At 61.0% G+C, this 230,686-nt stretch carries 187 protein-coding genes, 4 tRNA genes, 4 pseudogenes and 1 riboswitch (2 of these 196 cut by a window edge); of the genes and pseudogenes, 64 read left to right on the forward strand and 131 right to left on the reverse strand.

What is annotated here, in order from left to right; translation table 11 throughout:
- The 12 genes from AACP59_RS02530 to aroC form a co-directional block, all read right to left on the reverse strand.
- Positions 1–347, reverse strand: the 5' portion of a protein-coding gene (locus AACP59_RS02530) for a uracil-xanthine permease family protein (protein WP_339349710.1). Its footprint begins 982 nt before the window's first position; the window shows 347 of its 1,329 coding nt (coding positions 1–347); its start codon is at positions 345–347; its stop codon lies off the left edge, out of view.
- An 80-nt stretch (positions 348–427) separates the two neighbouring features.
- Positions 428–1,081, reverse strand: coding sequence for a metal-sulfur cluster assembly factor (locus tag AACP59_RS02535; RefSeq protein ID WP_297316082.1), 654 nt, complete (start codon positions 1,079–1,081; stop codon positions 428–430).
- Complete coding sequence (gene sufU, locus AACP59_RS02540; RefSeq protein WP_297316081.1) at positions 1,081–1,650, reverse strand: Fe-S cluster assembly sulfur transfer protein SufU; 570 nt, start codon at positions 1,648–1,650, stop codon at positions 1,081–1,083. The genes AACP59_RS02535 and sufU overlap by 1 nt, the downstream gene beginning before the upstream one ends.
- Positions 1,651–1,708: 58 nt before the next feature.
- Positions 1,709–2,983: a SufS family cysteine desulfurase gene (locus tag AACP59_RS02545; RefSeq protein WP_339349713.1), complete on the reverse strand. Its 1,275-nt coding sequence runs from the start codon at positions 2,981–2,983 to the stop codon at positions 1,709–1,711.
- A gap of 34 nt (positions 2,984–3,017) precedes the next feature.
- Positions 3,018–3,797, reverse strand: a complete 780-nt coding sequence (gene sufC / locus AACP59_RS02550) for a Fe-S cluster assembly ATPase SufC (RefSeq protein ID WP_297316079.1) — start codon at positions 3,795–3,797, stop codon at positions 3,018–3,020.
- Between the two features lies 1 nt (position 3,798).
- Positions 3,799–5,025 (reverse strand): Fe-S cluster assembly protein SufD, encoded by a 1,227-nt coding sequence (sufD, locus tag AACP59_RS02555; RefSeq protein WP_339349714.1) that lies wholly within the window; start codon positions 5,023–5,025, stop codon positions 3,799–3,801.
- Positions 5,025–6,479 (reverse strand): Fe-S cluster assembly protein SufB, encoded by a 1,455-nt coding sequence (gene sufB / locus AACP59_RS02560; RefSeq protein WP_297316121.1) that lies wholly within the window; start codon positions 6,477–6,479, stop codon positions 5,025–5,027. Before sufB ends, sufD begins: the two co-directional genes overlap by 1 nt.
- Positions 6,480–6,746: 267 nt before the next feature.
- On the reverse strand, positions 6,747–8,408 hold the full coding sequence (pyrG, locus tag AACP59_RS02565; RefSeq protein ID WP_339349716.1) for a CTP synthase: 1,662 nt from the start codon (positions 8,406–8,408) through the stop codon (positions 6,747–6,749).
- 59 nt (positions 8,409–8,467) lie between these two features.
- A complete protein-coding gene (locus AACP59_RS02570; RefSeq protein ID WP_339350074.1) occupies positions 8,468–11,077 on the reverse strand; it encodes an excinuclease ABC subunit UvrA in 2,610 nt (869 codons plus the stop codon).
- Between the two features lie 129 nt (positions 11,078–11,206).
- A complete protein-coding gene (gene aroQ / locus AACP59_RS02575) occupies positions 11,207–11,659 on the reverse strand; it encodes a type II 3-dehydroquinate dehydratase (RefSeq protein ID WP_339349718.1) in 453 nt (150 codons plus the stop codon).
- A gap of 55 nt (positions 11,660–11,714) precedes the next feature.
- The gene (locus AACP59_RS02580) at positions 11,715–13,370 is read right to left on the reverse strand and encodes a bifunctional shikimate kinase/3-dehydroquinate synthase (RefSeq protein ID WP_339349719.1); all 1,656 of its coding nucleotides are present in this window, start codon (positions 13,368–13,370) and stop codon (positions 11,715–11,717) included.
- A 13-nt stretch (positions 13,371–13,383) separates the two neighbouring features.
- Entirely contained in the window at positions 13,384–14,577 is a 1,194-nt protein-coding gene (gene aroC, locus AACP59_RS02585; RefSeq protein ID WP_339349720.1) for a chorismate synthase, read from the reverse strand.
- Positions 14,578–14,624: 47 nt separating this feature from the next.
- Between aroC and AACP59_RS02590 the strand changes: the two genes are divergently transcribed.
- Positions 14,625–15,095 (forward strand): prepilin peptidase, encoded by a 471-nt coding sequence (locus tag AACP59_RS02590; RefSeq protein ID WP_339349721.1) that lies wholly within the window; start codon positions 14,625–14,627, stop codon positions 15,093–15,095.
- Positions 15,096–15,119: 24 nt separating this feature from the next.
- On the opposite strand, the gene AACP59_RS02595 is transcribed toward AACP59_RS02590, so the two are convergent.
- From AACP59_RS02595 to rpsD, 7 genes are all read right to left on the reverse strand, one after another.
- Positions 15,120–16,307 (reverse strand): endolytic transglycosylase MltG, encoded by a 1,188-nt coding sequence (locus AACP59_RS02595; protein WP_339349723.1) that lies wholly within the window; start codon positions 16,305–16,307, stop codon positions 15,120–15,122.
- Entirely contained in the window at positions 16,308–16,775 is a 468-nt protein-coding gene (ruvX, locus tag AACP59_RS02600; RefSeq protein ID WP_339349724.1) for a Holliday junction resolvase RuvX, read from the reverse strand.
- A gap of 11 nt (positions 16,776–16,786) precedes the next feature.
- The gene (gene alaS / locus AACP59_RS02605; protein ID WP_339349725.1) at positions 16,787–19,465 is read right to left on the reverse strand and encodes an alanine--tRNA ligase; all 2,679 of its coding nucleotides are present in this window, start codon (positions 19,463–19,465) and stop codon (positions 16,787–16,789) included.
- 198 nt (positions 19,466–19,663) lie between these two features.
- The gene (locus AACP59_RS02610) at positions 19,664–19,903 is read right to left on the reverse strand and encodes a hypothetical protein (protein ID WP_297316119.1); all 240 of its coding nucleotides are present in this window, start codon (positions 19,901–19,903) and stop codon (positions 19,664–19,666) included.
- Complete coding sequence (locus tag AACP59_RS02615) at positions 19,903–20,352, reverse strand: DUF948 domain-containing protein (RefSeq protein WP_339349727.1); 450 nt, start codon at positions 20,350–20,352, stop codon at positions 19,903–19,905. The genes AACP59_RS02610 and AACP59_RS02615 overlap by 1 nt, the downstream gene beginning before the upstream one ends.
- Positions 20,353–20,446: 94 nt before the next feature.
- The gene (locus AACP59_RS02620; RefSeq protein ID WP_297316068.1) at positions 20,447–21,115 is read right to left on the reverse strand and encodes a histidine phosphatase family protein; all 669 of its coding nucleotides are present in this window, start codon (positions 21,113–21,115) and stop codon (positions 20,447–20,449) included.
- Positions 21,116–21,249: 134 nt separating this feature from the next.
- A complete protein-coding gene (gene rpsD, locus AACP59_RS02625) occupies positions 21,250–21,876 on the reverse strand; it encodes a 30S ribosomal protein S4 (protein ID WP_297316067.1) in 627 nt (208 codons plus the stop codon).
- Between the two features lie 319 nt (positions 21,877–22,195).
- On the opposite strand from rpsD, the gene AACP59_RS02630 reads away from it, so the two are divergent.
- The 4 genes from AACP59_RS02630 to AACP59_RS02645 all read left to right on the forward strand — a co-directional run bounded on the left by AACP59_RS02630 (position 22,196) and on the right by AACP59_RS02645 (position 27,968).
- Positions 22,196–22,924: a TetR/AcrR family transcriptional regulator gene (locus AACP59_RS02630; protein WP_339349729.1), complete on the forward strand. Its 729-nt coding sequence runs from the start codon at positions 22,196–22,198 to the stop codon at positions 22,922–22,924.
- Positions 22,902–24,197 carry an MFS transporter gene (locus tag AACP59_RS02635; RefSeq protein ID WP_339349730.1) on the forward strand — a complete coding sequence of 432 codons (1,296 nt, stop codon included), beginning with the start codon at positions 22,902–22,904 and terminating at the stop codon, positions 24,195–24,197. The genes AACP59_RS02630 and AACP59_RS02635 overlap by 23 nt, the downstream gene beginning before the upstream one ends.
- Before the next feature lie 531 nt (positions 24,198–24,728).
- Positions 24,729–26,018 carry a nucleobase:cation symporter-2 family protein gene (locus AACP59_RS02640; RefSeq protein ID WP_339349732.1) on the forward strand — a complete coding sequence of 430 codons (1,290 nt, stop codon included), beginning with the start codon at positions 24,729–24,731 and terminating at the stop codon, positions 26,016–26,018.
- 165 nt (positions 26,019–26,183) lie between these two features.
- Positions 26,184–27,968, forward strand: coding sequence for a CAP domain-containing protein (locus tag AACP59_RS02645; RefSeq protein ID WP_339352920.1), 1,785 nt, complete (start codon positions 26,184–26,186; stop codon positions 27,966–27,968).
- Between the two features lie 94 nt (positions 27,969–28,062).
- On the opposite strand, the gene AACP59_RS02650 is transcribed toward AACP59_RS02645, so the two are convergent.
- Both AACP59_RS02650 and AACP59_RS02655 read right to left on the reverse strand, forming a co-directional pair.
- Positions 28,063–30,729, reverse strand: a complete 2,667-nt coding sequence (locus AACP59_RS02650; protein ID WP_339349734.1) for a UvrD-helicase domain-containing protein — start codon at positions 30,727–30,729, stop codon at positions 28,063–28,065.
- A gap of 278 nt (positions 30,730–31,007) precedes the next feature.
- Positions 31,008–31,268, reverse strand: coding sequence for a hypothetical protein (locus AACP59_RS02655; protein ID WP_297316061.1), 261 nt, complete (start codon positions 31,266–31,268; stop codon positions 31,008–31,010).
- Between the two features lie 245 nt (positions 31,269–31,513).
- On the opposite strand from AACP59_RS02655, the gene AACP59_RS02660 reads away from it, so the two are divergent.
- The gene (locus AACP59_RS02660; protein ID WP_339349736.1) at positions 31,514–32,104 is read left to right on the forward strand and encodes a xanthine phosphoribosyltransferase; all 591 of its coding nucleotides are present in this window, start codon (positions 31,514–31,516) and stop codon (positions 32,102–32,104) included.
- A 163-nt stretch (positions 32,105–32,267) separates the two neighbouring features.
- Here the strand turns inward: AACP59_RS02660 and AACP59_RS02665 are convergent, their stop codons facing one another.
- The 5 genes from AACP59_RS02665 to AACP59_RS09610 form a co-directional block, all read right to left on the reverse strand.
- Positions 32,268–33,260, reverse strand: coding sequence for a D-2-hydroxyacid dehydrogenase (locus AACP59_RS02665; RefSeq protein ID WP_297316059.1), 993 nt, complete (start codon positions 33,258–33,260; stop codon positions 32,268–32,270).
- A 293-nt stretch (positions 33,261–33,553) separates the two neighbouring features.
- Complete coding sequence (locus AACP59_RS02670) at positions 33,554–34,723, reverse strand: aminotransferase class I/II-fold pyridoxal phosphate-dependent enzyme (RefSeq protein ID WP_297316058.1); 1,170 nt, start codon at positions 34,721–34,723, stop codon at positions 33,554–33,556.
- A gap of 732 nt (positions 34,724–35,455) precedes the next feature.
- Complete coding sequence (locus AACP59_RS02675) at positions 35,456–35,605, reverse strand: hypothetical protein (RefSeq protein WP_297316057.1); 150 nt, start codon at positions 35,603–35,605, stop codon at positions 35,456–35,458.
- Between the two features lie 53 nt (positions 35,606–35,658).
- Positions 35,659–35,784, reverse strand: coding sequence for a hypothetical protein (locus tag AACP59_RS02680; RefSeq protein ID WP_339349739.1), 126 nt, complete (start codon positions 35,782–35,784; stop codon positions 35,659–35,661).
- A gap of 238 nt (positions 35,785–36,022) precedes the next feature.
- On the reverse strand, positions 36,023–36,238 hold the full coding sequence (locus AACP59_RS09610) for an alpha-L-fucosidase (RefSeq protein ID WP_370465981.1): 216 nt from the start codon (positions 36,236–36,238) through the stop codon (positions 36,023–36,025).
- An 89-nt stretch (positions 36,239–36,327) separates the two neighbouring features.
- On the opposite strand from AACP59_RS09610, the gene AACP59_RS02685 reads away from it, so the two are divergent.
- The 4 genes from AACP59_RS02685 to AACP59_RS02700 all read left to right on the forward strand — a co-directional run bounded on the left by AACP59_RS02685 (position 36,328) and on the right by AACP59_RS02700 (position 40,353).
- Positions 36,328–36,603: a TrmO family methyltransferase domain-containing protein gene (locus tag AACP59_RS02685; RefSeq protein WP_339350075.1), complete on the forward strand. Its 276-nt coding sequence runs from the start codon at positions 36,328–36,330 to the stop codon at positions 36,601–36,603.
- Positions 36,604–37,242: 639 nt separating this feature from the next.
- Entirely contained in the window at positions 37,243–38,526 is a 1,284-nt protein-coding gene (locus AACP59_RS02690; protein WP_297316054.1) for a glycoside hydrolase family 28 protein, read from the forward strand.
- A gap of 1,084 nt (positions 38,527–39,610) precedes the next feature.
- Positions 39,611–39,955 (forward strand): hypothetical protein, encoded by a 345-nt coding sequence (locus tag AACP59_RS02695; RefSeq protein ID WP_297316052.1) that lies wholly within the window; start codon positions 39,611–39,613, stop codon positions 39,953–39,955.
- On the forward strand, positions 39,952–40,353 hold the full coding sequence (locus AACP59_RS02700; protein ID WP_339349742.1) for a hypothetical protein: 402 nt from the start codon (positions 39,952–39,954) through the stop codon (positions 40,351–40,353). Before AACP59_RS02695 ends, AACP59_RS02700 begins: the two co-directional genes overlap by 4 nt.
- Positions 40,354–40,932: 579 nt before the next feature.
- Here the strand turns inward: AACP59_RS02700 and guaA are convergent.
- A complete protein-coding gene (guaA, locus tag AACP59_RS02705; protein WP_339349744.1) occupies positions 40,933–42,495 on the reverse strand; it encodes a glutamine-hydrolyzing GMP synthase in 1,563 nt (520 codons plus the stop codon).
- Between the two features lie 416 nt (positions 42,496–42,911).
- Here guaA and AACP59_RS02710 point away from each other — a divergent pair, with 416 nt between their 5' ends.
- The 3 genes from AACP59_RS02710 to AACP59_RS02720 all read left to right on the forward strand — a co-directional run bounded on the left by AACP59_RS02710 (position 42,912) and on the right by AACP59_RS02720 (position 49,532).
- The gene (locus AACP59_RS02710) at positions 42,912–45,386 is read left to right on the forward strand and encodes a phosphoketolase (protein ID WP_297316049.1); all 2,475 of its coding nucleotides are present in this window, start codon (positions 42,912–42,914) and stop codon (positions 45,384–45,386) included.
- Between the two features lie 330 nt (positions 45,387–45,716).
- Positions 45,717–48,215: a glycoside hydrolase family 31 protein gene (locus AACP59_RS02715; protein WP_339349745.1), complete on the forward strand. Its 2,499-nt coding sequence runs from the start codon at positions 45,717–45,719 to the stop codon at positions 48,213–48,215.
- A 30-nt stretch (positions 48,216–48,245) separates the two neighbouring features.
- Entirely contained in the window at positions 48,246–49,532 is a 1,287-nt protein-coding gene (locus tag AACP59_RS02720) for an MFS transporter (protein ID WP_339349746.1), read from the forward strand.
- A gap of 27 nt (positions 49,533–49,559) precedes the next feature.
- Here the strand turns inward: AACP59_RS02720 and AACP59_RS02725 are convergent, their stop codons facing one another.
- On the reverse strand, positions 49,560–50,612 hold the full coding sequence (locus AACP59_RS02725; protein ID WP_339349747.1) for a LacI family DNA-binding transcriptional regulator: 1,053 nt from the start codon (positions 50,610–50,612) through the stop codon (positions 49,560–49,562).
- Between the two features lie 199 nt (positions 50,613–50,811).
- On the opposite strand from AACP59_RS02725, the gene pta reads away from it, so the two are divergent.
- Together pta and AACP59_RS02735 are read left to right on the forward strand one after the other, a co-directional pair.
- A complete protein-coding gene (pta, locus tag AACP59_RS02730; protein ID WP_370465955.1) occupies positions 50,812–52,503 on the forward strand; it encodes a phosphate acetyltransferase in 1,692 nt (563 codons plus the stop codon).
- A 203-nt stretch (positions 52,504–52,706) separates the two neighbouring features.
- Positions 52,707–53,933, forward strand: coding sequence for an acetate/propionate family kinase (locus AACP59_RS02735; protein WP_297316044.1), 1,227 nt, complete (start codon positions 52,707–52,709; stop codon positions 53,931–53,933).
- A 329-nt stretch (positions 53,934–54,262) separates the two neighbouring features.
- On the opposite strand, the gene AACP59_RS09475 is transcribed toward AACP59_RS02735, so the two are convergent.
- From AACP59_RS09475 to aroA, 7 genes are all read right to left on the reverse strand, one after another.
- A complete protein-coding gene (locus tag AACP59_RS09475; RefSeq protein WP_339351154.1) occupies positions 54,263–54,553 on the reverse strand; it encodes an ATP-binding cassette domain-containing protein in 291 nt (96 codons plus the stop codon).
- Positions 54,478–54,744 (reverse strand): ATP-binding cassette domain-containing protein, encoded by a 267-nt coding sequence (locus AACP59_RS09480; RefSeq protein WP_370465956.1) that lies wholly within the window; start codon positions 54,742–54,744, stop codon positions 54,478–54,480. Before AACP59_RS09480 ends, AACP59_RS09475 begins: the two co-directional genes overlap by 76 nt.
- Before the next feature lie 115 nt (positions 54,745–54,859).
- The gene (locus AACP59_RS02740) at positions 54,860–55,261 is read right to left on the reverse strand and encodes an ATP-binding protein (protein WP_339349751.1); all 402 of its coding nucleotides are present in this window, start codon (positions 55,259–55,261) and stop codon (positions 54,860–54,862) included.
- 495 nt (positions 55,262–55,756) lie between these two features.
- On the reverse strand, positions 55,757–56,230 hold the full coding sequence (locus tag AACP59_RS02745) for a hypothetical protein (protein ID WP_339349752.1): 474 nt from the start codon (positions 56,228–56,230) through the stop codon (positions 55,757–55,759).
- Between the two features lie 270 nt (positions 56,231–56,500).
- Positions 56,501–56,878: a response regulator transcription factor gene (locus AACP59_RS02750; RefSeq protein WP_339349753.1), complete on the reverse strand. Its 378-nt coding sequence runs from the start codon at positions 56,876–56,878 to the stop codon at positions 56,501–56,503.
- 256 nt (positions 56,879–57,134) lie between these two features.
- Complete coding sequence (hisN, locus tag AACP59_RS02755) at positions 57,135–57,944, reverse strand: histidinol-phosphatase (RefSeq protein ID WP_339349754.1); 810 nt, start codon at positions 57,942–57,944, stop codon at positions 57,135–57,137.
- 81 nt (positions 57,945–58,025) lie between these two features.
- On the reverse strand, positions 58,026–59,396 hold the full coding sequence (gene aroA / locus AACP59_RS02760; RefSeq protein WP_370465957.1) for a 3-phosphoshikimate 1-carboxyvinyltransferase: 1,371 nt from the start codon (positions 59,394–59,396) through the stop codon (positions 58,026–58,028).
- 94 nt (positions 59,397–59,490) lie between these two features.
- Here aroA and AACP59_RS02765 point away from each other — a divergent pair.
- Positions 59,491–59,564: transfer RNA gene (locus tag AACP59_RS02765), tRNA-Pro, on the forward strand.
- On the opposite strand, the gene AACP59_RS02770 is transcribed toward AACP59_RS02765, so the two are convergent.
- The 5 genes from AACP59_RS02770 to AACP59_RS02790 all read right to left on the reverse strand — a co-directional run bounded on the left by AACP59_RS02770 (position 59,546) and on the right by AACP59_RS02790 (position 65,258).
- Complete coding sequence (locus tag AACP59_RS02770) at positions 59,546–60,298, reverse strand: NUDIX hydrolase (RefSeq protein WP_339351153.1); 753 nt, start codon at positions 60,296–60,298, stop codon at positions 59,546–59,548. The two genes, AACP59_RS02765 and AACP59_RS02770, sit on opposite strands and share 19 nt — an antisense overlap.
- Positions 60,299–60,545: 247 nt before the next feature.
- Positions 60,546–61,574, reverse strand: a complete 1,029-nt coding sequence (locus tag AACP59_RS02775) for a Nif3-like dinuclear metal center hexameric protein (protein ID WP_339349757.1) — start codon at positions 61,572–61,574, stop codon at positions 60,546–60,548.
- Between the two features lie 17 nt (positions 61,575–61,591).
- Positions 61,592–64,480, reverse strand: coding sequence for a DNA polymerase I (polA, locus tag AACP59_RS02780; RefSeq protein ID WP_339351152.1), 2,889 nt, complete (start codon positions 64,478–64,480; stop codon positions 61,592–61,594).
- A 10-nt stretch (positions 64,481–64,490) separates the two neighbouring features.
- Positions 64,491–65,108 carry an ANTAR domain-containing response regulator gene (locus tag AACP59_RS02785; RefSeq protein ID WP_297317070.1) on the reverse strand — a complete coding sequence of 206 codons (618 nt, stop codon included), beginning with the start codon at positions 65,106–65,108 and terminating at the stop codon, positions 64,491–64,493.
- Between the two features lie 76 nt (positions 65,109–65,184).
- Positions 65,185–65,258: transfer RNA gene (locus AACP59_RS02790), tRNA-Leu, on the reverse strand.
- A gap of 119 nt (positions 65,259–65,377) precedes the next feature.
- Between AACP59_RS02790 and AACP59_RS02795 the strand changes: the two genes are divergently transcribed.
- Complete coding sequence (locus AACP59_RS02795) at positions 65,378–65,971, forward strand: NUDIX domain-containing protein (protein ID WP_297317077.1); 594 nt, start codon at positions 65,378–65,380, stop codon at positions 65,969–65,971.
- An 83-nt stretch (positions 65,972–66,054) separates the two neighbouring features.
- Here AACP59_RS02795 and pyk read toward each other — a convergent pair whose 3' ends face one another.
- From pyk to AACP59_RS02825, 6 genes are all read right to left on the reverse strand, one after another.
- Positions 66,055–67,497, reverse strand: a complete 1,443-nt coding sequence (gene pyk, locus AACP59_RS02800) for a pyruvate kinase (protein ID WP_339349759.1) — start codon at positions 67,495–67,497, stop codon at positions 66,055–66,057.
- Between the two features lie 123 nt (positions 67,498–67,620).
- Positions 67,621–68,646 carry a TerC family protein gene (locus AACP59_RS02805; protein ID WP_339349761.1) on the reverse strand — a complete coding sequence of 342 codons (1,026 nt, stop codon included), beginning with the start codon at positions 68,644–68,646 and terminating at the stop codon, positions 67,621–67,623.
- Between the two features lie 103 nt (positions 68,647–68,749).
- Positions 68,750–70,861 (reverse strand): excinuclease ABC subunit UvrB, encoded by a 2,112-nt coding sequence (uvrB, locus tag AACP59_RS02810; protein WP_339349762.1) that lies wholly within the window; start codon positions 70,859–70,861, stop codon positions 68,750–68,752.
- Between the two features lie 43 nt (positions 70,862–70,904).
- Positions 70,905–71,528, reverse strand: a complete 624-nt coding sequence (gene coaE / locus AACP59_RS02815) for a dephospho-CoA kinase (protein ID WP_297317066.1) — start codon at positions 71,526–71,528, stop codon at positions 70,905–70,907.
- Positions 71,529–71,863: 335 nt separating this feature from the next.
- The gene (gene rpsA / locus AACP59_RS02820; protein ID WP_297317065.1) at positions 71,864–73,375 is read right to left on the reverse strand and encodes a 30S ribosomal protein S1; all 1,512 of its coding nucleotides are present in this window, start codon (positions 73,373–73,375) and stop codon (positions 71,864–71,866) included.
- Between the two features lie 154 nt (positions 73,376–73,529).
- Positions 73,530–74,414 carry a bifunctional methylenetetrahydrofolate dehydrogenase/methenyltetrahydrofolate cyclohydrolase gene (locus AACP59_RS02825; RefSeq protein WP_297317064.1) on the reverse strand — a complete coding sequence of 295 codons (885 nt, stop codon included), beginning with the start codon at positions 74,412–74,414 and terminating at the stop codon, positions 73,530–73,532.
- A gap of 375 nt (positions 74,415–74,789) precedes the next feature.
- On the opposite strand from AACP59_RS02825, the gene AACP59_RS02830 reads away from it, so the two are divergent.
- A complete protein-coding gene (locus tag AACP59_RS02830) occupies positions 74,790–75,692 on the forward strand; it encodes an ABC transporter ATP-binding protein (RefSeq protein ID WP_339349763.1) in 903 nt (300 codons plus the stop codon).
- 18 nt (positions 75,693–75,710) lie between these two features.
- On the forward strand, positions 75,711–76,538 hold the full coding sequence (locus AACP59_RS02835) for a metal ABC transporter permease (RefSeq protein WP_339349764.1): 828 nt from the start codon (positions 75,711–75,713) through the stop codon (positions 76,536–76,538).
- Positions 76,539–76,607: 69 nt separating this feature from the next.
- Here the strand turns inward: AACP59_RS02835 and ispF are convergent, their stop codons facing one another.
- Positions 76,608–77,108 carry a 2-C-methyl-D-erythritol 2,4-cyclodiphosphate synthase gene (gene ispF, locus AACP59_RS02840; RefSeq protein ID WP_297317061.1) on the reverse strand — a complete coding sequence of 167 codons (501 nt, stop codon included), beginning with the start codon at positions 77,106–77,108 and terminating at the stop codon, positions 76,608–76,610.
- Positions 77,109–77,147: 39 nt separating this feature from the next.
- Positions 77,148–77,762, reverse strand: coding sequence for a CarD family transcriptional regulator (locus AACP59_RS02845; RefSeq protein ID WP_297317060.1), 615 nt, complete (start codon positions 77,760–77,762; stop codon positions 77,148–77,150).
- Between the two features lie 269 nt (positions 77,763–78,031).
- Here AACP59_RS02845 and AACP59_RS02850 point away from each other — a divergent pair, with 269 nt between their 5' ends.
- The 4 genes from AACP59_RS02850 (at position 78,032) to AACP59_RS02865 (ending at position 82,087) form a co-directional block, all read left to right on the forward strand.
- On the forward strand, positions 78,032–78,763 hold the full coding sequence (locus AACP59_RS02850) for a response regulator transcription factor (protein WP_297317059.1): 732 nt from the start codon (positions 78,032–78,034) through the stop codon (positions 78,761–78,763).
- Positions 78,764–78,853: 90 nt separating this feature from the next.
- Positions 78,854–79,975: a sensor histidine kinase gene (locus tag AACP59_RS02855; protein WP_297317058.1), complete on the forward strand. Its 1,122-nt coding sequence runs from the start codon at positions 78,854–78,856 to the stop codon at positions 79,973–79,975.
- A 143-nt stretch (positions 79,976–80,118) separates the two neighbouring features.
- Entirely contained in the window at positions 80,119–80,730 is a 612-nt protein-coding gene (locus AACP59_RS02860) for a LexA family protein (RefSeq protein ID WP_297317057.1), read from the forward strand.
- Complete coding sequence (locus AACP59_RS02865; RefSeq protein WP_339349766.1) at positions 80,723–82,087, forward strand: Y-family DNA polymerase; 1,365 nt, start codon at positions 80,723–80,725, stop codon at positions 82,085–82,087. The genes AACP59_RS02860 and AACP59_RS02865 overlap by 8 nt, the downstream gene beginning before the upstream one ends.
- On the opposite strand, the gene AACP59_RS02870 is transcribed toward AACP59_RS02865, so the two are convergent.
- The gene (locus AACP59_RS02870) at positions 82,084–82,812 is read right to left on the reverse strand and encodes a ComF family protein (RefSeq protein ID WP_339349768.1); all 729 of its coding nucleotides are present in this window, start codon (positions 82,810–82,812) and stop codon (positions 82,084–82,086) included. The genes AACP59_RS02865 and AACP59_RS02870 overlap by 4 nt on opposite strands.
- A gap of 73 nt (positions 82,813–82,885) precedes the next feature.
- Positions 82,886–83,704 carry an HAD-IIB family hydrolase gene (locus AACP59_RS02875; protein ID WP_297317055.1) on the reverse strand — a complete coding sequence of 273 codons (819 nt, stop codon included), beginning with the start codon at positions 83,702–83,704 and terminating at the stop codon, positions 82,886–82,888.
- 87 nt (positions 83,705–83,791) lie between these two features.
- Between AACP59_RS02875 and AACP59_RS02880 the strand changes: the two genes are divergently transcribed.
- A complete protein-coding gene (locus AACP59_RS02880) occupies positions 83,792–84,226 on the forward strand; it encodes a metallopeptidase family protein (RefSeq protein WP_297317054.1) in 435 nt (144 codons plus the stop codon).
- A gap of 2 nt (positions 84,227–84,228) precedes the next feature.
- Here AACP59_RS02880 and AACP59_RS02885 read toward each other — a convergent pair whose 3' ends face one another.
- The 3 genes from AACP59_RS02885 to AACP59_RS02895 all read right to left on the reverse strand — a co-directional run bounded on the left by AACP59_RS02885 (position 84,229) and on the right by AACP59_RS02895 (position 89,250).
- Positions 84,229–85,755, reverse strand: coding sequence for a DUF5719 family protein (locus AACP59_RS02885; RefSeq protein ID WP_339349771.1), 1,527 nt, complete (start codon positions 85,753–85,755; stop codon positions 84,229–84,231).
- Positions 85,755–88,943, reverse strand: coding sequence for a glycosyltransferase family 2 protein (locus AACP59_RS02890; RefSeq protein ID WP_339349773.1), 3,189 nt, complete (start codon positions 88,941–88,943; stop codon positions 85,755–85,757). Before AACP59_RS02890 ends, AACP59_RS02885 begins: the two co-directional genes overlap by 1 nt.
- A 67-nt stretch (positions 88,944–89,010) precedes the next feature.
- A complete protein-coding gene (locus AACP59_RS02895) occupies positions 89,011–89,250 on the reverse strand; it encodes a WhiB family transcriptional regulator (protein ID WP_297317075.1) in 240 nt (79 codons plus the stop codon).
- Positions 89,251–89,759: 509 nt separating this feature from the next.
- On the opposite strand from AACP59_RS02895, the gene AACP59_RS02900 reads away from it, so the two are divergent.
- From AACP59_RS02900 to AACP59_RS02915, 4 genes are all read left to right on the forward strand, one after another.
- Entirely contained in the window at positions 89,760–91,208 is a 1,449-nt protein-coding gene (locus AACP59_RS02900) for an LCP family protein (protein WP_339349774.1), read from the forward strand.
- A gap of 396 nt (positions 91,209–91,604) precedes the next feature.
- Positions 91,605–92,558, forward strand: a complete 954-nt coding sequence (locus AACP59_RS02905; RefSeq protein ID WP_339349776.1) for an LCP family protein — start codon at positions 91,605–91,607, stop codon at positions 92,556–92,558.
- 254 nt (positions 92,559–92,812) lie between these two features.
- Positions 92,813–94,771 carry an FtsK/SpoIIIE domain-containing protein gene (locus AACP59_RS02910; protein WP_339349777.1) on the forward strand — a complete coding sequence of 653 codons (1,959 nt, stop codon included), beginning with the start codon at positions 92,813–92,815 and terminating at the stop codon, positions 94,769–94,771.
- 79 nt (positions 94,772–94,850) lie between these two features.
- The gene (locus tag AACP59_RS02915; RefSeq protein ID WP_015021978.1) at positions 94,851–95,129 is read left to right on the forward strand and encodes a WhiB family transcriptional regulator; all 279 of its coding nucleotides are present in this window, start codon (positions 94,851–94,853) and stop codon (positions 95,127–95,129) included.
- A gap of 186 nt (positions 95,130–95,315) precedes the next feature.
- On the opposite strand, the gene AACP59_RS02920 is transcribed toward AACP59_RS02915, so the two are convergent.
- Positions 95,316–96,803: a sensor histidine kinase gene (locus tag AACP59_RS02920; RefSeq protein ID WP_297317188.1), complete on the reverse strand. Its 1,488-nt coding sequence runs from the start codon at positions 96,801–96,803 to the stop codon at positions 95,316–95,318.
- 178 nt (positions 96,804–96,981) lie between these two features.
- Between AACP59_RS02920 and trhA the strand changes: the two genes are divergently transcribed.
- Positions 96,982–97,923: a PAQR family membrane homeostasis protein TrhA gene (gene trhA, locus AACP59_RS02925; RefSeq protein WP_297317187.1), complete on the forward strand. Its 942-nt coding sequence runs from the start codon at positions 96,982–96,984 to the stop codon at positions 97,921–97,923.
- Between the two features lie 194 nt (positions 97,924–98,117).
- Here the strand turns inward: trhA and AACP59_RS02930 are convergent, their stop codons facing one another.
- The 13 genes from AACP59_RS02930 to AACP59_RS02990 form a co-directional block, all read right to left on the reverse strand.
- Positions 98,118–98,597, reverse strand: coding sequence for a GreA/GreB family elongation factor (locus AACP59_RS02930; RefSeq protein WP_297317186.1), 480 nt, complete (start codon positions 98,595–98,597; stop codon positions 98,118–98,120).
- 105 nt (positions 98,598–98,702) lie between these two features.
- A complete protein-coding gene (locus AACP59_RS02935; RefSeq protein ID WP_297317185.1) occupies positions 98,703–99,110 on the reverse strand; it encodes an FKBP-type peptidyl-prolyl cis-trans isomerase in 408 nt (135 codons plus the stop codon).
- A 102-nt stretch (positions 99,111–99,212) separates the two neighbouring features.
- Positions 99,213–99,295: transfer RNA gene (locus AACP59_RS02940), tRNA-Leu, on the reverse strand.
- 62 nt (positions 99,296–99,357) lie between these two features.
- Positions 99,358–100,362, reverse strand: coding sequence for a Ppx/GppA phosphatase family protein (locus tag AACP59_RS02945; protein ID WP_339349780.1), 1,005 nt, complete (start codon positions 100,360–100,362; stop codon positions 99,358–99,360).
- Between the two features lie 74 nt (positions 100,363–100,436).
- Positions 100,437–101,000 carry a DUF501 domain-containing protein gene (locus AACP59_RS02950; RefSeq protein WP_297317191.1) on the reverse strand — a complete coding sequence of 188 codons (564 nt, stop codon included), beginning with the start codon at positions 100,998–101,000 and terminating at the stop codon, positions 100,437–100,439.
- Positions 101,001–101,160: 160 nt separating this feature from the next.
- A complete protein-coding gene (locus tag AACP59_RS02955; RefSeq protein WP_297317183.1) occupies positions 101,161–101,799 on the reverse strand; it encodes an FtsB family cell division protein in 639 nt (212 codons plus the stop codon).
- Between the two features lie 96 nt (positions 101,800–101,895).
- Complete coding sequence (eno, locus tag AACP59_RS02960) at positions 101,896–103,191, reverse strand: phosphopyruvate hydratase (protein ID WP_339349781.1); 1,296 nt, start codon at positions 103,189–103,191, stop codon at positions 101,896–101,898.
- 95 nt (positions 103,192–103,286) lie between these two features.
- The gene (gene mfd, locus AACP59_RS02965) at positions 103,287–106,868 is read right to left on the reverse strand and encodes a transcription-repair coupling factor (protein ID WP_339349783.1); all 3,582 of its coding nucleotides are present in this window, start codon (positions 106,866–106,868) and stop codon (positions 103,287–103,289) included.
- A complete protein-coding gene (pth, locus tag AACP59_RS02970; protein ID WP_339349784.1) occupies positions 106,858–107,457 on the reverse strand; it encodes an aminoacyl-tRNA hydrolase in 600 nt (199 codons plus the stop codon). The genes mfd and pth overlap by 11 nt, the downstream gene beginning before the upstream one ends.
- Before the next feature lie 85 nt (positions 107,458–107,542).
- A complete protein-coding gene (locus tag AACP59_RS02975; RefSeq protein WP_339349785.1) occupies positions 107,543–108,070 on the reverse strand; it encodes a GNAT family N-acetyltransferase in 528 nt (175 codons plus the stop codon).
- A 59-nt stretch (positions 108,071–108,129) separates the two neighbouring features.
- Positions 108,130–111,348, reverse strand: coding sequence for a UPF0182 family membrane protein (locus tag AACP59_RS02980; protein WP_339349787.1), 3,219 nt, complete (start codon positions 111,346–111,348; stop codon positions 108,130–108,132).
- Between the two features lie 9 nt (positions 111,349–111,357).
- Positions 111,358–112,548 (reverse strand): glycosyltransferase family 4 protein, encoded by a 1,191-nt coding sequence (locus AACP59_RS02985; protein ID WP_297317177.1) that lies wholly within the window; start codon positions 112,546–112,548, stop codon positions 111,358–111,360.
- 50 nt (positions 112,549–112,598) lie between these two features.
- The gene (locus AACP59_RS02990; RefSeq protein ID WP_297317176.1) at positions 112,599–113,222 is read right to left on the reverse strand and encodes an NAD(P)H-dependent oxidoreductase; all 624 of its coding nucleotides are present in this window, start codon (positions 113,220–113,222) and stop codon (positions 112,599–112,601) included.
- A 176-nt stretch (positions 113,223–113,398) separates the two neighbouring features.
- A riboswitch (M-box (ykoK) riboswitch) is annotated at positions 113,399–113,557 on the forward strand.
- 76 nt (positions 113,558–113,633) lie between these two features.
- Between AACP59_RS02990 and AACP59_RS02995 the strand changes: the two genes are divergently transcribed.
- The 4 genes and pseudogenes from AACP59_RS02995 (at position 113,634) to AACP59_RS03010 (ending at position 117,780) form a co-directional block, all read left to right on the forward strand.
- The gene (locus AACP59_RS02995; protein ID WP_297317175.1) at positions 113,634–115,397 is read left to right on the forward strand and encodes an ABC transporter permease; all 1,764 of its coding nucleotides are present in this window, start codon (positions 113,634–113,636) and stop codon (positions 115,395–115,397) included.
- A gap of 75 nt (positions 115,398–115,472) precedes the next feature.
- Positions 115,473–116,835: pseudogene (locus AACP59_RS03000) on the forward strand (ABC transporter ATP-binding protein).
- 4 nt (positions 116,836–116,839) lie between these two features.
- The gene (locus AACP59_RS03005; protein ID WP_339349789.1) at positions 116,840–117,412 is read left to right on the forward strand and encodes a FluC/FEX family fluoride channel; all 573 of its coding nucleotides are present in this window, start codon (positions 116,840–116,842) and stop codon (positions 117,410–117,412) included.
- Positions 117,412–117,780: a fluoride efflux transporter FluC gene (locus tag AACP59_RS03010; protein WP_339349790.1), complete on the forward strand. Its 369-nt coding sequence runs from the start codon at positions 117,412–117,414 to the stop codon at positions 117,778–117,780. The genes AACP59_RS03005 and AACP59_RS03010 overlap by 1 nt, the downstream gene beginning before the upstream one ends.
- Before the next feature lie 83 nt (positions 117,781–117,863).
- Here AACP59_RS03010 and AACP59_RS03015 read toward each other — a convergent pair whose 3' ends face one another.
- On the reverse strand, positions 117,864–118,901 hold the full coding sequence (locus tag AACP59_RS03015) for a bile acid:sodium symporter family protein (protein WP_297316992.1): 1,038 nt from the start codon (positions 118,899–118,901) through the stop codon (positions 117,864–117,866).
- A gap of 207 nt (positions 118,902–119,108) precedes the next feature.
- Here AACP59_RS03015 and AACP59_RS03020 point away from each other — a divergent pair, with 207 nt between their 5' ends.
- On the forward strand, positions 119,109–119,741 hold the full coding sequence (locus tag AACP59_RS03020; RefSeq protein WP_339349791.1) for an NAD(P)-dependent oxidoreductase: 633 nt from the start codon (positions 119,109–119,111) through the stop codon (positions 119,739–119,741).
- A 162-nt stretch (positions 119,742–119,903) separates the two neighbouring features.
- On the opposite strand, the gene AACP59_RS03025 is transcribed toward AACP59_RS03020, so the two are convergent.
- The 5 genes from AACP59_RS03025 to AACP59_RS03045 form a co-directional block, all read right to left on the reverse strand.
- Complete coding sequence (locus AACP59_RS03025) at positions 119,904–120,206, reverse strand: L,D-transpeptidase (protein WP_339349792.1); 303 nt, start codon at positions 120,204–120,206, stop codon at positions 119,904–119,906.
- Between the two features lie 468 nt (positions 120,207–120,674).
- Positions 120,675–121,487 (reverse strand): alpha/beta fold hydrolase, encoded by an 813-nt coding sequence (locus AACP59_RS03030; protein WP_339349793.1) that lies wholly within the window; start codon positions 121,485–121,487, stop codon positions 120,675–120,677.
- Positions 121,484–122,590, reverse strand: coding sequence for a redox-regulated ATPase YchF (gene ychF, locus AACP59_RS03035; RefSeq protein ID WP_297316997.1), 1,107 nt, complete (start codon positions 122,588–122,590; stop codon positions 121,484–121,486). The genes AACP59_RS03030 and ychF overlap by 4 nt, the downstream gene beginning before the upstream one ends.
- Positions 122,591–122,775: 185 nt before the next feature.
- Entirely contained in the window at positions 122,776–123,576 is an 801-nt protein-coding gene (gene proC, locus AACP59_RS03040; protein ID WP_297316998.1) for a pyrroline-5-carboxylate reductase, read from the reverse strand.
- A 47-nt stretch (positions 123,577–123,623) separates the two neighbouring features.
- Positions 123,624–124,979, reverse strand: coding sequence for an alpha/beta fold hydrolase (locus tag AACP59_RS03045; RefSeq protein ID WP_339349794.1), 1,356 nt, complete (start codon positions 124,977–124,979; stop codon positions 123,624–123,626).
- A gap of 164 nt (positions 124,980–125,143) precedes the next feature.
- On the opposite strand from AACP59_RS03045, the gene AACP59_RS03050 reads away from it, so the two are divergent.
- The 4 genes from AACP59_RS03050 (at position 125,144) to AACP59_RS03065 (ending at position 130,795) form a co-directional block, all read left to right on the forward strand.
- Positions 125,144–127,648 carry a sensor histidine kinase gene (locus AACP59_RS03050; RefSeq protein ID WP_339349795.1) on the forward strand — a complete coding sequence of 835 codons (2,505 nt, stop codon included), beginning with the start codon at positions 125,144–125,146 and terminating at the stop codon, positions 127,646–127,648.
- Between the two features lie 110 nt (positions 127,649–127,758).
- A complete protein-coding gene (locus AACP59_RS03055; RefSeq protein ID WP_370465982.1) occupies positions 127,759–128,568 on the forward strand; it encodes a response regulator in 810 nt (269 codons plus the stop codon).
- Positions 128,569–128,699: 131 nt separating this feature from the next.
- Positions 128,700–129,764 carry a LacI family DNA-binding transcriptional regulator gene (locus tag AACP59_RS03060; RefSeq protein WP_339349796.1) on the forward strand — a complete coding sequence of 355 codons (1,065 nt, stop codon included), beginning with the start codon at positions 128,700–128,702 and terminating at the stop codon, positions 129,762–129,764.
- 47 nt (positions 129,765–129,811) lie between these two features.
- Positions 129,812–130,795, forward strand: a complete 984-nt coding sequence (locus AACP59_RS03065) for a ribokinase (protein WP_370465958.1) — start codon at positions 129,812–129,814, stop codon at positions 130,793–130,795.
- Between the two features lie 119 nt (positions 130,796–130,914).
- Here the strand turns inward: AACP59_RS03065 and AACP59_RS03070 are convergent, their stop codons facing one another.
- From AACP59_RS03070 to AACP59_RS03080, 3 genes are all read right to left on the reverse strand, one after another.
- The gene (locus AACP59_RS03070) at positions 130,915–133,617 is read right to left on the reverse strand and encodes an ABC transporter permease (protein WP_339349797.1); all 2,703 of its coding nucleotides are present in this window, start codon (positions 133,615–133,617) and stop codon (positions 130,915–130,917) included.
- Positions 133,618–133,630: 13 nt separating this feature from the next.
- A complete protein-coding gene (locus AACP59_RS03075) occupies positions 133,631–134,524 on the reverse strand; it encodes an ABC transporter ATP-binding protein (RefSeq protein ID WP_339349798.1) in 894 nt (297 codons plus the stop codon).
- A 272-nt stretch (positions 134,525–134,796) separates the two neighbouring features.
- Entirely contained in the window at positions 134,797–136,116 is a 1,320-nt protein-coding gene (locus AACP59_RS03080) for an O-acetylhomoserine aminocarboxypropyltransferase/cysteine synthase family protein (RefSeq protein WP_339349799.1), read from the reverse strand.
- Positions 136,117–136,401: 285 nt separating this feature from the next.
- Here AACP59_RS03080 and AACP59_RS03085 point away from each other — a divergent pair, with 285 nt between their 5' ends.
- From AACP59_RS03085 to AACP59_RS03110, 6 genes are all read left to right on the forward strand, one after another.
- Entirely contained in the window at positions 136,402–137,292 is an 891-nt protein-coding gene (locus tag AACP59_RS03085) for a pyridoxamine kinase (protein WP_339349800.1), read from the forward strand.
- A 277-nt stretch (positions 137,293–137,569) separates the two neighbouring features.
- On the forward strand, positions 137,570–138,193 hold the full coding sequence (locus tag AACP59_RS03090; RefSeq protein WP_339349801.1) for a TetR/AcrR family transcriptional regulator: 624 nt from the start codon (positions 137,570–137,572) through the stop codon (positions 138,191–138,193).
- Positions 138,194–138,274: 81 nt separating this feature from the next.
- Positions 138,275–139,270 (forward strand): DUF5692 family protein, encoded by a 996-nt coding sequence (locus AACP59_RS03095; RefSeq protein ID WP_339349802.1) that lies wholly within the window; start codon positions 138,275–138,277, stop codon positions 139,268–139,270.
- Between the two features lie 164 nt (positions 139,271–139,434).
- A complete protein-coding gene (locus tag AACP59_RS03100) occupies positions 139,435–140,016 on the forward strand; it encodes a YraN family protein (protein ID WP_297317009.1) in 582 nt (193 codons plus the stop codon).
- Positions 140,016–141,560, forward strand: coding sequence for a YifB family Mg chelatase-like AAA ATPase (locus tag AACP59_RS03105; RefSeq protein WP_339349803.1), 1,545 nt, complete (start codon positions 140,016–140,018; stop codon positions 141,558–141,560). The genes AACP59_RS03100 and AACP59_RS03105 overlap by 1 nt, the downstream gene beginning before the upstream one ends.
- Position 141,561: 1 nt before the next feature.
- A complete protein-coding gene (locus AACP59_RS03110) occupies positions 141,562–143,226 on the forward strand; it encodes a DNA-processing protein DprA (protein ID WP_339349804.1) in 1,665 nt (554 codons plus the stop codon).
- Here AACP59_RS03110 and AACP59_RS03115 read toward each other — a convergent pair.
- Positions 143,211–143,558 carry an MGMT family protein gene (locus AACP59_RS03115; protein WP_297317012.1) on the reverse strand — a complete coding sequence of 116 codons (348 nt, stop codon included), beginning with the start codon at positions 143,556–143,558 and terminating at the stop codon, positions 143,211–143,213. The two genes, AACP59_RS03110 and AACP59_RS03115, sit on opposite strands and share 16 nt — an antisense overlap.
- A gap of 130 nt (positions 143,559–143,688) precedes the next feature.
- Here AACP59_RS03115 and AACP59_RS03120 point away from each other — a divergent pair, with 130 nt between their 5' ends.
- The 5 genes from AACP59_RS03120 (at position 143,689) to AACP59_RS03140 (ending at position 150,502) form a co-directional block, all read left to right on the forward strand.
- Positions 143,689–145,635 carry an FAD-binding protein gene (locus AACP59_RS03120; RefSeq protein WP_339349805.1) on the forward strand — a complete coding sequence of 649 codons (1,947 nt, stop codon included), beginning with the start codon at positions 143,689–143,691 and terminating at the stop codon, positions 145,633–145,635.
- 229 nt (positions 145,636–145,864) lie between these two features.
- Entirely contained in the window at positions 145,865–147,115 is a 1,251-nt protein-coding gene (locus tag AACP59_RS03125) for an ROK family transcriptional regulator (protein WP_339349807.1), read from the forward strand.
- Between the two features lie 154 nt (positions 147,116–147,269).
- Complete coding sequence (locus tag AACP59_RS03130) at positions 147,270–148,505, forward strand: AGE family epimerase/isomerase (RefSeq protein WP_339349808.1); 1,236 nt, start codon at positions 147,270–147,272, stop codon at positions 148,503–148,505.
- Between the two features lie 317 nt (positions 148,506–148,822).
- Positions 148,823–149,776 carry a succinate dehydrogenase/fumarate reductase iron-sulfur subunit gene (locus AACP59_RS03135; protein WP_339349809.1) on the forward strand — a complete coding sequence of 318 codons (954 nt, stop codon included), beginning with the start codon at positions 148,823–148,825 and terminating at the stop codon, positions 149,774–149,776.
- Positions 149,777–149,824: 48 nt separating this feature from the next.
- Positions 149,825–150,502, forward strand: coding sequence for an O-methyltransferase (locus AACP59_RS03140; protein ID WP_339349810.1), 678 nt, complete (start codon positions 149,825–149,827; stop codon positions 150,500–150,502).
- Between the two features lie 264 nt (positions 150,503–150,766).
- On the opposite strand, the gene AACP59_RS03145 is transcribed toward AACP59_RS03140, so the two are convergent.
- Complete coding sequence (locus AACP59_RS03145) at positions 150,767–151,597, reverse strand: LOG family protein (RefSeq protein ID WP_422613996.1); 831 nt, start codon at positions 151,595–151,597, stop codon at positions 150,767–150,769.
- 475 nt (positions 151,598–152,072) lie between these two features.
- Positions 152,073–153,209 (reverse strand): HNH endonuclease family protein, encoded by a 1,137-nt coding sequence (locus AACP59_RS03150; RefSeq protein ID WP_339349811.1) that lies wholly within the window; start codon positions 153,207–153,209, stop codon positions 152,073–152,075.
- A gap of 608 nt (positions 153,210–153,817) precedes the next feature.
- On the opposite strand from AACP59_RS03150, the gene AACP59_RS03155 reads away from it, so the two are divergent.
- Both AACP59_RS03155 and AACP59_RS03160 read left to right on the forward strand, forming a co-directional pair.
- Positions 153,818–154,099 (forward strand): hypothetical protein, encoded by a 282-nt coding sequence (locus tag AACP59_RS03155; protein WP_339349812.1) that lies wholly within the window; start codon positions 153,818–153,820, stop codon positions 154,097–154,099.
- Positions 154,099–154,371 (forward strand): hypothetical protein, encoded by a 273-nt coding sequence (locus tag AACP59_RS03160; RefSeq protein ID WP_339349813.1) that lies wholly within the window; start codon positions 154,099–154,101, stop codon positions 154,369–154,371. The genes AACP59_RS03155 and AACP59_RS03160 overlap by 1 nt, the downstream gene beginning before the upstream one ends.
- 177 nt (positions 154,372–154,548) lie before the next feature.
- On the opposite strand, the gene AACP59_RS03165 is transcribed toward AACP59_RS03160, so the two are convergent.
- The 3 genes from AACP59_RS03165 to AACP59_RS03175 are packed head-to-tail and all read right to left on the reverse strand — an operon-like array spanning position 154,549 to position 158,275.
- Positions 154,549–156,324, reverse strand: a complete 1,776-nt coding sequence (locus AACP59_RS03165) for an ABC transporter ATP-binding protein (protein WP_339349814.1) — start codon at positions 156,322–156,324, stop codon at positions 154,549–154,551.
- Positions 156,325–157,707 carry an ABC transporter ATP-binding protein gene (locus tag AACP59_RS03170; protein WP_339349815.1) on the reverse strand — a complete coding sequence of 461 codons (1,383 nt, stop codon included), beginning with the start codon at positions 157,705–157,707 and terminating at the stop codon, positions 156,325–156,327.
- Positions 157,604–158,275, reverse strand: a complete 672-nt coding sequence (locus AACP59_RS03175) for an ABC transporter transmembrane domain-containing protein (protein WP_339349816.1) — start codon at positions 158,273–158,275, stop codon at positions 157,604–157,606. Before AACP59_RS03175 ends, AACP59_RS03170 begins: the two co-directional genes overlap by 104 nt.
- A 292-nt stretch (positions 158,276–158,567) precedes the next feature.
- On the opposite strand from AACP59_RS03175, the gene AACP59_RS03180 reads away from it, so the two are divergent.
- Complete coding sequence (locus AACP59_RS03180; RefSeq protein WP_339349817.1) at positions 158,568–159,584, forward strand: helix-turn-helix domain-containing protein; 1,017 nt, start codon at positions 158,568–158,570, stop codon at positions 159,582–159,584.
- Here AACP59_RS03180 and AACP59_RS03185 read toward each other — a convergent pair.
- The 9 genes from AACP59_RS03185 to AACP59_RS03225 form a co-directional block, all read right to left on the reverse strand.
- Positions 159,566–160,009, reverse strand: a complete 444-nt coding sequence (locus AACP59_RS03185) for an acyl-CoA thioesterase (RefSeq protein WP_339349818.1) — start codon at positions 160,007–160,009, stop codon at positions 159,566–159,568. The two genes, AACP59_RS03180 and AACP59_RS03185, sit on opposite strands and share 19 nt — an antisense overlap.
- A 64-nt stretch (positions 160,010–160,073) precedes the next feature.
- Positions 160,074–160,616 (reverse strand): hypothetical protein, encoded by a 543-nt coding sequence (locus tag AACP59_RS03190; RefSeq protein ID WP_339349819.1) that lies wholly within the window; start codon positions 160,614–160,616, stop codon positions 160,074–160,076.
- A gap of 12 nt (positions 160,617–160,628) precedes the next feature.
- Positions 160,629–162,197, reverse strand: a complete 1,569-nt coding sequence (locus AACP59_RS03195) for a class I adenylate-forming enzyme family protein (RefSeq protein WP_339349821.1) — start codon at positions 162,195–162,197, stop codon at positions 160,629–160,631.
- Between the two features lie 13 nt (positions 162,198–162,210).
- Positions 162,211–163,167 (reverse strand): electron transfer flavoprotein subunit alpha/FixB family protein, encoded by a 957-nt coding sequence (locus tag AACP59_RS03200; protein WP_339349822.1) that lies wholly within the window; start codon positions 163,165–163,167, stop codon positions 162,211–162,213.
- A gap of 2 nt (positions 163,168–163,169) precedes the next feature.
- Positions 163,170–163,904: an electron transfer flavoprotein subunit beta/FixA family protein gene (locus AACP59_RS03205; RefSeq protein ID WP_339349823.1), complete on the reverse strand. Its 735-nt coding sequence runs from the start codon at positions 163,902–163,904 to the stop codon at positions 163,170–163,172.
- On the reverse strand, positions 163,901–165,061 hold the full coding sequence (locus AACP59_RS03210) for an acyl-CoA dehydrogenase family protein (RefSeq protein ID WP_339349824.1): 1,161 nt from the start codon (positions 165,059–165,061) through the stop codon (positions 163,901–163,903). Before AACP59_RS03210 ends, AACP59_RS03205 begins: the two co-directional genes overlap by 4 nt.
- A 67-nt stretch (positions 165,062–165,128) precedes the next feature.
- Positions 165,129–166,367 carry a CaiB/BaiF CoA transferase family protein gene (locus AACP59_RS03215; protein WP_339349825.1) on the reverse strand — a complete coding sequence of 413 codons (1,239 nt, stop codon included), beginning with the start codon at positions 166,365–166,367 and terminating at the stop codon, positions 165,129–165,131.
- Positions 166,368–166,424: 57 nt separating this feature from the next.
- The gene (locus AACP59_RS03220; protein ID WP_339349826.1) at positions 166,425–167,633 is read right to left on the reverse strand and encodes an acyl-CoA dehydrogenase family protein; all 1,209 of its coding nucleotides are present in this window, start codon (positions 167,631–167,633) and stop codon (positions 166,425–166,427) included.
- The gene (locus AACP59_RS03225) at positions 167,633–168,859 is read right to left on the reverse strand and encodes an L-lactate MFS transporter (protein ID WP_339349827.1); all 1,227 of its coding nucleotides are present in this window, start codon (positions 168,857–168,859) and stop codon (positions 167,633–167,635) included. The genes AACP59_RS03220 and AACP59_RS03225 overlap by 1 nt, the downstream gene beginning before the upstream one ends.
- Positions 168,860–169,183: 324 nt before the next feature.
- Here AACP59_RS03225 and AACP59_RS03230 point away from each other — a divergent pair, with 324 nt between their 5' ends.
- From AACP59_RS03230 to AACP59_RS03240, 3 genes are all read left to right on the forward strand, one after another.
- Complete coding sequence (locus AACP59_RS03230; protein WP_339349828.1) at positions 169,184–170,149, forward strand: LysR family transcriptional regulator; 966 nt, start codon at positions 169,184–169,186, stop codon at positions 170,147–170,149.
- A 50-nt stretch (positions 170,150–170,199) separates the two neighbouring features.
- Positions 170,200–171,648, forward strand: coding sequence for an FAD-binding oxidoreductase (locus AACP59_RS03235; protein WP_339349830.1), 1,449 nt, complete (start codon positions 170,200–170,202; stop codon positions 171,646–171,648).
- 188 nt (positions 171,649–171,836) lie between these two features.
- Positions 171,837–173,126, forward strand: coding sequence for an MFS transporter (locus AACP59_RS03240; protein WP_339349831.1), 1,290 nt, complete (start codon positions 171,837–171,839; stop codon positions 173,124–173,126).
- Positions 173,127–174,230: 1,104 nt separating this feature from the next.
- Here AACP59_RS03240 and AACP59_RS09615 read toward each other — a convergent pair.
- Positions 174,231–174,434, reverse strand: a complete 204-nt coding sequence (locus AACP59_RS09615; protein WP_502260909.1) for a hypothetical protein — start codon at positions 174,432–174,434, stop codon at positions 174,231–174,233.
- On the opposite strand from AACP59_RS09615, the gene AACP59_RS03245 reads away from it, so the two are divergent.
- The 3 genes from AACP59_RS03245 to AACP59_RS03255 are packed head-to-tail and all read left to right on the forward strand — an operon-like array spanning position 174,384 to position 175,879.
- Positions 174,384–174,935 carry an ADP-ribosylglycohydrolase family protein gene (locus tag AACP59_RS03245; RefSeq protein WP_502260907.1) on the forward strand — a complete coding sequence of 184 codons (552 nt, stop codon included), beginning with the start codon at positions 174,384–174,386 and terminating at the stop codon, positions 174,933–174,935. The two genes, AACP59_RS09615 and AACP59_RS03245, sit on opposite strands and share 51 nt — an antisense overlap.
- Complete coding sequence (locus AACP59_RS03250; protein ID WP_339349834.1) at positions 174,907–175,254, forward strand: hypothetical protein; 348 nt, start codon at positions 174,907–174,909, stop codon at positions 175,252–175,254. The genes AACP59_RS03245 and AACP59_RS03250 overlap by 29 nt, the downstream gene beginning before the upstream one ends.
- A gap of 58 nt (positions 175,255–175,312) precedes the next feature.
- A complete protein-coding gene (locus AACP59_RS03255; protein ID WP_339349835.1) occupies positions 175,313–175,879 on the forward strand; it encodes a cysteine hydrolase family protein in 567 nt (188 codons plus the stop codon).
- A gap of 2,444 nt (positions 175,880–178,323) precedes the next feature.
- Here the strand turns inward: AACP59_RS03255 and AACP59_RS03260 are convergent.
- The 4 genes from AACP59_RS03260 to AACP59_RS03275 form a co-directional block, all read right to left on the reverse strand.
- Positions 178,324–179,148, reverse strand: a complete 825-nt coding sequence (locus AACP59_RS03260) for an ABC transporter permease (protein WP_339349837.1) — start codon at positions 179,146–179,148, stop codon at positions 178,324–178,326.
- 5 nt (positions 179,149–179,153) lie between these two features.
- On the reverse strand, positions 179,154–180,095 hold the full coding sequence (locus AACP59_RS03265) for an ABC transporter ATP-binding protein (protein ID WP_339349838.1): 942 nt from the start codon (positions 180,093–180,095) through the stop codon (positions 179,154–179,156).
- Positions 180,096–180,282: 187 nt separating this feature from the next.
- Positions 180,283–180,420, reverse strand: a complete 138-nt coding sequence (locus tag AACP59_RS03270) for a hypothetical protein (RefSeq protein WP_339349840.1) — start codon at positions 180,418–180,420, stop codon at positions 180,283–180,285.
- 843 nt (positions 180,421–181,263) lie between these two features.
- Positions 181,264–181,899 (reverse strand): hypothetical protein, encoded by a 636-nt coding sequence (locus AACP59_RS03275; protein ID WP_339349841.1) that lies wholly within the window; start codon positions 181,897–181,899, stop codon positions 181,264–181,266.
- Between the two features lie 63 nt (positions 181,900–181,962).
- Here AACP59_RS03275 and AACP59_RS03280 point away from each other — a divergent pair.
- The 5 genes and pseudogenes from AACP59_RS03280 to AACP59_RS03300 form a co-directional block, all read left to right on the forward strand.
- Positions 181,963–182,942: pseudogene (locus AACP59_RS03280) on the forward strand (Abi family protein).
- 874 nt (positions 182,943–183,816) lie between these two features.
- A complete protein-coding gene (locus AACP59_RS03285) occupies positions 183,817–184,446 on the forward strand; it encodes a TetR/AcrR family transcriptional regulator (RefSeq protein WP_339349842.1) in 630 nt (209 codons plus the stop codon).
- A 151-nt stretch (positions 184,447–184,597) separates the two neighbouring features.
- Positions 184,598–185,299: an ABC transporter ATP-binding protein gene (locus AACP59_RS03290; protein WP_339349844.1), complete on the forward strand. Its 702-nt coding sequence runs from the start codon at positions 184,598–184,600 to the stop codon at positions 185,297–185,299.
- A 190-nt stretch (positions 185,300–185,489) separates the two neighbouring features.
- The gene (locus tag AACP59_RS03295; RefSeq protein ID WP_339351145.1) at positions 185,490–187,928 is read left to right on the forward strand and encodes an ABC transporter permease; all 2,439 of its coding nucleotides are present in this window, start codon (positions 185,490–185,492) and stop codon (positions 187,926–187,928) included.
- 757 nt (positions 187,929–188,685) lie between these two features.
- Positions 188,686–188,967: pseudogene (locus tag AACP59_RS03300) on the forward strand (GNAT family N-acetyltransferase); the annotation flags it as partial.
- A 226-nt stretch (positions 188,968–189,193) separates the two neighbouring features.
- On the opposite strand, the gene AACP59_RS03305 reads toward AACP59_RS03300, so the two are convergent.
- The 33 genes from AACP59_RS03305 to AACP59_RS03465 all read right to left on the reverse strand — a co-directional run bounded on the left by AACP59_RS03305 (position 189,194) and on the right by AACP59_RS03465 (position 228,187).
- Positions 189,194–189,319, reverse strand: coding sequence for a hypothetical protein (locus tag AACP59_RS03305; protein ID WP_339349848.1), 126 nt, complete (start codon positions 189,317–189,319; stop codon positions 189,194–189,196).
- 1,048 nt (positions 189,320–190,367) lie between these two features.
- Positions 190,368–191,621, reverse strand: a complete 1,254-nt coding sequence (locus tag AACP59_RS03310; RefSeq protein ID WP_339349849.1) for a macrolide family glycosyltransferase — start codon at positions 191,619–191,621, stop codon at positions 190,368–190,370.
- A 494-nt stretch (positions 191,622–192,115) separates the two neighbouring features.
- Positions 192,116–192,286, reverse strand: a complete 171-nt coding sequence (locus AACP59_RS03315; protein ID WP_339349850.1) for a helix-turn-helix transcriptional regulator — start codon at positions 192,284–192,286, stop codon at positions 192,116–192,118.
- 940 nt (positions 192,287–193,226) lie between these two features.
- Positions 193,227–193,300, reverse strand: a tRNA-Arg gene (locus AACP59_RS03320).
- Between the two features lie 126 nt (positions 193,301–193,426).
- Positions 193,427–195,847, reverse strand: coding sequence for an alpha-xylosidase (yicI, locus tag AACP59_RS03325; protein WP_339349852.1), 2,421 nt, complete (start codon positions 195,845–195,847; stop codon positions 193,427–193,429).
- The gene (locus AACP59_RS03330; protein ID WP_297316764.1) at positions 195,848–196,705 is read right to left on the reverse strand and encodes a carbohydrate ABC transporter permease; all 858 of its coding nucleotides are present in this window, start codon (positions 196,703–196,705) and stop codon (positions 195,848–195,850) included.
- A 3-nt stretch (positions 196,706–196,708) separates the two neighbouring features.
- A complete protein-coding gene (locus AACP59_RS03335; RefSeq protein ID WP_370465959.1) occupies positions 196,709–197,680 on the reverse strand; it encodes a carbohydrate ABC transporter permease in 972 nt (323 codons plus the stop codon).
- A 160-nt stretch (positions 197,681–197,840) separates the two neighbouring features.
- Complete coding sequence (locus AACP59_RS03340; RefSeq protein ID WP_297316763.1) at positions 197,841–199,157, reverse strand: ABC transporter substrate-binding protein; 1,317 nt, start codon at positions 199,155–199,157, stop codon at positions 197,841–197,843.
- A gap of 139 nt (positions 199,158–199,296) precedes the next feature.
- The gene (locus tag AACP59_RS03345; protein ID WP_339349854.1) at positions 199,297–200,121 is read right to left on the reverse strand and encodes a substrate-binding domain-containing protein; all 825 of its coding nucleotides are present in this window, start codon (positions 200,119–200,121) and stop codon (positions 199,297–199,299) included.
- Complete coding sequence (locus tag AACP59_RS03350) at positions 200,006–200,422, reverse strand: helix-turn-helix domain-containing protein (protein WP_339349855.1); 417 nt, start codon at positions 200,420–200,422, stop codon at positions 200,006–200,008. Before AACP59_RS03350 ends, AACP59_RS03345 begins: the two co-directional genes overlap by 116 nt.
- Positions 200,423–200,905: 483 nt before the next feature.
- On the reverse strand, positions 200,906–202,087 hold the full coding sequence (locus AACP59_RS03355) for a glycoside hydrolase family 1 protein (RefSeq protein WP_297316761.1): 1,182 nt from the start codon (positions 202,085–202,087) through the stop codon (positions 200,906–200,908).
- A gap of 145 nt (positions 202,088–202,232) precedes the next feature.
- On the reverse strand, positions 202,233–203,111 hold the full coding sequence (locus AACP59_RS03360) for a carbohydrate ABC transporter permease (protein ID WP_339349856.1): 879 nt from the start codon (positions 203,109–203,111) through the stop codon (positions 202,233–202,235).
- A gap of 7 nt (positions 203,112–203,118) precedes the next feature.
- Positions 203,119–204,039 carry a carbohydrate ABC transporter permease gene (locus AACP59_RS03365; RefSeq protein ID WP_339349858.1) on the reverse strand — a complete coding sequence of 307 codons (921 nt, stop codon included), beginning with the start codon at positions 204,037–204,039 and terminating at the stop codon, positions 203,119–203,121.
- Positions 204,040–204,041: 2 nt separating this feature from the next.
- A complete protein-coding gene (locus AACP59_RS03370) occupies positions 204,042–205,340 on the reverse strand; it encodes a sugar ABC transporter substrate-binding protein (protein WP_339349859.1) in 1,299 nt (432 codons plus the stop codon).
- Positions 205,341–205,495: 155 nt separating this feature from the next.
- Entirely contained in the window at positions 205,496–206,596 is a 1,101-nt protein-coding gene (locus tag AACP59_RS03375) for a LacI family DNA-binding transcriptional regulator (RefSeq protein WP_339349861.1), read from the reverse strand.
- Positions 206,597–206,837: 241 nt separating this feature from the next.
- Positions 206,838–207,656: a TlyA family RNA methyltransferase gene (locus tag AACP59_RS03380; RefSeq protein WP_339349862.1), complete on the reverse strand. Its 819-nt coding sequence runs from the start codon at positions 207,654–207,656 to the stop codon at positions 206,838–206,840.
- Positions 207,643–207,993 (reverse strand): hypothetical protein, encoded by a 351-nt coding sequence (locus AACP59_RS03385; RefSeq protein ID WP_339349864.1) that lies wholly within the window; start codon positions 207,991–207,993, stop codon positions 207,643–207,645. The genes AACP59_RS03380 and AACP59_RS03385 overlap by 14 nt, the downstream gene beginning before the upstream one ends.
- 5 nt (positions 207,994–207,998) lie before the next feature.
- Positions 207,999–209,084, reverse strand: coding sequence for an HAD-IIA family hydrolase (locus tag AACP59_RS03390; protein WP_297316754.1), 1,086 nt, complete (start codon positions 209,082–209,084; stop codon positions 207,999–208,001).
- Positions 209,085–209,087: 3 nt separating this feature from the next.
- Positions 209,088–211,247, reverse strand: coding sequence for a hypothetical protein (locus AACP59_RS03395; RefSeq protein WP_339349866.1), 2,160 nt, complete (start codon positions 211,245–211,247; stop codon positions 209,088–209,090).
- 15 nt (positions 211,248–211,262) lie between these two features.
- Positions 211,263–212,594: a tyrosine--tRNA ligase gene (tyrS, locus tag AACP59_RS03400; RefSeq protein WP_297316752.1), complete on the reverse strand. Its 1,332-nt coding sequence runs from the start codon at positions 212,592–212,594 to the stop codon at positions 211,263–211,265.
- A 131-nt stretch (positions 212,595–212,725) separates the two neighbouring features.
- Positions 212,726–213,460, reverse strand: coding sequence for an SGNH/GDSL hydrolase family protein (locus AACP59_RS03405; RefSeq protein ID WP_339349867.1), 735 nt, complete (start codon positions 213,458–213,460; stop codon positions 212,726–212,728).
- Positions 213,461–213,578: 118 nt separating this feature from the next.
- Complete coding sequence (argH, locus tag AACP59_RS03410; protein WP_297316750.1) at positions 213,579–215,069, reverse strand: argininosuccinate lyase; 1,491 nt, start codon at positions 215,067–215,069, stop codon at positions 213,579–213,581.
- 81 nt (positions 215,070–215,150) lie between these two features.
- Positions 215,151–216,389, reverse strand: coding sequence for an argininosuccinate synthase (locus AACP59_RS03415; protein WP_297316749.1), 1,239 nt, complete (start codon positions 216,387–216,389; stop codon positions 215,151–215,153).
- A gap of 95 nt (positions 216,390–216,484) precedes the next feature.
- Positions 216,485–217,018 (reverse strand): arginine repressor, encoded by a 534-nt coding sequence (locus tag AACP59_RS03420; protein ID WP_297316748.1) that lies wholly within the window; start codon positions 217,016–217,018, stop codon positions 216,485–216,487.
- On the reverse strand, positions 217,015–217,992 hold the full coding sequence (argF, locus tag AACP59_RS03425; RefSeq protein ID WP_297316747.1) for an ornithine carbamoyltransferase: 978 nt from the start codon (positions 217,990–217,992) through the stop codon (positions 217,015–217,017). Before argF ends, AACP59_RS03420 begins: the two co-directional genes overlap by 4 nt.
- Before the next feature lie 102 nt (positions 217,993–218,094).
- The gene (locus AACP59_RS03430) at positions 218,095–219,390 is read right to left on the reverse strand and encodes an acetylornithine transaminase (RefSeq protein ID WP_370465983.1); all 1,296 of its coding nucleotides are present in this window, start codon (positions 219,388–219,390) and stop codon (positions 218,095–218,097) included.
- A gap of 7 nt (positions 219,391–219,397) precedes the next feature.
- Positions 219,398–220,354 (reverse strand): acetylglutamate kinase, encoded by a 957-nt coding sequence (gene argB / locus AACP59_RS03435; protein WP_297316767.1) that lies wholly within the window; start codon positions 220,352–220,354, stop codon positions 219,398–219,400.
- Between the two features lie 48 nt (positions 220,355–220,402).
- Entirely contained in the window at positions 220,403–221,572 is a 1,170-nt protein-coding gene (gene argJ / locus AACP59_RS03440) for a bifunctional glutamate N-acetyltransferase/amino-acid acetyltransferase ArgJ (RefSeq protein ID WP_339349868.1), read from the reverse strand.
- The gene (gene argC, locus AACP59_RS03445; RefSeq protein ID WP_339349870.1) at positions 221,569–222,645 is read right to left on the reverse strand and encodes an N-acetyl-gamma-glutamyl-phosphate reductase; all 1,077 of its coding nucleotides are present in this window, start codon (positions 222,643–222,645) and stop codon (positions 221,569–221,571) included. The genes argJ and argC overlap by 4 nt, the downstream gene beginning before the upstream one ends.
- A 200-nt stretch (positions 222,646–222,845) precedes the next feature.
- A complete protein-coding gene (locus AACP59_RS03450; protein ID WP_297316743.1) occupies positions 222,846–223,466 on the reverse strand; it encodes a DUF4190 domain-containing protein in 621 nt (206 codons plus the stop codon).
- A gap of 23 nt (positions 223,467–223,489) precedes the next feature.
- The gene (pheT, locus tag AACP59_RS03455; RefSeq protein WP_339349872.1) at positions 223,490–226,096 is read right to left on the reverse strand and encodes a phenylalanine--tRNA ligase subunit beta; all 2,607 of its coding nucleotides are present in this window, start codon (positions 226,094–226,096) and stop codon (positions 223,490–223,492) included.
- Positions 226,097–226,102: 6 nt separating this feature from the next.
- The gene (gene pheS / locus AACP59_RS03460; RefSeq protein WP_297316741.1) at positions 226,103–227,167 is read right to left on the reverse strand and encodes a phenylalanine--tRNA ligase subunit alpha; all 1,065 of its coding nucleotides are present in this window, start codon (positions 227,165–227,167) and stop codon (positions 226,103–226,105) included.
- A 60-nt stretch (positions 227,168–227,227) separates the two neighbouring features.
- A complete protein-coding gene (locus AACP59_RS03465; protein WP_339349873.1) occupies positions 227,228–228,187 on the reverse strand; it encodes a TrmH family RNA methyltransferase in 960 nt (319 codons plus the stop codon).
- 180 nt (positions 228,188–228,367) lie between these two features.
- Between AACP59_RS03465 and AACP59_RS03470 the strand changes: the two genes are divergently transcribed.
- On the forward strand, positions 228,368–228,988 hold the full coding sequence (locus tag AACP59_RS03470) for a superoxide dismutase (RefSeq protein ID WP_297316739.1): 621 nt from the start codon (positions 228,368–228,370) through the stop codon (positions 228,986–228,988).
- Positions 228,989–229,144: 156 nt separating this feature from the next.
- Here the strand turns inward: AACP59_RS03470 and AACP59_RS09485 are convergent, their stop codons facing one another.
- Together AACP59_RS09485 and AACP59_RS09585 are read right to left on the reverse strand one after the other, a co-directional pair.
- Positions 229,145–230,143 carry an energy-coupling factor transporter transmembrane component T family protein gene (locus tag AACP59_RS09485; RefSeq protein WP_370465984.1) on the reverse strand — a complete coding sequence of 333 codons (999 nt, stop codon included), beginning with the start codon at positions 230,141–230,143 and terminating at the stop codon, positions 229,145–229,147.
- Between the two features lie 42 nt (positions 230,144–230,185).
- A pseudogene (locus AACP59_RS09585) lies at positions 230,186–230,686 on the reverse strand (ATP-binding cassette domain-containing protein); its annotated part runs 423 nt beyond the window's last position; the annotation flags it as partial.

A 230,686-nucleotide genomic window follows, 5' to 3' on the forward strand; every position in this document is an offset into this window, starting at 1 on the left:
CCGGTCACCATGATTCCGAAGGAGGCCACGGCCAGGCCCTTGTGGGCCGTGGTGACCGCGGTGATCGGGGCGATGAAGCCGAAGGAGCTGCCCAGGTAGGAGGGGAGCTTGTTTTTGTTGATCAGGAGGAAGAGGGCCGTGGAAAAGGCCGTGAAGAACAAGGTGGTCGATGGATCGAACCCGGTCAGGATCGGAACCAGGAAGGTCGATCCGAACATGGCGATGACATGCTGCGCACCTATGCCTGCCGTACGCGGCCAAGTCAGTCGTTCATCCGGTTCAACGACCTCGCCCGGTGCCAGCGTCTTTCCGTCGCCGTGCAGTTTCCAGCCCATGGATAATGACATATCACGATGCTTTCTCTCATACGCCGTGCCGGTCACGGCGGACCGGAATCATCATTGTATTCGACGGGCAGGACCGGTGGTCAGCTGTAGGTGGGCATGTTCTCCAGGTTGAATCCGATGGCGGCCAGCTGCTCACGGCCGTCAGGGGTGATCATGTCCAGGCTCCACCGAGGGGTCCAGGTCCAGTCGATCCGGAATTCCTCGACCAGACCGGCCAGGACGCTGGCGCACTGATCCTCGATCAGATCGGTCAGTGGGCAGGCTGGGGTGGTCAGGGTCATCGTGATGATGGCACGGCCCAGCTCGTCGATCTCGATTCCATAGACCAGACCAAGGTCCACCACGTCGATGCCCAGTTCGGGGTCGATGACCTGGTGCAGGGCCTCACGAACATCCTGCGCGGTCGCGCGGCCGATCTCGTCCACGGCCTTGAGGGGTATGGAGGAAGCGTGCTCCGTCTCCTCCCCCGACGCCCCCGGTGCCGCAATGACATCCCCTGCACGGTCAGGTGACTTCACGGAACCCGGTCTGTCATCCTGGTCCGCCTTCTTGTTCGAGCCGGTGGTGGAACGGACCGGTGCGGGGTTGGACTTGGTGCCCATCCCCATGATGGCTTCAGCCTGGGTCGGGTTCTGCGCCAGGGCCTGGGCCTTCTCCTCGTCGTCGATGGCACGGTTGACCGAAGCCAGGATGGAGTCCTGGGGCTCCGGCACCAGATTGTCGGAAGAACTCATTACGCCTGCTCCTTCTCCTTGTCCATATCGGTCAGGGCCTGGGCCACGGAGGCCTTCATGCCCTCCCAGCCCAGGAGTGCACACTTGATGCGCATGGGGTACTTGGAAACCCCCTGGAAGACCACGGCATCGCCCAGTTCCTCCTCGGCATCCTCGTTCTGGATTCCAGCTCCGCGCGATTCCATGAGGCTGTGGAACTCCTCGGCCAGGTGCATGGCCTCCTCCACACTCCTGCCCTGGACCAGGTCGACCATGACCGAGAGACTGGCCTGGGAGATGGAGCACCCGTCGCCCTGCCAGACGATCCGCCTGATGGCCTTGGGTCGTCCGTCGGTACCATCGGAGACCTCGACATGGATGGTGGCATGGTCGCCACAGGTGGGATTGAACTGCTGGGACTCGGCCGGAACACAGTACCCGTGCTCCACCTTCATGGTCACGCCATCATGCGGAGCCGGAGAACCCGGACGGTCCTCGGGTACCCTCCCATGGGGGTCCCTGGCCGCCTCCAGAATCACCTCCTGGTACATCTGCTCCAGTTCCTGATCGCTCATGCCAAAATCTGCCATGCCTTCAACCTACCCGTATTGCTGGTTTCGCGCCTCTCGCTGTGCCCCTGGTGAACGCTCAATCCACCTTGAAGAAGTGCCTGACCTCGGCAACCGCCTCAAGCAGGGCATCCGTTTCCGCCACCGTATTGTAGATCCCGGTCGAGGCCCTGTTGGAGGCGAAGAGACCGAAATGCCTATGGACGGGCTGGGCGCAGTGGTGACCTACCCTGATGGCGATACCCCGCGAGTCGATGAACTGGCCCACATCGTGGGGGTGGACCCCCTTCACATCGAAGGAGACGGTGCCTATACGGTTCTCGGGAGTGGTGGGACCGAGGATTCTGACCCCCTCCACCTGGCCCAACCTGAGCAGCCCCCTGGTGATGGTGGCCTCATGGGCGGCGATCCGGTCCATGCCGATGGCGCGCAGCCAGTCCGCGGCCACACCGGCCCCGATCAGCTGCGCCACGGGCTGGGTGCCCGCCTCGAACCGGGCCGGCGGGTCCATATACTGGGCGGGCTTGTCCATATAGGCCAGTTCCACCATGGACCCTCCGAAGGATGCCGGGGGCAGGGCCTCCAGAAGCCCGCGCCGGCCGTAAAGGAAACCCACCCCTGTGGGGCCGTACATCTTGTGAGCGCTCCATACCGCAAAGTCAACATCCATGGCATGCAGATCAATGGGCAGATGTGGCACCGACTGGCATACGTCCAGGACCACCAGGGCACCCACCTGATGGGCACGCCTGACGATCGGATCGATATCGGTGATGGCCCCGGTCACGTTGCTCACATGGGTGATGGCCACCACCCTGGTCCGCTCGGTGATGACCTGATCTGCCGTTTCGGCCAGGATCCTGCCCTGGTCATCCAGGTCGAAGGCCTTGAGGGTGGCCCCGGTGCGATAGGCCAACTCCTGGAAAGGCAGCAGGACCGAATGGTGCTCGGCCTTGCTGGTCACGATCTCGTCGCCCGGCTTCAGGGCGAATCGTTGTGCGGCCCCTCCACCGCGCCCCAGGGAGGCGTTGCCGAAGGCGGTGGCCAGGAGGTTCAGGGCGGCCGTGGCGCCGGCCGTGACGACGATCTCCTCGCCTCCTTCATGCGATTCCGCCCCCACCAGGGCTGCCACCTTGGCTCGGGCCTCCTCGAATGCCACGGTGCTCCGGGCGGCCAGCTCATGGGCACCTCGGTGGACCCCTGCATTGTCGCGCAGGTAGAAGTCCCTGACGGCATCGATCACGGAGACCGGCTTTTGGGCCGTCGCCGCCGAATCGAGGTAGACCAGAGGGTGTCCGTGCACCTCCTGGTCCAGGATCGGGAACTGACTGCGTATCCGTGCCTCGTCAACCATCTTCGGCCTCCATTCCTTGACCGCCGCGCGTCTTTCAGGCCAGTGCTGACTCCGATTCCGAGCCCTCGGGGAGGTACTGGTCATACCCGGTCTCCTCCAGGGTGTCGGCCAGTTCCGGTCCGCCGGTCTTGACGAACCTGCCCTGGGCGAAGACATGGACGATGTCGGGCTTGATGTACTTGAGGATGCGGGTGTAGTGGGTCACCATGAGGATGCCCAGCCCTGTGTTCTCCTTGGCCCGGTTCACACCCTCGGAGACGATACGGAGGGCATCCACGTCCAGCCCGGAGTCGGTCTCGTCCAGAACGGCGAACTTGGGCTTCAGCAGCTCCAACTGGAGGACCTCGGCACGCTTCTTTTCACCACCGGAGAACCCCTCATTGACCGAGCGCTGGGCGAACTTGGGATCCATCCGCAGCCTCTTCATGGCGCTGTTCAGCTCCTTGGCCCATTCACGGACGGCCGGGGCCCTCCCGTCCACCTCGGTCTTGGCGGTACGCAGGAAGTTGGTCATGGAGACACCGGGCACCTCGACGGGGTACTGCATGGCCAGGAAGAGACCCGCCTTGGCCCGCTCGTCCGGGGTCATCTTCAGGAGGTCCTCACCGTCCAGGAGGGCCTGGCCTGAATCCACCTCATACTTGGGATGCCCGGCCAGGGTGTAGGCCAGGGTGGACTTGCCGGACCCGTTGGGTCCCATGATGGCATGGGTCTCCCCCGAGTGGACCGTCAGCGTGGCACCCTTGAGGATCTGCTTACGACCCTCCTTGGTCTCGACCGAGGCGTACAGATCCTTGATTTCCAGTGTTGACATGTCAGTTCTCCTCCAAAACGCGCTGCATCTCTTCATCTTCACCCTTGGCCAGTCTCCGGTCGATCACTCCCATAAGGTGACCGGATACGCTGGGAACGCCAATCTCCTCGACCAGTTCGCCGAAGAAGCCACGTACCACCAGCTTACGGGCCTCATGCTCCGGTACGCCTCGCGACTGAAGATAGAAGAGCTCCTCATCGTCGAAACGCCCCACGGAACTGGCGTGGCCGGCCCCTATGATGTTCCCGTTCTCGATTTCCAGGTTGGGCTCAGAGTCGGCAATGGCCCCGGGGGTCAGCACCAGATTCCTGTTCAGCTCATAGGAGTCTGTGCCGGGTGCGGTTGGCTGGATCAGGGCGTTGCCCACCCAGGTGGAATGGGCCTTGGCCCCGTCCAGGGCACCCTTGTAGACCACTCGGGACTTGCATTCCGGGTGGTTGTGGACCACCATGGTTCGGTTCTCGATGTGCTGGCCGGGGTCCACGAAGTAGATGCCCAGCATGTTCAGGTCGCCCTGTTCCCCACCAAAGTCCTGGTCCATACGCAGGCGGACGAAATCGCCGCCCAGGGTGACCACGGAATGACGCAAGGAGGCGCCGGCGCCGACGTGGATTCGATGGTTGCCTACGTGCTTGGACCCCGGGGCCCACTCCTGGATGAAGGTGGTGGAGACGTGGGAGTCCTTCCCGGTGATGATCTCCGTGCCCTCGGCCAACCGGGCCTGGCCCGCGTGCTCCACGACCAGGTCGACCTTGGCCTCTTCGTCGACCTGGATCACCAGGTGGAAGGCGTCAAGATCCAAGCCACCTCCCTGAATCCTGACCAGGACCGGCTGATCCAACCGGCCACTCAAGTGGACCACGGTGGCCTCCCTGCAGCTGGCCCATTCCACGGCCGCCGCTCGGTCACTGGGCTTGAGGACGGTACCGCAGGGGGCCTGTCCCATAGGGACCTGAGATACGGCCACCCGGGCGTGATCCACGGGGGTCCCGTCCATCATGGTCACCTCGGCCCTGGTCAGGCCACTGGGTGTGAATACCTGGAAGAACTCCCCCATCCGGTCGATCGGGGTGAACCGCCAGTCATCCTGCTTGGTGGTGGGAACCGCGAAGTCATCCGGGTCGAAGGAGCGGGGCTCCTTATCGGCACTGGACGGCATCAGGGCCGGAATGGCATAGGGATCCTTGGGATCCGCCTTGGGAATCGTGATTTCGCTTGTCTGTGACATCAGCCTACCGAACCCTCCATCTGCAATTCGACCAAGCGATTGAGCTCAAGTGCATACTCCATGGGGAGCTCGCGCGAGATCGGCTCAACGAAGCCACGCACGATCATGCCCATGGCCTCCTTCTCCTCCAGGCCCCGGCTCATCAAATAGAAAAGCTGGTCCTCGGAGACCTTGGATACCGTGGCCTCATGGGCCATGGAGACGTCATCTTCGCGGACATCCACGTGGGGATAGGTGTCCGAACGCGAATAGTCGTCGACCAGGAGAGCGTCGCAGACCACCGAAGAGGAGGACTTCTCGGCACCCTTGACTATCTTGACCAGACCACGGTAGGCGGCCCTCCCCCCGTTTCGGGAGATGGACTTGGAGACGATGGTCGACGAGGTGTGGGGGGCCAGGTGGATCATCTTGGCGCCCGTGTCCTGGTACTGCCCCTTGCCGGCGAAGCCCAGGGAGAGGGTCTCGGCCTTGGCATAGGGCTCGGCCAGGATGCAGGCCGGATACTTCATCGTGGCCTTGGAGCCGATGTTCCCGTCCACCCATTCCATGGTGCCGCCCTCGCGGACGTAGGCACGCTGGGTCACCAGGTTGTAGACGTTGTTGGACCAGTTCTGGACCGTGGTGTACCGCACCCGGGCATGGGGCTCGACGATTATCTCGACGATGGCCGCATGGAGCGAATCGGTGGAGTAGATGGGTGCCGTGCACCCCTCGACGTAGTGGACGTAGGATCCCTCGTCGGCGATGATCAGGGTCCGCTCGAACTGCCCCATGTTTGGGGTATTGATGCGGAAGTAGGCCTGGAGTGGGATGTCCACGTGGACCCCTTTGGGCACGTACACGAAGGAACCGCCCGACCAGGCCGCCGTGTTCAGGGCGGCGAACTTGTTGTCGTCCGGCGGAATGACCGTGCCGAAGTACTTCCGGAAGAGGTCCGGGCGTTCCTTGAGGGCCGTGTCCGTATCCAGGAAGATGACGCCCTGCTTCTTCAGGTCGTCACGGATTGAGTTGTATATGACCTCGGACTCGTACTGGGCGGCCACACCTGAGACCAGCCGGTTCTTCTCAGCCTCGGGGATGCCCAGGCGATCGTAGGTGGTCCGGATATCGTCCGGAAGGTCCTCCCAGGACTTGGCCTGCTCCTTGAGGGGCTTGACGTAGTACTTGAAGTCATCCGCCTTGAACCCCGACAGATCCACACCCCAGTCGGGCATGGGCTTCTCCATGAAGGACCTGTAGCCCTTGAGCCTCATGTCCAGCATCCACTTCGGCTCACCCTTGTCGGCCGAGATGGCACGAACGACGTTCTCGTCAATCCCCTTGTGGGCGGTCTCCCCGGCCTTGTCGGAATCATGCCAACCGTAGTTGTATTCACCGAACTGGGATATGATCTCGTCGTCTTCTTTGATCTTATCTTCATTGACACGGGTGCGGTCGGCCACGTACTGGCTCATCTCCACATCCCGTGATGTGTCCGTCTGCTGCGAGGTGTTATCCACGAGCTTAGGCCTCCTCACACATATAGGGTCACCAACCGATGGCCTTTTACCAATCAAGAATAACCAAGCCGGCATTGACCCGCCAGACTTGAGGTTACGCTCTATAGGGAATTAGATCACATCTGATACCGGCCGAGGGCGGCCATCAATACCGATTTCGCCCGTCCTCGCTTGGGGAACGGGCGAAATCATCACCAGTGTTCTTGTTCTTCCCTCACCAGATCAATCGGCGTCCTGCCGATGCTCCAGGCTGGCCTTGACCAGACCCGCGAAGAGTGGGTGGGGCCTGGTCGGACGGGACTTGAACTCAGGATGGGCCTGGGTTCCCACGTAGAAGGGATGCTGGTCCTTGGGGAGCTCCACGAACTCGGTCAGCTGTCCATCCGGGCTGGTCCCCGAAATGTGCAGGCCGGCCTTGTCCAGGTCCTGCTTGTAGGCCACGTTGACCTCGTAGCGGTGACGGTGCCGTTCCGAAATCTCGGTCTGCCCGTAAAGGTCGGCGACAAGGGAGTCAGGCTTGAGAATGGCCGGGTAGGCTCCCAGGCGCATGGTGTGACCCATGTCGCCATGGCCGGCGACGATATCCTTCTGCTCCTCCATGGTGGCGATGACCGGATGCTCGCAGTCAGGCTCGAACTCGGAGGAGTTGGCATCCTCCAGACCCAGGACGTGACGGGCGTATTCGATGACCATGGACTGCAGGCCAAGGCAAAGGCCAAGCGCCGGCAGCTTGCTCTCACGGGCGTACCTGAGGGCCCCGATCTTGCCCTCGATGCCCCGGATGCCGAATCCGCCGGGAATGACGATTCCGTCGACACCGTTCAGGGCTTCACGTGCACCGTCCATGGTCTCGCAGGAATCGGCGGTGACCAGTTGCACATCCACCTTGGCCCAGTTGGCGAACCCGCCGGCCTTCAGGGCCTCGATGACCGAAAGATAAGCATCGGGAAGATCTATGTACTTGCCGACGATGGCCACGGTGACCTGGCTCTTGGGGTTGTGGACCCGTTCCAGGAGGTCCTCCCACTCGTTCCAGTCCACATCATGGAAGGGGAGCTCCAGCTTGCGGACCACGTAGGCATCCAGACCCTCCTGATAAAGGATCTTCGGCACGTCATAGATGCTGGGGGCGTCCACGCAGTTGACCACACCCTCGGCATCGACGTCGCACATCAGGGAGATCTTGTCCTTGATGGACTGGTTCAGGGGGCGGTCCGAGCGCAGGACCAGGGCATCGGGGGCGATGCCCAGCTGACGGAGGGCCATGACCGAGTGCTGGGTGGGTTTGGTCTTGAGCTCGTGGGCCGCTGCGATGTAAGGCACCAGGGAGACATGGACGAACATGCAGTTGTCCGCGCCGATGTCGCGCCTGACCTCACGGGCGGCCTCCATGAAGGGCTGGGACTCGATGTCGCCGACCGTGCCGCCGATCTCGGTGATGATCACGTCCACGTCATCGCCGGCCTGTGCCCGCATCCGGCTCTTGATCTCGTTGGTGACGTGGGGAATGACCTGGACGCACTGACCCAGGTACTCGCCCGCACGCTCCTTGCGGAGGACGGACTGGTAGATCTGCCCGGTGGTCACGTTGGCCTTCTGGGAGAGGAAGACATCCAGAAAGCGCTCATAGTGGCCGATGTCCAGATCGGTCTCGGCCCCGTCCTCGGTCACGTAGACCTCACCATGCTGGAAAGGGTTCATGGTGCCCGGATCGACGTTGATGTAGGGATCCAGCTTCTGTTGGAGGACCCGGATTCCGCGGCTTCTGAGCAATCTGCCCAGGGAGGATGCAGTCAGTCCCTTGCCCAATGAAGAAACCACGCCGCCAGTGACGAAAATGTGTTTGGTGATGTGCCCTTGCGAATTTCCATGTTCTCTGACCATGGAACTTCAGCCTATCAGGAATCCCAGACCATGGCGCGGCGTGGAATACCATTCTCCGGTCATCCCCTATGCAGATGGGCTGCCAGGTATTGTCCGGTAAGGGAGGCAGGTGTTTCGCAGACGCTGTCAGGACTCCCCTGGGCGATGATCCTGCCGCCCTCCTGGCCGCCACCAGGACCCATGTCGATCAGGTAGTCGGCGTTGGCGATCATGTCCAGGTCATGTTCGATGAAGACCACGGTGGCACCCCGGCTGATCAGGCGTTCCAGGACCGTGATCAGGGTCCGCACATCCAGCGGGTGAAGGCCGGTGGTGGGTTCGTCCAGGACGAAGAGGGAGGTGTTCTGCCGACGGCCAAGCTCATTGGACAGCTTGAGGCGCTGGGCCTCCCCTCCTGACAGGGATGGGGTGTCCTCCCCCAGGGTCAGGTAGCCCAGTCCCAGGTCGTGCAGGGTGCGCAGGGACCGGTAGATGCTGGCATGCTCCCCAGCCTCGGCCCCGTCGGTACCGGCTGCACCGAAGACCCGTAGGGCGTCACCCACCTCCATGGCCAGGAGGTCGGTCAGGCTCATGGGGCCCGGGTGGGCCTTGGTCGCCACCCTCACCGCTTCGATCTCGGGTTTGAACCGCCGCCCCTTGCAGGTAGGGCAGGTGATGGGAATGTCCGGCAGGAACTGGACATCCAGGCTGATCTGTCCGGTCCCATCGCACTGGGGGCACCTGAGCGAACCCGTGTTGTAGGAGAAGTCAGCCAGCCGGTACCCTGCCTGGCGGGCGGCGGGACTCTTGGCGAAGAGGCGGCGCAGGTGGTCCATGATGCCCGTATAGGTGGCCACCGTGGACCTGACGTTGATGCCTATAGGTGAGGAATCGACCAGCCTGACCCGGTCGATGGAGGCATCCGTCAAGGACTTGACATGATCGGGCAGGGGCCGCCCATCCTGTCGGGCCTGGAGGGCGGGGACCAGGGATTCCAGAATCATGGTGGTCTTGCCCGAACCGGAGACTCCCGTCACGGCCGTCATGCATCCGCGTGGTATGGCCACCTCCAGAGGGTGGACCGTATGTATCGGCCCGGTGGTCATCCTGATCCAGTCACCGTCGCCAGCGGAGCGCCGCGCCTCTGTGGCTGCTTCACCGGACCCTGGAAGTGGAGCAGGGGGGACGGTCCTGCGCTTACGGACCAGAACCCTTTCGCGGCCGGTCAGGAAACCGCCGATTCGGGAGTGGGGATCGTCCTCCACCTGGTCCGGCGTGCCCTGGGCGATGATCCTGCCGCCCTTGCCTCCCGCTCCCGGACCCATCTCGATGAAGTAGTCGGCCGCACCCAGGACCGAAACATCATGGTCCACGAAGACCACCGAGTTCCCGCTGGCCAGAAGGTCGTGCATGACCCCGATCAGCCCCTCGATATTGGCGGGGTGGAGACCGGTCGAGGGTTCGTCCAGCACATAGAGGACCCCGGTCGTCTCATTCCGGACGGCCCTGGAGAGCTGTGCCCGCTGCCGCTCTCCGGTCGAGAGGGAGGCGCTGGACCTGTCCAGTGTCAGATATCCCAGGCCCAGCTGCATCAGGCGCCTGCCCATGTCCTGCAATGTGCCCACCAGGGTTCCGGCCATGGATTCCATGGACTCGGGCAGGGTTGCCGGCACCCCCCTGGACCAGTCCAGGACCTTCCTCAAGGGCCAGGAAGTGACCGTTGCCAGGTTCTCCCCGCCGATCAGCGGCCGTCTGGCGGCTTCGTTGAGCCGACTCCCGCCGCAGTCCGGGCAGGTTCGTTCGGTCAGGAACTTGGCCACCTTGGCCAGGCGCTTTTCGTCCGTGGCCCGCTTGAGCTCCTCGGTCACGGTCAGCCTGGCGTTCCTGAAGGTGAAATCCAACTCATGGACGCCCTTGACCGAGGTGATGGTGATGTGCTTCTTTTCGGGGGGACCCTTGAAGACGATCTCCTTCTCGTCCGGGGTGAGGTCCTTCCAGGGCACGTCGGTCCGGACCCCGAATTCGCGGACGATATCGGGCTGGACGTTGAACCCGAAGGTTCGCCAGGGAACCACGGCCCCCTGGTCGATGGTCAGATCCTGGTCGGGCACCAGAGTGGCATCGTCCACCTCGCGCACGGTTCCGGTCCCCTGGCAGGTGGGACAGGCCCCGAGCGAGTTGAAGGCCAGCTCCTCGGCACTGGGGGCCTGGACCTTCTCTCCGCAGACCGGACAGATGACGGGCATCTCGGCCGCCACCCGCATGGTGGGCTCCTGGTGGTGCCCATTGGGGCAGACATGTGAAGCCAGTCGGGAGAACATGAGTCTGAGTACATTGAGGAGCTCGGTGGAGGTTCCAAAGGTCGACCGCATCCCGCCGGCACCCGGACGCTGCCGCAGGGCCAGAGCGGGCGGGAGGAAGCGTACCGAATCCACCTCGGGACGTTGGGCCTGCGTCATCCTTCGCCTGGTGTAGGTGGACAGGGACTCCAGATACCTCCTGGACCCCTCGGCATAGAGGACCCCGAGCGCCAGGGATGACTTGCCCGAACCGGAGACCCCTGCTATTCCCACCAGGCGGTTCAGGGGTATATCAAGATCCAGATCATGCAGGTTGTGCACCCGGGCACCCCTGACCTGGATGGCCCTGGGCACGTCTGCCGACTCCTTCCCTGCATGGGCGGCCTTCATACCCGCCGCTCCCGTGGCTGCTTCATGGCTCATCGATCGACCTGTCCAATCCGTCGTCCCGATCCGGGACAACCGCGAACATGCTATCACCGCCACCGATTGGATCGCGCCTTCCGCCAGGCCTGACCGTCAGGACCGCTCGAGCAGATGGGCCACGGATTCCAGGGCCAGTCGATAGCCGTAGAACCCCATGCCGGTGATGGTTCCGGTGGCCACCGGCGATATGACGCTGTGACGGCGGAAGGCCTCCCTGGAGGCGGGGTTGGAGATGTGTACCTCCATCAGGGGCAGCCCGGCATCAGTGACCTGGGCCGCGGCATCGGCCAGGCTGTAACTGTAATGGGTGAAGGCTGCGGGGTTCATCACCACAGGCGTCTGCTCGTCCACCGCCTGATGCATCCAGGAGATCACCTCCCCCTCGTCATTCGACTGGCGAACCTCAACTTCCAGGCCCAGTTCCGCCCCCCAGTCACGACAATCCCGGCGCAGGGCCTCCAGGTTCTGATGTCCGTAGACATCCGGCTCCCTGACTCCCAGCCTGCCCAGATTCGGTCCATTGACCACAACGACCTTGGTACTCATACCGGCTCCGTTTCTTCTCTTCATCCCCCAGGGCATCCCTGAACAGGGCCGAACCTCAACCCTTGCTTCCGATCCGTCTGAAAGCCTCACGAACGGCATCCAGGGGTGGATCATCCAGGTGGGTGGGTTTCCCGATTCCGTCAAGGATGATGAACCGGAGCTTGTTGCCGCGGGCCTTCTTGTCCTTGTGCATCAGGGCCAGGACCTGATCGAAGTCCCGCCCGTCCCAAGTGGTGCGCAGGCCCAGGGAGGAGAGGAGGCTGCGATGGTAATCAACCAGTTCCCGGTCGATGTGACCGGTGATGGAGGCGAGTTCGGCAGCGAAGACCATACCCACCGATACCGCCTGACCATGCCGCCAGGTGAAGTGTTCGATCTTTTCGATGGCGTGACCCAGGGTATGACCGTAGTTCAGGAATTCGCGCAGACCAAGGTCCTTCAGGTCCACGGAGACATGGTTGGCCTTGACCTGGACGGTCCGCTCGATCAGGTCCTCGACCACGTCCTCCAGCCACTGTTCGGACTCGGTCCCGTCAAAGGAACGCAGGGATTCGGCCTCGTCCTCCAGGAGGCGGAGTATTTCCGGATCCATGATGAAGCCGGACTTGGCCACCTCGCCCAGGCCCTCGACGAAGATCTCATTGGGAAGGGTGCTCAGGGTCCGCAGGTCGGCCAGGACCCCGACCGGGGTGAAAAAGCTGCCGACCAGGTTCTTGCCCTGGCTCAGATTGATACCGGTCTTGCCTCCAGTCGAGGCATCCACCATGGCCAGGAGGGAGGTGGGGCAGTTGACGTACCTGATGCCACGCATCCAGGTGGCCGCGATGAACCCGGCCAGGTCGGTTGCCGCCCCTCCCCCAAGGCCCACCACGGCATCCGAACGAGTGAATCCCTCCTCGGAGAGCCGGTCCCAGACACCCTGGGCCACGGCGATGGTCTTGCCGGCCTCGGCATCGGGAATGAGCACATCGACCACTCGATAGCCGGCCTGCCTCAGAAGCGCACGGGCACGGTCTGAATGACGCTGGACCGGGGTCGTGTGTATCAGGGCCACCCTCATGACCTCGTCACCAAGGAGGACCTGCAGGCGGTTGGTCACCCCGGCCCCGATACGGACGTCATAGGGGTCCAGGTTGCTGACATGGACCACCCGCTCGGTCAGGGCATCTGCCAGACGCTGTGCCATGACCTCGGGCGTGGTCCCCCTGGCCTTCAGATCGACGTTTGAGGCACTCTGATAGACCGGGCAACGCTCTTGGTAGAGTTCCATCCACCGGTCATGGGTCTGACCCCGCAGAAGGGGGCGGTTCTTGACGTGAAGGGACCTGGACTTGGCCTCATCCGGATCCACGTCCAGGTAGACCACCTTGCCTCCCTGACCCCGGTACTCCCTCAGGGCCTCGTAGACGGCAGCCGTCATCGGGGCTCCGCCGCCCAGGGAGAGAATGCCTCCGGCAAAATCGTCCAGGAGACCGCAGATGATTCGGCTCTCGCGACGGCGGAAGGAGTCCTCGCCCTCGGCTTCGAATATCTCGCTGATGGAACGGCCTGCATCATGCTCGATCAGGCGGTCCGAATCCTTGAAGGGAACCCCTATCAAGGAGGCCGCCTCCTTGCCTATCCGGGTCTTTCCTGCCCCCGGCATCCCTATGATGACCGCCCTGGGAATACCTGGTTTCTTCTCGTGTGTGTCCGCGGAACGCCTGGCCATACCCATCCCGTCCTTATCTCAGGCCCTCGGGCCATGAGGACTGGTATGCCTTGGCGTTACGGGAGACCTCAGCCAGGCTGTCCCCTCCGAACTTCCCCAGGACAAAGGCGGCCAGGGTCAGGCTCATCATGGCCTCTCCGATGACCGCAGCGGCCGGGACGGCCGTGACATCGGAACGCTGGTGGATGGCGGTGGCCGCTTCTCCGGTCAGGACATCAACGGTCCTCAGGGCCTTGGGAACCGAGGAGATGGGTTTCATGGCGGCACGCACGCGGATGGGCTGCCCATTGGACATGCCACCCTCAAGACCGCCCGCACGGTTGGTCAGACGCTGGATGGTCCCGTCCTCGCCGGGCACCATCTCATCGTGGGCCTGGGAACCGGGACGGTCGGCCTCCTCGAACCCGTCACCGATCTCCACCCCCTTGATGGCCTGGATGCCCATGAAGGCCGATGCCAGGGCCGCGTCAAGACGACGGTCCGATTCCACATAGGTTCCCAGACCGGCAGGAACACCATAGGAGATGACCTCGAACACACCACCGGCCGTGTCGCCGTTCTTCCTGATCTGATCAACCCGGTCCATCATCCGCTGTTCGGCATCCTTGTCCAGGGTGCGCACCGGGGACTGATCCAGGGCGGGACCATCATCGGGAGAGGGCAGGTGTGAATGGTCCTCCAGGCCCACCCCCCCGATGGAAAGGACATGGGAAACGGTCCTGATGCCCAGGGCCTGTTCCAGGAACTTGGCCGCGATGGCGCCCAGGGCCACGCGGGAGGCCGTCTCCCTGGCCGAGGAACGTTCCAGAACAGGACGGGAATCGGTGAATCCGTACTTCCTCATACCGGTCAGGTCCGCATGACCGGGCCTGGGACGGCTCAGGGGGGCGTTCCGTCCCTCGGCAGACAGGTCGACCCCCTCAGGGAGCCTGTCGACGCTCATGATCTGCGCCCACTTGGGCCATTCCGTGTTCCCGATCTCCAGGGCGATGGGCGAGCCCAGGGTGGAACCGTGACGCACCCCCGTCAGCAGGCGGACCCTGTCCTGCTCGAAGCCCATGCGGGCACCACGTCCGTATCCCAGCCTTCGACGCGCCAGGGCCTTGACGATGTCATCGGTACCGATGCTGACCCCGGACGGCAACCCCTCCATCATGGCCACCAGGGCTTCTCCATGGGATTCCCCCGCCGTCTGCCAGCGCAACATATGAACTCCTTTACACCGTTCTCGCCTGTGTATGTTTATCTTAGGAGATGGCCTACCTCTTGACCCTGCCCGGTTTCATTTTCGGCCTCTACCTAGCCTGGACGGACCTGAGAAGGCGGCGGGTGCCGCGCAGAGCCGTCATCCTGGGGCTTCTGGCCCAGGGGCTGGCCGTCACGGTCCTCTGCCTGGCCAGGCACGATATGTCACCTTTGATCGGATCAGTCATGATCTGTCTGGCATGCACTGGTGTCCAATGCCTCCTGGCCCTGGTCCGGCCAGGTGCCCTGGGACTGGGCGATGTGACCGCCACCGCCTTGCTGGCCCTGTCCCTTGGTCCGCTGGGTTGGACGACCACCCTGGTCTGGTGGCTCCTGATGGGGGTACTGGGCCTGGGTGCCATGGCAATCAGACGGATCGGAAAAGACCAGAGCAGTCAATCCGAAACCCTGGCCTATGTTCCTGTCATCCTCCTGGCGGCGCTGGCGGCCGCCGCTCTGAGTGGGCTGGCCGGCTGGTGAGCCCGCGCCCAGTCTTGACGAACCCTACTTCCCGTGGTCGGACTCCCACTGCTTGTATTCCTTGACATCCGAGTTGAACTGCCCCTCGTTGTCGCTGAACCGGGTCTCGCCCGTGTCCAGGTTGACGGTCACGAAGTAGATCCAGTCACCCTCCTCGGGAGACATGGCAGCCTTGATGGCACTGTCGCCCGCGGACCCGATTGGGGCCGGTGGCAGCCCCTTGTGCACCCGGGTGTTGTATGCATCATCGGGGTTCTGCAGCATCTGGTTGGTCAGCTCCAGGGCCGAGACCTTATTGGAGTATGCAACGGTACTGTCCATGCCCAGGGGCATGTTCCGGGCCAGACGGTTGTCGATCACCCTGGCCACCTTCCCGTAGTACTGGGGCTTGTTGACCTCGGCCTCGGTGATTGAGGCCTTGATGAGGACGTCCTGCCGGTCGGCGCCCTGGGGGACTCCCAGTTCATCGAGCTTCCGGACGCGTTTGGTCACCATGGAGGAGAGTATCTTCTGGGCCGAACCCATGGACTTCACATCGTATTCGCCGGGCTCCAGCCAACCCTCGAAGTTGCCCTGCGCCTCCTCAGGCAGGATGCCCTGGCCCTTGGCGTCAAGGATCGAGTCGAAGTCCTGCTTGGGCAATCCCGACAGCTGTTGTGCCCGGGTTATGACATCCCTGGCACGGTCGCCTGAACGGACCTGGAGGAATCCGCGGGCCTTGCTTCGGTCGGTCAGGATCATGACCACATCCGAGGCTTTCATCTTGGTTTTCAGATCGAAGGTGCCCGGGAAGAGTTTGTCTGTTGCCTGGGCGTTGGTGATGGCCTGGACGAAGGCACCGGAGGAACGGACCACGTCGGCATGGAGAAGATTCAGTCCGACCTGCTCAGCGCCCTGGCCGCTTTCGACCGTGAACTGGATCGGCTTGTCTCCAGGGCCGGTATAGTCCTGGGCCACTTCCTTGGTGGCGCTTATCCGGGGGGATCCGTTTTTCAAGGACCGGGTGACGAAGAAGGCGCAGGTGGCGACGATGACCAAAGCCAGGAGGACGATGATGACGGTCATCCGGCGACGCCGCTGCCTCTTCTGCCGCTGCTTGCGCATCTCTCTTCTGGATCTGGGCGGACGCGGAGGCTGGGCGGGGACTGGGGCCTGACCCGGCTCCACCCACTGCACCTTCTCTTCGAAGAAGTTCTGTATGTCTTCAGCCAATTACCGCTCCTTGCTGACCTTGTATTCATCCAGGGCCGACTGCAGCAATACAACAGCGGATTGCTGATCAACCAGAGGTTTGTGCCCGCGTCCGCCGATCTGTGCCTCATAGAGTTGATGGTGGGCACTGACCGTGGTCAATCGTTCGTCTTGCAATAGTACACGGACCGGCGAATCCTTCGCCAGTGCAGCCTCCTCGTTCAGAATCCGCGACAGGTTCCTGACCCACCGCTTCGCCTTTTTGGCGCTACCGCCCTCCGAGCCATTCAGAAGTAGTGGGTACCCGACGATGACCCGTTCGACCCCATGCTCGTGTATCAGGTCAACCACAGGGCCCAGGGCACGGAAACAGTCACCCTGGACCTCGATTTTGCCAGCCGGGTATGCCAGGGTCAACTCAGGATCACACAGAGCCACTCCGACCCTGGCCTGACCCAGGTCTATCCCCATCCATATGGGAGCACTCATGCAGAATCCGGTCAGCCCTTCAGGACCTGGTCGGACAGGGCCGACAGGGCCTGATCGATCTTCCCGGCATCCTGGCCACCACCCTGGGCGAAGTCCGGCTTGCCGCCACCACCGCCGCCTAGGATCTTGGATGCTCCCCGCACCAGGTCGCCAGCCTTGATCCCCTCCTTGCGGGCCTTGTCGTTGGTAGCCACATAGATCACGGGCTTCTGATCATCGGTGACACCGGCCAGAGCCACCACCGTGGGGTCATCCTCCCCAAGACGGGCGCGGATATCGGTCACCGTCTTGCGAAGGGCATCGGCCGAGCCGAAATGCCCCACATTCTTGCTGGCCACCTTGACCGGGGCATCAGACCGCTCGGCCTGCTCGACCAGATCGGGCACGGACTGAGCCAGCTGGTTCTCATAGGCCGCAGCAAGGCGACGGTCGGACTCCTTGAGCTTGGCCAAAAGGGTGGAGACGCGGGCCTCCAGCTCGTCGGGACGGGCGTTGAGCCTGTCCGAGAGCTGCGAGACCAGGGCATGCTCCCTGGCGTTGTACTGGTAGGCACCCTGCCCCACCACCGCATCGACACGACGCACACCTGTGCCGACCGAAGCCTCGGACATGATGGAGACAGCACCGATCTTTCCTACGTGGTCCACGTGGGTTCCTCCGCAGAGCTCGCGGCTCCAGCCGTCCTCGCCGATGGAGACGACACGGACGATGTCGCCGTATTTCTCGCCGAAGAGGTGCATGGCACCCAAAGCGATGGCATCGTCGAATTTCATCTCCTGGGTGGTCACGGCAAGGTTGTCGCGCAGTCGATCGTTGACCCGCGCTTCGACGGCCTCCATGGCAGCCCGGCTGGGAGCCTGCGACCATTGGAAATCGAAGCGTAGCCTGTTGGGTGCATCCTCGGAACCGCGCTGGGTGGCCTGCGGCCCGAGTTCCTCACGAAGCGCCTTGTGGACCATATGGGTGGCGGTGTGGGATCGGGCGATGGCACCTCGGCGATCCTGATCGATGGTGGCGGTGACTGCGGCCTCCAGGGTCAGGGTCCCCTCGGTCAGGCGGCACTGATGGACTGTCAGCCCCTTGATGGGCTTCTGGACGTCATCCACCTCAAGGACGGCTCCGTCGTCGGACAGGATCTCCCCCTGGTCGGCCAGCTGTCCACCGGCCTCGGCATAGAAAGGAGTACGGTCCAGAAGGACCTCGACATTGGCCGGGGCGGTGACCGCAGGAACAGCCCCCTTGCCCTCCTGGATGATGCCGATGACCTTGGAACGGCTTGAGTAGTCCGTATAGCCCAGGAAGGTCTGGGGCTCGGTGAGGTTCTTCCGCAGGTCGTCATAGACGCTCAGGTCCACATTGTGGCGTTTCTTCAAGGCATCGGCCCTGGCCCTGGCCTTTTGCTTGTTCATGAGCTCGCGGAACTTGGCCTCATCCACCTTGACGCCCTGCTCCTCGGCCATCTCCAGGGTCAGCTCGATCGGGAAGCCGTAGGTGTCGTGAAGGGTGAAGGCATCATCACCCGAGACCTCCTCGGTGGAGGATTTCTTTGCCTTGGCCACGGCGGCGTCCAGGATGGTGGTTCCCTTGTCCAGGGTTCTGCGGAAGGCGCTCTCCTCACCGTAGGCGGATTCGGACACCTCCTGGAAGGTCTCGTTGAGTTCCGGATAGCTGGGAGCCATGGCATCCTTGGAGACCGGGAAGAGCTGGGGCAGAACCTCTTCCTGGACCCCAAGCATCCTCATGGACCGGATGGAACGGCGCAGAAGCCTGCGCAGCACATAGCCACGGCCCACATTGCTGGGGCGAACCCCATCGCTCATGATCATCAGGGCCGAGCGCACGTGGTCGGCCACGACCCGGAAGCGGACGTCGTCTTCCCGGTTCTCTCCATACTTGCGGCCCGAAATGCGCTCCGCCACCTCGATGACCGGGTAGACCTCATCGGTCTCGTAGATGTTCTCCCTGCCCTGGAGAAGGTATGCCAGACGCTCCAGACCAGCACCGGTGTCGATGTTCTTGTGCTCAAGCTCGCCGACGATGTGCAGGTCCGTCTTGGACCTGACGTTGTCGACCTCGTAGTTTTCGAAGACCAGGTCCCAGATTTCGATGTACCGGTTCTCGTCGGCCGAGGGCCCACCCTCGACTCCGTACTTGGGTCCCCTGTCGACGTATATCTCCGAGCAGGGGCCGCCGGGGCCGGGGCCTCCCGTGGTCCAGAAGTTGTCCTCCATGCCGAGGATCTCCATGTGTTCGGGGTCGAACCCCTCGTTCCTCCAGAGGGACCGCGCCTCATCGTCGTCCGTATAGGTGGTGACCCAGATGGTCTCGGGGTCGAACCCGTAACCGCCCTGGTCCTGGGGGCTGGTCAGAAGATCCCAGGCATAGTGGATGGCCTCCTCCTTGAAGTAGTCACCGAAGGAGAAGTTGCCCACCATCTGGAAGAAGGTGCCGTGCCTGGTGGTCTTGCCGACCTCGTCGATGTCCAGGGTGCGCACGCACTTCTGGTTGCTGGCCATACGGCTCTTGGGCGGGGTCTGCTCGCCCAGAAGGTAGGGAATGAAGGGGACCATGCCGGCGATGGTGAAGAGGGTGGTCGGGTTCGGCGAAATCAACGAGGCCGAAGGAACCACCATGTGGCCTTGCCGCTGAAAGTAATCGAGGAAGCGCTTGGCGATTTCCGAAGTGCGCATGCTGCTTGTACTCCTTCAGGCCCTGCCCCCCGGCATGGCCGCTGCCCGTGGGCAGTCTCAATTCGGCACCCGACCCTGCGGATGCGGAATGCTTGGTTTGCTGTGCTGCATGGCCAAAGGCCGTGCAGCACCCTTGATTGCTGAACATGCCGATTCTACAACGTCCACCGGCCCTGGCTGATGCCGGAGACAATCAGCTCAACCCTGGAACCGGTCCATGTACCGCCGGTCCAATTCGTTCTGACGCTGGTCCATGGTCGAGCGGAACTCGGTGACAAGCCCAGCCAGCGTCCGCTTGGGCACCTGGTCCTGGTCCTCGCCGAAGACGAATTCACGCGCCTGCTTGGGGGTGTTTGCACGGACATAGGCCTCGGCCTTGGAAACGAGGATGACACCGGCCGCAACGCCCAGTCCTACCCAGAAGAGTCGCTTGAACATCACTTGCCCCCCCGGCTTGCACCGGCCTGACCCGGCGAGGAGGCTGCGGCGGCGTGACCAGAGTCCGGAGCGTCCTGTTCATGCCCGGCCTTCTTTCCGCCTGAAACGAATGAGGAAGCCGTTTTCCTGACGGCATAGAAGAAGGATGCCATCTTGATGACGGGCTTGCCCAGCATGGAACCGTACAGGTCGGTCAGGGCCCCGACATTGTTGGCCGTGGTCGAAGCGGCGGCCGAAATCTTGTTCACGTCAGCCAGGGTCTGGTTGAGCTGGGTGACGGTGGTGGTGGACTCGTCAAGGGTGGGCATGGCGTGGTCACCGGCCTGTTTGACGGTGTCGGCCAGCTGATCGAAGAGCTTGCCCAGACGAATCAATGGATAGATCAGGAACCCCGCCACCACTGCGAAGGCAATGGCCGCTATCAGACCGGCAATCTGTCCTATGTCCATCTCCTACCTCGCTTCCGTCAAGGAACATATACCCGCTCAACGGTACCACGCACCGTATATTCCCGGTGGCAGCACCGACCGGCAGGCACCGTGATCACTGATTGTAGGAGCGGACCTCCACGGCCTGTTCGAAGGGAAGGGCGGTGTTGAAGTCGAAGACCGTCACACTGCCGTTGCCGGGTCGCCGGGACAGGTCATACCCCTCGGATGCAAACCGGTGCATGAGACTGAGCAGGGTGTTCCCATGCGATATGAGCAGGACATCGTCACCCTCCTGCAGGTCTGTGTTACCGGCGATCAGATCGAATCCGCCCCGGACGCGCTCCCAGTACTCACCATCGGACTCTGCATCGCCGAAGGGGTCGGCCTCCTTGAGGAAATCCCGAGTGGCCGCCAGGCCGAACTTGTCGACGATCTGATTGTATGTCTTGGCCCCATGGGGAGCCCCGGCGGCCCACCAGGCCATGGCCATGTCCTGCCCCTCGAAGTAGCCGTAGAACTGCTCCCGGAAGTGCATGTCACTGATCAGGGTCGGCTTCCGGGGCGACCGGTTGACCTCCAGGATCCGCTGGGCCGTCACCTGGGCCCTGGTGGTGTCAGAACAATAGGCGGCCTTGAAGTCCAGGTCCGCCAGTTTGAGTCCTGCCTTTTCGGCATCGTTCACACCCGACTCGGTAAGAGGGGCATTGGTCCACCCCTGGAGCCGGTTGTACCTGTTGAAGTAGGTCTGACCATGACGGACGGTGTACAGATGAAGCAACATGCCCACCATTATCCCACCACGGCACGCCGAATGCCCCCATTGAACCGACCGGACAAGGTCACCTGACGAGTGGGCGGACAGATGCAAAAGGCCCCGGAACAATCCGGGGCCCTGTGAAGAATCCTCTTCCAGACTCAGCGGGCGTAGAACTCCACCACGTACTGGATGTTGACCTGAACCGGAATCTCCTCCGGTTCGGGCTTACGGACGAGGGTGGCCTTCAGGGAGGCCAGGTCCACGTCCAGGTATCCGGGGACCGCAGGCAGGACGTCGCGATGGACACCCTCGGCTGCAATCTGGAAGGGAACGGTGGTCTGGCTCTTGGGCTTGACCTGGATGGTCTGGCCGGGCTTGACCCTGTAGGAGGGACGGTCCACGATGTTGCCGTCCACCAGAATGTGGCGGTGAACCACGTACTGACGGGCCTGGGCGGTGGTGCGGGCGATGCCGGCACGCAGGACCAGGTTGTCCAGGCGGCACTCCAGCTCGCGGAGCATGGCCTCGCCGGTCTGGCCGGACTCATGGGTGCCGCGCTCGTACACGGCCCTCAGCTGCTTCTCTGAAACGCCGTACTGGGCGCGCAGACGCTGCTTCTCGCGCAGACGAATGGCGTAATCGGACTCGGTGCGACGACGGGTGCGACCGTGCTCACCGGGAGCATAGGGACGCTTCTCAAAAAGACGCTGGGCCTTGGGTGTCAGGGCGATGCCCAGGGCACGTGACAGACGGACCTGCCTGCGTGCACGCTGAATGTTGGTCATTGCTGATTCCTTATCTGCTTCTGTCGTTATCTGAACGAATACGGTCGAAACCGTCGAGTCAGGCCTCTCCAATGCTTCACCGTGCCAAGCACGAACGACCTTACGGCCGCCGACCCATTGACGGGCTGAGACTCCAGATAGGTCGGCGCACAAACGCACCAACCGAGGATTCATTAAAGCACATGTACCGGACCCAAGCGAGTTCCGACAAGCTGTGTTATATTCATACCAACGGTCGGTATGATATCGATTCCAACATATTGGTTCTACCGTATCCGAATGACCAAAACAACTTCTAGAAGCCGGAAGAGGTGCAGTAATGGCCCGCAACACCCACCCTGAGCTCACACGCGAAAGAATCATCAACGCCGCAACCGAACTGTTTACCGACAGGGGGTATGACAAGACCAGCATGCAGGACATCATCGATGCCACTGGAGGACTGAGCAAGGGGGCGGTCTACCACCATTTCAGATCCAAGGAGGACCTCTTCGATGCCGTCGCCGATCGGATGATGACGGCCATGAGCGGTCCTGCATCCGACGAAGGCTGGACAAGAGGCAGGACCGAGGCCGGGGCTTCCCAAGCCCAACCCCTGCCAGAGCAACCTGCGGCCCTGGAGGAACTGCAGTCGCTGTTCTCACCTGCCCAGGCCAGGAAAAGACTGGAAGCGGCAAACCTGATGTTCCATGGTTTCAAGCCGAAGTCCAATCCCAAGATGATCGGACTGGAATTCACCGCCATGGTGAATGACAGGGAGGACTTTGTCGACACCTTCACCCGGGGCAACCTTGACGGATCCATGCATGTGCAGAATGCCGAAGAGGCTGCCGAGGTCTTCCGTCTGCTCGCCAACATGTGGCTGCTACCCTTCTACCATCCAGGGACCCGAACCGAATTGCACAGCAGGGCAGTCTGTTTCTTCACCATCATACAGGGCCTGGGGATTCCCCTGGAAGACAGGGGGTTCTCTGACATGTTGACCACCTTCGGTACCGATGCGGGCGAGCCTGAGGAGGCCGGGCATGACTCCATCAAGAAACCCTGACCCGGATGTCACAGAAGCCCCCGCGGCCAATGGCCTCCTGACCCCTTCCTTTGTCGCGCTCATCATCACCGAGATCCTCTCGACCCTGGGGCAGACCTGCATGGTGTTTGTCCTCCCACTGCATATGCTGAACATCTCGGGTTCGGCATCATTGTATGGTCTGGCGAGCGCCCTGGCCGCCCTTCCCTCCATCATCCTGACACCGATTGGCGGGGCCCTGGTCGACCGCTTGCACAAACAGACCGCCATGGCCGCGCTTGACATCCTTTCGGCCCTCACCGCCTTCTCATATCTGCTGGTCAGCAGAAGCCCCGACCCAATTCCCCTGACCGTGGCCTGCATGATGTTGATTCACGCCTACCGGTCCTGCTACTCCCCAACGGTCCAATCCGCTCTTCGCCACCTGGTGGACAGGGCGGACCTGACACGCGCATCGGCCCTTGTCTCACAGGCCACCTCCCTTGTCGGAATGGTGGGCCCGGTAATTGCAGGGCTGGTCATGGGGCTCTTCGGGGTTCTGCGGGTGGTTGGCTTTTCGGCCCTTGTCTGTCTCCTGTCCGCTTTCTGGATACTGCTGACAGTCAGGATTCCCGAAGAGGAGGGCGAAGTTCCCGAGGGCATGAAAGCCCTCGTGGGGCATCTAACCGACGACATGAACGAGGCGGCCCGTTTTCTTGTCGAGCAACGAAATCTGAAGGTCGCCATAGGGCTCAGCCTCGCTGCAAACTTGATTTTGGCTTCATACGTCAACGTGGCCCTACCGTATATGGTGATGCGAACCCTCGGCCTGAGCACCACCATGCAGGGCCTGGCAGAAGGCATAATCGCCGGTGGCGGTCTTCTGGGAGCGGTCCTTGTATCGATTCGGCCCTCATGGTTCTTCCTCGAGCGGATACCTGTCCTGCTTACGTGCAGCGCACTGGTCCTCCTGCCGGTCATGGCCGGCCTTGCCTTCAACCTGCCAGCGATCATCCTCTTCATCCTGATGGCAGGGTGCTTGGCCCTGGCTGCCGGATTGATCCAATCCGTCTCCATCACATCCATCTCATACGAGCAGATCCACACCCCCACACCCTTGATCGGCAAGGTGATCGGCCTGACCGCAAGCCTGTGCATGTGCGCGCTTCCTCTTGGCCAGGGACTGTTCGGCCCCCTGATCGATCATTTTCCCATGACTGCGATTATCGCCGGTGTGGTTCTGGCAACACTCCTGATATGCCGAATCGCCAAAGGCGCAATGAAACCTGGTGATGTCCCGGTGACTATGTCATAAATCCACATAAGGATTAACCGACCGAAAGAGCGGCAAGGGAACTTAATCGAGTTTCAGGAACGGTCAGCATGGTTCGAGACCACCTTGTATGCTTCTGGATATCCACGAATCATCCGTTCATGATTCGCCAGGTTGTGTAGAGGATAGTAATCAAATGTTGACTGGCTTCCGCGTGCACCGGCGTTGCTACGGCTTCAACATCTGCCATGTCGGCTGTGGGCATGCGCCGACGGGGCGGAGCGCTCATACCCAAACTCGAATCATCAGTCAGAAAAGGCCATGCATATCCGGATTCGGATATATGGCCTTTTTCCATACCCACCCACCCATTTGTCTTCTCCACCGCTAATCGCTACATGCACTGAACCAAGAGCCGCCGAGAAGCCAAGGAGAGCCATGACCAGACAACATACGGACCAGTCGGAAACGGGACGGACCCTTCATGCGGGGGAGCACGGGAACGGTCTTCCCAAGTCGGGAACCGCAACCCAGACAGCCAACACAGGACCTTCCGGAAATGTTTTGTCGGACATGAACGGGACAATCCCCTTTTGGAAGGGCCTTCCCTTCGGTCTTCAACATGTCATGGCCATGTTTGTGGCCAACCTGGCACCGATCTTCCTGGTCGCCGCAGCAGCGAGGATGAGTCCCCAGGAATCAGCCATGGTCATCCAGAACGGACTCCTGGTGGCCGGCCTGGGCACCTGTCTGCAGCTCTACCCCCTCTGGCGGGTCGGGGGTCGTCTGCCCATGGTCACCGGCATCTCCTTCACCTACGTGGCTGCAGCCGTGGCCATCGTATCCAATCAAGGCTATGGGGTCGTGGTGGGAGCGGTCCTGGCCGGTGGAGTGGTCGAATTCGTCCTGGGGCTGACGGCCGATTACTGGCGCCGGTTCGTACCACCGATAGTCTCCGCCATTGTCGTCACATCCATCGGCTTCTCCCTCCTGTCGGTCGGTGCGCAGTCCTTCGGTGGCGGGGCCGGAGCCAAGGACTTCGGATCCTGGCAGAATCTGACCCTGGCAACCATCTCCCTGGTGGCCTGTCTTGCCTTCCAACTCCTGATGAGAGGAACGGCCAAGCAGCTCTCGGTCCTCTTCGGCCTGGTGGTCGGCTACCTGGTCGCCCTGGCCATGGGCAAGGTGGACTTTTCCGGCTTCCGGCATCTGGAGGTCCTCTCCCTCCCCCGGGTAATGCCCTTCAAGCCGGAGTTCGACGCAGGGGCCATCATCTCCTTCGCGCTGCTCTACGTGGTCTCCTCCGTAGAGGTGATCGGGGACACCACAGCCCTGTGCAAGGTGGGGATGGACCGCAAACCGACCGACCGGGAAATGAGCGGAGCCATCGCCGGTGACGGATTCATCTCCATGATCTCAGGCCTTTTTGGTTGCCTCCCCTTGACCTCCTTCGCACAGAACATCGGATTGGTGGCCATGACCAAGGTCGTCAACCGGAAGGTCATCCTCTCGGGCGGACTCATCCTAATCCTGGCCTCCTTCGTCCCGGGGGTGGCAGCCGTCTTCAACTCCCTCCCCCAGGCCGTTCTGGGAGGATGCACGATCATGATGTTCGGCAATATCATCCTCTCCGGCTTCCAGATGATCGCTGAGGCCGGATTTACACAACGCAACATAACCATCGCCGCACTGGCACTGACCATCGGCATAGGATTCACCCAGGTTGGTGATATCTTTATCGCATTCCCCGCGCTGTTCCGGTCGATTTTCGCCAATAACTGCATCGCTGTCGCATTCGTCGTGGCCCTGGTTCTGAACATCATTCTTCCTGGCGAGGAGCACTTCCGAATGGAAAGGTCCTAAGTTCGCACTAATCTTCGTGAAGTATTGCTTGTGGAAAGAGCGAGTTGGGTAGGCGTGGTTCTGGTTGCTCTGTTGCAGCCGTTTTCATGCTGATAAAAAAGATACAGGGGTAGTACACAAATGAAAACCGGCAAGAAACCATCTCATAATGCATCAAGAGTTGCCTTGACCTCGGCGGTGGCAGGGGCGACCCTCCTGGGGTGCGCAGCACCGGCCATGGCTGAGCCGGCTCAGACAAATCCGGATCCTCCCCGTACGCAGGGGGTGGACAGGCATAAAACACAGCGGGTGATTGACGCCGAGGCTCGCGTCGATCGCGCCGAGATCGCCGTGGCCCAGGCCCAGACAAGTCTTGACACCGCGCGGACCAACAAGAGCTCAGCCGATGCCGCCCTGACCCAGGCCACACAGGACCAGGCCAGCAAGCAAACCGCCTATGAAGAGGCACAGAGCACCCCGGCCGTGACCAGTGCGAAGAACAACGTCGCCAATGCCGTCGCTGCGCGCAAGAACGCCCAGAAGAACTTGGACCAGGCCCGGCAGAAGGTCACTCGGTTGGAAGGCCAGGAGGGGGCGAACAACCCGACAATCGTCAGGCTGACCCGGGAACGTGACCAGGCGAGGGCCGCCCTGACCACGGCGGAGGCGACCACGGCACAGAAGCAGGCGGCGGCCACGGAGGCCGACCAGCTCAAAACCCAGGGAACCGCCGGATACTTCAAGCACAAGGGTGCAACTGGTGCCTTCAAGATCCTGACCGATGCAGGCTCTAGCGGCAAGACCTTCCAGAGCATACATCTCGGCCAAAGCGGGGACGCCACCAGCATGGACAAGATGCTCGAGACTCTGCGCTGGCTGAACAAGGCCAACCAACTCAGGCAGAGCGAGGGTAAGCCGGAACTCAAAGTCTCCGACTCCCTGATGGCCATGGCCCAGGCCGACGCCGACTGGACGAGGGACGATAGGCTTCATGGTCATGCCGCTGTCTTCCCGATTGGGGAGAACGTGGCCTATTCCGCGAATCCCGCCACCTACGACCCATTCAACAGCTGGTATACCGAGGAAAAGCGGAACAAGGCGAATGGGACCGGGCAGACCGGTCATTATGACAACATAGTCAACGCAGCATACACAATCACCGGTTTCGCCGTCACCTGCACATCGACCAATGTTGTGACCATGAGCCAGACCTTCCTGTTCTCGGAGCCATTGACAAGGGTCACCAGCTCCAATCCCCTCTGGGCGGGAAACCAAAATGCCACCGTCTCGGACTACTTCCAGGATGTCAACAATTACCTGGCCTATCTCAACAATGCCCAGTCCGACCTGACCACGGCCCAAGCGGCAGAAGCTGCGGCACGTACCAATCTGACAACCAGGCAGAATGACCTGAATACGGCCTTGGCAAGCATCACCACAAGTCCGTCACTGACCGCAGCGCGCGCGGCCCTTGCTCAGGCACAGACCGATCTGGCCACGGCACAGACGACACTGAACAATGCCCAGGCCGCCCTGGCCGTAGCCCAGGCAGCTGTGGCATCGGATCCTGGAGTGGTTGCAGCCCTGAATGCCCTGAACGCCGCCAACACCAGGCTGGCCAGTGCCAGACAGACGTCGGCTCAGACCAACACCGCCCTGGCCAACGCCCAAGCGGCCTTGAACAATGCCGTGACAGAGCGGACAAACGCTTATCAGAACCTTGCGCAGGCCATTGCTGCGTCCAACAGCCTGGTGCCTGGCACCACCATCCCCGGAAGACCCGGAACCTCCGGTTCCGCCGCCGGTAGCGGTGCGGGCCAGAAGCAGGAAGGCAAAGCCCCGGAGAAGAACCGGGGCGATGATCCTCTGGCTTCCACCGGTTCGGACTCCATGGCGGCAATAGCGGCCTGTGTGGCCTTGTGCGCTGCAGCCATGGGCACCTTCGGCATCAGGCGCAGACTCAGGTCCTGATTCCATCCCACCTGCAATGAGGACCCCCGGAAACATGCTTCAGCATTGATTTCGGGGGTCTTTCATATCGCTGCCTGGCAAGCACGGGCAGCGATCAGAGCTTTTCTATCGGGGCCAACCTCAGCATGAGTCGCTTGGTCCCTTCGGAACCGAAATCCACGGTCAGGACCGAGTTGTGGCCCTTGTCCTGGATATCCACCACCTTGCCCAGGCCGTACTGATCATGGGCCACCCTGTCTCCCAGGGAGAAATCCCGAATGGAGAGTCCGCTCGACTTCGGTTGGGCAGCGGCCTTGTTCGTCCCCTGCCCGCCCGCGGAACCCCCAGTGCTCCGCCTGGTCGTGACCCGTCCGCTCCTGGATGAGGAACCACCGGAAGACCACGCTCCCCCGCCTCTGTGCGAACCATAGCCCGACGACCCGTATGACCGACGGGAGGAACCGAGTGAACGTCCGCCCCCTGTGCGGGAGCGCGAGGTGGATCTTGACGACCCGGAACCGAACCCCGATCCGCCAAAGGCATGGCCGCCGAATGAGTCTTCATCGCCACCATCTTCGAATCCTCCGAACTCGTCGTCATCGTCCAGGCCCCATCGCCCACGCATGCGTTCGAAGCCGGCTTCCTTGCGTTTCCAATCAATCAGATCATCGGGGATGTCATCCAGGAACTGGCTGGGCAGCATTTCGTTTGCCTGGCCCCACTGCGCACGGACCGCGGCCCTGGTCATGTAAAGACGTCGCTTGGCGCGGGTGACCCCGACATAGGCCAGGCGACGCTCCTCCTGAAGCTCCGATGCATCGTCCAGACTTCTGGAATGAGGGAAGGTCCCCTGCTCCATGCCGGTCAGGAAGACAACGGGATACTCCAGACCCTTGGCGGTATGGAGCGTCATCAGGGTCACCTTGCCGGTATCGTCTCCGGACCCGGGCAACTGGTCCGAATCGGCCACCAGAGCCGTTGTCTCCAGGAACCCCGCCAGGGAGGCGTCGGGGGTCTTCTGTTCGAACTCGGCAGCCACTGACTGGAGCTGCGAGAGGTTCTCCACCCGGGAGGCATCCTGGGGATCGGTCGACTTGCGCAGCTCGGCCAGCATGCCGGACTCCTCCAGAACCTCCGCCACGATTTCCGAGGGCTTGGCATCATGCTCGGAGCCGAATGCGGTCAGGGACCGGATCAGGTCACGGAAGACGGCCATCTTCTTCGAGGTGAGCGTGGAGACACCCGCCACCTCATCAACGTGCTCGACACCCGACCAGAAACTGGTGCCGTGCAGGTCGGCGTAGGAGGACGCCGCCGCCTCGGCCCGGTCACCCAGCCCCCGCTTCGGTACATTGAGGATGCGTCGCATGTTCACGTCATCCTCCGGGTTGGCGATGGCATGAAGGTAGGCCAGGGCATCCTTGATCTCCCGACGCTCATAGAATCTGGTGCCGCCGACCAGTTGATACGGCAGCCCCGCGTTGATCAAAGCCTCCTCCACGGCACGTGACTGAGCATTGGCCCGATACATGATGGCCATGTCTGAGTAAGGGGTGTCCTCCTCGCTGCGCAGGCGGGCGATCTCGGTGGCAATCCAGGCGGCTTCCTGCTGGGCATTGTCGGCCGCATAACCGACAATCGGTTCCCCCTTGCCCAGGGCCGTCCAGAGCTTCTTGGGCTTTCGACCCTCGTTCTTGACGATGATTGCGTTGGCCGCATCCAGGATGGTCTGCGTGGACCGGTAGTTCTGTTCCAGAAGAATCGTCCTGGCCCCGGGGAAGTCCTTTTCAAAATCCCTGATATTGCCGATGTCGGCACCTCGGAAAGCGTAGATGGACTGGTCGGAATCGCCGACCACGGTGATCCATGCCGGGCCCTCCCTCCCCGCTGCAAAGACCGTGGAGTTTCCGACAGGCCTGTCAGCCTGTTCGCCCCGGCTTTCCGCTCGGGTCGCCGATCCTTCCCCCGAATCGGCCTGTCCCTTCCCCACCCCTGCCAGTTCACGCATGAGAACATACTGGGCATGGTTGGTGTCCTGGTACTCGTCGACCAGGATGTAGCGAAAGCGACGGTGATAGTACTGGGCCACCAGGGGGGCCTTTTGCAGGAGTTCCACAGTGCGTACGATCAGATCGTCGAAGTCCACGGCATTGGCCATGGCCAACCGGTGTTCATACTCCGCATAGAGCACGGAGTAGAGCTCCTCCTCGTTGCCGAACCTTGCCGCGATCTGCTGACCACGTTCACCAGGGCGGTAGTCAGGGGCATATTCGGCCAGCTGGGTCTGCCACCCCTGGAGGTTGTTCTTGTAGTCGGAAATGTGCGAGAGGATGTTGCGGGGGGTATACCGCTTCAGGTCGATGTTGAGGTCCCGGCCGATCAATTTGATCAGTCTTTCCGAATCCGCCGTGTCGTAGATTGAGAATCCGGAACGAAGGCCTATCGCCTTCCCGTCCCTGCGAAGGATCCTGACACAGGCGGAGTGGAACGTGGATACCCACATGCGCTCCGCCACCGGGCCAATCAGACCACCGAGACGTTCCCGCATCTCCGAGGCCGCCTTGTTGGTGAAGGTAATGGCCAGGATCTGACTGGGCCAGGCACCGAACTGGCTGAGTATCCACGCAATGCGACGGGTCAGCACCCGCGTTTTGCCGGATCCCGCACCGGCTCCGATCAGAAGGGCCGGCCCCTGGTACCGTACCGCCTCGGCTTGTCTGTCATTGAGTCCCTTGAGCAGCTCCCCAGCACTTCTCTGGATCATGTCCGGTTCCTCGATCACCTGCCACCCCTTGCCATACGTCACCGCCGCCAGTATTCGGCGGATGGGGAACATCCACCGCGGAGTCATTTCTATCACATAGCACTGCCAAACAAACCTGCCGAACAGGAACAGGCGACTTTCCTTTCTGGCCCTGCCATCGGATATCCAATCCCCCTCCCCCGGGATCCTCGGGCGGTCTTCCTGGTCAGGGATGGCATGACGCCTACAAGCAAGGCGAGGCCCCGCAGGTCGTGTACACCTGCGGGGCCTCGCCGGAAGTTGAGTCTGAGGAAGGATCAGTTGCGGAATTGTTCCTTGGCCTGGTTGGCCGCCTCGGTGGCTCCCTGCTCGGCCTTGGCCTTGCCCACGTTCGCGTCGGCCTTGACCTGATCCACCTTGTCGGAGGCCATGTCCTTGGCGTCACCCATCTTGTCGGTGACGGCATCCTTGGCATCGGAAGCCTTTCCCATGACATTGTCCTTGACATCTCCGGCGACATCCGAGATCTTCTCGCCGGCAGACTTCATGGCATCCTTTGCATCATCCAGAATCCCCATATGGTCCTCCTTAGTATATGAACGTATCAGATGAGATACGTAACCATCAGGTTCAATTGTCACAGTAGCAAGGCAGCGCTCAAATCAGCGGATTTGCAGGCGGACACGCCAGAAGCTTCCGCCGACTCACCATAAGATGGATGCCCTTGATTCACTCCCGCGGGACCATGGTCTTCCAGCGGGGTTATCTTGGAATCGATCGGTCGGGTCAAGAACCCCGTTGGCAGGAATGTAAGGAAAGCAAGATGAAGGAACTTGAGGAACGAATCAGACGCCAGGGAACGGTCAAGCCCGGCAATGTACTCAAGGTTGATGCCTTCCTCAATCACCAGTGCGATGTCTCCCTCTTCGACCACATGGGTGCCGAATGGGCCCGACTCTTCGCCGGTCGCCGGGTGGACAAGATCCTGACCATCGAAGCCTCGGGCATCGGCCTGGCCTGCCTGGCCGCCAGGCACTTCGGCAACGTTCCCGTCGTCTTCGCCAAGAAGACCCAGTCCATCAACCTGGATGGGGACCAGTACGTGGCCGAAATCTATTCCTTCACCAAACAGAGGGTCTATCCGGTCATCGTTGCCAAGCGCTTCCTGACCAAGGGCGAGCATGTGATCCTCATCGACGACTTCCTGGCCAAGGGGAACGCACTGCACGGCCTGATCGACATCTGCCACGATGCCCAGGTGACCATCGAAGGCATCGGCATCGCCGTGGAGAAGGGCTTCCAGGAGGGCGGCCGCGCCCTGCGTCAGGAAGGCTACAATCTCAAATCCCTGGCCATCGTGGAGAGCATGGACCCGGACAAGGGAACCATCACCTTCGCCCCCAACGAGGGATGAGGCCTTCCTCACCCTCCCCGTATGGAGGGCACAGGTCCACCACCCATTCACTTCGGAAAGCGGCAATGCTCCAAGACCGATACCAGAGAGGTGCACCCACCAGGACACGGGCGTGCACCGGGGTGGATCATCCTCCCGGCACATTCCCATACCCTGTCTCCGGTCAGTTCACCTGATGCTCGCTGTGGCCACCTTCCAGGATGGTCTTCACATCGTCCAGGGATATGTTGACCATGGCATCCACGGCGGCGTCCGTATAGAACCCGATATGCGGCGAGACCTCGACGTTGGGCAAGGCCTTGAGGGTCTGCAGACCAGGGTTGTCGACCCCCGTCGCGCTCAGGTCGTTCTCGAAGATTCCGGCCTCGCCTTCGATGGTATCGATGCCCGCCCCGGCGATCGTTTTCCCCTGAAGGGCCGCAATCAGGGCCCGGGTGTCCACAATGGGACCCCTGGCCGCATTGATGAGGAAGGCCGACTCCTTCATCCTAGCCAGGGCGTCCGCATCAATCAGGTGGTGGGTGACCTCATCAAGAGGGGTGTGAACCGTGACGATGTCGGCCCTGGTCAGGAGCGTGTCCAGGTCGACGTAGTCCAGGGTGTCAGCCAACTCCGGACGGTGAACGGGATCGTTGGCAATGACCGTGGAACCCAGGGCCTTGAAGATCCTGGCCACGGCCGAACCGATCTTGCCGGCGCCGATGATTCCAACGGTCAGGTCATGGATCTCGCGGGCCTGCAGACCGGTCCAGCTGTAATCGTCATGGGACTCGCGAGCGCTGGCCTCCCCCAGGTGACGTACCAGACGCATGACATGGGCCAGGACCAGCTCGGAGACCGACCTGGGAGAATAGGCCGGCACGTTGGTCACCATCAGTCCGTTTTCGGTGGCTGCTTCCAGGTTGACGATGTCGTACCCGGTGATTCTCAGTGACAGCTGTTTGATGCCCATAGACTTGAGGCGCTGATAGACCTCAGGTTGCGGGACGGCGGCATGCTGTTGGATCACCAGGCCGTCATACCCCTCGACCATGTCCACCGTCGCGGGGCCGAACTCCTCCTCCGTGGCATCCACGGTGATGCCGTTCTCGCGCGACCATGCCTCGACGGCCTTCATCTCGTCGGGGCGGACAGAGTACATAAGGATGCTTGTCATGAGATCTTCCTTTCCTGGTCGATGATGGGGGGCACCCCACCCACGACCGCTGGTTGCTTCTTACCGGTTCTTATCCGTGTGTTCACCCGGCATGCGGCCTTATCACATTCCTGCCCTGACCGGAATCAACGAGCCGGGGACCAGGGACCATCTGCTTCGGTTCCGGTTCACTTGCCTCGGGCATTGCTCGGTACCGCGTACGACGACATACATGATTCCCGCCATGGCTATCGAGCCGCCGGGCCCATCTGGCACGGTGCATGCAGGACTTGCCATCCGGAAGGGGGTACACACTATGAACAGTGCGTCTCCATGTACCGTCCGATGCGTTCCACGGCGAGCTGCAGATCATCCATGGAGGCCGCATAGGAGAGACGAACATATCCCTCGCCACCAGGACCGAAGCTGGCGCCCGGAATGACTGCCACCTTGGCTTCCCGGGCCAGGGAGTAGACGAACTTCCAGCTGTCCTCCATGGACTCCGGCAGTTTGGCGAAGATGTAGAAAGCACCCTTGGGGTCGATGACACCCATACCGACCTGGGGCAGGGAGCGGATCAGGAAATCCCTGCGCTCCCGGTATGCCCGCCTCATGGGTTCCGCATCATCCACCCCCTTCGAAAGGGCCTCGAGGGCGGCGTACTGGGCGTTGGTGGTGACCGAGGTGATACTGAACTCGCTGACCTTGCCCACCTGATCGATCACGTCGGGCGGCCCTGCCGTAATGCCGACCCTCCACCCGGTCATGGCGTGGGACTTGGATACCCCGTTCAGGACCACGGTCTGTTCGGGCAGGATCGACCCCATGGAGACATGTCGTTCCTCATAGGTCAGTTCGGAATAGATCTCGTCGCTCAGGACGAAGATGTCCTTACCGCGGATCACCTCGGCCAAGGCCTCCAGGTCCTCCCGGGAGTAGGTGACCCCAGTGGGATTGGTCGGATAGTTCAGAACCAGGGCCTTGATCTTCTCCCCCTCCTGCCCAATGACCGAACGGAGCTTGTCCGGCGTGAGGATGAAACCGTCCTGGGAGGTGTCGACGAAGAGTGTCTTCGCCCCATTCAACCGAGCGATGGGAATGTACAGAGGGAAAATGGGTGTGGGGATGACGACCGTATCGCCCGGATTGATCATGGCCGTCAGACTGGAGAAGATACCGCCCGTGGCGCCCGCCGTTATCAGGAGCTGACTGTCCGGATCATATTCCGTGCCATACCGATCAGCCAGGTAGGTGGATGCCGCACGCCGCAGTTCCGGCAGACCACGACTTGGCGTGTAGTGGCTCCGGTTGTCCTCGATCGCCCTGATTCCGGCCGCCTTGACATGACCGGGAGTGGCGAAGTCCGGCTCCCCCAGGGTCAGTTTGACGATACCGTCGATCCCGGCTATTTCGTTGTTGAATGTCAGAATGTCGCTTGGCGCCAGGGCTCTGACCCTGGTATTCATGCCTTCCGCCAATCCCATCGGTTGTCCTTTCTCATCCTTGAACTGTGTACACCCCATAGTTTGGTCAGCGGTACGAAACGGCTGTGGGGTGATGAAGAATGAGTGGCATTTCCCGGCGCCCGCACAGTCCGTGACCTCTGATCCATGCGACCGCCCATACAGGCTTCTGGTGGTACGAATCCGGTCAGTGCAACCGGTACCTAAATCGCCAGTCCTGCAACATGGGACGCCTCCTGTGGGAGATTTACTCTTACCGGACAAACACCAATATACAACCAATCATGCACAGCATCGCAAACAGGTCTTGAACGGATCACAATCACCCTCCGCCCCGACCGGGTTACCCGGCAGCAAGACCCGATCGGCAGTGCAGGCCGAGCAGCACGGAAGAGGACCGGCACGACGATACCCAGGACCTACAAGAGGGGGTTCCTTCATGGCATTCTCACCGGGTTCATGTATGAGGCGGTCATCCGCTCCCTGTTCTCCATAATCGGATTGGCAGTGAGACTCGACCCCCTCGTCGAGAGTCAGCCTGACCGGACTGTGCTGCGGATCCAGGGCGATTATCGATTTGACCCGGTGTGGACAGACTTCACACCGTCCGGTGCGGGGTCTTAGGATTCGGGGGGACCCGAACCGCTCTGTCCTCCAGGGCCCTTGCCCCCGGCAAGGCTTCCTCGGCTGCCATGGGCACCATGTCCAGGCCGTCAAAGCCCTGCATGAGCTGGCAGCTGATTCCATACCGGTTCAGGTGGTTTTGTAGTCGTGGATGGTCCGCGCGCTCTTCCATTGCGGGTCGGGCAGGAGATCGTTGATGGTCCCGGCCGTTTCGTACAGGCCCGGCATGGAAGATTTGAATTCTACGATGGAATCGTAATCCACCTCGCCGTCGTCCACCGTCTTGATGCCGGCATCATCGTCGTCCGGAATCTCGTTGTCACCCAGAGAGACTAATCGTAGCGACCTACGCCCAGTCGTGAGTTGATCGGGCAGTCCGGTTGGAGATGCTTGACCGTCTCATAGATGGTCTGGCTAAGCTCGTCACTCAGGGTCATGGGCACATCGAGCCAGGCCACGGCGATGTCACACAGTAGTTGCCCATGATCTCTTCGATCTGCGGCAGAATCGTGTGGTCGAAGGCCCTCTGGTGGTTCTTCTCCCCCGGAAATCCCGACTGTTGCCCAGGTCATGTCGGCCGACTCGATGTCGTTCGAGAGGTAAACTCCACCATCGGGGTCGTGCCAGTCAAGGTCCTGGAAGCAGTAGAGGCCGAAGCGGAGACCGGCCTTCGTCAGGCCAGGGAGGGTTCGCCGATCACATCCCGGTGGAGGGGGGGGGGGTCGCAGACGCTGCAGGGGTCCGCCGGTACCGGTACATGGCGAATCCCTCATGGTGCTTGGTGGCGACCACCAGGTACTGCATTCCGCACTCCTGGCCAGGTCCACGATGGCATCCATCGGAGTGGACCGGATTGAAGGCCGTGGTCAGACGCTCATGCTCTTTGTTGGGAATCTGCAGCTCCGACCGGATCCACCCCGCATAATTGCCTCAGGAGCGTCCCTGGTACTCCCCTCCGCGGGAGGGGGGGGGGTATAGCCCCCGGTGAATCATCATGCCGTATTAGGCCTGTCGGCGTTTTCGCCACGCCTTCCCCGGTCAGGCCGAATCCAATAGCCATATCGTTGGTGGAGGTCGGGCAGGTGGATGCCATCAATGGGATCACCGCGGTCCGACATATTGATGTGGCGGAGGATTGTCCGATTCTGGACATCAAGCCCTCCTATCCAAACTCCGACGAAGTCGAAGGCACCCGCGTGCCCGACTGGTGCAGCCTCTGGCCGGCAAGCGTCGAGGAATCAGTCGGCTTCGACCGGAACAGCACAATGATCATGTAAGTTCAGCGATATGCGTAGCCTACGAACGTGACCAAGCGACATGGCTCTCACTCTCCATAACGCACGGAACACGATGAGATGCCCTGCATTGCAATCACGAAAAGAGCCACCGGACGACAGAACCCTGAAACCCACATAGACTGCCGACATCAGCGGACTCCCGCTCATTTCTCTCGTCGGCTCTTGAGAATAGACGACCGTGGCCAGGACCATACAGTAGAGTCAGCTATCCCCCCCCCCCAGGGTCGGTTTGTCGGTGTCTTCAATCACGGCTGTCCCGTTCTTGAATGTCAGATGATCCATAACCCGGGCACTTGCACATATCAAACGTTCAGCCGACTTGCAGCTCGTCATCACCACCAAGTCAGTTGGTTACAATGCCCGTTACTCCGCAGTCACGAAGACTCAGCCAGATCAACTGCAGCCGTATGGTTATCGCCATCTCTCCCCCCCCCCTCTCCCGGTCCTTCAGCCTGCACGGTTTGCAGTGTGGTTCAATGCGAACCTGTATAGCTCTGCAACTGCTGAAAAGCGGTAATCAACCATTATGCACAGTTTGACTGCACATGGAAAAGTGCTAGCTTACTGCTTGTTAACATTTATTGTGTCAAAAGAGACAGATAAGAAGCCATCGGAACAATGAGTCAATATACGATTGAAGATTTTGGCGGCGTCGGAGATGGAACGACGGACAATACCGAGACATTCACCAGTGCGATTGAAGCTATCCGCACCCAAGGCGGTGGTGAGCTTGTTCTGCAAGGCGGCGTCTACCGGACAGGGTCCATTGCCCTTTGCGACAACCTGACACTTACGGTTCAATCGGGATCTCGCATCAGTTTCATTCCTGATTCATCTCTCTATCCGCCGGTCATCTCCCGATGGGAAGGCGTCTCGAGGGAAATGCACCGTGCCTGCATATACGGCACAGGTCTCGATCATGTCACACTCAGAGGTACCGGCTTGATAGATGGGAGTGGGCAAACCTGGTGGAAGCGGTTCAGCACAGACAATCTCGAATATCCCAGACCGTTCCTGTTGTCGCTGGAAAACTGCAGCAACATCTCCATCCAGGATCTAACGTTCGTGAATTCACCTTCATGGACCCTGCATCCATTGGAAAGCAACAACGTGCTCATCACCAACGTGACCGTGCACAATCCATCAGATTCACCCAATACTGACGGGTTGGATCCCGAATCATGTAGCAATGTCAGAGTGTTAGGCTGCACATTTGATGTAGGTGACGATTGTATCGCCATCAAGTCCGGAACAGAACAGACCACACGTAAGTCCGCTTGTCGGGGCATCATCATCAGTGGATGCAACATGCTGCATGGCCACGGCGGAGTTGTCCTTGGCAGTGAGATGAGTGGCGACATACGCAACGTGGTCATCACCGGTTGCGTGTTTGATCAGACCGATCGTGGAATCAGAATGAAAACGAGACGTGGCCGGGGCGGAGTCATCTCAGATATCGTGGCATCCGACATCGTCATGGCTGATACCCTCTGCCCCGTAGTGATTAATTCATACTACCATTATGGACCAGCAGGAAAAGAACCCTGTGTTTGGGACAAATCCTCCCGACCCGTCGATTCAGGAACCCCGCAATACCGGCACATTCTCATTCATGACATCCGCGCCACCAAAGTCAGGTCGACCGCGGCATTTATTTATGGTCTGCCCGAGATGCCAATCAAGGACCTGACCATGCATGATATGGATATAAGCATGGACGAGGATAGCCAGCCGGCAGAACCGGCAATGATTGCGAACGCCCCCAAATTGAGCCAATCCGGCATCTTCATGGAAAACACCAACCATTGCTCTATCCGCCGAGTGACACTCGAAGGCCTGAAAACGCCTTTCTTCGTGAGGGAAGAGGCAAACGAGGGTCTGGTCCTCGACTCTACGGTCTGAGATGCATGGCGGACTCTCCTCCTGATTCGGATGGCATGGATTGCCGGACATTCGACGCCGGTTTCCATGCCATCTTCTTTCCCTGCCATCCGGTACCGAATGAGGGCTGATCGTTACCCCACCCCCCAAAAAACAAATAAATCGCTCGCCTTCACCGGTACCATGGCTCACGTCTCGTGGAATGATGTTCAATCCTCCCCATGTGCACCTTGTATGGCACCGAGGTATCTCGGAAACCGACGATCCCCAGATACCCTCGCTATTGTTGACCTCGGGAGAGGCAGCTTGCGCATCGTTGCGGAAACGAACGAAGATGCCACCCCCAAGGATCACAAGGACCGGACCAGACAGGTCTCGATTCATGACAATGTGCAGTGATGAGCAATCAGCGGTCCCGATTATTCGCGGAACACACAGGAAAGACGGATCCGGTGCCGGAACCGACAACCCCCAATGACGATATGCCGGTCATGCAATATGAAATAGTGTTCCCAGAGCATCGTTTGTTGCCTGGGCGCATCGATTCCGATGCTGTCAGCACCGAGTCAACCAATATAGCCGATCAGGTCAGCATCAGGATCCCAGAACGGTTACCAGACCATATCGAGTGCGAGCGGAAGGTAGTCGCGAAGCGGATAAGGTCGATTACGTCGTTGCCGTGATCAGCGGTGTCATTGCCGGCCTTACCGACGACTTCTTCGCCGGGGGGCTCTCGATCGACCGCGCAAGCGACCGGGTCATGGTAAGTCGAGCGAATCATCAAAAAGATCGCCCGGATCGAAGGATATACAGGCGACTCCCTCAGTGGGGCGATAAGGACCCCCGAAAAGCACCATCCATTGTCAGCGGATGGCGACACCAATGCCTTTGGCGGCGGACAACAGCACCACTTCCGCTACTTCGCACACCATTTCAGCATCGGTGGATTGGCGATGTCGATCTTCACTCATTTCAGCGGCTTGTCTCTAGGCACTAATACGGGCGGGGACCTTCTCGTCGTACCCGTGCCCGATCGCACCGGCAATATCTCGGAAAGAACTTGCAGAAGAAATCCACCTTCTGAACAATCGAGTGGTTGTCCCACATGACCAGCGACATGGCCGGTTCGGGTGGAACCATCAATGACGGCACCGGCATACCCGGCCCTTTGATTTGCTTCGTGAAGGAAATATCGGCACTCCCCTACTTCAAAAAAGCCAAGAGCGTTGATAATAACTTCAGGGCATGGTTGTCCAAACTGTTCAACGGCACCGGTCTTGCAGACCATGAGGCCTGCGGAGAAATCATCATGGGCACTGAGAAGCAGTTGACCCCCGCATGGAGATCGGCTTGCTCGGAGAGCTGGGCAGCAGGCGGCTCCTGTACTGCTCGATCAGTGCCTTGTCCGCGGAATCTACTTCCGCAACAGACTGTTCAGAGGGATTCGTGACTGGAAGATTCAAGATTTCAGTGATCTCTGTCGCATCGCTCCGGAAAGCATCCTTCCCCGGGCACACCAGCCATGCGTCATATGGTGACGGGATCAAGCGGAGTGTTTACACAACCGTCGATTTCGCCGATGCAGCCGTGCGTGGAATACAGGGCGGGATGCAGGAGGTTTTCCTGCTGAGGATCACTTACGTCGGTATCGCACCTTTCGTGGTTGCGTGCGTTGCCGACGCGATAGCCACGCATGAGGAACGGAACCCTGAAGCTGGCGAGAAACCGGAGGAGACCTATCTCGGCGGCGGAGCTATTGCCTCCGGCGGTTCAGGGATGGTCGGCGGGACTGCACTCATCGCTGGCGGCGGGGTGTTGCCGGGCACCGTTGGAGGAAGACAGGAATAACCGCGGCCACATCCATGACCCTCGCAACCAACGGACATTTCATGCATGATGAGTGTACAAAACTGCTGGCCTTTGTGAGGAGGTGCTTATCAAGCGTTGGACTTCGGTCGAGGAGATTAACACCACCCTGAACGTGCAAGTGATCAATCCGCAGGCAAAAACCGAGGGAATCAAACGCCGTGTTCCACCCGATGATCCGTCAGACGACTCAGATGATGCAATCGGGATGATCAGCTCGAGGAAGATGCCTCAGGTTCTGAAGCGAAGCCTGAAATAGTATTCGCGCAACGATACCGAGCCGTCAAAGACCCTCAGGAAGGCCAGCGACGAAACCAGTCGGGCGTAATCTGAGCCACGTCACTCACGGACTGCTGCCGGGTCTGGTCTGTTTGTTTCAACGGCAACACGCGAAATGAAGGCGCCGGTTCTGGGACAGCGAAAAGCCCCGGACCGCTAGGGTTCCGAGGCTGATCCATAGGCTTAACTTCACATCATCGACAGAAGCGGGCAAAACTGCAAGGTTCCTGCATTTACACACAGGCATGAACCTGCGCAGGCCGTCTTTGAAGCGGAACCTTCTTACTCCCACTCGATGGTGGCCGGCGGCTTCGAGGTAACATCCAGGACCACGCGGTTGATGCCCGGGCACTCGTTGGTGATCCGGGTGGAGATGGTCGCCAGCACATCATAGGGAATACGGGACCAGTCGGCCGTCATGGCATCCTCCGAACCGACCGGACGCAGGACGATAGGCGAACCGTAGGTGCGTTCATCACCCTGGACGCCCACCGAGTGGACATTGGCCAGAAGAACCACAGGGCACTGCCAGATGTCACGGTCCAGACCGGCCTTGGTCATCTCCTCACGGGCTATGGCATCAGCCTCCCGGAGAAGATCCAGCCGTTCCCGGGTGATGTCGCCGATGATGCGGATACCCAGACCAGGACCCGGGAAGGGCTGACGCCAGACGATTTCGTCGGGCAGGCCCAGCTCCGTGCCGATGGCCCTGACCTCATCCTTGAAGAGGGTCCGCAGGGGCTCCACCAGGGTGAAGTTCAGGTCTTCGGGGAGACCACCGACATTGTGATGCGACTTGATGTTGGAGGCGCCGTCACCACCACCGGACTCCACCACATCCGGATAGAGGGTTCCCTGGACCAGGAAGCAGACCTCCTCGCCCTGCTGGCCGGCCTGCTCCACAACCTGCCTGGCGGCCTTCTCGAAGGCGCGGATGAACTTCTCGCCGATGATCTTCCGCTTGCGCTCCGGCTCGGAAACACCCTTGAGGGCGGAAAGGAAATCCTCGGATGCATCGACGGCGATCAGCCTGATGCCCGTGGCCTTGACGAAGTCATGCTTGACCTGTTCCACCTCGCCCTTGCGCAGCAGGCCATGATCAACGAAGACGCAGGTGAGCCGATCCCCCACCGCCTTGTGGACCAGAGCGGCGGCCACGGCGGAGTCCACGCCTCCCGAAAGTCCGCAAATGACCCGGTGGGGACCGACCGTACGCCGGATGGCCTGGACCTGGTCATCGATGATGTTGGAGGCATTCCAGTTGGAGGGCAGACCGGCGCAATCATGGAGGAAATGCTCGATGAGGTCCTGCCCCATCGGGGTGTTGGTGACCTCGGGGTGCCACTGGACCCCATAGAGACCCCTTGCCGGATCCTGCATGGCCGCCACCGGCGCTCCCTCGGTATGGGCCAGGACCTCAAATCCCTCCGGGGCCTGATTGACGGCCACACCGTGGCTCATCCAGACGTCCTGTCTGGCCGGGGAGTCCTGCAGAATACCCCTGGGGTCATCGATTACTGCTTCGGTCTTGCCGTATTCACCCTGGGCCGCCTTGTCGACCAGGCCACCCAGCTCGTGAGCCATGACCTGGAAGCCGTAGCAGATGCCCAAAACCGGCACACCTGCCTCGAAGATACGACGGTCGATGGCTGGGGCACCGTCCACATAGACCGAGGCCGGGCCGCCGGAGAGGATGATGGCCTGGGGATCCTTGTCCAGCATCCGATCCACGGACATGGAATGCGGAACCAGCTCCGAATAAACACCCGCCTCCCTGACGCGCCTGGCAATAAGCTGTGCATACTGTGCGCCGAAATCAACCACCAGGACGGGACCCTGTGCCATATGACTCCTTATATACGGTCGTACCTTGTCTGTGCCCCTGTCTGCGCCGGGATCCGGAATCCGGTCAGAAGGATACCTACAGTATTGTCGGTGTTTTCGACAATGGTAACGCCACTCCCCTCCAGGCTGAGAGGGTGGAGCGTACCGGTCTGCGAAACCGCTGGGGTTTTGGTTCAGACCGCTCCCGCACACCCGCAATGCCATCTCCCCCCCCGTCTGTCAAAGCAAGTGAAACCAGACAAAAGCCAAGCTTTTTCTCACAAGAGTGAACACACACAGCAAGAAAACGTTCAGAAAGTCTGCTCTTTCACGTAGCATAAGAGCATTGGATATGGGTCATGGTTCGCGCAGAAGAAACGACATTATGACCTGTAACCGAGGTAAATAAACAATCGCACTATAGTGCAGGAGTACACATGACGAATCCTGTTATTGGCACCCCCTGGGCGAAGCTGGATACCCCCATCGCCGAGGAGACCCTCGAGGCCGTCGATAAGTATTGGCGCGCAGCCAATTACCTTTCCATCGGACAGATTTATCTTCGCAGCAACCCCCTGATGAAGGAGCCCTTCACCCGGGAGGATGTCAAGCACCGTCTGGTCGGCCACTGGGGCACCACCCCCGGCCTGAACTTCCTGCTCGGCCACATCAACCGCCTGATAGCCGACCACCAGCAGAACACCGTGATCATCATGGGGCCAGGCCACGGCGGCCCTGCCGGTACCTCCCAGTCCTATCTGGATGGCACCTACAGCGAGTACTACCCGAAGATCACCAATGACGAGGCCGGACTGCAGAAGTTCTTCCGTCAGTTCTCCTACCCGGGCGGCATTCCCTCCCACTTCGCGCCTGAGACCCCCGGGTCCATCCACGAGGGTGGCGAGTTGGGCTATGCCCTCTCCCATGCTTACGGCGCCATCATGAACAACCCCAGCCTCTTCGTCCCCTGCATCGTGGGCGACGGTGAGGCCGAGACCGGCCCCCTGGCCACCGGCTGGCAGTCCAACAAGCTGGTCAACCCCCGTACCGACGGCATCGTCCTGCCGATTTTGCACCTGAACGGGTACAAGATCGCCAACCCGACCATCCTGTCGCGTATCTCGGACGAGGAGCTGCACGAGTTCTTCCACGGCATGGGATACGAGCCCTTCGAGTTCGTGGCCGGTTTCGACAACGAGGACCACCTCTCCATCCACGCCCGGTTCGCGGACCTCATGGAGACCGTCTTCGACAGGATCTGCGACATCAAGGCCCGGGCGCAGACGGATGACATGACCCGTCCCTTCTACCCGATGATCATCTTCCGCACGCCCAAGGGATGGACCTGCCCCAAGTTCATCGACGGAAAGAAGACCGAGGGTTCCTGGCGCGCCCATCAGGTGCCGCTGGCCTCCGCCCGCGATACCGAGGCCCACTTCCAGGTCCTCAAGGACTGGCTCTCCTCCTACAAGCCCGAGGAGCTCTTCGACGAGAAAGGTGCCCTGCGGCCCGAGGTGACGAGCTTCATGCCCAAGGGAGACCTGCGTATCGGCGAGAACCCCAACGCCAACGGTGGCCGGCTGCTCAAGCCGCTGGAACTGCCCGACGTGCACGACTACGAGATCGACGTGAAGAAGCATGGTCACGGCTGGGGAGCCACCGAGGCCACCCGCGTTTTGGGTTACTACACACGCGACGTCCTGGCCAAGAACCCCACCGACTTCCGCATCTTCGGACCCGACGAGACTGCCTCGAACCGTCTTGCCGCCGCCTACGATGTGACCAACAAGCAGTGGGACGCCGACTACCTCTCTGAACTGACCGACGAGCACATGGCCCACACCGGCCAGGTCATCGAGCAGCTCTCCGAGCATCAGATGGAAGGCTTCCTGGAGGGCTACCTCCTGACCGGCCGTCACGGCATCTGGAGCTCTTACGAGTCCTTCGTCCACGTCATCGATTCGATGATCAACCAGCACGCCAAGTGGCTGGAGGCAACGGTCCGCGAGATTCCGTGGCGCAAGCCCATCGCCGGACTGAACCTCCTGGTCACCTCGCACGTCTGGCGTCAGGACCACAACGGGTTCTCCCACCAGGATCCCGGCTTCGTCGACATCCTGCTGAACAAGAACTTCAACAACGACCACGTCAGCAACATCTACTTCCCCGCGGATGCCAACATGCTGCTGAACGTCGGTGAGCGTTGCTACAAGTCCACCAACTGCATCAACGCCATCTTCGCCGGCAAGCAGCCCGCCGCCACCTATCAGAGTGTGGACGAGGCCGCAGCCGAACTGGAGAAGGGCGCCGCACGCTGGGATTGGGCTTCCAACGCCAAGGATGCCGAGGATGCCGACATCGTCATCGGCACCGCCGGTGATGTTCCCACCCAGGAAGCCCTGGCAGCCGATGACATGCTCCAGAAGCTGGGCCTGAAGGTCCAGTTCGTCAACGTCGTCGACCTGCTGAAGATCCAGGACGTCGAGGAGAACGACCAGGCCCTGTCCGATGAGGAGTTCACCAAGCTCTTCAGCAAGGACAAGCCCGTCCTCTTCGCCTTCCACGCCTATCCCGGCTCGATCTACCGCCTGATCCACGGCCGCCCCAACCACGACAGCTTCAAGGTTCACGGCTACGAGGAGCAGGGCTCCACCACCACACCGTTCGACATGGTACGGGTCAACAACATGGATCGCTGGTGCCTGGCGGCCTCCGCCCTGCAGATGGTGGATGCCTCGAAGTACGCCGACCAGATCGACAAGTGGACCAGGTTCCGCGACGAGGCCTTCCAGTTCGCCGTGGACAAGGGCTACGACCACCCCGATTACACCGATTGGGTCTGGCCCGATGCCAACCGCGCCGGCCAGGAGAACATCTCCGCCACCGCCGCCACCGCCGGAGACAACGAGTAATATCATCAGCTGGTCCTGCAGGCTGATGAATCAGCCCGACCACAGATAGGACCTCCGGAATCCCCATCACCTTCGGGTGGTGGGGTTTTTCATATCCTGGTATGCTCCAACCTGCCGGATGCTCAGGGGCGGCAACTTCCCTGTGAAATCAATAATCTCATCCGCCTTTTGGAAAATCTTGGCAAACCCTCCTGCTCTCCCTGCCTTCTGACGACAATGGAGGTAATCGCAATGGACGTCAGGCAGCATGACGCTGCCGAATGGGCATAAGCACCTCGGTGGGCGGCCGTTGTGAAGCTATTCCACGCAAGGACGCCAAGGAGGGCAGTCATGAAAACCAGCACCAAGCTGATCAGTATGGACAACCATGGTGATTATTTGGACCTGGTCACCAACGGAGCCAGATTCAGAATCTACCTGCTCGACCAGAACATCATCCGTATACGGAGCACCTTTGACCAGGAGTTCAAACCCGAACTCTCCTATGCCCTGGTCAAGACCGCTTGGAAGGATAGTACCGATCATCTGATGGCCGATGAGCGCGAGCGGGTCAAACCCATACAGATAGATGTGGCGGATGGGCCTGAAGGAATCAAGACCGTCACCAATGGTCGATATATCCTGAATATAGCCCCGGAACCATTTGCTTTCACGATTACCGACCTGGAAGGCAGAGTAATCCATCGTGACCTGCCCGGCAGGGCCTTCGTCGAAGACAGCCTGGGCCGCCCTACCCACTATTCCAGCATGGGAGACCACGAACACTTTTATGGGTTCGGCGAGAAATCCGGTGACCTCGACAAGCGCCGCCGCAGGATGCGGATGCACAACACGGACTCCCTGGGGTGGGATGCCTCCAAGAGCGATCCCCTCTACAAGATGATCCCCTTCTACATTGATTTCAACGAGGACACCGGCCTGGCCCACGGCCTCTTCTACAACAACAGTGCCGACTCGGTCTTTGACATGGATTCCGAACACAGCAACTACTGGCTCCGGTACAGCTACTTTCAGGCAGAAGCCGGCGACATTGACCTCTTCTTCATCGGTGGGCCCACCATTGCCGATGTGGTCCATCACTACACGGATCTGACCGGAAAAAGCGTCATGATGCCACTGTCATCCTTGGGATACATGGGCTCAACCATGTTCTACACCGAACTTGACAAGGACTGCGACAAGGCCATCGAAGACTTCATCGACACCTGCAGAGAGAACGACATCCCCTGTGATGGATTCTTCCTCTCCTCCGGGTACACGAGCGGACCGGACGGGAAACGTTACGTCTTCACATGGAACAAGACCCGCTTCCCCGACCCCAAGGGGTTCGTGGACCATCTCAAGGGGAAGGGGGCCCTCCTGGCGCCCAACATAAAGCCGGGCATGCTGACAACCCACCCTTACACCGAACGGATGGAACAGGAGGAGGCCTACGTCAGGACACCCGACGGCACGGATTGGCAGGAGGACCGATACTGGGGCGGACCGGCCCACTTCGTGGATTTCACCAGCCCGTCCGGCCGTCGGGCATGGGCCGCGGAGATGCGGAATAACCTGCTCTCCCTGGGCATTACCAGCATCTGGAACGATAACAACGAGTATGAAATCAACGAAGACCAGGCCCTGGTCGATGCCGAAGGACAGCACCTTCCCATCAGCATGGTAAAACCGATTATGTCAACCATGATGGCCAAGACGGCACAGGATGCAGTCAAGGAATACGCACCCGGCACCCGACCCTACGTTATCAACCGGGCCGGGTTTGCGGGCATTCAGCGCTACGCACAGACCTGGGCGGGTGACAACGGAACCAGCTGGACCAATCTCAAGTACAACGTACCGACCATCCTGGGTATGGGCCTGTCGGGAGTGGCGAACCAGGGGTGTGACATCGGCGGTTTCGATGGCCCGGCCCCGGACCCGGAGCTCTTCGTGCGCTGGGTTCAGAACGGCATCTTCCAACCCCGCTTCTCTATTCATTCCTGCAATACGGACAACACGGTCACCGAGCCTTGGATGTATCCGGCCTACACCAAGTACATCAGCAAGGCCATGAGGCTTCGCTACAGCCTCGCCCCATACTTCTATGCCCTACTCCATCAGGCGTCCGTAGACGGGTCACCCATCATGCGTCCCCTGGTCTATGAATTCCAGAACGACCCCCGCACCTATGAGGAGAGCTTCGAATTCATGCTGGGGCCCTCCCTCCTGGTGGCCAACGTCCTGGACAAGGGCGTAGACAGCATTCAGGTCTACCTCCCCAAGGGGACCGACTGGTTCGATTTGACCAGCCACCGGTATATCCCTGGAGGTAGTCAAATCGAGGTTCCCGTTAACCTGGGCAGCATTCCGCTCTTCATGCGAGCTGGAGGCATCATACCGACCTGCCAGGAGCTGACCAATCTCCATCATGATCCCATCGACCACTTGGAGATTCTGGTCGAGCCCAATCGCGAGACATCTTTCGACCTGTATGAGGATGATGGCGTTTCCATGGACTACCTCCATGGTGGGTACCGGCAGACCGAAATCAGCGTCCACCCCGATGAGCAGGGCGTCACTCTGAATATGGATGGCACTGGTGATTTCACGACCAAGGTCAAGCGGATGACCCTGGCCGTGCTGTCCAGGACCATGGCCCCCCTCGAGGTCGAGCTGGACGGCAGACCCCTGAAGAGGCATCTGAGCATGGACCGATTCCGTGAGACCACCAGTGGATGGTTTTTCGACGGCCAGACCCGGCGCGCCCTGGTCAGATTCCCCAACCCTGAGGGAGACCACCATCAGGTCAGGCTGGGCTTCACGGCCAAGGACCTTATTTCCATCTGAACAAGGCTGTTGAGGTTAAAGGAGAGATTCATGGATTCACACAAAACGGATTTATCGGAACAGGCCATGGAGGCCGATGATGACGGAATAGACGTCGAGGGGTTCAACCTGGCCCGATGGACCATCGGCTACCTGGCATTCTGGATTATCATGTCCATCGGCTTCGCCATGGTCAGCCAGGTCCTGCTGCCACAGCGCATCAAGGACATGGGAGCCTCCAACCCCACCGCTGTTTTAGGAACAATGACCTCAATCGGCTCCATCGTGGCTTTGGTCGCCAACATCGTCGTCGGTGCCCTGTCCGATTTGACCAGATCCAGATTCGGTCGCCGTTCACCATGGCTCTTCTGGGGCGCATGGCTCACCCTGGCCTTCTACCTGCTCATGGGCAACATCGGCATCATAACAGGTCTGGTTATCACACTCTGGCTGTCCAAACTCAGTTTCAACATGATGAATTCCCCCATCTACTCAACCGTTTCGGACCGCGTTCCAAAACGGTACCGGGGTACGATCTCGTCCGCCATCGGCTTCGGCAACACCCTTGGCCTGGCCATCGGCGCCTGGGTCGGAGCAAGATTCATTGACAGTGTCCACATGGGCTTCACTATCGCCTCATTCTGCATGTTCATCTCGGCCATGCTCTTCCTGGCCATCATCCCCAGGGAGCCCGGCAACAAGGACGAAAAGACCATTGACACAGGGCAGAGCGCATGGAAGCACATCGTCTACTCCTTCACCCCTCCCATGCACGCCCCTGACTTCTGGAAGGCTTTCTGCTGCCGGACCCTGCTCCTGCTGGCCATCCAGATGCTCTCCGGTTATTGGCTTTACATCTGCCAGGACTACATTGGTCTGACCAAGACATCAGCCGCCAAGGTCGTTTCGACAATCGCCATCTTCCAGATGGTGGCTTCCATCGTGGCCATGTTTGTGGGGCCGCTATCCGATCGCATTCACCGCCGCAAACCCATGGTGGCCCTTTCCGCTGTACTGGCCATCATCGGATTCATCTTCCCCCTGGCCATGCGTACCATCACCGGCATATACATTGCCTCGATCTTCGTGGCCTTAGGGCAGGGAATCTTTATGGCTATCGACCAGGCACTGAATGTGGACGTTCTTCCCAGCAAGGAGAACGCGGGCAAGGATTTGGGCTTCATCAACGCAGCTACGACTGCCGGTCAGTCCGCAGGCATGGCTCTGACCTCCATCATCGTATCGATGACCGGGACCTACATCTACATCTTCCCGATCGCCATCGTCATGTCCGTCCTCTCCGTCCTCTTCGTCCTTTCGATCAAGTCGGTCAGGTAAAGGACCGAAAGCAGCACCGACGTGGCCCTACGTCAGAACATGACCTGGGGCTGCGCCGGTGCTTGCTCGTTCTATGAGGCTGGTGGAGACGCTGCAAACCGTGGCGTGACGATCTGATAGGTGAAGAATCTCATCGATGAGCATCTGGGCAGCCTGAAAACCCATTTCAGCATGGGGAATACGGATGGTGGTCAGGGCCGGGGTCATGAACCGACCAATCGGGTTATCATCAATGCCGACCACCGAAACCTGCTCCGGCACCGAGATTCCGTGTTCCTCCAGATAACGGACAAACCCGATGGCGATGTCATCATTGAACGTCAACACCGCATCCGTCGGACTTCTCAAGAAGGCCTCATAGACCCTGTGGCCACGTTCCTCGACAGGATAGGCGCACGGAAGCACCCTGAGTTCCAACCCGTGTGTTTTGGAAGAGACCGTGGCAGCCCTCAACCTGACTACATTCTGCCAGGAATTCTCTGGACCCTGCATATACGACAGGGAGCTGTGCCCATTCCTCCGCAAGTCTTCAAGCACCTGTTCGATACTGGCCGACTCGTCCACCCAAATCGAGGGAATACCCGGAACCACCCTGTTGAGCACGACAATTGGTTTAGTGGAAGCGAAATGCCGAATCTGAGCGTCTGACAGTCTGGAGGACCCGAGGATGAGCCCGTCCACGTGGCTCAGAATTCCACGGATGGAACCGGCTTCCTGGGCCACACTTTCCTGTGTGTCAAGAATGGATAGGCCAAACTTGCGTGACTGACAGGAGCGTTGTATTCCTCTGGCGATTCTGGCTGAAACAATATTCTCCAAATCCGTCACCACCACGGCCAGGAAGCCTTGAATACGGTTATCAGTCGGAACAGACACGACCTTCTGGTGGTATCCCAGGCGCCTTGCTGTTTGCAATACACGGTTCCTGGTTTCCGGCCCAACCCTGCCAGGACGTGAGAACACGCGCGATGCCGTTGAGAGGGAGACCCCGGCTGATTGGGCAACCTCCGTCAAGGTCACACCGGTCAGCCTTTCCTTCACTCCTTTCGTCGGGAGCACTTCAGAGCTGCCGTGACACATATGACAAACAATATAGTGGCGCCAGACCTGACCGACCGGAGTATTTCATTCTGTTGCAATGACTGTGAAAGCCTTGGATTTCCAAGGTTCCAAACCTTGATTCAGACTTCCCCGCACCATGGGTGTTGTATCGAGCACCTATACTGAGGATGGTTGTGAACGAAGCAGTCACACAAGACCTATGAACAGGAGAGACACAGTGAGTCCTGCAAGCATCACCATCATCAGCCCGGAGGCGGCCAACGGTCGTAACGTCGTGGCATACGGTCTTACCAAGGCCCTGTCGGCCCGGATGAAGACGGCCATCCTACGTCCGGTTGCCTGCCGCAAGGAGATGCTGACCGATACCCTTATCAAAGCCAGCAGCTCGCCTGAGCTGACTGCGGAGACCTGCCGCGGCACCTGTCCTTGCAAGGCGACGCAGGATCCGGATCAGACCCGTGCCGATGCCCTTGCAGCTCATGATCGGGTCATGGCCCAGGCCGAGCCCGATATGGTTCTGGTGGTCGGCAGTGACCACTCCAAAGTCTTCGACCCGGAAATCATGGACCTCGATGCCGACATCGCGGCTGACCTGCGTTCCCCCGTCCTTCTGGTGGTCTGCACCATCGGCCGCGAACCCAAGCAGGTCATGAAGACCGTACAGGCCTGCCGCAGGACCGTTGAGGCCAGTGGCACCACCTTGGCCGGGGTCTTCGTCTCCGGCTGCAATGAGGACCAGAAGGCACCGCTGCAGGAGGCTTTCAAGGATTATGACCGTCCGGTCTGGACCGTCTCCAGGAAGGACTTCGACTCGGACCCCACTGCCGGACAAATCCGTGAAGATGCCTACCGGACTTTCACCAAGGACGTCGACCTGGACCAGGTACTCGCCGCCGTTGAGGAATCCAAACCCCGGGTCACCACGCCGGCGGCTTTCCAGAACGACCTCCTGGCACGAGCCAAGTCCGACAAGAAAACGATCGTCCTGCCCGAGGGCGGTGAGGATCGCATCATCAAGGCTGCCGACTACCTCCTGGCACGAGACATCGTCGACCTGATCATCGTCGGTGCCAAGGATGCCATACTGGCCCGGGGGAAGGAACTGGGCCTGAACAACCTTGACAAGGCCACCTTCCAGGCCATGGATGACGAGAGCGTCCTGGAACCCATGACCGAGAAACTCTGCCAGCTCAGGGCCAAGAAGGGTGTGACCCCCGATCAGGCCCGTCAGCAACTGACCGACGCCTCCTACTTCGGCACCATGCTGGTCGTCCTGGGCAAGGCCGATGGTCTGGTCTCAGGCTCCATCAATTCCACTGCCAACACGGTCCGTCCTGCCCTGCAGGTCATCAAGACCAAGCCCGATGCCTCCCTGGTTTCCGGGGCCTTCCTCATGTGCTTCCGTGACCACGTGGCCGTCTTCGCCGACTGCGCCATCAACCTGAACCCCAACGCCGAGCAGCTGGCCGACATCGCCATCCAGTCGGCCCAGACCGCACGGTCCTTCGGAATCGACCCCAAGGTAGGAATGCTCTCCTATTCCACACTGGGTTCCGGCAAGGGGCCGGACGTGGACCTGGTCGAGGAGGCCACGCGATTGGCCAAGGAGAAGGCCCCGGACCTGCCCATCGTCGGCTCGATCCAGTTCGATGCGGCCTGGTCGCCTACCGTGGCGGCCGCCAAGGCCAAGGGCGACCAGGTTGCCGGAAAGGTCAATGTCTTCGTCTTCCCCAACCTCTGCGCCGGAAACATAGGCTACAAGGCCGTCCAGCGCACCTCGGGCGCCCTGGCCATCGGTCCTGTTCTGCAGGGGTTGAACCGTCCGGTCAATGACCTGTCACGCGGCGCTCTGGTGGCCGACATCATCAATACCGTCGCCCTTACCGCAGTCGAAGCGCAGCAGAGCTGAATCTCTCCCATCAGCGGCCCCCCCCCCTTGGGGAGGCCCCACGGTCCTTGGACCCGATTCTTCAGAATCGGGTCCTCATTGTTTTCCAGGGCTGATAATGCCCTGAAAGTGGCATTCCAAAGCCATTTGTAAGGGCCAACGAGTATCCTGTTGACTGATTGAGGAGCTTTATGCTCTATCCAGTACATCAGGAGGATGCCCCAATGGCGAAAACCGTCCTAGTTATCAATTCGGGTTCCAGCTCGATCAAATATCAGCTGGTGGATCTGGAAACCAGCCAGTCCCTGGCTTCCGGACTGGTCGAGAAGATCGGCGAGCCCGTAGATGGACACTACAAGCACGAGTACCAAGGCCAGAAGCACGAGTTGGAGGAGCCCATCCACGACCATGAGACCGGTCTGAAGCGCGTTCTGGGCTTCTTCAAGGAGTATGGCCCCGACCTGGACAAGGCCGGCATCATCGCCGTCGGCCATCGAGTGGTCCAGGGTGGCTCCATCTTCCCCAAGCCGGCCCTCCTGACCGAGAAGACCCTGAGCCAGGTCAAGGACCTGGCGGTCCTGGCCCCCCTCCACAACGGGCCCGAGGCCGAGGGTGCCGAGGTCATGAGCAGGCTCATGCCCGACACCCCCCAGGTCTTCGTCTTTGATTCCTCCTTCTTCTTCGAACTGCCCAAGAAGGCATCCACATACGCCCTGAACAAGGAAATCGCCGAACAGTATCACATCCGCCGCTACGGTGCCCACGGCACCAGCCACCAGTATGTGGGCCAGCTGGTCCCCGACCTGATCGGCAAGCCCGCCGAGGGTCTGCGTCAGATCGTTCTGCATATCGGCAACGGTGCTTCGGCCTCCGCTCAGATCTCCGGTCACCCGGTCGAGACCTCCATGGGCCTGACCCCTCTTGAGGGTCTGGTCATGGGCGGCCGCACCGGCGACATCGACCCGGCCGTGGTCTTCCACCTGATCCGCAACGCCCACATGAGCGTGGACGAGTTGGACACCCTCTTCAACAAGCGCTCCGGTATGACCGGTCTGACCGGCTTCGGCGACATGCGCGAGGTTCACCGTCTGATCTCCGAGGGCAATGAGGACGCCAAGCTGGCCTTGGACATCTACGTGCACCGCATCGTCGGCTACATCGGCAACTACACCGCCCAGATGGGCGGCCTGGATGCCATCACCTTCACCGCCGGTGTCGGTGAGAACGACGAGATCGTCCGCAGGAGGGTCATCGAACAGCTGGCACCCTTCGGCATCAAGCTTGACGAGGCCAGGAACGACGCGCGGTCCAAGGAGAGCAGGATCATCTCCACCCCCGACAGCACAGTCACGGTCTGTGTCATCCCCACCAACGAGGAGCTCTCCATCGCCCGCCAGGCCGAGGTTGTGGCCAGCCAGGGCGACTCCTACGGCAACAGGTTCCAGGCCTGATCCGATTGGCTGACCCCCACCTCGGCCCAACTGCCGGAATGAGATTTCGGTTCTGACAACAAGGGGCCAGAAGGCCGGTAACCATTGGCATCACCTGTGGTTACCGGCCTCTTTTACATCTGTGTACTGATTCATATCTATGCACACAACCCTGTACGCGCCAAAGATGCCGCCGCAAGGCCTGATCCCAGGTTGACAGGCAGGTGATGACCGCGCAAATGCACAATTGCACATGGACCGTTAACTATCACCTTGGCGGTTATCTTCAAACCGATTGAGCCGTGCGAGCGCGATCGCGGCGAGCATAAGCGTCGCTATGGTTGAAATGATCATAAGGCGCATGTGGCCGGCTTATCGAGAATGAGCAACTTATTGTGGGTCAAGAGGGCTGACGCGATTCCTGGACGCTGCTTCATGCCCATGGAAGACCGGTTCATGCGTTTCCGCCCGGTTTCAGTCAGATGCACCACCTGCAGTACGTCATCAACACTTGATTGCGGCAGACCAAACAGGGTTGCGCGAACGTTCAGGTTTTCTGCAACCGTCAAATCGGGATGGAGTGGCTGATTCTCGATGAGATCCGATATCGTACAGGTCGTCGCGGGTCCAGAAGTGTCCATCCAAAGAGGATGCGACCACTTGCGGGATGGAGCATACCGGCCAGTAGTTCGAGCGCGGTGGATCGTCCCACTCCGTTAGGCCCAGGCAGGCCGTACACCTGCCCCTGACCTATGTGAAGATCAACTTCATTCACAGCTAGTGGTGGAAGCGACCCGTGTCCAAACTGCTTAGTCAGGTCCTGTGTTTCCATTATGGGCGGTATGCATACTCCTTATACATTTGCCCAGGCATATTTGGCCGGAGTTTCAGTCATATCGGTAGTATGCTGCTTTTTTGAAGGACAATCAACAGTTTCCCTGCCAGTATCAGGACTTACCGCTCAATGAGCCAAAAATCATATCGACCAGCACCCCGCCCAACTGTACCGATTTCCCTGGAATCAACTGACCGCCGTGAAGTTCACCATTGGTGTTCGCCACGGCCAGCCCAAACCCGAAGTGCCGTCCGCTTCTGCTGCTGTCCGCCATATATGGCATCTTGGTCGCCTCCTGTAAATCCTGCTTGGTAAAGCCAGGACCGCTATCCTCCCACCCGTACGGTGAGGGCAGGGCTTGCGCTGGCGCTGATGACGACCTGACCGTGTTCCGGTGTGCATCACGTAGAGCATCAGCAATGACATTGATCACTGCCCGCCTTGCCGGGTCAGGATCAATGGTGGTCTTGCATTCTCCCTCAGGAAGGTGCACCTCCATGTGGATTTGGCGCATATCGGCCGGACCTTGCAGAGAAGCGGTTATTCTGCGATAAAACCAATGACGGGTACAGATTTATGGTCGGCTGTTCATCGCTTGATGCGCGAATGGCCACATTGATGAGATTCATTGGTCAAACCATCAATGGCATGTTCCTCACGGTGGAGGGTGGTGACAGACTTGTACCGCTCCAGGCTGAGTTCCGTTCACATAGGAGCTGCGCCCAGCCGGAGATACCACTGAGAGGGGTTTTGATTTCATGGGCCGAAGCCGAAATACGGTCTCGGTGTTGGTGTTCGGATTTCCATTGACTCTCAAGGGAAAGACGCAGATTATTGTTTGAGATTTCAACCGATTCGGCAATCTTGTTGATTTCTTTGATCCTGGATTGTCCGGTGTCGAAATCCAAGTTGCCGTCGCGAATTTGACCTACAAGCCTTACTCAGGGGTATGAGCCCGCGACTGAGCACTGCACTGGACCATAAGACACAACTCAGGCAGACCGGAATCTCATTGATCAAAAGACAAATAGAATACAAGATTATCGGGCTTGAGGAAATGCTGATGTAAAAAAGTGTTCGCAAAAGCTGGCACAGTGGAATAGGCAATGGCCACATACCCACTCGGTGGGGTGGCTACCCCCACGGGGAAGTCTGGTTTTTTGTCTCGTATATGAGCTATTGCCGCTTCTTGGTCTGTCCTGCTCATGTTCGAGGTAGTAGTAGGTGAAAATGACAGGTCAAGTTCCATGTAACTGTTGGCTGGACCGTTAGCAGCCGGATCAAAGCGCTTGTCCCCATCAATACGATTGATACTAGTCTCTGCAGACTTACGGTCAGTATCTGCATTCGATATCACCCCTGCCTGTATAGCGATACCATATAAGGGCGCAGGAATTACTGCAACAATGACGACACCTGCCAAGAGGAAAAGGAGAAAGCGCGACGGTAGGGACCGCGGCGTGGTTTGTTTTATGACTGCCATAGGTACCCTACTCCCCATCGCGTAACAATCGGGTCAACGTGGAACCGGCCCATTTCAAACGTATGTTCTTACTATGCGTGACGATGGACTATTTCTGCCTGAAATCAGCAGAGTCGAAAACCGCGACAAAAATCTGGTCGCACGGGAATATGTGTCCGTGGTTATTCGTCGGGAATTAACATATGCCGAATTCCCCAGGAGTGAGGTGCACAGGCTTGTCTTGGAAATACACTGTTTGACCGGACAGGTCAAAACTAGAATTCCCCTCGGTCATCCACAAGGCATGATCACGTTTTTCGCGGCGGAGGCAAGCTTGTATGCGGCACACAGCTCGTTGGTGTCAAATGGCTTTGTGAGGTGAGGTAATCGTCTGCGCCCGTACTTAACCCCGCCTGAATATCCTTGCACCCGAGTTTTGGCGGAGAGAAAGAATATGGGGTTGTCGGTCGCCTGTCGTATACGGCTGACCAGTTCGATACCATCAATGCCAGGCATCATGATGTCGAGTATGATCAGATCGATTCTTCCGGCATCCTTAATAGCAATATGTTGAGGATCATTCTCGCACTGTATCCAGTGTCCGTCCTTTTCCAGACCCGTTTTCAAAACTGAAAGGACGGCTTCATCATCATCTACAGTGAGAATCAAGGCCGTAAGAGCAGGACTTCAATCTTGGAGGTATTTCCCAGAGTATATATTGTTTACCAAGTCTTGGGCAAATGATCTGGAATCTCTTGACCGACAAGAGGGGAGGGCCGGAATCGGCCAGTGTGGCGAATCAAAGACACAACACCGGAGTCATGCCGTAGGTAGGAGTGGGGGCGGCTCAAGGGGCAGAACCGGATAGGAGAGGTTCGACCGGCGGGCTGAGCAGGATGACCGGGTCGAGCCTTGGAAGGCCGGATTATTCCTTTTGGTCGCCCAAGGCTGCCAGGGCCTCCTTATGAAGCAGACCATTGCTGGCCAATCCATTGCCTCCCCATGGGCCGGGACTGCCTGTCAGATCCGTGAAGGTCCCTCCCGCCTCGGTCACGATGGGAACCAGTGCCCCCATGTCGTACAGGTCGAGTTCGGGTTCGGCCGCTAGGTCGATGGCCCCCTGGGCCAGGAGCATGTACTGCCAGAAGTCGCCGAATCCCCGCAGACGCCAGATACGGTCGGTCAGGTCCAGGAGCTGCTGCCGACGGCCTATGGACTTCCATCCGGTCAGTGATGAAATGGACATGGAGGCATCCTCCATGCGGTCGATCTCCGATACGTGGATGGCCCTGGGCGCCTCACCCTGGTGGACCATATATGCCCCCTGGCTCTGGGCGGCGTACCAACTGGTGCCCAGCATGGGGGCGGACACCACACCGACCACCATCTGGCGGTCGACCTCCAGACCGATCAGGGTGGCCCAGACGGGGACGCCGCGCACATAGTTCTTGGTCCCGTCAATCGGATCGATGATCCACCGTCTGCCATTGGATTCCTGACGTCCCAGCTCCTCGGCATAGACGGTGTCGTCAGGCCGGGCCTGGGCCAGTGTGCGCCGGATCACCGCCTCCGCCTCCCGGTCGGCCTGGGTGACCGGGGTGTCATCCGCCTTCCGCTCCACCTGAAGTTCCGGTGATCTGAAATAGTCCGTGGTCACCTGATCCGCCTGGTCTGCCATGGCAATGGCCAGGTCCAGGTCATCCTGCCAGGTCTGCCCATCAGGATCCTTGCTCATCTTACGGTTCCTCTCACTCGAATTCCTGCGATATCGGCATTCTCCACCCCTTGCCATCTTCCGTCTTCGCCAGCAGGGAGGTCAGCTGTCAGGCGATATCTCACTCGACCCATGGAGCATCCGTCCCCACATGCCGGGGAAGTCCGGCATGGTCTTGGCTGTCGTGCCGATGTCGAGCACTTGGATTCCGGGGATCCGTAGTCCGATCATGGCTGCGAAGGTGGCCATCCGGTGATCGGCGTAGGTCTCCATGACAGCCCCATGCATGTCCCGGAGAGGCACGGGGTCGATGGCCAGGCCGTCATCAAGCTCATGGGCCCGACCACCCACCCTGGTGATTTCGGTGACCAGGGCCTTGAGTCGGTTGGTCTCATGGCCGCGCAGGTGGGCGATGCCATGCAGCCGGCTGGGGGCATCGGCGAAGACCAGCATGGCCGCAATGGAGGGGACGATCTCCCCGGCTGGGGAAAGATCGAAGTCTCCCAGCCCATGAATGGATCCCCTGCCGGTCACCCGGCAGGAGGCACCCCCCTGCCCGTCGGAAACCATCTCGACTCCAGCTCCCATGGTCTTCAGGTAACCAGGCAGGAGACCTCCGGGCTGGGTGGTGCGACCAGGCCAGTTGGGCACAGTGACACTGCCGCCTGCTATCAGGGCCGCCCCCAGGAAGGGTGCCGCATTCGACAGGTCCGGCTCCACCTGGACACGCACAGGCAGCCTCGTTCCCCCGTCCTGCCGCCTTTCCACCCTCCACCTGCAGTGGTCGGGATCGGCCTGAACCTGCACACCGGCCCGGCACAGATCCTCCACTGTCATGGCGATGTGTGGCAGGCTGGGCAGGTGGTCGCCCCGGTGGATGATGGTCATGGTGCCCTCCGCCCTGGGGGACAGGAGCAGAAGTCCGGAGATGAACTGTGATGAGGCTGAGGAGTCTATGGTGATCTCCCTGCCGACAAGGCGATCCGGCGGTACCAGATCGAAGGGCAGGAAACCCTCCTCGCCCAGGTAGTCAATCCCGGCTCCCAACTGGGTCAACCCGTCCAGGAGGGGCCCCATGGGACGGTGATACGCCTGCTCGTCCCCATCGAAGCGTGTGGGGCCGTCGGCCAGCATGGCCAGGCCGGGAAGGAACCGCATGACGGTTCCGGCGAGTCCGCAGTCCACCTGGGCACCACCGTGGAAGCGCCCATCTGCCGGTGGTTCAACCTCCAGATCCGTAGGATCCTCCGGATTGACCCGACACCCCACACCCAGAGCCTCCAGGGCCTGGATCATCAGGTCCGTATCTCTCGATCTGAGCAGGCCTGTCAGCCTGACGGGACGGCTTCCCAGAGCCGCCAGGATCAGATACCGGTTGGAGAGGGACTTGCTCCCCGGTATCGTCACCTCTGCCTTCAAGGGACCCTCGGCCTGCGGCGCCGCCCATGTCTCTGCCACTGTCATGGTCCCCATGGTAGCCGCAAGCTGGGAGCTTGTCTGAGGAACGATGGTGGAGCCATCGTGCTATATTGATGAATTGTGCCTGGCGGGCTCAGCCCCTGGGCTTCGGGCTATAGCGCAGCTTGGTAGCGCGCCTGCTTTGGGTGCAGGATGTCGCCGGTTCAAATCCGGCTAGCCCGACTTTTCCCCTCCTGAAGGCGTCTGATGGCCTCATGCTGGATGGCCACGACGGCTTTGGAGTCCTGTATGCCGGCATCCACCAGTTCCTCCCAGGTCACCCAGGTTGACTGGATGTGCTCCCCCGGGTCGAAATGCCGGTTCTCCTTGTGCCACCTGCTCAGGTGGATGACCATGATGTGTCCGAACTCGTCACTCATTCCCAGGGAGGAGTATACGCCCGGTCCCGGGTCGATGAATCCGGCATCCTTGGCCAGTCCCTCGGGAGGACCAGCCGGTGAGGTGGTTGATTCCTTATCGCCCGGCACCAGACCGGTCTCCTCGTGCAGCTCTCGCAGGGCGGCCTGGACCGGGGTCTCACCCCGGTCCATGAACCCGGCAGGCAGACCATGCACATACCGTCCCGCCCCCACGCGGTACTCACGGGTCAGGAGGTAGGTGTCGGAGGCCAGGTCATGGACCAGCATGACCACACAGGGATCGTGGTGGATCAGCTGACGTCGGATACGTTCCACGGAACCATCTACCTGGGGCAACTCAATCAGCTTGTCCAGGATGGTGAAGATGGGCCCGGAAAACACCTCGTGGCTGCGAATCTCACGGGGCTCCAAGGACATGTCGGTCCCCTCCCCTCCCTGATCCGCCAGCCTCTGGTCGATGGCCCGACCGCCCGGGCCACCGGCCTCGTCCCCGCTGGAACAGCTCCGCGGGTGCACACTCTGAGGAACATCAGTCATCGGCTCCATCCACCTTTCCGCCTTCCGTTTCCTTGAAGCCGACCATCATAGCCGGCCAACGCCGTCTTCGTTCAGGTTACGCCTGCATCCGCCGCCCAACCCTGAAGGAGGAGTCTGATCCTGTTTGAAACAGGCGTCTCCTGCTTGAGCAGGAACTGGAAACACGACAATCACCTGACAGAATCCGCCAAATCAGATGGGTCGGCCTGTATCACCTAATGACCTGATCCATGGGACAAGAAACATCCTATTCGCGACATGAATCAGCGCAACAGTGCCGAATCGCCTGATCCGCCGGATGGGAATCACTCGGTTTCAGACAAGAATCAGAGCCTCGACGAAGAACCATGGTCCACGGATCGGTCTGGATGGGCGACTCCGATATTTCCGGGGTAAAACCGGTCTCATCATGGATGGCATCTGGAATGTCATCCAGGGCGTAACGGAACCATAGGCCCTCAATGGCCGAATGAGGGGTGTTGATCAGCATGGGCCGCGGTGTGGCCTCCTGGTTACCCTCCCCCATCGCGTCCGCAAGGCGAGCCGTATAGAGGGCTTCCTGGTAGGCGTCGGTGGCCGGATGGTGGCGAAGGTCACTGGTGATGTAGACATCGGCCCCGCTTCTGCGCACCACATCGAATTCCGAATCCCCGGAACCGGGAAGAAGGGCCACCGTGGACACCGAGGCGGATCCAGGACCGGCCACCTGGATACCAAGGCGTGTGGGGGGCAGGATGTCGGCCACCCGTCCTGCCAGATCAGCCAGGGTCATGGGTTCGGGAAGCCTTCCCAGACGCCCCAGTCCAACCTGGATGCCCTGGTCAACATGAAGGTCGTGATCCGAGGGCTGGACAGGCACCAGGGGCCTGGTCTCCTTGAGCCCGAGGAGGTCCGCTGCTGCATGGGCCACCCCACGATAGGCCTCATCGGCGTTGGTGTGCCCGACCCAGAGCCCGCAACGGTGGGCAATCAGCCTGTTGACCATGGCCCCGCGGAAACCCAGACCGGAAACTTCGTGAACCGACCTGAAGAAGAGCGGGTGGTGGGTGATCAGGAGGTCGGCCCCCTGGGCGATGGCCTGATCGACCACATCAGGCCGGGGGTCAACAGCGCAAACGATCGTATGGACCGGCCAGGTGGGATCGCCAACGACTAGTCCGGGGTGATCCCAGTCCTCGGCGTACTCCAGCGGATAGAGCCCCTCCAGAACCTTGACCACCTGGGCCAGAACGGGTACCACAGACCTATCCCCATCCTCATCAACCGACACGGACATGGACCCTCCTCATGGCATCAGTGGGCAGCCAGTTGCCAGTCCTGGCCGATGCCCGTGGACACATCCAGAGGGACGGCAAGATTGACCGCATGTTCCATGGAGTCCTTGACCAACTTGGTGGCCTTCTCAGCCTCACCCGGCGCAATCTCCACCAGGAGTTCGTCGTGGATCTGCAGGGAGATACGGCTCTTCAGACCCTCCCTGTCCACGGCCCGGTTGGCCTTGATCATGGCTATCTTCATGATGTCGGCGGCGGACCCCTGAATGGGGGCGTTCAGTGCACCGCGCTCGGCCGCCTCACGGGTCAGACGCCGGTTGGAGCGCAACCCCGGGAAGTAGCGACGTCGACCGAACATGGTCTCGGTGTAGCCCTTGTCACGGGCATCAGCCACCAGGGACTCCAGGTATTCGTGGACCTTCCCGAAGGTGGCGAAATACTTGGATCGGAGGACATCGGCCGCCGCAGGGCTGATCTTCAGCTGCTGGGCCAGTCCATAGGTGCTGAGTCCATATGCCAGCCCGTAGCTCATGGCCTTCACATGGGAACGCTGGTCACTGCTGACCTCGTCCATGGGGATGTCATACACCAGGCTGGCCACGTACCGATGGAAGTCAGTGCCTGACTTGAAAGCCTCGATCAGGGCCTGGTCGCCCGAAAGGTCGGCCATGATGCGCAGCTCCACCTGGGAGTAATCCGAACTGAGCAGGGCTTCGTATCCCTCACCGGGGACGAAGGCGGACCTGATCTCGCGCCCGCGGTCATCCCTGTTCGGAATGTTCTGCAGGTTGGGATCCACCGAACTCAGCCTGCCGGTGGCGGCCACGGTTTGCTCGTATGTGGTATGGAGACGCCCATCCTGAGGGTTGATGGCCTCACGGAGGGTCTGGACGATCTGCTTGAGCTTGTTGGTCTCCCGATGCTTGAGGAGGGCACCCAGAAAATCGTTGGCCCGCTCATTGTTGACGGACTTGACGTAGAGGTCCTGGAGAACAGCCACATTGGTCGAATAGGAACCGGTCTTGGTCCGGTGGGATGGAGCCAGGCCCATATCGTCGAAGAGAACCTTCTGAAGTTGTTTGGGGCTCTGGAGGTTGACCTTGGTGCCGGCACGCTGCCAGGCGATGTCCTGGGCCTGACGCGCCTCAGCCGCGAACTGGTCATGCATGGCCTTGAGGCGGGCGTCATCCACCTTGGCTCCCTCGGTCTCCATTTCGGCCAGGACGCCGGAGGTGGGCAGCTCGATGGTTCGGAGCAGACCATACTGGTGCCGCTCGTCGATCAGGGACTGGAGACGGCCGGCCAGCATCATGACATACTGGGCCTGGCGGAGGATCCTGGACCCACGGTGTTCCTCATCCTCGCTGGAGGTCCCGTCCAGGGAAAGGCTGCCCTGGGTGGCCTTGGGCTCTTTCTCGACCGGAATGGCCAGGAAGTGGGCCACGGCCTCCTCCACATCGTTGGCATGGAAGTCGGGCTGGGCCAGGTAACCGGCCAGTTTGGTATCGAAAAGAGGCAGTGGCATGTGCAGCCCCCGGCTTTCCAGGAAGTGCAGATGCTCCTTGTACCCATGAACGACGCACGAACCGATGCGATGGTCGATCAGATCCTGGAGGGCCTTGACCATATTCCCATTCAGATCATCCACCCCGAACATGATGCCATGGCCGTCCATGGAGAGGATGGAGAGCTCCTGGAGGTTATAGTCGCCATGCCTGGAGGTTCCGTTCGCATAGAGGACCCAATGGTCCTTCATGGCTTCGGCGCATACCATGTCGCGGTCGGCGGACTGCCTGGTATCCACATCCTGACTCAGGGTGTCGGCGGCATCATTGACCTGGCGGGCCGAACGAATCGACCCCTCCTTGTCGGGCAGATGCTTGTCGACCCACTCCTCCAGGGCCTTGGTATCACCCACCTGGTCCTGAACCGGATCAGTGAAGGTGATCTCATCCCCCCCTCCTGCCACTGCCGAGGCGGATGAGTAATCATAGTCCTCGACCGTATTGAACCCGCGGAGGATCTTCTTGCGGGTATTGGGGCTGAACTGCAGCCTGTCGAAGACCGGCACCACCTTGTCGGTGTGTATGGTACCGAAGGCCAGATCCTTGACCGTCACTCCCAAATCGAGGTCACGCACCAGGGAGTTGACCTTTCGGTTCAGCCTGACCTGGTCCCCGTACTCGGCCAGGGCCTGGCCCTTCTTGCCGCCGATTTCTTCGGCGTGGTCAAGGATGTTCTCCAGACTGCCATATGTATTGATCCACTTGGCCGCGAAACCATCACCGACACCGGGGACTCCCGGAATGTTGTCGGCCCCCTCGCCTCGCATGGCGGCCAGGTCCGGATACTGCTCCGGGGTGACCTTGTACTTGTCGACGATGGCCTGCGGGGTCATGTGCTTCAGGTTCTTGAAGTGGTGGCCAGGGTAAAGAACGGTGATCCTGTCGTCCACCAACTGGAAGGCATCCCTGTCGCCCGAGAGGACCAGGGTGTCGAAGTTGGCGGCCTCACCCATGGTGGCCAGGGTGCCGATGATGTCATCGCCCTCGTACCCGGGCTTGATGATATAGGTGATGCCAAGCCCGTCCAGGAGTTTCTCGATCAGGGGCAGCTGGGAGAGCAACTCGTCGGGGGCTGCTTCACGGGTGCCCTTGTAGTCGGGCATGAGCTTGTTGCGGAAAGTGCCGCCCTTGACATCGAAGGCCACACCCATGTGGGTGGGCTTCTCCTTGGCGATCACGTCGGCCAGCATGGTGGCGAAGCCCCAGACGGCGTTGGTCGGTTGGCCTGTCGATGTGGTAAAGCTCTCCACCGGGAGGGCGTAGAAAGCCCTGAAGGCCAAGGAATGGCCATCTACGACCAGAAGTTTACCGCTTGGTCCGTCTTGGTTCTTGGCCTCGCCCATCATGCACCGCTTAGTTGTCTGAACCTTGGACCTGAGAAATCACCGCGTCGGCGACCTCCTGCATGGTCAGACGGCGATCCATAGAGGTCTTCTGGATCCAGCGGAAGGCCTCGGACTCGGTCAGACCCATGTTCTCCATGAGGAGGCCCTTGGCTCTGTCGACCCGCTTACGGGCCTCGAACCGGGCCTTCATGTCGGTGACTTCCTCCTTGAGCGCATTGATCTGATCAAATCGCGAGATGGCCACCTCAAGGGCAGGCAGGAGCTTTTCCGGCGCAAAGGGCTTGACCACATAAGCCATGGCACCGGCATCGGCGGCCTTTTCGACCAGACTCTGCTGGGAGAAGGCCGTCAGCATGACCACCGGGGCGAGATTCTCCTTGCCGATTTCGGTGGCGGCGGTGATTCCATCGGTGCCGGGCATCTTGACATCCATGACGACCACGTCGGGGCGCAGCTCACGGGTGAGGTCGATGGCCTCCTGGCCACTGGCGGCCTGACCGACCACGTCGTATCCGGCATCCTCAAGGGCTTCAACGGTATCGAGCCTGATCAAAGCCTCATCCTCTGCCACGACGACGGTGCGCCCCTTGTGGGAATCATCGCGGTCCTCAATATCTGAAGCCACTTTTCAACCTCGTTTCATCATGTTCCGTGCTCCCATCAGCCGAACGGATGACGTGAGCACGGGGTTCGTTTTATCGTGCCCCCGGTGAGACTCGAACTCACACTGCACGGATTTTGAGGCCGTTTCCTCTACCACTTGGGATACGGGGGCTTTCCATTCCTCAGTGAATTTATCATACTTTAAAGACGAAGCAAGTGTTTCCGTGTTGATTCAGCCTTACAATACAAACATAGTGGTTTTTTCTCTTTCATCTATCAAAGGAGAGCATGATGACCAGCCAGATCTATAGGCGGTTCGATCCGTGGCGTCCATCCCCTGTCGAAGAAAAATCGCGCAAGCAGATCATGGACTCCCATTATTTCAGCGTCGACAGGGTTACCTATGCCTCCAGCGACAATGAGCAGTTCGACCGAAGCATCGTCAGTGAGAAGAACGGCGACACCATAGCGGTCCTGGCCATCACCGACGACGGGCGGATCCCCCTGGTGGAACAGTATCGCCTCCCCACCCACAGGTGGACCCTGGAGCTGCCCGCCGGGCACCCCCTGAACGACAAGGAGGCCCCGATCGATGTGGCCACCAGACGCCTGCGCGAGGAGGCCGGATATGTGGCGGCATCCTATAACCAGTTCGCCCGTTTCATCAACACACCCAGCTTCTCCACCCAGCACACCACACTCTTCTATGCGGAGGGGCTGACCCCGGTCACCCCGGCCAGTCTGGCACCGGAGACTCCCCACCAGGATGTGCGGCTCTTCACCGTCGACGAGGCCTATGACATGGTGATCGCCGGCACCATCCTGGACGCGAAGACCACCATCGCCGTGCTCAGAGCAAAGATAGGCCTCTCGGACCTGCACTGACGACCGGCCTGGCGGGGTCGATCAATAAAGTGCCCGGCTTCCCCGCTTGGGGAAACCGGGCACTCGCCTTATTCAGGACCGTTTCACTCGGTCACGCCCACCTTGTGGACGTAGATCGAATCGGTGTTGCCGGGCTCGTACTCACCCTGGGCGCAGCTCAGGACGACCAGCTGGTCTCCATCCTCGACCTTGCCGGCAGCCTTCAGGGCCTTGTCCACATACTTCATCAGGTTGATCCTGGTGAAGTCGTGGTAGTCGTCCTCGCAGAGGAAGGCTTCAGTGCCCCAGCTCAGCGCCAGCCAATGGAAGGTGTGCTCGTTGGTGGTCAGGCCGTAGATCGGGGCCGCGGGACGCTCACGGGAGATCCTGTGTACCGTGTTGCCGGTCTGGGTGAAGGCGACGATGGCCTTGGCGTTGAGCTTGTCGGCCAGGTCGACGGCAGCAGAGGAGACTGCGCCCGAGTCGGACATGTCAAAGTTCTGCAGGCTGGGAATCCTGTCGAAACCATGGGTGGTGGCGTAACCGGAGATCCGGGCCATGGTGGAGACCGTGGTGTCGGGATAGTCGCCGACGGCGGTCTCGTTGGAGGTCATGGTCGCGTCGGCACCATCCAGCACGGCGTTGGCGCAGTCGGAGGCCTCTGCACGGCTGGGGACCGGCGAATGGACCATGGAGCCCAGGACCTCGGTGGCGACGATGACCGGCTTGGCGTACTGACGGGCCAGCTCGATGCAGCGCTTGGTGACCAGTGGCACCTCTTCGAAAGGCATCTCGACGGCCATATCGCCACGGGCGACCATGATGCCATCGAAGGCCTTGACGATGTCCTCCAGGTTATCGACGGCCTGGGGCTTCTCGATCTTGGCCACGATCGGGATGCGGCGACCTTCTTCGTCCATGATCTCATGGGCGCGATCGATATCGGTGGCGAACCGGACGAAGGACATGGCGATGATGTCGGCTCCGGTGCGGATGCCCCAGCGCAGGTCATCCTCGTCCTTCTCGGTCAGTGCCGGCAGGCTGACGGCAACGCCGGGCAGGTTGATGCCCTTGTGGGAGGAGACAGGGCCGGCCACGACGACCTTGGTGTAGACCTTGTTACCCTCGATCTTGGTGACCTCGAGGCGGACCTTGCCGTCATCGATCAGGATGGGATCCCCGGGGTGGCAGTCGCCGGGCAGGCCCTTGAAGGTGGTGGAGGTCATGTGCTCGTCACCCTCGATGTCATCGGTGGTGATGATGAACTCCTGACCACTCTTGAGCTGGACCTTGTCCTCGCCCTGCTCATTCTTCCTGAACCAGCCACAGCGAATCTTCGGGCCCTGGAGATCAACCAGGACTGCCACGTTGCGACCTGTTTCCCTGCTGGCCTGACGCACATTGTTGTAGACCTTGAGATGGTCCTCGGGTGTGCCGTGCGAACGGTTCAGCCTGGCCACATCCATACCCGCCTCAACGAGCTTGGTGATGTTCTCCAGCGACTCCGAAGCCGGTCCGATAGTGTCCACAATCTTGGCTTTGTGCATGTAATGCCTGCCTGTTCATAGGTCTTGTAGTGGAGGCCGCAAGGGACCCCCGTGATTTCCTTACACGCCTATTCTACCGTGTCCTCAGGATAAGGACCAGTCTTTCCCGTTAGCGTTAACAGTCTACTTTCCGCCTAGGTTTGCCGTAGATGCTGGAGCCTCCTCAATCGAGGGTTCCCTCTGACCTCGCGACTTGATCAGACTGGCCAAGGCCGCGATGCCGATGGCCAGGACGATGACCAGGAGGGACAGCCAGGTGGGAATCTCGGGAACCGCCTCCAAGGGGTGGCCTCCGTTGATGAAGGGCAGAGTATTGCCGTGGAGGGCCTCCATGATCAGCTTGACCCCGATGAAGGCCAGGACCACGGCGAGGCCATAGGGCAGGTAGATCAGCTTGTCCAGGAGGGATCCCAGAAGGAAGTAGAGCTGTTGGAGCCCCAGGAGTGCGAAGACGTTGGAGGTGAAGACGATGAAGGGGTCCTTGGTCAGGCCGAAGATGGCGGGAATGGAGTCGAAGGCGAACATGACATCCGTGGTCCCGATGGCCAGGAAGACCACCAGGAGGGGGGTGAAGAAACGGGTCCCATTCCGGGTGATGCGCAGGTGCTCCCCGTCGTACTCATTGGTGATGGGGATGACCTTCCTCAGTGCCTTGATCAGGCCGTTCTCGTGGTACTCCTCGTCCTCCTCGCCCTTGCCGGAGACCATGGACCAGGCCGTGTAGAGCAGGAAGACACCGAAGATGAAGAAGACCCAGGTGAAGCGGGTGATCAGGGCCGTGCCGGCCAGGATGAAGATGCCGCGCAGGACGAGGGCGATGGTGATACCGATGCTCAGGACGTACTTCTGCAGGTCCCGGGGAACGGCGAAGTTGCCCATGATGATGACGAAGACGAAGAGGTTATCGATGCTGAGGGAGTACTCGGTGAGCCAGCCGGAGTAGAACTCGATGGCCGGTCCGGACCCTGACACCCACCAGACCAGACCGCCGAAAATCAGGGCCATGACCACGAAGAAGGCGATGTGACGGAGGCATTCGCCAGTGGAGGGAACGTGTGGACGCCGTCCGATGACCAGAAGGTCCACCACGAAAAAGACGGCCAGAACGGCCAGGGTCACCACCATGAAGGGCACAGGAGTCTCGGTCATAGTGGTCGAGTCTAGTGGGCAAAGCAGACAGTGTGGGGGTGGGGCCAGCCATCCTGGCCAGGTCCCACCCCCCCCCCATCAGGTTCCGTAAGTCTGAATCGGGTTACTTGCTGGCCTCGGTCATTTGCCGCAGTTCCTTCTTCAGGTCCTTGATCTCGTCGCGGAGCCGGGCGGCCAACTCGAATTGGAGTTGCTGGGCCGCCGTATGCATCTGGTCGCTGAGCTGGCGAATCAGGTCGGCCAGGTCCTGGGCAGGCAGGCCGGCCGAGAGGATCTCCTGGTGGCGCTTGTCGGCCTCCTCCTTGTCGTAGATGGGTACGTCCAGGTGGGAGTTGCCGGCCTTGTTGGCATTCCGGTATCCGCCCTCCAGGAGGGTCTGGGTGTCCACATCCTCCTTGGCCAGCATGTCGTTGACATCGCTGATCTTCTTGATCAGGGGCTTGGGATCGACGCCGTGTTCCTGGTTGTAGGCGATCTGTTTGGCCCGGCGCCGGTTGGTCTCGCTGATGGCCTTATCCATGGAGTCGGTGGTCTCGTCGGCGTACATGATGACCTTGCCGGAGACGTTCCTGGCGGCACGGCCGATGGTCTGGATCAGGGACCGGTAGGAGCGCAGGAAGCCCTCCTTGTCGGCATCCAGGATGGCCACCAGGGAGACCTCGGGCAGATCCAGACCCTCGCGCAGGAGGTTGATGCCGACGATTACGTCGATCTTCCCCTCACGGAGCTCGCGCAGGAGTTCGACGCGACGCAGGGTGTCCACATCGGAGTGGAGGTACTCCACCTTGATGTCACGCTCCAGTAAGTAGTCGGTCAGGTCCTCGGCCATCTTCTTGGTCAGGGTGGTGACCAGAACACGCTCGTTCTTGGCCACGCGGGTCTTGATTTCATCCAGCAGGTCGTCCACCTGACCCTTGACCGGTCGGATCTCGATTTCCGGGTCAAGGAGTCCGGTCGGACGGATGACCTGCTCCACCACCCCGTCCGAGAGCCCGACCTCGTAATCTCCCGGCGTGGCCGAAAGATAGACGGTCTGACCCACCCGATCCAGGAATTCGGGCCACTTGAGCGGCCGGTTATCCATGGCCGAGGGCAGTCGGAAACCATGCTCGACCAGGGTGCGCTTCCTGCTGGCATCCCCCTCGTACATGGCACCGATCTGGGGAACGGTGACATGGGACTCATCAATGACCAGGAGGAAGTCGTCCGGGAAGAAGTCCAGGAGGGTGTGGGGGGCGGTGCCGGGCTCTCGCCCATCGAAGTGACGGGAGTAGTTCTCCACTCCGGAGCAGGTGCCGATCTGGGTCAGCATCTCCAGGTCATAGGTGGTGCGCATGGTCAGACGCTGGGCCTCGAGTTCCTTGCCCTGCTTGCGGAGCTCCCCCACCCTCCAATCCAGTTCCTCCTTGATGGTCTTCAGGGCCCGCTCCATCCGCTCCGGGCCCGCCACATAGTGGGAGGCCGGGAAGATGTGGACCGAGCTCTCATGGGCGATTTCATCACCGGTCAGGGGGTGGAGGGTTGAGATCCGATCTATCTCGTCCCCGAAGAACTCGATGCGGACGGCCAGCTCCTCGTAGACAGGAATGATCTCGACCGTGTCGCCCCGGACCCGGAAGGTGCCGCGGGTGAAGGCGATGTCGTTGCGCTTGTACTGCATGTCGACGAACTTGCGCAGGAGGTCGTCGCGGTTGATCTGGTCACCCTCATGGAGGAAGAGCATCCTGCCGGCGTACTCCTCGGGCGTACCCAGGCCGTAGATGCAGGAGACCGTGGCCACGACCACGCAGTCCCGCCTGGTCAGGAGGTTGGCCGTGGCGGCGTGGCGCAGACGCTCCACATCGTCGTTGATGTTGGAATCCTTCTCTATGTAGGTATCGGTCTGGGGTATGTAGGCCTCCGGCTGGTAGTAGTCATAGTAGGAAACGAAGTAGGAGACCGCGTTGTCGGGCATGAGCTCGCGGAACTCCGCACAGAGCTGGGCGGCCAGGGTCTTGTTGGGCTCGAGGATCAGGGTGGGACGCTGAAGGCGCTCGATCAGCCAGGCCGTGGTGGCGGTCTTGCCGGTTCCGGTGGCACCCATCAGTACGACATCGTTCTCACCGTTCTCGATCCTGGTGGCCAGCTCCTCGATGGCCTCGGGCTGGTCGCCCGATGGCTTGTAGGGGGACTTCACCACGAAAGGTTTGTTGGTGCGCTCGATGTTGAAACCCATGAATCTCCCTTCGGGATTCCTGCCTGACCCTCCGGGCGGAAGGTCAGCGGAGGCGGTCCGCCTCGGACCGTAGCCGTTCATATATCCTATCAACAGACTCGAACATGTGTTCGATTGATTCGGACCCATCCACAACCAGGTCCGCCAGGCGACGTCGAACGGTCTGGGATGTCTGGGAATCCATCCGGTCAACAGCCTGGCTGCAGGTCATATGCCGCTGATTCACCATACGCGCAATCCGCAGGTCGTCCGGGGCCTCCACGGCGATGACATGGTCGAAGGTGAAGGGGATGGTGTCATGGGCCTCGGCCAGGAGGGGGACATCGTGAACCACCACCAGGGGATGATTCCGCCATGGCCCCTCAGCCTGATCGGCCAGGTCATAGACCAGGGGATGCACGATGGCTTCCAGGTCCCGCCTGGCCTGATCGGCCCCGCCCCCTCCAAAGACCAGTGAGGCCAGGGCCGCACGGTTCACCCCGCCATGTGCATCGGCACACTCCCGGCCGAACCGCCTCAGAACGGGGGCAACCCCCGGGCCTCCCGGATCCAGGACCTGATGGGCCAGACGGTCATAGTCGATCACCTTGGCCCCGTCCTTGGCCAGGCGAGCCGAGACGGTACTCTTACCTGCGGCGATACCGCCGGTCAGACCCACCCGTATCATCAGATCCCCTCCTCGCAAGGTCGCGCCGGTCCAAGGATACCCACGGGCAATCCATCCGCGCAGACACAAAACCGCATGGACCGATTCCACTCCCCTCCACCCGCGAAGATCGGTCCAAACCCGCCCGGACCGGCCAGCCCCAGCCCCGCGTAGCCAGGTAGCGGACCGCCAACCTGGCCGCGAGCCACCGAGACGGCCACACCTGCACCTGCCGGACAAGGAGGCACCTTTCGCCCACGATATGCCTGCACGGATGCAGAAAGGTCCGGTCATAGACCGGACCTTTCAACCGCTGTCGCTCAGTCAGGCCTGGCGGCCCCGGGAACGGACTGGCTTCACTGCTTCTCCTTGAGGAGCTGCTCGCGCAGGGCGGCCAGCTGGTCATCGGAGGCCAGGGTACCTTCGGAGTTGGCCTCCGAGCTGTAGTTGGTGGCCTCTTCGGCACCCTGGTGCTGACCACCATGACCGTTGGAGGCGGCGGGAGCGGATGCGGACTTGCTGTCCTCGGCCGCCGAAGCCTCGGCGTTCTCCAGCTCCTTGGCCACGAAGGCCTTGTGCTGCTCCCAGAGGTCGTGAGCGGCCGCGTACTGGGCCTCCCACTCCTCGCGCTGCTTCTCGTAACCGGCGATCCACTCGTTGGTCTCGGAATCGAAACCTTCGGGGTACTTGTAGTTGCCCTCTTCGTCGTACTCGGCGGGCATGCCGTAGATTGCAGGATCGAAGTCCTCGGAGGAGGGATCGACCGAATCATCGGCCTGCTTGAGGGAGAGGGAGATACGGCGGCGATCCAGGTCGACGTCGATGACCTTGACGAAGATCTCCTCGCCCTGCTTGACGACGGTCTCGGGGTTCTCCACGTGGCGGTTGGCCAGCTCGGAGATGTGGACCAGGCCCTCGATGCCGTCCTCGACGGAGACGAAGACACCGAACTGGACGATCTTGGTGACCTTGCCCTTGACGATCTGTCCGGGCACGTGGGTCCGGGCGAAACGCTGCCAGGGATCTTCCTGGGTGGCCTTGAGGGATAGGGAGATGCGCTCGCGGTCCATGTCGACGTCCAGGACCTCGACGGTGACCTTGTCGCCCACCTTGACGACCTCGCTGGGGTGGTCGATGTGCTTCCAGGAGAGCTCGGAGACGTGGATCAGGCCATCCACACCACCCAGGTCGACGAAGGCGCCGAAGTTGACAATGGAGCTGACCGTACCCTCGCGGATCTGGCCCTTCTTGAGCTGGGCCATGAAGGTCTCGCGAACCTCGGACTGGGTCTCCTCCAGGTACTGGCGGCGGGAGAGGACCACATTGTTGCGGTTCTTGTCCAGCTCCAAAATCTTGGCCTTGATCTTCTGACCGATATAGGGGGAGAGATCGCGCACACGACGCATCTCGACCAGGGAGGCGGGCAGGAAGCCACGCAGACCGATGTCGACGATGAGGCCGCCCTTGACGGCTTCGATGACAGTGCCCTCGACAACTCCGTCAGCGTCCTTGATCTTCTCGATATCGCCCCAGGCGCGCTCGTACTGTGCACGCTTCTTGGAGAGGATCAGACGACCCTCCTTGTCCTCCTTGGTGACGACCAGAGCCTCGATCGTGTCACCGACCTGGACCACATCGTCGGGATCGACGTCCTTCTTGATGGAAAGCTCACGGGAGGGGATGACACCCTCGGTCTTGTAGCCGATGTCCAGCAGAACCTCGTCGTGATCGATCTTGACGACCGTGCCCTCGACCAGATCCCCATCCTCGAAGTTCTTGATAGTGGAATCGACTGCCTTGATGAAGTCTTCCTCGGTGCCGATATCGTTGATAGCGACCTGGGGAACTTCCTTCTTATTCTCTGCCATTAATTGAGTTGTTTCTTGTATAGTGGGTTGATAATTTTCCGTATTAAGTTATGAAGTTCCTGCACTCAGGCACGAACAATTTCCATACTAGGCGAGACCGAGGTCATTTTCACCGCCAAAGACCGGGCGTGTCGCCCAGGGACCATCCCATTGGTCACAGACCGGCCTGGCGCTCCGCCGTATCGACCACATTGGCCAGAAGCATGGCCCTGGTCATGGGTCCTACCCCACCGGGGTTGGGGGTATAGGCGGAGCAGACCTCACGGGCGGCCGGATCGATGTCGCCCTTGATCCTCCACCGCCCCTGGTCCTCATCCCAGACCCGGGAGACGCCCACGTCGACCAGGACCGCTCCCGGTTTGACGTCCCCGGCCCTGACAAAACCAGCCTGCCCCACCGCCGCGATGATCAGGTCCGCACGCCGCATGGCGGATGCCGGGTCGGGGGTGCCGGTATGGCAGAGGGTCACGGTGGCATTGACCGACCGGTTGGTCAGCATCAGCCCCACGGTGCGGCCCACGGTCAGCCCCCTGCCCAGGACACAGACCTCCTTGCCATTCAGGTCGATTCCGTAGTGGTCCAGCAGCCAGAGTATTCCGCGGGGGGTGCAGGGCAGAGGGGTGGCCACCCTCCCGTCGGTGTGGAGGACCAGCTGACCCAGATTGTAGGGATGCATCCCGTCGGCGTCCTTGACCGGATCGATCTGGTCGATGACGGCCGTGGGGTCAACCCCCTCGGGCAGGGGCAGCTGGACGATGTAGCCGGTGCAGTCGGGGTTCTCGTTCAGCGATCGCACCGCCTGGGTGATCCGGTCGGCATCGGCGTCCCCGGGCAGATCCACCCGGATGGACCTGATGCCCACCTCCTGGCAGTCCCTGTGCTTGCCCTCGACGTACTTCATGGAACCCGGATCGTCACCCACCAGGATGGTTCCCAGGCCGGGCCGCGACCCTGCCGCCGCCAGACGCTTCACCCGCTGACGCAGGTCTTCCTTGACCTGTGCGGCCGCCGCCTTCCCGTCCAGTTTCAATGCCGTCAAAGCCCGACTCCCTCTTATTTTCCGCCCCTGCACTCCCGAGGGATGAGGGGATCTTCTTCCATGTGGACGGTCCTGGACCATCCGTGTATATGGAGGACCAGCCTAGCCCCAAGGCCCAACCACTTCCTCCGGGTTTCCATAAACGGGCAGCAGTCTGTACCAGGGGGCGACTCGGATCATCCCCGACCGCCCTCATCGTCATTCCGTGATTTGCATGTTCGGCAGCCGGCGAATCCTCATCGTTCCTCTGCCGACCGGGCAAGGTCCCGGTCAGGATGCATAATGAGAACAATATTCATTAAGCTCCGGCCATCCGCCACGTTGCATTCCTCCGGGAACCCCTGGTAGGAGGCAGGCACAGTCAGGGAAGAGGACATGTCCGAGAACACGAAGCAGGAGGATATCTGCATCATCTTCGACCATGCCTCAGTAGAACGCTCAGGCAGGCTTATCTGGTCCGACGGGACCTTCTCCATCCCCAAGGGCACGGTGACCGCCATCGTGGGAACCAACGGGACCGGGAAAACCACGATGATGCAGACCGAACTGGGTCTCCTCCCCCTCTCCAGGGGGCGGCTCGAGGTCCTGGGGCGGCCGGCCGGCCAGGCCAATGACCACATCGGGTACGTCCCCCAGAGCTACACCTCCGATATCGACTCCAACCTGACGGCCGAGCAGTCCGTCCTCCTGGGGCTGACCGGAACCCGTTTCGGCATCCACCCGGTCAGCCGATCGGACAGGGAACGCACCCGCCAGGCCATGCGCTTCGTCGGAGTGGAGGACAGGGCCCATGTTCGCCTCTCCCAACTGTCCGGCGGACTGCGACAGCGGGTGGCCATCGCCCAGGCTTTGGTCTGCGACCCCGAGCTCCTCATGCTGGATGAGCCCCTGGCCAACCTTGACCTGGCCAGCCAACGGGCCACGGTCCATCTCCTGGCCCGGCTCAACCACCAACTGGGCATGACCATCCAGGTGGTCGCGCATGACCTGAACATGCTCCTCCCCATCCTGACCGGAGCGGTCTACCTTCTGGACGGACACCCCCACTACGCCCGCATGGATGATGTCCTGGACTCAGACCTACTGACCCACCTGTACGGGACCAGGGTCGAGGTGGTCACCACCCCCCAGGGGGACATGTTCGTGGCCCCGGACATGGACGAGCCGGCCGGCATGGCGCACGACCGGTTCAAGGCCAGCGAGGTGGTCAACCTCCACCCCCGGCATCCGGCGGCCGACCGGACACCCGAAGATGCGTCAACAGGCAAGCGGGACTAGGGCAGGGAGAGGAATTTCATGAAGACCAGCATCATCGACCCGCACTGGATGGACACCCTGACGGCACCCTTCATGGTCAACGCCATCCTGGCCGGGCTCTTCATAGCCATCGCCGCCGGTGCCATGGGCTACTTCACCATCGCCCGTCATTCGACCTTCGCGGCCCATGCCCTGGCTCACATAGGCCTGCCCGGGGCCACCGGAGCCGTCCTTCTGGGGCTCCCGGTCTCCGCAGGACTGGGCCTCTTCGCCCTGGGCGGGGCCCTGGTCATCGGCGCCCTGGGCAAGAGGGCCTCCCAGCGGGAAATCGCCACCGGCACCGTTCTGGCCTTCGCCACGGGCCTGGGGCTCTTCTTCGCCAGGATGTCCAGCTCGGCTTCCCAACAGATGCAGTCCATCCTCTTCGGATCCATCCTGACCATCACCAGGGGGCAGGTCATCGGCTTCCTGATCTTCGACCTGATCCTTCTGGCCGTTCTGGCGGTGATCTACCGCCCCCTCCTCTTCAGCTCCCTGGATGAGCAGGTGGCCCAGGCCAGGGGGGTGCCAATAGGGATCATGAACCTGACCTTCATGGCCATCATGGCCGGGGTCATCACCATCGCCGTTCCGGCCGTGGGGACCCTGCTGATCTTCGCCCTGGTGATCACCCCAGCGGCCACGGCCAACATCATCGTGGCATCACCCCTCAAGGCCATGCTGGTATCAGGATTGATCTGTCTGGTCTCCATCTGGGGCGGACTGGTCCTCTCGGCCATGTTTCCGGCCCCTCCCAGCTTCATCATCGTGACCCTCTCCACCCTCTTCTGGGCCATGAGCAAGGGTTGGGAGGCCATCAGGGGCTGAGGGAAAGACCCGGCCCGCCGGACGCCACCCAGTCACCACCACCTTCCCGGATGTGGCAAACAGACGGATTCAGGACCTGGGCAGGCGCGAAACCAGGGTGGTTGCCATGGCGGCGATCCCCTCTCCATGGCCTGTGAACCCCAGCCCGTCGGTCGTGGTGGCCGTCAGGGAAACCGGGGCGCCCAAGGCTTCCGTCATGGCCGCCTGGGCCTGGTCACGTCGTGGAGACAGATGGGGACGCTGGGCCACCACCATCACCGAGGCATTCATCAGGGACCAACCATGCTCATGAAGGTATGCGGACGTGGAGCACAACATTTCCGCACCATGCATGCCAGCGCCCTTCGATTGCGGTCCCAGGCCGAAGAGGGTACCGATATCGCCCAGATGTGCCGCCGACAGGAGGGCATCAATCAGGGCATGCACGGCGACATCGCCATCGGAATCGCCCTCGATTCCCGGCGTGCCGTCATTCCATTGCAGGCAGGCCAACCAGAGGGGGCGATGCCGGTCCGGTGCGGCGAATCTATGGGCGTCGAAACCCAAACCGGTCGATAGATCCCGGCTCATCGGATCCGAATCCTCCCCCGCCACAGCCAAACCGGGGACCTACCGCTTCGCCTTGCCCTTGCCCTTGGCCCTGCTGGCCTCTTCGGCCACCCTGGCCAGGGTACGGGAGGCCGGCTCCTTGGGAGACTTGCTGTGGTGCTTTTCATCTCCGGGCTGGGGCGCGGCGTAGCCCAGGTTGACATCCAGGAGACGCTGGGCCTCGTCCTCATCCAACTTCTCGGAAAGGGCGATCTCGGAGGTGAGGATCTTCCTGGCCTTGATCAGCATCCGCTTCTCGCCCGCGGAGAGCCCGTGCTCATCCACGTCACGCTGGGAGAGGTCGCGAACCACCTCGGCGATCTTGTTGACCTCACCGGTGGCGATCTTCTCGACGTTCAGCTTGTAGCGACGCGACCAGTTCATTTCCTTCTCCTCCACCACCGGGGTGCGGAGAATCTCGAAGACCTTGGCCACCTCCTTGGCATCCACGATGTCCCTGACGCCGACTTTCTTGGCGTTGTCGATGGGAACGTTGATGACCAGGCCATCCGAGGAGAGAACGGTGAGCTGGAGGTACTTCCGGGTGATTCCTTTGACCGTCCGTTCGGTGATGGCATCGACCCTGGCGGCTCCATGACGCGGATAGACGACCATATCACCGACGTTGTAACCCATGTATCCTCCAAGACGAGTCTATAAAGTACCATGTAATATTGTCATTTGGCATGGACTTGCAGGCCCCGGTATATCGGCTGTTCCAGGAGGCTGGGCAGGGTCTGCCGGTTCGTGCGGGGCCTGCACAGTATTCGCCCAGGTAAAGGCTTCAACTGAAACCGGCAGACGACTATCCTTATAAGAAACGACGTGATTGAAGAGGAACCGGAACCGCCTCAAGGTGCGGGTATCCGCCTTGTGAAGTACACAGACCGAAAACAGAGGTAGGCATGATCAGAAACACAAGCCGCTACACAACACCAAGCACCATCCTGGTGGTCGAGGACGAGCCGACCCTGGCCACCGCCATCGCCCAACGCATCACCGCCGAGGGATGGACCGCCCGTGTAGCCTCGGATGGGGCCAGTGCCGTCCAGGCGGCTTCGCAGCTCAAGCCCGACCTGGTCATCATGGACATCATGCTGCCGATCATGGATGGTCTGGAAGCCACCAAGCGGATCGTGGCCGAGCGCCCGGTCCCGGTCCTGATCCTGACGGCCCGGGACGACGAGGCCGACAAGGTGACCGGTCTGGGTGCCGGGGCCGACGACTACATGACCAAGCCCTTCTCCATGCGCGAGCTGATCGCCCGCTGCAAGGCCCTCCTGCGTCGGGTGGAGCGGGCCAAGGTCATCGCCAAGAACTCCGAGAACGAGAAGGTCCTGGACTTCGGGACCCTGGTCATCGACCCGGCCCAGCGCATCGTCACCCTCCAGGGGGAACAGGTCCATCTGACCCCTACCGAGTTCGACCTCCTGGCCACCCTGGCCCGCAAGCCCAAGTCCGTCCTGACCAGGGAGAAGCTCCTGGAAGAGGTCTGGGACTGGGTCGACGCCTCGGGTACCAGAACGGTGGACTCCCACGTCAAGGCCCTCCGTCACAAGCTGGGCTCCCAGATGATCCGGACCGTGCACGGGGTGGGCTACGCCTTCGAGCCCCCGGAGGATGGGCAGAAGGACTAGTTGCGGTATATGCTGTAGGGCAGTGGCAGAGTTGTGGACCCGGGTCCCCGGACGGGATGGCCCGGGTCCACGCATGTAAGGGAGTAGGGCATGACAGACAGGAAAACCCGACACACCAATTCATCCCTGAGGGAACGGGTTGACCGCGAGCGCCCCATCGGCAGCTTCGCCTCCCTGAAGGTGGAACTGAGTGTCCTGATCATCATCGCCACCGCCATCGCCTTCGTCATGGCCTGGTTCCTGCTCAAGATGGGTTGGAGCGGATGGTTCGCCATGCCGCTGACCCTTGTTGTGGCCCTGGGCATCACCTACTTCTTCTCCCGGGGGCTGACGGCCCCGCTGAGACAGATGCGGGATGCGGCCGAGGCGATGGCCGCCGGGGACTATACGGTCCGGGTCCATGCCGCCTCCTCCAGCCGTGACGAGGTCGGCCTGCTGGCCCTCTCCTTCAACGAAATGGCCGAGGAACTCCAGCATGCCGACCAGATGCGCCGTGACATGGTGGCCAACGTCAGCCACGAACTGCGAACCCCGGTATCGGCCCTCCAGGCCATGGTGGAGAACATGGCGGACGGGGTGACCGAGCCCACGCCGGCCAACCTGGAGGGAATCCTTGACCAGACCCACCGCCTTTCGGACCTGATCGCCTTCCTCCTGGACCTTTCGCGGATGGAGGCCGGTGCCGCCAGTCTGCGGATCGAGAACTTCGACTTCGCCGACTTCATCGACGAAACCATAGAACCCCTGGCCATCGCCGACGCCGGGCACGCCCACGACATCCAGGTGGACCTGGAGGATGGGATCACGATGGAGGGCGACCAGGACCGACTACGCCAGCTCTTCACCAACGTCATATCAAACGCCTTGAAACACTCGGCCGACGAGACCACCGTCCTGGTCCAGGCCCACGAGGACCGGGAGAACGGGACCGTTGTCACCAACGTGGTCAACTTCGGTTCCCAGATACCGCCCGAGGCCCGCACCGACATCTTCCGGAGGTTCGTCAAGGGCAAGCCCGGTCCGGGAACCGAGTCCGGCGGGACCGGGCTGGGCCTGTCCATAGCCCGATGGGCGGCCCAGCTCCACGGCGGCCAGGTCCAAGTGGTGGATGACCCCCGGGGGGCTGATTTCGAGATCGTCCTGCCCAAATACCACATCGAGCAGGATGAGGACGACCAGGCCCCTGCCGGAAGGACCGACGGCAGGAAGTAACCCTCCCGCTCCGACTCGCCGCATTGACGCGACCCCCCACCTCGGCCCATAATGGAATCGAACATTTGTTCGAATGCATATGAGTCCGAGGTGAGTTCATGTCCAGGTCATCCAGCCCGTCGCCATTGCCGAATGCCCCAGGCGTGAAGACCTGCAGGGTCGATGCCCTGGCCTCCTTCATCGGCAACCCCAGCCCCGTTCCATTGGCCTTGGAGGCCGTCCAAGCCGGCTTCCCCTCGGTGGCCCAGGATTACTTCAACGGGGATTTCAGCTTCGACCAGAACGTCATCATCCACCCCAGCTCCACCTTCATCATCCACGTGGCCGGCGAGTCCATGACCGGGGCCGGCATCTTCGACGGGGACCTTCTGGTGGTGGACCGGTCCCTGGAACCCAGACAAGACGACGTCGTCATCGCCATCCTTGATGACGAGATGCTGGTCAAGCGCCTGGTCCGGAAGGACGGACATACCATTCTCCATGCCGAGAACCCCTCCTATCCCGATTTCATCCCCCAGGACGGCGAGGACCTGGTCATCTGGGGGGTGGTCACAGGCAACTACCACTGGCAGCGCGTCGACACCCCGGGCGGTTTCGGATCCCGTCCCCTCCCCCAGGTCACCTATCCGGGCAGGCAGGGGTCAGCCGCCAGGCGGGGAGACGGAACCACCACCGCACGACAGGGCGGAGCCGGGAGGAAGGCACACCACTTCCAGCCCGTCTACCCCACCGCGGAATGGGGACACCATGCCTGAGCAGGAGGGCGGCCACACCCCGATGGGTCCGGGGGACGGAACCGCCCTGGCCCCCCGGATGGTCCTGGCGGATGCCAATTCCTTCTATGCCTCCTGCGAGAAGGTCTTCGACCCTTCCCTGGAGGGGAGACCGGTGGTGGTCCTTTCCAACAACGACGGCTGTGTGGTGGCCAGGAACCGGGAGGCCAAAGAACTCGGCATCGCCAATGGGACCCCCTGGTTCAAGATCCGGGACCGGGCCATTCACGACGGGGTGGTTGCCCGGAGTTCCAACTATGAGCTCTATGCCAGCCTCTCCCGACGCATGATGGCGGTCATGGCGCAGTTCCTGCCCGATCAGGAGATCTACTCCATCGATGAGTGTTTCATGACCAGCATCTGGGACGATCAGAAGACCGGTCGGATCTGCAGGGACCTGCGCGACACGGTCCTGCGGTCGACCGGCATCCCCGTCAGCGTGGGGGTGGCCCCCACCAAGACCCTGGCCAAGGTGGCCAACCATTGGGCCAAGGACCATCCCGGCGGCAATGGAATCACGTTTTGGGACCAGGTGGAGGCCGAGTACGGGGACCGCGCCCTGGCATCCGTTCCCATCGACCATGTCTGGGGGGTGGGCCGCAGGTTGACCAGGAAGTTGCTGGGCATGGGTATCGTCACCGCCCTGGACCTGCGCAATGCCGATCCTGTCCTGATCAAGCGACGCTTCTCCGTCCTGGTCCAACGTACGGTCCTGGAGCTGCGCGGGATTGCCTGCATCGAGGCAGGGGCCGACGCCGACCAGGGGGTGCGAACCGGGCAGATCCTGTGTTCACGGATGTTCTCCCACCCGGTGGAGGGGTATGCCTCCCTGGCCCAGGCCCTGAGCATATACGCCCAGAAGGCCTGCCACAGGCTCCACCGTCAGCACAGCCTCTGTGCCAAGATCAAGGTCTTCTGCTCCACCAGCCCCTATGCCCCCCAGCAGTTCACCGCTACCAGCAGGATGGTGACCCTGGAGGATCCCAGCGATGATCCCCTGGTCATCGCCCGGACGGCGAGCCAGGCGCTCCAGGGGCGGGTGGACCCCCATGCCCGGTACGTCCGGGCCGGTGTGGTCCTCCTGGAGCTGAGCGATGCCAAGGACTTCCACACGCTGGACGGACTGGGCGCAGCCCGAGACACCCACCAGCTGGGCGAGGTCCTGGAAGCCGCATCGCAACGCTTCGGCCCCTTCCGGGTGGGGGTCGGATACGGGGGCGTTCGCGGACGGGGACGCCATGATGACGACAGCGGTGCCACCTGGTCTATGAACCGGCACATCCTCTCCCCCAGGCCCACCACCCGATGGGACGAGATGGCCGTGGCCTACGCCCGCTAAGTCACCGAATCGGCCTGGGGCGCGGCAGCCAGGGCCAGGGCGGTCAGGGGGAACCCTCCGGCCCGGGTCAGGGCGCGGGCGCACTGTCTGATTGTCGAACCAGTCGTGATGATGTCATCGACGACCAGAATCGGGTACCCGGCCAAGGAGGCGGTCTGCCTGACCGCTATGCTGCCCGAGACCCTGCTGGCACGGTCGGAACGGCCACCGGCCGCGACCGACTTCCCGCGGATGCCCCGCATGACCAGACTGTGGGAGACCACCGCCGACAGACCCAGATTCGTCAAGGTCCCAGCCACCGCAGCGGCCACAGGATCCAGATGGGCACGCCCACGCCTACGCAGGGACCGGGGCGATGAGGGGGCCGGGACGACCAGGATGGGGGCATTCGCCACCCCTGGCAGGTGGGACAGGAGCTGACCGCCTGCCAGGAGACGCGCAGTCAGGATGGAAAGGGCACACCCCAGCGGGCGGTCCAGGGCGCGATCATCGTGGTCCTTCCAGGCCAGGAGGGTCCGCCTGACCGGTCCAAGATATGGGCCACAGGCGAGAGCCCTGCCCAAGGCAAAGGCGGGGGCATCGGAAAAGACCGGCAAGGTCAGCAGCCGGGCGCAATCAGGGCAGAGCAGGGTATCGGGCAGGTCGCAGCCGGCACATCCCCTGGGCAGGATGAGACCCTCAACCTCCCGGACCATCCGCAGGCCGCAGGCGGCGCCCTGCATCACGGAACGAGGAAATCCCATGCATCAAGACAAGCACCGTCAATCCGCTGGAAATCCCGGGAAACGAGGGTGTGCGTCAACGTGCCAGGCGGGACTCCATGGCCTGGATCAGGTCCAGGGTGTCGGCCGGATTGGCCACGCTCACGGCCATGGCACCGGCAAGCGCCGTGGGATAGTCGTTCCCATCGGGATCCATGCGGTCACCAACGAAGAGGATCCCGTCCACACCGACCCCAAGGATCTGGGCCAGAGTGGAGACCGCATAGGCCTTGTCGATCCCCTTGGCCGAGATGTCGACACTGGTGGACCCGCCGGAACGGACCTGGAGGTGAGGCAGGTCGGACGCCACGGCCGCCGCCAGACGGTCCTTGCGGCTGTTGTCCGGATCCCAGGCCTCCTTGGCCTGGACCGGGGCCTCCTGGCCCAGGGCGGAGAAGGTGATCTGACTCCCCCGGTCCTCGATCCGTGGACCCCAGGTGTCTTCCTCCCAGTCGCCCAGCTCCCGGGCACGCTTCTCCAAGGAGGCGATGGCGGCCTGACGGTCCGCCTGACTCAGGTCATGGGCATAGACCTGGTCCCAGTCGCCATCCTGCCACCGGTAGTACCGCGTGCCGCTGGTGGGCATCAGGTGAAGGCGCGCCCTGTCGGTATCCGGGGGCAGAGCATCCAGGATCTGATCCCGGAACTGGCGGAAACGACCGCCGGAGATGATGGCCACCGGACGCAGACGTGTCAATGCGGCAAAATGACGGGCCATGATCTCATCCATCCTGGTCTTGGACAGGGCCAGGGTGTTATCCAGGTCAAAGGCCAGCACATCCGCCTTGCCACAGACCGAATCCAAGTCCAGATCACGCCACCGGGGCACCTTGATATCGCCATCGCCTGCTGCCATGGATCCTCCTTGCATCACGATCAATCCAGACAATGGTACCGAACACCCTGAGACCGCCCCGCCCGGCCGACGGCTATGGTAGGTACCATGACACATGAGCTGCCGCCCTGGCGTCGGGCCGTCTACCGCAACAGCCACGGACGAGGCATCCGCAGACCGACCTTCGGCACCCGCCTACCCGGATACCGCACCAGGTGCGGGGTCTTCGACGATCTGGTGGCCGCCCAGATTCGCAGACTGAACGTGGGCTGGCCCGACCTGGTCAAACCCGTCCAGTTCGCAGTGGAGGATGTTCCCCCCTCGGACCCGACACCATGGGATGGGACCTCCGGCCTCTATTCCCGGTCTTTCCCCGCTGGCAGGGGCCTGCCTCCAAGAATCGTCCTATACCGTATGCCCATCCAGCACAAGGCCAGGGACGGAATGGACCTGGAACTGGTCATCAGGGACGAGCTGGTCCTTCGGCTGGCGGAGCTCTACGGACGCTCCCCCGAACAGATCGACCCCATGTGGGGTCAGTGAGTTCAGGGAAGTATGGCCGGGTCCTGTCCGGCATGGATGATGGTGGTACGGGGCAGAAGGGCTGATGGCATCAGGGATGCCAGACCGGCCAGTTCCGTATCCTTGACCTTGTCCACCTCGATGCGTCCATTCCAGACCACCTGATCGCCCTTGTCCATCCGGACGGCTGCCGTGCCCGAACCCAGATCATCCACGGCAAGGTCCACTGCCCTGGATGGGTCCAGATCGACATCCTTCTGCCCGGTCTTCTTGCCGGACTTGTCAAACCCCGTCAGGGAGACCGCGGCCTTGGACCGGGAGCCATTGACCAGGCTGAGCTGGCCCTTGGCGTTTTCGGGCACGGTCAGGGCGCTCGATACGGCTGCGGTGCCGGGGTTGAGGATGGCGAAGTCCGACTGGTCCTTGTCCGAGTCATTCTGAATTTTGACTACGGCATTGATGGGCTGGTCTGCGGTGATGCGCAGGGCCGTCTTCCCGGAGGGCACCCTGCCCAGATCGATGGCTGAGGTGCGCCCCGCCTTGAGTTCGCGGCCGTCCGCCTCCTGATCACCCTGATCGCCCAACCATGTCAGTTTCATGGATGCAGCCTTCTCCGATCTGGCCAGGAGAAGAATCCCGTCATCCTCATGAACCCCTGGAATGATCAGGTCCCTGCCGGCCGGATCCAAGGCGGTGGCGTAATCGGCCCCGCGTGGTTCCAGTCCGGACATGGCACTGATGGTGGTCATCATGGCCACCGGGGCCTGGGAACTCGTTGCGGTGACGTAGATGCCATCCTGGTCGGGTGCCGCTGCCGATAGGTCGAAGGAGGCATGGGAGCCGGGGGCAACCGTCATCATGTTGCCGTTCGCCAGGGTCATCCTGGAACCAGAATCCGATCCATGGATGGTGATGGTGATCTTGGTGGCCTTCGAGGAAGGGTTGTAGGCAACCAGCCGCTGGGTCCACCCCTGCTTGGTGGAGGGCAGGAGGAAGGAGGCCTGCATGCCGGCATCCGGGCAACGCAGACCCTGTACTCCCTTGAAGTCGCCCTGTGTGGCCCAGGACACCATCGAAGCGGTGCTCCCCGCCCCCGGCTCCACCTTATAGAGGTTGGACCTGAAGGCCAGGGCCTCCGATTCCACACCGCGGGAGCCGACCATGGCCTTCTCCCCGTCCAGGGGATCGGGATCGGACAGGGTCTTGGTCTCCCCCTCCCCGACCGGGGAAATCCGCGATGTCAGGACCGAACCGAAGGATCCCATCATGGCCGAGGCGGACAGATCGCCCTCGGAGGCACGGAGCTCTTCATCACCGACCTTGTCGGCCTCATTTAGACTCATCCGGGCCGGGCAGTATGAGGTGATAATCCGCTGGCTCACCTTGTGGGTCTGGGTGGACGATGCCTGCACCCTGTCGATCATGAAGGGGGGAAGCCGGAAGAAGACGAGGCAAGCCACCAGGGCGACGACGATGAGGATGGAGAACCCACCCAGCGAAAGTCTCCACAGACTGACGCGACCCGATGAATCCTTGGTTTCCTTGCTCATCACTGCTCCTGTCCTGAACTACGACGATGCGGCAGAGCCACCAGGCAGTACCCCGCCAGGGCCAGACCCAGCACCCAGAGCCATGCCCTTCGCCAGGGCGAATCCGACACGGCCCGGTAAGGGGAGATGTCGATGCCATGCCTGTCCGAGGGGTCAAGGGTCAACCTGAAGTAGGTGCCCTGGTCATTGCTCACCACCTGTTGGGTACCGTCGCTGGCCGTGATATTGGATACCAGGTCCTCGTTGGGGGTGGCGGCCCCTCCGATCGATTCGCTGGAATCGCCGGGAACGTATATGCCCCCGTACCCCAACCGGCTGATGGCCTGAATGGCTGAAGAATCGGAACTGGCCATCAGGGAGGCACTCGAGGAGGAGAGGCTCCCGGCCGCCGGATCAAGCCCGCCCCCAACGGCCTGAGCCCTGGCCGCCGGCGAGACGTCGATCAGATCGCCACGGGAGGTACGCATGGATCCATACATGACCTGGCTCTGCCCGGAAGCGGACAGGACCAGAACCCTATGGTCCTCAGACTTGGAGAGGTAATCCACGGCAACCATGGGCAGACCGTCCCTATCCGCGCGCATGGCCGATTGACGCCCGCCAGAGAGGCTTTCCATGGCCAGAACAGCCAGGACGGCCACCAGGACCAGGGTGAGCAGACCACGCCCCACCCGGACCAGGATCGGAACAACGCCGGCATTCCCATCGGTCCCCACCTCAATGGCCTTGGCATTCGACTCCACCAGGTGCTTCTCGGAAGCTCCGGGGTTCTTGTTGTCACGGGAAACAAGCGGTCGGAAGGGCTTGACCGCCCCACCAGCGACCTGGCAGATACAAGCCATCAGGGAGAGAAGGACCAGCAGAAGTCCAGGCAGGGGCGAACCGGCCACCGGACCGCTCTGGTCCAGTCCGACGGTGATGGCCGATGACCCCATGGCCAGGAGCACACCGATCAGGGCCATGGCCCACATCATCCTGGAGGTGCGCATGACCGCGGGCAGGAAGAGGGCCACAAAGGCCAGGATGACCAGGACCAGAAGGGCGCCCAGGAGGATCATGCCACGCCAGTCGCCGCTGCGGAACCAGCCCATCCACCCCTGTGATACATCCAGCCCAAGTATCTGAACCACCATATCGCTCAGGCTGTCCGCCCTTGGTTGGCCTTGTGCCAGGGAGGAGGGGATGGTCACGTCGCTGAAGAGCTGACGCCACAGTCCATCCCGAAAATGACGGACCAGGTTGACCAGGGTCGGGGCCAAGGCCAGGGCCGAGGGGATCGGGATCAGCATCAACATGGCCTTGTGGGTCGGAACCATGCAGAAGACGATGATGAAGACCGGAATCAGGGCCAGGAGCAACTGGGGCTCGGCCAGGGTGACCGGCACGAAGCAGATTGCGGCCAGAGCCGCGTTCTGCACCGAGGCATGGGGACTTGACGGCGCCTCGGTCTGATAGAGACCCACGGCCTTGAAGACGAAGGCGAAGGCGGCGGGCATGAAGGCCAGAACGGTCAGGATGGGCAGGTTGACCGATTCCACGACACCCAGGGCGAAGGCCAGACAGGACCAGAGCAGACCCGCGGCCACCCGCACCGGGTTGGACCGGGTGAAGATACCCGCAAGGGCCCAGAAGGACAGGGCCGAGAGGGGGACCTCCACCAGAAGCATCAGCACCATGGCCCAGGCCACATGCCCGCCCGTCAGCAGGCTGAAGACCATCAACACCAGAAGGAAGGGGGTGGCGGCCGCCGGCATGCCGACCCCCCCACCCCAGGTCCAGGATGTGGTGGCGGCCGAGAAGAGCTGACTCCAATCGGCCCCCGAGGAGAGCATGGTGCGTGAGTATATGGTTCCACCGGAGAAGACGTCCCGGCATACGGACCAGTTGGTGGCCAGGAGGACGACCAGGACCAGGGCCGTCATGCCCAGAGCCCAGATCAGACGCCTGATACGCTGCCTTTTCAGATGGGCCAGGGCCAGGTGGCTGAGCAGGGGGTGACCCTGTTGGTCACGGAAGGCCTGCTGCCTCTGATGCCACTGCCGCACCTGCTGCCGGTTGGCCTGGAGCACGTCAAGGCGGTTCAGGGCCGTCACACTGACTGAGGCGAGTCTGCGACGCATCATGATGCTGGAGCGCAGGTGCCCCAGCAGCCTCCACGGAGCGCACAGGTGGCAGAGGGCCGTGTAGGGCCGCTTGTCGGCCAGGCTGGCAATCGCATACCAGACGGACACCGGGAGCCTCCATATCCAGACCGGCAGCCACCAGATCCATGGGAAGTCCGTCAACAGGTACCGTTCGGCGGCATCGATCCAAGCCATGGAGGCATCCGCCGGTCGTTCCGGATCGACCGGGTGACCACCACGGTCACGCAGACCGCGGAATCGCGCCTGGGCGTGGGCTACCCTGGCCCCGGGGACCACGACGACCCTTCCACCCGACAGACAGATCCGCCTGCAGAGGTCGTCGGATTGACCGAAGGTGCCCGCCCAACGTTCCAGTCCCCTCAGGTTCTTCAGCGTTTCCAGGGGCACCAGGGCTCCCGCCAGACTGACCGAAAAGACATCCTGACGAGAATCGTACTGCTCCTGATCGGGCTCCTGGTCGACCACCAGACCGACCGTGGAATGCCTGTAGGCATACCGGCCCACATCACGGAGCCCCTCACCCATCCAGTCGAATTGCTTGGCGCCGAGAATCGAAGCCGTGGGAGACCTGCGCCAGGAATCAATCAGGGTCTCCAGGCAGGTCGGATCCATCGGACGGGCGTCGTCATGCAGGAGCCATAGCCCCCGGGTCATCTCAGGCAGACGGGCATACCCCAGGGCCTTGCCTATGGCATCCCCGAAGGACGAGGCCCCCTTGGCCCGGACCACCTGGACCTCCACCGTGCAGGGGTCCCGCGAGCCAACGACCTGCCGGCTGGACAGCCTTGGTCTGAGGACCTGAAATTCGGAATACAGGGGCTCAACGGTGGCACCGGAGCAGTCCGCGATGACAATCACCCCCGGCAGCACGGTCTGTGCAACCAGGGCCTCGAGGGTATCCGGCAGGTAGGTAAGGTCCTGTTCGACCGTCACCAGGGCCGCAACCGAGGAATCCACCTCTTGGGTGGTGTCGGCCGGTCGGCCATCTATGACAGCTGCGAGAACCTGCTTGACATCCAATGCTTGCGGCGCGACAGAACTCATAGGGTCCAGTGTACGCAAGACCCGGCACACATTATCTTCGGCATGGAAATCCGGCGATTCTGCCGTTTCACTGTTGGCGCATACGCTTTTTGTAGCGACGGCGTTCCCGTTCGCTCATCCCTCCCCAGATTCCGAAGCGTTCGTCATGCTCAACAGCCCATTCCAGGCATTGCTTACGAACTGTACAATCAGCACAAACCTTCTTGGCCTCCTGGGTGGATCCCCCCTTGCCCGGGAAGAAGGCTTCAGGGTCTGTCTGGGCGCAAAGCGCATCATTCCGCCACGATAAGGCGTTGTTGGACTCCATCCATTCAATCAGCGGTTGCAGACGCTGTTCCAGTTTTCCGTTATATTGAGTGTCTATAAAACCACCCATAGCGACCCCCCAGTCCCTAGTGTGTTACTACACACTTCAATTAGATACGCTCTAATGGACGTTTGTCAACCCGGACAAGGGGTTTGATGCTCTTCCCCAGTGATAATTCCTTATACTGCCAGCACCTGAAAGTCGGGGGCGGCACAAGTGAAACAGTGGTTTTCTTCAATTGGTTTATCTCACATTCACCCCTATTGCGGAATCTGGAAGAGTGATAAATCTCCTTATTCTTTCCAGGTGATTCGCACCGGACGGTATGGGCCCTTTATCCATCCCGGCACAATCAGAGCCATAGGTGAGGAAATGGAGGGTATGCGCCGGAGACGGCCACCCGCGGAAGGGCTCGGTCTACAATTTGAACAGTTCGGACAGGCATGACCAGGCAGGCGGGACTCCACCGCAGGGCATGCGAAAGATTGGCCAATGAGGAAGGCACATCATTGACGACCAACAACAACCAGGCACATATGCCCAACATCAAGGCGGGTTCAGGCAGCAAGCCCCGGCACAGTCTGGGGTACCGCACCAGCAACCGGGTGCGCGCCGTCGTCTGCATGGTGCTGGCATTCATCGTCTGCTTCCTGGCCTCGACCGTTGCCGCCTTCTGGATCGACCTGAACGGCAGGATCACCGTGGTTCCGTCGGTGATTTCGGACAAGAAGCACAAGGCTCCCGAAGACATCTACAAGGGAAAGACCCTGAACATCCTGGTCCTGGGCCAGGATAGCCGGGACGGCGAGGGCAATTCAGCCATCGGTGGTGCCGGTGAGGATCTGGAGGGCAACCACCAGTCCGATACGGCTCTGGTCATGCAGATTTCGGCCGACAGGTCCTATGCCAATGTGGTCTCCATCCCCAGGGACTCCATCGTGGATGCCCCCAGCTGCACCACCAGCAAAGGAACGACCATACCCGCCCGTTCCAAGGTCATGTTCAATTCCATCTTCGCCGAGGGGTATTCCCAGGGCGGCGATGTTGAGTCCGCCGCGAACTGCACCCTGACGGCGGTCCAGTCCCTGACCGGGTTGGATATCCAACAATTCGTCGTCGCAGACTTCAACGGGTTCAAGTCCATCATCGACACCCTGGGCGGGGTCGATGTGTGCATCCCCGTCGACACCGTCGACGAGACCACAGGACTGGACCTGCAGCGGGGCCTGCATCACATGGATGGAACCGAAGCCACCGAATACGCCAGAATGCGCCATGGCACGGGCAGCGACGGTTCGGACATCATGAGAACCACCCGGCAGCAGTACCTGATCAAGACCCTGGCCACAGAGGCGCACAAGGTCGACATCTTCTCCGACCTGCCCAAAGCCTACCGTCTGGTCACCACATCCCTTTCCTCCCTGCAGATCAGCAAGGGCCTGGGTGATTTCCAGACCCTGCTGGGCCTGGGGGACTCCCTGAAGGACCTGAAGCCTTCCAACATCTATGCCCGGACCCTGCCCGTGGAGCCCTGGTCCCAGGATATAAACCGTGTGGTATGGACGGACGAGGCCAAAACGGTCTGGAAAATCCTCAGAGAGGGGAGACCCCTTACGACCAACGCCGATGGTCAGGCTGGCGGCCAGGACCAATCGGCCCAGACCTCCGATCCAGCCACCTCCCAGGACGCCCAGTCGCAAGACCAGACCTCCGATCCGACCACCTCCCAGGACGCCCAATCGCAAGACCAGACCTCCGTTCCCAGCCAGTCCCTGCCGGCCCCTGATCCCCATACCGGGTTGATCACCATGCCCGACAAGACCCTGATCGATCCGGACACCGGCGGTATCGTCGACCCGGATGACGGGACCATCAAGGACAGGGTGACCGGTCAGTACATCGGCATGGCCGACAGGTACCTCTTCGCCACGGTCTGTGCCGTTCCCGCGCAGAAATAGTGCTGAGGGACGACGAGCCGGGCCATGCGATGGTATTCATGGCCTAGTTGGGATTGAAGACGTAGGACAAGGGATTTAGGTATGAAGCCAGGACCAGATGAAAGCCGAAATTCGCAGGAACCACCGAGTTTCATGCCCTCCGGCCATGGTCATTCGCACCACCGAAACGCATCTCCTGCACCTTCGGAATCGCAGTTGCCACCCAGTTTTTCCCCCTCTTCACGTACGCCTTCAGGCGGAATCAAGCCGGCACAGGCCGCCAGATCCTCAACACCCGCACGCAGAACGACGGGATCCTCACGGAAGACGCCGGCCGCGACCAGGCCAACCGCCCCCGCACCCCGTCAGTCCCCAGCCGACCCACCGCTCCGGCAGGCGTCTGTACCGGGCACGTTCGTGGCCAAGAAGCGCCACCGGGGCCGGCGCATCATGGCGGCCATCCTGGTCACCCTCCTGGTCCTGTTGACGGTCCTGGCCGGAAGCAGCTGGTTCTGGGTCAACAGCAAATTGAACCGCGACAAGATGCTGACCAACATGCCTGGATCCCAGGCCTCCACCTGGCTGATTCTGGGATCCGATCAGCGCGACGGAACCCCCGGTGCAGGCGAGGATACGGATATCACCGGATTCAGGACGGATACCATCCTGGTCCTGACCAAACCCAGACATGGGGCCGCCTCCCTCATATCCGTCCCCAGGGACTCCCTGGTCAAGCAGAACGGCGAGGGGATGAAGATCAACGCCCTGGCCTATACCTCAGGATACCGGGCGCTGACCGCACAGATCGAGGAAATCACCGGCAACAAGATCGACCATGTTGCCGTCATCAAGTTCGGCGGCCTCCAGGGGCTGGTCGACGCCCTGGGCGGCGTTGAACTCTGCTATGACAGCGATGTGAACGACCCCAATTCGGGAATGATCTGGACCTCCGGCTGCCATCAGGCGGACGGGGGCGCCGCCCTGGCATTCTCCAGGATGCGGTATTCTGACCCCAAGGGCGATTTCGGCAGGGCGGAGCGCCAGCGCCAGGTGATCGGGGCCATCTCCAAGAAGGTCACCAAACCCTCCATCCTGCTCAACCCCTCATCTGCCAACAAGGTCATCAACTCCGGGCTCCAGGCCATCATTGTGGATGAGAAGTCCAACGCCTGGACCCTGTTCAGAATGGTCCTGGCCTTCCGCGACGCCACCGGCAAGGACGGGATCAGCGGCAGTCTCTACTGGACCGACCCTGATTACTACCCCGGCGGCATCGGATCCACGGTCCTCCTGGATGATGCCCGCAATACCAGTCTCTTCCAGGAACTGGAACAGGGGACGCATGCCCCCGGCCAGGTCGGAGGCGAGTAAGCCTCGTCGTACAAGCCACCTCCCGGTGGACATATGGCACGTCCGACCACATGGTCAGACTTCGACCGCGGTATCATCCCGGGTCCGGGATACTCACCCCTATGAAGAACCTCAGGGACCGCACCGACCGCCAGTCCCAGCCTGTACAGGGGACGGGTCTTGCCCTCGCCCATGGCCAAGAACATAACCATGACCATGGGCAAAGGAGGGGGAACCCAGTCCATCACGACAGGGGTTTCTCCGACGGTGACCACATGGCCGTGGGCCGGCCCGGCGGCCTCCGGACAACCGGTCCATCTGTCACCACCCTCCTGACCCTGGTGACCCAATGCACACCCCTCCTGGCCCAGACCGCCCTACTCTGGTACCTGGTCAATCAGGGACGATGGATCTTTCTGGCCTTACTCCTGCCCGCGCTCTTTGGAAACCTGGCCCTGTGCGTCCTGACCCTGCTGAGGGCCAGATCCGCCGTTGGTGCCGGTGCACACCGGAAGGATCAGCCCGTCTTGCAGTCCAGGGATACCGATGATGCGGCCTCTGCCGATATGGTCTCGCTTGAATCCCTGGAACCAGCATGGCTGGAGGACGGGCTCTTCGCAGATGTGCCCTCCTCAGGAGGGCACGGGCAGCGCTGGAAGGCCATCGTCCACACCTGGTTGACCTCCCTGGAGGGGCCTCCCTCCTATCAGGCCATGATTGGACGGGAGGCAGGTGGGGACTTCCTGATTGACCTGGTAAGAGACGGCCCACATGCCTTGGTGGCGGGGACCACCGGTTCCGGAAAGTCAGTCTTCCTCCAGGCCTGGTGCCTGGCCCTGGCCTGCAGCCTCCCTCCCAGCAGATTCAACCTGGTCCTTCTGGACTTCAAGGGCGGTTCCGGCTTCAACCTCCTGGCCGGACTTCCCCATACGGTAGGGTGCGTCAACGACCTCGACCTGGAACAGGCGGTGCGGTCCCTGGCCGGTATCCGCAAGGAACTTGAGCGCAGAGAGGCCCTCCTGGCCAAGGTGGGTGCCTCTGATATCCGGGACCTGGATCCGCCACCTCCCCGCCTCCTGGTCGTCATCGACGAGTTCCAGGCCCTCCGTCAGCAGCTGCCCGATTACCTGGATGATCTGGCCAGGCTGGCCTCCCAAGGGAGGTCCCTGGGCATGAACCTGGTTGCCTGTACCCAGCAGACCCTGGGGCAGGTCAGCGCCCAGATGCGGGCCAACATGAATCTGGGCATCTGCCTGCGCGTTCGCGACCCCATGCAGTCCAAGGAACTGCTGGGCTCCCCCTGCGCGGCCCGAATAAGCCCCTCCCATCCAGGGCTGGGTTTCTGCGAGAACGGAGAGGGCGTCAGAGCCTTCAGGACCAGCCTGGTCGTTAACCCCGCAGGACTTGTCCAAGAGACCATCAAGGCGGCAGCCTTCTGCGGTTTCAGACCAGCCCCTCCCCTCTTCTCCCCTCCACTGCCAGACACAAGGCACCTGGGCAGGAGACACCCGGGAGGCAGGACGAACCGGGTCACCATCCATGACGGTCACCCGCTGGTCCCCATCGGATGGGTGGATGACGGGGTCCTCCTCCATACCTGCCGCTTGCCGATCACCGGCAATACCGCCCTGATCGGTCCCAGGGGCCAGGGCAAGACCACCATTATCGGGGCCCTGTCGCGGCGCCTTCTCGCCCTGCTTGAGGGAGACGGCCCCGGCTACGCGCCCCCCATGCACGATGCCGGTATGACCGACACTTTCGGTCTGCGCATATCCTTCCAGGAGGGAGGTACCTATTCCAGCCTTGACCTCCACATCGGTCGTGCCTCAGCACTTCCTCCCGGGCCGTCGTCACCGGCATCACCCCAGGGAGACGGTAAGGAACCCTACGAGGGACTGATATGGCTGATCGACGATGCCCAGGACCTGCTCGATCCCATGAGCCGCCTGCCCTTGACCAGGCAGGTCAACAGGGCCCTCTCGATGGACCGGGTGGCCCTGGTCCTTTCCGTGGACTCCGCCACGGCCATACGCCGACCTGAACGATTCAGGCAACGCCTGGTGTTCCCCTTTGGCGAACGAAGCATGGACATGGCCTGCGGCATCCCCTCCGCAGCCCTGACGGGACCGGGCCGCCCAGCCGGTACCATTCCGGGCCGGTGCCTCCTCCTGAGTGCCGGACAGGCCCTGCCTGTTCAGTGTTTTCCCAGTGATTCCCCTGAAAAATGCTCTTGAAAAAAGTCCAGTTTCGTGCTTACCTTGCATACAGGAAAACAAGTGAGTCCAGATAGGAACGGCTTGGAGGAACAGGTATATGAGTAATGCGTTTGATTGGCGTGCAAAGGCTGCTTGCCGCGATAAGGATCCGGAACTCTTCTTCCCCGTCGGTAACACAGGTGCCGCCTATCAGCAGATTGAAGAGGCCAAGGCCGTGTGCCGCACCTGCAAGGTGATTGACGCCTGTCTCAAATGTGCGTTGGACACCAACCAGGATTACGGTGTCTGGGGTGGCCTGAGCGAGGATGAGCGCAGGGCCCTGAAGCGACGTGCCATGCGGGCCCGTCGGTCCCAGGCCATGCAGATGCAGTCCTGAAGAGGGAACTTGCGTCGCGCAGGATATCTTGATCACTAAGAAGGGGTCACAGGTTCAGCCTGTGACCCCTTCTTAGTGAGATATCGGGGCATTGCGTTCTTATCACAAGTAAGAGCACGTCTCCTGCCCCAAACAGACATCCAATCGGCTGTCACCCGGCCAGACATCCGATTTGCCCCTACCTGATCAGACGTCCTGGGCAACGCGGAGCTTGATGTTGATGACCACCCGGGTGCCCCCATCGCGCCGGGGCTCCCACCGGACCGTACCGCCGAAATCGTTGGTGACGAAGGTGTTGATGATCTGGGTACCCAGACCTGACCCGTATGATTTGGCCTTCCCCTCGTCGGACTCGGTGCTGTAGCCGTTCCCATCGTCCTCGACCACCACATTGAGGTTGTTGCCGCCCCTGCCCACGGAAATCGTGATATGGCCCTCCGTGCGCCCCTCAAATCCATGCTCGACCGCGTTGTTGACCAGCTCGGTCAGGACCAGGGAGAGGGGGGTGGCATCCTGGGCCGGCATCATACCGAACTTGCCCACGTAGGAGATGGAGATGTGCTGGTCAGACGTGGTGGCCAGGTCGACGCTCATCTTGAGGAGGTTGGATATGACCTTGTCGAAGTCGACGATCTCATCAGCTGTCTGGCTGAGCCCCTCGTGGACCACGGCGATGGTCTGCACACGGCGTTGGGCCTCCTCCAGCTCCTTTCGGACCTCCTCGGACTTGGTGCGGCGGGCCTGGAGCCTCAGGAGGGCAGAGACCGCCTGGAGATTGTTCTTGACCCTGTGGTGAATCTCCGAGATGGTCGCATCCTTGGTCTTAAGTTCCTTCTCCCGCCTGCGCAGCTCGGTCACATCCCGGCATAGAACGATGGAGCCTATTCTCCCCTGGCATCCGTAGAGCGGAAGGGAGCGCATGGATACGGCCGAGCCGTTGGCATCCAGTTCCGAGTCCACGGCCGCCTTGCCGGTCAGGACCAGCGGGAGGGAGTCCGGCACAGGATCGTTCTTACGCAGGAGGGAGGTGCCGATCTCGCTCAGGTACTGTCCGGACATGGTGTCGACGGACCCCAACCGACGGAAGCAGCTGATGGCGTTGGGGGAAGCATACCGCACGATTCCACCCGCCGTCAGGACGAAGAACCCGTCGGCCACCCTGGCGTTATGGCGCTGGTTGAGGACCGAATCGGAATAGGGGAACTCCCCCCTGGTGATCATCTCGAAGAGCTCCTTGCCGGCGTTGATGCTCTCGCTCTCATAGCGACCGTTGGACTCCCTGGTGGCCATGTTGGTCTCCCTGACCACCAGACCCAGGGTCTTGCCCTTATGACGAATGGGGGCATAGACATCGCAGACCGTGGCCTTGCCGATGGTGCTGAGACGGTTCGAGCGCAGGACCCCCTTGGACTTCATGGCCTGTTCCAGCTCATCCTGCCTATCCCCGGGGGGGACCTCACCGACAACGTCCTCGGTGCGCAGGGACATGACCGTGGACGGCCTGCACTGCTCGGCCACCTTGAATTCACCGCTCTTGGTTCGCAGGAGCAGCATCAGGTCGGCAAAGCTCAGATCGGCTATGACCTGCCAATCCGCCACCAAGTGGTGAAGCCACTCCCGATCCTCCTCGTCAAAATCATCACACGAAGCCAGAATCTCCGAAAAATCAGCCATAGCCACCATCATAGCCACTGGTCACCGCCTCCCGGAGGAATCATCTCCAGGCGATGGACCCTAGGACCACCCGGGAAAGCAGGCCTGGGGGTAGGCTGGGTGACAGCAACTCCGTGCTTGGAGGATGCCTGGACCGACCAGGCGGAACCAGGCCTGGAACGGTTCGCGAAGGAGGCCCATGGCAGGCAAGGCAGCAAGGGATCAGCAGCAGGACAGCTCTCAGATCACCAGCCCCTCGGGCACTGATCAGGACCCCGACCTGGACCGCAGAAGGAGCAAACGCCGCCAGGAACTGATCTACCTACGTAAGGATGCCGACCTGGCCCACGAGGCCCACATGCAGGCCAGGGCCGATGCGGTCCGTGCAAAAGGTCGGGAGAAGGCGGCCAGGATCATGGCCAGGGCCGAAGCCAAGGCGGCCAAGATCGAGGGCATTCCCAATGAGGAAATCGAGCGGAAGGTCAGGCTGGATGTTCACGGTCGGCCCAAGCCCCTCCTGCGCGGATGGATTCACGCCGTGGCAACCCCGCTGGCCCTGGCGGCGGGCATCGTTCTGATCTGCCTGGCCAAGGGACTGCCCATGAAACTGGCCTGCACCATCTTCATGGTCTCCTCCCTGGCCCTTTTCGGCAACTCCGCCCTCTATCATCTGGGTGATTGGTCACCGACGGTCACAGACGTCCTGCGTCGGTTCGACCATGTCAACATCTTCCTCCTGATCGCCGGCACCTACACCCCGGTCGCTTTCGCTCTGGACACCTTCTGGCGCAGGACCATCATCCTGGGAATGTGGACGGCGACCCTGGTGGCCATGGTGGTCCACGTCTTCTGGATCAACGCCCCGCGCTGGCTCTATACCCTGGTCTACATCATCTTCGGCGTCTCCGGTGTCTGCTTCCTGGGGCTCTTCTGGCAGTCCCCCGCCGCCGGACCACCCGTGGTCTGGCTCATCGTGGCCGGCGGCATATCCTACATCCTGGGCGCCATCGCCTACGGATTGCGCCGACCCGATCCCTGGCCCAGGGTCTTCGGCTTCCATGAGATCTTCCACCTGGGGACCGTCATCGGATACGTCTGCCACACCGTTGCCATCTTCCTTGTCGTCTGCAACCTCCGCTGATCGTCCGAAGGGCCCGCATCCGCAGTGAGATTGAACGGCCGAGGCCTTGACACACAACCACCACGGCCGCCCCAGGGGGATACTGGAGCACTCCTCCCCCGCCAACGGCCCCGAGTATAAGGAAAAGGCGCCTCAGCATGGCTGCCGTGGCACCCTGATTCGTCCGTCCAGGTGGACTCCCACCAGACTCACCGCTACTTGAGTGGCTTGGCCTCCTTGATGGTGACCGAAATGTCCTTGCCGTTGGGTGCCTGGTAGGTGACCGTGTCTCCGTCCTTCGCGCCCATGATGGCCGCACCGATCGGGGATTCGGGGCTGATCACGTCATACTCCGTGGCCACGGCCAGGTCGCGTGAACCCAGAACATAGACCATGTCGCTGCCTGCCATGGTCAGGGTGACCAGGGAGCCGTTGCCCACCTTGCCGGCCTTGGGGGCCTTGAGGATCTGAGCGTTGCGGAGCTTGACGATCAGCTCGTTGATCCGTCCCTCGTTCTTGCCCTGCTCCTCACGTGCCGCCTGGTAGCCACCGTTCTCGCTCAGGTCACCCTCGGCACGGGCCGCAGCGATACGCTCGGTGATTTCATCACGGTACTCACCCTGGCGACGGTCCAGCTCCTCCTTCAGCTTGTCATAGGCGGCCTGTGTCAGCAGTATCTTTTTTTCCTCAGCCATGACTTCCTCCTTGTGTCGATTCACTCTCCCGGTCTGGCCCGCCTGGGTCACCGACCGGGATATGGAAAAGGCGCCGGCCCTCACCGGCGCCTTACAGATTGTTGTTCATCGTGTCGATATGATGTCGATCACGAAGACCAGGGTGTCATCCCCGCCGATGCCGGCCTGCGGAACCCCCCTGCTGCCGTAGCCGTACTCGGGTGGTATGGAAACCACCAGCCTGGAGCCCACGTTGTGGCCGGGGACACTCTGGTCCCAGCCGCGGATGACCTGGCCCACACCGATGCCGAAGCTGGCGGGCTGGTGACGCTGGAAACTGGAGTCGAAGACCTTGTCGGTCCCCCAGATGAGTCCGTGGTAGTTGACGGTGACCGTATCACCCTTACGCACGACCGGGCCGTCACCCTCCACCAGCTCGACGGTACGCAGACCCTTGGGGGCAGGCCCCTGGAACTCAACCTCGGGCATAGCGCCGAAGACGGCATTCGCTTTGGGCATGGACTGGTCACTCATGACAACTCCTTTAGTTTCCGTCGCATTCCAGAGTATCGGTTTGCGGGTCTGTCCACAAGTCGTGAACCTATGTCGACCTGGTCAAGAGGACTGCCCCCTCGGTGCCCCGGGTGGGAATCGAACCCACATGCCAATACAGGCGGCGGATTTTAAGTCCGATGCGTATACCATTTCGCCACCGGGGCCGACGACCCATATCGTCATATCATAGCGCACAGGCGGAACAGCCTGCCGGCCGTCGGACCGGTCACGATTTCAGGAGACGACGCCCGTAATCCAGGACCAACCCGTCCAGGAGACCGTGCTCACTGGCGATGTATCCGCCTCCGTCCAGGGCCGCAGGGCAGGCCTGGGATACCCTGTCAAGGAGACGGTTCCAGATGAGTGCCCCTCCGCCGATCACATCGATACGACCGGGGTGGATGGGCTTGAGTCCGGCCCGGTCCTGTCGGCTCATATGGAGCACCTCCTGATTGGCCCTCTCGGCCTGGTCGACAGGGATGGTCACCCCATCGATCTGGGTGGGTTCGTATTGCGCACAGCCCAGGGCCAGGGCGCTCATGGTCGTGACCGTTCCGGAAACCCCGACCAGGGTACCCACCTCCTCGATGGGAACAGTCTCGAAAGCCTGGTCGATATGACGGTCGATGTCCTCCACGGCCTGATCGATCTCCTCCTGGCTTGGTGGGTCGTCGCGGAGGTGACGCTCGGTGATGCGCACGGAGCCGATGTTCATGGAATAGGCTGCCTTGGCCCTGTCGATTGGAGCCTGACGGCCATCGCCGCCGACCACCAACTCCGTGGACCCCCCGCCCAGGTCGACGACCATGTAGGGGGCCTGGGGCATGGAAGCCGCACGGGGGCCCGATTCCAGGACACTGATGGCACCCAGGAAGCTCAGAGCGGCCTCCTCGGTCCCGGAGATCACCTCAGGCCTGACACCGAGTATGGACTCCACGCCCTCCTCGAAATCACTGCGGTTGGCCGCGTCCCGGGTGGCCGAGGTGGCCACGAAGCGGATGCCATCCACCGGATGGGATCTGAGCTGGTCGGCGAAGAGCCTGCAGGCTTCATAGGCCCGGTCCAGGGCCTGGTCGGCGAAGCGATGGGTCCGGTCGACCCTCTCACCCAGGCGGATGACCTTCATGATCCGGGGCGCCAGGGGGTGCAAACCCTGCTCATCCACGCTGGCAATCAGCAAGCGGATGGAATTGGTCCCGCAATCGACACCCGCAACAGTCACCTGCTTCATCATTCGTCCTTTCCCAGATACCGGGCACAGCCCGGGTGTACCATCGTGAACGACCCGGCCGGCACCCTGACGATTCAGTCCTGTCCCTGAGCACTTCCCCAGGGCCGGGCGCACCGGCAGACCGCAGGGTCGAAGCTTGGCCTGACCATGGCCAGGACCCGGTCGCCCAGGGGGTTGATGCCCGAACCCATGACCAGGGATTGCCCGGTCAGGGCGTGCAGACACTTGACCCTGGTTGGCATTCCCCCGGCCGAGGTGGTGCGGATGTGCTCCTCGCTGTCACCCAGACGGAGGGCCAGGGCGTGGCGGAAGTCCAGATAGGTCTGGTGGGCCTGCCGGTAGGCACGGGCCAGGTCCTCATCCTCACCCAGCTCCTGATTGAAGTCGTTCATGAGCCCGGAGGCCTCCAGGTGGGAGACCTCCTTGACGGCCTCAGGCGAGGTCAGGTACGCCGTGGTCGGGAAGGGGGTCCCATCGGGCAGGAGGGGCCTGGTCACGACCGCCAGGGGGTTGCCACAGACACACCGGGCCCCGACCGCCACCATCCCACGGGGGTATCGGCCCAGCTGGTCCTGAACCGCCGCAATCTCCTCACCGGTCGCGGGGTGGGCAAGGATGCCGTCAACCAGGGCAGTCATGGTCTTTTCGGATCCGATCCTGTCTGTTCCGGCCCTCTCGTCCTGTGTCGGCACTCTTGCTCCTTCCACGCTCCAATACCGGAGAGGTTGGTCACCTCCCCTGACATGTTTCACCCGGAATAGGGTACAGCGGAATCAGTCCTGATTCCACCGGATCGGACTACTGACCACCGGTCTGGCCCGTGAACCCCTGGCCGGTATCCCCGCTCCCCTCCCCCTGGCCCGGAGGAGTGGAGGTGTCCTGCCGATCCCGGTTCGCATCCCGCCCGTCCTGCTCGGCTGACTTGGATTTCCCGGGGGTGGTCACCCCATGGCCGGATGCCGGGGTACCGGGCTTCTGGTCCGCCTTCCTGAAGGAATAGGCCATCTCCTGGTACCAGGGCAGGGTGTTCTTGCGCGGGGCCTGGATGCCCTTGTCGGTCTTGGCGTTCTGGTCGTCCTGGCCGGTTACGGCCTCGGGGTGAAGGACCCGGATGGCCTGCTCACCGGGAAAGATGAACCCGAGCCGGTCTCTGGCCTGGGCCGTCACATAGGCCTTGTCGTTCCAACGCTGAATCTGGTTCTCCAGATCCTGCTTCCTGCTCACCAGCTGGGCCTGCTGGTTCTTCAGGCCATTCAGTTCGGACAGGTTGATGGCGTAGGAGTGGAAGGTGGCGGCCAGCTGAATCAACCCCAAGGCCACGATGATCAGGGCCAGGAAGAAGGATATGGGGCCGGCTGACCCCCGCCTGGGGGCCTGCTTCCCGCCTTCATGCTCGTCGCTGCCCTTGTGGGAGGTTGTGGTTGAGTTCTTGGCCATACCCATAAAAATACCCGTGGCAGCCGACTCGGGGCCACCACGGGTGAACAGGAGGTGTCAGGTTCCGATCAGCACCGGGACCTGACACCTTTCCTACTACTTGATGTACTGCTTGCAGGCCTTGAAGGCGCTGTAACCTGCGTACTCGGCGGTGGAGCCCAGCTCCTCCTCGATCTCCAGCAGGCGGTTGTACTTGGCGATGCGCTCACCACGGGCCGGGGCACCGGTCTTGATCTGGCGGGTGTTCTTGGCCACGGCCAGGTCGGAGATGGTGGTGTCGGGGGTCTCACCGGAGCGGTGGGAAACCATGGAGGTGAACCCGTTGGCGGTGGCCAGCTCGATGGCGTCCAGGGTCTCGGTGACGGTGCCGATCTGGTTGAGCTTGACCAGGAGGGAGTTGGCGGCCTTGAGGTCGATGCCCTTCTGCAGCCTCTTGGGGTTGGTGACCAGGAGGTCGTCGCCGACGAACTGGAGACGGTCGCCCATGGCGGCGGTGATCTTCTGCCAGGCGCCCCAGTCCTCCTCGGCGAAGGGATCCTCGATGGAGACCAGCGGGTAACGCTCGACCAGACCCTGGTAGTAATCCAGCATGTAGTCGGCGTCGCGGTCCTCACCGTCGAAGTGGTACTTGTCGGTGTCCTTGTTGTAGAACTCCGAGGAGGCCACGTCGAGGCAGAGGCCGATCTGCCTGCCGGGCTCATAGCCGGCAGCCTCGATGGCATCCATGATGTACTTCAGGGAGTCCTCGTTGGACTTCATCTTGGGGGCGAAGCCGCCCTCGTCGCCCAGACCGGTCTCGTGGCCGTCCTTCTTCAGGATGCCCTTGAGGGTGTGGTAGACCTCCACACCGGCCCTCAGGGCCTCACGGTAGGAGTCGAAGCCGTAGGGGGAGATCATGTACTCCTGGATATCGGTGGCGAAGTCCGCATGGGCGCCACCGTTCATGATGTTCATGTTGGGAACGGGCAGGATGTGTCCGTTGGTACCGCCCAGGTACCGGTAGAGGGGAAGCTCGGCGGACTCGGCTGCGGCGTAGAGGGCCGCCAGGGAGACGCCCAGGATGGCGTTGGCGCCCAGCTTGCCCTTGTTGGGGGTGCCGTCCAGGTCGATCATGGTCTCGTCCAGGGCGCGCTGATCGCTGGCGTCCATGCCGATGACGTTGGGGGCGATGGTCTCGTTGACCGCCTTGACGGCCTCCAGCACACCCTTGCCCTGATAACGCTTCTTATCGCCGTCGCGACGCTCCCAGGCCTCGGCCTCGCCGGTCGAAGCGCCGGAGGGGACCAGACCGCGACCTTCTGCGCCGTCTTCGGTCTGCAGGATGACCTCTACGGTCGGGTTTCCACGGGAATCAAGAATTTCGCGCGCATATACGCTTTCAATTGCTGCCACAACTGCTCCTTTTAAGACTGTTGTTGTGATGTCCCCTCCAGAATACTATTTTTGTTGGACCAGCCACAAGGTATTTCTGTTAGCGCTCACAACCGCTACCCCTTATGTCTCCATGCCAGGTCGTCCAGAAGCTGGTCGACCCACTCCACAATCTGGGCCGAATCCATGGGGCCCGACCCCAGGGAACCCGCGAACGGGGCGGGAACCAGGAGGGTGTTGGTCACCGGGCGGTACTGGCATCCCCTGTAGATGCGCTCCATCCTGGTCTGCAACGACTCGGGCAGGTCCAGGGGCCTGACCCTGACACGCCCACCCTGCGTGGCAATCTCGGAAATGCCCAGTTCCCGGGCCTTGGCCCGGAGCCTGGCAATGGCGAAGAGGGTGTCGAATTCAGCCGGAGGCTGACCGTAGCGATCGGTCAGTTCCTCATGGAGGTCCTGCAGGTCCTGGTCATTCCGGGCAGAGGCCAGCTTTCGATAGGCCTCCAGGCGAAGCTTGTCCGAATCGATGTAGTCCACCGGGATCGAGGCCTCGATGGGCAGGTCGATGCTGACGTTGACCGGCTGGGTGGCCTGGGGTTCCTTGTACTCCTCGACCGCCTGGGAGACCATCCGCACGTAGAGGTCGAACCCGACCCCCTCGATGTGGCCGGATTGCTCGTCACCCAGAAGGTTGCCCGTGCCTCGCAGTTCCAGGTCCTTCATGGCGACGTCGTAGCCGGACCCCAGGGCCGTGTTCTGGGCGATGGTGGCCAGACGGTCATGGGCTGTCTGGGTCATGGGCTTGCTGGGGTCATAGAGGAAGTAGGCGTAGGCGCGTTCCCGACCACGCCCCACCCGGCCACGCAACTGGTGAAGCTGGGAGAGGCCGAAACGGTCCGCCCTGTCGACGATCAGCGTGTTGGCGTTGGGAATATCCAGGCCGGTCTCGACGATGGTGGTGCAGACCAGGACGTCGATGTCGCGGCGCCAGAAGTCCTGGATGATCCCGTCCAGCTGCTTCTCCCCCATTTTGCCGTGGGCCACACCGACCCTGGCCTCGGGAACCAACTCCTGGACCTTGGCGGATATCCTGGCGATGTCCTCTACCCTGTTGTGGATGTAGAAGACCTGGCCGCCACGGAGCAGCTCACGACGGATGGCAGCGGTCACCTGGGCGTCCTCATAGGCCCCGACGTAGGTCAAAACAGGCAGCCGGTCCTCGGGGGGAGTGGCCAGGGTCGACATCTCCCTGATTCCGGTCACGGCCATCTCCAGGGTTCGGGGAATGGGGGTGGCCGAGAGCGACAGGACATCCACATTGGTCCTGATGGCCTTCAGGGTCTCCTTGTCCTCGACCCCGAAGCGCTGCTCCTCGTCGATGATCATCAGCCCCAGGTCCTTGAAGCGGATCTTGGGGTTGAGGAGCTTGTGTGTGCCGATCACCACGTCGACGGTCCCGTCGGCCAGCCCGGCCATGGTGGCCTGGTTCTCCCTGGCCGTCTGGAAGCGGCTCATGGCCGCCACCCTGACCGGGAACCCCTCGAAGCGGTCGGTGAAGGTCTGATGATGCTGCTGGACCAGGAGGGTGGTGGGGACCAGGACCACGACCTGCTTGGAGTCCTGGACGGCCTTGAAGGCGGCCCGGATGGCGATCTCGGTCTTCCCGAAGCCCACGTCCCCACAGATCAGCCGGTCCATGGGAACGGGACGTTCCATGTCGGCCTTGACCTCGTCGATGGTGGTCAGCTGGTCGGGGGTCTCCTGGAAGGGGAAGGCATCCTCCAGTTCCTTCTGCCAGGGGGTGTCCGGGCTGAAGGCGAACCCCTTGGTGCGCTGACGGGCGGAATAGAGCCTGACCAGGCCCTGGGCGATCTGGTGGACGTGCTTCCTGGCCTTGGCCTTGGTGGCGGACCAGTCCGACCCTCCAAGCTTGTTGAGCTTGGGGATCTCGGCGCCGATGTACTTGCTGACCTGGTCCAGCTGGTCAGCCGGAACGAAGAGCTTGTCAGGAGGGGCGTTGCGCTTGCCGGGGGCGTACTCCAGGACCAGGTACTCGCGGCTGCCCTTGGTGGGGCCGGTGCCTGTGGTCCGCTGCTTCATACCCAGGTACTTGCCGATGCCGTGTTGGTCATGGACAACGAAATCACCGGGTTTGAGCTCGGTCAAATCAATGGCCTTGCGCCGTCTGCCGGAGGTTTTCTGCCCGGCGGCGACGCTGGTCCGCCCGGTGAGGTCACGCTCGGTCAGCAGGGCCAGATGGGCGGCCTCGTCGACGAACCCGTCGACAGCCATGGAACGCATATAGTCCACATCGGTGATACCGGTGGATTCCAAGGCCCGACGCAGTCGGCTCAGGGTGCCCTGGGCCGCGGCCGTGACCACCACCCGGTCACCGGCCTTGACCAGGCCGGTCAGCCCGGAACGGGCCCTGTCCTCATCACCCCGGTACTCGGCAGGGGCCTGGGCCTGGAGGCACTCCGCACCCTCCCGGTCCGCATCCACGGAGAGGTCGGTCAGCTTCCACACCTGGTGCTTACTGAACTCCAGGGAGGAGATCACCTGGTCGTATTCCAGGAAGCTGGCCTGGTCGAAGCTGATGGGGGCGCCGGCCCCATGGCCCGATGCCGCCACATGCCAGCTGGCCGCCAGGAACTCGTTGGCGGTCTTGGTCAGATCATGGGCCGACCTGCGCAGGAGTTCCGGGTCGGAGAGGAGGACCAGGGACCGGTCGGGGAACATGGTCTGGACCGGCACCAGGTCGGGCACCAGGGCCGGCAGGAGCGACTCCATGCCCTCGACCGGGATGGCCTGGGCGATGGACTCCAGCATGTCGTCGGCGTTGGGGATGCTCCCGATCAGGGCCTTGGCCCGCTGTCTGACCTGGTCGGTCAGCTGGAGCTCACGGCAGGGAGGGGCCCAGATTCGATCCAGGTCGTCACCGAAGGTGCGCTGATCCGAGGCGTGGAAGGAACAAATGGTGTCGACCTCATCACCGAAGAACTCGATACGGACCGGGTGGGCCATGGTGGGGACGAAGACGTCGAGGATGCCGCCCCTGACCGCGAACTGACCGCGCTCCATGACCAGGTCCACGCGGGAGTAGGCGTTACGGACCAGGGCATCGACCGCGTGGTCCATCTCCATCTCGCCGCCGACCGTGAAGACCAGGGGCTCCACGTCCTGGAGCCCCCTGACCACGGGCTGAAGAAGGGAACGGATGGGCATGACCAGAATCCTGATGGGCCCGAAGATTGGATCCCCCTCGACCGGATGGGCAAGCCGACGGAAGACCGCCATCCGTGAGGCCACCGTGTCGGCCCTGGGCGAAAGGCGCTCATGGGGCAGGGTCTCCCAGGCCTCCAGGGTGGCCACATCATGTGGGTCACCCCCGTACCAGGATCTGACGGCCTGGCCCATCTCCTGGGCGTCATGCTCTGAGGGGACCACCATGATGATGGGTCCCTGACCTGCGGCGGCCGCTGCAAGGGCGGGCCGAATCCCCTGCGGGGCCTGGACCAGGATGGAGGGGTCGATGTCCGAATCGGAGGGCAGAACCTCTCCGTCGGCCAGTCGGGCGAAGGCCGCATCCCCGCGAAGGGGGTCAAGGAGGTCATGCAGGGCCCCGTTCATGGTCTCCGGCCGGGCCCTCTCACCCTCCCTGGGGTCGGCTGAATCCCTGGTGCGGTCAGCGGCCATTGAATTGCTCCTGGGCCAGGGCCAACCCCTTGAAGATGATGGTCTCGGCCGCATCGGCGCCGTCGGCCAGGAAGTCCGGAAGCTGGCTGCGCTGGGTCGAGGAGAACCCTCCCAGCACCCAGTCGACCGTCTTGCGGTGGGCGTCCTGGCCACGCTGGGCATGGCCCACCCCCAGGCGCACACGTGAGTATGCGTTGCTTCCCAGGGACCGGTCGATGGAACGGATGCCGTTGTGGCCGCCCGACGATCCACCGGACTTGACCTTGATCCTGCCGAATTCCAGGTCCATATCATCGTGGATGACCAGAATCCGCCTGGTTTCAATCCGGTAATAGGCACTGATGGAGGCCAGGGCGTCACCGGAGTCGTTCATGAAGGTCAGGGGCTTGGCCAGGAGGAACTTGACCTGCCTGGAATCCATGTCCATGACCCCCCGGCCCAGCATGGCCAGACCCTTGTGATCGGAGAAGGAGATGGACCACCGCCCGGCCAGGACATCGGCACACATGAACCCCATGTTGTGACGTGTTCCCTCATACTTGCTTCCGGGGTTGCCCAGTCCGGCTATGAGCCAGAAATCGGATGCCATGCCTGTACCTGCCTCCTGCTCTCGGTCGAGTCGTTGAGATTCTACACAGGATTCGAGACCTGGGCCCCTTCAAGGGGCTGTTCACTCACAGGGAGAGGACCCAGTAGGAGACGTCATGGGGACCATAGCGGTCACTGGCCCCCTGGGGCAGGAGACCAAAACATGCAAAGCCGAAATGGCCCAGGACTGCCCTGGTGCCGACATTGTCGTCGAAAATGACGGCCACCGCCTTTTTCATGCCGGCCTCCCTGGCCCGGTCCAGGAGGGCCTCCACCAGGACCGTGGCCAGGCCCCTCCCCCGAGCCGACCTGTCCACGTAATACCCCAGCTCACAGGTGGCGGCGTACCCGGGCCGGTCATAATACGGCGATAGGGAGCCGAAGGCCTGGACCGCCCCATCGATCTGGACCACCAGGACAGGGTGCCCCTGTTCGGGTCGATGGTCCAGGAACCACACCCGTCGGGCATCCCGGCTGACCGGTTCGATGTCCGCTGTGGAACCCCCATCCAGAACAGCCTGGTTGTATATCTCGGTGACCCTGTCCAGGTCCTGATCGCGGCAGGGCCGGATGACCGGGGCCTGACCTGGTGAACCGGAACCAAACCGGCCCACCGGACCTTGACCCGATGGGTTCGGGCCGGACTGACCGACCGGACAAGGGCCGGAGACGCTCACTGCCTGCCGCCCTCCTCTTCTGAGGCCTGCTTCAGGGCCTCTTTCAGGCGGTTCTGCGCCTCTCCATAAGCGGTGAAGTCGCCCTTCTTCAGGGCCGAATCCGCATCGCTCATGGCCTGGTTGGCCTGGTCCAGGGCCTTGCGCAGGGCTTGGCCATCACCGGAAATCCCGTTCGCACCGGATGAGGGGGCGCCCTGATCCGCATTATCTGCCTTGTCCTTGGACGGGGGTGTGGCCTGAGCGGCCTGCCCGGTGGCATTGTCCGCGTCTCCGGCCACGGCTCCCGAATTTCCCTTGAAGGTCTTGTTCAGGGCATCATCCAGGGTGGGGGCCGAACTGACCTTGTCGCCGAAGGCCACCAGGACCCGCTTCAGGAGCGGGAAGCTGGTGGAACCGCTGGATTGGACATAGACGGGCTGGATGTATATCAGGCCTCCCCCGATTGGCAGGGTCAGGAGGTTACCGCGTTTGACCTTGGTCGACCCGGATTGGAGCAGGTTCAGCTCGGTCGACACGGCGGCATCCGAATTGAAATTGTTCTGGGCCTGGCCCGGTCCCGGCACATTGGAGTTCTTGGGGAGCTCCATCAGCCTGATGGTTCCGTAGTCCTTTCCGATGACACCCTTCCTGGAACCTGCATCCGAGTCGACGGAGAGGAATCCCGTCAGGATCTCACGGGTCGAGGTACCCGCCGGGATGAAGGTCGAGGTCAGGGAGAAGGTCGGCTGGTCCGTCCCCGGGGTCTGCAGGGTCAGATAGTAGGGCGGCTGCTTGACGCCCTCGCCCTGCTCCTTGCTCGTTCCCGTGGGGTCGACCGGGGTCTGCCAGAAATCCTCCCCCGAGAAGAACTGGCTGGCCGAGTTCACGTGGTACCGGGAGAGGAGCTGCCGCTGCACCTTGAAGAGACTCTCCGGGTAGCGCATGTGGCTCATCAGATCGCCGGAAATGTCGGACAGTGGCTTGTACTGACCGGGGAAGACCTTCTGCCAGGCCTTGAGGACCGGATCGTCCTGGTCCCAGGCGTAGAGGTCGACCGACCCGTCGTAGGCATCGACCGTGGCCTTGACCGAGTTCCGGATGTAGTTGGCATCCTGGGAGCCCAGTCCCTTGACGGCATCGGAGCTCAAGGTGGTCGTGTCCTGTGTGATCGGGCCCAGGTCGACCTTCTGGGAGTAAGGATAGGCATCGGATGTGGTGTACCCGTCCACGATCCACTTGACACGGCCGTCGACCACAGCAGGATACACCCTGCCGTCCAGGGTCAGGTAGGGGGCGACCTTGGCCACCCGCTCCTTGGGGGAACGGTCGTAGAGGATCTGGGAGTTGGGGGTCACCCGGTCCGAGAAGAGGATCTGGTCGGACCCGAAGCGGATGGCATAGAGGACCCTGGCCATGAAGTTGCCGACCGAGGGGCCACCGTTCCCCTTGAAGGTGTTGGTGGCTCCCTTGGAACCGGTCGGATAGTCGAACTCCCACCCACTGGACTCGTCGGGAGTGCCCACGATCGAATACTCCGGGGCGTTGGGAGAGAAATAGATCCGTGGCTCGTAGTGCTGGGACTCGGTCAACTTGCCCTTGGTGGGGATGTCCTGTTCGAAGAACTCGGGTTGACCGTCAGGCGTCACCCTGTTCCCGTAAGCGGCCACGATGCCGTACCCATGGGTGAAGACCGTATGGTCGTTGACCCAGTTGCGGTTGTCGTTGCCTTCCAGGTCAAGTTCCCTGGCCCCGATGACCGTATCCTGGCTGACCCCATCGATCTCGTACTTGTCGACGGCCAGGGTGTCCTCGAAGGAATAGTACTGCTTGGACTGCTGGAGCTGACGGAAGGTGGGCGAAACCACCTGGGGGTCCAGGAGCCTGATCTGGGCCGTGGTCTCCGCATCCTTGGAGAGGGCCCCGGACTGGACCTCCGTGGTGGCGTCATAGGACTCGTTCTTCAGCTTGGAGAGCCCATAGGCCTGGGTGGTGGCAGCGATGTTGCGCTGAATGTACTCCGACTCCATCTCCTGGGCGTTGGGATTAACCCGGAACCGCTGGACCAGGGCCGGCCAGACGCCGGTCAGGAGGATGTCGATGACCAGGGTGGCCGCGATGGAGATGACGGGCAGACGCCACTGCTTGACGGCCGCGGCCACCGACCCTGCGGTGGGTCTCTCCTCCCCCAGGGTCTTGGACCTGAGCATCCAGACACCGAGGATGATGCCGAGGATGGCAATCAGCACAGCCATGACCAGGGTGACGGGGATGTTGGCCTTGACCGAGGTGTAGGAGGCGCCGGTGATCCGGTCGCCCTCCTCGGTCAGTCGGTCGAAGATAGACAGACCGGTCTTGAGGCCCCACACCAGCATGAAGAGCATGAGCCAGATGGCCACCTGCCTGCGGGCGCGACGGGTCATGGCCAGGATTCCCCTGCCGTTGACCGGCATGGTGAGCCGGATGCCCCCCATGAGGAAGTTGGTGACCAGACTGAAGACCGTCGCAGCCAAGAGGATCATCATGATCGAGGAGACGACCAGCTCCAGACCCGGAAGGACGAAGACGTAGAAGCCCGTATCAAGGCCGAACTGGGGGTCCTTGACACCGAAAGACTGGGAATTGAAGAGCAGGAGTATCTGCTTCCAGTCCATGTTGAACTGGGAGCCGAAGAAGACACCCACCACCAGGGAGACCACCACGGCCACCCTCAGGGCGGTCTTGGAGGAGACCCCTTTGCCGACCTCGATCAGATCGCCCCTGACGCGGATTGTGGACCCATCGGGCGAATCAGGACGGGCGCGGATGGCCAGGATGGCCGAGAAGAGGGTGACGCCCGCCAGAATGAGGGCATAGGCGATCCAAAGGCCCACCTTGACACCCAATTGGGTCCAGACCACACGGCCCGCACCAAGCTGGGAGTACCACATGACGTCAGTGATGAAGCGGCTGAGTCCAAGGAGGAGGACGAGAACCACAAGTATGACGCCCACCACAACGGCCAGGATCCTGGTCCCCTTGGAGGGGCCACCGGAAGCCCCGGCCGACCCGGAAATCCTGGGAGCACCCGGTCCGGCGAATCTGAAGCCCTGCCTGGGGCCACGAGAGGCGGATTCCTCCCGGTCGCCGTCGGTCTGGACGTTGAGGATAACCGGATCATCCTCATATCGGCCCCGACCCCGCCTGCGGGGGTCCTGGTCAGGATCGAACATGGCGCCGAAGAAATCAAAGAGAGACATAGACCAAGACTACATGATGAGGCGGTCCTCCACGGCCTGACCGTATACCTCCTCGATCTGATTCGCCACGGTACGCACGTCGTAGCGGTCCAGAAGCCCCACCTGACGCCCGTGGATGGCCCCGGCCCAATCGGTATCGCTGAACACCCGGGCGATTCGCCTGGCCAGGATGGTCGGTGTCTGCGGGGCATTGACGACGACCAGGGCCTGGTCATCATCAAGCAGGGTGGAACGGTAACCGGGGTTGTCACCGGCCAGGACGACACCGGCCCCGGAGGCTATGGCCTCCAGGAGGACGATTCCGAAGGACTCACCCCCCGTTGAGGGGAAGACGGCCAGGTCGGCGCTGGCCAGGAGGGCGGGCTTGTCCTCCTCCTTGACGAAACCGGGGAAGTCGATCGGCGTGGACAGGTCGCGGGCGTGCTGTCTGCAGGAAGCCAGGAGGGCCCCCTTCCCGGCCATGGTCACGTGGAAACCCTCGGGAAACAGTCCCAGACGCTCCCCCTCCTCGATGGCCGAGATGAGCAGGTCGGCGCCCTTGCGCTCGACGAATCTGCCCAGAAAGACCATGTGAGGGCCCCGACCATGCAGGCGGTCGATGGTTGCTCCGCCGGCACGTTCCCTGGAGGCCCTGATGGCCTGCAGGTCGATGGGATTGGGGATGACCCTGCTGTCCACACCGGCGGTGGTCCGGGCATAATCCGCCGCCACCGTGGAGACCGCAATCACCCGATCGATGCGACGATGGCTGTGATGGTTTATCCTGCCCAGCACCCGGCCGCCGAAGAGCTGCATGGGTCCGGTGGGCGCGATGTGATAGGTGGCCACCAGACCCGTGCCGGGATGGGCCCGATTGATGACCCGCCCTGCCATCAGCGGGCTGTATGGTGCCTGAACATGCAGGATGTCGAAGTGCCCGGAATCCAGGACCTGCCTGATACCGCGGGCCGGGGCATGGATGGGGACGCGCATCCTGTTCCCGTTGAAGGAAACCATGATGTTGCGCGCCAGTGAATGGACCCCGCTGACGGGCGGATCGGTGGTCTGCCCTACCAGATACTCCACGCGGTGGCCACGGGCCGTGAGCTCCCTGCCCAGGGTGAGGATATGCTGTTGGACTCCATCAAGGACATCCAGGGTGTCATCGAAAACGAACCCGACCCTCCAGGGTCCCTTGATCGCCTCTGTTTGACGGCTCATCGCCCGTCACCCGAATCCACGCCTATTGCCACGGCTGTGACCGCTTCCCGTCAGGACCTGGACGCGGACTTGCCATCCATGGCCAGTTCACGACCCATCAGGGCCAGGGAGACCAGGTGCCTGTCCGCCGCCCGGCGAGCCTCGGGATCGTCATCGCCAGAGCTGAGGTTGTCCAGGTAGGTGAAGGAGACATCGGCCGCCTGGCAGTACTTGATAAAGGTCTGTTCGCGCAACTGGTTATCCAGGGCCTGTCCGATGCCACTGGACCTGTACCAGTCCTCCCCACCCCCGCTGAGCATGATCAGCCTGATGGTCTTGCCGGCGAATACCCCGGGGGTGCCATCCGTGTTATAGGCGAACCCACGGCAGATCACCCGATCCAAGAAGCCCTTCATGATGGCCGGCATCGTGTACCAGTAAATCGGGAAGACCAGGGCCAGAACGTCCGCATCTCGAATCCGAGACTGCATGGCCATCACGTCCTCGGGCATGGGGCCCTTCCCCAGGTAATGCTCCCGATCCTCCATACCGAAGACCGGATTGAAGCCCTCCGCACACAGATCGATCAGTTCCGTCTGGGCACCTCCCTCGGCCGATCCATCAAGGAGGGCATTGCCCGCCGCGTTGGTCAGACTGTTGGGTTCGGGGTTTGCAGTTACAGCCACGATCTTCATGTAGGCCCATCTCCTTGTTCTGATTCATGGTCGCACCATTCCTGCCCGACAAGGGCGACCAGGGTGTCCGCGAATGGGACGCATTCTGTTTCCATTTTGGGGCCAGGCAAAGACCTGGAGGAAGAAACCCCGGTTTCAGAAGAAGCTTGACACCTCATAGGCCTTTATCTATCCTTATGGACAGTCGGTAGGTGAAGCTACCGCATGGACACGGCCTGCTGCCGCAAAGTGGTGGAGACACCCCGCGCAGGTCAGCAGTCCCCGTCGGATCAAGGCGGGGACTAATGCAGAGCCAAATGCCATGCGAAGCCGAAGCTTGAACGATGACGAACTCGTCGGCCTTGTGCCGATTTTTGCATGCCATCCTCAAGGTCTCCGACATGAACATCCGCACCTTGAAGGGAGGCCGACATGCGTCTACCAGCACCAATCGTCAGGCACACCATCATCCTGAACGATGACCGAAGACAGGCCTCTCTCGGCACCAGGATCCTGACCAGTCTGGCCGTGGCCCTGGGTGCCGTTGCCCTCCTGGGGGCCATCGCCTACGTCCTGCCGGGGTTCTCGGCCCCCATCGGTCCTTCGGGCATCCCCTCGCACGTATCCACCGATCCGACCAATCTGCCCTACTACGCCCTGCGCTCAGTATTCAGGATGTTCATAGCCCTGCTGGTCTCCCTGGTCTTCGCCTTCCTCTACGGGTTGGCGGCGGCAAGGTCCAAGCGTCTTGGCTCCGTTCTGATCCCACTCCTGGACATCCTCCAGTCGGTGCCTGTCCTGGGTTTCCTCTCGGCGACCATCTCCATCTGGCTGGTCATCTTCCCCGGATCCATCCTGGGCGTCGAGGCGGCCTCCATCTTTGCCATCTTCACCAGCCAGGCATGGAACATGGCCTTCTCTTTCTACAACTCCCTGACCTCTGAGCCGCCAGACCTGGACGAGGCTGTCAGACTCCTGGGGCTGACCAGATGGCAGAGGTTCTGGAAGCTGGATGTTCCCAACTCCATGATTCCCCTCCTCTGGAACTGCATGATGAGCGTGGGCGGGGGGTGGTTCTTCCTGACGGCCTCTGAGATGATCTCGGTCAACAACAGGACCATGGCCCTGCCCGGCATCGGATCCTACGTGGAGGAGGCCGCAGCCGAGCAGAACCTGGGCAAGGTGGGCCTGGCCATCCTGACCATGATCGTGGTGGTTCTCCTGATCGATCTCTTCCTCTGGAAGCCCCTGACCGCCTGGGCCGAGAAATTCCGTCTGACCCAGAACCAGTCCTCCGAGCCCCGGAGGAGTCTGGTACTGACCGTGCTCAGGCTCTCCGGGATCAACGATCAGCTGGCCCGTCTGGGTCGGCCGATCTCGGCTGCACTCGATCGGATCACCCGCCCCCTGGGCAGGACCGGTGCGCAATGGAGGATCCAGAACAGGAGGAGCCGCACCGGTGATCTGGTCTGGTACCTTCTGGTCGGCCTGGTCTGCCTCTGGGGGGTCTGGCAGCTCGTCGACCTGATCAACACGACCGTGGGCTTCGGTGAGGTGGGGCACGCCTTCTTCCTGGGATGCCTGACCTTTCTGAGGGTGGTTGTCCTCATGGTGGCCTGCTCCATCATCTGGGTGCCTATCGGTGCCATCATCGGCATGAATCCGAAGATATCGAGGGTCCTCCAGCCCGTGGTGCAGATCCTGGCCAGCTTCCCGGCCAACTTCATCTTCCCCTTTGTCACCCTCCTCTTCATTGCCTGGAAGATAGACATCAACTGGGGCAGCATCCTCCTCATGGCCCTGGGCACCCAGTGGTACATCCTCTTCAACGTCATCGCGGGAGCCTCGGCCATTCCCGATGACCTCCTGGAGATGTCACGCAGCCTCAGGCAGAGCACCTGGCAGCGGTGGAAGACCCTGATCCTTCCCGCCGTCTTCGGATCCTGGTGCACAGGAGGCATCACGGCGGCCGGCGGCGCATGGAACGCCTCCATCGTCTCGGAGGTGGTCTCCTACGGGAAGACCGAACTGACCGCCAAGGGGCTGGGCGCCTACATCGCCCGGTTCACGGCCAGCGGCGACATGACCCGGGTCATGGTCGGGGTGGCCGTCATGAGCGTCTTCGTCGTGGCGGTAGACCGTCTCTTCTGGACACCCATGCAGAACCTGGCCCGACGGCGCTACGCCATGAACTGAAACCGAACAGCTGAATTCGACCTAAGGACAATTGATATGACCGAGACCGAAACCGAAACCGAGAACACCGCAACCATGACCGCGGACAGGAACCGGACCCCCATCATCCAGGCCGAGCAGGTGACCAAGGCCTACCAGACCGACTCCGGCAGCGACCTGAACGTCCTGGACAAGATCGACTTCACCCTCCATGAGGGCGAGGTGGTGGCCATCCTTGGCAGGTCCGGGGCCGGCAAGTCCACCCTGCTGAGAATCCTGGCCGGACTGATCCCGGCCAGCTCGGGCAAGGTATCCTACCGGGGCAAGGAACTGACCGGGCCCAACCCCGGAGTGGCCCTGGTCTTCCAGAGCTTCGCCCTGATGCCCTGGCTGACCGTCAAGGACAATGTGGAGCTCGGACTCCAGGCCCGAGGCGTGCCCCGGGCGGAACGGGAACGCCTGGCCCTGTCCGCCATCGACGCCATCGGCCTGGACGGGTTCGAGACCGCCTATCCCAAGGAGCTCTCCGGCGGAATGCGCCAGCGCGTCGGCATAGCCCGGGCCCTGGTCCTCAAGCCCGATGCGCTCTTCATGGATGAGCCCTTCTCGGCTCTGGACGTCCTGACGGCCGAGAACCTCCGCCAGGAAGTCCTCAAGGTCTGGTCCGAGGAGGCCGGCAGCATCAGGTCGGTCCTCCTGGTGACCCACAACATCGAGGAGGCGGTCGAGATGGCCGACCGGATCGTGGTCCTGGGATCCCACCCGGGCAGGGTCATCGCCGAAGTGCCGATCAGGATGGAACGCCCGCGCGACAAGCAGTCCGAAATCTTCCAGACCAGCGTGGACTACCTCTACTCGATCCTGACCGGGCAGAACAACACGGAGGACATCCGGAAGCAGCTGCAGACCAAGGTCCGCAACAAGCAGGCCGTCCAGAATTCCCTGCGTGATGAGGACATGACCGAAAAGAACCTGCCCGATGCCACGCCCGGTGGGCTGGCCGGACTGGCCGACGTCCTGGTGGACCAGCCCAGTGGCATTGACCTGGCCGACCTGGCCGCCCAGCTCTCCTTCGAGGTGGATGACCTCTTCCCCCCTGATTGATGCAGGTCTGATGCTGGGTATCTTCGAGGCGGACAACGGGCACATCTCCCTGACCAGGCTGGGACGCACCTGGCACGATGCCGACATCCTGGAAAGCAAGGAGATGTTCTCCCAGATGCTCCTGGACCGGGTCCCGCTGATCCGGGTAATCGACCGGGCCTTGAAGAACAGCGAGCACGGCAACCTGCACGGCAGTCTGATCCTGGACCTCCTCAGGTCGCACCACTCCGACAGGGAGGCCATCCAACAGTTCGATACTGCCATAACTTGGGGACGGTACGGCGAGCTCTTCGATTACGACGCCGACGACGACAGACTGACCCTGACCGCTGAAGAGGCCCGGAAGGTCGAGTGACCCAGTGGATCAGAAAGACGGAGAGGAAGCGATCGGAGAGGCCATGGAAGAGGCCGAGGGATCCACGCCGGATGGGCCCCAATTCGACATGGCCCTCGTGGTCTTCCTGGGAGGCGCCCTGGGTACCTTGCTGCGCTGGGCCCTGGGCGGAGTTGCCGTCCCGGTAGGCGGCTTCCACCCTGGCACCTTCCTGGCCAACATGCTGGCCTGTTCGGGCTACGCCTTCCTTGCCTCCTACCTTGCTGAACGAACCGACCTCTCCAAGCGGAGGAGGGACTACTCCAGTCGGGCCCTGGGCATGGGCCTGTGCGGAGGACTCTCCACCATGTCGACCATGGTGGTCGAGGTCCTTGAGGATATGATGGCGGGTCATGTTCCGGGTTCACTCATCTACCTGCTGTGCAGTTTCATCCTGGGGCTCGCCCTGGCAACCCTCATGGCCAAGTTTGGCCGGGCGGCGGCAGGGCATCGTTCTGGTTCCCTCCCTCCGGGCGGATCCCCAAGCGTGACCTCAGATGAATCGTCAAGTGGGCTCTCAGGGGGGATACAGGCAGCCACCCGGGGAGGCGAGACCTGATGACCACGATGCTGATCTGCCTGTGCGGAGGACTCGGCGCCGCCCTGCGGTACCTGATCGACACGGTCATCAAGTCCCGTTGGAGCGGTTCCCTCCCCCTCTCCACCCTGGTCATCAACCTCTCCGCCGGGTTCTTCGCCGGTCTGGTTGCCGTCCTCTTCGCCCATTCCCTCCTGGACCCACAGACCCATGCACTCCTGGCTACCGGCCTGCTCGGAGGGTTCTCGACCTTCTCCACGGCCATCAACGAGGTGGTGACCATGAGGCGAACCCGGGCCAATCAGATGGCCCTCGCATACTTCCTGGTCTGCCTGGCCCTGCCCCTCCTGGCCGCAGCCTTGGGTTACCTCCTCGGCGGACTCCTCTAGTCGAATCAGTCCGAGTCGTCCATCCCGGCATTTTTCCTGGTACTGGCAAGAATCGGGGCTGTCCCTGATGAAATCGAAACGGGCTACTCGACACCTGCCTCGACCGTGGCCGGAGACTTGAGGGCGCTGCGCTTCTCGCCATTGTCCGAGTCGGCATCAATGGCATGCTTGTCGTCGTGACGGCGCCACCAGGCCGAGAGGACCGATCCTGAGATGTTGTGCCAGACACTGAAGAAGGTCGAGGGTATGGCCACGATCGGGTCGGCCGCAAAGGCCTGGAGGGCCAGGGTGGCGCCCAGGCCGGAGTCCTGCATGCCGACCTCGAAGGTGATGGCCTTCTGCTGGGCGTAACGGAACCCCTTGGGGTAGACCCGGTACATGAGCTTGCCGAAGAGGAAGCCCAGCCCATATCCGCAGAGGTTATGCAGCATGACCACCGGCAGGACCAGGGCCGTGGCGGCGGTGAAGAGCTTGGCATTATTGACGGCCACGACCACGCCGATGATGACCAGGATGGCTATCTGGGAGATGGCGGGGAGCGCCACGGTGACCTTTTGCACCTTCTCCTTGAAGATGGCATGGACCGCCACGCCCAGGCAGATCGGGATCAGGACCACTTCCAGGGCGGTCAGGAAGAGCTTCTCAGTCGGGATCGCCACATACCGGCTGGCCAGCACGTTCATCAGGAAGGGGATCATGAAGGGTGCGCAGATGGTGGAGAGGAGGCCGATGGAAACGTCCAGGGCCACATCGCCGCGCGAAAGATAGGACATGACGTTGGAGGAGGTTCCCGATGGGCAGCAGCCGACCAGGATCACACCCACCGCAATCATCCCGTCCAGGCGGAAGATCTTGCAGAGGAGAACCGCCAGAAGCGGCATGATCAGGTAGTGGGCCACGGTGCCGACGATGACCATCAGGGGCATCTTGATGATTCGCTTGAAGTCATTCAGACTCAGGGTCAGCCCCATCCCGAAGAGGATGATGCTCAGGAAGTAGTTGGTATAGCCCTTGGCCCAGAGGCTGACCTGGGGAAGAAGGAAATTGACGGCGGCCCAGACCAGAACCACCAGGATGAACCACTTGGTCAGCCAATCACTGAATCGTTTGACACCACTCATGCTTTCCCCTACTCCCCTCTCCGGTTACTCTCAAGTGGTCAAAGATAAACACGATCAATGGGGGGACCGACAAAACGACCGCATAGTGAACTCGTCAAGTCCGCCGAACGGGCGAGGACGCCCCTCCTGTTCCTGCCGATTGTGACGTATTCGCCCTTCAGCGGTATAGAATCGCCTCGAACGAAATTCCTCAAGGGGAGGGTGAGCATGATGAAGATGACAGTGGTGGCGGCCAACGGGAAGGCCGGTTCGGAAATCGTCGAGGAGGCGCTCTCCAGGCAGCTGGATGTCGCCGTCGCAGTACGGGGCAGCAATCGCACCAAGGCCCAACGGGTACTGATCAGGGACCTGATGGACCTGACCGCCGAAGACCTGGCCGGTAGCGATGTGGTCGTGGACGCCTTCGGCGCCTCCGCACCTGATGCCCTTCCTCAGCACACCACGACCCTGATGCATCTGGTGGACATACTCGCGGGAAGCCCGACCAGACTGCTCGTTGTGGGCGGGGCCGGCAGCCTCTATATGGATGCCGACCATACCCTCCAGCTTAAGGACACCCCGGATTTCCCCAAGGGATTCAAACCCCTGGCCCAGGCCATGGGCAAGGCCTTGGATAGGCTCAGGGAGCGCTTGGACTGCCACTGGACCTATGTCAGCCCGGCTGCGGATTTCCGGGCTGATGGACCACGGACCGGCCGCTACCTCCTGCGTGGTGAGGAGTTTTCCACCAATGACCAGGGCATCAGCATGATCAGCTATGCCGACTACGCCATCGGCTTGGTTGATGAGGCCGTCAAGGATGGTCACGACCATCAACGCATCTCCCTGATCGGGCGGTGAAGTCCGGTTCACGACACCCGGATCGGATGAGAGTCCGGCTTTGTATGCCGTCTCAGCCGGCTCCTGCCTCAGGGCAATTCCATCATTCCGGAACCTGGCAGAAGACCTCGACGGCGGTGTCCACGGGGACGTGTTCCATGACCCGCCGGGCATCGGGGATGGTCAGCCCCACACACACCCGTGGGAACCGGGTCGAATACCGAGGAGATCGGCCTGGTCGGCGATGTAGGCTCCGTGCGCATAGGTGGGGACACTGCGGAAGAGGAAGACCCCATGATGGAGGAAGCCGGTGTAACACCGGGCTCCCATACCCTCCCGCGCATTGAAGAACGGGTCCCCCCGCTCAGGCTCGATCTCGAAGGTGCCCCGCGGTGTCGAGTCGTCCATACCGGTCGTAGCGAACATGGCGTATAGGGAGGTCGACCCGGAACGCACATGGACACGCCGGTCCTTGATGCTGACCACCAGTTCCATGTCGGGGACAGTGTTCGGATCCGAATAGGGAATTGACTGGGAGGGTTCACGCCAATCGACGGGGCGGTCGTGGGTCGGGGCGTTCAGGCTGACCCTTGGGTTTGCCGACCTGACCGGAGGTATCGGGCTGCCGGGGCCTCCTTTTCACCTGCTTGTCGGCATCCTCCGGCCCTCCCCTGCCTGAAGCCAATCATGAGACCGGTTGCCCGGGAGGTCGACGGGGCGGCATGACCTGTCGGCTCACCGGGATGGAGCAGGTTGACCATGACGATGCTCAGGACGATGACCAGGGCCGAGGCCAGAATGACCAGGGCCGTCCGAGGGAGGGGGCGAGGATGGCCGCGAGCAGGCGCCTCGGGACGCTGTTCCTGCGGGCGTTTCCCCTGACCACGGTCTATCTCTCCAATCCGGAAGGGTCGGTGCCTGGCACCGGAACCATCCTAAGCCGCATGGGCGGGCTCAGGAAAGGGCCATATCGGCCAGGACCTGCCTGGCCCACCCCTCCAGCAGGGTCGCGACCACCTCCGGTTGCTCGAGCTGAAGGTTGTGGCCCGCCCGGTTCAGCACCGCATAGGAACCGCGTGGGAAACGCTCGACCAGGTCGAACTGGTCGCGGTACCCGACGCGTTCATCCTGCCGTCCGCAGATGAAGAGCGTGGGTGAGATGAAGGTTGACCAGACCTGGTCGAAGTCGGTGTCAAGCTCGTAGGCCCCACTCAGACGGGCCACCGTATCCGGATCCGCGGCACGGATGCCGGGCAGAACCGTCCGGACGAAGGCCTCCAGGTGCTCCCTGGACTCGACCACGGCCATCTCCTGATAGGCGCTACGGGTGGACTCATCGACGGCCGCCAGGGCCTGGTCGTCCCGGGTCAGGACCTGACGGGGCGGCAGGGTACGGCGGGTCCTGTCTGGGTGGACGACCGGGGCCAGGAAGGCCATCCCCAGGCAGCGGGACAGACGCGAGGCCGCGGCATGCCGGGCCATGAGGCCGCCCATGGAGTTGCCCACCAGGGCGAAGGGACCGCCCTGGCTGAAGATGTCGACCTGGTCATCCACCCAGGAGGCCAGGTCCGCAGGGTTCTCCACACCTGGATCGGGAGGCGTCCGTCCGAAGCCGGGCTGGTCCAGATAGATGCGCTCAAAGCCCCCGATACGGTCGAAGACCTGATCCAGCTCGATGAATATTCGATGGTCCACACCGAACCCGTGCAGGAAGATCAGGGGCAACCCCTGGCCCCTCCGTATGGCGAATCCGGGACGGGTGCTCACTTCTTCCCCCCAGAGGGGATGCCGGTCTTGAATTCGACGATGTCACCGTCCTGCATGACATAGTCCTTGCCCTCCAGGCGCATCTTGCCCTCCTCGCGGACCTTGGCATAGGAACCGTCAGCGGCCACGAAGTCGTCATAGGAGACCACCTCGGCCTTGACGAACCCCTTCTCGAAGTCCGTATGGATAACACCGGCGGCCTGTGGGGCCGTCCATCCCTGGTGAATCTGCCAGGCGCGCACCTCCTTGACCCCGGCGGTCAGGAAGGTCTGCAGCCCCAACACGTCGAACCCCACCCTGGCCAGCTGGTCCAGGCCCGACTCCTCAAGACCGGCATCGGTCAGCATCTCGCGGGCGTCGTCAGGGTCCAGCGCGGTCAGCTCGGACTCGAACTCCGCATTGAGGAAGATGGACTGGGCCGGGGCCACGGAGTCGGCCAGACGCTGTTTCAGATCCGCCTTCTGCAGCTCGTCGTCATCCAGGTTGAAGACGTAGATGAAGGGCTTGGCGGTCATCAGGTGGAGGTCGTAGAGATCGTCCTTGTCGATGGTTCCGGCCTGGGCCGCCTGGTCGATGGTCTGCCCCTGGCCCAGGATATCCCTGGCCTTCTTCACGGCATCCAGATAGGACGACTTGATCTTGCCGCCCCTCAGGTCTTTTTCCAGCTTGGGCAGGGCCTTGTCGATGGTCTGCATATCGGCCAGGATCAGCTCGGTGTTGATGGTTTCGATGTCGTCGCCCGGGTCCACCTTCCCGTTCACGTGAACGATGTCGTCGTCTTCGAAGGCCCTGACCACCTCGCAGATGGCGTCGGCCTCCCGGATGTTGGCCAGGAACTGGTTGCCCAGCCCCTCCCCCTCCGAGGCCCCCTTGACGATACCGGCGATATCGACGAAGGTGACGGTGGCCGGGACGATCTTGTCGGTATGGACCAGCTCGGCCAGGACCGGCAGCCGGTCATCCGGCAGGGGGACGATGCCCGTGTTGGGCTCGATGGTGGCGAAGGGGTAGTTCTCCGCCAGGACGTTGTTGCGGGTCAGTGCATTGAACAGTGTGGACTTACCCACGTTGGGCAGCCCGACGATTCCTATGGTTAGCGACATGCCCACCAGTCTATTGCCTGCACTGCCCTGGCGTGGCGACGGGCGGAAAAGAACCTGGGGCAGGGCCCGGCATCATCGTTCACGGATGAACGGCTTGGGCAAACCCTTCGTGATGAACCATTCTCAAGTGAGCCGCAGTACAACCCCTGAAGCAACATGTGACGAGCCGTACGCCCTGATGCGGGTCAGGCCCCTTCAACCGTATCGATGGCGTCGATGACACTGCCCCGGAAGCCGCTCTTCTCCAGTGCGGCCACCCCCCGGATGGTGCTTCCTCCGGGTGAGCAGACGGCGTCCTTCATGGCTGCGGGGATGGTTCCGGTGGCCATATGAAGGGCACCGGTCCCCTCGGTCATCATGGCGGCAAGCCGATAGGCCACCTGGCGTGGCAGACCGTGTTTGACCCCGGCATCGGCCAGGGCCTCCATGTACATGGCCGTGTAGGCAGGGGCACACCCGGCGATGGTTGTGGCCACGGAGGTCAGATCGGCCCCGAGACGCTCGATCAGGGCCACAGGCTCGAAGACCTGGTTGAAGAGCCGGCGCTGGTCATCGGTCAGGGTGTCCTGATCCTGGGTGACCATGATTCCCTTCCCCACCGCGATGGGGGTGTTGGGAATGGAGCAGATCAGGTGGGTGCCTTCGTCGAGCAGGTCGGCGTAGTCATCCATCCTGAACCCGCCGACGATGGAGATGACCATCCGCCCCTCGTCCGCCAGCTCCTTGCGGATGGGTTCGCAGATCTTGGCCACTTGACCGGGCTTGACGGCAAGGATGACCATATCGGCGGCAGAGGCCACCTCCTGGACTGAATGCAGGGGACGTACACCGAGCTTTCCGGCATTCGCGGCCAGCTTCTCGTAGTGGTTGGCGCAGGCCACGATCCGGCCCCCGGGCAGGACACCGGCATCGACCAGCCCCTGGGCCATGGCCTGGGCCATGTTCCCGTATCCGATGAATCCGATTGTCAGTTTGTCTGTGGTCATGGTCCCCAGTCTACCCGCGCCGAGGGTGCCTGGAACCGGATTGTCCCTCAGAACAGTCCCTCCAGGTCACCGCGGTCCAGGGCCTCCCGGTAGAGGTGGCCGAAGACCTGATTGCCGTGGAGCCCGTCATGCTCGAACTGGTTGGTCACCCAGGCATGGGAGTTGCCCACCCGCGACAGGGTGTCCAGCTGCATGCCGGAGTCCACGTAAAGGTCGTCGAAGTAGACGGCCGCCTGGAGGGGGACGGTGTTGGAAGCCAGACGGTCCTGATCATAGAGTCGGCCCCAATGGCCATCCTCCATGAGTAGGCGAACTGCCGGGGCGAAGGGCTTCAGGGCCTCCTCCTGGTCGAACATCCAGGGGAAGACGACCTCCCCGGTGAAGAGGAGGGGCCTGGAATCAGTCTGGAATTCCGGATGCTGGTCTCGCACGCGCTGCCCGGCCCAGCGGATCGGGCCGCAATCCCCGTCCGCATAGATGAACTCCTGGAGTGGCCAATAGAGGGGCGTCGCGGCCGTGGCCGTCCTCACCCCCTCCAGGAAGGCATCGGAAAGGCCCACGGACCCTCCGGTCGGTATGGATCCGTCACCGTTCAGGAAGGCCGTGTCCAGGAGCCAGTGCAACCGTGCCGCCCCGGCCTGCCTGCCCAGATCGGCCCCCAGGGTCTGGAAGCGTTCGACGGTCAGGGGGTCCCCACCCGGTAGGGTCACGTCTCCCTGAGCCAGACGGTCGGCGATGGCGGCCACCCGGTCCAGATCCTGCGGGTAGCGCTCGTAGAAGGCCTCGGTCTTGGCCCGCATCCTGGGGAAGGTGTGGGTATAGACCTCGGTCGGGTCCGCCGGGACGTGCGGAATCCCACCGGTGGTGAAGGAGGCGGCCAGACCCTCGGGGAAGGCCGAAAGGTAGGCCAGGGTCAGGAACCCTCCATAACTCTGCCCAAGGGTGATCCAGGACCTCCCGGCGAAAACGGTGCGGCGAAGGTGCTCGAAGTCACGGACGATGGAGTCGGCCAGGAAGTGTTTGAGGTAGGCGGCCTGGGCCTCAGGCTGGGACAGTTCACGCATGGTGTGCGAATCGATGGCCGAGGACCGTCCGGTCCCCCGCTGATCGGGCAGGACGATCCTGAAGTGCTTGACGGCCTCGGTGATCCACCCGTCGCTGGTCTGATCCAGGGGGCGAGGACCTCCGGATCCCGGACCTCCCTGAAGGTAGACAAGGAGGGGGAGGTCATCGTGAATGTGCTCCGGAGCGCAGATGGTCCGGTAGAAGCAGGAGATGGTCGGATCGTCGGGGTGTCCCTCAGAAGTCCAGGACCCGGGTTCCGCCCCGTCCCAATCCAGGGGGACGGGGATGGACCCCTCCTGCACATAGAGCCCGGGCAGGTAGTATCCCTCGCTTGCCATGATCGCCGCTCCCTTCATGAGCACTCGAACCATCACCCCATCAGCGCCATACTCCAGGCTGGCCACAGGGCCCTGGGGATGGCATTATTCTCCCCATGCCGCTGGACCGGAATCATCCCCAGGACCTATATGGAAGGAAGCGGCCGAAGGATAGGCTTGTACACATGGACCTTCTCAGGCGCGGATGGGACAGGCTGCTGGCCTGGGTGCAGAGTGACGTACTCATCGCCGATACCCTCCTGGCCGCCCTGGTCTTCCTGCTGATCTCCAATTCGGACTCTTCGGACGGGCTCCTGATTCACCAGTCCGATCGAGCCATACGCCTTTGGAGCTTTGCCCTCCTCCTGCCGGTCTGCATACGAAGGCGGTTCCCGGATCTGGCCCCGAGGATATTCATCCTGATCAGCGCCCTCCAGTTGGTTCTGGGACCGGTGCAGACACCGGCCGATCTTGCGGCACTGATCCTGATGTACTCAGCGCTTGTATATGGGCGCAAGTCCTCCAACCGTGCCTACATCATGGCAGGCGCCGCCCTGGTCTGCGCCGAGGCCGCCTGCAAGGCCGCCCTGCAGACCTTTGGACCCGATCAGGGTAATGTGACCCAGGCCATGTTGGGCCGCCAGCCCTTCCCCCCACCCGTCGAACTCCTGGAAGCACTCGTCTTCGGCCTCGTCATCTACGGACTGTTCCTAACCCTTGCCATCTTCCTGGCCTACTGGTCCCGTGCCCGTCAGCATTCCATTTCGGTCATGCGCCAACGTAACGAGGCCCTGGCCTTCAGGGCCAGGGAAGAGGAGGAACTGGCCGCCAGCGCCGAACGCGCCAGGGTGGCGCGCGATATGCACGACGTGGTGGCCCATACCCTCTCAATCATCATCGTCCAGTCCGATGCCGGCCGATACGCCACCGCCACCAACCCCGACATGGCCATGCGGACCATGACCACCATCCGCGACGAGAGCAGGCGAGCGCTGATTGAACTGAGCTCCCTCTTCGGCACCATCGGACACAGGCAGGACGGATCAGAGGATCCTGTGGAGACCATCGACGGTGACGGGCGGGAGACCTTGGACGCGGGCAAGGCCGTCGATTACCCGATGATGGAATCAATCATCGCCCGGGCCGGGCGCCTTTCGAAGGTTGGGACCTTTGCCCACACTGTCCTGGGAGAGCCACAGCCCGACCTGCTTGATTCGCGCAGGACCATGGTCTCCTACCGGGTGGTCCAGGAGGCCTTGACCAACGTCCGCAAGCACGCCGGCCCCAGGGCCTGGGTCCAGGTCAGGGAGGAATGGGACAGGCAGGGGCTGACGGTAACCATCGATGACCGCACCGATCCTGGACACGGGTCAGGCCCGGTCGCCGAACCGGATCACAGGGGTTACGGTCTGAGGGGGATGCGGGAACGGCTCTCCTCCATCGGAGGGTCCCTGGAGGCCGGCCCCCTGCCGCCGGGCGGGTTCCGGGTCAGGGCCACCATCCCCTTCCGCTCCAACACAACCGGTTTGGAGCCTTCACCGGCCCTGATCCCCACATCCACCGAACAGACTGTCACTGCCGGCGAGGGGAACCAGGCAGCCCCGACCACCTTCGCCCCGCCGGTAAACCAGGAGGGTCACGTCGGCGACCGTGCAGGCGCCCCCATCGAGGTGGGAGGGTACCGACTTAACAGGGTCGAGCGGCTATCGTCACGGATGCAGGGGCATTACCTGCTAGTGGATACTGTGCTGGTGCTCCTGCTCTTCATGAATTTCGGTCTGAACATCATGGACATCCCCGGCAGCCAGGCCTCTCCCTCCCCGGAGGCACCCATACCTGTTCGGGTCCTGATCACCCTGAGTGCCCTCGCCCCGTTGGCCTTCCGGCGTCGCTTCCCGGAAACGAGCGCCATCCTGATGGCCACGGCCTGCGCCCTCCAGGTCTTCTTCTCTCCTGTTCTTACCGGCGCAGACATTTGCGTGGTCATTTCCATCTACTCGGCCATGACCTACGGGAAAAGCAGGGCTCGACGGTGGGTTCCCATCGTGACCGTGGCCGAACTGCTCCTCCTGGGCCTGCGCATCGTCCTGATCGGCTGCGGGGCTTCCAGCATCAGCGACTTCCTGATGTTCGGGGGGATGTCCGACAAACAGCTCGCCATGACCCACTCCACCCTCGAGAATCTGACCCTGCTCTTTGCAGCGTCGGTCCCGCTCTGCCTCATCGCCATGCTGGCGGCCCTCTGGCGCCGGTACAGGGGGTCGAGTCTGCTCCTCCTGGAGGAACGGGAGAGGGCCTTGAACCAGGGAATACAGGAGGGCAGGAAACTTGCCGCCAACAAGGAGCGCGAGCGGATCGGGGTCAGCATGCAGTCGGATGTGGCGGCGACCCTGAACGCGGTCATCGCCAGCACGGATGAGGGCATCGCCCTTCTTGAGCACGCCACAGACCAGGGATCGGATCCTGACCCCGATACGGTGGCCCAAGCCTTCGAGGGAATCGGGAAACAGGGACGCCAGGCCCTGGCCAGGATGCGTCAACTCCTGGAAGTCCTGCACCAGAGCAGCAGGACGGAACCCGGACCCGGCCACCGTACGGAGGGTCCGGCCCTGAGACCAGCCAACCCCCTGTCGGTCTCAGCCCCTGCCGACGACACCGGATGGCAACCCATTGCCGGCACCGACAGGTAATGCCCAGCCAGGAATCCCGCCCTGACCAGCCGGGTATGATCGGCAACAGTACCGAATACGAGGAGACAGGCATCCAGGCCCCTTCAGGCCGGATATGGAACCGAGGCCGCATGGAGCACACCATGGATACGATCAGGGTCGTCATTGCCGACGACCAGGAACTGGTGAGGGCGGGCTTCGCCATGGTGATCGGTTCCCAGGATGACATGACCGTGGTCGGTCAGGCCGCGGATGGGAAACAGGCCGTGAGCCTGGTCAGCGAGCTCAACCCGGATGTGGTCCTGATGGACGTCCGTATGCCCGGCACGGACGGTCTGGAGGCCACCCGCAGGATCAGCGCCCTCTCCCCCGACAGGGTCAGGACCCGCGTCATCATTCTGACCACCTTCGACCTGGATGAGTACGTCATGTCGGCCATCAAGGCCGGGGCCTCGGGCTTCCTCCTCAAGGACACCGAACCCGAAACCCTGCTCTCCTCCATTCGCACCGTGCATCAGGGCAACGCCATCATCGCCCCCTCGGCCACGAAGCGGCTGATCGAACACATGGCGCTTGGCGGCGGCGGTTCGACAGGCCAGACACCCGCAGGGATGACGGAAGGCGCAGAGGATTCCCCGACCCCTGATGTCCCGCATTCTCAGACCGGCGGTGAGGCCTTCGGCGAGGGGTCCAGGTTCTACCGCGATTCGGAGGTCGACCTCCTGACCGAGCGCGAGTTGGAGGTCCTGGTCGAGATCGCCCACGGCCTCAGCAATCAGGAGATAGGAAACAGGCTCTTCATCTCCCTCCCCACCGTCAAGACCCACGTGGCTCACATCCTGCAGAAAATCAACGCCCGCGACCGGGTTCAGGCCGTCGTCTTCGCCTACGAGAACGAACTGGTCAAAACAGACCCCTCCTCCCCTTCCGGCTCCCGATGAAACGATTTGCGGTATCGTTACCGCACTGATATAAATAGTGGTTGTCAGGGCCACACAGGCAGTGAGGGTGCGGTCATGAAGTCGGAGCCACCAGGGCTGCCGACTGCCGATCAGATCGACGAAAGGCAATGATGGCGTACGCGACGATTCGGGACGTGGCCGAACAGGCCGGTGTCTCCGTATCGACGGTATCCCGGGCGCTCAACGATTCGGGCCGCATCTCGGAACGAACCAGGGAACGGATCAACCAGGTCATCAAGGACCTCCACTATGTCCCCGACTCCAGGGCACGATCCATGCATTCCCCCCATTCACGCACCATCGGCCTCCTGATACCCGATATCAGGAACTCCTACTTCGCCGACCTGGCCTACCTGATCCAGGGCGAACTCCTGGCACATGGCTTCCAGACCCTGATCTGCACCTCGACCCAGGGCGATTCCCTGGAGAACAAGATCCAGGTGCGCAACCTCCTGGGGCAGCACATAGACGGGGCCATCATCGTACCCGGCCCCCGTTCACCGCAGACCTTGGACGAGCTGACCCGACGGGGGCTACCTGTGGTTTATGTGGACCGCACCAACGGCTACAGGGGTCAGGACCGGGGATTGCATGGCAACTGTGAGGGGGTCCCCTGCATCGACTCCGATCCCCTGCCCGGACTCAGTCAGGCACTGAGCGACCTTGCCAGGCACGGCCACCGGCGAATCGCCATGGTTCCGGGCCCCCTGGATGAATCCGACACCTTCCGTGAACGGCAGGAGATCTTCACCAAGCTGGTGAACGGAATGGACACAATGAGCGACCCCACTCGGGGCGATGACCCGACCGAAAAACCCACCCGGGACACCTTCAGGCCTGACATGCTGGACCAATGGAAGGATCAGGGTGTCAGCGCGGCCATCTTCGGGCGCTCCCAGGATGCCATCCAGGCCATCGAGGCCTGTCAAGCCAGAGGCATCCACATTGGACGGGACCTCTCCATGGTCACCTTCGACGACCTCCCGGTCTTCAGGATCCTGACACCGGCCGTCGCCACCATCTCCCAACAGATTCACTCCATGGGGACACGCTGCGTCCGGATGCTCCTGGACCTCATGAGCGATTCCCAGACCGACTCTGTCCGGCTGAAAACCCGATATCTCCACCGGGCCTCGGTGGGGTGCCCCCCAGGGTACACCGGCCAGGGTCCCTGAACCGAACGGTCTGGTCAACAAATACTTATATCAACGAATGGAGAAACATGATTCAAGACATGGCGGCGGTGCCAGACCAGGTGCTTCATGGACTGGATACCATCACGGGGTCCATTTCGGTGGTCGGGTCCATGAATGCGGACTATACGGTCACCACCGACCGGCTGCCCAAGCCGGGCGAGACCGTTAACGGCGGCCCCCTGCAGATCCTGCCCGGAGGCAAGTCCGCCAACCAGGCAGCTGCTGCAGCACGGATCGGAGCCCACGTCCAAATCTTCGGAGCCGTCGGATCCGACCCCAACGCCGACTTCCTCCTGGGGCAGCTGGGCAACGCCGGCGTCGACATCTCCCAGGTGATGACCGTGCCCGGACCCAGCGGGACCACGGTCATCACCGTGGACGCCCGTGGGGAGAACACCATCGTCTACTCCCCCGGCTCCAACGCCAGGGTCGACCTGAACTACGCCCATCGCTCCCAGAAGACGCTGACCGCGGCCAAGGTGCTTGGACTCTGCCTGGAAAGCCCCATCGAAACGGTGACCGAAGCCGCCAGGATGGGGCATGAGGCCGGCATGACCGTCCTCCTGAACGACTCCCCCTTCCGGGCCGACCTCCCCGCCGACCTGATTGCCTACTCCGACCTGATCCTGGTCAACGAGCATGAGATGGCACAGCTCCTGGGCATCGACGAGCCCGAGGACGGGGACTGGATCGGGGCCGATTGGGACCGGATCAACACGACCATGCAGGACTTCGGCTTCCACCGGGCCGTCGTGACCCTGGGGGGCGAGGGGTCCATGGTCCTCGACCAGGGCGAGAACTACCGCATTCACGCGGTCAAGGTGGACGCCGTTGACACCACCGGCTGCGGCGATGCCTTCATGGGAACCATCCTGGCCGGCCTCTCCTCGGGAATGACCCTGGTCCAGGCGGCCCAGCTGGCCTCCTATGTCTCGGCCTACGCGGCCACCGGACAGGGCGCCCAGGCCTCCTACGGGTCAGCCGAGCAGATCAGGTACCGCTTCGCTTAGCCAGGTACCGCGGTTCGCCTGAGCGGCATCCAGGCGAACCGGACCACTCAACCCGGACACCAATCAGGGGTCACCGGCATGGGCAGCCGGTGACCCCTGATTGCATGTATCGCTTGTCACTATTCTTCAGCCAGAACCACGACCGGTGGTGTCCGGTTGGCCCGTCTTGCAGGGAGGACGCTGGCCAGGACCGCGGCCAGGAGGGCCACCAGGAGGATCACCCCGCCCGTGGACCAGGGAATGGGGAAGGCCACACTCCCCCTGGCGGCGAAGACCACATATGCCCCGATCCAGCCGAAGAGGAGTCCCAGGACCATGCCGGACAGGGCGGCACTCAGGGCTATCAGCCCTGATTCCACAGCAAGGGACCGCCTGATCTGCTTCCGGGTCATGCCGATGGCCCGCAGTGTGGCGGACTCCCGCCTGCGTTCCATGACCGAGAGGGAGAGGGTGTTGGCCACGCCGATCAGGGCGATGACCACGGCCACGGCCAGGAGGGCCACCATAATCAGGAGGAGGGTGTCGACAGTCTGTTCCCACTGCTGCTTTTCAGCCAGTCCTCCCTTAACGGATACGGCCGAATACCCGGCCAGGGCGTTGCGAACCTCATCCAACAGCACCGAGACCGTCGGGGAACCCTTGGTCCTGGCCCAGATCTGGGTGGTCTGAGGATGGACGCCCTCCAGTGAGGATGGATCGGCCAAGCCATAGAAGGGACTGGCTTCAATGCCGCGGAATGGTGCGGAGAGGCCTGTCATGGAACGTTCCATCCTTGTCTGCGTCTGCTCCTGGGCGGCGGAAGCAGGCCCATCATCCACATCACCCCGGGTCGGGCTGAGCAGGTTCAGCCCCAGGCTCCCCCCATTGTGGAAGTCCTGGTGACTATCCATGAGACCGGCCGGGAGCAGGACGGTCCCCTGCCCATGCAGGTCACTGCCGACCTTGGTGTTCAGGACACCGTCGATCTGTTTACCGTTCAGGGCGAAGATGGTCATCCCCGCGCCCTGCTCACCGCCAGATCTGATCGTGGCCGCATACTGGGGTACCAGCTCGGCGTCCGCAACCCCATCGATCCGGCGGATGGCGTCCAGGGCCTTCTGGTCCAGACCATCGGCGCTGATCTGGACATCGACCGAGTAGTGCTCATCCAGGATGCCGTCCATGGTCTGTTTGGCGCTGGCGGCACCGGTGGCCAGGGTGGAGATCAGGGTCACGCCGATCAGGAGGGCCGCACCCGTGGCCGCCACCCGGGAACGGTTCCGGGAGATGTTGGCCACGGCGATTGTGGATGAGGGTCCAATCCGTGAAACCAGGGACCCCAACGTCTTGAGAAGGAAGGGGATCCAACGGTTGGCACTGAGCAGGATGCCGATGAAGGCCAGGCCACTGCCCATGACGGCCAGCCCCAGGACCACTTCGGACCCGCCTGCGGAGGCCTCGCCGGTCCGCCCCCTTACATCCAGCCAGACCCGCCAAAGGGACCAGGCCACCATGGCGGCACCCGTCAGCATCAGGAGCAGACTTGTGGCCAGGCGCGCCCTGCCCGCCCTCGAGTTCTCCAGAAGGTCGGCAGGTCGCAGGGCCTCCAGGGGGCTGACACCAGTGGCGGCCCTGGAAGCCCCCAAGGAGGCCAGGACCGTAACGATGATGCCGAAGGTCAAGGGCACCAGGAAGACGGCCGGGGTCAGGCGCAGCTGGAAGTAAAGGGAGTTCATATGGACCTTGGCGGCCCCCAAGAGGGCCATGATGCCAATGGCGCCACCGACCCCGACCAGGGAGGCCAGGGCACCCAGGATTCCGGACCGCATCAGGACGCTGGCCCGGATCTGGCCCTTCCTGGCACCGATGGTCCTCAGGAGGGCCAGATGACGGCGCTGCCGGGCGACCATGACCTGGAAGGTGTTGGCGATGACCGTGGCGGCCACGAACATGGCCAGGATGCCGAAGGTCAGGAAGAAGGTGGTCATGAAGTTCTGCTGACCACCGACCGCATTCCTGACGAGACGGTCCTCCAGGGAGTGGCGGTCCTCCAGGGAGTAACCGGAAGGCAGGAGTTTCCGGAGGGAGGCCAGGCTCCCATCGAGGTCATCCCCCTGCCCGCTCAGCCTCAGGTAGACGATGTCGGCGGGGAGGTTCCCCATGTCTCCCAGACCGGCCGCGCCCATCAAGGCATCGATGGTCTTGGGCGTCAGGACGATTGCACCTCCCCAGTTGTCATACATACCGCCCTGGTCCGAGCTGACCCCCGACATGGTCAGGGACTTCGACACCAGCCTGCCCGGCACCTGGTCCGCACCGGGCCCTCCATCCGTCTTGGAGCCTTGGGATTGGTCAAGCATGTAGGAAGACAGGTTCAGGTTCAGCTTGTCACCGGGCGAGAGCTTGAGCCGGGCGGCCGCCGGCTCCGGCAGGACCACCTGGTCGTCGGCCTTGGGCCAGGATCCCCGCACCAGCTTGACCGGCATCAGGGCGGGGTCGGCCAGTGGAATGGCCACCACCCCCTCGCTCTTGGTCTTGCCGGCGCGAACATCCACCAAGAAGTTGGTGTTCGACCTTATGGCACGAACGCCCGGGACGGCTGCCAGCTCCTTGGTTCTGAGGTCCTTCACCGTCTTCAGATCGGTCTGGTCGTCATCCTTGGGGACGATGGCGTAATTGGCCTGGGCGGCATCGGATGTGACCATGCGCCTCATGGAGACGTCCATGGTGTTGCCGAAGAGGAAGGTCATGGCAATGAAGAGCGTGCCAATGACGATGGCGATGCCGGCGGGGACCATCATGCCCAGGTCGCGCCGCATCATTTTCCTGGTGATCAGCCACATATGCGTCCCTCCCTCAACGATCCTGGACCAGGGAGGCCGTCGCTGCTGAGGCCATGATCTCCTGGGAGAGGAGGGCGTTCATGGAGTCCACGGTGGGGCGGTCCTGGTCGGCCACGATCCGCCCGTCGGCGAAGACCAGGGCACGGTCCGCGAAGGAGGCGGCGAAGGCATCGTGGGTGACCATGATGATGGTCTGCCCCAGTTCACGGACCGAGTCACGCAGGAAGCTCAAGACCTCGGTCGAGGAGGCCGAGTCCAGGTTTCCCGTGGGCTCGTCGGCGAAGACGATGGAGGGTTTGGCGATCAGGGCGCGCGCTATGGCCACGCGCTGCTGTTGGCCGCCCGAAAGCTCGCTGGGCCGGTGGTTCATCCTCCCCTCCAGCCCCAGGGTCCTGACCAGGAGGTCCAGCCAGGTGGGGTCGGGATCGGCCCCATCCAGGATCAGGGGCATGAGGATGTTCTGCCTGGCCGTGAACATGGGCAGGAGGTTGAAGCTCTGGAAGATGAAGCCCAGGCTGTGGCGCCTGAGAAGGGTCAGCTGGTTGTCATTCAGGCGGGTCAGGTCGATGGTCCTGCTCCCTCCGGCATGGCGCCTGCCCTGCTTGCGCCCGAGTCCGGCGGCATCGGACCCGTTCAGGTAGACGTGCCCCGAGGTGACGGTGTCCAATCCTGCCAGGGTGTGCATGAGGGTGGACTTGCCCGACCCGGAGGGACCCATGATGGCGGTGAACCTGCCCTGCTCAAACCCCACATCCACACCTCTGAGGGCATGGACCAGGTTCTCGCCGCTTCCGTAGTCCTTGGTCAATCCCTGGGCCTGGATGGCAACCCGGCCGGTCTGTACCGAATTCCCCGTACCAGATGCCAATGGATCGGGAACCGCCTGCTTCTGTGCCTGATGTTTCATGGTCCTACCTCACCTGGGACAGGGACCATCCCCGTCTCTCAAGGTCCGACGCTATCGGCCAGGCGGTGCCTCCGTCATCGTGCGCAGGGTTGAATCTCGGCTTCATCCCTGGTTCCGACATCATCCCAAAGAATGAGGAGCACATACGAAAGGGTGCCCGATGAAAGGAAATGAGGTTTCACCGGGCACCGCCGTGCCTCGTTCATGACCTCTCGACCCTATACCAGGCTGGGACACCGCTGTGGCGAGGGCGGGAAGGAGAGAGGTTATCGCTACTGGGCCAGCCCTGACTCCTTCAGGGCCTGGAAGGCGCCCTTGAGGTCATCCAGGATGTCCTCGATGTTCTCGGTGCCGATAGAGAGCCTGATGGTGCCGGGATGGATGGCCTGGTCCTCCAGTTCCTCGGCCGTTTCCTGGGAATGGGTGGTCGAGGCCGGATGGATGGCCAGGGACTTCACGTCGGCCACGTTGGCCAGGAGGGAGAAGAGGTGGAGGTTGTTGATGAAGACCCTGGCCGCCTCCTTGCCCCCCTTCAGATCGAAGGTGAAGATGGAGCCGGCACCGTTCGGGAAGTAGCGCTGGTAGAGCTCGTGGTCGGGGCGGCCCGGGATGGCCGGATGGCTGACCGACTCCACCTCGGGCACGGTCTGCAGGTAATCCACCACCTTCAGGGCGTTCTGGACGTGCCGCTCCACCCTCAGGGAGAGGGTCTCCGTCCCCTGTAGGAGGAGGAAGGCCGCAAAGGGCGATATGACGGCCCCGGTGTCACGCAGGAGTATGGCGCGAATCCTGGTCACAAAGGCCGCCGCACCCAGGTCCTGATAGAAGCGCAGACCGTGATAGCTGGGGTCCGGTTCGGTCAGGGTGGGGAACTTGCCGGGTACGGCCGCCCAGTCGAACCGGCCCCCTTCGACGATGACCCCGCCCAGGGTCGTGCCGTGGCCACCGATGAACTTGGTGGCCGACTCCACGACCACATCCGCCCCGTGCTCCAGGGGACGGAAGAGGTAGGGGGTGGCGAAGGTGTTGTCGACGATCACCGGCAGGTGGTGATCGTGGGCGATTGCGGAGATGGCCTCGAAGTCGGGCAGGTCGGCGTTGGGGTTGCCGAAGGTCTCGAAGAAGACCAGCTTGGTGTTCTCCTGGATGGCCGACTCGAAATTGGCCGGGTCCGAGGGGTCCACGAAGGTGGTCTCGACCCCGTCACGGGGCAGGGTGTGCTTGAGGAGGTTGAAGGTCCCCCCATAGATGTTCTTGGAGGCCACGATGTGGTCACCGGTCTGGGTGATGTTACGGAAGGCATACTCCACGGCGGCGGCGCCCGAGGCCACGGCCAGACCGGCGGTGCCGTTCTCCAGGGCGGCGATCCTGTCCTCGAAGACACCCTGGGTGGAGTTGGTCAGACGGCCGTAGATGTTGCCCGGATCCTTCAGGGCGAACCTGGCCTCGGCATGGTCGAAGTCATGGAAGACGTAGCTGGTGGTGGCGTAGATCGGCACGGCCCTGGAATCCGTGGCGGGGTCGGCCTGCTCCTGGCCCACATGGAGCTGGAGGGTCTCGAAACGGTACTTGTGCGGGTTCTGATCGGTCATGTCGATTCCTATCTGCTTCCTGGCTGATGGTGCCGTTATGGCGGGCGTACACGCCCTGTCCTTGTCTGCGACCATAAGCGTCCGGAAGGCGCAAGTTCAAGCCAGATGGGCTGTTTCGATATCGTCCTTTTTTATAGCGGCTTGCAGAAGGTCGAAAACCGGCCATTTTCGTCTCCATATGCCGCACAGGGTGGTGCGTCACCTGCACTCCCGCTGTAAAGTCGAGACAGCAACGGAGAAGGTTCCGTTCCGAACAGCCTCAGCGGGCATGAAGGAGTTCAAGATATGGCCGGACAAACGGACGATCAGAACAGGCTCTACCAGCGCGATCCGAACTACATCCCCCGGGTCGCAGCAGTGCACGACATGTGCGGCTACGGCAAGTGCTCGTTGACGGCGGCCATCCCCATCCTTTCGGCGGCCGGGTGCGATGTCTGCCCGGTCCCCACGGCCCTCTTCAGCGCCCACACCATGTTCAAGGACTACACCTTCCACGACACCACCGAGATGCTGCCGGGATACCTGGATGCCTGGCGGAAGGAGGGCGTCGACCTGGACGGCATCTACAGCGGGTTCCTGGGCAGCGCCGAGCAGGTCGACATCATCCGGCGCATGTATCGGGAGTACCCCAGGGCCCTGCGTCTGGTCGACCCGGTCATGGGCGATGGGGGCGCCATGTACCCCACCTACACGGAGGAGATGTGCAAGGCGGTGGTTCGCCTGGTTGATGGGGCCGACCTGCTCATGCCCAACCTGACCGAGGTCAGCCTCCTGACGGGCCTGCCCTACGAGGGTCAGGACCTGAACGACGACCAGGTGGAGAAGCGCCTGGCCAGGCTCCTGGAGATGGGTGCCCGGAACGTCATCATCAAGGGCATCGACCGCGGGGATGGGAAACTGCGCAACTTCGTGGCCTCGGCGAACCAGGACGGGGCCGGTGGCAAGCGGGAGCTGGTCCACGAGAAGCTCCCCTTCATGATTCACGGGACGGGCGACGCCTTTGCCTCCTCCCTCTGCGGTGCCGTCTTTGCCGGGAGGGGCCTGGCCGATGCCGCGCAAATCGCCGGGGAATTCGTTCGTTCGGCCATGCAGCATACCCGCAACCAGCCCAACTACCAGGAGCGCGGGGTCAGCTTCGAGCTGGACCTGGGACTGCTGACCGGCTTGGTTGGGTAAGGCGCTCACCTGCACCTCAGGTCACAGCATCACCGATCAGTTCACCACAGGTTTCCATGGGACCCCGGAGCGGAATGCTCCGGGGTCCTCTCATACCCCCAGAGGTGTGACCCGGCGTTCGCCTCCGGATGACCCGTCAGGAAAACCACCGGGACGGGCATCCTGGCAGAATTGACACTTTGTCAAAATCTGCCCTATACTCGAATCGTCGTTGTTGACATAGTGTCAAAGTTCAGCTCCCCGGAGTCAACGAACTCCGCAAGGACGGGAAGTAACCATGCAGGCATCAGCCATAGGAGACGGGTCGGCCTTCGTCCCGCGCCCCTCTCGCAGGCGGTCCGGGAAAAGTGACGAAATCGTCCAGGCCGTGATCGATATCTGCAGGAACAAGGGATTCTCCCACATCACCATCAAGGACATCGCCAAGCAGGTGGGGATGACCAGGTCCCTCTTCTACCACTACTTCCCCGACAAGGAGGCCCTGGCCCAGGCCATGGTCGACAAGTCCGCCGACCAGGTCCTGGTCCGGATGGAGGAATGGAACAGGAAGCGGACACCAGGCGACGTCAAGGGAGCCCTAGAGACCGTCGTGCAGGTGGCCCGGTCGGTCATCGCCGAGAACAGCCCGCTCCGACAGCAGATGATCCACTCGGGCAACGGGGAGCTCTACACGCAATTCGTGGACCAGGCCTCCGAGGCCATAGCCGACTACTTCTGCCGAACGGCGGTTCAGGACTTCGCCAGACACCACCAGGATCACTTGCCCATCGACCATGTGCGCGAAATGCTGATCGTCCTGATCTCCGGATCCATCACCCTCCTCAGGGTGCAGCCGGACACCAGCGACGAGGCCATCATCTGCATGGCCGCCCAGACGCTCCACCTGGAGCCCTACCTGTAAGGCAATGGGGTCCTTCCCGGCATCCACTGCCAAGAACCAAACAACGAACACCTGACACAGAAGAGAAGAAAGGACATCGTCATGTTGTTCCAAGTCTACGGAGCCAACGCCCCCTACCAATGGCTGGGGTGGATCCTGGTCTTCGCATGCCTGATCGGCCTCAACGAGGTCGCCAGGCGGAGCAAGACGGGAGGCATCATCTGCTTCCTGGCCATTCCCGGCGCCCTGACCGTTTACTTCCTGGCCATCTACATATCGGCGGCCTTCGGGGCCGATTGGGCACTGCATAACCCGACCTATGTCCACATGACCAGCTGGTTCCACTATGCCAAGCTCTATGCCGCCACAGCCGGCTGCATCGGCTTCATGGCCCTCAAGTATGGATGGGGCAAGATCGGCAAGTCCCACTGGTTCAAGTGCTTCCCCTTCATCATCGTGGCCATCAACATCCTCATCGCCGTGGTCTCCGACTTCGAATCCGCCATCCGCGGGTGGGGCGGAACCTGGGTGTCCACCGAGGGCATCACCCTGATGGGCGGCTGGCACAACGTCATCAACGGGGTGGCGGGCCTGATCGACATCTTCTGCATGACCGGCATCTTCGGCATCTATGCCTCCAAGGACCGTCGCGACATGCTCTGGCCCGACATGACCTGGGTCTTCATCATCGCCTATGACCTGTGGAACTTCTGCTACACCTACAACTGCCTGCCCAACCACTCCTGGTACTGCGGTCTGGCCCTCCTCCTGGCGCCCACCTTCGCCAACTTCCTCTGGAACAAGGGGGGCTGGATCCAGAACCGGGCCAACACCCTGGCCATCTGGTGCATGTTCGCCCAGGTCTTCCCCATGTTCCAGGACTACTCGGTCTTCTCGACCCAGTCGGTCAACAAGCCCGGGGTCAACCTGACGGTATCCATCCTGGCTCTGGTCGCCAACGTGCTCGCACTGGGCTGCATCCTGGTCCGTGCGCGCCGTCAGCACATCAACCCCTGGACCCGTGAGGTCTTCAAGGGAACCAGGGACTTCGACCAGGCCATCGCCCGTGCCGACCTGGACGAGGTCGCCGTGGCCTGATTCCCCGAACAAGGCTTTAGGTCCGATATGAGTGTGACGCGGTTCCCCAGGGGTTGTGTCACCTCCATATCGGACCTTCCTGTCAATCAGGGCCTACCTTATACACATACGCACATTTCCAAATATCAGATTGCTCTTTTCTTCATCCGTGGTGTTCTTGAGCCATGGATACACAAGCGACAAGCAGAGCATACAATCACGGGTCACTGGATACCTTCCAGGACATGGCCGAGACCGAGCGTCTGATCAAGCGGAACGGGCTGGACGGCAGGGAGCTCGGCAGACTGGGTGAGGAGTACGTCTGCCTCTGGCTGCAGAACCAGGGCTGGCGCATACTCGCCCGCAACTGGCATTGCCGATTTGGCGAACTGGACATCGTCGCCCTGGATCCCTTTCGGATCCTGGTCTTCGTGGAGGTCAAAACCCGACGCACCACCACCTTCGGTTCCGCCTGCGAAGCCGTGGGCCAGACCAAGCGTCAACGGCTCAGAAGGGCGGCCGTCCAGTGGCTGATCGGCCACGACCGTGACCCCTTCATCCGTCGAAGGGGCACCCGGTTCGACGTGGTCACACTTACCGTGGGCAACCTGATGCCGACCTCCGGATTGCCACCCGACCAGGAGGCCCCCGACTCGGATATGAGGATACCGACGACCACGAACGACCCTTTGAGGGGACCACGCGAATCAAGGCATGGATGGTCTCCGGACTCCATATTCCTGCGCCACATCAGGGAGGCTTTCTGATGAGGCTGGGGTCGGCAAGATCTATCGGTCTCGTGGGGCTCAAGGCATTCATCATCAATGCCCAGTCCTTCATCTCACCGGGCCTGCCCTATTTCTCGATCATCGGTCTGCCGGATGCCTCCCTGTCCGAATCCAGGGAACGGGTCAAATCGGCCTGCTCCTCCTGCGGGTTCCGTTGGCCCCAGACACGGGTCACCGTCAACCTGTCGCCCGCCTCCCGTCCCAAGCGCGGCTCATCACACGACCTGGCCATCGCCGCCAGTGTCCTCGGTGCCGGCGGGGTGGTGCCGGTCAAGGGTTTTGAAGACACCATCGCCCTGGGTGAGCTCAACCTGGACGGGAGCGTCCTGCCCATCACCGGGGTCCTCCCCATCCTGGCCTATGCCAAGGAGCAAGGGGTAAAACGGGTCTTCCTGCCTGAGGCCAACATGGAGGAGGCCGGTATCGTCCCGGGAATCCGCGTGACCGGTCTGCACCACCTCGGTCAACTGGTGGAAGCGATGGGTGGCCGAGCCGACTATCATCCCTCCCGGATCGTGGCCGATTCCGGACAGGAAGCCGACATATCCCTGCAGGACCAGTCCCCATTCCCCGCGTCAAATCTCGACATGGACCAGGTAATAGACCAGGAGGAGACCAAATGGGCCATGACCGTGGCGGCGGCCGGGGGCCACCACATGCTGATGATGGGACCACCAGGTGCCGGAAAGAGCATGCTTGCCAGGTGCCTGCCGGGTATCCTCCCTCCACTGGATGAGAGGGAGCAGTTGGAAGTCGCCTCCATCCGTTCCCTCTGTGGCACCCTGAAACAGTATGGAGTCAGCGATACCCCGCCCTTTGAAGCACCCCACCACACCGCCTCCATGGCCTCCTTGGTCGGAGGTGGAACGGGACTTGCCACACCGGGGGCCATCACCAGGGCCCACTGTGGCGTCCTCTTCATGGACGAGGCACCAGAATTCTCACCGCGTGTTCTCCAGGCGCTGCGCGAACCACTGGAAATCGGGGAGATAATTCTTTCCCGGGCCAAGGGATCCACCTCGTTCCCCGCCAGGTTCCAACTGGTCATGGCTGCAAACCCCTGCCCCTGCGGTTACAGCTACGGAACCGGCGAGCGCTGTACCTGCACACCCAGGGAACGAGCAAGATACTGGAACCGGATATCCGGACCGATCATGGACCGGATCGATATACAGACCACGGTCCCGCCGGTTTCCGACCTGGGAGGGGCAGGTCTGGAGCATGGACGGTCCAGCGCCGAAATCCGGCAGCAGGTGGTCATGGCCCGCAAGGCTGCCAAGAAACGGTTCAAGGATGAGGGGTGGACCCGCAACGCCCAAATCAGCGGTGAATGGTTACGGGCCAACACGGCGCAGAAGTCCTTATCCATCGTCAACGAAGCCATGAGGAAGAACCATCTCAGCCTGCGCGGCGCGGACAGGACACTGCGTCTGGCATGGACCCTGGCCGACCTCGACGGGAGGTACGGACCGAATGCGGACGATGTGGTCACAGGGATCATGATGCGTACAAGGACGGCCTGATATGCTTGCAGAAATCAACAGAACGGCACTGCCGAAACCGGCTCCTTCACAACCAGGAAGCGCGGAAAGAGGAACACGGATTGGGCATCGACCCCTGACCCTGCCTGAACCCGGCCTGCGAATACGCGATGACTGGCTGGCCCGCGCCTTGTTGAACTTCGCCTCGGACGGCCCCGATGCCCTCATGCACGCCAGTCTCATGGGATCGGACTGCCCGTTGGAACTCTGCCAGACACTATGGGCAATATCACCCAACCCAACCGGGCCGGTCTCCGCACGGGCATCCCAGGCCCGAACACGACTGGACCGAGCCTTCATCCAGGGGGCCATCCGTTGGGGCAGACAGATAAACGGCAAGGATATGGACCGTTTCCGCCGCGTCAGCACCAACTGGCGGTATCGCTTGGAACCCTTGTGGAACTGGGACGAGGACAGGCTGAAAGGATCCATGACCGACGATGGAACCCTGTGGGTACTGACACCATCGACGGACTGTTGGCCCTCCCAGCTCGACGACCTCTCCCAACGCTCGGACTGGGCCCCTCCCCTCTGCCTCTGGGGAATAGGCAACAAGGAGAGTCTGATTAGTTGCGCCAAGCCCGTGGCTGTCGTCGGTTCCAGGACCTGTGACCTCTACGGGAGCTATATCGCCCAGGAGATCGGCAGACAGGCGGCGGCCCAGGGTCACCTGGTTGTCTCCGGCGGTGCCATGGGGGCCGACGCCCAGGCGCATTGGGGTGCCCTGTCCGCCCGCCGGGACCATGATGGGGATGATGTGGGTTCGACTGTCGCGGTATTCGCGGGTGGAATGAAACGTATGGGACCTTTACGGAACCGGGACCTCTTCCAGTCCATGGAGCGAGAGTGTGGGGCCTTGATCAGCGAGATGCATCCCGAAACAATACCGGAAGGGCGCCGTTTCCTCCTGCGCAACCGGATCATTGCCGCCCTCTCCTCAACGATTGTGGTGGCCCAGGCCCGACACCGGTCAGGGGCTCTCAACACGACCAACTGGGGAGCCGAGTTGGGCCGTGAAGTCTACGCCGCCCCGGGGCGGATTGACACTCCGGAAAATATCGGTTGCAACCATCTGATCCATCAGGGGAAAGCGACCATCCTCATTTCCGCGACCGACATAACCGGCCTGTGTCATCCTCCGCATCACCCCGGAACCGATCCCGTGATTGGCTCCTTCCGGTCAGCCGATCTTTCGGAGGAAGACATTCGGACCAAGAGCATGATAAAGGATGCCCCAACAGCAACCGTCGGCCTCATGTCCGAGAAGAACCAGCCCCTTGGTGAGGGGCTTGCAGACAAGGCGGGAGCCGGGACGACCAACAGGGAAGCCAAGGAAGAGGTACCTCCGGTTGAGGAGATCCCACCTGCCCTGGAATACCTGATTGGACCAGGCCGTCATGTCCATGAAGATCTGGAGGACGCAATCCTGAATGCCTTGCGGTCATGCCGGAAAGAAGGCGAGACCGCCACCGTTGACGCCCTGACCAAGAGGCTGACGGGGACTCCCGCCCTGGATCAATCTGCCTCTCCCTGGGGCGGCAGAGTCCAGTCGGTGATACGCCACCTAGGCCGTCTGGAAATCGAAGGAAGGATCGAGACCATCAACGGGGTCGTGCATGCCGTCGAGCAGGATCAGGCACACCATTGACAACGATCCAGATCGACCACCCAGCCAGGTTGACCCGCGTTCTCGTCACGGGCGGGGGGAACAAAGACCACACCCTCGGATTCCAGTAGAGTACGCTGCCGGTCAGGCCCACCGAAGGCGAAACCGGGAGCCAGGGAACCATCCTTGAAAACGACCCGATGACAGGGAATCACGCCGGGTTCAGGATTGGAATGGAGGGCGAATCCGACGAACCTGGCATTCCTGGGTCGACCTGTCAGGGCCGCTATCTGACCGTACGTGGCCACCTTGCCAGAAGGTATGCGTCTGACGACCTGATACACCAACTGCGAAAAGGACTGCTCGTGAGCCATGCACCCATTGTCTGCATGCAAAGGGACAAGCCTGACTTGACGGACCAGCAATCAACGACCCTACCGACAATCCCCCGAATCACCGAATCCGGGGTGTTCCCTATCAAAGGGTTGTGAGAATATCTGTTTTATGAGTCCCGCCACAATCAAGAGCCACTATGAGGCCATCATCGTAGGTGCCGGGGCCGCCGGCATGTCAGCAGCGCTGAGTCTGTCCCGCTCCCTCCGGAAGAATCACCATGAGGGCCAGGAAACACCTTCGATCCTGGTCATTTCGAAGCTGCAACCCCTTCGTTCCCACACCGGGTCGGCCGAGGGCGGCATCGCAGCCAGCCTGGGCAACGAGGAGCAGGACGATTGGCACTGGCACTATTACGACACCATCAAGGGCAGCGACTGGCTGGCCGACCAGGATGCCGTCAAGATACTGGCCAGCGAAGCCCGGAAAACGGTGATTCGCCTGGAGCACGAGGGTGTGGCCTTCTCCCGGCGGGAAGACGGCCGTATAGCCCAACGCAAGTTCGGCGGGCACACGTCTGAGTTCGGCGGGAAACCAGTCAAGCGCGCCGCCTACGCGGCAGACCGCATAGGCCATCAGATTCTGCACGCCCTCTGGCAGCAGTGCGTACAGATGGGGGTGACCTTCGCCGAGGAATGGTATGTGACGGATCTGGTCCTGGACGGGATCAAGGTTCCAGATACCGATTCTCCGGCTGAGGAACAGCACAAAGACGGGGAACACGAAAGCGCCCCCCTGACCAATCCCTGTGCGAAGGCACGCGGCCTGGTGGTCCTGGACACCCACACCGGTGAGACCCATGCCATCTCGGCCGACACCATCATGCTCTGCACCGGAGGTGCCGGCAGGCTCTTCCATACCACCTCCAACTCCTGGGACCTCACCGGGGACGGTATGGCCCTGGCCCTGAAAGCCGGGTTGCAGCTGGAAGACATCGAGTTCATCCAATTCCACCCGACAGGACTTGGCCATACCGGCATCCTCCTCTCCGAGGCATCCCGCTCAGAGGGCGGAATTCTGCGCAACTCCCAGGGCAGGGCCTTCATGCAGGACTATGCACCCGGGCATGGCGACCTTGCCGCCAGGGACGTGGTCAGCCGGTCCATCATGGCCGAGATCGACGCCGGCCGCGGGGTGGCCGACCCCAAGGATCCGAACGGTCCACGGAACTGCGTATGGCTGGACATGAGGGGCATCGGAGAGGAACGAATGAAGACCCTCCTCCCCCAGGTCTATGAGACCATCCGCCGCTTTGCCGACCTGGACCCCACCGTCGATCTCATCCCCATCAAGCCGACCGCCCACTACACGATGGGGGGTATACCGATCACCACCCAGGGCCAGGTATACAAGTGGGCGGATGGTCGGCGTTGCCCGGTCGAAGGCCTCTATGCTGCTGGAGAGTGCTCCTGCCTGAGTGTCCACGGCGCCAACCGGTTGGGGGGCAACAGCCTCCTGGATGCCTGTCTTTTCGGCAGCAGGGCCGGGGAGGCCATGGCCGAACAGGTCACCTCCGCCCTATCAGGAAAGAGCACGGCCCAATCCGGTGACACGCGTTCACTGGAACAGACCCTGGCCACAAGGCGGTCGGTCATAGATCGCATCCTGGACGACTCGCCATCCGAATCAGATCATGCCCAAGCCCCGGATACGAACCCGAACGGCGACACCAATGCCTACCAGGTCATGCAAACCCTGGGTGGTGTGATGGAGGATGCCGTGGCCGTCCGCTGCGATCAGAAGAGCATCGCCAGGGCCGAGGAAGAAGTGGCCGACCTGGACCAGACTGCACAGGGCCTGAAAGCGCACAGCCCGGACGCGGCCTTCAACCACGAGTTGACCGCCATCATGGAAATCGACAACCTGCTGACCCTGTCCGCCGCGGTATTGTCCGCAAGCGACAGCCGAGAGGAATCACGCGGCGCCCTTTTCCGCAGGGATCACCCTGAACGGGATGATCAACACTTCCTCGTCCACTCCATGGTCGACCGGGAAGGCAGGGTGGACTGGCAACCGGTTCACATCGTCGACATGCCCCCCAGCGGACGGCAGTACTGATACCCCTACCAAGAGCATTGATGCCGCCTTACAACACGGCCAACCCCATCCTGACTTCAGACACCGTCCGGACGGACCTGCGGGTGAAAGTCGTAGGGCAACACACCGCACTTGTTTTCATCTATTAACTCAGTTAACATCCCCTTGTCGGAAGCGGCACAGGAAGGTGCCTCGATACCATTCAGAGGCGAAGGACCGACCGCGACGCAATAGATGCGAGGAGGTATCGATGCCCGGCTCAGGATCCAGCCCCTCGCAAGCCCTTGTCTCCGAATCCAACCGTTCACGGATCCTATCCCACCTCTACCGCTACGGTGTCAGCTCCCGGGCAAGGATAGCCAAAACCCTGCATCTGACACCGGCAGCCATCACCAAGATCACCGCCCACCTCATTGAAGAGGGTCTGGTTGAGGAAAGCGGCCCAACCAAGCATGGAACCTATCGCGGCGGCAAATCCATAGACTTGAGGCTGAACAAGACAGGCTTCCATGTCATTGGCGTCAAATTCGCCCGAAGCCTTGTCCAGATAGGCGTATTCGACCTCTCAGGCACACGAATCAGTCTGATGGATCTGCCGACCGTGGACGAAACCCATATCCAGGACACCATCCGTGCGATCCACAGCTCGATTGACGGCCTCCTGAGCGCTGACTGCACAATCGTGGCCATCGGCATGGCCGTACCCGGCCCTTACCTCCGCACGGTGGGACGCACCGCAGTGGTCTCGTCCATGCAGGAATGGCGCAAGATCAACTTCCGGCGGGAATTCGAACAGAGCTTTTCCGTGCCCGTCTTCATTGAGCAGGATGCGCGTGCGGGGGTCTTGGCGGAGCACCTCTTCGGCGACAACCTGGACTGCGAAAACATGGCTTACTACCTACTGGGGGAAGGCATAGGGCTGGGGGTCCTGGAAGCGGGCCAACTCGTCAACGGGGCCCTTGGCGTAGCCAGCGAGTTGGGCCATGTGTCCATAGACATCAACGGGCTGCCATGCGACTGCGGCAACCGCGGATGCCTGGAACTCTACTGTTCAGCGGTGGCCATACACCGTGACGCCATCGAGGAGGGCATAATCGCCGGAGCCGAATCCATGACACACCGTCAGGTCTGCAGCGCCCTGTTCGAGCAGGCGGACAAAGGCGATCCCAAGGCCGTGAAGGAGATTGAAAAAGCGGGTCGGTACCTGGGCTATGGCTGCGTGACCATCATCAACACCTTCAATCCCGAGCGCATCGTCCTGGGTGACATCATCTCCGCGGCCGGTAAACCCCTGCTGAGGGCCGTTCAGGATGTGGTCGACGAGCGGGTGGTGCCCGAGCTCAACGACTCCACCTCCATCGTCCTCTCCTCCCTGCCCACTGATGCCATCGTTTCAGGCGCAGCCGCAGTGGCCATCACCCAGTTCCTTGCCCAACCCACCCTCTTCGGCCATCTGGCCCGGACACGGTCGGGAACCGGTCCCTCAGATGGGCCGACATGATGCCCCGCGAACCGGTCATGGACTTCTTCCATATCAGGGCAAGGCCTTGCATCCAAAGCAAGGGAACCAGGCCATCTCAGAGCGCCCCTCGACGTCAGCGGTTGGACGATGCACGTCCGCCGGCAACAGTGGCAGGAAACAGAAAGGCAACGTAATGAACAAGAATCCCAGGTATGAGCTTGGCTCCGAGGCCAACCGCATCTTCATGGCCTCGGAAACATATGAACTCCTCGACTTCGGACGAGGCTTCCCCGCCGCGCAGGGCGGTTCAGGCTGGCTGGACGACAAGGGCGGAATCGACCCGTCCCATGGCATCCAGACTTGGATCACCGGCCGTATGACCCATGTCTACGCCATAGGCAGCCTGTTGGGCTACCCCGGTGCCGAAGACCTGGTCGATGCAGGTCTGCGTGGCCTGACCGGCATCCTTCATGACGACGACAATGGTGGTTGGCATCCCTCCATCCAGGCGGACGGCAGCCCGGAACCCGACAAGGTCTGCTATTCCCATGCTTTTGTGATCCTGGCCGCCTCCTCAGCCCTGCTGGCAGGCAGACCGGGAGCGCGTAAGCTCCTGAACGAAGCCCTGGACACCTTCAACCGGTACTTCTGGGACGAGGAGACCGGCTTGGCCGTAGACACCTGGAACACGGATTTCTCGCGACTCGATCCCTACCGTGGCCTCAATGCCAACATGCACACCACCGAAGCCTTCCTGGCAGTAGCCGATGCAACCGGCGACAACACCTACCGACAGCGCGCCGGACGAATCATCGACCATGTCATCGAATGGGCCAAGGGCAACAATTGGAGAATTCCTGAGCACTTCACCAGCCAGTGGGCACCAGATCTGGAGTACAACGAGGACAGGAAGGACGACCAGTTCAAGCCCTATGGAGCCACGCCGGGTCATGGCATCGAATGGGCCCGGTTGATTGTGCAGTGGGCCCTGAGCACCTTCGCCAACAAGGCAGCCATACAGCCCTACGTGGATGCCGCCGAGCACCTCTTCGGGCAGGCCGTCGCCGACGGGTGGAATGCCGGAGGCACCACAGGCCTGGCCTACACCACGGATTGGGAAGGGCGGCCCGTGGTTACGGACAGGATGCATTGGACCCTGGCCGAGGGGATCAATACCGCCGCCACCCTGGCCGAGGTGACCGGTAAGGAGGAGTACCGTACCTGGTATGCCGACTTCGTCCAATACACCGACCAGTACCTGATCGACCATGATGGCGGATCATGGTTCCACCAACTCAATCAGGACAACAAGGTCATCGACACGGTCTGGCCCGGCAAGTCGGACCTCTACCATGCCTTCCAATCCACCCTGATCCCCTTCAATGACCCGGCGGTATCCATCTGCACCGCAATCAGGAACGCCAAGTAGACATACCGGGCATGCCACATCGGCAAACGAACATCCGCCTCTCACCCATGAGCCCTTTGGGGAGAGGCGGAATCGTATGGTCAGTGGCCATCCACGCAGAGTCCACCATCAGGACCAGGCTAATCAACATGTGACCGGACGACCCCGGTGGATTCCGTCTCGCGAAGCAGACAAGACAGGTCATGCTGAGGGGACTTGACCGACCAGACCATTAGAATATGTGCAGGGTTTATTTCCGCCTTCGCGAAAGGGACCGCCAGCGCATGCAATCGGATTGGAGCAGAGAAGTCATGGAACCAGAAGGTGCCGAGCCAGCAGTGGCAATCTCCACCGGAACCGGTGACCATGCCTCAGGGACACACATCAGCACCGATTCCAGCGTCACCATCCGCGTAGCCAGGTTCACGCCCCGTCAAGGTAGGTCCGGCCGCTCTGCCTCCAACCCCTTCGCCTCATCCTCGTCCCCCTCCCCCTTCGGCTCCAGACCGGGACGCCCACGTGGCAAGCGTTGGACCCAGGAATACCGGATTCAGACCGCACACGAACAGACCATCCTGGACTGCCTGCTGCAAATCAAACGCGAGCAGGACCCGACCCTGAACTTCCGCTACTCCTGTGGTCACGGCATGTGTGGATCGGATGCCGTACTGATCAACACGACACCCACCCTCCTGTGCACCGCCACCGTGGGAGACTTCGCCAAGGTACCCGCCGAGGAGACAGGCGATGGAGGTGACCAAGACCGGGGCTTCCGCCGGACCGGCCGAACCGGAGCGGATCAATCCAGACCGGAGGGCCCTAAGCCGAAACGAACGGGCTGGTTAGGGGTCATCGACATCAAGCCCCTTCCTGGCTTTACCCCCCTGCGTGACCTGATCGTCGACACCGACACCATGTTCGACCAGATCCGCCGCTTCCATCCCTACCTGCGCGAAGATGCTGAACCGGATCCAGACATGGAGAACCTGCAGACCCCGGCCCAGCTCTCCAAGTTCGAGTTGCTCAGCAATTGCATCGCCTGCGGCGTCTGCGAGGGCTCCTGCCCGGTCTACGCCGGTGGCGAGGCTTTTGCCGGGCCGGCCGCACTGATTGCCGCCTCGCGGTTCATCAACGATTCGCGTGACGGGCACAGCCAGGAACGCCTGGACGACATCAACCAGGAGGACGGCATCCTGGCCTGCGAGTCCGTCCGCGCCTGTTCACGCCAGTGCCCCAGGGGGATTGACGTGGGCGAAGAGATGTGGCAGCTGGTCGAGGCCGTCAATCGTTGACGGGCCATATGTGGCCCTTTGTGAGCACCAGACGTTAGAGTGGTCATTATGGATAAGACCTCATACAGCAATCATGCCAAGGGGTGGGAATTCGCTGAGGAGAGCGCACTCAACAGCGAATCTGACACCCTGACAGCCTTCCGCACCCAGGCGGAATCGGCTGGATCCCCCCAATGCTCAGTGGCGCAGGGCTCCTTCCTGCGTTTCCTGGCCGGAAGGACCGATGCCGCCTCCATCATCCTCCTAGGTACGGGTTCGGTGATCGAGGCCCTCCGCCTCATGGAGGGATTGCAGGGCCAGGGGCAGTTCACCGCTGTGGACTCCTCCCCCGAAGGCGCCTCCCTGATACGGAAGACCTTCCATGAAGAGGAAAAGAAGAATTCCGGACTTCGTCTGCGCGTGGTCAACACACCGGCCAGGACCTACTTCCCCAGACTGAACCCCGCTGATTACGACCTGATTGTGGTTTCCGGGGAGAGCCGGAACTACCAGGATGCCCTGGACCACGCCCCACGTCTGCTCAAGGAGGACGGCCAGCTGGTCTTCACCGATGCCTTCGACCTGGATGAGGACCCCGACCAGGGTGGATTGATGAATCCGGCCAACCGTTCGGACAAGGCCGTCAGCCTGCGCTCCATCCTGGACACACTGTCACAGGATGACGGACTCGAATCCTGCCTGGTCCCTGTGGGTAATGGCATGATTTTCGTCGCCAAGAACAGGTAGGCATGGCGCTTCCTGCAACCTGACATACGGTAAAGGCCCATCTCTCCAGAGGTGGGCCTTTACCTTTCCCTGAATCGTATCGAGTCGGATTACTCACGCTTGTATACGGCTATTTGTATACGGCTATTTGTATACGGCTATTGGTCATGGCAGGCACAGTTACCTATCCCCTGCGGATACAGGTTTCTTGGTGATATTGCAAGTGCTGGTGCCTGTATCCCCATTCCCCGTGCCGGCATTTCCACCGCCAGCACTTGAGCCGCGCTACTGACGGCTCCCGAGTATGGTCTGCACGGCCTCATCGGGATCATCGGTCCGAACCACCAGCTTGGGATCCAGGTCAGAAATCATGCCCCGATCCTTGACCGTGGTCGATATCCATTCGAAAAGCCCATCCCAATACCCCTTGTTGAAGAGAACAATGGGCATGGTGGCCACCTTGTGGGTCTGGACAAGGGTCAGCACCTCGAACATCTCATCCATGGTCCCGAACCCTCCCGGGCAGACGATGATGCCGGACGAGTACTTCATGAACATCACCTTGCGCACAAAGAAGTAACGGAAGGTGATGCCCAGGTTGACCCACTGGTTGATACCTTGCTCGTGGGGCAGCTCGATTCCCAGCCCCACCGACTTGCCTCCGACCTGGGCGGCCCCCTTGTTGGCGGCCTCCATGATGCCCGGGCCACCCCCGGTGATCACCGCCATGCCTCCCCTGGCCAGACCGGCACCCATCCGCTGGGCGGCACGGTAGTCGGGATTGTCCTTGTCCGTTCGGGCCGAACCGAAGATCGTGGCCGCCGGACCCAGCTCGGCAAGGGCACCGAACCCATCGACGAACTCAGCCTGAATCCTCAACACCCGCCAGGGGTCCATGTGGAGCCAGTCCGTATCACCATCCGAGGAGAGCAGGCCGGCATTGGAATCACTCGGAGGAATCATGGAGCCACGCATAATGACAGGACCACTGTGATAGGTCCTCCCCATGTCAGGCTCCAGATTGAGATCACTGCTCTCCTGATCGTGGACCTCGCCTTGGCCATTCACGTTCTGCTCGTCCATGGGCTGATTGTTCATGTTCCGGCCTTCCCTCATATCGCTCATATCCTCGGTAGCCTCATCTTCTGTTGGAAAAATCAGAAAGTTCGTCACCGAGTCATCATCTTAACGAACCCACGCGGAAGCCTGATTCTCCAGCAAGCTTGCAGTATGCACAACTAAACGCAAAAGCGCCTCAGAATTCCGCCAACCTACTCCTGACAGCAACCGTAGCAACTTGAGTGGAACTCGGACTGCCCCAAAAGTTATGAACGAAGTTTCCCAATGGAGCAATGACAACGCGGGGACGTATCGTTTATGATCACCAAGGAATCTAGCCTCAGAGCATAGTTCCCGTTTGACCCTGCCTGAATCACCCCATGGTCATACCGCATCACTGGACCTGTTTCCGCCTTCTCATTTCATACGGTCATGAAGATAACTCAAACGTTGTGCCGACAATCATTCGCCACCAACTATTCCCTTGGCTCGGTCCCGGCACACAGAATCTGATGACTGGTAGCATTTATAGCTACTTCCCAGGCCAAACCTGTACCGCCAATTCAGCCATTTGCGTTTGGCGAGTTGCTATGCTCCAGCAATCCCAGCACTTTTTCTCCGCAATTTCCTTGTTCCAGCAAAGTTCTTGGGTTCTGTATGCCTTGCGCTTGCATTCCCAGCATGCGTTACTCAATCGACTGTTAGTATCTCCAGAAAGAAGGGTGAGGTTACCCAGACGTTGCGTATATTCTTCACGTGCACGTTGACTAAAATGCGACCACGTTTGATCAGTGCAAGTGCAGTCGTCCATGCACCAGCGACATTGAAATTCGTTTGAATCATCACCTTCTTTTACTGGCTCTTGCGGCAGAATGTGTTCTACTTGCACATCAGCGCTATTGTCGTTTTTGGTATGCCTCCAAGGGCATTCACTAGGATAAACCTCCTGCGAGCTGCGGTCTTTCTTCCACGAAAGCGATACCAGCATGTAGGTCACAATGCGCCGATCCGCTAGTACTTTTTTACTCTGTTTAGTAGGCTTCAACTTCGCTTTGTACTTCTTGAATTTTTCTTTGAACTCCTTATCGCCATAGGCAATGTCGCTGCTAAGCTCCCTGGACATATCCTTATTGGGATCAATCCTATGGTTCAGAAGTTTCTTAGCCGCACTGAAGCAGGAGCATTCAAACTTACCGCTACCACGACAGTTCATAACAAACCGACGCACGAATTGAGACTTTACTGCTTGAAGTATTGCACAGAATTTTCCAATTGCTTCTTTATCCTCAGTATCATGTTCTTTATCAGATTCCTCATCAGGAAGATACAAGGCAGCCGCAACGGCTAACAGAAACCAGCTCTGGTTATTCTTGTCTGCCGTTTTCTTTTTCTGCTTGACATTAAACTCAACAATGACAGCCAAATCATCACTAATTTTACAAGAACTATACTGTGTCCAATACTCATCATCAGGATCGCCGACACGATCATAGTAATCCACCAACCGTGTAAGAGCAGAATTAATCCATTCTTTCTCCTGATCGTCAATAATGTAATCATCGCCCCCATTAGTGGCGTATGCATTAAGTTTCTTAAGAAAGCCTCTACCCTGTATCTCTTTCCCTGCGTTTTTAACTATTTCTTGCATTGGATTGTCCCGAACAGTCATGCTGCCTACCACCTTTACTGATAAACAAACTCACGAAGACTCTTTTGACAATGAAACCAGCCCGCACCATCTGCTGAGAAAAACGGACCGGTATCTGAACCACTCAAGGAACCGCGATACCACATATGTCAGCCGGGAACAGCCTCTATCCAATCCCTATTCAGCATTAAGCACAAGGTCGGTATTCATGAATTCAGTTCTTGTGATATCGCCTCGCCCTTTTCAACCTGACCATCCTTACTGTTCGCCTATCTGCGGCCGGTACCTTCCTCCCTATGGCAGTGCGGTCCGAGAAGCCGAAGGCAGACACCCGAGATGGGCCGACAAGGATAGCAACAGATTTTGTTACATTTTGCGCGTATGCCCCCGGCAACGATGCAGATATGGAGCTCCAACCATAAATCGATTACATAACCATCCGTTCGCATATTGACATCGACAGGCAGATGTCCGGATGTTTGGCACCACTTTTATAACTGCTCTAAGAGCCCAAAATAACGAGCCAGCCAGAAGCCCGACAGACTTCCCCGTAATGGTGACAGGCCCAGAATGCCTGACTAGGATTTGCATAAGACGCCATCCAACCCGACTACAGGAAGCGACCTCCAATGGAATTCCAACCTCTGATCCATCCCGGGATTCATCGCACACATCCTGATATCGGCCAGCAGGACATCCTGGAGGTCTGGCGCAATGCCATCGTCTCCGCACCGGTTGTCAACAATCAGGAAACCCGTCAAGTCTGGCTGACACTGGGTTTCGACGGCCAGGGAAGGTTGATGGAATTGGCTTCCATCCACGATCAGTCCCGACTCTGGTTGGTCTTCCATGCCATGACCCCTCCCTCCCCAAAGACCCTACGGGAGTTCCTTGCGACAGGGAGGGACTGATGGGAGATCCTGAAGACCGTGACTGGCATGCCCTCTTCGGAGTCGGTGATGACGACCTGGACCAGTTGAGCCAGGCATTGGAAACCGGGACCTGGTCAGGTGCCCTGGGAACGGTCTGGCCGGAACGCCCGCGCCTCCGCCCAGGTTACCCAGCACCCTTGAGTCTGCGCCTGCCTCAACGACTGATGGACCGGATCGCAGGCAGGGCGGCTTCCGAAGGCGCGACACCTGCCGAGATAATTCGCGAAACCCTCAGCCGAAATCAAGACTGATCAATACAGGTCCAGGTAAAACAGACTGTCACCCATAGGAACAGACCTGCATCAGCGTGACATCTGCAGAGATCAGCCTTCGGCAGTCTGACTCAGCTAGGAACGTACCGCAGCGACCGACTGGCACACATACCAACCGAATCTGCCGCACACTTGGCAACCAGCGCCGAGGAACTGTTACGCTTCAGCCTTTTCCGACAGGGACCAGCCCGCACTTTCGCCTTGCAATCGGACCATCCTGGCGAATTCTCCATCCGCGGCCATGAGCTCCTCAGGGGAACCCTGCTCGACCACGTGGCCCTGGTCGAGGACCACGATCTTGTCTGCGTTCTCGACGGTTCGCATCCGATGGGCAATGACCATGACCGTCTTCCCCACCAGTAACTCGGACAGGGCCTCCTGCACCTGGGTCTCGTTCTCGACATCCAAGGAGGCCGTGGCCTCGTCGAGCAGGACGATGGGGGCATCCTTGAGGAGGGCCCGGGCGATGGAGATGCGTTGGCGCTCGCCGCCGGAGAGTTTGGAACCATTCTCACCAATCATCGTCTGGTAGCCCTGGGGCAGGCGGGTGACGAACTGGTCGCAGTTGGCGGCCCTGGCGGCATCCAGCACCTCCTGGTCACTGGCACCACGCCGACCCATCCGGATATTACCCATGACGGTGTCATCAAAGAGCATCACATCCTGGAAGACCACGGCATAGTCGCGCAAGAGGACCTCTGGATCCACCCGGCTCACGTCAACCCCACCCACGGTGATGGAACCGGAGGTGGCATCCCAGAAGCGGGCAGCCAGCCGGGCACAGGTTGACTTCCCGGACCCCGAGGGACCAACCAGGGCCGTGATCTCACCTTCCCGCGCCGTAAAATCGACATCCTCCAGAACCGGCTCCCCCGCACCCCTGCCGGTAGAGACCGGATAGGAGAAGGCCACATGATCGAAGACGATATCGTGACCGTTCGGATGGAAGTCCGTACTCCCCTCGACCACCGGCTCGTCGGTGATGGACCGGATACGCCGGGCCGATCCCTGGGACTGGAAAAGCTCGGAAACCAGCATCAAAGCCTGATCGAAGGGTGCGTATATCCGGGAGACCATCAGCAGGAAGATGAACATGACCATGAAATCAATCCTGCCCTGGACTATCAGACCGGCAGCCACCAGCAAGGTTGTGGCCACTCCCATCCTGAGGACCACCATGGCCGAGTTCATGATGAGTCCATTGGTAATCTCGGACCTGATCGTGGTGGCTTCGGTGGTATCAATGACCGAGAAGAGTCTATCCAGATACCGGTCCTCCTGGTTGGTGGCGCGAATCTCCTGTACACAGTCGAGCGCCTCCTGGATGCCGTCGCTGACCCTGACCTGGGCCTGCCGCGTACGTCGTGAGGCACCTTCCACGAATCGTCGTGTGCCGAAGACGATGGCAAAAGCCGTCGGCACACTCCAGAAAGCGGCCAGGTCGAGGGCCCAGTTCACAGGCAAGAGTGCGAGGAAGACCAGGATGGAAGAGACGACTGCACCGTAGAGCTGGCTCAGGGCATGGGCATAGGCATGCTCCATGGTGGCCACATCACCCAGGATGGTATCGGTCAGGTCCGCCAGGTCACGACGCCCGAAGAAGGAGAGGGGCAGCTTACGCAGTCTCTCGGCCAGGTCGATTCGCTGGGTGCTGGTCTGGTTGAAGACCGCGCCATAGGAGTGGTTGTACTGGAACCAGTACGAGCCGAAGAGCAGAAGGACGAACACCAGGAGACCCACCAGGTAGGGCATGACATCCGGGAGCGGAGCCCCTTTGGTCAGATGGGCGATGAAGGCATTCATGGCCAGGAAGAGCGAGGCCGTTCCTCCCATGATGACCAGATTGGTCAGTGTGGTCCAAATCGTCCCCAGGAGGACATTCTTCATCCCCCTGTTCGTCAAAGCGTATTTCTTCTGGAATGAGGCGAACATCTATGCCTCACCTCCTTCGCTCTGAGTACCGAGATGATCGGTCGACCCTCCCCCAGCGACTGAACCAGGATCGCTTTCATCCACAACCGGCCCAGCGCCATCCTGACCGGGAGCCTGCCCGGCACCGCCTTCTCCCGAGGCCGCCGTGGTGTCACCTGCACCGCCTCCATCCGTGGCCTTCGGCGAGTTGTCGACCTTCCAGGAGATCGCCTGCTCATAGTCGGACCAGAGGCGGGCATAGGTGCCATGAGCCCTGACCAGGGCCTGGTGGGAACCCTGCTCGACCAGGTGACCTCCATTCAAAACCAGGATCAAGTCAGCACCGGCCACGGTCGACAGGCGATGGGCGATCATAAGGACGGTCCGATGCCCGCCCCCACCCGATCGGGTCAATCTGGTCAGGGCCTTCTGGATCAAGGCCTCATTCTCCGGATCGGCAAAGGCGGTTGCCTCGTCCAGGACCACAATCGGCGCATCCTTGAGTATTGCCCTGGCCAGGGCCACTCGTTGGACCTCTCCACCCGACAGGTAGGTTCCACCCGAACCCAGCATGGTGTCGAGTCCCTGAGGGAGCTTCTTGACGATGTCCATGCACTGGGCGGCCTCCAGGGCAGCCAGGACCTGATCCGGGGTCGCATCGGGTCTGGCCGCACGGACATTTTCAAGCAGTGTGGCCGAGAAGAGCCGATTGGTCTGGAAGACGAAGGCAACCTGCCCCATCAGATCATGGGGGTCCATGGATCTCACATCGACCCCGCCAACGGTGACCCTTCCCGAATCCACATCCCAGAAGCGCGGGAGCAGACTGGCACAGGTCGATTTGCCACCCCCGGAAGGCCCGACCAGGGCCACAGTGCCACCCTCAGGCAACCTGAAGTCGATTCCTTCAAGCGCCGGCCGATCAGCGCCCGCATAGGTATAGGACACCTGCTCCAGGGACGCATCCGGGGTCCGTGGATGTTCCGGGTTGACGGTCAGGGGTAGAGGACTCACGCTGAGCACGCTGGTGATCCTGGCCAGGGCATCATCGGCTTTACCGAAGGCGTCGCTGGAGAATTGCAGACGGGTCATGGCTGTCGGGACCATTCCCGAGAAGACGGCGTAGAAGGCGAAATCGGCAAGGAAGGAGGAAAAATTACCCTGCCGCGAGGCCAGCAGGATGGCCATCGGAACCAGGAAAACCACAGTACTGTTCAAGGCGACGATCTGTATGGTCTGGGGAAGACGGCAGACCTTCATGGAGTAGGTCCTGGCCATCTGACTGTAGTGTTCAATCGCTTCATGGAAGGCCCTGAAGGAATAGACCGTCTGCTGGAAGACCTTGACCACGGGAATGCCGCGAACATACTCCGTGCCGGTCTTCGACATCCGCACCCAGGGCATCCTGGTACTCCTTCAAGAAGGCCCTGCCCTGGCCACTCATCATGACTCGAATACAGACAGCGGCGATCAGGACGGAGACCAGGCAGGCCATCCCCATCCGCCAGTCGAAGACCAGCATCAGTATCGGCATGCCCAAGACCATGGTCAGGGAACCGGCCGCGTCCGGAACGATGTGGGCCAGCAGGGTCTCGGTATCTCCTGCCGAACCGTCAATGGTGCGCCGCAACTCCCCTGATGCATGAAGGTCGAAGTAGCCCAGGGGTAGGCGCATCAGGTGCCGTACAGCCTCCTTTCGCATGTTGGAGGCGGTGCGGAAGGCGGCCATATGGGTAAGGAGGAGACCCGAGCAGTACAGGACCACGGAGAGTACCGCGAACCCCAATCCCACCCATCCATAGATGGCGATTCCCGTGGCCCGGGACCAATGCGGAGCTACAGCCAGGAGATCACTGGCAGCCAGCCAGATGCAGATATAAGGTCCAAAGCCGGCAATCGCCGACAGGATGGACAGGAGACAGCCCAGGTAGGAGAAGATCTTACGGGGACCAGCAAAATCCAGCAGCCGCATCAGGGAGTTACGCCCATGCCGCCCCTCACCGTCAGATGTGTTTCCTTGATCTTGAGCACCGCCATGATCTGGCTCCGACAGGCCTTCTGGCTCATTCCGGTCTACGGTCATACCTTTTCTCCCATGATTTCCATCTCAACCCCTTGTCGTCCGCATTCATCGAACGTAATCTGAGAAGCCTATGACCGGAAGGCCGTTACCGATTACCGAATGAATCTGAAAGCAATCGGAACGAAAGTGAAAGCCTGCCTCGACCGATTCAAGACCGGCACAGGCTGGGATGAGGTGATGTATGGCTGGATACGATGCGGTAGCCGAATCCCGTGAGCTCCGTACCCTGTACTGTCCTCAGACGGAACAGCTTGGCATGGAGCTCCATCACCGGGCGGGAGGACTGGAGGGCAGGGTCGACAAAGACAGCCACCGGGGACGGATCCGTATCAGCCCGGTTGGCCCGCATTGCCTGGTCATCTGGCATGACATCACCTTCCTGCGCGACATGGAATTGAGCGAGTATTCACTGACCGATTATGCCTGCCTGATTGCGAGTGACTGCAAGGATCCCCTCCCCCTCTCCGATGGCATACAGATCTGCACCGCGCAGGAGGACAGCATGGTCTCCCTGATCCAACCTGCCGGATCGGTCACCTACCATATGCCGGCCGGGTCACGCTCATGCACCCGAAGCATCAACATCCTGCCCGACTACTTCATGGAGCTGGACCGCAAGTGGCCCGGTCAGATCAACGGGCTCTTTGAATCCTTCGGCCAACCCTGGCTACCCGATGCGGCCCGGGCAGCTTCGACCGCCCTGTCCAAGGTAGGCCCCGAGCAGCAGGACCGAACAGGGTTCCTCCTGAAGGCCCACACCGACCTGATGCTGGCCACGCTTGCCCAGACTTCCTCAACCACCATACAGGATCCCGAATCATCCAGGGACGCCGACCTGGTCTGGCAGGCCAAAGCATATATCCAGTCCCATCTCGATGGGGACCTCTCCATCAATCAGATAGCCTCTTCCCTGTATGTGGGGCGGACCCACCTGTGCACGGCCTTCTCGGACCAGACCGGAACAAGCCTGGCCAGGTACATCAGAGGTCAGCGCATGAACCAGGCCCGCCACCTCCTGGCGACGACCAGAGAGGGTATCGCCTGGGTGGGCAGGCAGGTCGGCTATGACCGTCCGAGTTCCTTCACCGCGGCCTTCACTAGAGAAACTGGCCTCGCCCCTGGCACATGGAGACAACGGAGAGGATGTGCCGAATCAGGACCCGGACACTATTCACAGATTCAGATTGCAGAAGACTGATGGTTATCTTCGCTTGCGAGCCCAAACCTGGATATGACTTCGCTGACAAATCTCCGCTGCTCCTCGGTTTTGGTTTTGAGGGGCGGAACAGGAACAGGCCGGAAATCCTGGTTGACGGCGATGAAAACGAAAATCCCCTCCCCTACCAGTACCGGCGAACGGCCGAACCCGAGCTTATTCACTCCCACATAGAAGGTCATGGTGTGGGTGCTGGTGGTCACCAGGCTGACCTCAAAATCGATGCGGTCCCCGACATAGATGCGCTCTTTGAAATCAAAATCCTTGATGGCCACAGTCAGCACACGTTCGCCGACATATCGTTCGGCCACCAGACCCAGAGCTGAATCGCACTGTCTGACCATGCACCCCCCGTGCAGGATGCCCAGATGGTTTAGCATACCCGGTTCCACGAAGAAATCCCCCACATGAACCTTGTATATAGTCTCGCTCACTCCGACTCCTCACTCTTGGTTGACTCTATGCATGAACCTATCTCTTGGCCTTACCCCTGGGAGAGAGCGGCAGACCGAACACTCCATGGCGCATACAGTGCAGATAGAGTACGAACCCGTTCTTGCACTTGAAGACGCACTCCTCACACGGGTCCTTGTCGCAGTAGACGTAGGCATCCTCATCGGCCAGGGCGAAGATGTGATCAGACCTCTCCGACTTGAGGAAGGCAACCTGGCACCCGGTGAATGACAGAAGGACCAACCAGTCCAGATCATGTGCCTGCCTGTCGATGGTACCGAATTCCACACGTATGGCGTTGGAGTTATACCCGCCAACGATTTCATATGAGTACCGATGGTCCTCATCGACAGGCTGAAGCTGAATTGGCTGAACCCCCATCACCGATTGACCCATATTCTCTTCACCACCAACCGGACTCTGCCAGTCCAGGTCCAACAGGGCCGTATTGCCCCTGCCTTGGAAGAAGGCAAGAGCCGAACGCATCATCCTGGGCTTGCGGGTGGCATGAGTGCGCGTCGGACTAAAGGCCGAGGATCCGTCTTTCCTTGCTCCTGCCATGAGACCACACTCCTACTGCAAGAGGTACTTCTTGATTTTCCCGGAACCGGTTTTGGGCAGTGAGTCGCGAACTACAAGTTCCTCGGGCCAGAACTTCTTGATTACTCCATGAGCGGCCATATATTCCTTGACCTGTTCCAGGTTGAGCGGAGGCCGCCCGTCCTTCATGACGACGAAGGCTCCGATTCGCTCACCGAGTCGTTGATCTTGGAGCCCCACCACTGCCGCTTCCGCAATATCGGGATGCCCCATCAGATACTTCTCGACCAGGGAGGCTGATATGTTCTCACCAGCCCGAATCACCAGGTCCTTAATTCTGCCATCCGTGACCAGTGCCCCATCCTTTGTCAGATGGCCGAGATCACCGGTGGAGAACCAGCCATCCTCGGTCAGGACACGTGCCGTCTCAGTCTGATTACGGTAGTAACCCTGGAAAACCGTCTGTCCCTGCACGAGAATCTGACCGGGATGGTCAGGGCCGGTAATCACGTCACCAGATGCATCAACCAGTCTGACACAGGTCCCCTCTATGGGAAATCCTGCCGTGGTCATGCAGCCATGGTCACGGAAGTAGACGGGAGTGGTGCAGGAGAACGGCGCACACTCCGTGAGTCCGTAGATGTTGTAAAGGGGTAGGCCAATATCGCGGGCTTTGGCCAGAAGAGGCACGGAAAGAGGAGATCCTCCGGAGATGATCCGTTCCAGAGGATCACCGGTGCGGTACAGATCCAAAAGGTCATAGACCACTGTAGGAACCGTGACCGTATAGGTGCATCCATACCGCCTGGCCAACCTCACCATGTCCCGACCGCTATAGTGACGGAGCAGGACCATGGACCCGCCTGACAACATGGTCGAGACGATGCCATGGTGAAAACCGATGGCATGGTAAAAGCCTGAGGCAAGAATCAGCCTGTCCCGATCACCGATTCCGTATACCTTGTTGAAGGCGATCTCGCTGGCCAGAATGTTGCGATCGGACAGGACGCATCCCTTGGAATGACTGGTGGTACCGGAGGTGCAAAGGATGGCGGCAGGCCTGTCACCAGGCTTTCCGGAAACCTGGTCAGCCCCATTAAAACGGCAGGCTGTGACTGATTTCCGTCGAATGACCATGGTGCAGGACCGGCCTCCAAAACCGGTGTCCACCTCCCGGTACTCCTCGGGGCGGGACAGGCAGGCCTGGACCAGTGGGCCGTCATCATGGTCCAGCATCAGAAAGGATGGTTCCATCTGACCAACCATGAAAGAGGCCTCATCCATGTTGAGCCGCGGACTTTGTGGCATAACCACCAAACCCGACTTGAAGCAGGCGAGAATCATGACCACACAGGCAACTCCGGTATCCATTTGCAGGGCGACGATATCCCCCTGCCCAAGGCCGACCTGTCCCATAAGAGAGACCGCCCCGTCGACCATCCGATCCACCTCGCCATAAGTCAGTTCCCTGCCTTCGGAGATCAGGAAGACGGAGTCTGGGGTTTGTCTGCACCGGGCCTTCCAACAACCACCCAGGGTTTCTCCTGCAACCATCGAGGGAGAAGCGACCAGGGAAATCGCCGCCCGAGCCGAATCGGTCATCTTCCCCTCCATCTCATAGGTTCCCGGTGTCGTCAGCCCCTTGAGCCCCGGTCTTGTCCAGAAGTTCGTTCAGGGCCTTGCCGGCATCCTCGACCAGTCCGAAGTCAGCCAGGTTGAATATGGGCGCCTCGGGGTCGAGGTTGATAGCCACCACACATTTGGACTGGTCCATGCCGACCGTATGCTGAATGGTTCCTGAAATGCCCACAGCTATATAAAGGTCGGGAGCAACGGTCTTACCGGACTGCCCCACCATGGTCGATGCCTCGAACCAGCCTTCATCCACTGCGGCTCTGGAAGCACCCACTGCCCCGTCCAATTGCCGGGCCAGACGATTGACAAGATTTACGCCATCTTCGTTCTGCAGGCCCCTGCCACCAGCTACAACCACCCGGGCCGTAGCCAAATCGGGTCCCTCATCATTGGAGGAGGGCAGATAACGAGCGTCGTCCTCGGCAACCGTAACCTTGCGCAACTCGACAGGAACAGAGTTGTCACGAATCACAGGAGACTGGGTGGTCAGATCCACGGTCAGCACCATGGGGCCCGCGCAACGGTACCCCTGAATCAGGGAGCCCGAATAGACCTTCTTATGGACGGTGATGCCAGCGTCGTCAAGGGTCAGATCGGTCACATGAGTCACGATGGGCAAACCAAGCCCAGCGGCCAGACGGACCGCGATCTGCTGGGAAAAGCGGGAATCATCAAAAAGGACCAGATCGGGCAGTTCCTTGCCCATGAACTCCTTGAGGGCCTGCGCCGCCCCTTCGGGATTAGCCGGCCCCAGGGCCCCATTATCGAGAACGGCAACCTTTTTCAAACCTTGGAATCTGGCATCGCCCCCCTGCCTAAGAACCAGAGCCTCAGCCTCCTGACCGAACCCTGCCTGAACGGCAAAGGCCGTCAGGCTTCCCGCCGACTCCGCGATCTCATCCGCGGGCAGCACCAGATATATGTGTGGTGATTGCATCTTCATTCCTTTCTGAGCCTGATGCCGACCTGGTCCAGCCCCTGGATCAGTTCATCGACCGTGTCGACCATCCGCACGCTCTTATTGGATGCAGGCATCGTCTCCAAGCCGAGAGATTCCAAGGCATCGACACCATCAGACTCAACCCGGTTCTCCTTGATCTGGAAGCGTTTGGCCGCCATCTTCAGCTTGAAGCTGGGCAGGCGAGGCTTGTTGATGGTGTCGGTCACCGCCACCACTGCAGGCAACTGGACCGTTCCCTTGACCGTGCCTTGGTCCAGGGATGAGAGATAGGCCAGCCTTGCACCGTTCATGCCCAGCTCGTCAACAAGATCGATCAGGGGCCAGCCCAAAGCTGCAGCGACCTGGGCGGGAAGGACCCCCTGACTGTCGTCGGAAGCCTGATCTCCACACAGGACCAGGTCAAAGGGCCCTGACCGATCGACCACCGTCGCGAATACCTGGCCGAGTCGGGGATGCTTTTGGTTCGTGGTGACCAAGACAGCATCCTGTGCTCCCAAGGCGAGCGCATCCCTCAAAGCTGTCTCAGCCCCGGCACCATACGATGCCACGGTCACGCTCCCCTGGTCATCTTCCTGTATCAACTGCAGACCCGCCTCAAGCGCATACTTGCTGTAATGGTCCAGGACCTGGTCCACTCCTTCCAGACACCCATCGTCAGCAAGGGGTTGAGTTCCGGGTGCGGCAACCCCCTTGACCAATACCAGCACCTTCATCTGCCTGCCTCCCTGTCCGCGTATTCCTTGTTCAGTTCGTTGGCGATGGTCACTCGCTGAATCTGGTTGGTCCCCTCGAAGATTTGGAAGACCTTACTATCACGCATCAGCTTCTCGACCGGGTACTCCTTGGAAACCCCGTACCCCCCGAAGACCTGGACGGCATCTGATACCACCCTTTGCAGGGCATCCGTCACGTATGTCTTGGTGATGGCACCCTCCTTGCGCACCAGGTTCCCCTCGTCCATCATGGTCATGGTGTTGTGAATCAACACCTGCGAGGTCTCCAAAGCGATGGCCATGTCGGCCAGCATCTCCTGGACCGCCTCGAAACGAATGATGGGCTCCTTGAACTGCTTACGCAGTCTGGCGTAGGCCACGGACTCATCCAGGGCCCTCTGCATAATTCCCGCCGCCAAGGTGGAGACAAAGGCACGGGAGAGGTTCAGACTGTTCATGGCCACTTTGAAGCCGGCCCCTTCCTCACCCAGTCGGTCGGCCACCGGTACACGCACATGGTCGAAGTTGACCGTACAGGTATCGGAGAGCCTCAATCCCATCTTGTCTTCATGGGCACCTACCGAAATACCTTCCCGGGACCGTTCGATCATGAAGGCGCTAAGGCCTTTGTTGCCCGCGTCAGCGGTACGGAAGATGCCTACATAGACATCGGCGATGCTGCCATTGGTGATGAAGGTCTTCTCACCATTGAGGATGTAATCGTCTCCGTCTCTGATGGCACTGGCCTTGACGGACCCGGCATCGGTTCCCGCATCCGGCTCACTCAGGGCAAAGGCCGCGAAAGCCCCAGGCTCGACGATGTCGGCGAACCGCCTGGCCTGCTCCGGAGAGCCGGCCAGCATGACTGAGCGAAGGGCCACGAATGTCGAAACCAGGGTGATGGCGTATCCCGCATCGTACTCAGCCAACTTGGAGAAGATCATGGCCGTGGTAGCGTAGGGGAGTCCGGCACCACCGTACTCTTCTGGAATCTCCAGCATATGCAGGCCCATTTCAAAGGCTGGCTTGAAGAGGCCCACCGGGCACTGACCGGATCGGTCGTACTTGCTCACTACCGCAGGGGTCAAGGTCTCGTCGGCGAATTCCTGGACCATCCTGATGTATTCGCGCTGCTCTTGTGTGTACTGTAAAGTCACTGTCCACTCCTCACGATTTGAATTTCCTGGGCTTGGTCCACGCTCCTACAGGCCATGCTGCCGTAGTTCATACCGGATCGCCTATGTGCCGCACCGACGCGGCAGCCCCTTCATCAAGCATTCTTTGGATTTCTTCCTGGCTGTATCCCAGCTCTTCCAGGATCGACACCGTATCCGACCCCTGGGCTCGGGAGGGCTTCAACTCCGGCCTGCCCAAGGAGGAAAACTTGACGGGATTGGTGGGGATAAACCGCTCCTGGCCCGAGGGGAAAAGCAGCCTACGTACCTCATCGTTGTCCAGGGTCTCATCATCCTCATAGATCTCGGTCGGCAGGTAGCATGCCTCCAGCGGCAGATCCTCCTTCCTGAAGGCATCCAGCCAGTGCTGCAGTGGCTGTTTGCGGAAAGCCTCATCCAGAATGGTGATGAACTCGCGGTTCAGTCCCTTGGCATTGATTGTGTCGATGTCGTTGTAGCGTGGATCATCGAGCAGATCCTCGCGCCCAAGCAGGGTCATGACCTTGTTATAGTCACGGTTGAACACGGGCACACACATGACGAACCAACGATCATCACTGGTCCGGTAACTGTTGTTGAAGGGGTTGGAGACCTCCATACGTGTCTTGGGATATGGATTGCCGTACTGGGCGGATACCATGGCGACATTCTGCATGAAGATGGCGGCATGATGGAGGGCCACGGTGATTCTGTCTCCATGCCCGGTCCTCGCCTGTCTGGTCAATGCTGCGCAGATACCTGCCGTCAAGCACATGGCAACCTGAAAGTCGCCATATCCGTTTGGCGGGTTCATGGGGCTGGTCCCCCTTTCCATGGTGGTGGCGAGGACACCGCCACGGGCCATGTAGCTGGTTGCATCGTAGCCGGCCGTGTTCTTGTTGGGTCCATCCTCCCCATATCCTGAGCACTGGGCGAAGATGAGCTTGGGAAAACGTTCCTTCAGGGAGTCGTAGTCGATGCCCAGATGCTCCAGCGATTTGCTTCGCAGGTTGGTCAGGAACACGTCGGCCCCATCCAGGAGTTTCATAAAGGCTGCAAGACCATCATCCGTCTTTAGATTCAGGGTTACGAACCGTTTGTTGAGATTGGATATGTCAAAGCCGAGATTCTCATCATCGGCATAGGGCATGTTGAAAACCGCTCCTTGGGTACGCTCGGCATCACCCTTGGGCGGCTCTACCTTGATAACGTCGGCCCCCCATTCGCCCATGACCCGGGCAACTGTAGGTGCAGCCAAGAAGGTCGTCATATCAATGATACGAACACCACTTAAAACCTTGTCACTCATGATGAATCCGATCCATATGATCCGCCGGTGACCCTGGCCACCGGCGGAAGTATTGCATTACTTGATGATGCCGTCGTCCTTGATCAACTTACGGGCGGCAGTGAGACGTTGAACGGTACGGGGTCCCTCTTCCAGCCACATGGCACGGCAATCGCGATACATGCGCTCGACCGGCCCGTACGGGTTGTCCTCGAAGTAACCGATGCCACCGAAGATTTCGAAGCAATAGTCCGAAACCAGCTTGACCGTATCGATGCTGAAGAGCTTGCACATGGCGGCCTTCTCCTCGATGTCCTCGCCTCGGTCATACTGCTCGGCCAGGTCGGTCAGCATGCAGCGCAGGGCGAAGATGTGGGTCCCCATATCGGCGATCATCTGCTGTATGGCCTGACGCTTGGCCAAGGGTTTGCCGAAGGTGACGCGGTCCTTGGCACGGGCTATGGCCATCTCCAGGAAGCGCTGACTCATGCCCAGATTGGAGACGGCGATGTGTGCCCTGGAAATCGAGAGGGAGGCAATGGCCACATGCAGACCGTCACCCTCCTCACCCAGCTGGAAGCGCTTGTTGACGCGCATGTTGGTGAAACGCAGACCGGCATGACCGGCACCGCGGCAGCCCATCATATGAGGCATGGGAACAATCTCGTATCCCGGGGTGTCCACGGGCACGTAGAAGGCCGTCAGCCGCTCAGGACCAGGCTTGTCGGGATCCGTGACCGCGAAGACATAGGCCGCATCCGAACAATCGGTGTGGGAGATCAGGGTCTTTTCACCGTTGAGAATGAAGTCATCCCCGTCACGTACGGCGCTGGTATGCAAGTCGGCACCGGTACCACCGGTCTCCTCGGTCAGGGCGAAGCAGGTGAAGATGCTCTTGTCCTGCAGCTTGGGCATGACCTCCGCTTTAAGCTCAGGCTGGCCGAACTCATCCATGATCCTCCAGTTCAGGTCGGCCGCATAATGCAGATGCATCCTCATGCCGCCGGGACCTCGGGAGAAACGCTCCTGGACCTGGAAGATCTGCTTGCAGGTCAACCCGAAACCGCCGTACTCCAAGGGCAGGGCAAACCTATAGAGATCGTTATCGATGGCCAGTCGGAAGAACTCCTCCGGGAAAGTATTGGTGATTTCGACCTCACCCTGCATCTCGTCAAACTCGTTCTCGGCCAGATGCTGGATCTGCTGAAGATAAAGCTGGAATTCTTCATCCGTCATCTTGGTTCCGGGCTTGGTGTGCACCAATTTCTTGGTTTGTTCCATTTTCATTACTCCTTCTCGGTTGTACCGATTTTTTTGACAATCAGGAAAATATCGATGACGAGGCCGACCAAGGCCACTGCGATGGCGATCATGTATGCGGTGTGGTATGCGTCGACACCGGCCGCCTTGTTGATGGAGCGGGCTGCGATCTGCGGTCCGACCAAGGCTCCGATGGCATAGCCGAAGAACATGATGCCGTAATTGGTACCCGAGTGGGTCTGACCGAACACCCGCCCCGTCAAAGTCGGGTAGACGACCAAAACGCCTCCGAAGGATGCTCCCAGAAGAATCAGGAAAAGCGAGAAGACCCAGACGTTGCGGGCGGCACTGAGCCCCGCCAAACCAACCATGGTCAGAACCAATATCAGGGCCAAGGTCTTGGTCTGTCCCAGCTTGTCCGTAAGACGACCGGTGATCAGACGACCGCAGAAGTTCGAAAGGGTGTTGACCACCACCATGTTGGCAGCCACGACCGGGGTCATGCCCAACTGGACCTGTGCGATGGGCGACAGGGACCCGATCAGCATGATGCCCGCCGTACAGGAGATTGCGAAGAGTGCCAGCATCAACCAGAACCGGCTCGTTCTCAGCATCTGACCAGGCGTGAAGTCATTCTCTCCGGTCTGCGCAATCCGGCCCCCGGCATCCGGTGCAACCTCCCGGGGCGAGTCCATAAGCCAACCGACCGCCCAGCAAATGACCAGGTAGGCGATGCCGATGGGGATGAACCCGTTCATGCCGAAACTGTCGCAGAGCACGGCACCTACCTTGGCCAGAACCAGGGGGCCCAGTGAGGCGGCAGCCAAAAGGAAGCCCGATATGGTCCCCCGCTTTTCAGGGAACCACTTCAGGGCTGTCAGAAGGGCAGGGTTGTACATGATTCCATTGCCTGCGCCGGCCATGAGTCCGACGGTCAAGTAAAGCAGGGGAAGGCTGTGGACGAAGGCCGTCAATCCCCAACCGAGGCCGAAGACCAGGCCTCCCACATACATGAGTTTCCTGGCCCCGAACCGGTCCATGATCCAGCCCGAAGCAACGCCGAAGCATGCCATGAAAAACTGGTACAGAGTCAGGGTGAATGCCACTTGGGATGGTGTCCCGTTCACGGCCTTGCGCAAGGGTTCGGCGAAGACGGAAAAGGCAGATGATGCTGCACAGCAGAAGATGATGAGGAAAGCAGCGGTGAAAATCCACCAGCGATTCCGTTTCCCCCTGATAGGAATGTCTATCATACAGGCCTCCTTGCCTTGGGCATTTCGATTCCACTTTCGCATGGCTAGCCCTCACCATAGTGATGTAAATCACATCGGCCTAATAGGGTTTACAAATACAGCGATAAGAAAAAGAGATATAATTTGCACTTTTCCTCTCAATAATCGACAAAAATAAACAATCTGCTTCTTTGGCATTCGAATACCATATGAAGCCATAGGGAATCGCTATTTAAAAAAGTGTGATTTTTTTCATAGTATGGGACCAATCGCAAGGATGAGATTGGACCTGACATCCAAGTCAAGGCTGACATACCGGATCCGACAGGAAAGGAGGTAAGACAAGTGAACTTACATCAACTCAACTATTTTCGTACCCTGGTCGAGTTCAAGCAATTCACCGTGGCCGCAGAGGAACTGCACATCAGCCAACCGACCCTGAGCAACTCCATCAAGTCCATGGAGAAGGAGCTGGGTTGCCGTCTGGTCAGCAGGTCGGGGCATAGCATCGAACTGACCCAATACGACAGCATGTTCTACAGCACCGCCTGCTCGACCCTCACGGTTTTCGAGCAGGGAGTCAAGGCCCTCCACGATAAGGTCCGCAGTGACGCCGGCTATGTGAGTCTGGCTTGTATCCCCACCTTCATAGGCACCGTTCTCCCCCACGTCATCAAAGCCTTCCAGGAGGAGCATGACGGGATGCCGAAGTTCGTCCTCTCCAACCAGGTCTCCCTGCCCATCCTGGAGGGGCTGGTCACCGACAAATATAAAATGGGCATATGCTCCTGCGATCCGGGGTACGAGGATCTGACATTCATTCCTTTATATGCGGAGCGGTTCGTGGTGGCCGTGCCCCAGGATCATCCCCTGGCTGCATTCGAGACCATCAACCCATACATGTTGACTTCCTATGACCTGATCACCTACAGCCCGGACATTCCTATCGGGAGGGAAATACGCGAAAGCCTGGAAGATGTCTGGCCTGAGCTGCATATTTCAGACACCCTTGACGGCGAAATCACCATCGCCGGTGAGGCACTGGCCAACAACGCCGTGGCGGTCGTGGCGGATACCATCCTGCTGGACTCCTTTGAACTCTGCAAGATTCCACTCAACGTCAGCAAGGACACCCACAAGGTCTATATCGTCTATGACCCGCGACGACAACTCTCCCACTGGTACAGGGATTTCACCACCTACCTGCGCGAACACCTGACCGAGTGCGAGCAATTGTCACCGCGACGATTCAAGGCAGGCAACCACCCGGCGGACCCGGCCAAGGAGGCAGGGCCCCCGCCATCGCCATAAACGACCACCAAAACCTGAAGCAGCGACCTTACCCATGGAAAGGACCCAAGATGAGCAACCCCAATCCGGAAGGACCGATCTCGAAGGAACGAACGAGCGAGGATCCGGTGAAATCCGACAGGATAAGCAACGCCCTCAAGGAACTCAGGCAGTACTTCGGCACCGAGGCCCTGCAGAGCGGCAGTCAGATCAATCCGGACTTCGGACACGATGAGATGGAGACCGTCTACCACCTGCCGGACATCCTGGTCCGGCCCGGCAACACCGAAGAAGTCGCCCAGATCATGCGGATCGCGGACCGGTACGAAGTCCCCGTCGTGGCCAGGGGCGGCGGCACCGGCCTGGTGGGCGGTGCCGTGGCGGTGGAGGGCGGCATCATGATCGATCTTGCCGGCATGAACAAGATCATCGGCATCGACGTGACCAACGCCATGTTGAGCACCCAGCCCGGCGTCCTCCTCAAAGACGTGGCGGCCTACGCCAGGGACCACGGATTTCTTTACGCCCCGGACCCCGGTGAAAAGACGGCCACCATCGGCGGCAACATCTCGACCAATGCCGGCGGTATGCGCGCAGTCAAATATGGAGTAACCAGGAACTCCGTTGAAGCACTGACCGTGGTGACCGCCTCCGGCGACATCGTCAACCTCGGCGGGATCGTCAGCAAGAACAGTTCCGGCTTCGACCTGAAGGACCTGATCATTGGTTCCGAGGGGACCTTGGGGCTGGTGACCGAGGCCAGGTTGAAACTCTTCCCCCTGCCGAAGTACAGCTCCAGCCTGCTCATCCCATTCGAGGACTACCGGGCCGCCATATCGAACGTGCCACGCATCCTGTCCACCGGGGTACGCCCAACCGCCTTGGAATTCTTCGAGGAGGACTCCATTGCCCTCTGGGAGAATTACACCCATGAATCCTTCCCCGAAAAGGGACACCAGGCCTACCTCCTGCTCACCTTCGATGGGGCCAGCCAGGAGGCCATAGAAGAAGCCTATGAGCAGGTGGCTGAGCTCTGCCTGGCTCATGAGGCAGCCGATGTCTTCGTTCTGGATGACGAGGCCACCGCGGCCCAGGTCTGGAGGGCCAGGGACTCCTTCCTGGAAGCCTTCAAGAATTCGACCCCCCAGATGGACGAGATAGATGCCGTGGTACCGGTCGGTGCCCTGGCCGACATGGTGGACTTCACCCACTCCTACTCCGAGCAGAGCGGGATCAGAATTGGCGGTTTCGGCCATGCCGGCAACGGCAATCTCCATCTTTACATCTGCAGGGATGACCTGAGCGACGAGGAATGGCGCAACAAGCTGCGTCTGGCCTTCGACGCACTGTACGGTAAGGCTTGCGAACTCCAGGGGAAGATTTCAGGCGAGCATGGCATCGGATATGCCAAGCGGGATTATCTGGTGGCCACCACCCAACCCCAGGTCCTGACCATGATGCGGGCAGTGAAGCGGGCGCTGGACCCCAAGAACATCCTCAACCCCCACAAGGTGATCTGATCCGCCTTCGCCAATCGCTAGCCTGAGAGTTTACCGAGTAGTTTGCTTGAGGTTCGAGGGGATCTACGAAGGCGCGGGTCCCCTCCCCCTGGCATTTTCTGCGCAGACTTTCACCGTCCACCCGTTTCAGTCTCAATCCCAGTTTCGCGCCGACTTTTCGGCATCATCACCAGCAAGGAAGCCCAGCCATGGCTGCAACCATCTCCAAGACCGGCAAAAGTGGACCCAAACATTCCAAGTACGCCTTTCTGATTGTTCTCTCCGGCATCATCTTCACCGGGGTTCCCGGGGCTATGATCTATAGTTGCGCCGGTATCTTCTTCACGCCGGTATCCGAATATTTCCATACATCCAAAGCCGCTGTAGCCGGATACTTCAGCGCCCTGAACATCACCATGATGATCGCCCTCCCCATCGCAGGCAAGCTGATGAGCAGGTTCGACCTGCGCAAGGTACTGACCTGTTGCGCCCTCCTGACCGGTCTGGGATGTCTGTCCATATCCTTCATGTCTGCGGTCTGGCAATTCTACATCGCCGGGGTGGTTATGGGCATCGGCCTCCCCGCCCTGCTCTACCTGGCGGTTCCGGCCATGATCAACGCCTGGTTCAAGGTCAAGGTGGGTTTCCTGACCGGCCTGTGTATGGCCTTTACCGGCATAGGTGGGGTCATCTTCAACCAGCTCGGCACCATCCTGATCCGTACCGGTCAAGACGGTTGGCGGAAGGGATATCTGGTCTTCGGCATCATCATCCTGGTAGTCACCCTCCCATTCACCATCTTCATCGTCCGATCAGACCCCGCGGAGAAGGGACTGGCCCCCTATGGTGCCGATCAGATGGTTGAGATCGGTGAACCGGAGCCCGAGGTCAGAGGCGTCACGGCATCCAAGGCCATGCGCACCCCGGCCTTCCTGGCCCTGGCCGGTTTCTGTGGAATCATCACCATGAACCAGACCGTTTATCAGTTCCTGCCCTCATACGCCTACTCCTTCAAGGCGACAGCCCCTCAAATCGCCACACTAACCGGACTTATCGCCTCCTGTTGCATGGCCGGACAGGCAATCGGCAAGGTCTTCCTGGGGGCCGCGAACGACAAGAGCATCATCGGCGGCATGGGCATGGGCATCGGATGTGGCCTGCTTGGAGTGGTCCTGATGGCTGTCTTCCCTACGGCAGCTCCGGTACTGCTCCTAGGTTCCTTCGCCTTCGGGTTCGCCTATGCCTTCCCTTCCGTACAGACACCCCTCCTGGTCAGGGCCGTCTTCGGATCCAAGGACTACACCAACATCTATTCTCGAGTCCAGATGGTCGGGGTCCTGGCCTCGGCCTTCGCCGCCCTTTTCTGGGGCACCATCGTTGATATGCATAACGGATACACCATCATGTTCATCCTCAGCGCCGTCTGCATGGTGCTCACCTTCATCCTGGGGGCCTGGTCGCTGGGGCAACGGACCAAGCTCCAGTCCCTGATGGAGTGAGACCTTCTTCGGGGCTCACCCCCTGGCATGTTCGATTTCTTACCTGAGCGCGGCTGACCTGTTCAGATCCAAGAAGCAACGGAGTATGCAGAATGTTGTGTCTCAGGTTCGCGCGACGAAGATCTTTTCTCGTTTTCGGCTTGCCAGTCGATTCGTATTTCAGCTGTGCACGGTGGGCCACTGCCTCATCCTCTCCAGAGACCAACGACACCCACGATAACAATGTCACCTGCCCAGAAACAGTTTGGAAAAGATAACACTCGATAAGAGATGAAGGTGATGCAATAGCCCACTTCAGCTGCAACTGTTGAGACCGCAGGACCTCACTATCGAATTGACTATTGGGAAAAGTCGAAAACAACAAGAAGGTGATGGTCGCGGACATCAGTATGCCGGGGACCATTTCAAGCCACTTATGATGGTCATCGCCTTCCATGAAGGAACAACCCATGAATCGATTGCATATCTCAGGATTCTATCTGAGAAAACTACGGTGTATCCGAACCAATCAGGAAGGGGAAAGAGTCAAGCCTTCACTGAATTGGAAAACAGCAGGCACGTCTCGAAGGCCATCTATGAAGTCACGAAAATGATCCTCAGCATCCAACCGCCTAATCATATGAACTGAAGTTACCTCTTTTAGAACACGAGGTCTGGAGTAGCTTGTCTTCACGATCCCGTCCACCCAGCCATGAACGGACCCAGTCGCAGCTTTTTGGACTCACAGACCACACAAGGCGACCGGACCCTGACAAGCACGGGATGGAACACTTACCCTTTTCGGGTCTGCAACCATTCATCTATCCATGGAATCCCATCATGCCAGAGCACTCGGAAAACTGCACAAAGGATGGTCCTAGTATTCAATGGACCCTCAGTGTATTAGTCAACATGGCCAGGGTATGCCGCCCCTTCTCCTCAGCTATATCCCACGGCGAGCGCTTCCTCGAAGTGGAGAGAGCCAGCTTCGACGAGGACGGACAACTGATGGAATTGGTTTCCTCCTACCTCAACCCTGATCATTTTTCACTTCACATTGAATTCGGAAGGCTGAACAATGAAACAAGTAGCATCCAGATCCCGGACCGAGCACTGGGTACTCTGTCAGATCTTTCGCTTGGCGACGCCCTGGTATGCCTCACAAAGCATCAGTAGCCAGGACATCTCAAGACCTATGGCCGCATCACTTACCTGCGAGATGTGATACATGATCAACCCGCCGCGCCCGATATGCCTGCCGGCTCGGTCACTGACGACATGGAACAGGCCCTCATCGTTGCCGACCTCCTTGTGCAGGGCGGAGGTCATATCGACCCTCAGGTCTTTGCTCAGCGCTTGCTGCAGTGGGAAGACAGCATGCGTGCACGTGGATCTCCGGACCTGCCTGGCCCCTCCACCACGCTTGTACTGGAGCAGGTGATCGCGAGCACAGGCAAAACGTCACCACCAACGGTGCCTCCATGCATGACACCCGTAGGCATCGCAACGACAATCGACGGAGACACCGACCACGACGCCAAGCATATATATGAGTCCTGCCGGGTCACCCATAACACCCTGCCTGGTTTCCAAGACGCAGCCCTTGTCGCAGCGGCACTAAATTACGGAATAGAGGGATACGACACACATCAATCCCTCAAGGCGGCACTGAGGTCAGTGCCCTCCATGCATATTCCAGCAGCCTGGAGCCCCAAGGCGAATGTCGCGGCCCGTGCGCAGGCGGCCCTCGATCTGGTCCAGGAGCACGACACCGACGGTGACGATGGCCGCCTGGGCGGGCATGTTCGTAACAGACGTCCTGCTGCGTAAGAAGGACTACGACACCACCGACCTCCATCAGAACAAGGGACGGTATGGGGCTTGGAACATCACAGCCTTTGCCGTACTCGCCATCGCAACGTTCCTGGGATGGGGACTCGTGGTGAATTCCGCCGCCAGCTGGCTCAATTGGCAAGGATATCTCCTTGGACTCATCGGCGGCAAGAACGGCACCTGGGCGGCCGCGAACCTGGGCGTCATCGTCGCCCTGGCCGTCGGCTTCCTTGGTACTCTCCTCTTCCAGAAAGCTGACGTCAGGCGGCAGGAGAGCATGCAAGAACCAGAGAATGTTGCTAAAGCTACGGTCTGAAACCCAAAACAGCACGCCGATGCAGTGCGTTCCTCCCTACATAGGAAAGGAAATAGCCGTGATCAAGGAAGAAGAATGGCTGGCGGTCATCGACCGGCAGGAGGTATTCGCCCGTAGCGAGTGGTCCCGCTGGGCTTGCGCCGACGGTAGCTACTATCAAACCGATGACAACTTCACTCGCCTGGCCCGGGCCTACGGCGACCACGTTGCCTACACCAGATATGTGGCACCACAGCCGCCAAAAGGGGCATGGGTCGAGTACATGAAGGACTGGCCCGAGTTCCTCGTTGCACCGGATGACCCCATGTATGATTTCACACCAGAAACGGCCCAACTCGCTCAGGGACATCCGGTTGTGTCCCTGAGCACCTACGGCAAGTGGGGCCCGGAGCTGCAGGCAGCCATTGGCGGAGCGCAACAGATAGCGCTGTGTGGAGTCGCCACAGATGACTGCGTGCTGCAAACCGCCTTGTCTGCACCAGATCAGGGCATTGCCGTACGTCTGGCATCCGATGCATGCGCCGGATCGACACCAGAAAATCACCAGCTTGCCCTCAAAACGATGGCCTTGTTTACTCCACTCATCACCATTACCGACACTGAGTCCCTCCTATCTAGCCGTTAGCATCAATAGACCGCGGTAAGCAAAACAGGTACCCCTGGAAGCTGATGTTTCCGGGGGTTCATGTAGTGCACCAGACACGAACGACACATAGCCCACTATTGAGATGACATTGCCTGCGACCAATCTCCGCAGGAACCTGATAGCAAGTATGGGCACAAAAGGCCTCCCCATCACAGCATGGCCCGGACAGCGGATCAGGGGGGGGGTATGGCCTTACCGATTCTACCCATCCAGGATGTCTCGGTACTCCTGCTGGTCTTCCGCGCTGAGCGCAGGTAAACACCTGCTCCCGTATAGACGACCCCGCTATCCAAACTACACGGACCGGTGTCAAAGAGCGCAAGACAGAAGGTAATCCAGCAAATCAGACCAGATACCTCATCTTGTCACCGACTCAGCATAGCTGTCGGAATCAACAACGAGTTCTCACCTTGTCAGAGCTGCAGCTATACCTGTCGACAGGCAAAAAGCCACCGGGCTCTATGTCCGGTATCATCTATCCAGCTCCTCATAGGTCTCGAACCCGTTTTTCCGGTTTACCCGTTTTTGCTCAATGACTAAGTACTACGCTCATCCTGTTTCTCCCAATGTTGGTATTCGTCCAAAAACACCTCATAAGTGACGTGACCGATAGCAAGGTATCAGGTCACCGGTTTCACAATAACCAGGTGCATGCCAATCTACCGTAAGAATTCAATTGTGACTCGGTATGCGCACACCGAGTGCGAAGCGTTCCATCAGCGCTAGGCCGACGGCAAATGGAAGCGGCAGGTGAAGAAGACACTCATCTCGGGCTGGGAGGAAAGGCATTGGCTGGGTGAAGAACGCGAAGAAATCAATATACAGCAAGGTCTACCGGAAAACTACGTTCAGCCTCCGAAATCACTTCAGCCTTGCCTCGATGGGGCTTTGCTTTTACGGTGACTTTGTTACCCGAATGTCACACAAAACCGTCTTCCGGGTGTACGGCCGTGGGTAATGGAAAAGCCCTGTAGCCTTTGTGGCTGTAGGGCTTTCGTGTGGTGAACCAGACAGGATTCGAACCTGCAACCTGCTGTTGAGAAGGCTGCTGTACGTGTACATGCTAGCTGCCCTTAACTGTTGCTAATGACGACTGGAATACTGCCGGTACAAGCACATTCCAAGTACTAACTGATACGAGCTGAAACGGGTACGTTAGTGTATCAATGTGCCCGAAATATGCCCGGCTAGGTCAGGCTGCCCATCGGGCAAAACTCGAACTCGCTTTGCCAGGCAAGAACCAGCGACAATTGATCTTGACGCTCGCCAAGAAATACACTTCTGTCTCTGAGACCGTTGAGCATGTCCTCTACTCACCAATCAAGGCATTCTGAACTCATTTCAGATTCCACAAAAGAATGATGCTGTGGAGTACAGGCATGTCAGGATTTGAGCCCCTAGAGAGACTATATTGACGGCTACATCACAGACCCCAGAAAGACAGGGGTGGGAGCAAAGGCGAATTTGTGGACTTAAGCACCTCGACAGGTTCGGATGAGGGATGGTCCGAACTGCAAAAGGCGTTATTGAAGCAACGGTTCTCCTGCCGAAAGAGGAGATGGGTACCATTTATTCTTCCAGTGATCGCCACGCCCTTGTGGTAGATAATTCGATCTATGACTGATTGATATGTCGATTCATCAGGACATTGCGGATTGCGCGTTATATCAAAAAGCATGGAGCAAACACAATCTTGGGGTATTCCACAAATGGGAGGCGACACGCACGGTAGACCCGGTTGCAACTCGACGACTCTCCCGAGCCAATGAAGACTACAGTCTTTACGCGGAACGTCCTCTCCATGTTGGCAACATGACATGGAAAACCACTGTTGCTCTCTGCCAAGGAAGGAAAGACCTGTGGTCACACGATATTGGCGGATACGACAGCATGGAGTCCCCACTGCTGGCATTAATCTTCGCCGGGACTCTTTTAGAGCAACACGGAGGATACAGTTACTCGGGAAATGGCGAGTTGTTGCTACCTGATCCCTTGTTGTGAAACATGTTATACGAGAATCCACGAACGGTTTGCATGAGGTATGACAAAAACACACCCGAGCAATCGCACATCCTCTGTGAGCTTCACTTGAGTGATAATGACAGTTATCATGCTTCGTATGGCTGATTTGGCAACAATTGCATCACTGAAGACAATTGCAACGGTACGACTCCCGGCACCATACGACGGTTAGACCACATAACGCTCAAGAGCCACAGCCATGCAGATCGCAGAGCGGAAGCGCATCCAATACCAAGATACGGCACCAGCAATGGAAAACCTGCTGAAACGCCAATCTCCATTGACAGCGAAGTGCAGACATCTGAAAACTCTTATTGCCAGTAATGAAACACCGCAGTAATGCATATGAAGGATGAAATTCTGCGGTGCAGTATCTCAAAGAAAGGTATTTCTGATCCCTGTCAACGACCGGACCGCACGTCCCAGCGGAAGAATCTGAGGGAGACGACTACCGAGACCAGCAGCCAGACGCAGCAGACGGCCAGGCCCGGGGAGACCAGGATGCCCAGCCCCTGGTGGGTGCCCAGGTTCATGCCGTTGGCCGTCATGGTCGCGTGGGCGAAATCCTGCCCCAGCCACATGGAACGCATGGCATCAGCCAGATATCCAACGGGGAAGACCTGGCTGATGTCCCGCAGGGATGCGGGGATGATCCAGGCGGGTTCGAAGACACCGGAGAGGAACATGAGGATCAGGGTCGGCACCAGGAGCATCATCTGAGAGGAATCGGCTGAGGGGATGAAGGCTGAATAGGCCACACCGATGACGGTGCAGAGGACGGCGCCCAGGAGAGCCACCAGGATCGTGCCGGGTATGTTGGCCGGGGCCTTGAGCCCCAGGAAGAAGACGGCGGACAGGAGCAGTATGGCCTCGCAGATCAGGGAGATGACCAATCCCGACAAGGCGTAACCGAACAGGACGGCACCATCGGATTCACCCCTGAGCCGGATCCTCTTGAGCAGACCGGAGTCGCGCTGGGAGGCTATGTCGCCGGCGACCTTGATGAAACCGCCCATGAGGACCACGTAGGAGGTCAACCCCAAGGCCAGCCAGCTCCGGAACTGGACGGAGACTCCACCGCCCAACGGCAGGGTCTCGTCCTTATAGGCCAGGCCGAACAGAAGGGCCAGGACGACGGGAAAGGCCAAGGTGAAGAAGACCGTCTTGGAGTTGCGCAGAAAGCTCAGCGTCTGCAAATGGAACTGGGGGAGAATGGTATTGTTCACGAGCTTCAATCCTTTGTGACTGCCAGGGCGGCTTTGGACTCGACCAACGACGAATACACGGCTTTCAGAGAGGGTTTTTCCACACGCACATCACGAAGCTCCCATTGCCGCTCGAAACACATGCGATACATCGCGGCCAGATCTTCGGCGGGATTATCGGACTGCCACTCCAGGCGACCTTGCCGGTACACGGCACCGCGGCCGGCCGGAAGGATCTTCCCCAAGCCGTCCATGATCTCGGGGGCGGCGGTTATGGAGCTCAGTCGTGGAGCGGGAACCGAGGCTGCGAGTTCGTCCACGGTGCCGGACGCGGTGATATGACCATGATTGATGACGCTGACCGAATCCGACAACGCCTCGACCTCGTCCAGGTAATGCGTGGTCAGGAGCACGGTCGATCCGCTGTCGCGTTGCTGGCGGATGATGTCCCACACGTTTTCACGGGAAATGGGGTCCAGCCCGGTCGTCGGCTCGTCAAGGACGATCAACTTGGGATCGCCGTACAGGGCGATCGCTATATCCACCCTACGGCTCTCGCCTCCCGACAAGGAACTGAGGGGCCTATCCATGAGGTAGGACAGGTTCACCCGTTTCGCAATTTCCTGCACATCCTGCTTCGTCATCGAGGGGATGTAGCGCCGCCAGCTGAACAGGATGTCCTTCACCTTCATGCCCGTGGGAAAGCCGGCGCTTTGCAGGACTATGCCGATGTTCGGACGCAACTGCCTGGCGTCGGCTATGGGATCGAAACCAAGCGTCCGAATCCTCCCTCCCGCGACCCGCCTCGCCCCGGTGACCACATCGACGAAAGTCGATTTCCCGGCCCCATTCGGTCCGAGCAGACCGATGATCTTCCCGGTTTCCGCGCGGAAAGTCAAGTCGTTAAGCGCTGAAAAATCTCCGTACTTGACACTGACCCCTTCGGCCTCAATGGCATAATCAGGCATAATATGGCCCTCCCAATTGTGTGTGATTCGAAGTCGGCAACCATGCGGCAAAGAGCGCCCGTAACCGCCATCCAAGGCCGTGTGGTTGAATAAATTCCGGTAAGCCACACATGGTCTGAACGCCGCGCAGCAACTCCCCCGTCGCTGCGACACCCATTGAGTCTTCCACGGCGGTTTCCAAGCACCGTCACAAAAGGCTCATGAGCCAGGACCAATTCCCGATAATGAACACCAGCACTCCCCCACCGATAAGCACGACCCGGCGGATAATCTTCTGCTTGCGCTTCCGCTGAAAAGCCAAAGCCTCACGTTCTTCATCTGTCATGACGATGCTCCATTTCGCCAGAATCAAGAACCCCAAATTGATAAGACTTGCCCAAGCACAGAGCTTGTACATTGCATCGCAGAATACTCGATACAAGTTCCTTATCCGAGTCAGAGTCCACACTCTGAACAGCATGAACTCAAGTGAACCGGAAGACTGCAACCTTTATCCCTTAACTTGAATCTGAAACCCGCAGAATCGCCACTTAACCATGGACAGTCGGGCATTTTCAAAACAACCAGACACATTCTGGCCTTGCAGACACACATCAGGAAAGAGCATAAAGGGAATTGCGGAAAACAGTCATCCCATACCGACCGATGGCAATGAAGACGGTGCTGCATTTTTAATTAGCCAACTTCATCGCGCATGTTTTCTCTTGTCTCTCAACAGATTATTTAGATCTTCCATTACTCGCCGGTTTCCGCCGGAATTCCGCATGTCTTCGCCGAACTGCTTTACATTTGTTGCAATTGATTGATCCCCCAGGACATCAGAAGCCGTTTGTCTCAGTGAGGTTCCATCGATTGCTTTGCGGTCCAGGACTGTGCCCAATCCCAGTTCAGCAATTCGTGCTCCTACTGCAGGCCGGTCGTCTGCCATGGGGACCACCACCATGGGCACCTGATAATACAGGGCCTCATCAGCGCTGCATACCTCCATGGGTGATAAAGAGATCGGCTCTATCAAGAACAGCCAATTGATCATCAGATTGATGGATATGCATGTTCCGTGGAACGGGTCATTTCTTTGCTGCAGATGTAGGGAACTCGGATTACATCAAGGCTCGTTTCATCGGTATAAGCCTTCAATATCTGTACTCTGGTCTCGAGTTCAGGCTTTTCACGCAATCGCATGCAGCCCCGTTTTACGGAAACTCAAAGACAAAACAACAGAAACAATACCAATAACTGTTTTACAGCGGCAAGGGTCAAAGCGATTCCTCTGTCCAAGAGCTATACTCACCAGTTCCCGTAAACCAACACAATCAGACCATTCCTTAAGGAATCCCCCTTCGATTACCGACTTCACAGTGTGCTGATCCACTCTCCATGCGTTGCTTTCACGCACGAGGCCTAGATCCATGAGGACATCGGTCACGAGTACCGCAGGTGAAGCATTATCGCCTTGTTTGACAGATCCATAATCAATGCTCTTCTCGATCGTTTCGAGATTGGTGTTTCCGAGCTTGTCGCAAAATTTCTTCTCTATACGAGCCATGCCTTGGAAGGTCGCGTATTTGTCTGTCAAGTTATGATCGCTCTCACGGTTCGACCAGTCCAGCGAGATCTCGGTGATCGGCAACAATCGGAAAATCGAGAACGCCATCACCCGGACCACGGCCCTGCGCCTGGTAAAGGACGACACCCCGTTCAGCGTCGTGTATGCGGAGCCTAAGCCGTGAGCTGTAAACCAGATGCGTGGTTTTGCGCTCGGCGCCGGCATGATGTGAAAAGTATTCTTGTTAGAAGCCGCCACTGCCTCTACTGCCTTTCGGGGTGGAATGCATACTATGGCGGTGCTTTTTTGCCTGGAAGGGGCATGGCATCCACAACCGTAGCCAAGCTGCCCCCATACCCCAACCACCCGTACCACAGCTCCACGGACCTGGCCCAGCTCCTTGTGAACAACGGGCTGACGGGTATCGGCGCCCAGGACCTTGCCGGGTGCATAGACCTGGTCGGATACTACCGCATCAAGGGCTACTGGTATCCGTTCCTCACCCCCGTGGCGGGCGGCAGGAAACGCAAACTGCCCTTCCTGCCCCACACATCCTGGGATTCCATCTGGGAACGCTACGTGTTCGACCAGGAACTGCGCACCATCGTCTTCGATGGCATCGTCAGCATCGAGGTCCACCTCAAAAGCTACATGGCATCAGAACTGGCCAAGGCCACGGGCCCGTTCGGCTACACCGTGCCGGATGGCCTGCCCGGACTCAGCCCCGAGGAACACGGGAACGCGATCACCAATATCACCAGCGACTACCAGCGGTCGTCGCTGCCCCAGCTGCGGCATTTCAAGAGCACGTACTCCGGCTGCCGCCCATCTGGATGCTGGTGGACTGCCTGTCCTACGGTGATTTCAAGAAGATCTTCTACAAGGGCGCCGACCCTTCGATCAAACGGCAGTTGGCATTGCAGCTGGGCATCATGCCCAACAAGCCCGGCGTCAGCAACGAGAAACTGCTGCGCGGCTGGCTTGAGAACATTCGGATCGCCCGCAACAAGACCGCCCATCACGACCGCTTCTGGAACTGCATCGACCCCAAGATGACACCCATCAAGCCCAAGCTCTACCCCAACGACGCCACTTGGTGGGGCAACCAATGGGAGCCCTTCCGCCGGCCGGAGTCAAAAGGCCCGGCGGGATTCCTGACCATGGAGCACTACCTGCTGAACCAGCTGGGCAACACCTACTGGCGCAACAACTTCGTGGGACTGATGAACCGTTACCCCAGCATCCCCCTGAAACACATGGGCTTCCCGGACAACTGGCGGACACTGCCCATCTGGCAGTGAAGCCTCCCCCGGCACAGGCCGCCATCGGTTTGTTGGAAGCACTGAGATCTTGTCCCCTTCTTGTTGCTCTATTCATTCGGTAGCGCGTGCACCAACAGCACACTATCAACCCCCACCATCCCTCTATGCAGGCCCGACTTTGAGGTGCAAGCTGTTTCCGGTCGCCGCGCGACCGCAAGCAGTGCGGCAGCAGGATGGTCGGGCTGATCCAGCTCGGCGGGGTTCGGGGCGGCAGCCCCGTAAGAGCAGTCAAGGCCAAACAATGTCATGCCATGGATACCTGGCTAGCGTCAAAACTCGCAAGATTCGGCAACGGCCACGGAAAGCGCCGAGACAAGCAGCCGACCACTCCGGTAACGAAATCCTTCTTTTGCCGATTCATCGCCGGCACACCGGCTAAACCCGGGAAAGGATCGACAGCAGAAGCAGCTTTCCCCAAAATCATGAGTACCGCAGAAGACGATTAGCCCGATGTTCCCTGTGGCGCTCATGTCGATAGCAGCATCTTGATTCTCGATAATGCAAGATCCCCGAGAGCCATCTCTGAGCAGCTTCCATCAGAATCTCAGCCAATCGTCCAGATTCGATACTCGTTCATGTGCCAGACTCAGCAGGGCTTTCCCTGCCGAGCAACCTGCCAACCCTTCGATGTGCGACCGCTTCGCCGAGCCTGGCCTCGACTCCATGCCGTCCGATCCGAGCGACACGGGAAACTCTCGACGCGAAAAGGAGCCCCCTGATTTCCCCCGTATGCGCCGGAGACCTTTGAATCCAAGGCGATAGCGCGAAGCAACTCGCCGTCATATTTCGTATTTGACAAGAATAGAACGGCGTTCTACAGTCAATCTCTAGAACATGTTCTATAATGGTTTGCATGACAGCGAGAAAGAAGGATAACCTCAGGAAGCGCCAAGAATTCATCGACACGGCCACTGAGCTCTTCGGACAGTATGGTGTGGACGGCACGTCGCTACGGGATGTCATCAAGGCGTCCAATGGTGGCAAGGGGGTCTCCCCCAGTGTGTTCTACTACTATTTCGATTCCAAGGATGATCTGATTAACGCCTGCATGGACAGCTATATTGGGTCCTATGCCAGGTCCATCATCGCGGTGTTTGACGATGACGGTCAGAGTACTCAAGACATGATCGACAACGTTCTGGTGTGCGTGGGACAGGCGTGGGAAGATCTCAAAGAGTTCTTCCCCTCCGCCAACGAACGGGAAGATTGGGTAAGCAGGTTCGACAGGCTGTTCGTCGATGCCCTGCTGTCCAGCATCACGCCCAGCATGACCCAAGCCCTGGCCAAAGCCTTGGATCAGGGTGACCTGCCGGTCACCCAGTTGAGTCGGCAGGTGGGGCCCGGCGGTTTGGCCGCCCTGCTCTGCACCGGCACTTCGACCATCTGCCGGCAGCTGCGGGACCCGGTTTCGCAGTCCGCCCAGCAGGTCGAAATGCTGGTGGGCACTTTTGTCCGGCAACTGCTGGGATTGGTCCAGGACTAGCTTCTCCCGAGGTGACAAGACGGCGACCGTGGTGAATCACCCGCGGCACGACGGCTGCTCCTTCCCACTCCTTTCTTGTAAACCTGCACCACAGGCAGGTCGAGATGACCCGTGAAACAGCGGTCGCGGCCCAAGGAAAGGAACAGGACACATGTCCTACATAGAAGCGCGCGGTCTCAGCCGTGCCTATACGGCCGGAGACACCAAGATACAGGCTCTGGATTCGGTGGACTTCACCATCGAGGACGGGCAGCTGACCATCATCCTGGGCCCCTCGGGCTCGGGCAAGAGCACCACGCTCAACATCCTGGGCGGCATTGATTCCGCCACCTCTGGCTCCCTCATGGTGGACGGGCAGGACGTCTGCCAGCTCAAGGAAAAGGGCCTGACCCATTACCGGCGCACCCAGGTGGGGTTCGTGTTCCAGTTCTACAACCTCATTCCCAATCTGACCGCCTTGGAGAACGTGGAGCTGACCGCCGGGCTGAGCGGCGACCCCCTGGCGCCGGCCCTGCTCCTCGAATCCGTCGGTCTGGCGGACCGGTTCAGGAACTTCCCCTCCCAGCTCTCCGGCGGCGAGCAGCAGCGCGTCTCCATAGCCAGGGCCTTGGCCAAGAACCCGCGCTTGCTGCTGTGCGACGAGCCCACCGGGGCCCTGGACAGCGAGACCGGCAAGAAGGTGCTGATCGTGCTGGCGTCCATGGCCAAGCTCAACCACAAGGCCGTGGTCATCGTGACCCACAACGCGGCCATCGCGCCCGCGGCCGACCGGGTCATCCATGTGCGCGACGGCCATATCCTCAAGATCGAGGACAACCCGGCGCCGGTGGACATGGAGTCCATCTCATGGTGACCCGCATACTCATTAAGGAAAGCACGCACGACGCGCGCAACAAATAGGCACACTCCCCCTCCCCCTTCGTGATGGCAGCGCTCACCATGCTGGTATTCGCGGGCATCACCTGCGCCAGCCACGCCATGCAGCGCCACTTGGACGACGTGGCGCAAGACAACCTGAAACCACTAGATATGGAGTCCATCCCATGGTGACCCGCATACTGATCAAGAAAACCCTGCGCGACATCCGCAGCCAGTGGGCGCAGTTCCTCTCCGTCTTCGTGATGGCCGCGCTCACCATGCTGGTGTTCGTGGGCATCACCTCCGCCGGCTACGGCATGCAACGCTCCCTGAACGACTACAACGCCAGCAGCGCCCCCGCTGACGCCTGGCTGACCGGTAAGGACATCACCGATGACGACCTGGACGCCATACGCGGCATGGACACCGTCAGCCAGGCGCAGGCCGGCATCACCACCAGCGCCAGCATCAAGGACACGTCGGAGGGCCACGACGACCCCAGCGTCGAACTCAACGCCGTGGACCGGGCGGACATCCCCAAGCTCGACCGTATCGAAGGCTCCGCCTTCCGGGCCGACCAGACCGGGGACGCGAACGACGCCAGCGCCCCCAGGGACATCTGGCTGGACGCCGACCTGGCCCACGACCGTGGATGGAAACCAGGCGACGAGATCGACCTGACCATCCGCGGGCACGCGAGTCACTGGCATGTGCAGGGCCTGGTCCATTCCTCCGAGTACCTGTACCCGGCCGACCCCGACACCTCGGTGCCCGACCATAGCCGCCTCGGCTTCGCCTACACCGGCCTGGATTCCCTGCAAACACCGCATCACGCGAACTCCTATTCGACGGTGCGCCTGCGTCTGAACACGCCGTCCGGCGGGGACAAGGACGACAGCGTGCGGACGCTGGAGGACAATCTGCGCACCCGCCTGGGAGAGCGCTTCGTGAGCTTCTCCACCCGGGACTCCAGGCCGCAGACCAACTCCCTGCAGAGCCGGATTGATAAAGTTGTCAAGATATCGGCCTTGTTTTCCGCCATATTCGCCTTGGTGGCTCTGTCAACCATGCTCACGTCCATCACCCGGCTGGTCGGGGTCCAACGCCTGCAGATCGCCGGCATGAGGGCCCTGGGAATATCGAAGAATACCCTCCGCCTCCACTACGGCAGATACGGGCTGCTGGTCTGCGGCCTGGGCGCCGCCCTGGGATTCGCGATCGCCCCGTTCACCGTCAGCAAGGTCCTCCTGCACGTGTACGAGGACAGCTACTGGCTGCCCTCCTGGCAGGTCAGCGTCAAACCGGTCTCCTGGATGGTACTCGCGGCGCTCGTCGCGATCTGCTTCCTGGCTGCCGTCGCCGCCTGCGGGTCCAGCCTCAGGCGTGCGCCCGCCATGGAGCTGAGCGACACCTCAGCCCAGTCCAACGGCAGCAACCCGCGCCCGCTGATCGAACACTGGTCCGCCCTATGGCGCCGCATCCCCGGCAACTGGCGGTGGACCCTGCGCAACATGCACCAGGGGAAGCTCAGGACCCTGATGGGCTTCCTGGGCTCACTGGGCTGCATGGTCCTACTGTGCGCGGGCTTCGGAGCCCAAAGTGTGGCCCAGGGCATGCCGGACATGCTCTACGGCGGCCAATACAGCTACCAGACCAAGGCCACGATCGACCCGAACGCCACCCGCGACGACACGGCGACCAAGCAGGTGCAAGACCGGGTCGAACACGCCATGGACCCCTCCACCAGCGCAGCCAGCTCGGACAAAGACCGGAACGGGCAGGTCCAATGGGTCGAGGAACGGCCCATGGAATACCGCGATGACACCAGCCAGAGCGCCATGCTCAACGTGGTGGGCCCAGGCTCGTACATGGCCATACACGACGACCAGGGAAAGGACATCGACCTCGACCAGGGCGCCGTACTGACCAAACAGGCCGCACAGGCCCTCCACCTCAAAGTCGGCGACGAGCTCTCCTTCCGCACCTCGTCCGGCAAGGACTACCTGCGCATCCCCATCCAGGCCATCGCCTACGCACCGGTCAGCCAGGGACTGATCATCTCCAGGAGCACCTGGACCGACACCCTCGGGCAGAGCTTCACGCCCACAGCAGCCCTGCTGGGCCCGCAGGCCAAGGATCAGAACATCAAGGACGTGGACGGCGTTCTGCGGGTCACCGACTTCGACCGGCAGAAGGACGGCCTGACCCAAAGCATCTCCTCGTTCACCGGCATCTTCGCCATGCTCAAACTGGCGGCCCTGGTCCTGGGCCTGGTCGTGCTCTACAACCTGGGCGTGCTCAACTACTCGGAGGAGGAACGCGAGTACGCCACCATGAGGGTCCTGGGCTTCAAGCGATCCGAGATCCGCTCGTCGGTGCTCAGGGAGAACTGCTCGCTGGCGGTGGTCGGCTGGCTGGTCGGCATCCCCGCGGCCATCGCCTTCCTCAAAATCTACCTGGGAGCGGTCGCCTCGTCCACCCTGGCCTTCGACCCCAAGCTGTCATGGACCGACCTGAGCTGGGCCAGCATGATCACCCTCGGCTGTTCCCTGCTAGTGGCCCTGCTCGTCAGCCGCCGGGTCAAGCGCATCGACATGGTACAAACCTTCATGTCCGGCGAATAGCCAACCGGCAGATAGAGCCACAAGAAACGTCGCCCTGCTTCACGCACGCAAACCGCATACGTGAAGCAGGGCGACGTTTTTCGCCTTCCCGGTGCACTCCTGCCCGCACTTCCGATAACCCGACCAGCCAAGGCTGCTCGCCAACGTTTAAGCAAGGAAAAGCATGCACCAAGATAGGAGCCTTTAGTCCATGCTCAGCCCGTCACGCGGACACGGGGGGAGGTGTTCGCTTCGACGCACATGCAAAAATCCTCTTGTCGAAACTCCCATTTCACGAAAATGTTTATGCACTCTAGTACTTGTGCTTACAAAACTCCACTGATCAGTAATCAGCCCCGGGCTGATAGACAGCGCCGTCTTCGAGGCAATCAAAGATTTCCTGCAGGTAGGGTTTCAGAACCGCGTCAGGCAGGGCGCATACAGCCCCGAAAGTACAGTCTTTAGACTTAATGGATTTCATTATTGAAGGCGGGCGGCCGGTCATCATCCTCGGCCCTCGCCGATACCCCAATATCCGCTATAGCTGTGTGTCGCCGTGAACGTGAAAGTGAGAACAATGCCAATTAGACCGCTGCAAGATAATGAAACCGCGTTGCTGGATGGTTTTCTCTAACACGCGATTTCCCAGCGTCCAGGAGATGAACCTCTTCCCAAAAGCATCATACGAGATCCAGATATCAGCGTCCGCACCGATGGTTTTGGCAAGTATGATGATGATTATTGTCTGGCCTAGAAGGAGGCAGGGTGCGTATCAGGGGCCTGCTGGGTACGCATCATCAGCGGTTGTGGGAACATTGACAACGCTACTTTCGAATTTGCAATATCGGTCCTGGCGGGATGTCGAAACAGAGGGATTGGTATGCAACCCATGCAGGCAATGCTGGAATGGCTAGGCATCGAACAGCGATATCGTCGTGTCAGCCTGGCGGTGCAGCGGGATAACCATGCAGTACTGATGTACGAAAAAGTTGGTTTTGCCTCGTGGACAAAAACGAACAAGGATTCATCACGGCTCAGGATCTTTCGCAACAACCGTTGATTCAGGCATGTTGTGTGCATTGGTTTATTCGATAATGCAGCACGTACCGAACCGCACAACTGCTAGTGGACAGAGCTCACAAGTAAGCAAAAAGAGGAAACAGCGAGCATCAAGTGAACACAATGGCGCTTCTGTTCAATAAAGAGCAGAGGCGCCATGCAAGTCTTGGTGCCCTTTCTGAGACACACTGCCTATCAATATGTCCTCGGCAGAGAGGTACCGCCGGTCAGATTGCGATATCCTGGCCGATCACCTCCACCACCTCGCCGGTGCGGTTGGGCCATAGGTCCGCGTAGGTGTCCAGGGTCTCGGTGGCCGAGGCATGGCCCAGGACTGCCTGAAGGGTCTTCACGTCCGCGCCGGCCTTGATGGCCAGGGGGGTAGGTGTGGCGCAGGGAGTGGATGACCAGGCCCTCGATATCCTTCATGCCCGCGTACTGCAGGGCCGGGGCCCACACCCGGTTCCGCCAGTTCGCGGTGTTCTGCCTTCCTCCCCAAGGCCCGCGCAGCAGGTACTCCTCCGGACCATGCCCCTCCAGCAGGGCCTTGACCCTGGACAGCAGCTGGCTGGGTATCGGCACGAACATTGAGCCTGCCGCGCAGCTGCTACTGCTGGCATAGAAGCCAGGGACCGGCACGCCAAGCGAAAGCCTCCAGACACATCGCGCTCGAAGAGCGGTTCCGCTCGGTGTTCGAGTCCAACTGGCGCTCGTACGGCTACCGTCGCCTCACCGACACCTTGAAAGCAAGATGCGCGGAAACCTCGGAGGGCCTGGAGCGTTCCCTGATGCGCGAGCTGAACATCCACCCCGCCCCCCCCCCGACTGAAAAGACATAGGAGACACAAATCCTACCTGGGCGAGAGCACACCAGCGGTCAGCAATCCACCTGGAGCGTAACTTCCTTGCCGGGCGGCCGGGAGTGAAACTCCTCACGGACATCACCGAGTTCCGTGCCACGGACAGTAACTCTACCTCTATGCCATCGTGGACCGCTACGACAGTATGCTCATGACCTGGACGGTGGACGAGCATCACAACCCAGCGCTGGTCGCTGAATCCAAGCCGATCATCCACTCGGACCGGGACTGCCGCTACCGGTGGCCCAGATGGATAACCTCGATATAGGCCAGCAGGTGGACCAGATCGATGAGCGGAAAGGGCTGCCTGTAGCCAGGACAACAGCGCCTGGGAAGGGTTCTTCGGACGCATGAAGAAGGGGATACTCCACAACCGCGGCCAGACCACCATGACCGGCAAGCCCGAAAACCGACATCGACGACTACAACGGCTGGTACAACACGACCCGCATCAAACACTCCCTCGACTCCAAAAGCTCCAGTCAATACCACAAGGCGCAAAAGCCGCTAACCAAAGACACAACGGCACAATACCGCACCCCTACTGTGCGCGTTTTATCTTGTCTCTCAACAAATTATTTAGATCTTCTACCACTTTCTGATTCCCGCCAGAATTCTGCATGTCTTCGCCTATCTTCTTTACATTTCCTGCAATTAATTGATCTTTTAGGACATCAAAAGCCGTTTGTCTGAGCGAAGTTTTATTGATTGCTTTTCGGTCCAAGACTTTACCCAATCCCAGTTCAGCAATTCGTGCTCCTACTGTAGGCTGGTCATCTGCCATGGGAACCACCACCATGGGCACCTGATAATACAGGGCCTCATTAGCGCTGTTCATACCTCCATGGGTGATAAAGAGATCAGCCTTATTAAGAACAGCTAATTGATCAACAGATTGATGGATGTATATGTTCCGTGGAACGGAACCCAATTTCGTTCGGTCAAAATTTTTACCAACCGATAAGATTACCGTCACATTTTGATCCGCGAATGCCCCCACTACCGCCTTATAAAACGGCATAAAAGTGTTGAAAATGGTTCCCAGCGACGCATAGATTATAGGCCTTTCTCCATAACTTTTGAGCTCATTATCCAGGTTTGTATCGCGTATTTCCAAGTCTCTACTATCCAAAGAAGGGCCTATAAATTTGAAATTCTTCTCCGGGAACGATGCACTATCTAATTGAAATGCCCGAGAGGTATAAACGTATGTAATTGTAGGATAATTATCAACCATCTCCGTAATAAAATCAGATGATTCAATACGCTTATGCCTTCGCATTGAAAGAGACATTGCTTTTACAATGGGAGGAAATTTCAAAAGACTTGTTACATGCAGCCCACCTGTATTAGATAGTTTCGTGAGAATGGAACGGTTGTACGCAAACGTAGAAGAGAGACGAATAGAAGGGACACCAATCTGGTCGGCGAGGCATTTCCCTGAAAGTAACAAGCTCTCGTACAACAAAGCATCGTACTGACTCTCAGAAGCTAGGCGACGGCCCGTATCTATTGCATAGACCCCGCCACGCAAGCTCTGCACGGTATTCGGATACTCAGGGTAATGGTCGTATGGCACAAACAATGCTCCAGATTCTTCTATCTGATCCTTCCATCTAGGATCGCATACATACGTAACCGAATACCCAGCTTTCACTAAAGCTCGTGTTGTACCTAAGGTTGGATTGATGTGCCCCTGATAAGGCATATTCAACAGCAGAAGGTTCCCCCTGCAAGATGATGTATCCAAACTATTATGAGAAGGTTTCGAACTAGTCTCTTTAGCTATTGTCATGATGCTGCTTTTCTCTCTTTATCGGAGTCCAGGCTACTATATAGTCGGCATTGAAGTACTCTGGATACTCTGATTATTGTATATGTGATATTTCTTCCTTGTAATGAACCTCTGCTGTCTTTCGGGTTGAATCAATTCTAATAACACGGAAACTCTTGGGCTTACCATGCAATCCGCCAACTGTTTTTGCTGCTGCTTCCTTAATGGCCCAACATACGGTTCCCCAATATGAACTTGTCTTGTCTGTTGCCTCTACAAGATGTTCATTGATATGGATGTGGCTTGTTGGATCGCTGTTCGCTGGTGTGGAGGGTGTGGGGTTGTCGCTCTGGTGTGGTGTAGGTTGTCGGTGGGTGTGGGTGTGGTTCCTGTCGGTTGTCGTTGGTGCTGGTGTTGGGTCGTGTGGGCTGGCTGGTGTGCTCTGTTTGGGCATGGTGAAGCGCCCGTGTCTGGACTGTTGGGTTCAGACGCGGGCGCGTGTGCTCGGGCGGGTGTCAGATGAGGTCTTCTATGGCGCAGTCCAGGGCTTGGGCGAGGCGGTGGGCCACGGCGACGGTCACGCCTTCGATGGAACGTGAGCCTGATTCCAGGTCGCTGTTGCGGTTGGGGGTCACGTGGGCTTTGTCGGCGAGTTCGGCCTGGGTGAGGTGCTGGGATTGGCGCAATCAGCGCAGGCGTGTGGCCGGGGCCGCTGGGCGGTGTGGCATGGTCGTCCTTTCTGTCCGCCGCAGCGCCGGCCCGGGCACCGGGCCTCCCGCTCGTGGCGGGCGGCCCTTGCGGGCGCGTTTACCATCCCTCCGTCGAGCCCTTGACCGTGCCCGCCAGCCCCTGCTGCCCACAGGTCCGCCACCTCGCTCAACGGCCTGAGGGGTCCATGGGATCCGTGTACCGGTTCGAGCGTATCCGGACCTCGATCTCGGCCATGAACGCCTCGGCCTCGGCCCGGTAGCGGAAGAGCTTTCGCCGGCCGTGCCGTCAACCCTCCAGCGCACCTCCCAACGTGCGCCTTGGCCGAAGTCCTTCGATCTGAATTCATCGGGCACCTTTGCCTTCCCCGGCTCGTCGGCGTACATCGCCAACGATCGCTTCACGGATGACGCAGGCTCCACGTACCTGCCGTGCCCATCCTCCATCGTGTCCTGGGCGGACTTCAACCACTTGTCATGTATCCATGCTTTTGCCTACCAACCTCTATGCGTCAGACAACACCCCGTTCCCAACAGCGAGAACCAGCACCAGCCCACAGCTGCGCGCGCTGACGCAAAAGAACAGGTATGAGCGAAACACGGAAGACGACGAACGAGAATCCGGCCGCGACGCCGGACAGGTCACTGACGCCGGCCGAGGCGGCCGAGATCGTGGCGCACGATACAGGGTGAGCACCCTGAACGCCTGGAGGTCACAGAGAACCGGGCTTCCGTATGTGCTATATGGCGCCTGGTCAGATACCGGCCCGGGATGTGGCGGGCCCGATACGCCGCAACACGGTACGGCCGGAGTGAGCTGGAGGGGGCACCCTGCACATACGATGTGCCCGAAATGTGCCCGATTCCGAAAACAAGAATGGTTCCGAGACCGTGAAGCCTTGGAACCAATGCCTTCTCGTGCGCCAGACAGGATTCGAACCTGCAACCTGCTGATCCGTAGTCAGCTGCTCTAATCCATTGGGCTACTGGCGCATGTCATCGTCAACAATCTCTTGTTTTCGACAACTCATATATATTACCGCATTTGACGTGGGCGTCCAGTCTGGTGTGTCGCTGCAGTCCGATGTACATGGACTGCAGCGACAGACGGACGCTTGCCTATGCGACGGTCAGAACCACACGCCCATTCTGCGAACGCACACCCTCGTCCCTGCCCAGGCAGCCGGTGAAGTCACGGCCGTCGGAGGAGGCGATGGTCACCTGATTCCCATTGCGCTCGGCGGAGAAGACGACATCGTCGCCTGCCTCGTCCCGGACGCGGGCCTGGGCCTTGCCGTCCTGGGCCATGAAAACGGAAACCGTGGCATCGGTTCCATAGGCGTATTCGGTGCTGGCCTGACCCTCCCGGGTTACCAGGACGGTTCCGTCTCGAATCCAGAGCGGCACGGTATCGAAACCATACCGCTCGCTGATCCAGCGACCGGCCTGGCGGCAGTCCTCCTGCCTGCCGGTGAACCAGTTGGTCCACACGCCCTTGGGCAGGTAGTAGTCCACGTCTCCGGAGTAGGAGAAGACCGGGGCCACCAGCAGGGAGGGACCCAGCATATACTGTCGGTCGCAGTCAAGGGCGGTACGATCCTCGGGGAACTCCATGAACATGGACCGCATGACCGGCAGACCATCCTCATGTGCCCCGAGTCCCACCTGGTAGAGGTAAGGCATGAGCGATATCTTCAGCTTGGTGAACTCACGCAGCACACTGACGGCGGTCTGGTCGGGAGGATTGACCACACCCCGGCGCTCATCCTCCTGGTCGAAGAGCCAGGGCACCCGATAGACGGTGGAGCCGTGCAGACGGGAGTGGGAGGAGAGCAGACCGAAGGCGATCCAACGCTTGTAGACCGCTGGATCGGGATGGGCGCCCTCGAAACCGCCGATATCGTGGCTCCAGAAGCCGAAACCGGAGCTGGCCAGGGAGAGACCGGCCCGGAGGGTCTGGGCCATGCCGTTGAAGGTGGACTCACAGTCCCCGCCCCAGTGCACCGGCTGCTGCTGCCCACCGACGGTCGCCGACCTGGCGTACAGGCAGGCCCGTCCCTTGCCACGGGTCTCCTCGATGGCCTCGAAAACCGCCTGGTTGTACAGCTGGGTGTACCAGTTGTGCATGGTGGCGGGATCAGACCCATCGAACCAGACCACATCCGAGGGGATGCGCTCACCGAAATCGGTCTTGATGGCATCGACCCCCTGGTTCAGGAGGGTCTTTATCTTCTCCTTGTACCAGTCGCGGGCCTCGGGATTGGTGAAGTCCACCAGGCCCATGCCGGCCTGCCAGAGGTCGGTCTGCCAGATGTCACCGTTGGGTTTGCGCACCAGGTAGCCTTTGGCGGCACCTTCATCGAAGAGTGCGCTTTCCTGACCGATGTAGGGGTTGATCCAGGCGCAGACGTGCAGGCCCCTGTCCTGGTGGAGACGACTCAGGGTTCCCTCGATATCGGGGAAGAACCGCTTGTCCCACTGGAAGTCGGTCCAGTGGAACTCGCGCATCCAGTAGCAGTCGTAGTGGAAGACGCTGAGCGGTATGTCCCTCTCGGCCATGCCGTCAATCATGGAGGTGACCGTCCGCTCATCGTACTTGGTGGTGAAGGATGTGGTCAGCCACAGACCGTATGACCAGGCAGGAACCTCGGCGGCCCTGCCGACCAGGGCGGTGTACCTCTCCAGAATCCGCTTGGGATCAGGCCCTGCGATCAGATAGAAGTCGATGGTCTCGCCCGGCACGCTGAACTGGACGGTCTCGGTGTTCTCGGTGGCCACCTCGAAGGATACATGCCCTCTGTTATTGACCAGGACACCATATCCGTTACTGGTCATGTAGAAGGGGATGTCCTTATAGCCCTGTTCGCTGGCGGTGCCGCCGTCCTCGTTCCAGATGTCGACGGACTGGCCGTTCTTCAGATAGGGGCCGAACCGTTCGCCGAAGCCGTAGACCCGCTCCCCCACACCCAGGCCGAGCTGGATGGAGGTGAAGACCGGCGACTCGTCATAGGCATTGGCCGTGGGGGAAACACCGAACTCCCCGACCGGCTGGGTCGACACCGCTGCGTCGGGTTCAAGGAGGAACCTGGCCATGGACTTGCCTCGGGCATGGGTCAGTTCCCTGTCAGCGCACCTGAAGGTCATATCGAAAGTGCTGCCCTTGGTCACGGTCAGGCTCAGATCACCGCTGTCCAGGCGGACGGTGGCACCCTCCTCGCCGACCTCACCATCGCCGGGGCCCTGGGCTCCGGCGCTTACAGTCCCACCGTCCGAATCCTGCTCATTGACCGGGAACCCGGGGCAGACCCTGCTGCCCTTCCAATGCGATGCCCGGACACGGATAATGCCCTCGGCCGGCGATGAGGCATGGATGCGGAAGATCGGAAGATTGAGTGTATCCGCCCTGTCATGAATCACCTGCGTGGTGGCCAACACATCTATGCTCCTGCCATCATCGCCAACCGATAGTTCATAGGGCGAACGGGCATACAGCGCCTCGACCCCGGGTCGAGCCAGCCAGTATCCATTGGTGAATTTCATTTATTTCACTGCTCCTGTCGTGATGCCCCTGGAGAGGGTGCGCTGGAAGATGAGGTAGAAGATCAGCGTGGGCACGATGCTGATCAGTGAGGCCGCCGCCGTGGTGGTCACATCCATGAGCCTGTCCCCGGTCAGGGAGGCGATGGCGATCGGGACGGTCTGCTTGGCGTTGTCGATCAGGAAGGCCATGGGAATCATGTACTCGTTCCAGGTCCAGATGAAGAAGAAGACCAGCATGACGCTCAGCGTGGGCGTGGATATGGGGAAGACGATGTCCTTGAGCACCCTCCACCTGCTGGCACCGTCGATGGTGGCTGCCTCCAGGATGGCCTTGGGGAAGGTGCCGTAGACCGAGGAGAGCAGGTAGGTGCCGAAGGCGCTCTGTATGACGGTGAATATGATCACTATGGCCCACTGGGAGTTGTACAGCCCCATGCTCTTGAACATGATGTAGAGCGGGTAGAGCAGGGCCTCCTGCGGCATCATGTTGGCCAGCATGATCAGGAGGACGATCCAGCGCCGCCCCCTGACCCTGCCGATGCCGAGCGCGAATGAATTCAGCACGGAGAGGCCTACCGCCAGAACCGACACCAGTCCGCTGATCCAGATGCTGTTCCAGACCTTCTGGGGGAACCTGACCCTGGTCCAGAACTTCTCCAGACCGGCCAGACTGAACTCGCTGGGCCATGAGAGCGGGCCTGATGCGTTGTAATCGGCCGCGGTCTTGAAGGCGTTGAGGAGAAGGATGAAGAAGGGGAAGAGCATGATCAGCCCGCCGATGATCAGCAGGACCAGAATGGCCCAGTCTCCCACCGTCCGGTTCTTCCTTGCCTTGGGAAGCGTGGTATGTGCACTCATGTCTTACTCCTCATCCTCTTTCTCAACCCGCTGCTGAAGGTTGGTGAAGACAATCGATATGACGATGATGACCACCGTCAGGGCCGTTGCTATGGCCGCTCCGTACCCGACCTGCTGGGACTGGAAGAACTGGGTATAGGAGTAATAGGAGGGCACGATGGTGCTGTCGCCAGGGCCGCCCTTGGTCAGCATGTATACGGGAGCGAAGACCTTCAGGGCGGCGATGGTGCAGGTCAGGGCAACCACGAAGATCTCGGGCTTGATGGCCGGCAGGGTGATGACCCTGAACCGCTGCCACCAGTTGGCCCCATCCAGGCTGGCCGCTTCGTACAGTTCCGGATCGACCCTCTGCAGCCCTGACATGAAGATGACCAGCGGATACCCCAGCTGAATCCAGATCATGATGATCATCAGGAATATCAAAGCCGTATCAGGCGATCCCAGCCAGTTGTGCTGGAAGCGCCCCAGGCCCATTCCTTTCAGAATGGCATTGAGGGCACCGTTCTCTGGCCGGAAAATCCAGCCCATGACCAGGGCGGCCACGGAGATGGGCAGGAGCTGGGGGAAGTAGTAGATGGCTCTCATGGTCGAAGCGGTCTTGGCACCGAAGCGTTTCTGCACCACGTCGAACACCAGAGAGGCCAGAATCAGACCGATCAGGATGGGAATGACCACCATGGCCACGATCATCCAGATGGAGTTGCGGAAGGAAGCCCAGAAGGTGGCATCCCTCATGAGTCTGGACCAGTTATCCAACCCGATCCACTTCGGCGGACGTATGCCCCGGTAGTTGGTGAAGCTCAGATAGATGTTCCAGATAGCCGGCACGATGATGATCCAGAGCAGGACCACCAGGCCTGGTATCAGATACCACCAGAAACGGTTAGACGGATTACCCGGTATCCGGGACATCCCACGCTCTTCGTCGGTTCTGGCGGAGACCGATTCGGCGCCTTTCTTTCTTCGAGATCCCATGTCTCACTTCCTCATACACAAATGATGTCCGGGCGGTGTCCCGCAGGACCGGGAATCCACTTCCTCAAGAAAGCAGGTCCGTTGACCGGTGCTGCGAGACCATCCGGTGAATAAAGCCAGGCTCGGATTGACTGATCGGGCAATCCGAGCGTTCTTGTGATTACTTCTGCTTCACGCCTGACGTCTCAACACCCTTGTCGTACTTGCCTTGGAGTTCCTTGAGTACGTCCTTGGGGGCCTTGGTGCCGTTGACCAGCTCCTGCAGGCCGGCATTGAGCTCGTCATAGAGTGTGGAGGTGGGCCAATCGGGATAGTACCCCAGACGGTCATCCTTGATGACCTCGTTGAACCCCGATATCAGTTCCTTGCTCTTGGGGTCGGTTATCTTATCGGCATCCGCGGCGATGGGCAGGCCACCGGAGTTGCCCATCAGGTTCTGGTTGTCCTTGGTCAGGGTCATGTTGATGAACTCGGCAGCGGCATCCTTCTTCTTGGAGCGCTCGGGAATGACCCAGATGTTGCCTGATCCGCCAGGGATCTTCTTGGACTCGGGGAAGAGACCGACCTGCCACTTGAGGTTGGGAACATCACTCTGGAAGCGTCCGAACCACCATGATCCGGAGAAGAACATGGGGTAGGTGCCCTTCATGAAGTTCTGCCCGGCATCCTCGGCCTTGAGACCGGTTGAATCCTTGCTGATGTATCCCTTGTCGACCCAGTCCTTGATGGTGTCGGTGGCGTAGGTCATGGCGGGACCCTCCCAGTCAACCTTGCCGTCATAGCGCTGGTAGGCGTTGATCAGCTTGGTATCCGCCTTCTGCAGGACCAGCTGCCACCAGAGGTGCTGCAGAGGATACTCGGCCACACCCTCGGACAGCGGTGTCACACCGTTGTCCTTGAACTTCTGCATGGCTGCTTCCAGCTCGGGCATGGTCTTGGGAATGGCGATGCCGTACTTCTCGAACATCTCCGTGTTGTAGTACATCATCACCTCCTCGCCGTAGGTGGTGATGCCATACCAATCACCGGATCCCATGACGCCCTTTTCGTCATACTTACCGGGGGCGGCGAGTGAGCCGGTGATCTTCTTATCCCAGTTGTACTTCTTGACGTAATCGTTCAGGCTGGACAGCAGTCCCTGGCTCGAGAGCAGGCCGGCCGTGGCGTTGCCCTTGTTATACTCCATGACATCGGGGGCATCGTCGGAATTCAGGATCTGGCTGGCGTTCTGCCTGATCTGCTCGAAGGTCTTCTTCTCGAAGTTGACCTTGACGCCGGTCTTCTTCTGGTAATCGGCGATGGCCTGCTTCCAGGCCTTGCCCTGTGCGCCGTTGTCCTCCTCGTAGTACCAGATCTTGATGGAATCAGGGTGCTCCTCCTGGGCGCTGTCACTGCCGCCACAACCGGACAGGGATGCAAGTCCCACGAGACTCGCCACGGCTGTCAGCGCCGCCATGATTGTCTTAGACACCTTCATAGGAGTCCTCTCCTTTCGGCCTCATTGCTCAAGGGTCATCCGCGATGAATAACCAGTACTTAATTTATTCATTGCACTATCATCGGCCGACTATTTCGACAATTTTCGACAAGTCGTTGCAGTGGAAGATACGGACCGTTCAGCCTCTGCCGGAAACCGGGCCGACCGATCCTCGGCGAAGGTAACTCGAAGGAATCAGCTCAACCGCCCCGAGATTGGATTCACGCCCTTCAAGACGGTCCATGAGCATGTCCACTCCGCGGGAGCATGTCTTGTTGGGCTGCATGGGAATCTCATCTATGGGCTGTTCCATGACCGAAGCGTTGCCGAAGGTGCTCAAGGCCAGGAGCGATACATCGCCGGGAATGGACTTGCCTCGTCTGAACAAGGAACCGATGACGTTATTCATGTGGCTGATGTTGGTTTGGGCCATAATCGCCGTTATGCCCGGGGTCTGCATGTAGGCTGAGGCAATGACCTCCTCCACGTGCACTGCGTCATCACCGGTGGAGTATCGGAAGTCCAGGTGCATTCCCAGCACCTTTGCTCGCGTTTCAACGGATTCCCTGGTCCGGACCAGGAAGTTCGATCCTTGGCGGTAGCTTTCCTCACTGGCTCCGATCATGAGCACATTCCGATGCCCCAACCGGTAGAACTCATCAATGGCCATCCTGCCCATGGCTTCGAAATCGGTATCCACGGAAACAAGGTCCGCATGGTCCTTCGCGCAACCGATAGAGACATAGGGCACCATGGATGTTCGCGCATGAGCCACTCGCTCATCGTCGGTATTGACGTCCAGCAGCAGTACCCCGTCGACCATGCCGCTGTATGACATGCGCAGCAGTTCATCCTCCTCGTTTTCGTCCGTAAGCAGCACGACGTTGTAGTGGTAGCGACGCGCCCTGGCCACAACCGCGAAGAAGAACGCGGCATAGTTGCTGTAGTCGGTGTAGCTGTGCATGGGGGAACTCAGCGCCATCAACCTGGTCCGGGCCCCCCTGGCGCAGCATGGCGGCTCCCCGCTTGGGACGGTAATCCAGGAGACGAACAGCCTCAAGAACCTTCAACTTGGTCTCATCGCTGACTCGTCGTTTTCCCGAGAGGACATATGAAACGGTGCTGATGGAAACTCCGGCTTCGGCGGCGACATCCTTGATCCCAGCCACGAGACCTCCTGGAAAAAGGGGAAGTAGGCATGACCAAATATAGCATTGCTTATCCGCGGCCCAGGAAAGCCGCTCCGAGACGGTGAAACAGGCCATCCCGTCAATACGAATGGCCGAGGGTCAGATTTCAGCCGTATCCGATAACCGGAGCAGGTATTCAACATTGCCATGGACTCCGGTTATGGGCGATGACACCCGCCCCTGACCCCGAAACCTGATTCCAGGACACGCCTGGTCAACCGTTCCACGGCCTGGACAAGGCGGTCCTCTCCTCGTTAGCCGCACCGTTTGCGGCTGGCGTCCAGCTTCGTGTGTCGCTGTAGTACGGGGGGAAAACGTCTCAATTAGTCGAACCAGACCACAGTTCAAATGCAGAACACGAATTGATGACAGCATAAGCGATCAATTCGGATTCATGCCTCTGCAGAAGATCCGGACCGGAACAATGGTCCTGACTGGTCAGACCCGATGCACTTCCCGGCGGGAACCAAGGCTTGGGGATATCGACAATCCAAAAGCAACCAACCCATCGGCAAACAGACAATCCACATACAACCTGCTTCCCGGATGGTGGACGACTCAGGGATGGCTCAGCACACCGGTTTGCGCAACTCTGCCCAACCACTTCATTGAGGGTTTGGGAACCCTCTTGAAGGTGTCGGGATCACATGAAGCCAAACCAAAGGTGGGTCTAAACGAACCCCATTCGTAATTGTCAAGCAAGGACCAATGCAGATAGCCCTGCACGTCTATTCCATCGTCCATGGCCGTATGGAGCCCAGCCAAGGCATCATAGGTATAGTCGATGCGCCGAGAATCGTCACCTGTGGCAATGCCGTTTTCGGTAACCACTATCGGAACGTGGCCAGTCACCTCCCAAGTATGGCGGACTGCGTGTTCCAAGGATTGGGGGTAGTACTCCCAGCCGGTCAGAGTACGCTCCGCACCGTCGACGACGGGCAGGGGCCCTTCTGGTCCGATGATGGTCCGCAGATAAGCCTGGACACCGACGAAATCATCTCCCTTGGCTGCCTCCGTGAATATGTCCTCACGAGGATATCGGTACTCCTCCATCTGGCGGGTGCATCCCGGAGCGGCCTGGAAATCCTGGCAGGCAATGGTCCAGCCGGAACGGATGGCGTCCACCTCGGCAAGAATCTCCCGAGCTCGGTCATGCGCCCGGATCAGCGATTCGGAGATCACAGGATCCGGAGAAGGCAATTGGGAGGCGGCCATGTTGGATCCCTGCGAACCTCCCCGTGTCAAGGCGACCATATTGGGCTCATTGATGGTGCAGACCCAGGTCACACCGTCCAGAATAGGGAGAACCCTGGCCACATAGCGACCAAACAGATCGGCTGAATCCTCGGACCTCCATCCTCCGCGATGGGCGAACCAACGCGGCAAGGTCATGTGGTTCAGAGTCACTACAGGAACAACATCCCGTTCAAGGCAGACCTCAATCATCCGCCGGTAGTGCAAGAGCTGAGCCTTGGAGAAGAACCCCTCCTCGGGCTCAATCCTGGCCCACTCCAGAGAGAATCGATAGGCACCCAGACCACCTTTGACGATCAGGTCAATATCATCCTCGTATCGGTTGTAACTGTCCAGGGCATCCCCTGAAGGTTCGGCCAGGTCGGTATCATCCCGATGCTCCCGTTCCCACCAGTCCGAGCTAACGTTGTTGCCCTCCACCTGGTGGGCAGCGGTTGCTGCACCCCAGAGAAAATCCTGCGGGAATGAGTAAGTTGACCGTTGCATTGGCAATGGTGGACCTTTCTGTGACGGAACTTGATGCTGCTGGTTCAATAAAGACAAAAATCACGCCATCGACGGGGAAGGCCCGATGATGGCGGTCGCTTCCATGCCCCGGCCCCAAATAGAGTCCGGGGTACAAAAGCTGGGATTACTTGATGCCGGTCATTGCTACACCCTGGATGAAGTAACGCTGCAGGGCCACGAAAAGCAGGAGTATCGGCGTAATGACCAAGACCGCACCTGCCAGCAGGACTCCATAATTCGTGGCGTTCTGCCCTGTCGAGTACAGGGAAAGCGCCACCGGCAGGGTATAACGATCGTTGGTCTGCATAGCGACCAATGGCCACAGGAAGTTGTTCCAGGAGGCCAGGAAGGTCAGTATGCTCAGGGTCGCTAGAGGCGGCCCGCACTGGGGAAGGACTATGGACCAGAAGATCCTCAACTCACCTGCACCATCCACCCGGGCCGCCTCCAGGAGGGCATCCGGAATCCCCATCATGAACTGCCTCATCAGGAATACACCAATGGGCTGAGTGAGGAAAGGCAGGATCAGGGCCCAATAGGTATTGGACAACCCCAGGTTGGAAACAATGACAAAGAGCGGCACAAAGGTCGAGACACTGGGCACCATAAGGGTGATCATGACGGCTCCGAAGAGAATGCGCTTGCCAGCGAAATCCATCTTGGCCAGCGCATATCCGACCATGGAGCAGAAGACCACGTTCCCCAGGACCGTAATCACCGCAACAATCATGCTGTTGACGAAGTAGGTCCCAAAGTTCAGCTCTCCGAACCACTTGGCATAGTTCTCCAGCGTCGGGTTCTTCGGCCAGAAGGTGGGCGGGGTGGCGAGAATCTCCCCCTGGCTCTTGATCGAGCCCAGGGCCATCCAGATGAAGGGGAATATCCAGACCAAACCGACCACGGCCAGAACCGTATAGGTAAGACCGCGTCCCCTTGTAAACCGCTTCCACAAAGAGGGCTTGGTCCGGTCTGCCTGGACAGGACCGGAATATACAGAAGTCATGATTGCCTCATTCCTGCGTGCGGAGCACCCGGAACTGCAGGGCGCTGACCAAGGCGATGATGATGAAGAGGATGTAGCTGGCCGCTGATGACAAGCCGTACTGCCCGAAGCTGAACTTCTGGTAGACATAGTAGGAAGCAGACAGCGTCGAGTTCAGGGGCCCTCCCTGGGTCATGACGAAAGATTCCTCGAAGAACTGCAGGTAGGTCACGGACAGGAGCACGGCCCCCAGGAGCAGGGTCGGCCTCAGAAGGGGCATGGTGATGCTCCAGAAAGTCCTCGTCCTGGATGCGCCATCTATGGCAGCCGCCTCCTTGACGTCCTCAGGGACTGCCTGGAGTCCGGCCAGGAAGATGATCATCAGGGTACCCATGTTGCGCCATGTGGTCATGACAATCAGAGCCGGCAGAGCGAAACGGGTATCATGCAACCAGTCCGGGCCCTGAATCCCGACTAGGGCCAGGGCATCGTTGAGCAGTCCATCGCGCTGGAGGATATATCGCCAGACCACTGAAACAGCCACCACGCTGGCCACGACCGGGGCATAATACAGAGCCCGGAAGAAACCGTTCAAGTGCTTGGCGCCCTTGTTGAGGGCCACGGCAAAGCAAAGCGCCAGGGCCATGGTTATGGGTAGACCGACCACCACGAAAATACCGGTGATACCGAGGGATCGCAAGAACTGAGGATCCTTGAAAAGGGTCGCATACTGCTGGAGTCCGACAAAGTTGACATCGAAAGGGGTCCTGAGGTCCCTGGCGGTGATATCGGTAAACGACATCATCAGTGACGACAGGAGGGGCAGGAGCATGAAAACCACGAAGACTAGGGTGAAGGGCAAGGCGAACCCCCATGCGATGAGGGTCCGCCTACGACGTAGGACCGAGGACGAACGCCCCGTATCCTTCGACGGCTGCTTACGACTCATGGTCAGTTGCCCATCCCGGCTGACTCTGCCTCGGACTGGAGTTGCTCCAGGCCCTTGTCAACACTGATGGCGCCCTTGTTGATCTGCTCCATGATCTTATCGCCCGAAGCATTGACCTGTGCCCAGGTGGTGACGGACGGGGTGGTCTTCATGCTTTTCATCTGGGTGGCAAAAGCGGTCAGCTTGTCGTCTTCCTTCAGCTCAGGATCCTCCCAGGCCTTGGACGAGGCCGGAAGATCGGTGGAAAGCTTGTACCACTTGGCCTGGGTCTCAGGCCTGCTCATCCACTTGACCATCTTCCAGGCGGCATCCTGGCTCTTGGAGTCCTTGAACACGACCATGTCGCTGCCTCCCGAATAGGAGACCGACCCCTTGTCACCCTTGGGCAGAGGAGCAGTGGTGAACTTGTTCTTCATACCGGGGCCACCTACCTGCTCCACCTGACCGATGGCAGTGGGGCCTTCCAACATCATGGGGGTCTTTCCTGAGGCGAAGGCGGCCATGTTGGCACCGGCGCTCGTATCGGCATTCACATCGGCTATGCCGTCCTTGAAGAGATTGCTGGTATAGGTGATGGCCTTGCGCATCTCCGGGGTGTTCAAGGTCCACTTCCTACCCGACTTGTCCGTCAACGAGGCACCAGCCGAGAAAGCGAACGGAAGATCGGCGATGAAGTTGTCCGTGCCCGCCGGGTTCAGGTAGAGACCGAAGTCCGTGCCTTCCAGCCTCTTCATGTCCTCACCCATTGCGCTGAGCTCATCCCAGGTCCTGGGAGCATGGTCCCAACCGGCCTGCCGGGCCAGATCAGTGCGGTAATAGAGGACGCGGGTGTCGATATACCACGGCACACCCAGCTGCTTACCGCCGACCTTGCCGCCCTGAACGGGACCGGAGGCCATATCATCCATGGAGAGGTTGCCCGGTACGGTCGAGAAGGCATTGCCGAAATCGGCCATCCAGGTGTTGGCCATCTGGGCCAGATCCGGGCCATTGCCAGCTGCAATGGCCGTTTGGAACTTGTCGTGGGCGGAAGCCCAAGGTATGGAGGTCACCTTGACATGAACGTCAGGGTTCTCCTTTTCAAAGTCCTTGACCAGCTCGGGGAGCTTCTCCCCCTCGGCACCCATGGCCCAGAGCGTCAGATCTCCTTTTGCCGGCTTGCTGTCGATGCTGGCAACAGCGGAACCATTGCCCTTGGCGTCTCCACCTTCGGTACGCCCGCAGGCTGACATTCCGGCCATTGCAGCCAGGCTGCAGACCACGGCAGCCGTCACACGGGCCCCTTTCATTATTCTCTGCATTACATTCCTCCTCGAATAAATACGAAATAATACAAATCTAAGTGCTTAGATTGCAGTTCATAGTCTATGCGCTTAGATTCTAAAGGTCAAACGGTCGGACAAGGCACCAACGCCAATATACTGATTTGGATGACTACGGGCGGACGACACGCACGTCAGACCGCCTGACCATGGCAACCACAGCTCTCTCTGACAACCAGCCTTGCCGGCGCCATGGCGCTCCGAGGCTCTTTCCAAGGCTGTCCATCCCTCTCGGCAAGGCTATCGGCCGCCATCCTCCCCAACCGTTCCATATAAAGTTGGACGGTGGTCAGGGCTGGGGTGGCGAATCTCCCGGCCAGGATGCCATCAACGCCCGTCACAATGACATCCCTTGGGACACGGATACCTAAATCAAGGAGGACATCCATGACGGACAGTGCCATCTGATCATTGGCACAGACCAAGGCATCCGGGAGTTTATCCTCACGAACCACATGGGCCAAGGCCTGGTAAAGCACCCGATGATCCAAAACGGCGTCGATTGGTCGACACGCCGGAAGGCCCCGCTTGTGCACCCGTCGCTTCACAATATCCAGTCGCACACCCACCTCAGGGAAATCCAGGGTACCGATGAAAACAATCCGCCTGGCCCCATGCACATCCACCAGATGGTCGACGATCCGATTCATTCCGGATTCATTATCAAAGGAAAGATACATGACGGGCAAGTCGCCCTTGCTTTGGCTCAGCATGACTACCGGAATGGTCTTGGCCAGCCGTTTCAATGCTTCAGGACTCTCTCCCCAGGAGAAGAGCGCCAGCCCGTCCACTCGTCCTGCCAGATCGGTGATTGATTCCCCCCGTTTCCCGTCATCCGAGCTGCTCAGCAGGACCGCCTGACCCTGATGCCAGCATTCCAGCTCGAACCCCCGTTGGACCTCGTCCACATAGAGAGGGTAGGCGCGGATATTGGGCTCTGCTCCGTCCAGGTCAGAGTCCACGTCCGATTTCAATCCAACGTCAGAGGCAGGATTCCCCTGACCCAGGGGGTGTTCCAAAAGAAGATCAAAGGAGTACAAGCCCAGCACACCTGTCCGTCCCTTGGCCAGGCCACGCGCATTGGCACTGGGTATATAGTCCAGTTCCCGAGCGGCCGCAAGAACCTTACGCCGTGTCGATTCACGCACCCGATTCGGCTGTCTGTAAGTGAAAGAGACGGTTGCAATGGAAACACCAGCCCGCTCGGCAACATCGTACACGGTAGCCCTGCGCATGATTCGTACCTCACCACTCCATCGACTCTCCCCGTCGGGCTTGAAAACCCAGGACAGACATCGGTCGGCATCTGTCCTCCTTGTTCACCTGAACCAGGTGAACAAGGAATACCATCCCTACTCTATAGGGTCTCCATCACAAGGGGCATGGACTTGAAGGGACCGGCTCGGTCGGAGAGCTCCGTCAAGACAGCCGTTTCCGATATTGACTATCCAGAATCGAGACGGTCTCGATATAGGACTATCCGTCGGAGGCCTGCCTGCGTTTCGACAGCCAGAGCAGGTACTCGACATTGCCATGGGCTCCGGTTATGGGTGATGGCACCTGACCCTTGACTTCGAAACCTGATTCCAGGGCGCATCTGGTCACCCGTTCCACGGCCTGGACACGGCGGTCCTCCTCAGTGACCACACCATGATGGCCCAGCAGGGTCCTGCCGACCTCGAACTGGGGTTTGATCAGGAGGATGCACTGGGTGCCAGGGGCCACCAGAGCCGGAATGACGGGGATTACGTAAGTCAATGAGATGAAGGATACGTCTGAGACCACGTAGTCGGGCCGGTAGGGCAGATCTTCAGGGACCACATCGCGGATGTTGACCCCGCTCATCCCTATGACCCGGGGATCCTGGGCAATGCGGTCGAGCAGCTGATCCTCGCCCACATCGAGGGCGATGACCCTGCTGGCCCCCTTGCGCAGGAGGAGGTCGGTGAAACCGCCGGTTGACGCTCCGATATCCAGGCAGAGGCGGCCTTCCGGACTGGGCAGCCCCATGGGCTCGAAGGCACCGAAGGCACCGGCCAGCTTGTAGGCCCCGCGTGAAGCGTAGTCGGGACCCTTGTCGACCTGAACCACGTCACCGGCTTTGACCTTGGCCGAGGGTTTCGTGCAGACCACGCCGGAAAGACGGACCGAACCCTCCAGGATCAGCCGCTGGGCCCGGGAGCGGGAATCCGACAGTCCCAGGTCCTGAATGGCCTTATCCAGACGGCCGGACCCTTCTATCGAGGCACCGGACTCCGCCTCACCTGCGATTCCCGCATCGTCAGTCCTGGCCATGCAACTCCTTCTGGAGTGCATCCAGGGCACTCTGAAATATCCTGACCTGCTCCTCGAGACCCAGGTCATCCACCCGGGCCAGTTCAGGGAACCGGCTGACCAGTTCCTCCATGGCTTCCGTACTCCCACCGGAGGTTTCAGACTCGTTCCCAGCAGGAGGAACTCCGGCCGATGAAGAGGATGGAGAAGAAGGGACGTGTTCCGCCCCCTGCTCGACAGCATCGGAGGAGACTTCTGTCCGCGGTACGGCCATTGAGGGCCTCTTGATCTTACCGGCCAGGAGCACGTCCATGGGCGTAGGCCCACCATGGTCCTTACCGGTTTCCTGGCTCCCCATACCCCTCAGACACCGATCCTGAATTGAGGAAGACGCAGATCATGCACATCATGACCCCGGTCCATATACTCCCAGACGGCACAGGCACTGGCCCGGACGGCATCCAGGTCTGCACCGGGATCGTATGGCCTCCCGTCCTCAGCCTGCCCGGTCGCTGTATCTTCAGCCCGCAGGTCCAAGACTCCATCCCGCAGGACAGCCCCGGCACGTCCGCAATGCCAGACCTGGTCCGCCGACTTCCCCGGGGCGGAATGGGGCTGGACGAGTCCGAGCAGGTCAGCGCTGATATAGGTGGGGCGGTACTGGGGCTCCGCCAGAATGATGGATTCGATGCTGGCCACGCCGGTCAGGACCACCAGGGACTCGTATCCGCCCCGGTTGGCCGCTTCGATATCGGTATCCAGCCGGTCGCCCACCGGCAGGCAGTCCTTGGTGGGAATCGGCCCCGCGCTGCCGGCAAGAAGTTGACGGGCCTCGTCGTACATGGCTGATTCGGGTTTGCCGGCCGAGGCCTCGGGCGTCCTACCGGTGGCGATGACCACGGTCTCGATCATGGCACCGTTGCCCGGAGCTATGCCGCCCTCCCGGGGGATGGTCCGGTCCATGTTGGTCGCGAAGAAACGGGCCCCCTGGCCGATGGCATAGGAGGCCTCGGCAAGCTCCTCCCAGTTCTGCTTGGGATTCCAGCCCTGAATGACGGCTTCGGGATGATCCTTGGCCTTATCGACAACCTCCATCCCGTTGGCCCTGACCTCCTGACGGAGGTGATCCGCACCGATGACCAGGACCCTGGCACCCTCATGCAGATTATGGCGGAGCATCCTGGCCGCCACGATGGATGAGGTGATGATCTGCTGGTCATCGAGTTTCAGTCCGAACCCACGCAGCTGGTCGGCCACGGCCTTCCGGGTCCTGGACGCGTTATTGGTGGTGTAGGAGATGGTCATCCCCTGCGATTCGGCCTGGGATATACCCGTGGCCGCATTCCTGATGGGGTCGGCTCCGCGGTAGACCACCCCGTCCAGATCGAGAAGGGCCAGACGGTAGGTCCGGGCCAGTGAGGTTTCGGCACCTTTCAGGAATGCGGTCATGAATCAATCCTCCCTGGCCCGGTCCGCCTCGTCCAAGGCGTCTGAGGCCCGGTCTTCCGAATCTCCATCGGCAACCGGATCCTGGGTATCGTCCAGATCTTCGTACACCCGGACGGAGTCCCTGTCGGCCGATTCGTCGGATGCCTCGCCGGTTTGTCCGCCATGCTGACCGGCGATGACCGAAGGAATCCAGCCGACCCGGGCGGGAAGCACCTCGGGGCGGACAGGATCCCGACCCCAGACAAACCGTGCAGACCGATCGACATCCAGCTGATCCAGGTAGTCGCCATCGTGCGGATCGATGGAGAGCTGCTCCATCATCGAATCGTCCAGATGCTCCAGGTCGTAGTCGATCAGGATCTCCTTGGGTGGAACATCCGGGTCCTCTTCCTCGTCGGCGTACTGGGCCTCAAGCTTCTCCAGGAAGGGTTCCAGTTCCAGGGCCTCCTCGGGACGACCGGCCTGGTCCAGGAAGTTCTGCTCGGCCTGGACGGCTCGCATCCGGTAGTCCCCGCTCAATCCCCTGGCCTTGACCAGGGCCTGAACCGTCTCGATGGCCTTGTCCCAGAGACCCAGGTCGCCAAGGGCACCCGCGTAGACCAGGAACATCTCGACCTTGGACTCGCCGGTCAGCTTCCGGGCCTCCCCGGAGGTGGCCTCTTCGATGGCCTTGCGGGCATTGCCCAGGCCCCGCTCGCAGTCGGCTATGAAGGGAAGGTAATCCGGGTACCCGTTCATCCGGTAGGCCGTGCGGAACTCCTTCAGGGCCAGCTTGTAGTCACCCTGCCTGTAGGAGACCAGAGCCAGGGTTTCCCGGGCCAGGTCGATCCTGGAAGCCTGTTTGGCGGCCCACTTGGCATGAGCCAGGGCCCCCTCGGGATCGCTCTCCTCAAGGGCATACGCTGCCAGGACGTGCAGACCGATGTTCTCGGCGTGCTCCTTGCTCAGGCCGCGCAGGCGTTCGCGTTCGTCCTTGGAGAGCATGGACCACTCAAGACCCTTGGGCATCTTGGGCTCACCCGGGCGACGGTCCGTATAGGGGTTCTGCGAGGGATAGGAGATGGTCCCGTCGGAGTTGCGGCGGGCCTGGTCATAGCCCTCATGGCGGTCGCGCCGGTAGAAGCCCCTGCGGTTGTCGCCACGGTCATTGCGACGGTCATAACCTCGAGAGTCACGCCTCTCATAGCCGCCTTGGCCACTACGGTCACCGGAACGGTTGAAGCCATTGTCGCGACGACGGTCATCGCCGTGACCCTGACGCCTGTCGCTGTACCCTCTGGACCTGCGATCGTCATGACGATCATCCCGGCGCTGATAGCCGCGGTTACCGTCACGACGTCCGTAACCGCGGTTGTCGTCACGACGCCGATGACCACGATTGTCATCCCTGCGGCCGTAGCCACGGTTGTCTCCATGACGGTCGTCACGCCGATCATTGCGGCGGTCATTGCCACCAGAGTAACCTCGGTTGTCATCCCTGCGGAATCCGCCCCGGTCCTCATGACGGTCGAACCAGCGGTCCTGGCCCTGGTTGCGGTCGTCCCGGCGCCTGTCATCCTGACGGCGGTCGTCCCGGCGCTGATACCCGCGGTCCTCTCCCTGGCGACGATCATGGAAGGCGCCACCCCGGTTGGAACCATATCCGCCACGGCCCCCGGAGTGGCCACGGTACCCATCATGGCCACGGTTGTCGGAACGGTGGCCGCCGCGGTCATTACGGTTGCCCCTATTCTGGAAGTCACGGCGATCCTTGTCACCACGACCGTCATAGCCGTTATGGCGGTCATACCCGTCACGACGCTCATCATCGTTGCGACGCCCCTGGTATCCACCCTGACGGTTTCCACCCTGGCGGTGGTCGCCATACCCCGAACGACGGTCATCGTGGCGGTACTGGCCCTGATGGTCATCACGCCTGCGGTCCCCACCACCCTGGCCATCCTGCCGGTCGCGATGGCCATGGAAATCTCCCGACCCGTGCCGGAAGCCACCGGAACGGGAACCTCCCCGGTATCCGCCTCCCCTGGAACCCGAGGACCCGTGGCCCTGGTAGCCGCCCTTGCCGCGGTAACCCGAATGCGAACCGCCTGAGCGGGAACCCCCCGAGCGAGGGCCGCCGGAGTGACCCCGGTCGTTGCGGGAGTGACTGTGTTCTTCTGCCATCTGTGTCCTTTATTCCTACTTGTCGGCCCGGCGTTCAAGAGCGCCCAGGGCCTTCTTTCCTCTGCGGATCAGAGCGAAACGCCCATGCAGAAAGTCGTTCTCATCCAGGACCCTGTCCTGGTCCTCCACCCTCTGGTTGTTCAGGTAAAGCCCGCCGGACTTGACGGTCTTCCTGGCCTCGGATACCGATTTGAAGAGACCGGCACTTACACCCGCTTCAACCACGCGCTGACCGACCTGGGCCGGGGCGAAGACCCGTCCACCCGAGGCATCCTCCACTTTGAGACCATCCAGGGCGCTGTCGAGCACATCCTCCTCCAGTTCGTCCAGGGACTTGCCACGGCCGAAGAGGGCCCCGGAGGCATCGATGGCGCCCTGGGCGGCACGGTCGCCGTGCACATAGCTGGTGACCTCCCAGGCCAGGACCTTCTGGGCCTCGCGGGCACCGGGGTTGGTGGCCACCTCCTGCTCCAGCTCCTCGATCCTGGCCTTCGGCAGGAAGGTGAAGGTCTTCAGGAGCTTGACCACCTGGTCGTCGGGCTGGTTGAACCAGAACTGGTAGAAGCGGTAGGGGCTGAACATGGTCGAATCCAACCAGACCGCGTTCCCCTCGGACTTGCCGAACTTCTTGCCCTGGGAATCGGTGATCAGGGGGCTGGTCATGACGTTGACGCCGGCCCCGCGCACCTTCCGGATCAGGTCCAGTCCCGAGGTCAGGTTCCCCCACTGGTCGCTGCCGCCCAGCTGGAGGGTGCAGTGGTATCGGTCGAAGAGTTCCAGGAAGTCGTTGCCCTGGAGGACCTGATAGCTGAACTCGGTGAAGGAGATCCCCTCGTCGGAATTGAGCCTGCGGGCCACGGTATCCTTGGCCAGCATGGTTCCCATGCGGAAGTTCTTGCCCACGTCACGGAGGAAGTCGATGACGCTCATGGACCCGGTCCACTCGAAGTTGTTGACGAAGCGGACGGCCTGGTCACCCTCGGTATCCAGGAAACGGCCGATCTGTCTATGCAGACGCTCGGTCCACCCGGAAACGGTCTCCTTGGGGTTCAGGGTACGTTCGCCGGACTGGCGGGGATCGCCGATCAGACCGGTGGCGCCCCCGACGACCGCGATGGGGTGGAGACCCGCGGCCTGGAGGTGACGCATGTTGAGCAGCTGGACCAGGTTGCCGACATGAAGGGAGGGGGCGGTCGGATCGAACCCGCAATAATAGGTCACCGAAGTATCACCCAGGGTCTTCTTCAGCTCGGACTCATCCGTACACTGGGCTATGAGACCGCGCCACTTGAGCTCGCCGAAAAGCGAGTCGAATCCCGCTTCCTTGAAATCAGTGACCTGTGCCATGTGAGGCAACTCCCTATCAAATTCTCGCGAATATGGTCGTAACCTATCCATTCTTGCAAATGAGGGCGACACAGGAACCGGTTTCAGGCCCGTTGTTTCGCCTAAAAGGGAGATGGATGCCGACGACCCGATCAAAGGGAACGAAGGTCATCCACGAAGGCCTCGGGCAGTTTGGAGACCACACATTCGGCCATGCGCCGGTAGCCTTCACACCCGGGATGAAAGTGGTCGATGCCCCAGAAGTCCTGACGATCCGTGCCGACGTCGTCATGGGTGGCGTCCACGTAGGTCACCCCTGCTCCGGCACAGATCTCCTCGCTGATTGCGGTCTGCCGGTCGATGCGCCGTTCCACTTCGGCCCGCAGGGCCTTGCCCAGGGCCGGATCCCGGTAGAGCTGGCCAGAGCTGAGAACCAGGACCCTGGTGCCCTTGGACTTGGCATCCTCAACGGTGGCCGACAGGTCGGTCCGCCACTCCTCCCAGGAGCGGTTGGCCATGATGTCGTTGGATCCGGCGCAGATCACGAGAAGGTCGGCGTGGCCCGTGACCTCCGGGAGGAGCCGGTACCGCACCCGGCGGATGGTGGCCCCGAGACGGCCATATGTGGACCAGCTGACCGTCCTGCCCAGGCGGACGGCCAGGGACTGGGCGATGTCGGGGATGAACCCCTGGCTCTGGTCGGTGACTCCGCACCCGACCGACATGGAATCACCGACGGCGACCATGGTCAGGGGTTCGGCATCCCCGGAGGAAGCCGACGATGCGTCCGGTACCCTGCATGTTCCCTGACGTTCCCCTGCCGGTTCGGCGGCCAACTTCACATGATGCTTGGCCCACCAGGCCTCGACCAGCACCGCAGGATTCATAACCGACCACTGCCTTTCCCACCGAGAATCCGGGAATCGGCAGATTCCGCGGACCCTTGGGGAACCGCCTCATCCCATGTACCGAGATGGAATTGTAACTCAGGTACCTGCGACAGGCTCACTGCGGCATGTGATAGGCCGGACCATCGGAGGTCGATTGGGCGAACCCGTCAAGGTCGGCCAGGAGGGCCCTGGCCTCCTCCATCTGTTCGGCAACACGTCGCGGCGAGGTACCCCCGCGACCATTCCGGGCCTGAACGGAGCCGCCGGCCGAAAGGACCTCGCGGACCTTCGGGGCCTGGTCAGCCGGCAGGTAGTCATGGAAGACCTTGATGAAGTCCTGATCGTTCAGATCCCAGAGCTCGCAGTTTCTTCCCTCGGCCAGCTTGACGCAGGCCCCGGAGAGTTCATGGGCGTGTCTGAAGGGAACCCCCCGTTTGACCAGCCACTCGGCCAGGTCGGTGGCCAGGGCGAACCCGGTCGGCGCCTGGTCTTCAAGACGGTCCTTATGGAAGGACAGGGTGGCGACCATCCCGGTGAAGGCGGGCAGGAGGACCTCCAGGGTGTCGACCTGGTCGAAGACCGCCTCCTTGTCCTCCTGGAGATCACGGGCATAGGCGGTGGGCAGGCCCTTCAGGGTGGCCATGAGACCGGTCAGGTCGCCGATCAGACGGCCGGCCTTCCCCCGGGCCAGCTCGGCTATGTCGGGGTTCTTCTTCTGGGGCATTATCGAGGAACCGGTCGAGTAGGCATCGTCCAGACGGACGAAGGCGAACTCCTGGGTGTTCCAGATGATGATCTCCTCGGCCAGGCGGGAGACGTCGACCCCGACCATGGCGGCGATGAAGGAGAACTCGGCCACCACATCCCTGGCGGCCGTCCCGTCTATTGAGTTGGCGCTGACCCGGGAGAACCCCAGTTCCTGGGCCACGGCATCCGGATCCAGTCCCAGGGTGTTCCCGGCCAGGGCACCGGATCCGTACGGACTGGCATCGGCACGCTTGTCCCAGTCAACCAGGCGTTCCAGGTCGCGGATTAGCGGCCAGACGTGGGCCATGAGCTGGTGTGCGAGGAGGACGGGCTGGGCGTGCTGCATGTGGGTCCGCCCCGGCATGACCGTTCCTCCGGCCTTCTGGGCCTGGTCCATCAGGGCATGGGCCAAGGCCAGGATCTCCCCGGCCACGATACGGGCGTGCCGACGCAGCCAGATGCGGATCAGGGCGGCTATCTGATCGTTCCTGGAACGGCCGGCCCTCAGTTTCCCGCCCAGCCGGTCACCCGCCAGGTCGATCAAGCCCCGCTCCAGGGCGGTGGCCTCATCCTCGTCGGCATCATCGGGGACGAAGGTGCCGGAGTCGACCTGATCCTGGAGCCGGTCCAGGGCATCCTCCATGGCCTTCAACTCCTCCGGGGTCAGGAGGCCTGCCCTGGCCAGGGCACGGGCATGGGCACGGGAACCCGCCAGGTCGTCATCGGCCAACCGCCAATCGAACTGTGTCGACTTGCTCAGTCTGGCAAGTTCCGGCGAGGGACCTGAACTGAATCGTCCACCCCAGAGGGCCATCCCCCGATCCCCGGGAGCATCCTTGGCCTGATCAGCCTGCTGCATCTGTCCTCCACTTCCCCCGCGCCCCTGCCCGGATAGGGAATCCCTGGCCGGACGCGCGTCCCTGTTCCTCTCCAATTGCTCCTACTCGACCGTCTGGTCCGGCACTTCCACACCCCTGCCGAAACGGACGTCACGGGCTGCGGCCACCCTGTCGGGCAGGCCGTAGATCTCGATGAAGCCGTTGGAGGCGTCCTGGTCGAAGCTGTCACCGGACTCGTATGTGGCCAACCTGTAGTCGTAGAGGGAGGTGTCGGAACGGCGTCCGGTCACCACGGCCCTTCCCCCATGCATGACCATGCGGATCCGCCCACTCACATACTCCTGGGTCTCCTCGATGAAGGCGTTGAGGGACCTGACGGCCGGCGAGAACCATTGTGCATCGTAGACCAGCTCCCCCCAGCGCTTGTCGATGTCGCGCTTGATCCGGTGTTGCTCGCGCTCCAGGCAGCAGTTCTCCAGCTCCTGGTGGGCGGTGATCAGGGCCACGGCGCCCGGTGCCTCGTAGAGTTCACGGGACTTGATGCCGACCAGTCGGTCCTCGATCAGATCGACCCGGCCGATGCCCTGGGCACCGGCACGCTGGTTCATCTCCTCGATGGCCTGGAGGGGGGTGACCTCCTTGCCGTCGATCCTGACCGGGATCCCCTTCTCGAAGTCGATGGTCACCTCATCCTCGACCGGGGGGAAGGCCGGGTCGTCGGTGTAGGAGTAAACGTCCTTGGTGGGGCCGTTCCAGGGGTCCTCCAGGTAGCCTGTCTCGATGGCCCTCCCCCAGACGTTCTGGTCGATGGAGTAGGGACTCTTCTCGGTCTGCTCGATGGGCAGGTCGTGTTCCTTGGCGTAGGCGATCTCCACGTCGCGCATCAGGCCCAGGTCGCGAATCGGGCTGATGGCCTTGATGGTCGGATCGATGGACATGATCGAAACCTCGAAGCGGACCTGGTCGTTTCCCTTGCCGGTGCAGCCGTGGGCGATGGTGTCGGCCCCGAATTGGTGGGCGGCCCGGACCAGATGCTTGGTGATCAGAGGCCTGGAGATGGCGGAGACCAGCGGGTAGACCCCCTCATACATGGCATTGGCCTTGAGGGCGGGCATGCAGTATTCGGAGGCGAATTCATCACGGGCATCGACGATGTAGGACTCCACGGCCCCGCAGGCAAGGGCACGTTTCTTGATGGTCTGGAGGCGCTCGCCGCCCTGACCCACATCCAGTGAGACGGCCACCACGTCCTTGCCGGTGCGCTCCTTCAGGTAGGGAATGGCCACCGAGGTGTCCAGTCCACCCGAATAGGCCAGTACGATGCGGTTCTTCTCGCTCATGACACTGCTTCTTTCCTTGGTTCTTCGTTGGTTCGACGGTTGCTTGTGGTTTGCAGGTTGACCCGGGGTTGGTCCGATGATGGTGCCGGCACCACTCAGGCCGAGGAGGGTTCCTCCCCGGAGGTGATGGAGAGGAGCCAGTCGGCCCGGCTCTTGGCACTGGCATCGTCAGCGGCGATGATCAGTACCGTGTCATCACCGGCGATGGTACCCAGAACCCCCTCCAGGGGCTGACGGTCCAGGGCCGAGGCCGCATACTGGGCCGCACCTGCCGGCGTCCTGACGACCAGGAGATTCCTGGCCCGTACCACCGATGTGATCAGACCGGTCAGGACCTTGGAGAGGTAGAGCTCGGTCTTGTTCTCGGAACCGGCATCGCCCCCCACCGGCACACCGGCATCCAGGACGGACTGGTCGGTGGTGTCGGGGATCCAGTAGGCCATGGTCCCATCCGGATAGCGCAGTTTGGTGGCATGGAGGTCATCCAGATCCCGGCTGAGGGTGGCCTGGGTCACGTCGATCCCCTGCTCGTCAAGGATCTCGGCCAGTTGCTGCTGGGAATTGACACGGGTCCGGGCCAGGGCCTGCCGAATGGCATCCAGGCGGGCCACCTTGGAGATCGGTCTCATCGGGCCACCCCCCTGAGCAGGTCCATCCTCCCGGTGGATTGGGCCACCAACCAGGTCAGGAGGGCCTTCTGGGCGTGGAGACGGTTCTCGGCCTCGTCCCAAACCACCGACCTTGGGCCGTCGATGACCTCGGCGGTCACCTCCTTGCCGCGGTAGGCGGGCAGGCAGTGCTGGAAGAGGGCATCGGGCTTGGCCTTGTCCATCAGTGTGGCATTGACCTGGTAGTCCCAGAAAGGCTTGGACCTGGTGGCGGTCTGGTCTTCCTCGCCCATGGAGACCCAGGTGTCGGTGAAGATGCAGTCGGCCTGGTCCACGGCCTGGTCCGGATCCGTGGTGACCAGGATGGAACCGCCGTTCCGTGCCGCCAGGGCGGTCGCCTGTTCGACGATGCCGGAGTCGGGCAGGAAGCCGTTGGGGCCTGCCACCCTGACGTTCATACCGGCCACGGCCCCGCCCAGAAGGTAGGAATTGGCCATGTTGTTGGCCGCGTCACCCAGGTAGGCGATGGTCATCCCGGCCAGGGCATCGACCCCGCCCCTGTGCTGGGCAAGGGTCAGGAAATCAGCAAGGATCTGGCAGGGGTGGAAGGAGTCGGTCAGGGCATTGACCACGGGGACGGTGGACTTGTCCGCCATGGTCTCCACACGGTCCTGGCCGAAGGTGCGCCAGACGATGGCCGAGGTCATCCGGGTCAGGACCCGGGCCGTATCAGCCACCGGTTCGCCCCTGCCCAGCTGGGAACCGTTCTTGTCTATGACCAGGGGGTACCCGCCCAGTTCGGCCACCCCCACCGAGAAGCTGGACCTGGTTCGGGTGCTGGGCTTGTCAAAGATGATGGCCACGGCCTGGGGACCCTCAAAGGGGCGGGCCAGATAGCGGTCCTGTCGGAAGGCCATACCCAGTCTCAGGACCTCCAGTTGCTCCTCGTGGCTCAGGTCATCGTCCCTGAGCATGTGCCTCAGGCTGTCTGCCATCCGCTTCCTCCGAATCCGTTTCGCTCGTCTTCCTTGATGGTCTCTGTATGCATCACTCTTCTGGCTCCAACCCTGTCCTGCCCGGAACCCCGGCCAGGTCGGTCAATCATCCGGCAGATCGCCTGGCACCTGCGACAGGATGTCGACGGCCTGGTCGATGTCGTCCGGACCGATGACCAATGGCGGGGCCAGGCGTATGGCATCGGGAGCCACCGCGTTGACGATCAGCCCATGGTCCAGCGCCCATGATGCCAGGGCGTGCGAGCAGGTGTGGGCCAGCTGGACCGCATCCAGGAGTCCCCGCCCGCGGACGCCGACATACAGGGGGTTGCGCGTGTCCATGATTCCCTGACGAAGCCGCTCACCGCCGGCCTGGGCATTGGCCAGAAGCCCCTCCTTCCGAATCGTTTCCAGGGTTACCAGCCCCAGGGCCGAAGCCAGGGGGCTTCCAGCGAAGGTGGACCCGTGCATGCCTGGGGTGAGTACCTCCGACAGCTCCTGGCCGAAGGCGATCATCCCACCCATGGGGAAGCCGCCGGCCACCCCCTTGGCAAAGGTCAGCAGGTCCGGCCTGGCGCCTCCGGACAGGGTCGGGTCCTGGAAGGCGAACCAGTACCCCGTCCTCCCCATGCCGGTCTGGACCTCGTCGACCACCATCAGGGCATGGTGGTCGATGCAGAGGGAACGAACCGAGGCGACATAGTCCGGGTCAAGGGGCCTGACCCCGGACTCCCCCTGAATCAGTTCCATGATGACAGCCGCGACCGGCCCCTTGGTCTCATCCGCAAAGGCCGCCTCCATGGCACCGGCATCACCGGCCGGCACGAATTCAAGGCCAGGAACCAGGGGCGCAAAGGGTTCGCGGATGGTCGGTTTCCAAGTGGCGCTCAGGGACCCCATGCTTCGTCCATGGAACCCCCTGGTCAGGGCCAGGATCCTGGCTGGACCTGTGCCGTTCGGGTGGGGCAGCTTGTTGCCATGGAGCCTGGCCAGCTTCAGGGCGGCCTCATTGGCCTCCGTCCCAGAATTGGCAAAGTAGACATGGGACCCTTCCGGTGCACCGGAAATGGACAGGAGGCGTTCCGCCAGCTCGATCTGGGGCCGGGAGGCAAAGTAGTTGCTGATGTGTGCCATCCGGGAGGCCTGGTCGGCCAGGGCCTGGTTCCAGGCAGGATGGGCGTATCCCAGGGCATTGACGGCTATGCCGGCCATCATGTCCAGGTAGGCGTTCCCGTCCAGGTCCCAGATGCGGACACCCTGGCCATGGTCCATGACCCTGGCAGGCAGGCCGAAGACGTTCATATGGGCCTTACCATAGCGGGCCAACCAATCCCGGCTGCGGGGACCGGCCGGAGTGGTGGCCGGCCCTCCAGGGGCCGCCTTCCCCGATTGACCCATCATGGTTTCACTGGGCTTGATGGTCATGGGACCCCCTCATCGTGATGCCGTCGCCGGGAACCACCATGGTCCCGATCCCGTTCTGGGTGAATATCTCATTGAGGATGGAGTGGGGACGGCGGCCGTCGATGATGTGGGCCTCATCCACTCCTCCCCTGACGGCCTGGAGACAGGCCTCCAGCTTGGGCCTCATCCCGGCGTGCATCCGACCCAGAATCCCTTCCAGATGGTCGGTGCCGATGCTGGAGACCAAAGAGTCCTCCCTGGGCCACTCCCGGTAGAGCCCCTCCACGTTGGTCAGGATGATCAGTTTCCGGGCGCCCAGGGCCGAGGCCAGGGCACCGGCTGCGGCATCGGCGTTGACGTTGAGGACCTGGGTGGGGTCGTTCTCATCCGGGGCCACCGAAGAGACCACAGGGATTCGACCCGCTTCAATCAGGTCCTCGACGGCGGAGGCATCCACGCCGACAACCTCACCGACCAGACCCAGGTCAAGGGGCCTGCCCTCAACCAGAGGCTGACAACGGCTGGCCGAAAAGAGTGATGCGTCCTCTCCTGAAAGGCCGACGGCAAAGGGGCCATGGGCGTTGATGAGGCCGACCAGTTCCCGCGAGACCTGCCCGGTCAGGACCATGCGCACCACCTCCATGGTCTCGGGGGTGGTGACTCGCAGGCCACCGCGGAACACGGATTCGATGCCCAGGGCATCCAGCATCCGGGTGATCTGTGGACCGCCCCCGTGGACCACCACCGGATGCATGCCGACCTGGCGGAGGAAGACCATATCCTGGGCGAAGCACTGCTTCAGGTGGTCGTCCACCATGGCGTTCCCGCCATATTTGACAACGATCCGCTGGCCGGCGAACTCTTCCAGCCAGGGCAGGGCCTCAATCAGGACCTCGGCCTTCCGGCTGTCGTCAAGGTCCATGCGGACCCTGCCATCCCGATCTACCGGGTCACTCATCGTCCCCTCCTTCGCATCCATTCCTGCTGCCATCCTTCTCCCTTGGTCTCAGCTGGAGTAATCGGCGTTGATGGTCACATAGTCATGGGTCAGGTCATCGGTCCAGACATCAGCCCGGGCCGCACCCTGGTGCAGGTCGATATCGATATGGACCTCGGCGGGTTGAAGGTCCACCAGGTCGGGATCGAGATTTGGCCTGCCCCCGTCGCAGACCCTGACCCCGTTGAAGTCCACGCTGACCCGGGCAGGATCATAGGCGGCCACCGATTCGGGGACGGTCCCCAGGGAGGAGACCACCCTTCCCCAGTTGGGATCATTTCCTGCCACTGCGCATTTGAGCAGGTTGGAACCGGCCACGGCCCGGGCGCAGGCCAGGGCCGCATCCTGGTCCTCGGCCCCCTGGACCCGGATACGGATCTGATGGTGGGCCCCCTCGCCATCCCCGATGATCTGACGGGCCAGGTCGGAGCAGGCCCGGTCGAGCAGGGCCTGGAACTCCTCCGGGTCGGGGCTGGCCCCCGAAGCCCCGGATGCCATGAGCAGGACGGTGTCGTTGGTGGACATGCAGCCGTCCACGTCTATACGGTTGAAGCTGGTGCCGCAGGCCTGTCCGAGCGCCGCCCGGGCCTGGGCCGGGTCCAGGACGGCATCGGTGGTGATCAGACAGATCATCGTGGCCAGTTGCGGTGCAATCATCCCCGACCCCTTGACCATGCCGCCCAGCCGGTAGCCGGATCCGTCCAGGGTCACGGTCTTGCTGGTGGTGTCGGTGGTCAGTATGGCCTTGGCGGCCTCGGCACCGGCCCGATCGCCTCCGTCCAGGTCTGCATGGGCCTGGTCCACCCCGGAGAGGATCGCGTCCAGGCGAAGCAGGTGACCGATGATTCCGGTGGAACAGACGGCCACGCGTTCCGGTTCCAGCCCCAAGAGGCCACCAGCCCGGACGGCCGTGCTCCTGGTCTGTTCCAACCCCTCCGGACCCGTGCAGGCATTGGCGTTACCCGAATTGATGACCACGGCCCCGGCATGGCCGTCCGCCAGGATCCGCTCGGTCCAGATCACCGGGGCAGCCCGGAAGCGATTGGGGGTAAAGACCCCGACCGCCGTATCCATGGGCCCCCGGTTGACGACCATGGTCAGGTTCTTTCGGTCCGACCCCCCAGGACGGTGGGCCTTGGCGGTCCCTGCCTGGAAACCGGCCGCATATGTCACGCTCATGGTGCCACTCCTATGGTCGTCAATCCGGTCTGCTCGGGCAGACCCAGCGCTAGATTCATGGATTGCACGGCCTGTCCGGCGGTGCCCCGTGTCAGATTATCGATGGCCGCAAAGGCCACCAGGCGCTGTGCAGGCCTGTCCAGGACCACCTGGACCTGGGCATTGTTGGACCCCAGAACGTCCGCAGTTGCAGGCAGCACGCCCTGCGGCAGGAACCTGACGAAGGGTTCATCCCCATAGGCCCCGGCCCAGATGGAACGGATGTCCTCTTCGGAAAGGTCCAAGCCCTTCCGGGTCAAGGGAGCCGAAACCGTGGCCAGAATCCCCCTTGACATGGGGGACAGGATTGGTGTGAACCCAAGTCTGAATTCGTCCCGGTCCCCCTGGGGGCCAGCGGCATGCCTGCAGTTCTGGATGATTTCAGGAATGTGCCGATGGGAGCCGCCCACACCGTAAGGATGGGCCGAGTTGAGAGCCTGGGCGGCCAGAAGGTCCATCCGGCCGGAGGTCTTACCGGCCCCGGAATAGGCCACAACCAGGTCGGCCACCAGGTCATCGGTCCGGACCAGGCCGGCCGCCAGGGCCGGTTGGATGGCCAGGGTGACTGCCGTCACGTTGCAACCGGGGCCGGCAATCCTGCAGGTCCCGACCAGGCGGTGCCTCTGTCTCGATCCCCCACCGAGCATGAGCTCAGGAAGGCCATAGGTCCAGCAATCATGGAAGGGGCCTCCGTAGTAGTCATCCCAATCCCGCCGGTGCTCCAGACGGTGGTCTGCCCCCAGATCCACCACCAGCGCGTCCGGGTCCAGGTCCTCGGCCAGGGCGCCCGAGGATCCATGCGGCAGGGCCATGATGATGACGTCATGACCGTTGAGAATGTCCGGGCGGGTTTCCTGGATGACCTCGTCGGCCAGGGCCGGGATGTGGGGGGCATGGTCACCGAAGGAATCACCCACCGAGGTTGACCCGGTCAGGGTATCGACCACGAATGCGGGGTGGGCGCAGAGCAGCCGGACCGCCTCGGTCCCGGCATAGCCGGTAGCACCTGCCACCGCCACCGAATACTCCCGCATGCTTTCTCCTCTCACTGATCTTGCCCCATTCTACATAATCATGCAGATATTTGCATACTTATGCAGTTTGGCGTGTCGAACCTCTTGCCGATCCGGTCTGGATATACGAAGACCGCCCGGGCGCAAGGTCCGGACGGCCCATCAACACTGCTTGAAAGACTATCTGCCAGAACCGGAAACGGGCTCAAAGCAGCCGCGCTTCAGGCGCGCACCCCATCGCCGCTACCGGTACCGCCGGAATCACCAGGCAACGAAGGCACGGCGGACTGGAGCATCTGCCGGGTGAGGTCGTCCATGGAGACACCGGAGGTAATCATCCACAGCCAGGCCAGGGTATAGAGCACGTTGATGACGACGGCGGCCAGGGCCAACCCGTACCCCTTCATGTGGAGCATCCTTGTCCTGTATATGGAGATTCCTCCCAGGACTGCCGAAAGGAGTGGGACAGGGAGGAAGATGGCCATGATGAAGGCAATGATGGCGTAAGGATCCCAGTGACCATAGCTGGGGTTCTGTGCCGGGTCGTCCGGGTCGATGCCGTCTGTTACATGCCTGGAACCGCCTCCGGGATTGCCCTGTCCGGCCATCCGGGAGTACCCGGGCACCGCCTGCCTGTCCGAACCGGGGGCGGGCTGGGCATCGCTCCTGACCGGTTCAGGGTCCGGCTTGCCGAAGACATACGGGTTCCACCCCGGATACTGGTCGGCCCGTGCACCGTATGCGGGTTCCACATGCCGCCCGTACCGGGGCTGTGCCTGGTCATCCCGACCGCCGGCTTCCTGGGGTTCCTGGGCCCCCTGCTGGTCTTCCATATCCGTCATGTCCCCTCTTATCTGTGTTCGGCTCAAGCGCGCAGCTGCGCTCCCAACCCGGAGGCCTTCTCCACGATGGCGGACCTCAGCGCCTCGCTGTCTTCAGAGGTCAGGGTCCTGTCGGGGGCCCTGAAGGTGACCGCGAAGGCCAGGGACTTGGCGTCCTGACCGATCTGTTCGCCGGTGAAAACATCGAAGAGTTCAATGGACTCAAGACTAGTCCCTGCGGCTTCTCTGATGGCGGAAGCCAGCTGATCGGCCGTGACCGAGACGGGGACCGTGAAGGCCAGGTCCTGGCGGACGGGCGGGAAGGTCGAGATGGGCTTGGCCTGGAGGGGACTGAAGTCCAGATGGTCGAAGATCCCATCAAGATCCAGCTCAAAGGCGGATGAATGCTCGGGGAAACCCAGTTCAGCGATGACACGGGGGCGGAGTTCACCCACCATGCCGACCGGAGTCCCGTCATCCAGAACCACCTGGGCGGTACGGCCCGGATGCCACTGGGCCGGGACCTGGTCGGCCTCGGGCTGCTCCAGGCGATAGTGGGCACCAACGCGGTCCAGAACCCGCCGGGCGGATTCGACCGCGTCGGTCCAGTCCACGGGACGGTGGTCCTTGAGCCAGCCGTCATCCTGGGCCAGGCCGGTCAGGAGGGCGGCCACATGCAGCCGCTGTTCGGGCAGGCCGGCGTCCAACTGGGCCAGTTGCTCGTCGCTGGGACGGGTACCGCCAGACAGGGTCGGAACGGCCGGCGCCTTGGGGTCGCGGACGAAGATGTACCCGATCTCGTAGAGGGAGACGTTGGTGTTGCCCCGTCGCAGGTTCCGGGCCACGGTATTGGCCAGGGGAAGCATGAGGACCCGCCGCAGGAAGGGCCGGTCGGCGGCCATGGGGTTGGCCAGCTCCACACTGACCGCCTCCTCCTGGTCGGGATCGTAGCCGAAGGCCGTCAGATCCTGCCGACCCACGAAGGGATAGTCCAGAACCTCCGTCAGACCGTACTCGGCCAGGGTGTCGGCCACCCAACGCTTGCGAAGTTGACGATCGGTCAGCCCAACCTCGCCGGTGACCTTGGCCGAGGGGATGTTGATCGGAATGCGGTCGTACCCCACCAGGCGGGCCACCTCTTCAACCAGGTCGCATGCCTCTCCCAGGTCGGGTCTCCAGGATGGTGGCCTGACGCTCAGGACCTGTCCGGCTCCCGAATCCACCTCGCAGCCGATATCCTCCAGGATGGCGACGATACGGTCGCGGTCGGTATCAAGATCGGTCAGTCGGGCAACCTCGGAGGGTTTGAAATCAATGGTGGGCATGGGGGTGGTCCGGTCCAGATCCAAGGGGGTGGCGTCGATCCTGGCCCCACCGAACTCCTGAAGGAGCCGGGCCGCCATCTGGGCTGCCGCCGGCTGCATCTGAGGGTCGACCCCGCGTTCGAACCGCTTGGATGCCTCGGAGGGCAGCTTATGACGACGGGCCGAACGGGCGATGGTGACCTGGTCGAAGTGGGCCGACTCGATCAGGATGTTCCGAGTCTGGTCGGTCACCTCCCCGTAGAGACCGCCCATGACCCCGGCCAGGCCGAGGATGCGGGAACCGGCCTCCCCCTTGGGGGAATCCGTGATCAGGAGGTCTTCGGTGCTCAGCTCCCGGTCCTTGCCGTCCAGGGTGGTCAGGCGCTCGCCCTCCCTGGCCCTGCGGACCACGATGGGCCCTTCGATCTTGTCTGCATCATAGGCGTGCAGGGGCTGGCCCAGGTCCAGCATGACGTAGTTGGTCACATCAACGGGCAGGGAGATGGAACGCATCCCGGCCCTGGTCAGCCGCCGACGCATCCATGAAGGCGTTGCGGAACCAGGCTGGTAGCCCTGGACAGACCTGACGTAGTAGCGGTCGCAACCCGGCACCCCGTGGATGGGGTTGTCGTCTTCGATCCGCACCTCGATCGGGGCCTGGTCGCTCCGGTCGGCCGCCTGGGGCAGGGCCTTGTTCAGTTCCATGACCGGATCCGTGTATGCCGCCCCGGTCGAATGGTGGAACTCCCGGGCCACGCCACGATAGGAGAAGGCATAGCCCCTGTCCGGGGTGATGTTGATTTCCAGGACGGGGTTGTCCATGTGGAGGAGGGCCATGGCATCGTCACCGGGCTTGAGGGCCTCGTACTCCTGGTCGGTGAACCCGTACTGCCGCAGGAGGATGATCCCGTTGTGGTCCGAACCCAGGCCCAGTTCACGCTCGGAGGCGCACATGCCGTCCGATAAGTGGCCGTAGGTCTTCCTGGGTTCGATTTTGAAGTCTCCAGGAAGGACGGCACCGGGCAGGGTCACGACGACCTTCTCCCCGGCGGCCATGTTGGGGGCGCCGCAGACGATTCCCCGGGGCACCTTCTTCCCGTCATCATCCACGGCATTGTAGGCATCGCCCACATCGACATGGCACCAGTTGATGACCTTGCCGTTCTTCTGGGGCTCGGGAAGGGCATCGACCACGTAGCCGACCACGATGGGGCCGGTCACCGTGGATTGGTGGATCTCCTCCTCCTCGAGACCGACCCGGACCAGGTCCTTGGCCAGTTGCGGATATGTCAGGTCCCCGGGGACCTCGACATGTTCCTTGAGCCAGTCAATATCTACCATCGGCATATCGGATCACTCCCCCATCTCGAACTGCTGGCTGAACCGCACGTCGCCCTCGACCAGGTCGTGCATGTCGTTGATGTCGTGGCGGAGCAGGAGGGTCCTCTCCATCCCCACCCCGAAGGCGAACCCCGAGTACTTGTCGGGATCCACACCGGCCGAACGCAGGACGTTGGGGTTGACCATGCCGCAACCGCCCCATTCGATCCATCCCGGGCCGCCCTTCCTGTCGGGAAACCAGAGGTCCATCTCGGCACTGGGTTCGGTGAAGGGGAAGTATGAGGGACGCAGCCTGGTCCTGGCCTCGGGGCCGAACATGGCTGCGGCCAGCTTGTCCAGGACGCCCTTGAGGTCGGCCATGGTCAGGTGTTCGTCGACGGCGATGGCCTCGCACTGGTGGAAGACGGGCGTGTGGGTGGCATCCAGCTCGTCGGTGCGAAAGACCCGGCCCGTACAGGCCACGTAGAGGGGCACGCCACGGGTGATCAGGGAGCGTGCCTGGTCGGGCGAGGTGTGGGTGCGCATGACCATGTTGGACCCGACGAAGCCGGCGGCGTCCCTGGCCTGGTTCCCCTTGACGTAGAAGGTGTCCTGCATCTGGCGGGCAGGGTGGTCGGGACCGAAGTTCAGGGCATCGAAGTTGTACCACTCCGCCTCCAGCTCGGGGCCCTGGGCGATGCGCCAACCCATGGAGACGAAGAAGTCCTCGACGTCCTCCATGAGCCTGGTCAGGGGGTGACGGGCACCCTGGGGCTTGCGGTCGACGGGGAGGGTCATGTCGACCCGCTCGGCACGCAGACGACGGTCCTCCTCCTCCTGCTGCAGCTGGCCCTCCTTGAGGCCATAGGCCCGGCCGAAGTCGGCCCTGAGCTTCCCTATAAGCTGACCGGCCGTCTTCTTCCGGTCGGCAGACAGGGACCCGATGGCCCTGCTGGCCCTGGCCATGGCGGATCCTGCACCCGAGTACCGCGACTTGAGCGCCTTCAGCTCCTCCAGATCGGAGGCTTCCCGTATTTCCCCAATACCCTCGCTGACCTCATCGGTCACTGCTGCGGGGTCGAACTCTACCTCTGCCACCTTGGGACCTTTCCATCTTGTAAGAGCCTGAAAACAGCGTTATATCGGTCTTTACAGCCTTTATATTCTTTCAATACGACTAGACATGGCCAGTCCATAGAGCAGGACCGCGGCCGAGGTGGCCAGGTTGAGTGATTCTGCCCGGCCGTAAATGGGTATGGAGACGATGGAATCCACCTGCTCCAGGAGATCGGCGGGCAGGCCACGTGCCTCGTTCCCGAAGAGGGCCACCATATCCCGGCCGGGATGTTCGGTCTGGTCATCGGGCCCCGTCGGGTCGCCCCGGGCACCCGACCGGTCCAGGTAATCCGGCAGACTGGTCGGCCTGCGTTCCGGTGTCCCATGGACATCGGCGGCCATGATTCCATACCCCAGCCTGTGCGCCCAGTCCAGGAAGGCTTCAGTACCCATGGCCAGGATCGGTATGTGGAAGGCCGAGCCTGCGGTGGACCGTAGGACCTTGGGATTGAGGGGGTCCACGCAGTCGTCCACCAGGACCAGGGCCCTGCAGCCTGCGGCATCAGCCGTTCTGATGACCGTACCGGCATTGCCCGGGTCACGCACCTGCCAGAAGGCGGCGATCATACCCTCTCCCCCACGGCACTGGCGGTCACCGGAATCCGCCGGCCCGTCATGCCCGGTCCACAGGTCGGAGGGATCCACCATCATCGCGCGTGTATCTCCCTGGGCGACGATTCCCTGGGCATCCGTGCTGATGGCCTTCATGACCCTGGCCGTGACCGGGTGGACATAGATATGGTCGTGGGCCAGGGCGCTCTCGGCGATAACCGACACTATGGGGTTCAGGAATCTAGTGCCGCTCGGCTGGGGTCCCTCCCCAGCCTGGACGTAGAGGTCGGTGATCAGGTCCGGTCGGCAAGCCACAGCCTCCCTGACGCTCTGAGGCCCTTCGATCAGGAAGCGTTCATGGCGCTGCCGGACCCGCCTTTCCTTCAATTCGGCAAGGCGGCGTATACGTTGCGAGCGCGGATTGTCCATCACGGTTTCTGTCAGGGGCATGCCCACCACTCTAGCCCTCTGTAAGCAAGTTCACTGAACTGACCTCGCGAAGGCCTTGGTTCCCGGACTTCCCGGGGATAAGCTTGGTGGACAAGCCAAATCGACTTGGTATTCCAAGCCTGACGACCGGGTCTTTCCATCAGGGGCTGATGCCCGGCGGAGGCAATGTTAGGAGACACCATGCCCGTATACACACTTCCCGATCTGCCCTATGACTACTCGGCCCTCGAGCCCTACGTCTCAGGCAAGATCATGGAGCTCCACCACGACAAGCACCATCAGGCCTATGTGAACGGCGCCAACCAGGCCCTGGAGCAGATCCATGATGCGGCCGAGTCCGGCGACGTGGCCCAGTCCAACCTTCTGGAAAAGAACCTGGCCTTCAACCTGGCCGGCCACAAGAACCACACCATCTTCTGGAAGAACATGGCCCCCTCCATCGGCCAGGAACCAACCGGCGAACTCAAGGCCGCCATCGAGGACCAGTTCGGTTCCTTCGAGGGCTTCAAGAAGTACTTCGAGTCCATGTGCGCCGGCATCCAGGGCTCCGGTTGGGCCGTCCTGGCCTGGGACTCCCTGGGTGAGCGCCTGGTCACCCTGCAGATGTACGACCACCAGGGCAACCTGCCCGTCACCATCTTCCCGCTGGTTCTTCTGGATCTTTGGGAGCATGCCTACTACCTGGATTACCTGAACGTCAGGGCCGACTACGTCAAGGCCTGGTGGCACATCGTCAACTGGGAGGACGCCTCCAAGCGCTTCGACGAGGTCCGCAACCTGAACACCACCCTGGTCAAGTAACCACTGTCCGCCCGAGCAGTCCTCGGGCCTGGGAGCTTACCGGGAAGAGGCCCGGATACCTATCCGTCAAACCACTGACAAGTGGCAGGTGGATGCGGTATCCGGGCCTCTTCCGTGTGCCGGACCAACCACTTGGAGCCCAACGTCCCGGGCCGGTCAATTACCGAAGTATGAAATCCTGCCGGTCAGAGCGGCGGTGGCCAGGGCCGCCACGGGTACGGCCAGGCAGATCAGGAGATAGACATAATCCCGTGGACCCACATCGGACACCCTGGCATGGGTGCGTTCCTCGGTGCCACCGAACCCTCTGGCCTCCATGGCCGTGGCCAGGGTGGTCGAGCGCCTGATCGAGAGTACCAGGAGGGCGAAGGCCTGGGGGAAGAAGGCCTTGAACCTGTTCTCATCTCCCAGACCCCTGCTCCTCCTTGAGGCCGAAAGGGCGGACCAGTCGTCCCTGAGGACCGAGAAAAGCCTCAATCCGGCCAGCCCTCCATACACAAACCGCTCCGGCAGGTGGAGGACCTGGCTGAAGGCATCGGCCAGGTCGGTCGCGTCAATGCCCAGAACCGTGATGATGGCTGGGATCCCTATGGCCAGGATGCGCAGGGCCGTGGCCAGGGCCAGGTCCAGGGAACGCTGGGTGACATGGATCATCCCCCACTGCCAGTAGGTGGCTCCGCCGGCCTTTCCATAGAGGATGATGGCCAGGGCCGAACCCGGGGCACCCAGGAAGATGGGCCAGGCGGATCTGACGATCCTCAAGGGGGTGAACCCGGCAGCCATAAGGAGGAACAGTTCCAGGACCAGGGCCACCGTGGCGGACACCCAGTCCAGGCTGATCAGGAGGGGCAAGGCGGTCAGGAAGGCCCCGATCAGGCGGAAGGCCGGGTTGATGGAGGCGATGTAGGCCGATCTGCTTGACCGCCTGGGCGGCTCGTCACGCTGATCCATGGCGGCAACGGGCAGGAGTACCGGCCGGGACCCGTCAGGACCATCCGGTGACTGCACCGGGCCACCAGAGACCTTCCCCGCTCCTGGACGATCGGGGATGAGATACACAAGGCGGGCATCCAGGGCCTTGACCAGATCCATATCGTGGGTGACCACGATGATGCAGATGCCATCCGCCCGAAGGGAGTCGATCAGTTGGGCCATGCTGGTCCAGGTGGTCCTGTCCTGGCCGAAGGTCGGCTCGTCCAGGATCAGGACCCGGGGTGCGGCGGCCAGGGCGGCGGCCACGGTCAGCCTGCGCTTCTCCCCACCGGACAAGGTGTAGGGGTTGGCATTGGCGTACTGGATCAGGTTGAACCTGGTCAGGAGGTTTCTGGCCCGCTCCCTGGCCTGGTTCTGGGTCATCCCGGTTCTGAGCGGGGCCAGCATGACCTCCCCGAGGACGGAACCCCGGGCGAACTGGTGTTCCGGGTTCTGGAAGACGTAGGAGATGCGGGAGGCCAGATCGGTGGACTTCCAGGCGTATGGATCAGCCCCACCGGCTACAGACCGGGCATCGCCATCGTCCCGGATCAACCTGTCGGAGGCGACGACCCGACCGGCAAGGGGGTCCATCAGGCCGGCCAGGGTCATGGCCAGGGTGGACTTGCCGGCCCCATTGGCCCCGACCAGAGCCGTCACCTCTCCCTGACGGAAAGTCAGGTTGATACCGGAGGCGATGGACCTGCCATCACGACCGACGGACAG

Source organism: Bifidobacterium indicum (assembly GCF_036987015.1).
Classification (GTDB): domain Bacteria; phylum Actinomycetota; class Actinomycetes; order Actinomycetales; family Bifidobacteriaceae; genus Bombiscardovia; species Bombiscardovia indica.

Coding starts and splice junctions, on each gene's coding strand:
- guaA (WP_339349744.1), bottom strand. CDS start 42,495: ATGGCACAGGGTCCCGTCCTGGTGGTTGATTTCGGCGCACAGTATGCA.
- AACP59_RS02865 (WP_339349766.1), top strand. CDS start 80,723: ATGCCTGAGCAGGAGGGCGGCCACACCCCGATGGGTCCGGGGGACGGA.
- AACP59_RS02635 (WP_339349730.1), top strand. CDS start 22,902: ATGACTCCATCAAGAAACCCTGACCCGGATGTCACAGAAGCCCCCGCG.
- AACP59_RS03290 (WP_339349844.1), top strand. CDS start 184,598: ATGTCCTACATAGAAGCGCGCGGTCTCAGCCGTGCCTATACGGCCGGA.
- AACP59_RS02670 (WP_297316058.1), bottom strand. CDS start 34,723: ATGGGATTGGCGGAAGGCATGAATACCAGGGTCAGAGCCCTGGCGCCA.
- AACP59_RS03405 (WP_339349867.1), bottom strand. CDS start 213,460: ATGAATCCTGCGGTGCTGGTCGAGGCCTGGTGGGCCAAGCATCATGTG.
- AACP59_RS03270 (WP_339349840.1), bottom strand. CDS start 180,420: ATGACAGATGAAGAACGTGAGGCTTTGGCTTTTCAGCGGAAGCGCAAG.
- AACP59_RS02735 (WP_297316044.1), top strand. CDS start 52,707: ATGGCGAAAACCGTCCTAGTTATCAATTCGGGTTCCAGCTCGATCAAA.
- AACP59_RS03420 (WP_297316748.1), bottom strand. CDS start 217,018: ATGAGACCGATCTCCAAGGTGGCCCGCCTGGATGCCATTCGGCAGGCC.
- AACP59_RS03205 (WP_339349823.1), bottom strand. CDS start 163,904: ATGAAGGTGCTGGTATTGGTCAAGGGGGTTGCCGCACCCGGAACTCAA.
- AACP59_RS03060 (WP_339349796.1), top strand. CDS start 128,700: ATGGCGTACGCGACGATTCGGGACGTGGCCGAACAGGCCGGTGTCTCC.
- mfd (WP_339349783.1), bottom strand. CDS start 106,868: ATGGCCGCTGACCGCACCAGGGATTCAGCCGACCCCAGGGAGGGTGAG.
- AACP59_RS03070 (WP_339349797.1), bottom strand. CDS start 133,617: ATGTGGCTGATCACCAGGAAAATGATGCGGCGCGACCTGGGCATGATG.
- argB (WP_297316767.1), bottom strand. CDS start 220,354: ATGAGTGACCCGGTAGATCGGGATGGCAGGGTCCGCATGGACCTTGAC.
- AACP59_RS03450 (WP_297316743.1), bottom strand. CDS start 223,466: ATGACGGATATGGAAGACCAGCAGGGGGCCCAGGAACCCCAGGAAGCC.
- AACP59_RS03130 (WP_339349808.1), top strand. CDS start 147,270: ATGAACAAGAATCCCAGGTATGAGCTTGGCTCCGAGGCCAACCGCATC.
- AACP59_RS02745 (WP_339349752.1), bottom strand. CDS start 56,230: ATGGCAGTCATAAAACAAACCACGCCGCGGTCCCTACCGTCGCGCTTT.
- AACP59_RS03220 (WP_339349826.1), bottom strand. CDS start 167,633: ATGAAAATGGAACAAACCAAGAAATTGGTGCACACCAAGCCCGGAACC.
- AACP59_RS03370 (WP_339349859.1), bottom strand. CDS start 205,340: ATGCAGAGAATAATGAAAGGGGCCCGTGTGACGGCTGCCGTGGTCTGC.
- AACP59_RS02610 (WP_297316119.1), bottom strand. CDS start 19,903: ATGTTCAAGCGACTCTTCTGGGTAGGACTGGGCGTTGCGGCCGGTGTC.
- AACP59_RS02955 (WP_297317183.1), bottom strand. CDS start 101,799: ATGGCCAAGAACTCAACCACAACCTCCCACAAGGGCAGCGACGAGCAT.
- proC (WP_297316998.1), bottom strand. CDS start 123,576: ATGACCACAGACAAACTGACAATCGGATTCATCGGATACGGGAACATG.
- ruvX (WP_339349724.1), bottom strand. CDS start 16,775: ATGAGTGCTCCCATATGGATGGGGATAGACCTGGGTCAGGCCAGGGTC.
- AACP59_RS02920 (WP_297317188.1), bottom strand. CDS start 96,803: ATGGCTGATTTTTCGGAGATTCTGGCTTCGTGTGATGATTTTGACGAG.
- AACP59_RS03120 (WP_339349805.1), top strand. CDS start 143,689: ATGAGTCCCGCCACAATCAAGAGCCACTATGAGGCCATCATCGTAGGT.
- yicI (WP_339349852.1), bottom strand. CDS start 195,847: ATGAAATTCACCAATGGATACTGGCTGGCTCGACCCGGGGTCGAGGCG.
- AACP59_RS03330 (WP_297316764.1), bottom strand. CDS start 196,705: ATGAGTGCACATACCACGCTTCCCAAGGCAAGGAAGAACCGGACGGTG.
- sufU (WP_297316081.1), bottom strand. CDS start 1,650: ATGGCAGATTTTGGCATGAGCGATCAGGAACTGGAGCAGATGTACCAG.
- AACP59_RS03465 (WP_339349873.1), bottom strand. CDS start 228,187: ATGCCCCTGACAGAAACCGTGATGGACAATCCGCGCTCGCAACGTATA.
- AACP59_RS03125 (WP_339349807.1), top strand. CDS start 145,865: ATGCCCGGCTCAGGATCCAGCCCCTCGCAAGCCCTTGTCTCCGAATCC.
- AACP59_RS03160 (WP_339349813.1), top strand. CDS start 154,099: ATGGGAGATCCTGAAGACCGTGACTGGCATGCCCTCTTCGGAGTCGGT.
- AACP59_RS02985 (WP_297317177.1), bottom strand. CDS start 112,548: ATGAGCCGTCAAACAGAGGCGATCAAGGGACCCTGGAGGGTCGGGTTC.
- rpsA (WP_297317065.1), bottom strand. CDS start 73,375: ATGGCAGAGAATAAGAAGGAAGTTCCCCAGGTCGCTATCAACGATATC.
- pth (WP_339349784.1), bottom strand. CDS start 107,457: ATGGCATCCGATTTCTGGCTCATAGCCGGACTGGGCAACCCCGGAAGC.
- ychF (WP_297316997.1), bottom strand. CDS start 122,590: ATGTCGCTAACCATAGGAATCGTCGGGCTGCCCAACGTGGGTAAGTCC.
- AACP59_RS03095 (WP_339349802.1), top strand. CDS start 138,275: ATGTTGTTCCAAGTCTACGGAGCCAACGCCCCCTACCAATGGCTGGGG.
- AACP59_RS02630 (WP_339349729.1), top strand. CDS start 22,196: ATGGCCCGCAACACCCACCCTGAGCTCACACGCGAAAGAATCATCAAC.
- pyk (WP_339349759.1), bottom strand. CDS start 67,497: ATGCACAAAGCCAAGATTGTGGACACTATCGGACCGGCTTCGGAGTCG.
- AACP59_RS02665 (WP_297316059.1), bottom strand. CDS start 33,260: ATGACAAGCATCCTTATGTACTCTGTCCGCCCCGACGAGATGAAGGCC.
- AACP59_RS03235 (WP_339349830.1), top strand. CDS start 170,200: ATGAGCAACCCCAATCCGGAAGGACCGATCTCGAAGGAACGAACGAGC.
- AACP59_RS03250 (WP_339349834.1), top strand. CDS start 174,907: ATGTTCGTAACAGACGTCCTGCTGCGTAAGAAGGACTACGACACCACC.
- hisN (WP_339349754.1), bottom strand. CDS start 57,944: ATGAGCAAGGATCCTGATGGGCAGACCTGGCAGGATGACCTGGACCTG.
- AACP59_RS02695 (WP_297316052.1), top strand. CDS start 39,611: ATGACCAGCGACATGGCCGGTTCGGGTGGAACCATCAATGACGGCACC.
- AACP59_RS02945 (WP_339349780.1), bottom strand. CDS start 100,362: ATGAAGCAGGTGACTGTTGCGGGTGTCGATTGCGGGACCAATTCCATC.
- AACP59_RS03360 (WP_339349856.1), bottom strand. CDS start 203,111: ATGACTTCTGTATATTCCGGTCCTGTCCAGGCAGACCGGACCAAGCCC.
- trhA (WP_297317187.1), top strand. CDS start 96,982: ATGGCAGGCAAGGCAGCAAGGGATCAGCAGCAGGACAGCTCTCAGATC.
- AACP59_RS02950 (WP_297317191.1), bottom strand. CDS start 101,000: ATGACTGCCCTGGTTGACGGCATCCTTGCCCACCCCGCGACCGGTGAG.
- AACP59_RS03145 (WP_422613996.1), bottom strand. CDS start 151,597: ATGAGGGAAGGCCGGAACATGAACAATCAGCCCATGGACGAGCAGAAC.
- AACP59_RS02995 (WP_297317175.1), top strand. CDS start 113,634: ATGCGTCTACCAGCACCAATCGTCAGGCACACCATCATCCTGAACGAT.
- AACP59_RS03100 (WP_297317009.1), top strand. CDS start 139,435: ATGGATACACAAGCGACAAGCAGAGCATACAATCACGGGTCACTGGAT.
- AACP59_RS03295 (WP_339351145.1), top strand. CDS start 185,490: ATGGTGACCCGCATACTGATCAAGAAAACCCTGCGCGACATCCGCAGC.
- AACP59_RS02915 (WP_015021978.1), top strand. CDS start 94,851: ATGAGTAATGCGTTTGATTGGCGTGCAAAGGCTGCTTGCCGCGATAAG.
- AACP59_RS03075 (WP_339349798.1), bottom strand. CDS start 134,524: ATGAAACATCAGGCACAGAAGCAGGCGGTTCCCGATCCATTGGCATCT.
- AACP59_RS02875 (WP_297317055.1), bottom strand. CDS start 83,704: ATGGCAGCAGGCGATGGCGATATCAAGGTGCCCCGGTGGCGTGATCTG.
- AACP59_RS03065 (WP_370465958.1), top strand. CDS start 129,812: ATGATTCAAGACATGGCGGCGGTGCCAGACCAGGTGCTTCATGGACTG.
- argC (WP_339349870.1), bottom strand. CDS start 222,645: ATGCGGGAGTATTCGGTGGCGGTGGCAGGTGCTACCGGCTATGCCGGG.
- AACP59_RS02775 (WP_339349757.1), bottom strand. CDS start 61,574: ATGTCCGTGTCGGTTGATGAGGATGGGGATAGGTCTGTGGTACCCGTT.
- AACP59_RS03150 (WP_339349811.1), bottom strand. CDS start 153,209: ATGACTGTTCGGGACAATCCAATGCAAGAAATAGTTAAAAACGCAGGG.
- AACP59_RS03080 (WP_339349799.1), bottom strand. CDS start 136,116: ATGACCGATCAGAACCCGCACAAGTACCGTTTCGAGACCCTCCAGCTC.
- coaE (WP_297317066.1), bottom strand. CDS start 71,528: ATGATACGGGTGGGTCTGACCGGCGGTATCGCCGCAGGTAAGAGTACC.
- AACP59_RS02615 (WP_339349727.1), bottom strand. CDS start 20,352: ATGGACATAGGACAGATTGCCGGTCTGATAGCGGCCATTGCCTTCGCA.
- AACP59_RS02570 (WP_339350074.1), bottom strand. CDS start 11,077: ATGAAGGCCGCCCATGCAGGGAAGGAGTCGGCAGACGTGCCCAGGGCC.
- argH (WP_297316750.1), bottom strand. CDS start 215,069: ATGCAGCAGGCTGATCAGGCCAAGGATGCTCCCGGGGATCGGGGGATG.
- AACP59_RS03345 (WP_339349854.1), bottom strand. CDS start 200,121: ATGCACAGCTACACCGACTACAGCAACTATGCCGCGTTCTTCTTCGCG.
- AACP59_RS03105 (WP_339349803.1), top strand. CDS start 140,016: ATGAGGCTGGGGTCGGCAAGATCTATCGGTCTCGTGGGGCTCAAGGCA.
- sufD (WP_339349714.1), bottom strand. CDS start 5,025: ATGTCACAGACAAGCGAAATCACGATTCCCAAGGCGGATCCCAAGGAT.
- pyrG (WP_339349716.1), bottom strand. CDS start 8,408: ATGGTCAGAGAACATGGAAATTCGCAAGGGCACATCACCAAACACATT.
- argF (WP_297316747.1), bottom strand. CDS start 217,992: ATGGCAGACAGCCTGAGGCACATGCTCAGGGACGATGACCTGAGCCAC.
- AACP59_RS03415 (WP_297316749.1), bottom strand. CDS start 216,389: ATGAGCGAGAAGAACCGCATCGTACTGGCCTATTCGGGTGGACTGGAC.
- AACP59_RS02910 (WP_339349777.1), top strand. CDS start 92,813: ATGGCCGTGGGCCGGCCCGGCGGCCTCCGGACAACCGGTCCATCTGTC.
- AACP59_RS02710 (WP_297316049.1), top strand. CDS start 42,912: ATGACGAATCCTGTTATTGGCACCCCCTGGGCGAAGCTGGATACCCCC.
- AACP59_RS03215 (WP_339349825.1), bottom strand. CDS start 166,367: ATGAGTGACAAGGTTTTAAGTGGTGTTCGTATCATTGATATGACGACC.
- AACP59_RS03245 (WP_502260907.1), top strand. CDS start 174,384: ATGGAACAGGCCCTCATCGTTGCCGACCTCCTTGTGCAGGGCGGAGGT.
- AACP59_RS02805 (WP_339349761.1), bottom strand. CDS start 68,646: ATGACCGAGACTCCTGTGCCCTTCATGGTGGTGACCCTGGCCGTTCTG.
- alaS (WP_339349725.1), bottom strand. CDS start 19,465: ATGCGCACTTCGGAAATCGCCAAGCGCTTCCTCGATTACTTTCAGCGG.
- AACP59_RS02795 (WP_297317077.1), top strand. CDS start 65,378: ATGACCAGCCAGATCTATAGGCGGTTCGATCCGTGGCGTCCATCCCCT.
- AACP59_RS02895 (WP_297317075.1), bottom strand. CDS start 89,250: ATGGAGTCCAACAACGCCTTATCGTGGCGGAATGATGCGCTTTGCGCC.
- AACP59_RS03340 (WP_297316763.1), bottom strand. CDS start 199,157: ATGAAGGTGTCTAAGACAATCATGGCGGCGCTGACAGCCGTGGCGAGT.
- AACP59_RS03165 (WP_339349814.1), bottom strand. CDS start 156,324: ATGTTCGCCTCATTCCAGAAGAAATACGCTTTGACGAACAGGGGGATG.
- AACP59_RS03390 (WP_297316754.1), bottom strand. CDS start 209,084: ATGACCGCATTCCTGAAAGGTGCCGAAACCTCACTGGCCCGGACCTAC.
- pheT (WP_339349872.1), bottom strand. CDS start 226,096: ATGCCGATGGTAGATATTGACTGGCTCAAGGAACATGTCGAGGTCCCC.
- aroC (WP_339349720.1), bottom strand. CDS start 14,577: ATGTTGCGCTGGCAGACGGCGGGGGAATCCCATGGAGAAGCCCTGGTG.
- AACP59_RS03470 (WP_297316739.1), top strand. CDS start 228,368: ATGCCCGTATACACACTTCCCGATCTGCCCTATGACTACTCGGCCCTC.
- AACP59_RS03110 (WP_339349804.1), top strand. CDS start 141,562: ATGCTTGCAGAAATCAACAGAACGGCACTGCCGAAACCGGCTCCTTCA.
- AACP59_RS02580 (WP_339349719.1), bottom strand. CDS start 13,370: ATGGCCAGGCGTTCCGCGGACACACACGAGAAGAAACCAGGTATTCCC.
- AACP59_RS02720 (WP_339349746.1), top strand. CDS start 48,246: ATGGATTCACACAAAACGGATTTATCGGAACAGGCCATGGAGGCCGAT.
- aroA (WP_370465957.1), bottom strand. CDS start 59,396: ATGGGGACCATGACAGTGGCAGAGACATGGGCGGCGCCGCAGGCCGAG.
- AACP59_RS02885 (WP_339349771.1), bottom strand. CDS start 85,755: ATGAGCAAGGAAACCAAGGATTCATCGGGTCGCGTCAGTCTGTGGAGA.
- sufB (WP_297316121.1), bottom strand. CDS start 6,479: ATGAGCCAGTACGTGGCCGACCGCACCCGTGTCAATGAAGATAAGATC.
- AACP59_RS02590 (WP_339349721.1), top strand. CDS start 14,625: ATGGCCTACCTCTTGACCCTGCCCGGTTTCATTTTCGGCCTCTACCTA.
- AACP59_RS03395 (WP_339349866.1), bottom strand. CDS start 211,247: ATGGCAGAAGAACACAGTCACTCCCGCAACGACCGGGGTCACTCCGGC.
- AACP59_RS03045 (WP_339349794.1), bottom strand. CDS start 124,979: ATGGCAAGCGAGGGATACTACCTGCCCGGGCTCTATGTGCAGGAGGGG.
- AACP59_RS03180 (WP_339349817.1), top strand. CDS start 158,568: ATGGCTGGATACGATGCGGTAGCCGAATCCCGTGAGCTCCGTACCCTG.
- AACP59_RS03115 (WP_297317012.1), bottom strand. CDS start 143,558: ATGGCTCACGAGCAGTCCTTTTCGCAGTTGGTGTATCAGGTCGTCAGA.
- AACP59_RS02990 (WP_297317176.1), bottom strand. CDS start 113,222: ATGAAGATCGTGGCTGTAACTGCAAACCCCGAACCCAACAGTCTGACC.
- AACP59_RS03225 (WP_339349827.1), bottom strand. CDS start 168,859: ATGATAGACATTCCTATCAGGGGGAAACGGAATCGCTGGTGGATTTTC.
- AACP59_RS02660 (WP_339349736.1), top strand. CDS start 31,514: ATGAAGGAACTTGAGGAACGAATCAGACGCCAGGGAACGGTCAAGCCC.
- AACP59_RS02850 (WP_297317059.1), top strand. CDS start 78,032: ATGATCAGAAACACAAGCCGCTACACAACACCAAGCACCATCCTGGTG.
- AACP59_RS03190 (WP_339349819.1), bottom strand. CDS start 160,616: ATGGCAGGAGCAAGGAAAGACGGATCCTCGGCCTTTAGTCCGACGCGC.
- tyrS (WP_297316752.1), bottom strand. CDS start 212,594: ATGGCACAGGTCACTGATTTCAAGGAAGCGGGATTCGACTCGCTTTTC.
- AACP59_RS03200 (WP_339349822.1), bottom strand. CDS start 163,167: ATGCAATCACCACACATATATCTGGTGCTGCCCGCGGATGAGATCGCG.
- aroQ (WP_339349718.1), bottom strand. CDS start 11,659: ATGAGTACCAAGGTCGTTGTGGTCAATGGACCGAATCTGGGCAGGCTG.
- AACP59_RS03240 (WP_339349831.1), top strand. CDS start 171,837: ATGGCTGCAACCATCTCCAAGACCGGCAAAAGTGGACCCAAACATTCC.
- AACP59_RS03285 (WP_339349842.1), top strand. CDS start 183,817: ATGACAGCGAGAAAGAAGGATAACCTCAGGAAGCGCCAAGAATTCATC.
- AACP59_RS09485 (WP_370465984.1), bottom strand. CDS start 230,143: ATGGCCCAACTGATCGACTCCCTTCGGGCGGATGGCATCTGCATCATC.
- AACP59_RS02930 (WP_297317186.1), bottom strand. CDS start 98,597: ATGGCTGAGGAAAAAAAGATACTGCTGACACAGGCCGCCTATGACAAG.
- AACP59_RS03385 (WP_339349864.1), bottom strand. CDS start 207,993: ATGGGGAGCCAGGAAACCGGTAAGGACCATGGTGGGCCTACGCCCATG.
- ispF (WP_297317061.1), bottom strand. CDS start 77,108: ATGAGCCGGGATCTATCGACCGGTTTGGGTTTCGACGCCCATAGATTC.
- AACP59_RS02855 (WP_297317058.1), top strand. CDS start 78,854: ATGACAGACAGGAAAACCCGACACACCAATTCATCCCTGAGGGAACGG.
- AACP59_RS03380 (WP_339349862.1), bottom strand. CDS start 207,656: ATGGCCAGGACTGACGATGCGGGAATCGCAGGTGAGGCGGAGTCCGGT.
- AACP59_RS03050 (WP_339349795.1), top strand. CDS start 125,144: ATGGACCTTCTCAGGCGCGGATGGGACAGGCTGCTGGCCTGGGTGCAG.
- AACP59_RS03430 (WP_370465983.1), bottom strand. CDS start 219,390: ATGGGTCAATCGGGGAAGGCGGCCCCTGGAGGGCCGGCCACCACTCCG.
- rpsD (WP_297316067.1), bottom strand. CDS start 21,876: ATGACCAACATTCAGCGTGCACGCAGGCAGGTCCGTCTGTCACGTGCC.
- AACP59_RS03195 (WP_339349821.1), bottom strand. CDS start 162,197: ATGACCGATTCGGCTCGGGCGGCGATTTCCCTGGTCGCTTCTCCCTCG.
- AACP59_RS03335 (WP_370465959.1), bottom strand. CDS start 197,680: ATGGGATCTCGAAGAAAGAAAGGCGCCGAATCGGTCTCCGCCAGAACC.
- AACP59_RS02740 (WP_339349751.1), bottom strand. CDS start 55,261: ATGCGCCAAATCCACATGGAGGTGCACCTTCCTGAGGGAGAATGCAAG.
- AACP59_RS03265 (WP_339349838.1), bottom strand. CDS start 180,095: ATGCCTGATTATGCCATTGAGGCCGAAGGGGTCAGTGTCAAGTACGGA.
- AACP59_RS02845 (WP_297317060.1), bottom strand. CDS start 77,762: ATGGGTTACAACGTCGGTGATATGGTCGTCTATCCGCGTCATGGAGCC.
- AACP59_RS02725 (WP_339349747.1), bottom strand. CDS start 50,612: ATGTGTCACGGCAGCTCTGAAGTGCTCCCGACGAAAGGAGTGAAGGAA.
- AACP59_RS03175 (WP_339349816.1), bottom strand. CDS start 158,275: ATGCGGCTGCTGGATTTTGCTGGTCCCCGTAAGATCTTCTCCTACCTG.
- AACP59_RS02980 (WP_339349787.1), bottom strand. CDS start 111,348: ATGTCTCTCTTTGATTTCTTCGGCGCCATGTTCGATCCTGACCAGGAC.
- AACP59_RS03010 (WP_339349790.1), top strand. CDS start 117,412: ATGACCACGATGCTGATCTGCCTGTGCGGAGGACTCGGCGCCGCCCTG.
- AACP59_RS03375 (WP_339349861.1), bottom strand. CDS start 206,596: ATGCGCAGGGCTACCGTGTACGATGTTGCCGAGCGGGCTGGTGTTTCC.
- AACP59_RS03090 (WP_339349801.1), top strand. CDS start 137,570: ATGCAGGCATCAGCCATAGGAGACGGGTCGGCCTTCGTCCCGCGCCCC.
- AACP59_RS02770 (WP_339351153.1), bottom strand. CDS start 60,298: ATGACTGATGTTCCTCAGAGTGTGCACCCGCGGAGCTGTTCCAGCGGG.
- AACP59_RS03155 (WP_339349812.1), top strand. CDS start 153,818: ATGGAATTCCAACCTCTGATCCATCCCGGGATTCATCGCACACATCCT.
- AACP59_RS02830 (WP_339349763.1), top strand. CDS start 74,790: ATGTCCGAGAACACGAAGCAGGAGGATATCTGCATCATCTTCGACCAT.
- AACP59_RS03015 (WP_297316992.1), bottom strand. CDS start 118,901: ATGAGTGGTGTCAAACGATTCAGTGATTGGCTGACCAAGTGGTTCATC.
- AACP59_RS02690 (WP_297316054.1), top strand. CDS start 37,243: ATGAGTCAATATACGATTGAAGATTTTGGCGGCGTCGGAGATGGAACG.
- AACP59_RS09615 (WP_502260909.1), bottom strand. CDS start 174,434: ATGACCTCCGCCCTGCACAAGGAGGTCGGCAACGATGAGGGCCTGTTC.
- AACP59_RS09480 (WP_370465956.1), bottom strand. CDS start 54,744: ATGGAAACACAGGACCTGACTAAGCAGTTTGGACACGGGTCGCTTCCA.
- AACP59_RS09475 (WP_339351154.1), bottom strand. CDS start 54,553: ATGGACACTTCTGGACCCGCGACGACCTGTACGATATCGGATCTCATC.
- AACP59_RS03140 (WP_339349810.1), top strand. CDS start 149,825: ATGGATAAGACCTCATACAGCAATCATGCCAAGGGGTGGGAATTCGCT.
- argJ (WP_339349868.1), bottom strand. CDS start 221,572: ATGAGCGTGACATATGCGGCCGGTTTCCAGGCAGGGACCGCCAAGGCC.
- AACP59_RS03020 (WP_339349791.1), top strand. CDS start 119,109: ATGATGAAGATGACAGTGGTGGCGGCCAACGGGAAGGCCGGTTCGGAA.
- AACP59_RS02880 (WP_297317054.1), top strand. CDS start 83,792: ATGACACATGAGCTGCCGCCCTGGCGTCGGGCCGTCTACCGCAACAGC.
- uvrB (WP_339349762.1), bottom strand. CDS start 70,861: ATGGGTTTCAACATCGAGCGCACCAACAAACCTTTCGTGGTGAAGTCC.
- AACP59_RS02715 (WP_339349745.1), top strand. CDS start 45,717: ATGAAAACCAGCACCAAGCTGATCAGTATGGACAACCATGGTGATTAT.
- AACP59_RS03310 (WP_339349849.1), bottom strand. CDS start 191,621: ATGACAATAGCTAAAGAGACTAGTTCGAAACCTTCTCATAATAGTTTG.
- AACP59_RS03055 (WP_370465982.1), top strand. CDS start 127,759: ATGGAGCACACCATGGATACGATCAGGGTCGTCATTGCCGACGACCAG.
- AACP59_RS02835 (WP_339349764.1), top strand. CDS start 75,711: ATGAAGACCAGCATCATCGACCCGCACTGGATGGACACCCTGACGGCA.
- AACP59_RS02935 (WP_297317185.1), bottom strand. CDS start 99,110: ATGAGTGACCAGTCCATGCCCAAAGCGAATGCCGTCTTCGGCGCTATG.
- AACP59_RS02655 (WP_297316061.1), bottom strand. CDS start 31,268: ATGGGGATTCTGGATGATGCAAAGGATGCCATGAAGTCTGCCGGCGAG.
- AACP59_RS03170 (WP_339349815.1), bottom strand. CDS start 157,707: ATGCCCTGGGTGCGGATGTCGAAGACCGGCACGGAGTATGTTCGCGGC.
- AACP59_RS03085 (WP_339349800.1), top strand. CDS start 136,402: ATGGCCGGACAAACGGACGATCAGAACAGGCTCTACCAGCGCGATCCG.
- AACP59_RS02545 (WP_339349713.1), bottom strand. CDS start 2,983: ATGGTTGACGAGGCACGGATACGCAGTCAGTTCCCGATCCTGGACCAG.
- AACP59_RS02535 (WP_297316082.1), bottom strand. CDS start 1,081: ATGAGTTCTTCCGACAATCTGGTGCCGGAGCCCCAGGACTCCATCCTG.
- AACP59_RS02890 (WP_339349773.1), bottom strand. CDS start 88,943: ATGAGTTCTGTCGCGCCGCAAGCATTGGATGTCAAGCAGGTTCTCGCA.
- AACP59_RS02620 (WP_297316068.1), bottom strand. CDS start 21,115: ATGTTGCTTCATCTGTACACCGTCCGTCATGGTCAGACCTACTTCAAC.
- AACP59_RS03350 (WP_339349855.1), bottom strand. CDS start 200,422: ATGGCCTGTTTCACCGTCTCGGAGCGGCTTTCCTGGGCCGCGGATAAG.
- AACP59_RS03365 (WP_339349858.1), bottom strand. CDS start 204,039: ATGAGTCGTAAGCAGCCGTCGAAGGATACGGGGCGTTCGTCCTCGGTC.
- AACP59_RS03355 (WP_297316761.1), bottom strand. CDS start 202,087: ATGCAACGGTCAACTTACTCATTCCCGCAGGATTTTCTCTGGGGTGCA.
- AACP59_RS02640 (WP_339349732.1), top strand. CDS start 24,729: ATGAACGGGACAATCCCCTTTTGGAAGGGCCTTCCCTTCGGTCTTCAA.
- sufC (WP_297316079.1), bottom strand. CDS start 3,797: ATGTCAACACTGGAAATCAAGGATCTGTACGCCTCGGTCGAGACCAAG.
- polA (WP_339351152.1), bottom strand. CDS start 64,480: ATGGGCGAGGCCAAGAACCAAGACGGACCAAGCGGTAAACTTCTGGTC.